The 172,496-nt window shown below is 69.5% G+C and carries 156 protein-coding genes, 5 tRNA genes, 1 other RNA gene and 1 pseudogene; 93 read left to right on the top strand and 70 right to left on the bottom strand.

The features are described 5' to 3' along the window. Together KYX17_RS26730 and rplA are read left to right on the top strand one after the other, a co-directional pair. Positions 1-205, top strand: a pseudogene (locus KYX17_RS26730) (50S ribosomal protein L11); the annotation flags it as partial. Between the two features lie 14 nt (positions 206-219). Continuing rightward, positions 220-912, top strand: coding sequence for a 50S ribosomal protein L1 (rplA, locus tag KYX17_RS26725; protein ID WP_137417827.1), 693 nt, complete (start codon positions 220-222; stop codon positions 910-912). Between the two features lie 54 nt (positions 913-966). On the opposite strand, the gene KYX17_RS26720 is transcribed toward rplA, so the two are convergent. Both KYX17_RS26720 and KYX17_RS26715 read right to left on the bottom strand, forming a co-directional pair. Further along, positions 967-1,242, bottom strand: a complete 276-nt coding sequence (locus KYX17_RS26720; RefSeq protein ID WP_243231676.1) for an acylphosphatase — start codon at positions 1,240-1,242, stop codon at positions 967-969. An 89-nt stretch (positions 1,243-1,331) separates the two neighbouring features. Further along, complete coding sequence (locus tag KYX17_RS26715) at positions 1,332-1,952, bottom strand: LysE/ArgO family amino acid transporter (RefSeq protein WP_243231675.1); 621 nt, start codon at positions 1,950-1,952, stop codon at positions 1,332-1,334. 68 nt (positions 1,953-2,020) lie between these two features. Between KYX17_RS26715 and KYX17_RS26710 the strand changes: the two genes are divergently transcribed. Continuing rightward, the gene (locus KYX17_RS26710) at positions 2,021-2,914 is read left to right on the top strand and encodes a LysR family transcriptional regulator ArgP (protein WP_243231673.1); all 894 of its coding nucleotides are present in this window, start codon (positions 2,021-2,023) and stop codon (positions 2,912-2,914) included. Here KYX17_RS26710 and KYX17_RS26705 read toward each other — a convergent pair. From KYX17_RS26705 to KYX17_RS26690, 4 genes are all read right to left on the bottom strand, one after another. Then, positions 2,901-3,929, bottom strand: coding sequence for an NADP-dependent oxidoreductase (locus tag KYX17_RS26705; protein WP_374208994.1), 1,029 nt, complete (start codon positions 3,927-3,929; stop codon positions 2,901-2,903). The two genes, KYX17_RS26710 and KYX17_RS26705, sit on opposite strands and share 14 nt — an antisense overlap. A 172-nt stretch (positions 3,930-4,101) precedes the next feature. Further along, positions 4,102-4,572: a MarR family winged helix-turn-helix transcriptional regulator gene (locus KYX17_RS26700; RefSeq protein WP_243231671.1), complete on the bottom strand. Its 471-nt coding sequence runs from the start codon at positions 4,570-4,572 to the stop codon at positions 4,102-4,104. A 10-nt stretch (positions 4,573-4,582) separates the two neighbouring features. Then, positions 4,583-6,184: an MDR family MFS transporter gene (locus KYX17_RS26695; protein ID WP_243231700.1), complete on the bottom strand. Its 1,602-nt coding sequence runs from the start codon at positions 6,182-6,184 to the stop codon at positions 4,583-4,585. 437 nt (positions 6,185-6,621) lie between these two features. Continuing rightward, positions 6,622-7,275, bottom strand: coding sequence for a YqaJ viral recombinase family protein (locus KYX17_RS26690; protein WP_243231670.1), 654 nt, complete (start codon positions 7,273-7,275; stop codon positions 6,622-6,624). A 171-nt stretch (positions 7,276-7,446) separates the two neighbouring features. Here KYX17_RS26690 and KYX17_RS26685 point away from each other — a divergent pair, with 171 nt between their 5' ends. From KYX17_RS26685 to KYX17_RS26670, 4 genes are all read left to right on the top strand, one after another. Continuing rightward, positions 7,447-11,580, top strand: coding sequence for a 5'-nucleotidase C-terminal domain-containing protein (locus tag KYX17_RS26685; RefSeq protein ID WP_243231669.1), 4,134 nt, complete (start codon positions 7,447-7,449; stop codon positions 11,578-11,580). A 310-nt stretch (positions 11,581-11,890) separates the two neighbouring features. After that, complete coding sequence (rplJ, locus tag KYX17_RS26680) at positions 11,891-12,379, top strand: 50S ribosomal protein L10 (RefSeq protein WP_137417805.1); 489 nt, start codon at positions 11,891-11,893, stop codon at positions 12,377-12,379. Positions 12,380-12,430: 51 nt separating this feature from the next. Then, complete coding sequence (gene rplL, locus KYX17_RS26675) at positions 12,431-12,814, top strand: 50S ribosomal protein L7/L12 (protein ID WP_137417804.1); 384 nt, start codon at positions 12,431-12,433, stop codon at positions 12,812-12,814. 182 nt (positions 12,815-12,996) lie between these two features. Beyond that, positions 12,997-17,856, top strand: coding sequence for an ExeM/NucH family extracellular endonuclease (locus KYX17_RS26670; RefSeq protein WP_243231668.1), 4,860 nt, complete (start codon positions 12,997-12,999; stop codon positions 17,854-17,856). A 51-nt stretch (positions 17,857-17,907) separates the two neighbouring features. Here KYX17_RS26670 and KYX17_RS26665 read toward each other — a convergent pair whose 3' ends face one another. Beyond that, positions 17,908-18,939, bottom strand: a complete 1,032-nt coding sequence (locus tag KYX17_RS26665) for a LacI family DNA-binding transcriptional regulator (protein WP_243231667.1) — start codon at positions 18,937-18,939, stop codon at positions 17,908-17,910. A 280-nt stretch (positions 18,940-19,219) separates the two neighbouring features. On the opposite strand from KYX17_RS26665, the gene KYX17_RS26660 reads away from it, so the two are divergent. The 4 genes from KYX17_RS26660 to KYX17_RS26645 all read left to right on the top strand — a co-directional run bounded on the left by KYX17_RS26660 (position 19,220) and on the right by KYX17_RS26645 (position 25,509). Next, complete coding sequence (locus tag KYX17_RS26660; RefSeq protein WP_243231666.1) at positions 19,220-20,551, top strand: ABC transporter substrate-binding protein; 1,332 nt, start codon at positions 19,220-19,222, stop codon at positions 20,549-20,551. Positions 20,552-20,650: 99 nt separating this feature from the next. Beyond that, positions 20,651-21,985, top strand: a complete 1,335-nt coding sequence (locus tag KYX17_RS26655) for a carbohydrate ABC transporter permease (protein ID WP_243231665.1) — start codon at positions 20,651-20,653, stop codon at positions 21,983-21,985. Next, entirely contained in the window at positions 21,982-22,956 is a 975-nt protein-coding gene (locus KYX17_RS26650) for a carbohydrate ABC transporter permease (protein WP_137417799.1), read from the top strand. Before KYX17_RS26655 ends, KYX17_RS26650 begins: the two co-directional genes overlap by 4 nt. 90 nt (positions 22,957-23,046) lie before the next feature. Continuing rightward, complete coding sequence (locus KYX17_RS26645) at positions 23,047-25,509, top strand: HAD-IC family P-type ATPase (RefSeq protein WP_243231664.1); 2,463 nt, start codon at positions 23,047-23,049, stop codon at positions 25,507-25,509. Here KYX17_RS26645 and KYX17_RS26640 read toward each other — a convergent pair. From KYX17_RS26640 to KYX17_RS26630, 3 genes are read right to left on the bottom strand one after another with little or no spacing between them, the layout of a single operon-like run. Further along, positions 25,464-25,886: a hypothetical protein gene (locus KYX17_RS26640; RefSeq protein ID WP_243231663.1), complete on the bottom strand. Its 423-nt coding sequence runs from the start codon at positions 25,884-25,886 to the stop codon at positions 25,464-25,466. The two genes, KYX17_RS26645 and KYX17_RS26640, sit on opposite strands and share 46 nt — an antisense overlap. Positions 25,887-25,911: 25 nt before the next feature. Beyond that, a complete protein-coding gene (locus KYX17_RS26635) occupies positions 25,912-26,565 on the bottom strand; it encodes a DUF305 domain-containing protein (RefSeq protein WP_243231661.1) in 654 nt (217 codons plus the stop codon). A 4-nt stretch (positions 26,566-26,569) separates the two neighbouring features. Continuing rightward, complete coding sequence (locus tag KYX17_RS26630) at positions 26,570-27,274, bottom strand: DUF3105 domain-containing protein (protein WP_243231659.1); 705 nt, start codon at positions 27,272-27,274, stop codon at positions 26,570-26,572. 216 nt (positions 27,275-27,490) lie between these two features. Here KYX17_RS26630 and KYX17_RS26625 point away from each other — a divergent pair, with 216 nt between their 5' ends. The 5 genes from KYX17_RS26625 (at position 27,491) to KYX17_RS26605 (ending at position 32,042) form a co-directional block, all read left to right on the top strand. Further along, positions 27,491-28,840, top strand: a complete 1,350-nt coding sequence (locus KYX17_RS26625; protein WP_243231657.1) for a multidrug effflux MFS transporter — start codon at positions 27,491-27,493, stop codon at positions 28,838-28,840. Between the two features lie 54 nt (positions 28,841-28,894). Then, complete coding sequence (locus KYX17_RS26620; RefSeq protein ID WP_243231655.1) at positions 28,895-29,521, top strand: phosphatase PAP2 family protein; 627 nt, start codon at positions 28,895-28,897, stop codon at positions 29,519-29,521. Between the two features lie 67 nt (positions 29,522-29,588). After that, complete coding sequence (locus KYX17_RS26615) at positions 29,589-31,121, top strand: SDR family oxidoreductase (protein ID WP_243231653.1); 1,533 nt, start codon at positions 29,589-29,591, stop codon at positions 31,119-31,121. Positions 31,122-31,143: 22 nt separating this feature from the next. Next, entirely contained in the window at positions 31,144-31,617 is a 474-nt protein-coding gene (locus KYX17_RS26610) for a molybdenum cofactor biosynthesis protein B (RefSeq protein ID WP_243231650.1), read from the top strand. After that, entirely contained in the window at positions 31,614-32,042 is a 429-nt protein-coding gene (locus KYX17_RS26605; RefSeq protein WP_243231698.1) for a molybdenum cofactor biosynthesis protein MoaE, read from the top strand. The genes KYX17_RS26610 and KYX17_RS26605 overlap by 4 nt, the downstream gene beginning before the upstream one ends. A 2-nt stretch (positions 32,043-32,044) precedes the next feature. Here the strand turns inward: KYX17_RS26605 and KYX17_RS26600 are convergent, their stop codons facing one another. From KYX17_RS26600 to KYX17_RS26570, 7 genes are all read right to left on the bottom strand, one after another. Then, complete coding sequence (locus KYX17_RS26600; RefSeq protein WP_243231649.1) at positions 32,045-32,278, bottom strand: MoaD/ThiS family protein; 234 nt, start codon at positions 32,276-32,278, stop codon at positions 32,045-32,047. Then, entirely contained in the window at positions 32,278-32,538 is a 261-nt protein-coding gene (locus KYX17_RS26595; RefSeq protein WP_243231647.1) for a DUF6457 domain-containing protein, read from the bottom strand. Before KYX17_RS26595 ends, KYX17_RS26600 begins: the two co-directional genes overlap by 1 nt. Then, a complete protein-coding gene (locus KYX17_RS26590) occupies positions 32,535-33,146 on the bottom strand; it encodes a molybdenum cofactor guanylyltransferase (RefSeq protein ID WP_243231646.1) in 612 nt (203 codons plus the stop codon). Before KYX17_RS26590 ends, KYX17_RS26595 begins: the two co-directional genes overlap by 4 nt. Then, positions 33,143-33,619: a cyclic pyranopterin monophosphate synthase MoaC gene (gene moaC, locus KYX17_RS26585; RefSeq protein WP_243231645.1), complete on the bottom strand. Its 477-nt coding sequence runs from the start codon at positions 33,617-33,619 to the stop codon at positions 33,143-33,145. The genes KYX17_RS26590 and moaC overlap by 4 nt, the downstream gene beginning before the upstream one ends. After that, positions 33,616-34,851, bottom strand: a complete 1,236-nt coding sequence (gene glp, locus KYX17_RS26580; protein ID WP_243231644.1) for a gephyrin-like molybdotransferase Glp — start codon at positions 34,849-34,851, stop codon at positions 33,616-33,618. Before glp ends, moaC begins: the two co-directional genes overlap by 4 nt. Further along, positions 34,848-35,939 (bottom strand): ThiF family adenylyltransferase, encoded by a 1,092-nt coding sequence (locus KYX17_RS26575; RefSeq protein ID WP_243231641.1) that lies wholly within the window; start codon positions 35,937-35,939, stop codon positions 34,848-34,850. The genes glp and KYX17_RS26575 overlap by 4 nt, the downstream gene beginning before the upstream one ends. Positions 35,940-36,010: 71 nt before the next feature. Further along, positions 36,011-36,451 (bottom strand): hypothetical protein, encoded by a 441-nt coding sequence (locus KYX17_RS26570; RefSeq protein WP_243231639.1) that lies wholly within the window; start codon positions 36,449-36,451, stop codon positions 36,011-36,013. A 123-nt stretch (positions 36,452-36,574) separates the two neighbouring features. On the opposite strand from KYX17_RS26570, the gene KYX17_RS26565 reads away from it, so the two are divergent. The 5 genes from KYX17_RS26565 (at position 36,575) to KYX17_RS26545 (ending at position 40,250) form a co-directional block, all read left to right on the top strand. After that, positions 36,575-36,967 carry a molybdopterin-binding protein gene (locus tag KYX17_RS26565; protein ID WP_243231638.1) on the top strand — a complete coding sequence of 131 codons (393 nt, stop codon included), beginning with the start codon at positions 36,575-36,577 and terminating at the stop codon, positions 36,965-36,967. A 1-nt stretch (position 36,968) separates the two neighbouring features. Beyond that, on the top strand, positions 36,969-37,760 hold the full coding sequence (modA, locus tag KYX17_RS26560) for a molybdate ABC transporter substrate-binding protein (RefSeq protein ID WP_243231635.1): 792 nt from the start codon (positions 36,969-36,971) through the stop codon (positions 37,758-37,760). Then, positions 37,757-38,560 carry an ABC transporter permease gene (locus KYX17_RS26555; protein WP_243231633.1) on the top strand — a complete coding sequence of 268 codons (804 nt, stop codon included), beginning with the start codon at positions 37,757-37,759 and terminating at the stop codon, positions 38,558-38,560. Before modA ends, KYX17_RS26555 begins: the two co-directional genes overlap by 4 nt. Continuing rightward, positions 38,557-39,588, top strand: coding sequence for an ABC transporter ATP-binding protein (locus KYX17_RS26550; protein ID WP_243231630.1), 1,032 nt, complete (start codon positions 38,557-38,559; stop codon positions 39,586-39,588). The genes KYX17_RS26555 and KYX17_RS26550 overlap by 4 nt, the downstream gene beginning before the upstream one ends. Positions 39,589-39,659: 71 nt before the next feature. After that, on the top strand, positions 39,660-40,250 hold the full coding sequence (locus KYX17_RS26545; RefSeq protein WP_243231627.1) for an N-acetyltransferase: 591 nt from the start codon (positions 39,660-39,662) through the stop codon (positions 40,248-40,250). Position 40,251: 1 nt separating this feature from the next. On the opposite strand, the gene cydC is transcribed toward KYX17_RS26545, so the two are convergent. The 4 genes from cydC to KYX17_RS26525 all read right to left on the bottom strand — a co-directional run bounded on the left by cydC (position 40,252) and on the right by KYX17_RS26525 (position 46,265). Continuing rightward, the gene (gene cydC / locus KYX17_RS26540) at positions 40,252-41,967 is read right to left on the bottom strand and encodes a thiol reductant ABC exporter subunit CydC (RefSeq protein WP_243231626.1); all 1,716 of its coding nucleotides are present in this window, start codon (positions 41,965-41,967) and stop codon (positions 40,252-40,254) included. Next, the gene (gene cydD / locus KYX17_RS26535; RefSeq protein WP_243231624.1) at positions 41,964-43,667 is read right to left on the bottom strand and encodes a thiol reductant ABC exporter subunit CydD; all 1,704 of its coding nucleotides are present in this window, start codon (positions 43,665-43,667) and stop codon (positions 41,964-41,966) included. Before cydD ends, cydC begins: the two co-directional genes overlap by 4 nt. 110 nt (positions 43,668-43,777) lie before the next feature. Then, entirely contained in the window at positions 43,778-44,809 is a 1,032-nt protein-coding gene (gene cydB, locus KYX17_RS26530; protein ID WP_243231620.1) for a cytochrome d ubiquinol oxidase subunit II, read from the bottom strand. Positions 44,810-44,819: 10 nt separating this feature from the next. Further along, positions 44,820-46,265, bottom strand: coding sequence for a cytochrome ubiquinol oxidase subunit I (locus KYX17_RS26525; RefSeq protein ID WP_243231619.1), 1,446 nt, complete (start codon positions 46,263-46,265; stop codon positions 44,820-44,822). A gap of 208 nt (positions 46,266-46,473) precedes the next feature. Between KYX17_RS26525 and moaA the strand changes: the two genes are divergently transcribed. Next, complete coding sequence (moaA, locus tag KYX17_RS26520; protein WP_243231618.1) at positions 46,474-47,532, top strand: GTP 3',8-cyclase MoaA; 1,059 nt, start codon at positions 46,474-46,476, stop codon at positions 47,530-47,532. 11 nt (positions 47,533-47,543) lie between these two features. Here moaA and KYX17_RS26515 read toward each other — a convergent pair whose 3' ends face one another. Next, a complete protein-coding gene (locus KYX17_RS26515) occupies positions 47,544-48,176 on the bottom strand; it encodes a metalloregulator ArsR/SmtB family transcription factor (RefSeq protein WP_243231617.1) in 633 nt (210 codons plus the stop codon). Positions 48,177-48,368: 192 nt separating this feature from the next. Between KYX17_RS26515 and KYX17_RS26510 the strand changes: the two genes are divergently transcribed. Further along, positions 48,369-49,298, top strand: coding sequence for a diacylglycerol kinase family protein (locus tag KYX17_RS26510; protein WP_243231616.1), 930 nt, complete (start codon positions 48,369-48,371; stop codon positions 49,296-49,298). Between the two features lie 6 nt (positions 49,299-49,304). On the opposite strand, the gene KYX17_RS26505 is transcribed toward KYX17_RS26510, so the two are convergent. Both KYX17_RS26505 and KYX17_RS26500 read right to left on the bottom strand, forming a co-directional pair. After that, positions 49,305-49,712, bottom strand: a complete 408-nt coding sequence (locus KYX17_RS26505; protein WP_243231614.1) for a glucose-6-phosphate dehydrogenase — start codon at positions 49,710-49,712, stop codon at positions 49,305-49,307. A gap of 101 nt (positions 49,713-49,813) precedes the next feature. Beyond that, complete coding sequence (locus tag KYX17_RS26500) at positions 49,814-51,115, bottom strand: hemolysin family protein (protein WP_243231612.1); 1,302 nt, start codon at positions 51,113-51,115, stop codon at positions 49,814-49,816. Positions 51,116-51,643: 528 nt separating this feature from the next. Here KYX17_RS26500 and KYX17_RS26495 point away from each other — a divergent pair. The 10 genes from KYX17_RS26495 (at position 51,644) to KYX17_RS26450 (ending at position 63,435) form a co-directional block, all read left to right on the top strand. Further along, on the top strand, positions 51,644-52,249 hold the full coding sequence (locus tag KYX17_RS26495; RefSeq protein ID WP_243231610.1) for a hypothetical protein: 606 nt from the start codon (positions 51,644-51,646) through the stop codon (positions 52,247-52,249). A 110-nt stretch (positions 52,250-52,359) separates the two neighbouring features. Then, on the top strand, positions 52,360-53,403 hold the full coding sequence (locus KYX17_RS26490) for a DUF916 domain-containing protein (RefSeq protein ID WP_243231608.1): 1,044 nt from the start codon (positions 52,360-52,362) through the stop codon (positions 53,401-53,403). After that, a complete protein-coding gene (locus KYX17_RS26485; protein ID WP_243231607.1) occupies positions 53,400-53,735 on the top strand; it encodes a hypothetical protein in 336 nt (111 codons plus the stop codon). The genes KYX17_RS26490 and KYX17_RS26485 overlap by 4 nt, the downstream gene beginning before the upstream one ends. After that, positions 53,723-54,742 (top strand): LacI family DNA-binding transcriptional regulator, encoded by a 1,020-nt coding sequence (locus KYX17_RS26480; protein WP_308220962.1) that lies wholly within the window; start codon positions 53,723-53,725, stop codon positions 54,740-54,742. Before KYX17_RS26485 ends, KYX17_RS26480 begins: the two co-directional genes overlap by 13 nt. Positions 54,743-54,926: 184 nt before the next feature. Next, on the top strand, positions 54,927-55,943 hold the full coding sequence (locus KYX17_RS26475; RefSeq protein ID WP_243231606.1) for an ABC transporter substrate-binding protein: 1,017 nt from the start codon (positions 54,927-54,929) through the stop codon (positions 55,941-55,943). A gap of 118 nt (positions 55,944-56,061) precedes the next feature. Next, positions 56,062-57,633: a sugar ABC transporter ATP-binding protein gene (locus KYX17_RS26470; RefSeq protein ID WP_243231605.1), complete on the top strand. Its 1,572-nt coding sequence runs from the start codon at positions 56,062-56,064 to the stop codon at positions 57,631-57,633. Next, the gene (locus tag KYX17_RS26465) at positions 57,630-58,670 is read left to right on the top strand and encodes an ABC transporter permease (protein WP_243231604.1); all 1,041 of its coding nucleotides are present in this window, start codon (positions 57,630-57,632) and stop codon (positions 58,668-58,670) included. Before KYX17_RS26470 ends, KYX17_RS26465 begins: the two co-directional genes overlap by 4 nt. After that, positions 58,667-59,710 (top strand): sugar ABC transporter permease, encoded by a 1,044-nt coding sequence (locus KYX17_RS26460; protein WP_308220961.1) that lies wholly within the window; start codon positions 58,667-58,669, stop codon positions 59,708-59,710. The genes KYX17_RS26465 and KYX17_RS26460 overlap by 4 nt, the downstream gene beginning before the upstream one ends. 145 nt (positions 59,711-59,855) lie before the next feature. Beyond that, positions 59,856-62,837: an immunoglobulin-like domain-containing protein gene (locus KYX17_RS26455; protein WP_243231603.1), complete on the top strand. Its 2,982-nt coding sequence runs from the start codon at positions 59,856-59,858 to the stop codon at positions 62,835-62,837. 100 nt (positions 62,838-62,937) lie between these two features. After that, complete coding sequence (locus KYX17_RS26450) at positions 62,938-63,435, top strand: GNAT family N-acetyltransferase (protein ID WP_243231602.1); 498 nt, start codon at positions 62,938-62,940, stop codon at positions 63,433-63,435. 3 nt (positions 63,436-63,438) lie between these two features. On the opposite strand, the gene KYX17_RS26445 is transcribed toward KYX17_RS26450, so the two are convergent. The 3 genes from KYX17_RS26445 to KYX17_RS26435 are packed head-to-tail and all read right to left on the bottom strand — an operon-like array spanning position 63,439 to position 66,931. Further along, positions 63,439-64,239 (bottom strand): SDR family NAD(P)-dependent oxidoreductase, encoded by an 801-nt coding sequence (locus KYX17_RS26445; protein WP_243231601.1) that lies wholly within the window; start codon positions 64,237-64,239, stop codon positions 63,439-63,441. A gap of 12 nt (positions 64,240-64,251) precedes the next feature. Further along, the gene (locus KYX17_RS26440; protein ID WP_243231600.1) at positions 64,252-65,145 is read right to left on the bottom strand and encodes an SMP-30/gluconolactonase/LRE family protein; all 894 of its coding nucleotides are present in this window, start codon (positions 65,143-65,145) and stop codon (positions 64,252-64,254) included. Next, a complete protein-coding gene (locus KYX17_RS26435) occupies positions 65,135-66,931 on the bottom strand; it encodes a glycoside hydrolase family 15 protein (protein ID WP_243231598.1) in 1,797 nt (598 codons plus the stop codon). Before KYX17_RS26435 ends, KYX17_RS26440 begins: the two co-directional genes overlap by 11 nt. Positions 66,932-67,139: 208 nt before the next feature. Between KYX17_RS26435 and KYX17_RS26430 the strand changes: the two genes are divergently transcribed. From KYX17_RS26430 to KYX17_RS26400, 7 genes are all read left to right on the top strand, one after another. Then, a complete protein-coding gene (locus KYX17_RS26430) occupies positions 67,140-67,700 on the top strand; it encodes a Dps family protein (RefSeq protein ID WP_243231596.1) in 561 nt (186 codons plus the stop codon). A 12-nt stretch (positions 67,701-67,712) separates the two neighbouring features. Beyond that, the gene (locus tag KYX17_RS26425; RefSeq protein ID WP_283818231.1) at positions 67,713-68,600 is read left to right on the top strand and encodes an SDR family oxidoreductase; all 888 of its coding nucleotides are present in this window, start codon (positions 67,713-67,715) and stop codon (positions 68,598-68,600) included. A 244-nt stretch (positions 68,601-68,844) separates the two neighbouring features. Further along, positions 68,845-69,183, top strand: a complete 339-nt coding sequence (locus KYX17_RS26420; RefSeq protein ID WP_243231595.1) for an SDR family NAD(P)-dependent oxidoreductase — start codon at positions 68,845-68,847, stop codon at positions 69,181-69,183. Between the two features lie 130 nt (positions 69,184-69,313). Beyond that, a complete protein-coding gene (locus KYX17_RS26415; protein ID WP_243231594.1) occupies positions 69,314-69,589 on the top strand; it encodes a hypothetical protein in 276 nt (91 codons plus the stop codon). 341 nt (positions 69,590-69,930) lie between these two features. Further along, positions 69,931-70,812 carry a helix-turn-helix transcriptional regulator gene (locus tag KYX17_RS32385; RefSeq protein ID WP_243231593.1) on the top strand — a complete coding sequence of 294 codons (882 nt, stop codon included), beginning with the start codon at positions 69,931-69,933 and terminating at the stop codon, positions 70,810-70,812. Positions 70,813-70,890: 78 nt separating this feature from the next. Continuing rightward, a complete protein-coding gene (locus KYX17_RS26405; RefSeq protein WP_243231592.1) occupies positions 70,891-71,211 on the top strand; it encodes a hypothetical protein in 321 nt (106 codons plus the stop codon). 51 nt (positions 71,212-71,262) lie between these two features. Further along, positions 71,263-71,354, top strand: a tRNA-Ser gene (locus KYX17_RS26400). A 55-nt stretch (positions 71,355-71,409) separates the two neighbouring features. Here KYX17_RS26400 and KYX17_RS26395 read toward each other — a convergent pair. After that, a complete protein-coding gene (locus tag KYX17_RS26395) occupies positions 71,410-71,916 on the bottom strand; it encodes a GNAT family N-acetyltransferase (RefSeq protein WP_243231591.1) in 507 nt (168 codons plus the stop codon). Then, positions 71,913-72,260: a metalloregulator ArsR/SmtB family transcription factor gene (locus KYX17_RS26390; RefSeq protein ID WP_243231580.1), complete on the bottom strand. Its 348-nt coding sequence runs from the start codon at positions 72,258-72,260 to the stop codon at positions 71,913-71,915. The genes KYX17_RS26395 and KYX17_RS26390 overlap by 4 nt, the downstream gene beginning before the upstream one ends. Before the next feature lie 90 nt (positions 72,261-72,350). Here KYX17_RS26390 and KYX17_RS26385 point away from each other — a divergent pair, with 90 nt between their 5' ends. Together KYX17_RS26385 and KYX17_RS26380 are read left to right on the top strand one after the other, a co-directional pair. Next, positions 72,351-73,673, top strand: a complete 1,323-nt coding sequence (locus tag KYX17_RS26385) for an NAD(P)-binding domain-containing protein (RefSeq protein WP_243231578.1) — start codon at positions 72,351-72,353, stop codon at positions 73,671-73,673. An 18-nt stretch (positions 73,674-73,691) separates the two neighbouring features. Next, positions 73,692-74,096, top strand: coding sequence for an arsenate reductase ArsC (locus KYX17_RS26380; protein ID WP_243231577.1), 405 nt, complete (start codon positions 73,692-73,694; stop codon positions 74,094-74,096). A gap of 13 nt (positions 74,097-74,109) precedes the next feature. On the opposite strand, the gene KYX17_RS26375 is transcribed toward KYX17_RS26380, so the two are convergent. Genes KYX17_RS26375 through KYX17_RS26365 form a run of 3 tightly spaced genes read right to left on the bottom strand, consistent with a single transcriptional unit; the run spans position 74,110 to position 78,605 of the window. Beyond that, positions 74,110-76,371 carry a DUF3488 and transglutaminase-like domain-containing protein gene (locus tag KYX17_RS26375; protein WP_243231576.1) on the bottom strand — a complete coding sequence of 754 codons (2,262 nt, stop codon included), beginning with the start codon at positions 76,369-76,371 and terminating at the stop codon, positions 74,110-74,112. Beyond that, positions 76,361-77,593, bottom strand: coding sequence for a DUF58 domain-containing protein (locus KYX17_RS26370; protein WP_243231574.1), 1,233 nt, complete (start codon positions 77,591-77,593; stop codon positions 76,361-76,363). The genes KYX17_RS26375 and KYX17_RS26370 overlap by 11 nt, the downstream gene beginning before the upstream one ends. Positions 77,594-77,597: 4 nt before the next feature. Next, positions 77,598-78,605 carry an AAA family ATPase gene (locus KYX17_RS26365; RefSeq protein ID WP_374208993.1) on the bottom strand — a complete coding sequence of 336 codons (1,008 nt, stop codon included), beginning with the start codon at positions 78,603-78,605 and terminating at the stop codon, positions 77,598-77,600. A 110-nt stretch (positions 78,606-78,715) separates the two neighbouring features. On the opposite strand from KYX17_RS26365, the gene ffs reads away from it, so the two are divergent. The 8 genes from ffs to recR all read left to right on the top strand — a co-directional run bounded on the left by ffs (position 78,716) and on the right by recR (position 89,974). After that, an RNA gene (ffs, locus tag KYX17_RS26360) (signal recognition particle sRNA small type) lies at positions 78,716-78,812 on the top strand. A 37-nt stretch (positions 78,813-78,849) separates the two neighbouring features. After that, entirely contained in the window at positions 78,850-80,223 is a 1,374-nt protein-coding gene (locus tag KYX17_RS26355) for a CoA transferase (RefSeq protein WP_243231572.1), read from the top strand. 227 nt (positions 80,224-80,450) lie between these two features. Further along, positions 80,451-82,589 carry a phosphate acetyltransferase gene (pta, locus tag KYX17_RS26350; RefSeq protein WP_243231571.1) on the top strand — a complete coding sequence of 713 codons (2,139 nt, stop codon included), beginning with the start codon at positions 80,451-80,453 and terminating at the stop codon, positions 82,587-82,589. A gap of 2 nt (positions 82,590-82,591) precedes the next feature. Next, positions 82,592-83,812, top strand: coding sequence for an acetate/propionate family kinase (locus KYX17_RS26345; RefSeq protein ID WP_243231570.1), 1,221 nt, complete (start codon positions 82,592-82,594; stop codon positions 83,810-83,812). A 75-nt stretch (positions 83,813-83,887) separates the two neighbouring features. Continuing rightward, positions 83,888-84,613, top strand: coding sequence for an HAD family phosphatase (locus tag KYX17_RS26340; RefSeq protein ID WP_243231563.1), 726 nt, complete (start codon positions 83,888-83,890; stop codon positions 84,611-84,613). Positions 84,614-84,689: 76 nt separating this feature from the next. Beyond that, positions 84,690-87,215 (top strand): glycoside hydrolase family 65 protein, encoded by a 2,526-nt coding sequence (locus KYX17_RS26335; protein ID WP_243231561.1) that lies wholly within the window; start codon positions 84,690-84,692, stop codon positions 87,213-87,215. Positions 87,216-87,278: 63 nt separating this feature from the next. Continuing rightward, entirely contained in the window at positions 87,279-89,381 is a 2,103-nt protein-coding gene (locus tag KYX17_RS26330) for a DNA polymerase III subunit gamma and tau (protein WP_243231560.1), read from the top strand. Next, positions 89,381-89,974, top strand: coding sequence for a recombination mediator RecR (gene recR / locus KYX17_RS26325; protein WP_243231557.1), 594 nt, complete (start codon positions 89,381-89,383; stop codon positions 89,972-89,974). Before KYX17_RS26330 ends, recR begins: the two co-directional genes overlap by 1 nt. 10 nt (positions 89,975-89,984) lie before the next feature. Here the strand turns inward: recR and KYX17_RS26320 are convergent, their stop codons facing one another. After that, a complete protein-coding gene (locus KYX17_RS26320; RefSeq protein ID WP_243231555.1) occupies positions 89,985-91,403 on the bottom strand; it encodes a threonine/serine exporter ThrE family protein in 1,419 nt (472 codons plus the stop codon). A 176-nt stretch (positions 91,404-91,579) separates the two neighbouring features. Here KYX17_RS26320 and KYX17_RS26315 point away from each other — a divergent pair, with 176 nt between their 5' ends. The 4 genes from KYX17_RS26315 to KYX17_RS26300 all read left to right on the top strand — a co-directional run bounded on the left by KYX17_RS26315 (position 91,580) and on the right by KYX17_RS26300 (position 96,574). Continuing rightward, positions 91,580-92,866, top strand: coding sequence for an aspartate kinase (locus tag KYX17_RS26315; RefSeq protein WP_243231553.1), 1,287 nt, complete (start codon positions 91,580-91,582; stop codon positions 92,864-92,866). A gap of 363 nt (positions 92,867-93,229) precedes the next feature. Next, the gene (locus tag KYX17_RS26310) at positions 93,230-94,300 is read left to right on the top strand and encodes an aspartate-semialdehyde dehydrogenase (protein ID WP_243231551.1); all 1,071 of its coding nucleotides are present in this window, start codon (positions 93,230-93,232) and stop codon (positions 94,298-94,300) included. An 89-nt stretch (positions 94,301-94,389) separates the two neighbouring features. Next, a complete protein-coding gene (gene mqo, locus KYX17_RS26305; RefSeq protein WP_308220960.1) occupies positions 94,390-95,847 on the top strand; it encodes a malate dehydrogenase (quinone) in 1,458 nt (485 codons plus the stop codon). Positions 95,848-95,959: 112 nt separating this feature from the next. After that, the gene (locus KYX17_RS26300) at positions 95,960-96,574 is read left to right on the top strand and encodes a thymidine kinase (RefSeq protein ID WP_243231538.1); all 615 of its coding nucleotides are present in this window, start codon (positions 95,960-95,962) and stop codon (positions 96,572-96,574) included. On the opposite strand, the gene KYX17_RS26295 is transcribed toward KYX17_RS26300, so the two are convergent. The 6 genes from KYX17_RS26295 to KYX17_RS26270 form a co-directional block, all read right to left on the bottom strand. Next, entirely contained in the window at positions 96,567-97,412 is an 846-nt protein-coding gene (locus tag KYX17_RS26295; protein WP_243231535.1) for a DUF1295 domain-containing protein, read from the bottom strand. The genes KYX17_RS26300 and KYX17_RS26295 overlap by 8 nt on opposite strands. Before the next feature lie 39 nt (positions 97,413-97,451). Then, positions 97,452-98,219, bottom strand: a complete 768-nt coding sequence (locus KYX17_RS26290) for an HAD-IIB family hydrolase (RefSeq protein WP_243231533.1) — start codon at positions 98,217-98,219, stop codon at positions 97,452-97,454. A gap of 333 nt (positions 98,220-98,552) precedes the next feature. Then, positions 98,553-98,626 (bottom strand) — tRNA-Pro (locus KYX17_RS26285). Between the two features lie 54 nt (positions 98,627-98,680). Beyond that, entirely contained in the window at positions 98,681-101,149 is a 2,469-nt protein-coding gene (locus KYX17_RS26280; protein WP_243231531.1) for a hypothetical protein, read from the bottom strand. Between the two features lie 102 nt (positions 101,150-101,251). Then, on the bottom strand, positions 101,252-102,187 hold the full coding sequence (locus KYX17_RS26275; protein WP_243231530.1) for a metallophosphoesterase: 936 nt from the start codon (positions 102,185-102,187) through the stop codon (positions 101,252-101,254). Further along, positions 102,184-104,706, bottom strand: coding sequence for a transglycosylase domain-containing protein (locus KYX17_RS26270; protein ID WP_243231528.1), 2,523 nt, complete (start codon positions 104,704-104,706; stop codon positions 102,184-102,186). Before KYX17_RS26270 ends, KYX17_RS26275 begins: the two co-directional genes overlap by 4 nt. A gap of 107 nt (positions 104,707-104,813) precedes the next feature. Here KYX17_RS26270 and KYX17_RS26265 point away from each other — a divergent pair, with 107 nt between their 5' ends. The 3 genes from KYX17_RS26265 to KYX17_RS26255 all read left to right on the top strand — a co-directional run bounded on the left by KYX17_RS26265 (position 104,814) and on the right by KYX17_RS26255 (position 106,818). Further along, positions 104,814-105,038, top strand: a complete 225-nt coding sequence (locus KYX17_RS26265; RefSeq protein ID WP_243231521.1) for a DUF4177 domain-containing protein — start codon at positions 104,814-104,816, stop codon at positions 105,036-105,038. Next, complete coding sequence (locus KYX17_RS26260) at positions 105,035-105,505, top strand: RidA family protein (RefSeq protein ID WP_243231519.1); 471 nt, start codon at positions 105,035-105,037, stop codon at positions 105,503-105,505. The genes KYX17_RS26265 and KYX17_RS26260 overlap by 4 nt, the downstream gene beginning before the upstream one ends. Positions 105,506-105,843: 338 nt before the next feature. Then, the gene (locus KYX17_RS26255; RefSeq protein ID WP_243231517.1) at positions 105,844-106,818 is read left to right on the top strand and encodes a hypothetical protein; all 975 of its coding nucleotides are present in this window, start codon (positions 105,844-105,846) and stop codon (positions 106,816-106,818) included. A gap of 91 nt (positions 106,819-106,909) precedes the next feature. On the opposite strand, the gene KYX17_RS26250 is transcribed toward KYX17_RS26255, so the two are convergent. Continuing rightward, positions 106,910-108,736 (bottom strand): hypothetical protein, encoded by a 1,827-nt coding sequence (locus KYX17_RS26250; protein WP_243231515.1) that lies wholly within the window; start codon positions 108,734-108,736, stop codon positions 106,910-106,912. Positions 108,737-108,836: 100 nt separating this feature from the next. Here KYX17_RS26250 and KYX17_RS26245 point away from each other — a divergent pair, with 100 nt between their 5' ends. Together KYX17_RS26245 and KYX17_RS26240 are read left to right on the top strand one after the other, a co-directional pair. Further along, complete coding sequence (locus KYX17_RS26245) at positions 108,837-109,454, top strand: TetR family transcriptional regulator (RefSeq protein ID WP_239281625.1); 618 nt, start codon at positions 108,837-108,839, stop codon at positions 109,452-109,454. Between the two features lie 136 nt (positions 109,455-109,590). Then, positions 109,591-110,007 carry a hypothetical protein gene (locus tag KYX17_RS26240; protein WP_243231513.1) on the top strand — a complete coding sequence of 139 codons (417 nt, stop codon included), beginning with the start codon at positions 109,591-109,593 and terminating at the stop codon, positions 110,005-110,007. An 18-nt stretch (positions 110,008-110,025) separates the two neighbouring features. Here the strand turns inward: KYX17_RS26240 and acs are convergent, their stop codons facing one another. Next, positions 110,026-112,005 carry an acetate--CoA ligase gene (gene acs, locus KYX17_RS26235; RefSeq protein ID WP_243231511.1) on the bottom strand — a complete coding sequence of 660 codons (1,980 nt, stop codon included), beginning with the start codon at positions 112,003-112,005 and terminating at the stop codon, positions 110,026-110,028. 401 nt (positions 112,006-112,406) lie between these two features. Between acs and KYX17_RS26230 the strand changes: the two genes are divergently transcribed. The 13 genes from KYX17_RS26230 to KYX17_RS26170 all read left to right on the top strand — a co-directional run bounded on the left by KYX17_RS26230 (position 112,407) and on the right by KYX17_RS26170 (position 125,130). Then, positions 112,407-113,447 carry a TadA family conjugal transfer-associated ATPase gene (locus tag KYX17_RS26230; RefSeq protein WP_243231508.1) on the top strand — a complete coding sequence of 347 codons (1,041 nt, stop codon included), beginning with the start codon at positions 112,407-112,409 and terminating at the stop codon, positions 113,445-113,447. Continuing rightward, complete coding sequence (locus KYX17_RS26225) at positions 113,447-114,319, top strand: type II secretion system F family protein (RefSeq protein WP_243231507.1); 873 nt, start codon at positions 113,447-113,449, stop codon at positions 114,317-114,319. The genes KYX17_RS26230 and KYX17_RS26225 overlap by 1 nt, the downstream gene beginning before the upstream one ends. Before the next feature lie 42 nt (positions 114,320-114,361). Continuing rightward, complete coding sequence (locus KYX17_RS26220; protein WP_243231502.1) at positions 114,362-114,580, top strand: DUF4244 domain-containing protein; 219 nt, start codon at positions 114,362-114,364, stop codon at positions 114,578-114,580. Then, on the top strand, positions 114,577-114,909 hold the full coding sequence (locus KYX17_RS26215) for a TadE family type IV pilus minor pilin (RefSeq protein WP_243231499.1): 333 nt from the start codon (positions 114,577-114,579) through the stop codon (positions 114,907-114,909). The genes KYX17_RS26220 and KYX17_RS26215 overlap by 4 nt, the downstream gene beginning before the upstream one ends. Continuing rightward, on the top strand, positions 114,909-115,244 hold the full coding sequence (locus tag KYX17_RS26210) for a helicase (RefSeq protein ID WP_243231497.1): 336 nt from the start codon (positions 114,909-114,911) through the stop codon (positions 115,242-115,244). The genes KYX17_RS26215 and KYX17_RS26210 overlap by 1 nt, the downstream gene beginning before the upstream one ends. 63 nt (positions 115,245-115,307) lie before the next feature. Next, a complete protein-coding gene (gene topA / locus KYX17_RS26205) occupies positions 115,308-118,037 on the top strand; it encodes a type I DNA topoisomerase (protein ID WP_283818230.1) in 2,730 nt (909 codons plus the stop codon). Beyond that, positions 118,034-118,705 (top strand): dTMP kinase, encoded by a 672-nt coding sequence (gene tmk, locus KYX17_RS26200; RefSeq protein WP_243231494.1) that lies wholly within the window; start codon positions 118,034-118,036, stop codon positions 118,703-118,705. The genes topA and tmk overlap by 4 nt, the downstream gene beginning before the upstream one ends. Before the next feature lie 9 nt (positions 118,706-118,714). Beyond that, positions 118,715-119,869 (top strand): DNA polymerase III subunit delta', encoded by a 1,155-nt coding sequence (locus KYX17_RS26195; RefSeq protein WP_243231491.1) that lies wholly within the window; start codon positions 118,715-118,717, stop codon positions 119,867-119,869. Next, complete coding sequence (locus KYX17_RS26190) at positions 119,866-121,410, top strand: alpha/beta hydrolase (RefSeq protein WP_308220959.1); 1,545 nt, start codon at positions 119,866-119,868, stop codon at positions 121,408-121,410. Before KYX17_RS26195 ends, KYX17_RS26190 begins: the two co-directional genes overlap by 4 nt. 74 nt (positions 121,411-121,484) lie before the next feature. Continuing rightward, positions 121,485-121,557 (top strand) — tRNA-Thr (locus KYX17_RS26185). Positions 121,558-121,860: 303 nt separating this feature from the next. Beyond that, positions 121,861-122,256: a hypothetical protein gene (locus tag KYX17_RS26180; protein WP_243231490.1), complete on the top strand. Its 396-nt coding sequence runs from the start codon at positions 121,861-121,863 to the stop codon at positions 122,254-122,256. A 61-nt stretch (positions 122,257-122,317) separates the two neighbouring features. Beyond that, complete coding sequence (locus KYX17_RS26175) at positions 122,318-124,558, top strand: efflux RND transporter permease subunit (RefSeq protein ID WP_243231489.1); 2,241 nt, start codon at positions 122,318-122,320, stop codon at positions 124,556-124,558. Next, on the top strand, positions 124,555-125,130 hold the full coding sequence (locus tag KYX17_RS26170; RefSeq protein ID WP_243231486.1) for an isochorismatase family protein: 576 nt from the start codon (positions 124,555-124,557) through the stop codon (positions 125,128-125,130). Before KYX17_RS26175 ends, KYX17_RS26170 begins: the two co-directional genes overlap by 4 nt. Before the next feature lie 52 nt (positions 125,131-125,182). Here KYX17_RS26170 and nhaA read toward each other — a convergent pair whose 3' ends face one another. From nhaA to KYX17_RS26115, 11 genes are all read right to left on the bottom strand, one after another. Beyond that, positions 125,183-127,027, bottom strand: a complete 1,845-nt coding sequence (gene nhaA / locus KYX17_RS26165; protein ID WP_243231485.1) for a Na+/H+ antiporter NhaA — start codon at positions 127,025-127,027, stop codon at positions 125,183-125,185. A gap of 126 nt (positions 127,028-127,153) precedes the next feature. Further along, positions 127,154-127,435 (bottom strand): hypothetical protein, encoded by a 282-nt coding sequence (locus tag KYX17_RS26160; protein WP_243231482.1) that lies wholly within the window; start codon positions 127,433-127,435, stop codon positions 127,154-127,156. Between the two features lie 31 nt (positions 127,436-127,466). After that, positions 127,467-127,667: a CDGSH iron-sulfur domain-containing protein gene (locus tag KYX17_RS26155; RefSeq protein WP_243231480.1), complete on the bottom strand. Its 201-nt coding sequence runs from the start codon at positions 127,665-127,667 to the stop codon at positions 127,467-127,469. After that, positions 127,664-128,683: an iron-containing redox enzyme family protein gene (locus KYX17_RS26150; RefSeq protein ID WP_243231679.1), complete on the bottom strand. Its 1,020-nt coding sequence runs from the start codon at positions 128,681-128,683 to the stop codon at positions 127,664-127,666. Before KYX17_RS26150 ends, KYX17_RS26155 begins: the two co-directional genes overlap by 4 nt. A gap of 118 nt (positions 128,684-128,801) precedes the next feature. Further along, positions 128,802-129,245 (bottom strand): BLUF domain-containing protein, encoded by a 444-nt coding sequence (locus KYX17_RS26145; RefSeq protein WP_243231468.1) that lies wholly within the window; start codon positions 129,243-129,245, stop codon positions 128,802-128,804. Positions 129,246-129,333: 88 nt separating this feature from the next. Next, positions 129,334-129,528, bottom strand: a complete 195-nt coding sequence (locus tag KYX17_RS26140; RefSeq protein ID WP_243231463.1) for a chemotaxis protein CheY — start codon at positions 129,526-129,528, stop codon at positions 129,334-129,336. A 129-nt stretch (positions 129,529-129,657) separates the two neighbouring features. After that, positions 129,658-130,104 (bottom strand): zinc ribbon domain-containing protein, encoded by a 447-nt coding sequence (locus tag KYX17_RS26135; protein ID WP_243231460.1) that lies wholly within the window; start codon positions 130,102-130,104, stop codon positions 129,658-129,660. After that, positions 130,055-130,300 (bottom strand): hypothetical protein, encoded by a 246-nt coding sequence (locus tag KYX17_RS26130; RefSeq protein ID WP_243231458.1) that lies wholly within the window; start codon positions 130,298-130,300, stop codon positions 130,055-130,057. The genes KYX17_RS26135 and KYX17_RS26130 overlap by 50 nt, the downstream gene beginning before the upstream one ends. Before the next feature lie 145 nt (positions 130,301-130,445). Next, complete coding sequence (locus KYX17_RS26125; RefSeq protein ID WP_243231455.1) at positions 130,446-131,105, bottom strand: DUF1345 domain-containing protein; 660 nt, start codon at positions 131,103-131,105, stop codon at positions 130,446-130,448. A 195-nt stretch (positions 131,106-131,300) separates the two neighbouring features. Beyond that, positions 131,301-131,684, bottom strand: a complete 384-nt coding sequence (locus tag KYX17_RS26120; RefSeq protein WP_243231454.1) for a hypothetical protein — start codon at positions 131,682-131,684, stop codon at positions 131,301-131,303. 79 nt (positions 131,685-131,763) lie between these two features. Continuing rightward, a complete protein-coding gene (locus tag KYX17_RS26115) occupies positions 131,764-132,624 on the bottom strand; it encodes an SDR family oxidoreductase (RefSeq protein WP_243231452.1) in 861 nt (286 codons plus the stop codon). Positions 132,625-132,707: 83 nt separating this feature from the next. Here KYX17_RS26115 and KYX17_RS26110 point away from each other — a divergent pair, with 83 nt between their 5' ends. Together KYX17_RS26110 and KYX17_RS26105 are read left to right on the top strand one after the other, a co-directional pair. Beyond that, a complete protein-coding gene (locus KYX17_RS26110; RefSeq protein WP_243231450.1) occupies positions 132,708-133,382 on the top strand; it encodes a TetR/AcrR family transcriptional regulator in 675 nt (224 codons plus the stop codon). 227 nt (positions 133,383-133,609) lie between these two features. Beyond that, positions 133,610-135,712, top strand: coding sequence for a heavy metal translocating P-type ATPase (locus KYX17_RS26105; protein WP_374208992.1), 2,103 nt, complete (start codon positions 133,610-133,612; stop codon positions 135,710-135,712). A gap of 21 nt (positions 135,713-135,733) precedes the next feature. Here KYX17_RS26105 and KYX17_RS26100 read toward each other — a convergent pair whose 3' ends face one another. Together KYX17_RS26100 and KYX17_RS26095 are read right to left on the bottom strand one after the other, a co-directional pair. Continuing rightward, complete coding sequence (locus KYX17_RS26100; protein WP_243231449.1) at positions 135,734-136,222, bottom strand: YbaK/EbsC family protein; 489 nt, start codon at positions 136,220-136,222, stop codon at positions 135,734-135,736. Continuing rightward, positions 136,212-136,763, bottom strand: a complete 552-nt coding sequence (locus tag KYX17_RS26095; protein WP_243231448.1) for a helix-turn-helix domain-containing protein — start codon at positions 136,761-136,763, stop codon at positions 136,212-136,214. Before KYX17_RS26095 ends, KYX17_RS26100 begins: the two co-directional genes overlap by 11 nt. A gap of 76 nt (positions 136,764-136,839) precedes the next feature. On the opposite strand from KYX17_RS26095, the gene KYX17_RS26090 reads away from it, so the two are divergent. Beyond that, positions 136,840-137,235 (top strand): MarR family winged helix-turn-helix transcriptional regulator, encoded by a 396-nt coding sequence (locus KYX17_RS26090; protein WP_243231437.1) that lies wholly within the window; start codon positions 136,840-136,842, stop codon positions 137,233-137,235. Positions 137,236-137,283: 48 nt separating this feature from the next. Here the strand turns inward: KYX17_RS26090 and KYX17_RS26085 are convergent, their stop codons facing one another. After that, positions 137,284-137,922, bottom strand: coding sequence for a DNA-directed RNA polymerase subunit beta (locus KYX17_RS26085; RefSeq protein WP_243231436.1), 639 nt, complete (start codon positions 137,920-137,922; stop codon positions 137,284-137,286). 89 nt (positions 137,923-138,011) lie between these two features. Between KYX17_RS26085 and KYX17_RS26080 the strand changes: the two genes are divergently transcribed. Beyond that, positions 138,012-138,087, top strand: a tRNA-Lys gene (locus KYX17_RS26080). Between the two features lie 720 nt (positions 138,088-138,807). After that, positions 138,808-139,692, top strand: coding sequence for an aminodeoxychorismate lyase (locus KYX17_RS26070; protein ID WP_243231430.1), 885 nt, complete (start codon positions 138,808-138,810; stop codon positions 139,690-139,692). Positions 139,693-139,920: 228 nt separating this feature from the next. Here the strand turns inward: KYX17_RS26070 and pstB are convergent, their stop codons facing one another. The 4 genes from pstB to pstS form a co-directional block, all read right to left on the bottom strand. Further along, positions 139,921-140,700 carry a phosphate ABC transporter ATP-binding protein PstB gene (pstB, locus tag KYX17_RS26065; RefSeq protein ID WP_137417695.1) on the bottom strand — a complete coding sequence of 260 codons (780 nt, stop codon included), beginning with the start codon at positions 140,698-140,700 and terminating at the stop codon, positions 139,921-139,923. Positions 140,701-140,724: 24 nt separating this feature from the next. Beyond that, a complete protein-coding gene (pstA, locus tag KYX17_RS26060) occupies positions 140,725-141,816 on the bottom strand; it encodes a phosphate ABC transporter permease PstA (protein WP_243231428.1) in 1,092 nt (363 codons plus the stop codon). A gap of 1 nt (position 141,817) precedes the next feature. Next, positions 141,818-142,765: a phosphate ABC transporter permease subunit PstC gene (gene pstC / locus KYX17_RS26055; protein WP_243231426.1), complete on the bottom strand. Its 948-nt coding sequence runs from the start codon at positions 142,763-142,765 to the stop codon at positions 141,818-141,820. 78 nt (positions 142,766-142,843) lie between these two features. After that, entirely contained in the window at positions 142,844-143,956 is a 1,113-nt protein-coding gene (gene pstS / locus KYX17_RS26050; RefSeq protein ID WP_243231423.1) for a phosphate ABC transporter substrate-binding protein PstS, read from the bottom strand. A 182-nt stretch (positions 143,957-144,138) separates the two neighbouring features. Between pstS and KYX17_RS26045 the strand changes: the two genes are divergently transcribed. Next, positions 144,139-148,071, top strand: a complete 3,933-nt coding sequence (locus tag KYX17_RS26045; RefSeq protein ID WP_243231422.1) for a Pls/PosA family non-ribosomal peptide synthetase — start codon at positions 144,139-144,141, stop codon at positions 148,069-148,071. After that, positions 148,068-149,345, top strand: a complete 1,278-nt coding sequence (locus tag KYX17_RS26040; RefSeq protein WP_243231420.1) for a M1 family metallopeptidase — start codon at positions 148,068-148,070, stop codon at positions 149,343-149,345. Before KYX17_RS26045 ends, KYX17_RS26040 begins: the two co-directional genes overlap by 4 nt. On the opposite strand, the gene KYX17_RS26035 is transcribed toward KYX17_RS26040, so the two are convergent. The 4 genes from KYX17_RS26035 to KYX17_RS26020 are packed head-to-tail and all read right to left on the bottom strand — an operon-like array spanning position 149,296 to position 153,651. Further along, entirely contained in the window at positions 149,296-149,802 is a 507-nt protein-coding gene (locus KYX17_RS26035) for a 4'-phosphopantetheinyl transferase superfamily protein (protein WP_243231417.1), read from the bottom strand. The genes KYX17_RS26040 and KYX17_RS26035 overlap by 50 nt on opposite strands. Before the next feature lie 3 nt (positions 149,803-149,805). Continuing rightward, positions 149,806-150,744, bottom strand: coding sequence for an NUDIX domain-containing protein (locus tag KYX17_RS26030; RefSeq protein WP_243231415.1), 939 nt, complete (start codon positions 150,742-150,744; stop codon positions 149,806-149,808). Next, positions 150,741-152,906 carry an RNA degradosome polyphosphate kinase gene (locus tag KYX17_RS26025; RefSeq protein WP_243231412.1) on the bottom strand — a complete coding sequence of 722 codons (2,166 nt, stop codon included), beginning with the start codon at positions 152,904-152,906 and terminating at the stop codon, positions 150,741-150,743. The genes KYX17_RS26030 and KYX17_RS26025 overlap by 4 nt, the downstream gene beginning before the upstream one ends. A gap of 49 nt (positions 152,907-152,955) precedes the next feature. After that, complete coding sequence (locus KYX17_RS26020; RefSeq protein WP_243231411.1) at positions 152,956-153,651, bottom strand: response regulator transcription factor; 696 nt, start codon at positions 153,649-153,651, stop codon at positions 152,956-152,958. 117 nt (positions 153,652-153,768) lie between these two features. On the opposite strand from KYX17_RS26020, the gene KYX17_RS26015 reads away from it, so the two are divergent. The 4 genes from KYX17_RS26015 to KYX17_RS26000 all read left to right on the top strand — a co-directional run bounded on the left by KYX17_RS26015 (position 153,769) and on the right by KYX17_RS26000 (position 157,029). After that, the gene (locus KYX17_RS26015; RefSeq protein ID WP_243231409.1) at positions 153,769-154,065 is read left to right on the top strand and encodes a hypothetical protein; all 297 of its coding nucleotides are present in this window, start codon (positions 153,769-153,771) and stop codon (positions 154,063-154,065) included. 161 nt (positions 154,066-154,226) lie between these two features. Further along, on the top strand, positions 154,227-154,826 hold the full coding sequence (locus KYX17_RS26010; protein WP_243231407.1) for an FABP family protein: 600 nt from the start codon (positions 154,227-154,229) through the stop codon (positions 154,824-154,826). Then, a complete protein-coding gene (locus KYX17_RS26005) occupies positions 154,826-155,914 on the top strand; it encodes a folate-binding protein YgfZ (protein WP_243231405.1) in 1,089 nt (362 codons plus the stop codon). Before KYX17_RS26010 ends, KYX17_RS26005 begins: the two co-directional genes overlap by 1 nt. Beyond that, entirely contained in the window at positions 155,911-157,029 is a 1,119-nt protein-coding gene (locus KYX17_RS26000) for an aromatic acid exporter family protein (RefSeq protein ID WP_243231403.1), read from the top strand. Before KYX17_RS26005 ends, KYX17_RS26000 begins: the two co-directional genes overlap by 4 nt. Before the next feature lie 11 nt (positions 157,030-157,040). Here KYX17_RS26000 and KYX17_RS25995 read toward each other — a convergent pair whose 3' ends face one another. Beyond that, on the bottom strand, positions 157,041-157,856 hold the full coding sequence (locus tag KYX17_RS25995) for a class I SAM-dependent methyltransferase (RefSeq protein ID WP_243231400.1): 816 nt from the start codon (positions 157,854-157,856) through the stop codon (positions 157,041-157,043). A gap of 40 nt (positions 157,857-157,896) precedes the next feature. Here KYX17_RS25995 and KYX17_RS25990 point away from each other — a divergent pair, with 40 nt between their 5' ends. Beyond that, complete coding sequence (locus tag KYX17_RS25990) at positions 157,897-158,643, top strand: phosphoglyceromutase (RefSeq protein WP_243231399.1); 747 nt, start codon at positions 157,897-157,899, stop codon at positions 158,641-158,643. Positions 158,644-158,704: 61 nt separating this feature from the next. Here the strand turns inward: KYX17_RS25990 and phoU are convergent, their stop codons facing one another. Beyond that, positions 158,705-159,373 carry a phosphate signaling complex protein PhoU gene (phoU, locus tag KYX17_RS25985; protein WP_243231397.1) on the bottom strand — a complete coding sequence of 223 codons (669 nt, stop codon included), beginning with the start codon at positions 159,371-159,373 and terminating at the stop codon, positions 158,705-158,707. A 167-nt stretch (positions 159,374-159,540) separates the two neighbouring features. Here phoU and KYX17_RS25980 point away from each other — a divergent pair, with 167 nt between their 5' ends. Beyond that, the gene (locus tag KYX17_RS25980) at positions 159,541-160,785 is read left to right on the top strand and encodes a cell wall metabolism sensor histidine kinase WalK (RefSeq protein WP_243231395.1); all 1,245 of its coding nucleotides are present in this window, start codon (positions 159,541-159,543) and stop codon (positions 160,783-160,785) included. Next, positions 160,770-161,453 (top strand): response regulator transcription factor, encoded by a 684-nt coding sequence (locus tag KYX17_RS25975; protein ID WP_243231393.1) that lies wholly within the window; start codon positions 160,770-160,772, stop codon positions 161,451-161,453. The genes KYX17_RS25980 and KYX17_RS25975 overlap by 16 nt, the downstream gene beginning before the upstream one ends. 86 nt (positions 161,454-161,539) lie before the next feature. On the opposite strand, the gene KYX17_RS25970 is transcribed toward KYX17_RS25975, so the two are convergent. Further along, positions 161,540-162,010 (bottom strand): DNA modification methylase, encoded by a 471-nt coding sequence (locus KYX17_RS25970; protein WP_243231391.1) that lies wholly within the window; start codon positions 162,008-162,010, stop codon positions 161,540-161,542. Positions 162,011-162,435: 425 nt separating this feature from the next. Between KYX17_RS25970 and KYX17_RS25965 the strand changes: the two genes are divergently transcribed. After that, positions 162,436-162,918, top strand: a complete 483-nt coding sequence (locus tag KYX17_RS25965; RefSeq protein WP_137417676.1) for a CarD family transcriptional regulator — start codon at positions 162,436-162,438, stop codon at positions 162,916-162,918. Positions 162,919-162,932: 14 nt separating this feature from the next. Beyond that, positions 162,933-164,132, top strand: coding sequence for a 2-C-methyl-D-erythritol 4-phosphate cytidylyltransferase (gene ispD, locus KYX17_RS25960; RefSeq protein ID WP_243231389.1), 1,200 nt, complete (start codon positions 162,933-162,935; stop codon positions 164,130-164,132). A 4-nt stretch (positions 164,133-164,136) separates the two neighbouring features. Here the strand turns inward: ispD and KYX17_RS25955 are convergent, their stop codons facing one another. Then, a complete protein-coding gene (locus tag KYX17_RS25955; RefSeq protein ID WP_243231386.1) occupies positions 164,137-164,595 on the bottom strand; it encodes a GNAT family N-acetyltransferase in 459 nt (152 codons plus the stop codon). Between the two features lie 2 nt (positions 164,596-164,597). Continuing rightward, entirely contained in the window at positions 164,598-165,515 is a 918-nt protein-coding gene (locus KYX17_RS25950; protein WP_243231382.1) for a DMT family transporter, read from the bottom strand. A gap of 63 nt (positions 165,516-165,578) precedes the next feature. On the opposite strand from KYX17_RS25950, the gene cysS reads away from it, so the two are divergent. Genes cysS through KYX17_RS25935 form a run of 3 tightly spaced genes read left to right on the top strand, consistent with a single transcriptional unit; the run spans position 165,579 to position 168,623 of the window. Further along, positions 165,579-166,982: a cysteine--tRNA ligase gene (gene cysS, locus KYX17_RS25945; RefSeq protein ID WP_243231379.1), complete on the top strand. Its 1,404-nt coding sequence runs from the start codon at positions 165,579-165,581 to the stop codon at positions 166,980-166,982. After that, positions 166,975-167,958 carry a 23S rRNA (guanosine(2251)-2'-O)-methyltransferase RlmB gene (gene rlmB, locus KYX17_RS25940; RefSeq protein ID WP_243231376.1) on the top strand — a complete coding sequence of 328 codons (984 nt, stop codon included), beginning with the start codon at positions 166,975-166,977 and terminating at the stop codon, positions 167,956-167,958. Before cysS ends, rlmB begins: the two co-directional genes overlap by 8 nt. 23 nt (positions 167,959-167,981) lie before the next feature. Continuing rightward, positions 167,982-168,623 carry an NAD(P)-dependent oxidoreductase gene (locus KYX17_RS25935; RefSeq protein WP_243231372.1) on the top strand — a complete coding sequence of 214 codons (642 nt, stop codon included), beginning with the start codon at positions 167,982-167,984 and terminating at the stop codon, positions 168,621-168,623. Between the two features lie 37 nt (positions 168,624-168,660). Here KYX17_RS25935 and KYX17_RS25930 read toward each other — a convergent pair whose 3' ends face one another. Next, entirely contained in the window at positions 168,661-169,980 is a 1,320-nt protein-coding gene (locus KYX17_RS25930) for a DUF4032 domain-containing protein (RefSeq protein ID WP_243231370.1), read from the bottom strand. A gap of 70 nt (positions 169,981-170,050) precedes the next feature. After that, the gene (locus tag KYX17_RS25925) at positions 170,051-171,154 is read right to left on the bottom strand and encodes an ABC transporter ATP-binding protein (protein WP_137417668.1); all 1,104 of its coding nucleotides are present in this window, start codon (positions 171,152-171,154) and stop codon (positions 170,051-170,053) included. Between the two features lie 209 nt (positions 171,155-171,363). On the opposite strand from KYX17_RS25925, the gene KYX17_RS25920 reads away from it, so the two are divergent. Then, on the top strand, positions 171,364-172,302 hold the full coding sequence (locus tag KYX17_RS25920; RefSeq protein WP_243231366.1) for a thioredoxin domain-containing protein: 939 nt from the start codon (positions 171,364-171,366) through the stop codon (positions 172,300-172,302). 67 nt (positions 172,303-172,369) lie between these two features. Next, positions 172,370-172,442: transfer RNA gene (locus KYX17_RS25915), tRNA-Thr, on the top strand. Positions 172,443-172,496 lie beyond the last annotated feature (54 nt).

Here is a 172,496-nt window from a genome sequence, read left to right as displayed (position 1 = left end):
CGCCGCGGAGCTCATCAAGAAGGCCGCCGGCGTCGCCAAGGGTTCGAAGACCCCCCACACCGTCAAGGTCGCGAAGCTCACCAAGGACCAGGTGCGCCAGATCGCCGAGACGAAGATGCCCGACCTGAACGCGAACGACATCGAGGCTGCCTCGCTGATCATCGCCGGCACCGCTCGCTCCATGGGCATCACGGTCGAGGACTGAGGGAGATAACGAACATGGCTACCAAGTCCAAGGCATTCCGCGCGGCCGCCGAGAAGATCGAGGCCGACAAGTTCTACACCCCGACCGAGGCTGTGACCCTCGCGAAGGAGACCGGGTCGAAGAAGTTCGACTCCACCGTCGAGGTTGCCCTCAAGCTGTCGGTCGACCCCCGCAAGGCCGACCAGATGGTGCGCGGCACCGTCATCCTGCCGCACGGCACGGGCAAGACCGCCCGCGTCATCGTGTTCGCGACGGGCCCGGCCGCCGAGGCCGCTCTCGCAGCGGGCGCGGACGAGGTCGGCGGCGCCGAGCTGATCGAGAAGGTCGCGGGCGGCTACACGTCGTTCGACGCCGCCGTCTCGACCCCCGAGCTCATGGGTCAGGTCGGTCGCCTCGGTAAGGTCCTGGGTCCCCGTGGCCTCATGCCGAACCCGAAGACCGGCACGGTCACCCCGAACCCGGCCAAGGCCGTCGAGGAGATCAAGGGTGGCAAGATCGAGTTCCGCGTCGACAAGCACGCCAACGTGCACTTCGTCGTGGGCAAGGCCTCGTTCTCGGCCGACCAGCTCGACGAGAACCTGAAGGCCGCTCTCGAGGAGATCGTCCGTCTGAAGCCGTCCAGCTCCAAGGGCCGTTACATCCAGAAGGGTGCGGTGTCGACGACGTTCGGCCCCGGCATCCCGCTGGATGTCAACGCACTGGTCTGAGACACGTCTCACAGGAAGGGCCCCGTCCTCGAGGACGGGGCCCTTCCTGCGTGTTCAGGCGTCTTCTCGGATGTCGAAACTGAGCGGTCCGGTAGGAGTGGCCTCCGAGACCTCCACGCGCTCGACGTGCGCTGCGGGCGGTCCCTTGCGAAGCCAATCGATCATCTGATCCACGCGTCCTTCTTCTCCGTGGAGCTCGGCCTCGACAGTGCCGTCATGGCGGTTTCTCACCCAGCCGGCGACGCCGAGGCGGGCGGCCGCATCGTGGGCGCAATAGCGGAAGCCGACGCCCTGCACGGCGCCGCTGACGATCACTCGGACATGACGCATGCGCACATTGTGCCGCGGATGCGCCGGTGACGCTGCGGGCTGTCGCGAATGGCGAGCCGGTGGCAGGATGCCCTGCGCGTGCGCCCGCATCAGCCCCCGAGGATGAGGCTGAGCGCGATCAGCGCCATGACGACGGCGATGATGCCGTCGAGCACACGCCAGGCGACCGGCGACGTGAACATCCGGCCGAGCAGCCGGGCGCCGTAGGCGAGCGAGAGGAACCATGCCAGGCTCGCGAACATCGCGCCGGCCGCGAACCACCACCGAGTGTCGCCATGCGTGCTCGCCACGGAACCGAGCAGGAAGACCGTGTCGAGGTAGACGTGCGGATTGAGCCAGGTCAGCGCCAGGCAGGTGAGCAGAGCCGCGGTGCGAGAGGTGCGCACCGCCGCGGGAACGGATGTCACATCGACGGTCGGCACGTCGACGGGGCGCCAGGCCCTGCGCGCCGCGAGCAGGGCGTACGCGAGGAGGAACGCGGCGCCCGCCCATCGCGCCACCTGCACCGCCCACGGAGCGGCCTCCAGGAGGAGCCCCAGCCCCGACACCCCGACCGCGATGAGCACCGCATCCGAGGCGGCGCAGACGAGTGCGACCGAGAGCACGTGCTCCCGCCGGATGCCTTGACGCAGCACGAAGAGGTTCTGCGCGCCGATGGCCACGATGAGCGACAGGCCGAGCCCGAGGCCGGCGGCGAGTGAGGGGAACACGCTCCGACGCTAGGGCGGGTGCAACATGAGCACCAGCTCTGATTCCTTCATCCACATAAGCTGTGCTCATGATCGACCTTCCGGCGGAACTCGCGGCGACCCTCGCCGCCGTCGTCGATACGGGCACGATGGATGCGGCGGCTCGCCGCCTGCACATCACGCCCTCGGCGGTCAGCCAACGCATCCGCGTGCTCGAAGAGCGTCTGGGTCGTGTGCTGCTCGTGCGGTCCAAACCCGCGCGCGCGACCGCGGACGGTGAGCGTGTCGTGCGCCTCGCGCGGCAGTACGCGCTGCTCTCGCACGACGTGCTGCGGGAGTTGGGCGAGCCCGTTGAAGGAGAGAGCACGACACCGGTCAGTCTGTCGCTCGCCGTGAATGCGGACTCGTTGTCGACCTGGTTCGTCGCCGCGCTGTCGCATGTCGTCGCGGTGCACGATGTGGTGTTCGATCTCCACCGGGACGATCAGGACTTCACCGCAGAACTGCTCGCATCGGGGCGTGTGGTCGCCGCGGTCACGTCCCGGGCCGCCCCGGTGGCCGGGTGCCGAGTGTCTCCGCTCGGTGCGATGCGCTACCGCGCCGTGGCGACGCCGACCCTCGCGCGTGAGCTCGAACGTCGCGGCGCGGAGCACGTGCGAGTCGTCGACTACGACCGCCGCGACGAACTGCAGTCCAGGTGGCTACGAGAGCGGGGCGTCGATCCCGCGTCGCCGCCGCGCAGCTTCGTTCCCGGATCGCACGCCTTCGCCGATGCGGTGCGCGGTGGTCTCGGATGGGGGATGCTGCCCGATCTTCAGACGGAGTCGGACCTCGCCGACGGCTCCCTCGTGCTGCTTCCCGGCTCGCCGGTCGACGTCCCCCTGTACTGGCAGCAGTGGAACCTCGCCTCCGGGCTGCTGGATGCGGTCGCGGATGCGGTGACGCGCACGGCGCGCACAGCGCTGCGGATCACGCCTCGCTGATGCGCAGCACCGACTTCCCCCGCGTGCGTCCCCGCTCCAGCGCGCGGTGCGCCTCGGCCGCATCCGCGAGGTCGTACACGGTGTCGATGTAGACCTGGATCGATCCCGTGTCGAGTAGGCGCGCGAGGGTGGCGAGGACGTCGCCGTCGGGGATGACCTTGTAGCCGGTGGCGCGTACCCCCGCCTCGGACGCCGCCTCGGCGAAGCCGGGCCAGCCACCGCTGGGCACCATGACGTACAGGCCGCCGGGGCGGATGACGCCGAGCGAGCGCGTGCCGATCTCGTCCTCCGTGTTGGCGACGAGATCGATGACGACGTCCATGTCGGCCACGACATCCTCGAAACGCGTGGTGGCGTAGTCGATGACCACGGATGCGCCGAGCTCGCGGAGCCACGCGGCGTTGCGTGCGGAGGAGGTGACCGTCACGTGCGCGCCGAAGTACGCGGCGAGCTGTACCGCGAAGTGGCCCACTCCGCCGCTCCCGGCGTGGATCAGCACGCGCTGACCCTCGTGGGCGTGCGCGGTCTCCACGACCACGCCCCAGGCGGTGAGGGCGGCGAGAGGGATGCCTGCCGCCTCCACGTGCGAGAGCGATGCGGGCTTTCGGGCGAGCGACTGCGACGGCACAACGACGTACTCGGCGTAGGTTCCGCCGGTGCGCGGGAAGGGCACCATTCCGAAGACCTCGGTGCCGGCGGGGAAGGGGTGCGCCTCGAACGGGGAGGTGATGACGACGCCGCTGAAATCGAAGCCCAACGTGGTGGGGTAGCCCGCGATGGCGCCGCTCACTCCCTGGCCCGCGCGCGTCTTCGCGTCGATGGGGTTCACTCCGGCGGCGACCACGCGCACGAGCAGCTCGCCGAGCACAGGCTGTGGAACCGGCAGCTGAGTCTCGTGGAGGAGCTCCGGTGCTCCGGTGGTGGTGATGACGGCGGCGCGCATCTGGGTCGGGACGTCCTCGGCCCGCATCGGTGCGGGGGAGGAGGCGTCGTGTCTCAGCGGTCGGGGGATCATCGGCCGCTCCTTTCGCTGCGGAAGGCATCGGCATGCGATGCGGTGTCTGCCCTCAGTCAATCGCGGCTATGTCTCGCGGGCGTTACCCCGGTGTCACCGTGCGGAGAACCTCTCAACCCGCAAAAGCGAGAGTCCCCGCACCGGATGTCGGTGCGGGGACTCTTCCTGAAGGTCAGGAGACCGTGTCGGGCCGGATGCCGGCTATCAGCGCTTGGAGCAGGCGGCGCAGGTTGTCGATGTCGGAGACGTCCCAGTTCTCGAGCGCGCGCACCAGCACCCCCTCCTGCGGGGCTCGCGCGGCGGCGAGTCGCTCCATCCCGTACTCGGTGGGTGAAAGCAGGCTGGAGCGGCCGTCGGCCGGGTCCGGGGAGCGCGTGATGAGACCGAGGGCTTCGAGTTCGCGGACCGTCCGGCTGAGCTGGCCCTTGTCCAGCAGCAGATGATCCGCCAGCGTCGCCTGCGTCACGGTCTCGTGGCGCGCGATGGTCGTGAACACCTTGTACGCCCCGGGGAGAAGCCCCGGGCTGACGCGATGGGCGTTCTCGCTGATGACGCGTCGGAACTGTCCGATGAGGTCGCTGAACTGTGCCTCGAGTGCGCGCACCGCCTCGGTGCGCTCCTCGTCGCTCGACTTCTCGGACATCGTGATCACTCTACTTGCGCTCGTCGCCCGCATCCGACGTTCCCGACGGCGTCGCGATGGTGCCGGTCGCGGTGAGTGTGGCCATCGCCTCGGGCACCGACACCGTCGCCAGATCCGCCTCGGACGCGTGTGCCCGCTCGGTCGTGGTCATCCGCGTCAGCGGTGTGTTCGGAAGGAACACGATCGCCAGAACGCTCAGCACGGCGACGGGCACCGCGATGAGGAACGCGTGCGAGATGCCGTTCGCGTACACATCCTCGAAGATGACCCGCAGCGGCTCGGGCATGGCCGCGACCTGAGGCAGGGTGCCCGAGCTTAGCTGCGTGGCCCACTCGGCGCCGGCCTTGCCGAGCCCGGCCAGCGCGGTGCGGATCTCGTCCGCGCGATCGGCGAGCAGGTCGGTCACGCGGGTCGCGAGGGCCGCACCCATCACGGAGACGCCGATCGTGCCGCCCAGGCTGCGGAAGAACGTGACGCCCGAACTCGCGGCGCCGATCTCGCTCGGGTGGGAGGTGTTCTGCACGACGAGCACGAGGTTCTGCATCGTCATGCCGACGCCGGCGCCCAGCAGGAACATGAACACCGACACGAGTGCGAAGGGGGTGTCGTAGTGAATCGTCGACAGCAGCGCGGAACCCGCCGTCAGCAGCACGCCACCCGCGATGAGGTAGGGCTTCCAGTGGCCGAACCGGGTGATGAGCGCTCCGACGCCCATGGACGCGACGAGCAGTCCCGCGATCATCGGGATCGTCATGACACCGGCTTCGGTCGGCGTGGCGCCGCGGGCCGACTGCATGTACTGGCTCAGGTACACGGATGCGCCGAACATCGCGATGCCCGTGGCGATCGAGGCGATCACGGCCAGGGTGAAGGTGCGGTTACGGAACAGCGTCAGCGGGATGAGGGGCTCGCGCACCCGCAGCTCGACGACGATGAACAGAACCGTTGCGACGACCGCGCCGCCGACCATGAACAGCGTGTTCAGGCTCCACCACTCGAAGTCCTTGCCGGCGAGGGTGATCCAGATCAGCAGGAGCGACACGGCGGTGCCCAGCAGGACGATGCCCATGTAGTCGATCGACACCTTGCGCGGTGTGCGCTGGGGCAGGTGTAGCGTGCGCTGCACGATGAGCAGCGCCGCGACGGCGAAGGGGAGCGCGACGAAGAAGTTCCATCGCCAGCCCCAGGCATCCGTGATCACCCCGCCGAGCAGCGGGCCGCCGACGGTCGCGACCGCCATCACCGCGCCGAACAGGCCCATGTAGCGACCGCGTTCACGCGGGCTGATGATGTCCGACATGATGACCTGGCTGAGCGCGGCAAGGCCGCCGGCGCCGATGCCCTGCACCGCGCGGAACGCGATGAGCATCTCGGGGCTCTGGGAGAATCCCGCGGCCGCGGTGGCGAGCACGAAGATCGCGATCGCCAGCTGATACAGCACCTTCCGGTTCGTGAGGTCCGCGAGCTTGCCCCAGATGGGGGTCGTGATCGCGGTCGTCAGGAGGGTCGCGGTGACGACCCAGGTGAACGAGCTCTGGTCCCCGGAGAGGTCGTGGATGATCACGGGGAGCGACGTCGAGACGACGGTCGACGCGAGCATCGACACGAACATGCCCAGCAGCAGGCCGGACAGGGCTTCGAGGACGTGACGGCGCTCGGTCTTGCTCGACGCGTCCGTCGGTCGGGAGATGGTGGTGGTCACAGCGGCATCCTTCGGTGGGGTGCGGCGTCGTCGGCGCAGTAAGTTGATATCTGTCAACGATTGAGTTGGGTCAACTATATGGTCAATCGTTGAGACGCGTCAACTATTCCCATCCGTCTGGACGGATTCCCCGAACTGTTCGAGGGACCCGAGATGCAGTGCGTGGGTGTCCGGGGTGACGTCTCGCGTCCCTCGAACCCGGATGCGGTGCGTTCAAAGGACCCGAATTGCCTCGAATCGGCGATCGCGGCAACGTTTTGCGTCCCTCGAACGTGGATGCGAGGGCGGCGCCAACGAGGGGTGAGAGTGGCAGGGGCGAGGGCGCGCGGGGGTTCCGGCGGCCGGAGTCAGTCGCTGAAGACGAGCGCGCGATACTCGCGACGCTGCGGAGTCTCCGGGGCCGGGGCGGGCGCGCGACCGCGTGTGGTGCGCAGGTGCAGCTCGTCGATCAGGGCGGTCGCAAGGCGCACGAGCTTGCCGATCTCGACCTCGTCACGCTCGACCCATGCGCACCGCGGCTCGTCGTCGACCGGAACGAAGCCGTCGTGCTGCTCCCAGGCGACGAGAGTGCGTTCGGCGCCGAGAACGTGCTGCTGCCACCACACCTGGCGGAGGTAACCCCGAGGGATCGATCGCCACGATTTGTTGGTCGTCTTGATCTCCGCGAGCGTCACCCGGCCGTCCGCGTCGACGGCGATGCCGTCGGGAGTTGCCAGATGCCGCTTCTCCACGACCGCGTGGAACAGCGCTGATGAGGGCTGGATGCCGTGGGTCGCCGCGACCCAGGCGGCGATCTCGGGCTCGCGGCGCCGACCGTGGTCGGTGTAGGCGTTGCCGGAGAACCTCGAGCCGCCCAGCTTCTGGTCGGCGGCCTTCGCGATCGCCCGCTCGCTCGTGAGCGAGGCCACATCCGTCGCCGTGATGCCGCGTGAGCGCGCCCGGATCCACGCCACCCGATCGCGGGAGTCCGCGACGATGCGAGCGGCGAGTTCGGGGGTCACCTCTCGAGGGTACGCCCGGTCGCCGACCCCCTCGAGAGCGACATGCGCCCATCGGCGCGCCGCGGCTGACATTTGGAACGGCTGGGAAACGGGTAAGAAATCTCTGAACCCTAGGGTCGGGGCCGTTGCACCTTCCTCGCGCTCTCGCGCCCGCGTCGACCCAGGGGGACCATGTCCGACTCCATACTCCGACCGCACCGCCGTGGCCGGATCCTCACCGCAGCCCTCATCGTCGGAGCCGTTGTCGCGGCGTCGGCGGTGGCGACCGTCCCCGCCGGCGCGGCGGAGCCGACGGTCGGCGCACGCACGGCGGGCGACCCGCTCTTCCCCAACGTCGGCAACGGCGGCTACGACGTCACCCACTACGACCTCGACCTGACGTACCGCGCGAACGACGACGTCAGCGCGGTCGCGACGATCGAGGCCACCGCGCCGACGCCGTTGTCAGCGTTCTCGCTCGATTTCGAGGGCATGACGGTGGAGAGCGTGACGGTGAACGGTGCGCCTGCGCAGTTCTCGCGCGAGCAGGATGCGGAAGCCACGCTCTTCAAGCTCGACATCACCCCCGCTGCCCCCGTGAGCGGGTCGTTCACGGTCGCCGTCGTCTACTCGGGAGCCCCCGTCGAGCACATCGACGCCGACGGTTCGTCGGAGGGCTGGGTGAAGACCTCGGACGGTGCCACGGCGCTGGGTCAGCCGATCGGGGCCATGGCATGGTTCCCGCAGAACAACGCGACAGCCGACAAGGCCACCTATGACATCAGCGTGACCGCCCCCACCACGGCCGGGGGTAACCCGCTGAGCGTGGCGAGCAACGGCGAGCTGATCGGAAAGACGGTCGACGCGCAGGCGGGGACCACCACGTGGGACTGGCAGCAGCGCAAGCCCATGGCGACCGAGCTCTCCGTCCTCTCGATCGGGCGCTTCAACGTCCTCGAGAGCGACATCACTCTCGCCAGCGGTCGCACGCTGCACGAGTGGAGCTTCGTCGACCCCACCATCAGTGTGAACGTCCAGAACACGATCAACACGCGTCGCGGAGAGATCAAGCAGATCATCGATTGGCTCGAGACGAAGCTCGGCCCCTATCCGGGCAACAGCGTCGGCCTCATCGTCGACCGCGTGGGCGTGGAGTACGCGCTGGAGACGCAGGACCGTTCGTTCTTCGACGGCAGCGTCGGAGCGAGCACACTCGTGCACGAGCTGGTCCACCAGTGGCTCGGCAACGAGGTGACACCGACGGACTGGTCTCACATCTGGCTCAACGAGGGCGCCGCGGAGTTCTTCACGGCCTACTACCGCTACGGCGTCGGCCTTACCCAGACGACCCCGGAGAACGACTCCTTCAGCAGCTGGAGCTCGGCATCGGATTCCCGCTGGGTGACGCCGACCGTCGGGTTCACAGACCCGGCGGAGCTCTACGACTGGCAGGTCTACAACCGTGGCAAGTACACGCTCGGCGCGCTCATGACCGCGATCGGCCGCGACGCCTTCGACGCCACCTACGCCGCCTGGACGAAGGCGCACGCCGGCGGCGCCGCGGACACCGACGACTTCATCGCCCTCGCCGAGCAGGTCTCCGGCCGCGATCTCGGTACCTTCTTCCAGGACTGGCTGCTCGACGCCGACAAGCCCGCGTGGCCCGCGATGTGGACCGCCGCTATCACGAGCGACGTGACCGCGGGCGAGACGCTGTTGCCGGGCGACACCGCGACGCTGACGCTGAAGGTCGAGAACACCGGACGGGTGGACCTCGCCGGCGCGACCGTGGTCGCGGATGCGAGCCAGTTGCTGACCCAGGCGTCGTTCCCGATCCTCCCGAAGGATGTCGCACGTAAGGACTCGACGCTGACGTGGTCGATCCCCACGACCGCGCCCGGCGCGACCGCATCCGTCGACATCGAGGTGAAGGTGGCCGCAGACGCCCCCGGCGGTGCGATCACCATCCCGATCACCGCGCCGCAGCTGGGCTCGACCCTTGCCGCGGCAGAGGTGGTCGTCCCGATCATGGTTCCGGTGAACCTGCTCAACATCAACGATTTCCACGGCAGGATCGACGCGAACACGGTGAAGTTCGCCGGGACGGTCGAGCAGCTGCGCGCGGAGTACGGCGATGCGAACACGCTCTTCCTCTCGGCGGGCGACAACATCGGTGCCTCGCTCTTCGCTTCCTCCTACTTCCAGGACGAGCCGACTCTCGACGTTCTCAACGCCCTCGGGCTGAAGGCCTCTGCGGTGGGCAATCATGAGTTCGACCAGGGCATCGACGATCTCACCGGCCGCGTCGCCGGAAGCGCCGACTTCGCGTACCTCGGCGCGAACGTCTACGACGCCGCATCGGGGGAGGTCCTCCTTCCGGAGTACGCGACATTCACCGTCAGCGGACTCACGGTCGCTGTGATCGGTGCGATCACCGAGGAGACTCCGACCCTGGTTTCGCCCGACGGGATCAAGGGGGTCTCCTTCGGTGACCCGGTTGAAGCCGTGAACCGCGTGGCGGCACAGCTGACCGACGGTGAGCCGGCCAACGGCGAGGCCGACATCATCATCGCCGAGTACCACGAGGGTGCGTCGGAAGGTGAGGCGAAATCCACGCTCGAGGCTCAAATCGCCCGCGGCGGAGCGTTCGCATCCATCGTCAACGACACGTCCGCCGCGGTTGATGCGATCTTCACGGGTCACACCCACATGGCCTACCCATGGAATGCGAAGATTCCGGGCACGGATCGCACGCGCCCGATCGTTCAGACCGGAAACTACGGGGAGAACATCGGACAGGTCGTTCTGCAGGTCGACCCTGTGACGGGATCCGTGGCGTCGTACAACACGAACCTCACAGCCCGAACCAAGACGGCTGACGCGGATCTGGTCGCTACCTATCCTCGCGTGGCAGAGGTCAAGCAGATCGTCGACGCGACGCTGGCAGAGGCCGCGATCGTCGGGAACAAGCCCGTGGGGTCGGTCGCCGCCGACATCACGACCGCGTTCAGCGGCGGTTCCTACGTCGACGGCGTTTACACGGGTGGGGAGCGCGACAACCGCGCCGCGCAATCGACGCTGGGCAACCTCGTCGCGGACTCCATTCGCGATGCGCTGGCCGACCCGGCGCGCGGCGGCGCGGAGATCGGTGTGGTCAACCCGGGCGGGCTGCGGGCCGACCTGAGGTACGCGCCCGACGGCGTCATCACGTACGCCGAGGCGAATGCCGTCCTGCCCTTCGTGAACAACCTGTGGACGACGACCCTTACGGGCGCCCAGTTCACGAAGGTGCTCGAAGAGCAGTGGCAGCTCGACGACAAGGGGCAGGTGCCGTCGAGGCCCTACCTGCAGCTCGGTCTGTCGGAGAACGTCTTCTACACCTACGACGCGTCGGCGGCGCAGGGTTCGCACATCACGGGCGTGTGGATCGACGGGCAGCCGATCGATCCGAACCGCGAGTACCGGGTGGGCTCGTTCAACTTCCTGCTGACCGGCGGTGACAACTTCCGCACCTTCAAGAGCGGGACACAGACGCGCGACTCCGGTCTCGTCGACCGCGATGCCTGGATCGCCTTCCTCGCGGCGAATCCGGACATCGAGCCCGACTTCGCATCGCGGAGCGCGCAGGTCCGCGGGTTGGCGGGGTCCGTGGAGGCCGGTCAGAGCGTCACGCTCGAAGTGTCGGGCCTCGACCTCACCTCACTGGGGAGCCCGGTCAACACCACGATCGAACCAGCGATCGGCGATACCGTGTACCCGCCGGTAGCCGTCACCGACGGTGTCGCCCGCATCTCCGTGGCGACGCCGAGCGACATCGTGGGGCCAGCGGTGCTGACCCTCACAGCACCGGACTCGGGAACCGTCATCCGCGTACCGATCAACGTGCGGCCCGCCCTGCCGGGAACGGGAGGCGGAGTCGAGACGCCGGCGCCCGAGTCGGCGCTCACGCCCGCCACGCAGAACGCCGTGCAGATCCAGGGCGGGACGAACCTCCAGCCCGGTCAGACGGTCACGATCCATGTCGGCGAGGAGTACGCCGGTGACTGGGTGAGCGTCTGGTTGCGCTCCGATCCGGTGCTGCTGGGCTGGTACCGCGTGGACGAGCTCGGCAACATCACGGTGACCCTGCCCGCGGGTGTCGCCGGGGCGCACCGACTCATCGTGCAGGATGCGGAGGGCAACGTGATCGGTTGGCAACAGGTGCGGATCGGCGCACTGCCCAGCACCGGCCAGGACGGCGGATCGATTCTGGGGCTGTCGCTGATGGCGCTGCTGCTGGTGGGCGTCGGCGTCTCGGCGCGCACGATCCGCCGCAGGCGAGCCTGACCGCACGTCGGTATCGAGACACGACCCCCGCCCGGTGATCCGGGCGGGGGTCGTGCCTTCTCCGCGCGGATTTGGGGCAACGGGCGACGTGGCGTACTCTGGTCATAAGCCAAAGACCGCTGGTCATCGCTGTGCGTGAAAACGCGATGCGATCGAAGCTCTGCCACGCAGGGGCCCGCGCAGGTGACACTGAACTTCCTCCTTCGGGAACCGAGCTCCGTGCGCTTGCGCCGGAGCTTTTGTCATGTGCGGGTGGTCCAGGCCGACGCTCCGCCACCGCGGGGTGTCACGTTCACATCAAGGAGTGACCATGGCGCAGAAGGATGCATCGGTCGCCGAGCTCACGAAGAACTTCGAGGACTCGACTGCCGTTCTGCTGACCGAGTACCGCGGTCTGACGGTCGCCCAGCTCAAGCAGCTGCGCAACAGCATCCGTCAGGACGCGAGCTACGCCGTGGTGAAGAACACGCTGACCAAGATCGCCGCGAACAACGCGGGGATCACGGCGCTGGACGAGGACCTCAAGGGTCCCTCGGCTGTGGCGTTCGTGCACGGTGACTTCGTCGCCACCGCCAAGGCTCTGCGTGACTTCGCCAAGGCCAACCCGCTTCTCGTGATCAAGGGCGGCATCTTCGAGGGCAACGCCCTGAGTGCCGACGAGGTCAACAAGTACGCCTCCCTGGAGAGCCGTGAGGTTCTGCTGGCGAAGGCCGCGGGCATGATGAAGGCGACGATGGGCAAGGCTGCGGCCACCATCGACGCGCTTCGCGAAAAGCTGGAGACCGCCGAGGCCGCGTAAGCGTCCGGCGAGCTCTTTCCCACACACCCCCACCTATCTAGGAGATACATCATGGCGAAGCTCACCACTGAGGAGCTGCTCGAGCAGTTTGCCGGCCTGACCCTCGTCGAGCTCAGCGAGTTCGTGAAGGCGTTCGAGGAGAAGTTCGACGTCACCGCTGCCGCCCCCGTCGCCGTCGCCGGCGCTGCGGGTGCCGCTGGTGGCGCGGAAGAGGTCGAGGAGAAGGACTCCTTCGACGTCATCCTCGAGGCCGCTGGCGACAAGAAGATCCAGGTCATCAAGACGGTCCGCGAGCTCACCTCGCTCGGCCTCGGCGAGGCCAAGGCTCTCGTGGACGGCGCTCCCAAGCCCGTTCTCGAAGGCGCCAACAAGGAGACCGCCGACAAGGCGAAGGCCGCTCTCGAAGAGGCCGGCGCGACGGTCACCCTCAAGTAAGGTCCTCACCTTCTTCACGAAGGCCCCGGATGCGTTCGCCGCATCCGGGGCCTTCGTGCGTCCGCGTGCGTAGCACGCTCTCATGAGAGCAATCTCACCGAACCGTCATCTTCTCGTAAGCCGCGGAGGGGTCCTCTCTTCGTAGTCTCCTGAATGTCCCCCAGCAAAACCTCAGGAGATCCATGTCCCCCTCCCAGCCGAGGCGTCCTTTCGCGGCGCTCGCCTTCGGGATCGGAACTGCGGTCGTCGCCGGCATGTTCGTGCCCGCCGTCGCCGTCGCCGCCGAGCCCGCCGACGTCATCATCAACGAGGTCTACCTCAAGGGCGGAAGCGCCAACGCTCCGTTCAACAAGAAGTTCGTCGAGCTCTACAACGCCGGCGACACCGCGCAGAGCCTGGACGGCTGGTCGCTGCAGTACCGCTCGGCCGACGGAACCGGCGGGGCGTCGGTCACCGAACCGCTGAGCGGCGTCATCGAGCCGGATGACTACTACCTGATCGCATGGAACGGCAACGGCGCCGTCGGCGCGGGGCTTCCCGTCACGCCGGACCTGTCCTTCGACAAGGGGTTCAACGCCTCCGGGACGACGGGCACGCTCTACCTCGCGGACACGACCCAGGCGCTGACGCTTCCCACCGGATCCGTCGTCGGCCAGCAGCACGTCGTCGATCTCCTCGGCTACGGCGCATCGAAGACGTTCGAGACGGGTGTGGCCCCGGTCACCGGGGCCAACAGCGTCCCCAACTCGCTTGCCCGCACGAGTTTCGTCGACACGGACAACAACGCCGCCGACTTCAGCCACCCGGCACAGATCACGCCGCAGGCGTCCGCGACCTCGGGCACCGATCCCGACCCGGGCACGGATCCCGATCCCGGCACGGACCCGGATCCGGGCACCGACCCCGGCACTCCCGCGGTCACGGCGATCGCCGACATCCAGGGCACGGGTGATGCGACGCCGCTGTCGGGCCAGACCGTCACCACCCGCGGCGTCGTCACGGGCGCATACGCGACCGGCGGATTCAACGGCTTCACGATCCAGACGCCCGGCACGGGCGGCGCGGTCGACGCCTCGCACACCGCATCCGACGCCGTTTTCGTCTACGGCGGAAGCGGAGACGCCGGAGCGGCCATCGCCGCGAAGGCCCCCATGGGCGCCTACGTCGAGGTGACCGGTGTCGCCGGCGAGTTCAGCGGTCTCACGCAGATCAACGCCTCGGCGGGATCCGTCACGACGATCGACGAGCAGGTCGCGCCCGTCACCCCGGTGCCGTTGGCCTGGCCCATCGCGCCGGCGGACCGCGAGAAGTTCGAGAGCATGCTCGTCGCCCCGCAGGGTCAGTTCACGGTGAGCAACACCTACACGACGAACCAGTACGCGGAGATCGGGCTCGCCTCGGGCGAGAAGCCGCTGATCACGCCGACGGACGTCGCGCGTCCGGGCACGCCGGAGGCCGCAGCCGTCGAGGCCGACAACGCCGCGCGCGGTGTCGTGCTCGACGACGGCGCGTCGATCAACTTCCTCGACGGCTCGACCAATAAGGCCATCCCGCTGCCCTACCTGACCGATGTGAGTGTCACAGTGGGCGGTGCGGTGTCGTTCACGCAGCCGGTGATCCTGGACTACCGCAACCGCGCCTGGAAGGTGCAGCCGACCACGCAGGTCAAGGCGGGCGACCCGCTGCCCGTCACGATCGGCTCGGCGCGCGCCGCATCCGCCCCGAACGCGGTCGGCGGCGACATCTCGATCGCCAGCTTCAACGTGTTGAACTACTTCACGACGACGGCCGCGGACGTGGGCTGCACCTCGGTCTACACCGACCGCGACGGCAACCCGATCACGGCCAACCGCTGCCCGAACAACGGCCCGCGCGGCGCCGCGACCGAGGTCAGCCTGAAGCGTCAGCAGGACAAGATCGTCGACGCGATCAACGCGCTCGGCACCGAGGTCGTCTCGCTCGAAGAGATCGAGAACTCGGCGGCCTTCGGCGAGAACCGCGACGCGGCTCTGTCGACCCTCGTCGACGCGCTGAACGCTGATCTCGGCGCTGACGAGTGGGCCTTCGTCCCGTCGCCGACCCAGGTACCTTCGGGTGAGGACGTCATCCGCACCGCGTTCATCTACAAGGCGGACGCCGTCTCTCCGGTCGGGCCGTCGGTCATCGATCTGGACGACGCCTTCGTCAACGCGCGACGTCCGCTCGCGCAGGCCTTCGCGCCGAAGGGCGAGACGGATGCGGCGTTCCTGGCGATCGTGAACCACTTCAAGTCGAAGGGCGACAGCGACCCGAAGCAGACGGGTGACAACGCCGACGGCGAGCAGGGCGCCTTCAACGGCGACCGCGTCCGCCAGGCCAAGGCGCTCGTGGACTTCGCCGCCGAGCAGAAGACCGCCGCGGGAACCGACCGGGTGTTCCTGCTCGGTGACTTCAACTCGTACACGCAGGAAGACCCGATGCAGGTCCTCTACGAGGCCGGGTACACCGACCTCGGTTCGCGCACGGGCAAGCACACGTACTCGTTCGAGGGCGCCAGCGGCTCGCTCGACCACGTGCTGGCCTCGCCCGCCGCGGCCAAGATGGTCACCGGCGTCGATGTGTGGAACATCAACGCGGGGGAGTCGATCGCGCTCGAGTACAGCCGGTACAACTACAACGCGACGAACTTCTACCAGGTCTCGCCCTACCGCTCCAGCGATCACGACCCCGTCGTGGTGGGCGTCGCGTGGAACCCGACGGTGCCGATCAACCTGTTGAACATCAACGACTTCCACGGTCGTATCGACGCCAACACGGTGAAGTTCGCCGGCACGGTCGAGCAGTTGCGCGCCGAGTACGGCGACGACAACACGCTGTTCCTCTCCAGCGGTGACAACATCGGCGCCTCGCTGTTCGCCTCCTCCTTCGAGGACGACCAGCCCACGATTGACGTGCTCAACGCTCTCGGTCTGAAGGCATCGACGGTCGGCAACCACGAGTTCGACAAGGGATTCGCGGATCTGACGGGTCGCGTGCAGCCCGCCGCCGACTTCACGTACCTGGGCGCGAACGTCTACAAGAAGGGCACGACGACGCCGGCGCTTCCCGAGTACGCCACCTTCGAGGTCGACGGGCTCACGGTCGCGGTCATCGGTGCCGTCACCGAGGAGACGCCGACGCTGGTCACACCGGCCGGCATCGCCGACACCGAGTTCGGAGACCCGGTGGATGCGGTCAACCGCGTCGCGGCGAAGCTCGAGGCCGAAGGCGACGTCGATGTGATCGTGGCCGAGTACCACGAGGGTGCTGCTGCGGGCGATGCCGAGAAGGCGAATCTGGCCGACGAGATCGCGGACGGCAAGGCGTTCGCGGAGATCGTGCAGAAGACCTCCGCATCCGTCGACGCGATCTTCACGGGTCACACGCACAAGAAGTACGCGTGGGATGCGCCGATCCCCGGCGAGCCCGGCAAGACCCGTCCCGTCGTGCAGACCGGAAGCTACGGCGAGAACATCGGTCACGTCGTGCTCAACGTCGACCCCGAGACGGGGGACGTCCTCTCCTATGAGAAGGAGAACGTCGCCCGCACCAAGGCCGACGACGCCGAACTCGTCGCCGCGTACCCGCGTGTCGCCGAGGTGAAGGAGATCGTGGACGGCGCGCTCGCCCGAGCGAAGGTCGTCGGCGACCAGCCGATCGGCTCCGTCTCGGCGGACATCACGACGGCCTTCGAGGGCGGGTCCTTCATCGACGGCGCTTACGCGGGTGGTACGCGAGACAACCGCGCGGCGCAGTCGACGCTGGGCAACCTCGTCGCGGACTCGCTGGTGGCGACGCTTTCGGATCCCGATCGCGGCGGCGCCGAGATCGGTGTCGTGAACCCCGGAGGTCTTCGTGCAGAGCTCCTGCGCGGCGACGACGGTGTGATCACGTTCGCCGAGGCGAACGCGGTGCTGCCCTTCGTGAACAACCTCTGGACGACGACCCTCACCGGGGCCCAGTTCACGCAGGTGCTCGAGGAGCAGTGGCAGACGAACCCCGACGGCACCATTCCGTCGCGGCCCTACCTCGCGCTCGGGCTGTCGAAGAACGTGACCTACACCTACGACGCGGATGCGCCGCAGGGATCGCACATCACCGGTGTGTGGATCGACGGCAAGCCGATCGACCCGAACGGTTCGTACCGGATCGGCTCGTTCAACTTCCTGCTGACCGGCGGCGACAACTTCCGCACCTTCACGCAGGGCACCGACACACGTGACTCGGGTCTCATCGACCGGGATGCGTGGATCTCGTACCTGACGGCGAACAGCCCGGTCTCGCCGAGCTACGCCACGCGCAGCGCCGAGGTGACGGGGCTTCCCGCATCCGTCGCACCGGGCGCGCAGGTCACGTTCCAGGTGAGCGGGCTGAACCTCACCTCGCTCGGCAGCCCTGAGACGACCTCGCTGCTGGTGAGCGTCGAGGGCAGCACGGCCGTCATCGATCCGGTGACCGTCACGGGAGGAACCGCAACGGTCACCTTCACGGTGCCCGCCGATGCCCCGGCCGACAGCACGATCGTCGTCCAGGCGCCGCAGACGGGGACGGAACTCCGACTGCCGTTGAAGGTGACGTCCGACACGCCGCCGACCACGACGCCGCAGCCCGCGGACCCGAGCCAGCTCGTGCCCGCCCTGCAGGATGTCATCAAGGTCATCACGGGCGAGCTGCGCGCCGGAACCACGATCACGATCCACGTCGGCACGCAGTACGCGGGCGACTGGGTGACGGTCTGGCTGTACTCGACGCCGCGGCAGCTCGGGGGATGGCACCAGGTGGATGCGGCGGGCAACGTCACGGTCACCCTGCCCGCCGATCTCACGGGCGATCACCGGCTCGTGGTGCTCGACGAGAACGGTCAGGTCATCGGCTGGCAGGCGGTCTCCATCGCGCCCAGGTCGGGCTCCCTGGCTGCCACGGGTGCTCAGACGCAGTGGGTCGCGGGTGCGCTGCTCGCCGCATCGCTGCTGCTCGCGCTCGGCATCGTCGGACGCGCCCTGCCGGTGCGTCGACGCAGCTGATCGACAACGGATGACGCGAGGGCGTCGGCGCTTCGGCGCCGGCGCCCTCGTTCACACCGTGGCGTCGGCCGCGGCGCGATCCGAGCGCAGGGGGCCGGTGGAGCTGCGCACGACCAGTCTCGGCTTGAGGCGCTGGATGACGGGAGCGAGTGTCGGGTCCTGGATCTGGCGCATGAGCAGCTCGACGGCCGCGGCGCCCTGCTCGCGCGGAACCTGGCGGAAGGTGGTCAGCGCGAACATCTCGGCGAACTCGTGGTCGTCGATGCCGATGACGCTCAGAGCCGCCGGAACGTGCAGGCCGAGGCGCCTGGCCGCGATGATGGCGCCGATGGCGACCTCGTCGCACGCGGCGACGATCGCGGTGGGGCGCGTACGCGTATCGCTGAGCAGCTCGACCGCCGCGTCGTAGCCGGCGGGCAGCGTCAGCTCCGATTCGGTGTGGGTCGCCTCGTCAGCCAACCCCGCATCCGCCATCGACTGCATGTAGCCGTCGAGTCGCGACGATTCCACATGCGGCCAGCGGGTGCGCGAGCCCGCGCCCAGGAAGGCGATGCGACGATGCCCGAGCTCGATCAGGTGCTCGGTGGCGCGCCGGCCGGTCAGCGCATCGTCGAGGGTGACGACACTGGTGCGTTCGTGGTTGCCGACGACGCTCACGACGGGCTTGCCGAGCGCGAGCATGCTGTCCAGCTCGTTCTCCTCGGGCTCGAGCCCGACCGCGATCAGGCCGTCGAACCGCTTGCGCGTCAGGAAGCTCTCGAAGATGCGTTCGCGCGTGTCGCTTCCCGGTTTTGCGTCGTAGAGCGTCAGATCCAGGCCCCGTTCCAGGAGCGCGGCCTGGATGCCCTCGAGCACCTCGGCGAAGAACCATCGGTTGATGTAGGGCATGACCACGCCGATGTTCTGGGTGCGCCCCGTCGACAGGCTCTGTGCGTTCGTCGACGGCACGTAGCCCAGCATCTCGGCTGCGCGAGTGACGCGGTCTCTCGTCTCGTCGGAGACGTAGCCGGAACCGCTGAGCGCGCGTGACGCCGTGGACTTGGAGACACCGGCCTGACGCGCGACGTCGGCTATTCCGCTCATGAGAGCCACCCTCTTCCTCGACGGGTGATGCGGGGACGCTCCACATGCTAAGCGAAATCCCGATTGATAGGGAACCGGTTCCACATCGTGTGTCATTCCCGGGAGCGCTCCCATAGACCATTCAGAGCCTGCGGGAGCGCTCCCATCGCAGGTTATCGAGTTGTGATCCTTCGCTGTTGTGTCGGATGCGGGATTGGATTACGGTGGCCTGGAATCGGTTCCTGAGTGAAGCCGATACGTGGGGCAAGATGCTCATGCGTGCTCAAAGAGGAGGAATCACATGACCAGGTCACAGCGACGTCGGGTGCTTGTCCCGATGGCTCTGTTGGGAGTCGCCGGCCTTGCACTCGCAGGCTGTGCCGAGACCAGTTCGTCCCAGGGGGGCGGCTCGGTCGAGGGCGCGACGGTCCAGATCGCCGGCGGTATCACCGGTGGGGAGGCGGATGCGCTCAACAAGTCCTTCGAGCAGTTCACCGCCGACACCGGCATCAAGGTCGTCTACACGGGTGACAAGAGCTTCGAGGGCAACATCGTCACGAAGGTGACGGGTGGCTCGGCCCCCGACATCGCCATCGTGCCGCAGCCCGGTCTGCTCAAGTCCCTCATCGAGACCGGTGAGGTCAAGGAGGGCTCCGACGCCGTCTCCAAGAACGTCGACGAGTACTGGTCCGCGGACTGGAAGAACTACGGCAGCCTCGATGGCAAGTTCTACGCGGCGCCGATGCTCGGCAACGTCAAGGGCTATGTCTGGTACTCGCCCGCCAGCTTCAAGGAGTGGGGTGTCGAGGCTCCCACGACGTGGGACGACCTGCTGACGCTGACCCAGACGATCCGCGACAAGACCGGCGCCGCCCCGTGGTGTGCGGGCTTCGCGTCCGACGCCGCATCCGGTTGGCCGGGCACCGACTGGATCGAGGACCTCGTGCTGCGCCAGTCCGGCGCCGACGTGTACGACCAGTGGGTCGACAACGAGGTGAAGTTCACCGACCCGCAGATCAAGGAGGCTTTCGAGGCCGTCGGCCAGATCCTGCTGAACCCGGACTACGTCAACGCGGGCTACGGCGACGTCAAGAGCATCAACTCCACCGCGTTCGGTGACGTCGCGGCCGCGGTCGCCGACGGTCGTTGCGCTCTGACGCACCAGGCGTCGTTCCTGTCGGCGAACTTCCTCGAGGCCAAGACCGCCTCGGGTGCCACGCCCACCGTCGCCCCCGACGGTGACGTCTACGCGTTCCTGCTCCCCGGCATCACCGCCGACGGCGAGCAGTACGTCGAGGCCGGTGGCGAGTTCGTGACCGCGTTCAGCGACGACGAGGCCGTCCAGAAGGTCGTGGAGTACATGTCGACTCCCGAGTTCGCCGACGCACGCGTCAAGCTCGGCGGCGTCATCTCCGCCAACAAGGGCGCCGACCCGTCGCTCGCCTCCAGCGAGTTCCTGACCGACGCCATGAAGACGCTGCAGGACCCGTCCACGGTCGTCCGCTTCGACGCCTCCGACCTGATGCCGGCCACGGTGGGTCAGGGCTCGTTCTGGAAGGGCATGGTCAACTGGATCGACGGCCGTCCGCTCGACCAGGTTCTCAGCGACATCCAGGCGGGATACGACAACTAATCCCGTCGGCTCGCTCGCGACCGCGGGGTCGTCCGGCTTCCCAGCCGGGCGGCCCCGCGGCCCCGCCCGCGGGCGGCCGCCCGGAGGACAAGGACCCAGATGTCCCAGACGAAAACGACGGAGCCGCTCGTCTTCCATGACGAGCTCCAGCCTCCGAAATCGCCCCGCGCGCGCAAGATCGCGACGATCGTCGCCATCGCCGCTGCGGCCCTCATCGTTGTGGCCGCCCTCCTTCTGTGGCTGAGCCCCTCGGTCGAAGACGCACCGCCGACCTCGCTCGGCTTCTCTCTCAACAGCTTCTTCATCTGGCTCGGTGGGCTGCACCCCATCGTGCAGATCCCGATCGTGCTGATCGTGTTCGGTGCCGTGGTCGGACTCGTGCTGCTGCTCATCGAGTTCGCGCCCCGGCGCGGACGCGGGTACATGTGGCTGCGTGTCGTCGCGTGCTTCGCGATTCCGCTGCTCGCCTTCATGCTGCTGCGTCCGTACCAGAACGCGCTCGTCTACGTCCTCGCCATCGCGCTGGGCGCGGGAGCGCTGCTCTTCTTCGCCGACTACCGATCCCGCGAAGGCGCGGGGTACGTGTTCCAGCTCGTCGTGTTCCTGGCTCCGGCGATGCTGCTGCTCCTGCTGGGACTCATCTACCCGGCGATCTCGACCTTCTTCCAGTCGTTCTTCGACAAGACCGGCGACAACTTCGTCGGCCTCGAGAACTACATCTGGACCTTCACGAACCCCGAGGGATTCTGGTCGGTCATCAACACGGTCATCTGGGCCCTGTTCGCCCCGACGCTCTCGACGATCATCGGTCTCGCCTACGCCGCCTTCATCGACCGGGCGCGCGGAGAGAAGATCCTCAAGGTGCTCGTGTTCATGCCCGTCGCGATCTCGTTTGTCGGCGCCGGCATCATCTGGAAGTTCGTCTACGACTACCGTCAGGGAGAGCAGATCGGCCTCCTGAACGCGATCGTCACGATGTTCGGCGGCGACCCGGTCGGCTGGCTCGACGCGCAGCCGCTCATCAATACCTTCGCCCTTCTGGCCGTGTTCGTCTGGACCCAGACCGGTTTCGCGATGGTCATCCTCTCGGCGGCGATCAAGGCGATTCCGACCGAGCAGCTGGAGGCCGCGCAGCTCGACGGCGCGTCGGCCTGGCAGCGGTTCAGGAACGTCACCGTTCCCGGCATCCGCTCCTCGCTGATCGTCGTGCTCACGACCATCACGATCGCCTCGCTGAAGGTGTACGACATCGTCGCCGTCATGACGGGCGGTCGCTCGAACACCTCGGTACTGGGCTTCGAGATGGTCAACCAGCAGCAGCGGTTCCAGAGCTACGGGCACTCCTCGGCGTTGGCCGTCGTGCTCTTCCTGTTCGTGCTGCCGCTGATCATCTACAACGCGCGTCAGATGCGCAAGCAGAAGGAGATCCGATGAGCGCCGCCGCCCCGACCACGCCGGCGTTCGACGCCAAGGCTGCCCGCAAGGTCGCGCGTGACACGCGCCGCAACGAGAAGACCGCGCAGAAGCGAATGACGTCGAAGACGGCGACGCTGATCGCGATCATCATCGCGATCTTCTGGACCATCCCGACCTTCAGCCTCTTCGTCACCTCGTTCCGCCCCGGCGCCGACTCCCAGACGAGTGGGTGGTGGACGGTCTTCGTCGACCCGGCGTTCACGCTCGACAACTACTTCGACGCGCTCACCTCCGGGGGGACCGCGTTGACGCTGGGGGAGTCGTTCCTGAACTCGCTCGCCATCGCCATCCCCGCCACCGCCATCCCGATTGCGCTGGCATCGCTGGCGGCGTACGCGTTCGCCTGGATCGACTTCAAGGGCAAGAACGGCCTGTTCATCTTCGTGTTCGCGCTGCAGATCGTGCCGATCCAGATGGCCCTCGTGCCGCTGCTCAGCCTGTTCTCGCGCGGCCTCGAGATCAACGGCGTCGCCGTCTTCCCCGGGTTCGAGTTGCGCGGAGTGGAGCACAGCTTCGCGACGGTGTGGATCGCCCACGCGATCTTCGCCATGCCGCTGGCGATCTTCCTCCTGCACAACTTCATCTCGGAGATCCCGAGCGAGGTCATCGAGGCGGCGCGGGTCGACGGCGCCGGTCACGGGCAGATCTTCTTCCGGATGATCCTGCCGCTGGCGATGCCGGCGATCGCGTCGTTCGCGATCTTCCAGTTCCTGTGGGTGTGGAACGACCTGCTCGTGGCCACGATCTTCGCGCCGAGCTCATCGCTGCCGCTGACGCAGACGTTGAACTCCCTCTCGGGATCGTGGGGCGATCGCTGGTACCTCCAGTCGGCGGGTACGTTCATCTCGATCATCGTTCCGTTGATCGTGTTCTTCGCCCTCCAGCGGTTCTTCGTGCGCGGCCTGCTGGCCGGCGCGACGAAGGGCTGACGCGACGGAGACGCACATCAGGGGGGGGCCGCATCCGCCTGGGTGCGGCCCCCCTGATGCGTCCGCGCGGCGGACGGATAGGGTGAGCGCATGCAGCACGGGGGCCCATCCGAGCAGACACTGTCGATCGCCGGTACGGACACCGGCCTCGACGCTGAGGAGGCGGCAAGGCGCCTCGCCGCGGGCCTCGGCAACTCGGTCGACGCCGACACGTCGCGCAGCGTCTGGAACATCGTGCGCGCCAACGTGTTCACCCTCTTCAACGGCATCGTCGGCGCGTGCTTCCTGGTGCTACTGCTGGTGGGCCGGTGGCAGGACGCCCTGTTCGGTCTGGCCGCCTTCGCCAACGCGATCATCGGCACGGTGCAGGAGTTCCGCGCCAAGCGCGCCCTCGACCGTCTCGCCCTGTTGAACGCCCCTCGTGCCCGCGTGCGACGCGAGAGCAGCGAGGTGGAGATCGCGCCGGCGGAGGTCGTGCTCGGCGACGTGCTCGTGCTGCGGGCGGGCGATCAGATCGCGGCCGACGCCGTGCTGGAGCGCTCTGTCGCGCTGCAGGTCGACGAGTCGATGCTCACCGGCGAATCGGATGCGGTAGACAAGCGCCCAGGCGACGAGGTGCTCTCGGGTTCGATCGTCGTGGGCGGCGAGGGCGACGCGCGGGTCGACAAGGTCGGTGCGGACTCCTACGCGAACCGTTTCCAGTCCGAGGCCAAGCGCTTCTCCATGGTGCGCAGCGAGCTTCGCACGAGCATCGACCGCGTGCTGAAGTGGGTGAGCTGGGGGATCGGCCCGATCGGGCTGCTCGTGCTCAACGCGCAGGTCATGGTCGCGGGCGGCTGGGCGGTCATCTTCTCCGAGGGGCGCTGGGAGCAGGCGGTCGTCAACACCATCGCGTCGCTCACGGCGATGATCCCGTTGGGGCTTGTGCTCATGACCTCGATCGCTTTCGCGGTCGGGGCGGCGAAGCTGGCTGCAAAGCAGGTGCTGGTCAACGAACTGCCGGCCGTGGAAGGACTCGCGAGGGTCGATGTGATCTGCCTCGACAAGACCGGCACGCTGACCGAGGGGGAGATCACTTTCGATGCCGCGCATCCACTGCCGGATGCGACAGGGGCCTGGGAGAATGCGCTCGCCTGGTACGGGGTGGCGCCCGATGCCAACGCCACGGCGCGGTGTCTGCGGGAGCCGTACCCGGAGGCGCCCGACACTGCGCCGACCGCGCGGATCGGCTTCTCGTCCGGACGCAAGTGGAGCGCGGTCTCGCTGGCCGGCGAGACCTGGGTGCTCGGCGCTCCCGAGATGGTGTTCCCCGAAGAGGCGACCGATGCCGCATCCGTGCTCGGTGGGCTCGTGACCGCGCTCGCCTCGCAGGGGTTGCGCACGCTCGTGCTGGCGCAGGCGCCGGTCGAACTCGACGAGAGCGACGTGACCCAGGAGCGGCTTCCGGCACCGCTCCGCCCCGTCGCGGTCGTCACGTTCCGAGAGCGCGTGCGCCCGGACGCGGCGCAGACGCTCACCTATTTCCACGCGCAGGGCGTCGGGGTGCGCATCATCTCCGGCGACAACCCGCGCACGGTTGCCGCCATCGCCCGCGATGTGGGCCTCGACGTCGCCGAGGGATACGACGCGCGTACGCTCCCCGAGGATGTCCAGGAGCTGGCCGACGTGCTCGAGACGCACACGGTGTTCGGTCGGGTGACGCCCGAGCAGAAGAAGGCCATGGTGCTTGCCCTGCAGAGCCGCGGGCACACCGTTGCGATGACCGGGGACGGCGTCAATGACGCGCTCGCCATCAAGAGCGCCGACATGGGGATCGCGATGAACTCCGGCGCCGCCGCGACGAAGGCGGTCGCGCGCATCGTCCTGCTGGACGGCCGGTTCTCCCACCTTCCGGATGTCGTCGCCGAGGGGCGTCAGGTCATCGCGAACATCGAGCGCGTCTCGATGCTGTTCCTCACCAAGACCGCCTACGCGACGGCTCTGGCCATCCTGTTCGGCACGCTCGTCCTGTCGTTCCCGTTCCTGCCGCGCCAGCTGTCGATCACCGACGGGCTGACAATCGGCATCCCGGCGTTCTTCCTCGCACTCATGCCGAACGCCCGACGCTACATCCCCGGTTTCCTGCCCCGCTCACTGGCGTTCGCCCTGCCGTCGGGGATCATCGTGGCGCTCACGCTCACCGGATACACGCTCGTCGCCCGTTCGATCGGCGTCGAGGAGGACCAACTGCGCACGGGATCGACGATCATCCTGGCGGTCGTGGGCATCTGGATCCTGTCGATCCTGTCGCGCCCGCTCAACCGCTTCAAGGTGATCGTGATCGGCGTCATGTTCCTCGCGCTGATCACGCTGTTCACGGTGCCGGTGTCGATCGAGTTCTTCCAACTCGTCGATCCGGGACGCGAGGGCGCGTACGCGCTGACGTTGTTCGTGATCGTTGCGATCGGCGCGATCGAGATCGTGCGCCTGTTCCACGTGCGGTTCGTGCGGGCCTCGCTCGCGCGTTCTCAGGGGGTGAAGGGGTCCGGCGCGCTCTCCCGCGAGCGGAAGTAACGCGAACCCAGCGGCGTCCACATGACGAGGAGCAGGGCGATCTGCAGGGCGATCTGCACGAACAGCAGGCCGTCCCAGGCGTCGCTGGTGACGATGGTGATCACGTGCAGCGTGAGCTGGATGGCGACGTAGATGGTTACCAGCAGCCGGGAGAGCCGGCTGCCCCGTGCGATTCCGGAGGCGACGGCGAGGGTCAGGAGTCCGAACAGGATGATGCCTGCGCCGATGAGGGAGACGGTCAGCACGTCCTCGGCGGCGACGTCGTAGCGGCTCAGCAGCACCAGGATGCCGAGCACGACGTCGTACGCGCCGGTGAGGGAGACCAGCACGACCGCGAGGGTTACCGCCACGGGGCGGTGGACGTGATGCTGGTTCACGCGACCACCCTAGCGGCCGCCCGCGTCAGCCGGCCGCGCAGCCCAGCCGCGCCTGCGAGGCGCGCATCGCATCGATCTCCGCTGTCTGGTTGACCTTCATGGTCTCGGCGACCTGGAGCACCCGGGGGATGCTGCCGCGCTCGAGCACGGCCTCGGCCATGGGGATGGCGCCCTCGTGGTGACGGATCATGAGCGTCAGGAACTGGCAGTCCAGGACCGTGCCGGTCGCGCTGCGGAGCTCCGCCAGCTCCGCGTCGGTGGCCATGCCCATGGACGCGCGCAGCTCGGCGGGATCGGCGTCGGCTCCGGCGCCGTGCGAGCCGTGCGCATCGGTGTCGCCCATCCAGCTCATCAGGGTGCCCTGCTGCGGCACGCCCCACTGCGTCAGCCACTCGAACATCATCCCGTTCTGAGCGGCCTGACCCGTGGCGATGTCGTACGAGAGCGCCTTCACGATGTCATCGTCCGTGCCGCGGTAGGCGATCATCGCCATTTCGACGGCCTGGTCGTGGTGCACCTGCATGTCGCGGGCGAAGCCGATGTCGGCGGCGTTGGGCACGGCCGGGGCGTTGTCGAAGAGCGAGAAGCGCCCGATCGCGAAGCCGACCGCGATCACGGCGAGCGCGACCAGCCCGATGGCGATCCATCGGGCCGGTCGGCGCTCGGTGCGTTCGGTCATCGGATCACTGACGGCCGGGGGCGTCGACACCGCCGCTGCACGCGGCGAGGGGCTCCGGGGCGTTCTGGCTGCGCCAGTACTCCTCGAAGAACTCCGGGATACGGGTGTCATCGGCCGTGTCGAGCTTGAGCTGCGCGTTCCACGCGCTGAGCACGATGGGGGAGTCGAGGCCCTCGTAGGGCGAGAGCAGCGTGTACGTCTGCGGGAAGTAGCTCTTCAGGGTCGCGAGCTCGTCGTCGCCCACCCTGGCGGGGTCGTACGTGACCCAGATCGCGCCGTGCTCCATGGAGTGCACGGCATTCTCGTTCGGGACGGGCTCGGTGTAGATGCCGCAGTTGAGCCAGAACGGGTTGTGCTCGCCGCCGGCCGGCGGGGTCTGCGGGTACTCGACCGGGCCCTCGACGTGGTTCGTAGTGTTCGAGAACGTCTCGACACCCTCGATGACCGCGCCCGTCGAGTTCTGCGCCTGGTACGTGACCGGCTTCGGCGTGAAGACGATCGAGGCGACCACGAGGGCGACGACGACGACCGCCGCTCCGGAGCCGACGACCCACCAGACGAGCTTGCTGCGGCGACGCTTGGCCAGCTGGCGCTGATACTCGGCCAGCTTCTCCTGGCGGCGCTGCTCGCGCTCCTGCTTCTGGGAGCTGGCGATCTTCGCCTGGGTCGCGGGATTGCCGCTCTGGCGCTTGTCGGGCGTCGGGCTCATGTGATGTACGTCCTCGGGTGGGTGCGGGCACGGAAGGGCGGAACACGGGCCATGCTGTCGGCCCGCAAGGATTGTATGCGAACGCATTTTGTGTGGGCTGGGAAGACCTCAGGGCCCGCCGTCGGGGGAGCTCGGATAGAATCGATGTGTCGCTCGAATCGTTTCGAGCTCGGCCCGCCGCTCGGCGCCCACCTTCTCTTGCGAACTGGTACCCCTTTGTCTGACGTTCCCGCTTCCGACCGCAACGAGACCACCGCCACCGGTTCGGTGCGCGTGCCGCGCCCGGCGACCGGCGCCATCCGCACGCTCGGCTCGAACCCGGCGACCGCCCCCATCGTGCTGCACCCCGGCGATGCCATGCCGACATGGCGCCGTGTGCTCTACATCGTGCTGCTGGGCGCGCTCACCGCGCTCGGCCCGTTCACGATCGACCTGTACCTGCCGGCGTTCCCCATCCTCGAGGCGGACTTCGACACGACGGCGGCGATGATCCAGTTGACCCTGACGGGGACGACCATCGGCTTCGCGCTGGGCCAGCTCGTCGTCGGACCCCTCAGTGACAAGCTCGGACGCCGCATCCCGCTGCTGATCGTGACGGGCCTGCACATCGTGGCGAGTGCGGCCGCCGCCTTCGCTCCGGATCTCGTGAGTCTGGGGGTGACCCGCGTGCTCATGGGCGCGGGTGCCGCGGCCGGCGGTGTCGTCGCGGCAGCGATCGTGCGCGACCTGTTCGGTGGACGGCGGCTCGTGGTCATGCTCTCGCGGCTCGCCCTCGTCTCCGGCGTGGCACCGGTGCTGGCGCCGCTGGTCGGCTCGTGGCTGCTGCAGGTCATGCCGTGGCGCGGGATCTTCGTCGTCCTCGCCGTCTACGGCGTCGTCATGCTGGTGTCCGCTCTCGTCTTCATCCCCGAGACCCTCCCGCGCGCTCGCCGTCAGGAGAGGGGATCGACGACGATCTGGCAGCGCTATCGGAGCGTCTTCAGCGACCGCGTCTTCGTGGGCGTGCTGATCATCGGCGGCATGACCTTCAGCGGCCTGTTCTCCTACCTGTCGGCGTCCTCGTTCCTCTTCCAGCAGAGTTACGGCTTCGACGCGCAGCAGTACGGCCTGCTGTTCGCCGCCAACTCGGTCGGCCTCGTGATCGGCGTGCAGACCGCATCCCGGCTCGCCGCCCGGTTCGGGCCGCAGTGGGTGCTGGCGTTCTCGACCGCCGCCCTCATCGTGACCAGCGCCGCCATCATCGTCGGCGATCAGCTGCACCTGGGCGTCTGGGGAACCGTCGTGCCGCTGTTCCTTTTCATGACCACCTGCGGGTTCACGTTCCCGTGCGTGCAGGTGCTCGCGCTCGACCGGCACGGCAATGCCGCGGGAACCGCGCAGTCGATCATCGGAGCCACGAACTTCGGTGTCGCGGGCATCATCTCGCCGCTCGTGGGCGGGCTGTCCCACGGGGCGCCCATCTCGCCCACGACCATGGCGTCGGTCATGGTGGGCTGCGGCGTGATCGCGGCGCTGTCGCTCTGGTTCATCGTGCGTCCGCGCACGGTTGCCCAGCTCGCGCCCTGATACACCATCGCCGCTCACCCGGCGGATCCCGGATGCGGGTGCCAGACTGAGTCGATGAGCCAGCCCAGCGCCCCCTCCCGTCGCGGCATCCTGTGGGTCGGCGGCGCGCTCGTGGCGCTCGGCCTGGCGATCGGGGTGTGGATCGTGCTGAGCGGTGACGCGCCGTTCGCCATCGACACCGCCTGGAACGACCTGCTCGCCGCGGCCGACTGGTCCTTCCTCACGCAGCTCTCGCTGTTCCTCAATGTCGCCGGCGGAACGCTCGTCGGGTCGCTCGTCGTCCCCGTCGTCGGCGTGGCACTCCTGATGCTGGCGCGGCGTCCCTGGTCGGCCGCGACGCTCGTGATCGCCATCGCGGCGAGCGCTCTCGTCGTGCAGATCCTGAAGAACGTGTTCGCACGGGGGCGCCCCGCCGACATGACGGTGCTGAGCGACTTCGGCTCGTACCCCTCAGGCCACGTGGCGAACGCCGCGACGGTGGCGACGATGCTCGTCGTGCTGCTGCCGCGGGTGTGGACGATCATCGTCGCCGCTGCGTGGGTGCTGCTCATGGCGTTCAGTCGCACCTACCTGCACGCGCACTGGCTCACCGATGCGATCGGCGGCATGGCCGTCGGCGTGGGCGTCGCGCTGGTGTGCGTCGCGCTTCTCGGACGCCGCCTCGAACCCGAGCGCCGCTGAGACGGCTTCTGCGCGCGGCCTGTCAAGAGCCGGTCCCGTCAGCGGTGAGCAGGCTTACCCTCGCAGCATGACGACGCTCTCCTCGCCCACCGGGCACGAGCCCGCCCTGCGTGCCCCGCACCGCGAGGACGGCACGACGCCGCTCGTTCTGGTGCTGGGCGCGACCGGGTACATCGGCGGCCGGCTCACCCCGCGCCTGCTCGCCGCGGGCTACCGCGTGCGCGTGCTCTCCCGGGACGGCGAACGCGTGCGGGCGCTGTCGTGGGGGAGCGACGTGGAGATCGTCGAGGGATCCGTCACCGACCCGGGAGCCATGGCAGAGGCGTGCGACGGGGTCGATGTCGTGTACTACCTCGTGCACTCGATGGGGCAGGGCAAGGGGTTCGAGGACACGGACCTTGCCGCCGCCCGGACGGTCGCAGATGCGGCCGCCGCCGCATCCGTCTCGCGTCTCGTGTACCTAGGGGCGCTGCACCCGGAGGGCGTGGCGCTGTCGCCGCACCTCGCGAGCCGGGTCGAGGTGGGCGAGGTCTTCCTCGACAGCCCCGTGCCCACCGCGGTGCTCCAGGCGGGCATCGTCATCGGCTCGGGTTCCGCATCCTTCGAGATGATCCGCCACCTCACCGAGGTGCTGCCGTACATGCCGGCGCCGAAGTGGGTGCGCAATCGCGTGCAGCCGATCGCGGTTCGGGACGTCCTGTACTACCTGCTAGGAGCGGCCCGTTTCGCCCCCGAGGTGAACCGCGCGTTCGACATCGGTGGGCCGGATGCGCCGCGCTACGGCCAGATGATGAACGGCTACGCGGTCGAGGCCGGCCTCCCGCAGCGCCCGATCGCGCCGTTGCCGGTGCTGACACCCGGGCTCGCCTCGCACTGGGTCAACGTCGTCACACCGGTGCCCCGCTCCATTGCCCGGCCGCTCATCGCCTCGCTGCAGAACGAGTGCGTCATCAAAGACCGTTCGATCGACGAGGTCATCCCGCCGCCCGAGGGTGGGTTGACGTCGTACCGGCGCGCCGTTCAGCTCGCGCTGGGGCGGGTGGATGCCGACGACATCGAGACGAGCTGGCAGGACGCCGAGGTTTCCGGGGTCCCCAGCGACCCGCTGCCCAGCGATCCGGAGTGGGCGGGGCGCACGGTGTACACGGATGCGCGCAGCGCCGTGACGACCGCGTCCCCCGAGGATCTCTGGAGCGTCGTCGCCGGGATCGGGGGAGAGAACGGCTGGTACTCCACCCCGATCCTCTGGGCCGTGCGCGGGTGGATGGACCGCGCGGTGGGCGGGGTGGGTCTGCGTCGGGGGCGACGCAGCCGCACCCGCGTCGCCGTGGGGGACGCGATCGACTTCTGGCGCGTCGAGGCCGTCGAGCCCGGACGGATGCTGCGCCTGCGCGCCGAGATGAAGGTGCCGGGCCTCGCGTGGCTCGAACTGTCGGTGACGCCCGAGGGCACCGGATCGCGCTACGACCAGCGGGCGGTGTTCTTCCCGCGCGGTCTCAGCGGCCGCCTGTACTGGCTCGCAGTCCTGCCGTTCCACGGCTTCGTCTTCCGGGGCATGGCCGAGCACATCATTGCGGCCGCCGAGGCGCGCGAGCTCTGAGGCGCGTCGTAGGCTGACCGGTATGCGTCTGGCGGCTGTCATCACCGTGTCCGATCGGTCCGCCGCGGGCGAGCGCGAGGACGCATCCGGACCCGTCGCGGTCGAGCAGCTGCGCGCCGCGGGGTGGGAGTGTCCGCCGGCTCGTGTCGTGGCGGACGGCGTCGACAGCGTCGAGAGCGCGTTGCGCGCGGCTCTCGCTGCGGGCGCTCGACTGATCGTCACCTCGGGCGGTACGGGTGTCTCGCCGAGGGATCAGACTCCGGAGGCGAGCGCGCGCGTCATCGAACGTGAGCTGCCCGGCATCGCGGAGGAGCTGCGTCGGCGCGGCGGCGAGAGCAAACCGGCGGCACTGCTCACCCGCGGCCTGGCCGGAACCGCGCAGGGCGCGTTCATCGTCAACCTGCCGGGCAAGCCCGCAGCGGTCGCGGAGGGGATGCCGCTGATCATCGCCGTCGCCGACCACGTCGTCGACCAGCTCGCCGGAGGAGATCACTGATGCCCGTCGTCATCGCACGCGTGAGCGCCGAGCCCCTCGATCTCGACGCGCACCTCGCCGCCGTGGACGACGCCGCATCCGGCGCGCTCACCACGTTCGTGGGCCGCGTGCGAGACAACGACCCGGATGCGCGCACCGCGGTCGTGGCCCTCGAGTACTCGGCCCACCCGGATGCGGAGCAGTTCCTGCACCGGATCGCCGAGCAGGCCATCGGCGACACCGGCGCGCTCGTGGCCGTCAGTCATCGCATCGGCCGGCTGGAGGTCGGCGACGCCGCGGTCGTCATCGCCGTCGCATCCGGGCACCGGGACGTGGCCTTCACCGTGTGCCGCGAGGTGATCGAGCAGATCAAGCGAGAGCTGCCGGTGTGGAAGCGCCAGGTCGAGTCCGACGGGACGACAGCGTGGAAGGGCCTGGGCGGCTGAGCTCAGCCGCCGGCGAAGGGCGGCAGCACGTCGACCAGGGTGTCGGCATCCAGCGGCGCATCGTCGTCGCGCCGCGCCCCGGCGACCAGCACGGCGCAGCGCGGCAGAATGCCGCCGAGTCCCGGGCGTTCCGCGGCCAGAGCACGACGCAGCTCTCCGACCGTCGCCTCCGCGCGGTGCTCCTCGGCGCGCCCGGCGAGCTCCTCGGCAGCAGCGAAGTAGCGCACGTGCGCCATCAGGCCTCGCGTTCGGCGACGAGGTCGGCGATCTCGGCGATCGCCCGCCGCACGTCCTCTGCCGAGCCGCCGGCGCGTCCAGCCGCCAGCCCCGCCGCGAAAGTGCTCACGGGCGCTGCGGGACGCGCGACGCCGCGCGCGACGACGCCCGCCAGATCCAGCACGGCCGAAATCGGCAGGTCGTCGGGCGTGAGCCCCAGACGCTCGGCGATCTGCGCCGCCCATTCGTCCAGAGCCTCCGGCGGAAGGTGCTCGCTCATCGGTCCTCCTCCTTCTCGATGCCGGGCGCGACGGCGCCCGCATCCTGCAGATCCTGCCACGTGTCGATGTCGGCCACGACCTCGTCCGGCGCGCGCACGACAGCGATCGCGAGCTCTGCCATGATCTGACGAACCGATTGATCCCTGCCTTCGTCGCCAAGGGATGCGGTTCCGCGTGCGAGCGCGGCGGTGCGGTAGAGCCCCGTGAGCCATTGCGGACGGGAGGAGGCATCGCCGAGGCAGACGCCGTCGGTGTCGGCGGGCAGCAGTTCCCGATCCGCCATCAGGCGGGCGACCGCCTCGGCGGGGCGGACGAGATCCACCGCCAGGACGAGGGTCCAGGGGGCATCGGTCGCGACGGCCATCGCGGCGTGCAGCGCCGCCGCGGGTCCGGTGAACACCGGGTCCTCCCGGACCCACCGAACGTCGTCGGGTGCAGGCCGCACCTCGGGTCCGGCGACGATGACGGGCGCAGCTCCTGCAGAGCGTGCCGCGCTGACCGCGCGCTCGAGCAGCGTGGCGCCCTCGATGCGCACGAGCGGTTTCGGGATGCCGTCCAGTCGCGCGGCTCGTCCACCCGCCAGGATGATGGCCTGCAGGTCGGTCATGCCTCGCCCGGACGCTGCCAGGTGCCGGACTTGCCGCCCTCCTTGCGGACGATCCGCACATTCTCGATCGAGGGGGACTTGTCGATCGCCTTGACCATGTCGATCACGGTCAGCGCGGCCACGCTCACCGCCGTGAGTGCTTCCATCTCCACGCCGGTGCGATCGGCCGTCCGCACGGTCGCCTCGATCTCGACGCCGTCGTCCACGACCAGCAGGTCAACGACGGCGCCGTGCACGCCGATCACGTGCGCGAGCGGCAGCAGGTCGGGGGTGCGCTTGGCCGCCTGGATGCCGGCGATGCGGGCGACGGCCAGCACATCGCCCTTGGGGACCGCGCCATCGCGCAGCGCTGCGACGATGCCGGCGGAGGTGCGCACGAAGCCGCGGGCCGTCGCCGAACGGACGGTCGGCTGCTTGGCGGTGACGTCGACCATGCGGGCGTGACCCGCCGCATCCAGGTGGGTGAAGCTCATGAGATCAGCATGACATCGACGAGATCGCGCTCGCGGACCTCCTCGACCTCCGCGGGCACCACCGCGTATGCCTCGGCGCGTGCGAGACCGCCCGCGAGGTGCGAGCCGGAGCCGCCCGCGGTGGCAGGTCCCACGCGCCAGCCGGTGGGATCGGAGCGGTCGATCGAGGCGGGCAGGTACTGACGCCGGCCGGGCGGTGTGCGCCATCCGGTGGTCGCGGGCAGGCGGATCACGTCGCGATGCAGTGCCGCGCGCCCCAGCATCCGCATCAGAGCCGGGCGCACGAACACCTCGAACGACACGGCGGACGAGACGGGGTTGCCCGGCAGCGCGAACAGGAGAGGACCTGCGGCGAGGCGTCCGAAACCCTGCGGCTTACCCGGCTGCATCGCGACCTTCGGGAAGGCGATATCGCCGCTCAGGGCGTTCTTGACGACCTCGTACGCGCCCGCGCTGACGCCGCCGGAGGTGATCACGACGTCCGCGCCGGCATCCTGCGCGTCGCGAAGCACCGCGAGCAGCGACGCGTCCGTGTCGTCGACGCTTGCGCGGAGGACGACATCGGCGCTCGCGGCTGCGGCGAGGCCGGCCAGCAGGATGCTGTTCGACTCGGGGATCTGTCCACGTCGAAGCGGAAGCCCGGGAGCCACGAGCTCGTCACCGGTCGAGATCACGGCGACGCGGGGGACTCGCGTCACCTCGAGCTCGCCGACCCCCGCCGCAGCGGCCGCCGCGATCTGCAGCGGACCCAGCAGCACGCCGGCATCGATCACCACATCTCCGGCCGAGAGGTCGGAGGCGCGTCGTCTCACGTGAGCGCCGGGTGCTGGCGGAGGAACGAGCACGGCGACCTCGCCCAGCGAATCGTCGAGACCGCCCGCGGTGTGCTCGAACGGCACGACCGTGTCGGCAGCGGTGGGCACGGGAGAGCCGGTCATGATGCGCGCGGCTTCGCCGGGACCCAGATCGGGGTCGAAGGCTGTGCCGGCAGGAAGGTCGGCGACGACGCGCAACCGGCTCGGTGCGGCATCCGTGGCGGCACGGACGTCGGCGAAGCGCACCGCGAAACCGTCCATCGCGGAGTTCTCGAACACCGGGATGTCGACGCCAGCGCGCACCGGCGCGGCGGTCGTGCGACCCGCCGCGGCCGCGGTCGCGACCCGTTCGGAGGGTAGCGTCGCCACCTCGGCGAGCACGAGGGCGAGCTGTTCCTCGACGGTGCGGATGCTCATGCGCGCCCTCCGATCCACGCGTCCATGCCGCCTGCCAGCACGACCACGTCGGCTCCCGCTGCCGCGAGGGCGCGGGCGGCGCGGTGCGCCCGCATCCCGGCCTTGCAGACCACCGCATAGGGCCCGGCGCCGAGCGCAGCGGGATTCTCCAGGACCGCAGCCAACGGCACGAGTCGAGCGCCGGGAACGGTTCCCAGTTCTGTCTCTTCCGGCTCGCGCACATCTAGCACCGCGAGGCCGGCGGCCCGGCGCTCGTCGAACTCAACCGTGTCGATCTCGGGGATCTCGGGGAGCGGATCGGGTGCCGGCGTCGGGCTCTGTCCGCTCGGGCGCAGGGGGACCTCGCGCACGCGAGCGGTGAGGGCGTCGATGAAGAGGATGCGGCCCAGCAACGGCTCGCCGATGCCGGTGATGAGCTTGACGGCCTCGATCGCGAGCGCTCCGCCGACCTGCACGCACAACGCCCCGAGGACGCCCACCTGGGAACAGGACGGCACCTCGCCCACCGTCTCCGGCGGGTACAGATCTGCCAGCACGACAGGGGCGACGTCGTTCGGCGGTGCCGACCAGAAGACGGTCACCTGGCCCGCGAACTCCTGCACGGTTCCCCACACGAGCGGGATGCCGCGGCGTTCGCACGCGGCGGCGACGGCCGCACGGGTGGCGAAGGTGTCGCTGCCGTCGATGACCAGGTGGGCGGTCGCGAGGAGGTCGTCGGCGTTGGTGTCGTCGATGCGCGCACGAATGCCGGTGACGACCGTCGCCGAGCCCAGGTCCGCGGCGGCGCGGCGGGCGCTGTCGATCTTCGGGGCGCCCACGTCCTCGACGCGGTGGAGCACCTGACGCTGCAGGTTGGTGAGTTCGACCTCGTCGTCGTCGATGACGATGAGCTCGCCCACACCGGCGGCGGCCAGCGCGAGTACGACCGGAGAACCGAGGCCCCCGACGCCGATGACGGCGACGCGGCCGGCGGCCAGGCGACGTTGGCCGAGTTCACCGAAGCCGGCGAGGACGGCATGGCGCGCGGTGCGCGCGCGCTCGGATTCCGACAGCGCGGCAACCGGCTCGACGAGCGCGGGCAGGGGCATGACCCCAGGGTAGCCGCGGCCGGCGGGCATCGGATCGGGCGGACACCGGGGTTATGCGCGACTCAGCATCCTCAGGACTCGACGGTGACCTGCGTGATGGTGTCGTCGGGACCGAAGTGGACGGCAGGCCAGTATCCGTCCAAGAAATGTTGACCGCACGTGTCGTTGAAGTGAACCGTGACGGCGCCGTCGGGGAGGATCACGATCTGCTCGGCCCTGAGGTCGTCAGCCGCTTCGTCGAGCTCGGCCTTCGTCGGGTCCTCGGAACTGAACTCGATGACCACCGCGTCGGTGGCTGCCCGGTCCCACTGCGCGCGATGAGACAGGAACTCCTCGAGCCGCTTCAGAAGCCCCGCAGCGATCGCCACGTCGCCGGTCTCGAGCGTGAGGTGAGGGTCGCCGGCGACCGAAAACCGTTCGAAGAGCCTGACCTCGCCGTCGAGCGACGTCACGGAATCCCGGGTGAACGCACCCCACGGGGACGGAAGACTCACTGATGACTCGTCGGGCATGTCGCCAGGATATTCGCGTCGCTTCCGCCGGAGGGGCTTTCCGCGGCATCGTGTGGGCCCAATGATCCGCGAATGCGGGGCAATCGAACTCCTTGAGCCGCGAATGCGGATATCGTCATCTGCATGCACTCCTTCAAGGTGTCTCACGCCGCTCGGCTGCTCGGCGTCAGCGACGACACCATCCGGCGATGGATCGACCAGGGCATCCTGCCGACGACCGATGCCACCCCGGTCGAGATCCCCGGCGACGCGCTCGCCGCGCGCGCGAGCGAGCTCGCCGCTGCATCCGATGATCCGAGCGACGTGCTCTCGAGTGCCCGCAACCGCTTCGTGGGTCTCGTGACCCGGGTACAGATCGACGGGGTGATGGCCCAGGTCGACATCCAGGCCGGTCCGCACCGGGTCGTCTCGCTCATGACGGCGGAGTCTGCCCGGGACCTCGCTCTCGAGCCGGGTTCGCTCGCCGTCGCCGTCGTGAAGGCGACGACCGTGATCGTCGAGACCCCGAAGGACTGACATGACCGCTCGTCGCTTCTCGCTCATCGGTGTCGTCGCCGCCGGTGCCCTCCTGCTCGCCGGCTGCGCCGGAGCCGCCGCGCCGACTCCCGCATCGAGCACGTCCGCCACCACGGAGCTGAGCGGAACGCTCACGATCTCGGCCGCCGCATCCCTGAACGCCGCGTTCGACGAGATCGCCGCGGGCTTCGAGGAACAGTATCCGGGTGTGCAGATCCAGCCGATCTCCTACGACGGCTCGTCGACGCTCGCGACGCAGATCATCGGCGGAGCACCCGTGGACGTGTTCGCCTCGGCGGACGAGAACAACATGAACAAGGTGGTGGACGCCGGCCTCGCCCAAGACCCGCAGGTGTTCGCCACGAACACGCTCGTCATCGCCGTGCCCGCAGGAAACCCCGCCGACATCGAATCGCTCGCCGACCTCGCGAAGCCCGGCGCGACCGTCGTCCTGTGCGCGCCGGAAGTGCCGTGCGGCGCCGCATCCCAGAAGCTGCTGAGCGCGGCGGATGTCAGTGTCACCCCGGTCAGCCAGGAGCAGAACGTGACCGCGGTGCTGACGAAGGTCGCCGCCGGCGAGGCCGACGCGGGTCTGGTCTACGCGACCGATGTGAAGGGCCGCGACGACGTGGACTCCCTCACGCCCGACGGGGCGGGAGCCGTCGTCAATCGGTACCCGATCGTCGCGCTGAACGACGCTCCGGATGCGGCGGCCGCCGCGGCCTTCGTGGCCTATGTGCGCGGTGAGCGCGGCCAGCAGATCCTCGCTTCGCACGGCTTCGGCGCACCGTGAGCGGGACGCCGCGGGGTCATCTGCCGCGCTCGCTCGCGATCCCCGCGGCGATCGGGCTCGCGTTCCTCCTGGTGCCCCTGGTCGCGCTCATCGGCCGGGTCGAGTGGTCGACGTTCGCCGCTGACATCACCTCGCCGTCCGCACTCAGCGCGCTCTCGCTCTCGCTCGGAACCGGCGTGCTCGCCACCGTCGTCTGCGTCGTCGTCGGCGTGCCGCTCGCCCTGCTCATCGCGCGTGCGGCTTCTCGCACCGCCGCCGTGCTGCGTGCGCTCGTCACGGTGCCGCTCGTGCTGCCGCCGATGGTCGGCGGCGTCGCGCTGCTGTATCTCTTCGGACGCAACGGGGTGCTCGGCGACGCCCTCGACGCGATCGGGGTGCGCGTGCCCTTCACGACGGCGGCCGTCGTCATGGCGCAGGTCTTCGTCGCCCTCCCGTTCCTCGTGCTCGCGGTGGAGGGTTCCCTGCGTGCCATCGGAACGGGCTACGAACGCGCCGCTGCATCGCTCGGCGCCGGTCGGTGGACGGTGTTGCGCCGCGTCACCCTTCCCCTCGCCGCTCCGGGCCTCGTCGCCGGCGTCGTGCTGTGCTTCGCGCGGGCGATCGGCGAGTTCGGCGCGACGGCCCTGTTCGCCGGCAACGCGCCGGGCGTCACCCAGACCATGCCGCTGGCGATCTACACCGCGTTCAACGGGGCCGGTGTGTCGCAGGGCACCGCCGTGGCGCTCTCGCTGCTCCTGCTGGCGACCGCCGTTCTCGTTCTGCTCCTCGTGCGCGCCTGGCGGCCGGGGGCGGTGCGATGACCGCGGTGCAGGCCCGCATCCATGTCTCGCGGCCTGGGTTCGACCTCGACGTCGCCCTGTCTGTGGCGCCGGGCGAGACGGTGGCCATCATGGGCCCGAGCGGTGCGGGGAAGTCGACACTGCTGGACGCGCTCGCCGGCCTCGTGCCGCTGAGCGACGGGCGGATCGTCCTTGACCAGGACGAGGTCTCGACCCCGCGCTTCCAGCTCGCGGCAGCCCGGCGAGGGACCGTACTGCTCGGGCAGGACCCCCACCTGTTCCCGCACCTGAGCGCGCGCGAGAACGTGGCGTTCGGGCCCCGCGCAGCCGGCATGCCCGCACGCGTCGCGCGGTCGCTGGCGCAGGAGTGGCTGGTGCGCGTGGGCCTGGCGGATGCGGGCCAGCGGCGGCCGGCGGATCTGTCCGGTGGACAGCAGCAGCGCGTCGCGATCGCGCGGGCGCTCGCCGCATCCCCTCGGCTCGTGCTGCTCGACGAGCCGCTGACCTCGCTCGATCCGGTGACGGCGGATGGCATCCGGGCCCTGCTGGCCGAACACCTCGTGGGGCGCACGTGCGTGCTGGTGACGCACGACGCGGTGGATGCGGTCGCCTTCGCCGATCGCGTCGCGGTGATCGAGGCCGGCCGGCTCACCCAGGAGGGCACGGTGCGCGAGGTGCTCGCCGCGCCGGCGACGGCGTTCGTGGCCTCGCTGGCCGGACTCAACCGCGTGGTCGGCGTCCCCGCATCCGGCGGAGTCGTCGTGGACGGGGTACTGATCGAGGGGCGCGGAGACCTTCTCCCCGCGGCGGAAGGGGCCGCCATCTTCCGCCCGGGGGACGTGCGGATCGTGGGCGCCGAAACGCCCGGCTCGTGGCCGACCCTGGTCGTGCGCGTCGAACCCACGATCGCGGGCGCGCGCGTGCACACCGCGACGGGCGGGATCGCCGTGGACGTGTCGCTCGACGAGCTCGCGGTCCGCGGTCTGGGACCGGGTGCGCAGGTCACGCTCGCCGTGGACCCCGAGCGCGTCCGCATCCGCCCCGCCTGAAACCCCTCACCCCCGTCGGGAGGGGCCGGCCTGCCCGCGGGGCGCACAGGAGGGGGAGGTACGCTCGGCGCATGGGAGTCATCCGTCCGTTCCGTCCGGGCGATGAAGACGCGCTGGCGGCGGTCTGTCTCGCGACGGCGGCCGCCGGCTCCGACGGCAGAGGGATCCTGACCGACGACGGCCTCTGGGCCGACCTGTACCTCCTGCCCTACCTCGAGCGGCATCCTGACCTCGCCTTCGTCGCGGAGGATGCAGAAGGCCGCCCGGCGGGCTACATCGTCGCAACCGATGACACGATCGCGTTCGACGCCTGGTTCGCACGGGACTGGTGGCCCGCCCACCGTGCGCGCTACGCGCTGCCGGACGCGAACGCTCGGCAGCGGGCGATCGTCGCCGAAGCGGATTCGCGCACGGAGAGCAGTGCGCTGCGCACCACCCACCCCGCGCACCTGCACATCGACCTGCTGCCCGTGCTGCAGGGGCAGGGCACCGGGAGGCGTCTGGTCGCAACGCTCGTCGCCGCGTTGCGCGAGCGCGGCGTGCGCGGCCTGCACCTGGGCGCGGACGCGCGCAACGTCGGAGCGCTGGCGTTCTACGACCGTCTCGGGTTCGTGCGCGCCGCCTCGCCCGAGGGCGCCCAGCTGTTCACCCTCGATCTCTGAGTCAGGCGGATGCCGCCAGCCGGCCGTTCTCGAGACGCACTTCCCTATCCACGAGCCCTTCCGGCGGTGCGACGTGCGAGATGAGCACGACGGCGCGGTCCTCATCGACGGCGCTCAGCAGGTCGCGCAGAAGCAGATCGGATGCGGCCGGATCCACGCCCGCTGTGGGCTCGTCGAGCACGAGCACGGGGAACCGCGCGAGCAGAGCGCGTGCGAGCGCGATCCGCTGCGCCTGCCCACCGGACACGAGCGCGCCGCGCTCGCCGAGGTCGGCGTCGAGCCCGCCACGCTCGCGCGCCCATTCGGCGAGCCCGACGCGCTCCAGCACGTCCCAGAGGTCCGCGTCGTCCGCGGTCTCGCGGGCGAAGAGCAGGTTCTGCCGGAGTGTCTCGTCGAACAGGTACGGGGACTGCTCGCAGAGGCCGATCGTGCGGCGCAGGTCATCGCCGGAGATCTCGCGCACCTCGCGCCCGCCGATGAGGTAGGACCCCCCGTAGTCGAGGAAGCGCACGAGAACGTGCGCCAGAGTCGTCTTGCCTGCACCGCTCGGGCCCGTCACCAGCACGCGCTCGCCGGGGCGCACGTGGAGGTCGATGTCCGCCAATCGGCCGGAATCGTCGACGGATGCGGACGCCGCGTCGTCGCGGAACGTGCGAGCGTCGAGGCGGTCGGGCCAGCGCGCTGAGACGCCCGACAAGTGCAGTCCGTCACCGAGGGGCGGGGCATCTCCCGTCGCCGACGGCTCGTCGCGAGGGAGTCCCGCGGGCACCTCGTCGGGCACGGTCTCGGCGACGCGTTCGGCGGCCGTGCGCACCTGGCGCCAGGCGGCGAGAGCCAGGGGAACAGCCCCGAAGACCTCGAACACCGCCATCGGCAGGAGCACGACGACGGCCAGGGCCGGTCCGTCGAAGCCGCCCTGCCCGAGCAGGGCCGCGCAGGCGAGGAGGGTGGCCAGCGAGGCGATCCCGGCGACGAGCGACACCGCGCCGGAGGTGAGCCCCTGCGCACCCGCGCGGCGCACCGTGGCCCGGCGCAGCCGCTCGTCGGCCTGACGGATGCGGCTGCGAGCCGCATCCGTGGCGTCGAACGCGGTGAGCACATCGAGAGTCGTCAGCTGGTCGAGGAGGGCGTCGGAAAGGTGCGAGCGCAGCGGCGCGATGCGGTTCTCGGCCCGCGCGCCGGCCCGCCAGCCCACCCACGCGGCCAAGGCGAACGCCGCCGCGAGGCACACCGCGAGCACGGCGGCCGCGATCGGCTGCAGGAAGGCGGTGAACACGACGCTCGCGACCGAGGCGAGGGTCGCGGTGGCGAGCGGCATGACGACGCGCAGGGGGAGGTTCTGCAGTTCGTCGACGTCGTCGACCAGGCGGGACAGCAGGGCCCCGCGGCGGGTCGTGCCCAGGCCATCGGGGGCGAGCGGCACGATTCGCCGCACGAGGTCGGCGCGCACGGTGGCGAGACGTCCGAGCGCGGCGTCGTGTCCACTCAGACGCTCGAGATAGCGGAAGACGCCGCGGCCGAGAGCGAACGCGCGCACGGCCACGACGACGGCGGTGATGTACATGACGGCCGGCTGCTCGGCGGAGCGCGTGATGAGCCAGGCGCTGGCCGCGAGCAGAGCGATCGCGCTGACGGCGGTCCCTGTTGCTGCCGCGAGCGCCCACCAGAAGCTGCGCAGCGGCGGCTGCGCCGACCGCAGGACGTCGGAGGTTCTCACGCCGCGCCCCCTTCCACCGCGGAGCCGAGAGCGGCGGTGGACGACACTGCGATCACACGGTCGGCGATCGTCCGCGCCGTCGGCCGGTGCGAGATCAGCAGGACAGCGGCGCCTTCGGTGTCGGCCGCGCGCCGCACCGTCTGCCAGAGCTCCGCCTCGGTGTGCGCGTCGAGGGCGCTCGTCGGCTCGTCCAGTGCGAGCACGGGCGTACCGCGGCGCCGCATCCGGTACAGGGCGCGTGCGACCGCGACGCGCTGTGCCTGACCGCCCGACAGACCCGCTCCGGACACGCCGAGCATGACGGCGCCGTCGACATCGGCGACCGCGTCCGCCAGGCACCGCGCCACGAGAGCCTCATCGGGTCGGTCGTCGCCGAGGGCGACGTTCTCCGCGACGGATCCGGTCACCAGTCCCGGCCGCTGCCCCGCCCACGCCAGGATGCCGCGCGCGGCCGCATCCGTCGCGGGGATACCGGCCACCTCGAGACGACCCGTGTAGTCGGCGAAGCCGAGCAGGGCGGCGAGGATGCTCGACTTGCCCGCGCCGCTGGGGCCCTCGAGCAGCACGATCTCTCCGGCTGACAGATCCAGATCGATCGGGCCGATCACGCGGTCGCCGCGAGCTACGCGCAGCTCGCGCAGGCGCAGCAGAGGTGCATCGGTCGGTGCGGGTGCCGCAGCGGAGCTGACGGGGGCGGCCGGCGTGAGGGCGCGGGCGTCGTCCAGGGTCCGGAAGATCTCGTCGGTCGCGGCGACGCCCTCCGCGGCGGCGTGGAACTGCACGCCCACCTGTCGCAATGGCAGATACGCCTCGGGCGCGAGCAGGAGAACGAACAGGCCCACCAGCAGCGGCATCTGCCCGCCCAGCAGACGGAAGCCGATCTCGACGGCGATGATCGCCACGGAGATGGACGCCAGGAACTCGAGCGCGAAACCGGACAGGAACGAGACGCGCAGCACCGCCATCGTCTCGCGCTTGTAGTCGCCGGTGACCCTCTCGATGCTGCGCGCGGCGCGGTGCTGGCGCCCGAAGACCTTGAGAGTTCCGAGACCCGCCACGGTGTCGGCGAAGCGCGACGCCAGATGCTGCAGGGTGCCGTACTGGCGGCGCTGCACGGTCTGGGTGGCGAGGCCGATCAGCACCATGAACAGCGGGATGAGCGGCATGGTGAGCACGACGATGAGGCCCGAGAGCGGGTCCGAGACGAGGATCGTCACGATCAGGATGGGCATCGTGATCGCGGTGGCGACCAGCTGCGGCAGGTAGCGGCCGAAGTAGGCGTCGAGCGCTTCGAGACCGTGGCCCGCCGTGACCGCGAGCGCCGCACTGTTGCGGCGGGAGAGCCACGCGGGGCCGAGCCGGTCGACCGCGCTCACCAGGGCCGCACGCAGCTGGAGCGACGCCCGCGCTGCGCCCACGGCCGAGGTGCGCTCGGATGCGGCGATCAGCAGTCCGCGCAGGAGCGCGAGCGCCGCCGCGCCCCCGAGTGCCGGAAGGAGGGTCTCGACGGGCTCGCCGGCGATCGCGCCGACCAGCGCCGTCGTCAACAGCCACGCGAAGCCGATGATCACACCGGTCTGCGCGAGCACGATCGCGGCGGTGATCAACAGGAAGTGGCGCGACGCGGAGCTGTATCGCAGCAGCCGCGGATCGATCGGGCGGTTACTGCCCGACGCGCGGGTGGCGGCGTCCGTACTCACTCTTCGATCCTGCCTCATATGCCGTCGGACCGGCGGATGCCCGGGAGCATCCGCCGGTCCGACGGGGTGTGCCCTCATCCGCTCCGAAGGGGAGGAGCGGATGAGAGCAGTCAGTGGACGACCGCCGCGGCCTTCTCGATCCGCGAGCGCATCACGCGCTTGCGGAAGACCCAGTACGTCCAGCCCTGATAGAGCAACACGAGCGGCAGGAACACCACCGCCGCCCAGGTCATGATCGTGAGGGTGTAGTCGGTGCTCGAGGCGTTCTCGATCGTCAGCGTGCCCGCCGGGTCCGTCGAGGACGGCATGACGTTCGGGAAGAGCGCGAGCCACAGCGTCAGCACGGCGAACGCGACGGTGCCCGCGCCGAAGCCGAACGCCCATCCCTCGCGGTCGGTGGCGTTGGCCAGCACCGACGCGATCAGCAGCACGGCCGCGAGAACGGCGCAGACGATCACGAGCGGCAGCGCGGGAGCCTGGGCGCCCATCGCGTTCACGACCGTCCAGCCCAAGAACGCGGCAGCGACCACGATCGTCAGCAGGCCCGAGGTGCGCGCGAGCTTGCGGGCGTCGGTGCGCACCTGGCCGTCCGTCTTCAGGGCGACGAAGTACACGCCGTGCGTGAAGAACAGCAGCAGGGTGGTGACACCGCCGAGCAGACCGTACGGGTTCAGGAGCGTCAGCAGCGAGCCGGTGAACTCGTGGTGTGCATCCAGCGGCACGCCCTGCACGATGTTCGCGACGGCCACGCCCCACAGCAGCGCAGGAAGAGCGGAGCCGACGACGATCATCGTGTCGAAGCCCTTCTTCCAGCGCAGCGAGTCGCGCTGGTGCCGGTACTCGAACGAGACACCGCGGGCGATCAGGGCGAGCAAGATGAGCAGCAGCGGCAGGTAGAACCCGCTGAACAGGGTGGCGTACCACTCCGGGAACGCCGCGAACAGGCACGCGCCGGCGACGATGACCCACGTCTCGTTGAGATCCCAGACGGGGCCGATCGTGTTGATGATCTGCCGTCTGCCAATGTCGTCCTTGCCGAGGAACGGCAGCGACATCCCGACGCCGAAGTCGAAGCCGTCGAGCACGAAGTATCCGACGAACAGCACGCCGACGATGAAGAACCAGAGGTATGCGAGATCCATGGCGAGCTCCTCAGTAGACCGTGGTCATGCGGTGGGCATCGTCGTCGGCGCTCTCGCCGTCCCCGGGGTCGGGGATCGGCTCGGGCCCCTTCCTCGCGGCCTTCAGGATGAGGCCGAACTCCACGACGGCCAGGGCCGCGTACGTGAGGGTGAACGCGATCAGGGAGATCAGCACGTTCCACCCCGGAACACTGGGTGAGACTCCGTCCTGGGTCAGCATGAGACCGAACACGATCCACGGCTGACGTCCCATCTCGGTGAACAGCCAGCCGACGAGGCTGCCGAACATGGGCAGCGGTGCCGACCAGATAGCTACGCGCCACGCCCACTGCGGGACGGCGCGCTTCGCCTTCTTGCGGGTGAGCCAGAGGCCCACCACGGAGATCACGGCTGCGAGACCGCCGAAGCCGATCATCCAGCGGAAGGACCAGTAGGTGATCCAGATGGTGGGGGCGAAGGGCAGGTCGCCACCCAGCTGGTCGGCGAACACGGGCCAGTTCTGGGTGTACTCGGCGTTCAGGTTGTTGATGCCCTCCACGCAGCCGTCGAGCGTGTGGGTGGACAGGAACGACAGCAGGTACGGCACGCGCAACGACCAGATCTCGCTCGTCCCGTCGGGAGTGCCGAGGGAGAAGATCGAGAAGGAGGCATCCGATCCGCAGGCGGTGTTGTACAGCGCCTCCGCGGCCGCCATCTTCATCGGCTGGGTCGCGACCATCTGCAGGCCCAGCAGGTCGCCGGAGATGGCGGTGCCGGCGAAGGAGATGATGACCGTCCACATCCCGAAGCGCAGGGCGGGACGCATCGCCTCGAAGTGCTGCCCGCGGGCCAGGTGCCAGGCGGCCACGGCGACCACGACGGTGGCGGCGAACATGATGGCCGCGAACATCGTGTGCGGGAACGTGGCGAGCACGACGCGGTTGGTGAGCACCGCGAAGAAGTCCGTCATCTCGGCGCGGGTGCCGTCGGGCGACATCGTGTAGCCGACGGGGTTCTGCATGAAGGAGTTCGCGGCGAGGATGAAGTACGCCGACATCGTCGCGCCGATCCAGGCGCACCAGATCGTGGCGAGGTGCACGCGCTTGGACAGGCGGTCCCAGCCGAAGATCCACAACCCGATGAAGGTCGCCTCGAAGAAGAAGGCGAGCAGGCCTTCGAAGGCGAGGGGAGCGCCGAACACATCGCCGACGAAGCGCGAGTACGCCGACCAGTTCATGCCGAACTGGAACTCCTGCACGATGCCGGTCACCACGCCCATGGCGAAGTTGATCAGGAAGATCTTGCCGAACAGGCGAGTCAGCTGGAGCCACTTGGTCTCGCCCGTGCGCACCCACCAGGTCTGGAAGATCGCGACGATCAGGCCCATGCCCAGCGTCAGCGGCACGAACAGATAGTGGTACAGCGTGGTCAGACCGAATTGCCAGCGCGCGAGCGCGAGCGGATCAAGAAAATCCATGAGCGTCCCCTTCAGAGCCCTCGCCTCGACTCCCGGCCGCAGGACCGGTCGGATCAGAGGTTGCGGCACAGTGTCGCAGTTCGAAATGAGATGGCCGCAGGGGGCGGCCGTGAATAATGACGAGCAATTTCCACGCCGATCCGCGCCGGGTGTCCGGGCGCGGCACGTACCCTCGTGTCATGGGCGATCGAGCGGCGGAGGTCAGAGGATGACGGCGATCCCGCTCCAGCTGCGCCGCACGCCGCCGGTGGATGCGGGGCAGCAGCGAGAGGGCGATCCGCTCGTCGACGCGTTCGGCCGGGTGCATCGGGACCTCCGCATCTCGTTGACCGACCGCTGCTCGTTGCGCTGCACGTACTGCATGCCCGAGCAGGGCAACGAGTGGCTCGCGCGCAACAGCATCCTGACGACCGACGAGATCGAACGCGTCGCCCGCATCGCCGCCGCCGACGGGATCAGCACCTTCCGGCTGACCGGCGGTGAGCCCCTGCTGCGCCGCGACATCGTGGACGTCGTGGCGCGCCTGGCGCGCATCGAATCCCCCGAGGGACCGGTCGCGATCGCGATGACGACCAACGGGATCCGCCTGCCCGAGCTGCTGCCCGAGCTCGTCGCGGCGGGACTCAGCCGGTTGAACATCTCCATCGACACGCTGCGGCGCGACCGTTTCGCCGAGCTCACGCGGCGCGACCGTCTCGAGGAGGTGCGCGAAGCGATCGCCGCTGCCGCAGCCTCCGGGCTCCGCCCGCTCAAACTCAACGCCGTCGCGATGCGCGGGGTGAACGACGACGAGCTGGTCGACCTGGTCGAGTTCGCCATCGCGCACGACGCGCAGATGCGCTTCATCGAGCAGATGCCGCTGGATGCCGGTCATACCTGGGACCGATCGCAGATGGTCACTCGCGAGGAGATCCTCGAAGCGCTCGGCCGCCGGTGGGAGCTGACCCCCGTGCCCGGCCGCGGTGGCGCGCCCGCCGAGCGCTGGACGCTCGATGGCGGCCCTCACACGGTGGGTGTCATCGCGTCGGTCACGGCGCCGTTCTGCGGTGACTGCGACCGGATGCGGTTGACCGCCGACGGGCAGCTGCGCAACTGCCTGTTCTCCACGACCGAGTACGACCTCGTTCCCCTGCTGCGCGGGGGTGCGTCGGACGCGCAGGTCGACGCCATGCTGCGCTCGTGCATCGCCGGAAAACTCGCGGGACACGCCATCGATGACCCCTCGTTCCTGCAGCCGTCGCGGGGCATGAACGCGATCGGCGGCTGAGGGCCGTTCGATCATGCCGGTAGCGGCACCCGCTGCGCGAGCATCAGCTTGACGACGCAGTTGCGCGGGTCGCACGAGGCGGCCATCTTGTCCACGCGAAGCGGGCCGCCGGCCTCGGCGAGCACGCCGTCCATGAGTCCCAGATGCACGTCGCAGAGCGTCTCGCGGTGATCGGGGTCGGCTCCCGCGTTGGGGCAGGGGGAGATGTCGACGGTGAGCTCGGCCTCGTCGACGATCGGGTCGAACCCGGCGTCGCCGAGGTCCTCGACGAGAGCGTCGATCTGGTGCACGGCATCCGGGGTGAGCCCGGTGTCGGTCACGTTCGTCCACGGCATGATGCGGCGCATGAGGTCGCCGCGCTGTGCGGCCTCGCGCACCTTGCGCTGCGAGATGACGCTGATGCCCCGGCGGTCCGAGGTGGTGCTGTACAGCACCCGCGGGCGGCCGCGGGTGGTCCGGTGCTCGGTCTCGGCCACGATGTAGCCGCCGTCGAGCAGACGCTGCAGGTGCTCGCGAACCGTGTTCGGGTGGAGTTCGGTCGCCTCGCACAACTCGGCGACCGTGCGCTGTCCGCGCTTCTGCAGAACGTGGAGGATCTGGACGCGCGAGTAGCTGGAGATCGCGCTGTAGCCGGGGCGGGTCATGCCTTCATTGTTCATGTTTTCGGATGAAATTGAAAGGTCAGACCACAACATTTCCGAGGTTCCACAGTTCCGATCGCGCATTCGCGCGGAGGGTGTTGTGGATTATCCACGGCTCGTGCCGGGAGATCGTCATACCGTGCTCGCCTCCGCAAGCGGAGCCGGGCGCCGCGCGGAGGGTGAGAGCATGTGTGCATGCCCGCATCCCGCACCGCCATCGTCTACAACCCGAGCAAGACGAAGCGCGAGGATCTTGCGCGCGCGTGGGCCGGTGTCAGCGCCGAGGCCGAGCCGGAGTGGTTCGAGACGACCCCCGAGGACCCGGGGCAGGGGCCCGCGCGCGCGGCCGTCGAAGCCGGGTGCGATCTGGTCATCGCCGCGGGCGGCGACGGTACCGTGCGGGCGGTGGCGGAGGGGCTCGCCGGAACGGATGTCGCCCTCGGCATCGTGCCGCGCGGCACCGGCAATCTCCTGGCGCGCAATCTCGGCGTGCCGCTGCTGAGTCTGCCTGCCGCGATGCGACGGGCCCTGACGTCGGAGTCGCGATCGATGGACATCGGCTGGGTCGATCTCACGCGGGAGCACGGCACCGAGCGTCACGCCTTCGTCGTGATGGTGGGATTCGGCCTGGACGCGCAGATGCTCGCCGAGACCGACGACGACCTGAAGTCGAAAGCGGGGTGGCTCGCCTATGTGGCCGCGATGGGACGCGCGCTGTCGTCGTCGAGCGTGATCGATGTCCGCCTCGCGCTCGACGACGAGCCGGCGCAGAGCGTCGAGGCCCACACGCTGCTCGTGGGCAACTGCGGCGCCATCCAGGGTGGAGTCACCCTCTTCCCCGACGCCCAGCTCGACGACGGACTGCTCGATGTGCTCGTGATGAGCGCCGCCGGTGTCGGCGACTGGCTCGAGACCCTGCGCACCGCGATGTGGGACAACGGCATCCTCCGCCTGTTCGACCGCGAGCGTTCGGCGACGAGCACGGAGTCGGCGCGACACGCGCAGGCTCGGCGGCTGCGCGTCGAGTTGTTCGAGCCGTGCGCGTTCGAGATCGACGGCGAAGAGGTCGGCGAGGTCACCGGCTTCGCGGTCAGCGTCGAGCCTGGGGCGTTGCGCGTTCGCTGATCGGGCTCAGGCGATCTGCTCGCCGCACATGCCGCACACGCCGTTGGCGTTCGCCTCGAGGAAGCACGTGGGACACACGGCGCGGGCGCGCTCGGGAACCACGGGCTTCGGCGCGCTCGTGCGGGCAGGGGCTGCCTGACGTGCCGCGGTGCGCTTCGGGCGCGTCGCCGGCGCCGCGGGCGCGGACGCGCGAGGCGGCTCCGGGCGATGCTCGGCGCAGTAGAAGCGCACGAATCCGTCGTGGTTGTTGGGGTGGCGGTGCTTGACGGCCCACAGTTCCGTGCGCTCGCGCGCGGGCGCGTCGGCGGGGCAGGATGCGCATCGTCCCGGTTCTCCGGGCGCGATGTCGGCGACCAGCAGCGGGGTCTCGAAGGGGATGTTCTGCCGCCAGTCCGATGACGATGCGATCCTCACGGGGTCCTTCCTGGCGGGGGCGCTTCGGGTGCACCGATCCTGCCTCTACAACGGTAGATCACCTGGCGGGGGCGGGGCGCCCCCGCCCCCGCCGGGAGCGATCAGTTCGGGATCTCTTGCGCGGGTGCCGCCGCGCGGGTCACGTGCAGTTCACTGATCCGGCGGCGATCGATCGCACTCACGCGGATCGTCGCGCCGTCGATCTCCACGGCGTCGCCCACGCGGGCCAGGCGCCCGAGCCTCTCGACCACGTAGCCGGCGACCGTGTCGGCGCTGCCGCGAGGGATCGCGATGCCCGTCGCCTCTTCGAAGTCCTGCAGGTTCAGCCGTCCGTCGACCGTGCCGCCCTCCGCGCTGAGCGCTTCGGCGACCGCATCCGTGTCGTACTCGTCGAAGATCTCGCCGACGACCTCCTCGACGAGATCCTCGAGCGTGACGATGCCGTCCGTTCCGCCGTATTCGTCGACGACCACCGCGATGTGGTGGCCCTGCGCCCGCATCCCTGTGAGAGTCGGCAGCACGCGTGCGGAGGACGGGAGGTACGAGATCTCGCGGGCGATGGAAGCCAGTTCGTCACGGCCGGATGCGGACGCGGCGTCGAAGATGTCGCGCACGTGCACGAACCCGACGATGTCGTCGATCGACGCGTCGATGACCGGGTAACGCGAGTGCGGCAGGTCCTTGACGCGCGCGGCGGCCTCATCGATCGGTTCACGGGCGTCGAGCGCGATCACCTCGGGGCGGGGTCGCATGACCTCGCTGATCTGGCGGTCGCGCAACGACAGCACGTCGTCGAGGATGCGGCGCTCGTCCTCCGGCAAGCCCTCATGGCTGGAGACGATGTCGCGCAGCTCCTCGTCGGTGAGCTCATCGGTGGTCTTGTTCGGATCGCCGCCGAGCAGTCGCACGAGGGCGTTCGTCGACACGGACAGCAGCCAGATGACGGGGCGCATGAACCGTGCGAATCCGCCGAGCACCGGGGCGACGGCATAGGCGAACTGCGCGTTGCGCTGGATCGCGAGGCGCTTGGGGACGAGTTCGCCGAGCACGAGGGAGAGGTAGGCGATCACGAGGGTCAGCACGATCGTCGCGACGGTCGCCGCAACGGCATCGGCGAGTCCGAGCGACACGAACAGCGGCGTCACCGACGGTGCGATGGATGAGGCGCCGTACGCGGCCGAGGCGAAACCGGCCACCGTCACGCCGATCTGGACGGCGGAGAGGAAGGTGTTGGGGTTGCGGGCGAGATCGGCGACCTTGCGACCGCGCTTGCCCCGCGCCGCGAGCGCGTTGACCTGGCTCTCGCGGAGGGTGACGAGCGCCATCTCCGTGGCGGCGAACACGCCGCCGATGAGGACGAAGACGATGACGAGGGCGATATTGAGAAGGAGGTCGCCGTTCACCGGCCGACCTCCTCGATGTGCATGCAGACGCCCGGGGTCACCCGGGCGCGCGGACTATGACTGTCGGAGGAATCGGCAGAGTGCGTCATTGCACCAGCGTAGAGGGGCGGGTGGCAGCGATGCTCGGTGTTCGCCGAGAGAGCGGCCGCCGTCGCGCTTGACAGACGATGCGTTCGCGCTAACATCGAGCACAAGTCATTGGTACCGCTAACACGCGATGTCGCGTATCCGCTTCCCGCTCGACGCTCCCGCATCCCTTGCGCGCGTTGCGGCGTGCGCCGATGACGACCCATCAAGTCGAAGAACGAGTGAGTGACCCATCGTCGGGTCACAGCAAAGGTGCACGATGCTCGCTGCGCACGCAGGCCCTCGGCCCGACGTCGCGACCGCACGCGGCGAGAGCACCCCTTTCACCGAGAGGGATGCGGCCGCGACCGCCGCCCTCTCGGGCCATCCGACGGCCGGAGAGTCCGGCCGTCGTGGAACTCGGCGCAGCTGTGTCGCTTCGCCGGAGATCGGAGACACACCATGAAGAAGGGCCTTCTCGCCCGGACCGCCGTCGGCCTGGTCGGCGGCGCACTTCTCATCGGCGCCGCCGGAGCGGCCGTGGCGGACGAGATCGGCAACGACGAGGTCGATGTCACCGTCGACATCGCGGCGCTGCCCGATGCCGGCGCGCTGACGTTGAGCGTCGCCCCCGGCTCGGCCGTGCTGACCGAGGGAGAATCGGCCGACCCCGACCAGCGCGTCTTCGGCGGCACGCTTCCCACCGTGACCGTCACCGATGACCGTGACACCATCCCGGCCGGTTCCGCCTGGTACGTGACGGGCCAGGCCAGCGCGTTGACCTCCGGCGACGCCTCGATCGACCCCGGTCATCTGGGCTGGAAGCCGAAGCTGCTGACGCAGAGCGCCGATGTGGCGGAGGGTCCGGACGTCGACACCGTGCTCGACGGCGGGCCGAACAACGTCGGGCTCGTGGACGCCGAGTTCCTCGCGATCGCCTTCGATGCCGAGAGCGCCGCCGGCACCTGGCAGGCCACCGCGGATCTGCTGCTGAAGACCCCGAAGAATGTCACGCCGGGCAGCTACTCCGGCACGATCACGCTCACCCTCTGGGAGGAGCTCTCCTGAGCTCGCGCCCCAGCCTCGCGCACGTCCGACGCGGAGGAGCCCGTGACGGCTCCTCCGCCCCTTCCCCCAGGATGACCGCTGTGTTCCCACCCCTTCGTACTCTGCCGTCCGTGATCCGGGCATCGGCGCTCTCCGTCGCCGCGCTCGCAGTGATACTCGCGCCTCTCGCTCCGGCGGCTGCCGCTGCCGAGGACGATCCTGTCCGCTGGTCGATCGCGCCCGCCGATGCCGACGGCGCGGACGGGCGGCGGGCCGTCGAACACGAGCTCGGGCCGGGGGAACGGGTGGACGAGCACTTTGTGGTGCGCAACCTCGGTGAGCGGGAGATCACCTTCCGGATCACGGCCGCCGACGGCTTCTTCACGCAGACCGGCCGCTTCGACATCCTCGCGGATGCGGCGGCGTCGACCGCGGCCGGCACGTGGATCACGGCACCCGCCGCGGTCACCGTCCCCGCCGGTGAGAGCGTCGTCATCCCCTTCTCGCTGGCCGTGCCCGAGCGGGCGGAGCCCGGCGACTATGCGGCGGGCGTGACCGCATCCATCCTCTCGGCGGGCAGTGCAGAGGGAGGGGCGAGTGTCGGCGTCGAGAGCAGGGTGGGCTTCCGGGTGCTGACGCGCGTGACGGGTGAGATCACCCCGGCGGCTTCGCTCGACTCGCTCGTCGGCGACTACCGGCTGTCGTGGAACCCGCTGCGCCCGGGCGAGGCGCAGGTCTCGTTCGACGTCGTGAACGACGGCAACACACGCCTGGCCGCGACGGGCGCCGTGTCGGTGGGTGGTCGCACCGTCTCCTTCCCCGCGGAGGGGCAACAGGCGCAGGAGCTGCTGCCCGGTGACCGTCGCGAGATCACGGTCGAGGTCGATGAGGTGTGGCCCTGGGTGCTGCTGATCACGACCGTGACCCTCGCCCCGGAGGTTCTCGCCATCTCCGACACGGATGCGACCATTGCGCCGATTTCCGCCGACGTGGCCATCTGGGCGGTACCGTGGCCGCAGTTGGCGATCTTGCTGGGGGCGGGGCTCGTCGTCTGGGCTATCCTGTGGCGACGATCACGCTCCCAGAGGCGGATCTCCGCCATGATCGACGATGCGCTCCAACGCGGGCGTGAAGAGGGACGCAACGAGATGACCGACCGGGTGGGAGCATCATGAAGCGCTGGGGCGCGGTGCTGGCCACACTGGCGAGCACGATCGCGGCTGCCGCGGTGACGGTGCCCGCTCACGCGGCCGACATCGACCCCGACCCGGGGAGTATCGGCGTCAGCGTCCAGATCACGCCGATCGAGTGCGCGAGCGGATGCGGCGTCGGGGCCGAGGGGGTCGGATCTCTGGCCGCCAGCGGTCTTCCGCCCGTGGAACCCGTCCTGTGGGCCGCGGCCCTGGTGCTCGCCCTGGGCGCCGCCCTGGTGCTGCGCGCTACCGTCTCCCGCCGCGCGAGGACGACGTCCGCATCCGATTCCGGAGACGGTGCGTGTCAGAGCTGACGCGGGGCTGGCAGCGGCCCAGCATCTACGACGTCGCTAAACATGCGGGCGTGTCTCATATGACCGTCTCGCGGGTCCTCAACGACCACCCCAACATCCGTGACTCGACGCGTCAGCGTGTGCTGAAGGCGATCGAGGAGATGAACTACACCCGCAGCTCGATCGCGCGAGCGCTGGCGACGCGGCGGGCGATGCGGATCGGTGTGCTGGTCGACGGTCCGGTGCAGTTCGGTCCGAACAGCACGCTGCGCGCCCTGGAAGCCGCGGCGCGCGACGTCGGCTATGCCATCAGCGCGTTCTCCATCGACGACGACGACGACGCGCAGCTGGACGCCGGGGTCGTGGAGCTCGTAACCCAGGGTGTGGACGCACTGTGCGTCATCGCGCCCCGCGCATCCTCGCTCGAGCTGCTGCGGCAGAAGAGCACGGGGCTTCCCACGATCGTCATCAAGGCCGAGTCCGACGACGTGTGGCACACGGCGGCCGTGGACCAGCGCAGCGGCGCACGACTCGCGGTCGACCATCTGATCGAGCTCGGTCACCGCCGCATCGCGCACCTCGCGGGGCCCCTGGACTGGTACGACGCGAGAGAACGTGAGCAGGGCTGGCGTGAATCGCTGGCCGCCGCGGGACTCGATGCGGGCGAGGCGATCATCGGCGACTGGACCTCGGACTACGGCTACGAAGTGGGCAAGGCGTTCGATTCCGGCAGTGCGACGGCCGTGTTCGCCGCGAACGACCAGATGGCGCTCGGCCTCGTGCACGGCCTGGTCGATCAGGGCTTGCGCGTGCCGGAGGACGTCAGTGTCGTCGGCTTCGACGACGTCCCGGATGCGAGGCACTTCCTGCCTCCGCTCACGACCGTCCGCCAGGACTTCTCGGCTCTGGGCGAGCTTGCGCTGCAACTCGTGATCGCTGCCATCGACGGCGAGGATCACACCCGGCACGATCGCATCGCGCCGGTCCTGGTCGTGCGTTCGTCCACGGCTCCCGCGCCGCGCGACTGAGTCGCTGGCATGCGTTGTTAGGCGCAACAAATGTTCGCGGTAACGGAAAAATAACGAATCGCCCCGAAAGAGTTGCGAAGTCGCATTGTTAGCGCGCACAATGTGGCTACCCGACGTTCCCGCTGGGGGCACACGGACCACCTCTTCGACGATGAGCGTCGGGGAGTCTCAAGGAGGAGATCACATGGCACACAACAAGCGCGCACTGGGCATGCTGGGATTCATCGGCGTGGGGGCTCTCGCGCTGGGTCTGGCCGGCTGCTCGAGCGGTGACGCAGAGGCCGGCGGCGACGCGACCGGCGGCAGCGGCAGCGGCGACCTCACCACGGTCGGCTTCGTCGCGGTGGGTCCCGAGGGCGGCTGGCGCAACGCCAACGAGCAGGCCATCAAGGACGCCTTCACCGAGGACGCCGGCTTCGAGCTCAAGTACGCCCCGGCCGCCAGCCCGAGCGACCAGAAGTCGCAGCTGGACGCCTTCTCGACGTTCGTCAACGACGAGGTCGACGTCATCCTGCTCACCGCCACCGAGGCGTCGGGCTGGGAGGACTCGCTCAAGCTCGCCAAGGAAGCCGAGATCCCGGTCATCCTGCTCGACCGCGGCGTTGACGCTCCCGAGGACCTCTACGTCACCCGCATCGCGCCCGACAACGTGCAGGTCGCGAAGTCGGTCGGCGAGTGGGCGACCACCGCGTTCCCGGAGGGCGCCAACTACTTCGTGCTCGAGGGCGTTCCGGGTCTCTCGGTCGTCAACGAGCGCAATGAGGGCTTCGACGAGGCGATCGGCGGCGCGTCCGGCTGGAACAAGGTCGGCGCACAGACCGCCAACTGGAAGACGGACGAGGGCAAGTCGGTCATCGAGACCGTCCTGAAGGCCAACAACAACGACATCCAGTTCATCTTCGCTCAGAACGACGAGATGGGCATCGGCGCTGCGCAGGCCGTGACGGCGGCGGGCCTCAAGCCCGGCACCGACGTGAAGATCGCCACGATCGACGGCACCAAGGGCGCGCTCGAGGCTCTCTCCAAGGGCGACCTGAGCTTCGTCGCTCAGTACAACCCGTTCTTCGGCACCGACGCCGTCGACGCTGTGAAGAAGGCCCTCGCGGGCGACAAGGTCGACTCGACCATCATCGTCAAGAGCGCCACGTTCGACTCGCCCGAGGCGGCGGACAAGGCGCTCGCCGACGGCCTCGCCTTCTGAGCGCCGGAAGCACGCACTAAACCGCGCCGGCAGGCAGAGCGGGGATCGCCCCGGGCGATCCCCGCTCTCCGTCCGGCCCCCAAGGGCAGCAGCCCCGTAGCGAGGAAGCTCGTCAGTGATGACCGAATCACCCCCGATCGTCGAAGTCCGCGGCGCATCGATCACCTTCCCCGGCGTCAAAGCCCTCGACGCCGTGAACTTCCGACTCCTCCCCGGAGAAGTCCACACCCTGATGGGTGAGAACGGCGCAGGCAAGTCCACGCTGATCAAGGCGTTGACCGGCGTGTACCAGATCGACTCCGGATTGATCCTCGTGGGCGGCGTCGAGCGGCGCCTGACCGGAACCAAGTCGGCGCAGGACGCCGGGATCTCGACGGTCTACCAAGAGGTCAACCTCTGCACGAATCTCACGATCGGCGAGAACGTCATGCTGGGCCACGAGGTGCGCGGCCCGCTCGGCATCAACTGGCGCAAGACGCACGCCCGGGCCGCCGAGGCCCTCTCGCGCATGGGTCTCGGTCATCTCGACCCCCGCGCCCCCTTGGCCTCCATCTCGATCGCCCTGCAGCAGCTCGTGGCCATCAGTCGCGCCATGGTCACCGAATCCAAGGTGCTCATCCTCGACGAGCCGACCTCGAGCCTGGACTCCGCCGAGGTCGAGGTCCTCTTCGGTGTCATCCGCAATCTCCGCGACCAGGGCGTCGCCATCCTCTTCGTCTCGCACTTCCTCGACCAGGTGTATGCGATCAGCGATCGCATCACGGTTCTGCGCAACGGGGCGTTCGTGGGGGAGTACCTCACCCACGAGCTCGACCGCACGCAGCTCATCTCGAAGATGATCGGCAAGGACCTCGACGCGCTTCGGGCCCTCGGCTCCAACCGGCAGGTCGACGAGCGCGACCGCACGGACACCCCCGTCTACAGCGCGCAGGGGCTGGGTCGCAAGGGTGCGCTGAACCCGACCGACATCGAGATCCACCGGGGCGAGGTCGTCGGCTTCGCAGGTCTCCTCGGCGCCGGCCGCACCGAACTCGCGCGGCTCATCGTGGGCGCCGACCGTGCCGATTCCGGCACCGTGCGCATCCGGGGCAAGAAGGCCAACATCGCCTCTCCCGTCGCGGGCCTCGCCAACCGGATCGCATACTCGACCGAGAACCGCCGTGACGACGGGATCATCGGCGACCTGAGCGTCCGCGAGAACATCATGCTCGCGCTGCAGGCGAAGCGAGGCTGGTTGCGTCGCGTGCCCGCGCGCGAGGTCGACGCGCTGGTCAAGACCTACATGGAGCGCTTCAGCGTTCGACCGAACGACCCGGACCGGCCGATCCGGCTGCTCTCGGGCGGCAACCAGCAGAAGGTGCTCCTCGGCCGCTGGCTGGCCACGGAGCCCGAGCTGCTGCTGCTGGACGAGCCGACCCGCGGTATCGACGTCGGTGCGAAGGCCGACATCCAGGAGACCGTCGCCGAGCTCGCGGAGGGCGGCATGGGCGTCGTCTTCATCTCCTCCGAGCTGGAGGAGGTCGTCCGCCTGTCCGAGCGCATCGTCATCCTGAAGGACCACGACAAGATCGGCGAGGTCGTCAACGGGCCCGATGTGACGGCCGAGCGCATCGTCTCGATCATCGCCGCCGAAACGGAAGAGAAGGCGGAGGCCCAGACCGAGGCACTCGCCGAAGGAGAGCTGTCATGACGTCCTTCCTGAAGACGCTCGTGCGCACGCCCTGGTTCTGGGGCATCGTCGGAATCGTCCTGCTGCTGACGCTCAACGTCATCAAGGACCCGACTTATCTGTCGGTCGGCATCAACCCGACGACCGGGATGCTGGCGGGCAACCTGCTCGACATCCTCCGCGTCTCCGCGCCGATCATCATGATCGCCCTCGGCATGACCTTCGTCATCGCGACCAAGGGCATCGACCTGTCGGTCGGGTCGATCATGGCCGTCGGCGGCGCCGCGGCCATGGAGAGCCTCTCCGCAGCCGGCGCGCCGACCTCGGTGGGCGCCATGCTGACGGCGATCGGCATCGCGCTCCTGCTGGGCGCCGTCCTCGGTCTCGTGAACGGCCTGCTCGTGTCCGTCATCGGACTGCAGCCCTTCATCAGCACGCTCGTGATGATGCTCGCCGGCCGCGGTATTGCCCGCGTCATCACCGGCGGTCAGAACACCAACGCCACCAACGAGCCCTTCCGCCAGATCGCGAACGGGCAGATCCTCGGACTGCCGATCAGCTTCGTCGCAGCGATCGTGATCGTGGTCCTCGTCTCGGTGATCATGCGGCGCACGGCGCTGGGGCTCATGATCGAGTCCATCGGTGTGAACCCGGCCGCCAGCCGTCTCGCCGGCATCCGGCCGCGGCCGATCCTCATCGCGGTGTACATCCTCTCGGGTGTGCTCGCGGCCACGGGCGGCCTGTTCACCGTCTCGGAGGTCATGACCGTCGACGTCTCCGGCACCGGCTACCAGATGGAGCTCGATGCGATCCTCGCGGTCGTGATCGGGGGGACGTCGCTCGCGGGCGGCAAGTTCTCGATCCTCGGTTCCACCGTCGGCGCCCTCCTGATCGCGACGCTCAACAAGACGGTCCTCTTCCTCGGGATCTCGGCCGCTGCGACCCCCGCCTTCAAGGCGATCGTCATCGTGGTGCTGGTTCTCCTGCAGTCCGAGCGGGTGCGCGGCTACGTGCTCCGACTCGGGCGCACCCGTTCCCGAAAGGAGGCCGTCGCGTGAGCGCGTCCGTCTCGACCTCGTCCATCGACCTCGACAAGGCACCCTCCCGCGGATTCGCCCGCGTCTGGGGGCGCAGCCAGTCGGTGATCCCCTCGCTCGCGGCGGTGCTCCTGCTGATCGCCATGCTCGTCTACGCGGAGCTCGCCTACGGCCGCGTGTTCCACATGGGCACGATGTCGAGCCTGCTCGTCAGCTTCGCGCCGACGATCATCCTCGCCGTGGGGATGACGATCGTCATCCTCTCGGGCGGGATCGACCTCTCGGTGGGCGCCGTCGTGGCCTTCACCTCGGTCGCCGGCGTCATGCTGATGAACATCGGCGTGAACGGGTGGCTCGCGATCGTGCTCATGATCGTCTTCGGCGCGCTGTTCGGCCTCGTCTCCGGAGTGCTCATCCAGTACTTCAACGTGCAGCCGTTCATCGCCACGCTGGCGATGATGTTCCTGGCCCGCGGGCTCGCGTCGATCCTCTCGACGGTGCCGGTCCAGGCGCCCGACGACTCGCCGATCCTGCTGCTGGCCACCGACTTCAAGCTCGTCGACGGCCCCAAGGTCAACGACCTCGTGCTCACGCCCGGGTTCTTCATCGCCGTGCTCGTCGTGATCGGCGCGTTCTTCTTCCTGCACCGCACCCGCTCCGGACGCACCATCTACGGCATCGGCGGCGCCGAATCGTCGGCGCAGCTGATGGGCCTGCCGGTCGCCCGCACCCGGGTGTCGATCTACATCATCAGCGGAGCGCTCGCGGGTCTCGCGGCCGTTGTCTATACGGCGGAGGTGGGCGGCAAGGCGCAGAACGTCACGGCCATCGGCTGGGAGCTCGACGCGATCGCGGCCGTCGTCATCGGCGGCACGCTGCTGACCGGCGGCGCGGGCTATGTCCTCGGCTCGGTCGTCGGATCGCTGGTGCTCGCGACGCTCTGGATGATCATCACGAAGGACGGCTCCATCCGCCCCGAGTACCTCACGATCATCACCGGCGGCATCCTGCTCGTCTTCGTGCTCCTCCAGCGTGTGCTGACGGCCAGACGACGCAGATGAACCCCGGCACGGCGTCGGGACGGATGCGTTGTCCGTTCCGATGCCGTGCCATGCCCGCACGCGGGCGGATCCACAACTGAACACCGCATCCGATGCGACGTCGGCCGTCACACGGCCCGGTCGCTCGAGACGAACAGGACTCTCGATGACGAGAAACTCCCCGCCCGTATCCGTCACCGCGACACGGCATCGCCGGCGCGCCCGCGCGTTCGCCGCATCCGTGCTCGGCGCAGCGCTCACCGTCACCGGTCTCGGCGTCCCCCTCGCCGCACAGGCCGCCGACATCCCGGCCCCCACGGCCCACTACGACATGTCCCACCAGGGTCAGTCCCTGATCGATGTGTCGGGCAATGGGCGCAACGCCACGCTTACCGGCTTCACCGATGCCTCGTTCGCGGATGCGGCGGGCGACGCCGTGCTGCGCTTCCGGGCCGACGGGTACGCGTCTCTCCCCAAGGGGCTCGTGACCGGCGCCGATAACGACTTCACCGTCGAGTACACCGTGGCCACGCAGACCGCAGCCAACCACTTCGGCTGGGTCATCGGTGACGGCGTGGGCCCGTGGAACACGACCCAGCTCGGCAACCACATCTTCCTGAGCCCGCGTTCGTCGCAGGGCGGCTACGTCAACCAGGCGCTCGCCGCGATCCGCGTGAAGTCCGGCAGCGATAACGGAGAGACGCGGATGCCGGCCGGCGGCGGCCTGAACCCGGGGTTCACGACCCTCACCATGGTGGGTCAGGGGAACACGCTGACGCTGTACCGCGACGGGGCCGTGATCTCGACGCTCACCCACACCCGTTCCCTCAGCTCGATCATCCCGAGCGGCAACGTCCTCGGGTATCTCGGACGCTCCCTCTACCAGGGGGACGCGCTGCTGCGCGCCGACGTCTCGGACGTGAAGTTCTGGGACGCAGCCCTCACCGCGGACGACGTGCGCGCCAGCATGCCCACGGCTCAGGAGAGGAGCGCGGCCACCGCAGCGCTGCTGCGCGGCGACGTGCTCGCCACGATGCTGGGGGCCAACCCCTCGCTCGATCGGGTGTCGACCAACCTGACGCTCGCGGCCACGGTCAACGGCGTCGCGCTCACGTGGGCCTCTTCCTCGCCCCAGATCGTGTCCACGACCGGCGTCGTCTCGCGCTCCATCGCCCAGGACACCCCCGTCACCCTGACGGCCACGAGCTCGCTGGGCACGCTGACCTTCGAGGTCACCGTCGTCGCCCCGTCCGTGGCGAGTGATCTCGACGCGATCGTGCTGGCGACGCGCACGACAGAGAACCTGCCGCTGGCGACGAAGGGCGCCGTCAACGGCGCCTCCATCACCTGGAGCTCGTCCGACCCCGCTCTGGTGACCGGCACCGACCCGGCCTACACGGCGCCGGCCGCGGGCTCGGCGGACCCCTTCGCGGGCGGCGGCATCGTCTCGCGGCCGGCGTACGGTGCGGGCGATCGTCCTGTGACGCTCACCGCGACCGCCACGTTGAACGGCCGCTCCGCCGACCGCACCTTCCAGATCACCGTCGCTGAGCACGGCCGCTGGGCGCCGGATGCCGGCTACGCGGCCGCGTACTTCACATCCGACAGCGACGAGAAGATCTACCAGGCGGCGACCAGCGGAAACGACTTCTTCACCTTCTCCGCCGTCAACGGCGGAAATCCGGTCATCACCTCGACGACCGACACGAAGGGCCTTCGCGACCCGTACGTGCTGCGCTCCAAGGACGGCGACAAGTACTACATGGTCGCAACCGACCTCTGCATCAGCTGCGGCACCGGATGGGGTCCCGCCCAATCCGAGGGCAGCCTGAAGATCGAGGTGTGGGAGTCGACCGACATGGTGCACTGGAAGCGCACCAACGACGCGAACACGGGCATCACGATCAACCAGCCGGCGGCCGGCATGACGTGGGCGCCCGAGGCGTACTGGGACGACGCCCTGCAGTCCTACGTGGTGCACTTCTCGTCGCGGCTGTACTCGGACGCGTCGAAGACCAACAACGACAACCTCCACGCCCGGGTGTTCACCGTGCTGACCCGCGATTTCCGCACCTTCACCTACCCGCCCGCCGAGTGGCAGAACACCGGTTACGCACGGATCGATTCGACGGTGCAGAAGATCGGGGACTACTACTACCGATTCACCAAGAACGAGGACGGCGGAGCCGCCGACGGCCTCGAGCGCGGAAAGGACATCTTCCTGGAGCGCTCGAAGGTGCTCACCGCGACGACCACCCGTTCGGACTGGAACGCGAACCCCGAGACGGGCTGGCAGCTGATCGACACCGCCATGACCAGCCTCGAGACCGGGCAAGCGGGTGAGGGGCCGCAGATCGTCAAGCTCAACGACGGCGACCCGAACAACACCGCGGACGACGACGGGTACGTCTTCCTCGTCGACAACTACGGCTCCGGCGGCTACCGCGCGTTCGTCACGACAGGCGACGAGATCGCGAGCAGCAATCAGGGCGACCGCCTCTCGCGCCGGGCCGACTGGAACGTGCGCCCGGTGGGCGGTCTGCCCGCAAGCCCCCGTCACGGCTCCTTCGTCAACGTGTCGCAGGCCGTCCTGACGGCCTTGCACGGATGGACGGATGTGGCCGCCGTCGCCTCGACGACGACGCTCACCGCTTCCGGTCGCACCGCCACCGCGCACGTCGTCGCCGCCGATGCCGGTCAGGTCGCCGGCACGGTGACCTTCGCGGGTGGCGGGTGGAGCCAGAGCGCGATCCTCGCCGACGGGATCGCCTCGGTCGAGGTTCCCGCCCAGGTCGGTGCCGTCACCGCCACCTACGACGGCTACCGGGATGGACGCGTCAGCGTGTCGAGTTCGGCGGCGGTCACGCTCGGCGTCGCGTTCACGACCACCGTCGCTGCGAAGTGCCTGGCCGGCAAGGTCGTGCACTCCGTTGCGGTGGTCAACACCGATCCGTCGTCGATGACGGCGACGATCGTCGGTGCCTACGGCAGCAAGGCGCTGACGCTGGCTCCCGGCGCCTCGGCATCCGCAGCCTTCACGACGCGACTGGCGGCAACGCCCGCGCAGACGGTGACGGTGACGGCGAGAGCCGCCGACGGGCGCACGACGACGCAGAGCGCCGTCGTGCCCTCGGCGACCTGCGGTTAGGGGCGGTCATACACCACCGGGGCCGGGTCGGCGCACAGCTGGCCCGACTCCGGTGCGTGTGCGCAGGATGGCGGGGGAGCCTCGACCGACAGGAGCACGCATGAGCGCCGACGACATCGACATCCATCCGATCTCACCCGAGGATGCGGGCGAGGTGCTGACTCTGCAGCGTGCCGCCTTCGTGCAGGAGGCGCTGATCTACCGCGACATCGACATGCCGGTGTTCACACAGACGCTCGAGGAGGTCGCCTACGAGCTGCGGGACAACCTGGGCCAGGTGGCGCGGCGCGGCGGGAGGATGATCGGCGCGATCCGCGCCCGCATCGACGGCGATGTGCTGCTCGTGGGACGGCTGGCCATCGCGCCCGATCAGCAGGGCGGTGGGATCGGCTCCGCCCTGTTGGACGCTGTCGAGGAACGCGGCCGCCGCGCGGGGGCCCGCACGGCGGAGCTGTTCACCGGCAGGTTGAGCGAAGCGAACATCCGCCTCTATGAACGTCAGGGCTACGTGATCTCCGAGGCCGCCGGCGGTGCCGGGGGCGAGGACGAGGTCTTCCTGCGCAAGGACCTCGCCGGTCCCGCCACCGCCGACGACTGATCGTCAGATGGTGGCGACCGACCCCGAGTCCACGCGGTAGTTCGACCCGTTGACGAACGAGGCGCGCGCCGAGCAGAGGAAGGCGATCACCGACGCCACTTCTTCGGGCTCGCCGCGGCGGCCGAGCTCCATGTACGGCCGCTCCTCATCGAGGAACGACGCGATCGCCTCGTCGAAGGACTCGCCCCGTTCCTTCGAGCGTTTCTCCATCATCGCGTCGGTCATGGGCGTGTGGATGAAGGCGGGGGAGACGGCGTTGACGAGCAGCCCCTCGGAGGCGTAGCTGCGCGAGAGCCCCTTCGCGAGCGCCAGAATGCCGGCCTTCGCCGCGCAGTAGGGCAGCTCGTCGTCGTAGGGCTGCACGGCATCCTCCGAGGCGAGCAGCACGAGGCGCCCCCATCCGCCCGAGCGCAGGTCCGTCAGGAACTCCCGGATCACGCGCACCGGTCCGAGCAGATCGGTCTCGATCGTCGACGTCCAGCCCTCGTCGTCGATCTCGTGGAACAGTCCCTGCGCGCCCGTGATGCCCGCGGACTGCACCAGGATGTCGATGGCGCCCACCGCATCCGTCGTCTTGCGGTGCAGCTCGGCCACGGACGCGAGGTCGGTGATGTCGGCGGCGAACGCGTGGAGTCGGCCCTCGGGCGCGTCGAGGCGGGCAGCGGACTCCTCGAGCTTCTGCGCGTCGCGGTCGGTGAGCACGACGGTCACTCCCTCAGCGAGGAGGAGTCTCGCGGTCTCGAAGCCGATGCCCGAGTCGCCACCGGTGACGAGAGCTTTCTTGCCTGCGATGCCGAGATCCATGTCGGTGTCCTTTCATTCGCTTTCGGACGGGATCGGTCCGAACGTATGTGCCGGACGCCCCTGGGCGTCCGTGTCGATCACGAAGATCGACCCGCTGAGGGGTGCCGCAACGAGCTCCTGCTCGGTGAGCTGCTCGCGAGCGGTCCCGACGAACAGCAGATTCCGCGAGGTCCCGCCGAACGCGACGGAGGTCACCTGCGGCGCCGGGATGCGGATGCGGGCATCGGCGCGTCCGTCAGGCGTCCACCGCACGACCAGCCCCGCGCCGTAGACGCCGTTCCAGAATCGCCCGTCGGTGTCCAGGGCGAGTCCGTCCGAGTCTTCGCCGACCAGGAACGGCTCCAGCTCGCCGAGGGCTTCGGCCTCCCGCGAGTATGTCCCCCGGTAGACGGTTCGCGTCGCCGTGTCGGTGACGTACATCGTCCGCGCATCGTCGGACCACTCGAATCCGTTGGCGACGCCGAAGCCGCCGCGGAGCGCCCGCACGGTGCCCGACGCGTCGACGAGGAACAGACTCGCGTCTGGCGCTCCGGTCGTCAGGTTCATCGCCCCGACCACGAAACGTCCGAAGGGGTCGACCTTGGCTTCGTTGCTGCGAATGCCCGGGTGCGCGTGGGGGAGAGTGGCGACCGTCCGCACGATCGTGCCGTCCGCATCCAGCAGGACGACGCGATCCTTCAAAGCCGCGACGAACCCGCCGGATGCGGCGGGCTGCACCGCGCTCACCGGTGCCGGCAGTCGCACGACCGTGTCGCGGGAGCCGTCCTCCGGGCCGTCCAGTCGGGCGCGGTGCATGGTGCCCCGCGTGATGTCGACCCAGACGAGCTCGTCGCTGCGGTCGTCCCAGAAGATGCTCTCGACGAGGATCGCGTCGAGGCGCCGGAAGATGCGGGGTTCAGCGGCCATCGAGCACCTCCGCGGCGACGAGGTCGCGGATCGTGAGAGCGGCGCCGATGACGGCGAGGTGGCTCAGCGCCTGGGGGAGGTTGCCCCAGGATGCGCCGTCGTGCTCCGAGATCATCTCGGCGTAGACGCCGACGTCGTTGGCGCGCGCGACCAGGTCGTCCATGGCGGCGACGGCCTCCTCGTGCCGTCCCACGCACGCGAGCGCACCGGCCCGCCAGAACGCGGAGGCGACGAAGGTGTGCTCCTCCTGATCCATCCCCGTGTAGCGGTAGATCAGGTGCCCGGCGCCGAGCCGTTCGGTGAGCACGTCGATCGTCCGTGACATCCGTTCACCGCGGTCGAACCCGCTCTCGGCGTGCAGGAGCACCGAGGTGTCGACGTCTGTGGAGTCCGGATGCATGACGTACGCCCCGATCTCCTCCGACCAGCCGTGCTCGGCGATCCACGCCGCAATGCGGTCGCGCTCGGACGCCCAACGCTCCGCGCTGCCCGGGATCGCACCCGCCTCGGCGAGCACGACCGCATCGCGCAGCGCCTGCCAGCAGCCCATCTTCGAGGAGGTGTAGTGGCGGATCTCGGGAAGCTCCCACATCCCGGAGTCCGGCTTGCGCCACTCGTCGCACGTGCGGTCGGCCATGGCGGCGAGCATGCGGCCGGTGGCGACGTCCAGCACGTTGCCCGCATCCACGTAGGTGCGGCAGATGGCGAAGAGGTCGCCGTACACGCCCAGCTGGAGCTGTCCGTGCGCCGGGTTGCCGGTCACGACCGGGCCGACCCCGCGCCAGCCCGGCGCCTCGTGCTCGATGACGTCCTGGGCGAGCGTGCCTCGGAGGCTGTACAGCACGTGCAGGTCGGGGCCGTTGTCGCGGATGGTGCGCAGCAGCCACGAGATCGCGGCGTGCGTCTCCTCGCGCAGGCCGAAACGAACGAGCGCGTGCGCGGTGTAGGCGAGATCGCGCACCCACGCGAACCGGTAGTCCCAGTTCTTGCCGCCGCGGGGGTCCTCCGGCAGCGACGTGGTCGCGGCGGCGGCGATCGCCCCGGTGGGGGAGTAGACGAGCAGCTTCAGTGCGAGCGCGCTGCGCTGCACGGTGGCCTGCCACGGGCCCTCGTAGCCGAACTCCCGCGACCAGGCGCGCCACCCCTCGATCGTGCGGTCGATGCTGCGGTCGACGTTCTCCGGATGCGGCAGGTGCAGCGGCTCGCCGTCGGTCGCGACCACCACGAGCAGGTGGCGAGAGCCCTTCGAGGTCGTGAACGACCCTTCGACGCGCGGGCCGGCGCCGTCATCGACGGTCGTCGCTCCGCCGTGGTCCTGACCCACCACCGCCAGCGAGGTCTCGCCGACGCGCAGGATCGTCGCGCCGTCGCGTTGTTCCGCCCAGGGAGCCGCGGTGTTCAGGCGCGTTCCCGGCTGCACGCGCCAGGTGAAGGAGACATCGCCGTCGATGCCCTCCACGCGCCTGGCCAGCTCCGCCCAAGGAAGTCGCCCGGCGACACCCGTCACCATCGCGTCCGTCAGACGGGCCGTGCCCGTCGGGGTGATGAAGGTCGTCTGCAGCACGTTCGTGCGCGCCACGTATCGGCGACGCACCTCGAACTCGCCCACGGGTGTGATCTCCAGACATCCGCCGTTCTCGGCATCGAGGATGCGGGCGAAGACCGGCACGGAGTCGAGGTTGGGAACCGGCAGCCAGTCGATGCTGCCGCGACGATCGATGAGAGCGATCGTCCGGCCGTCGCCGATCGCGGCGTAGGACGAGAGGTCGGAGGAGGGGCGGGACACGGCAGCCACGCTAGGCGGCCCGCCCCCGGGGCGGGGCAGGCTTGCGTGCCGCGCGCGGGCGGGTTACGTGGCTGCTCGCGCACCAGCGTTAGCAACCCGCGGCGGGGCGGACAACCCCCGCCGCCGCGCCCCGACCCGGGGTTAGCGTCGTACCCGTCAGACACCGAGCGACGGGCACGACCCGTCCTCGACGACGAAGGAGGACGACATGGCCGCCACGAACGCATCGAGCACCACGCGCAACCGCCGCCGCCCCGCGAAGGGCGGAGCCGGAGCCGGGCTCACCGAGGAGCAGAACGCGGAGAGCGGGTTCACCGCATCCCAGGAGCTCAGCGACAACCTGCAGAAGGTGCTCGTCGACCTGATCGAGCTTTCGCTGCAGGGCAAGCAGGCGCACTGGAACGTCGTCGGCCGCAACTTCCGTGACACGCATCTGCAGCTGGACGAGGTCATCGATGCCGCGCGCGAGTTCAGCGACACCGTCGCGGAGCGGATGCGGGCGCTGCACGCGCTCCCGGACGGTCGCAGCGACACCGTCGCCGAGACCACCACGCTGCCGGAGTTCCCACAGGGCGAGATCGACACGAGCGAGGTCATCGACCTCATCACCGAGCGCCTGGAGGCCACGATCGGCACCTGCCGAGACGTGCACGACGCGGTCGACGACGAGGACCCGACGAGCGCCGACATCCTGCACGCGGTGCTGGAGCGCCTCGAGCAGCTCGCGTGGATGGTCAGCGCCGAGAACCGCGCGCCGGCGGCGCGCTGAGAGGGGTCGCAGATGAGCATGTACGACGCCCAGGATCCGACGACCCAGTTCCCCCGGCCGCCCTTCCCGCCCCAGCAGCAGAGCGCCCCCGGCGACATCCACAAGATGGACCCCGCGCCCGACCACGGCGAGACCAGTTACATCGGCTTCGGCCGACTGCCGGGCCGCAAGGCGCTCGTGACAGGCGCCGACTCCGGCATCGGCCGGGCGGTCGCCATCGCCTACGCCCGTGAGGGCGCGGATGTGGCGCTCAGCTACCTGCCCGAGGAGCAGGCACAGGCTGAGGAGGTCGCGGCGCTCATCGAGAAGGAGGGTCGCAAGGCCGTGCTCCTTCCCGGCGACCTGCAGCAGGAGCAGACCAACGTCGATGTCGTCGAGCGCGCCGTCGATGAGCTCGGTGGCCTGGACATCCTGGTGATCAACGCCGGCACGATGCCGACGGTCGACAGCATCGACGACTTCGAGACGCACACGCTCGATCACGTCGTGAAGGCCAACATCTACCCCCTGTTCTGGCTGACCAAGGCGGCATCCGCTCACCTGAAGCCCGGCGCGGCGATCATCACGACCTCGAGCGTGCAGGGATTCCAGCCGTCGCCCTCGCTGGCCGAGTACGCGGTCTCGAAGGCGGGAATCGCCAACTGGACCCGTGCGATGTCGCAGCAGCTGATCGAGCGCGGCATCCGGGTCAACGGCGTGGCTCCCGGCCCCATCTGGACCCCGCTGCAGCCCGCTTTCGTGCCGAACGAGAAGATCGAGCAGTTCGGCTCCCAGACGCCGATCGGGCGGGCGGGTCAGCCCGTCGAGGTCGCTCCGGCGTTCGTGTTCCTCGCCTCCCAGGAGTCCAGCTACGTGGTCGGCGAGACGATCGCCGTCACGGGTGGGATGCCGGTGCATTGACCTTCGCGGGGAGACGGCCGTCCGGACACCGGGCGGCCGTCTCCGCGCGTGCGCTCGAGATGGCATCCGCGATGCCGTTGTCGCAGATCAGTGTGACGGATCTCTGCCGCGCAGCGGGCGTCACCCGTGACACCTTCTATCGGCACGCCGCCGGGGTGACCGAGCTGGTGGCCGACGCTCTCGAGGCGGAGCTGCGGGAGGTGACCGCCACCCTCGGGGCGGAGGCGGCGGTTCGCTCGTTCCGATGCACTTCGGCGCGGGGTACTCGGCCGCCAAGGCCGGTGTCGTGATGCTCACGAAGAACGCGGCACTCGAACTCGCCGGCGACGGCATCCGCGTCAACGCGGTCTCGCCGGGTCTCGTGGCGACCCCGCTCACCGGCGGCCTCATGAGCATGCCCGGCGTTCCCGAGGCGTACATGGCGCGCATCCCCGCCGGCCGTCCGGCCGAGCCCGAGGAGATCGCCGGTGTGGCGCTGTTCCTCGCGTCGGATGATGCGTCGTACGTGAACGGGGAGAACGTCGTCGTCGACGGCGCCTGGCAGACCAGCGGCTACCCCGACCTGCGCCCCTTCCTCGGCTGAGACCGTGCACGGGCGGCTTCGAGGGTCGACCGTGCACGCGTAGGCGAGCAGCAGACGATAAGTCAAGCCTCAGCTGTTTGCTACCGGCCGAGCGCACAGTGGAGAAAACCCCACGGAGCAGGAGGCGACGATGACGCTGCAGATGATGCCGGAGAATCGTACGCCCGCAGCCGATACCGCCCCCGAGGTCGCGCTCGCCGCGCCCGAGGCGCCGGTTCTGCGCTGGGAGCGCATCGCCCCCGAACGCTACCGGGCCCTGCGCGGCGACGAGTGCGTCGGATTCGTGGACGTCGTCGGGACGGTGTTCGTCGTGCTCGCCGGATCCCGCTACGACCGTGCGGAGGAGATCGCCCAGACACTCGACTTCGACAGGGTGACGGAGCTTCTGGAGGATTCGTCGGCCTGAGCGCGCCCGACGCTCCCCTGCCTCGCCGTGGGCGGCGCGGGATGCGGATATGCCAGATCGCGCATCCGGTGTCAACCCTCTTTGTTCGTGCACGAACGACCCTGATTCTCATTGATGCCACGCGGCTGCGTGTGGCGGATACTTCCCGCGTGGATCGGATCGATACCGAGTCCGTCGGCGGGCGATCGCACAGGGTGGGGACGCACCGTGGTCGGCGAGCGAGGAGGGCAGTTGGGCAGGGTGGATTCCACGGTCGTCGTTTCAGGTGACGGGGCGTGAGCGAGGGGGCGCCCTCTCGTCGTGGACTGCAGACGGATGACCCGCAACGCGCGCAGGAATCGGTGAGCGAGCTCTTCAACACCTCGATGGTTCTGACGGCCGATCCTCCGGCCGGATTCCGCTACCAGATGGCTGCCGTGAGCGACAGCAGCCTCATGGCCACGGCCCTCCGCTTCGGAGGATCGAACCGCACGGAGGCTGAGGAGTTCCCCCAGTTCATCGTCGCCCACGCGGTCGCGGGTCGTCATCGGTGGTCGGTGGGGCACGAGAGCGGCGATGGCCGCATCCCCTTCCTGGTGCCCCCGGCGACGGCCTTCTCCGCGCGCTTCACCCAGCTGCAGATGCGGGCGGCCAGTCTCGACGCCGAGACGTTCCATCGGGTGCTGCGCGGAATGCTGGGCGAGGAGCCGCCGCGGCTGCGCACCGATCGCGTCAACGGCACGGCAGAACGCCACTCGATCGTGGCCGAGACGCTGCGTTTCATCGAGGCGACGCTGCTCGCCGACGAGACGGTCGCCACATCGCCGCTGCTGCGGGCACAGTTCACGCATCAGCTCGTGGCCGCCATCGCCACTTCGTTTCCTCTTCTGGGCGCGCATTCGCGCAGGCGCACACAAGCGTCGCCGCGTACGGTGCGCCGGGCGATCGCGTTCATGGAAGAGCACGTCGCCGACCCGATCACGATCGGCGACGTCGCGCTCGCCGCGGGGACGTCGGTGCGTGGCCTCCAACTGGTCTTCCGGCGCTCTTACGAGATGTCGCCCTCGGCGTTCCTGCGTCGCATCCGACTCGAGGGGGCGCACGCGGATCTGATGGCGGCGGATGCGGGCACTCGTACGGTGCGCGAGATCGCGGCCCGCTGGGGGTTCGCCCACACGGGCCGTTTCGCGCATCTCTACGCCGAGGCGTACGGCGAGCCGCCGTCGCACACTCTGCGGCGCTGAGCGCGCGTCGGGGACATTTCGTGCGTGCCGGGAGCGGGTCCTTCCGACGATCGCCCGGCCTCGCATACCGTGAACGGCATGGGACAGATCTTTTACGGGACGGGCGAGACGGCGGTCGAGATCGAGGATCGCGCCCTCGCGCACCTGAAAGTCGTCATCGCCACGAAGCTGCGCCGCGGCGAGAGCTTCACGGTCTCTCTCACGCATCCGGACAGCGAGGAGGGCGGGCGCAGCACCCTGTGGTTCGCCCCGTCCATCCCGCTGCGCTTCGTGTTCGACGACCCGGAGCCCGCCGAGATCAGTCGGGACTGGATCGAGGAACTCGCGCGTTCGGCCCACTCCTCGGGTGGGATCGTGCTCCTTCCGGAGCGCCATGAGCCCGGGGGCGACGCGGGGTGAGCGGCGGCCGCGCGCGGGCGACGGCGACCGCCCGTGTTAGGATCGCTCCTTGGAAGTGTGTCCGAGCGGCCTAAGGAGCATGGCTGGAATCCATGTAGGCGGGGTAACTCGCCTCGCAGGTTCAAATCCTGTCACTTCCGCCACGGAGAACCCCGTCCGAATTACTTTTCGGACGGGGTTCTTGCATTCAGTCGGTGGTCAATCACTCCGGCGCCGCTCGACCAGGACGGTGTCGCGCCATTGGCCCGCCCAGGGGCCGTAGGACATGAGCGCAATCCGTTCCCTCTGTCCGACGCGGCGAAAGCCCGCGCGCTCATGCAGCGTCAGACTGGCGACATTCTCCGGGAAGATGCTCGACTGCACCGTCCAGACCCCGGCGCCATCCATGGCGTCGAGGAATGAGGTGAGCAGCGCCCGCCCAGTGCCGCCTCCCTGGGACCGTGTCGCCACGTACACCGAGTGCTCGACGACCCCGCGATAGACCGCACGGGGGGAGACGACGGACGCGGCGACCCAACCGGTCACGGTGCCGTCCGCATCGACCGCGACGAGTCGCCCCGCGCTCAGCTTGCCTGCGTCGAACGTGTCCCAGCTCGGCGGTTCGGCTTCGAAACTGGCGTTGCCGGTCGCGAGACCCTCGCGGTAGATCGCTTCGACGGCAGGCCAGTCACCGAGCGTCATCGCGCGGACGCCGACGGCGCTCACGGGCGCAGCGCCATCGCGGCATCATCGAGGACCTCGGTGACGGCGCGGAAGTACGCCCAGCGGCCGCGCTGCTCACGTGTGGCGAGACCCGCGTCGACGAGCACCTTCATGTGGTGGGAAACGGTCGGCTGAGACAGCCCGACCGGCTCTGTCAGATCGCAGATGCATGCTTCGCCGTCGCGGGATGCGGCGATCAGCGACAGCAGTCGTACGCGGGTGGGATCGCCGAGCGCCTTGAACGTGCGGGCGACCGATTCCGCCTCCGCGGGTGTCAACGCGTCGGCGGACGCGGGGGAGCAACACTCGTCGGCGTCGGTCGTTAGCAGGGGCAGCAGAGTCGGCATGCTTCGATTGTGCACCTCATATTGACATCTGTCGATGAATCCCGCATTCTCGATCTCATCGATGAACGTCGATATGAAGGAGGAGGAACGGTGGGCGATGCGCTTCCTGTGGTTGTGATCGGTGCCGGTCCGCAAGGCTTGGCCGCTGCCGCGCACCTGACGGAGCGGGGGATGCCGTTCGTCGTGCTGGAATCCGGCTCCGCTCCCGCCGCCGCGGTGTCCGAGTGGGCGCATGTGCGTCTGTTCTCGGACTGGTCCGAACTCATCGACGCCGCCGCTGCTCGCCTGCTGGTGGCGGCGGGCTGGACGGCTCCCTCGCCGGGGCAACCCACGGGATCGCAGTGGATCAGCGATTATCTCGCTCCGCTCGCCGCTGCGCTGGCCGACCGCGTGCGCTGCGGACAACGGGTCGTCGGTGTCTCCCGCTGGGGGCGGGACCGGCTCGTCGATGCGGGCCGTGGCGACCGACCGTTCACCGTGCACGTGCAGCCGATGGAGGGTGACGAGTACCGCATTCTCGCTCGCGCTGTCATCGACGCGTCCGGCACGTGGGCCTCCCCCAATCCCGCCGGCGCGGACGGCCTGCCTGCGCTCGGTGAGCGCGGGGCAGCCGGCTGGCTGTCGTACCGCATTCCCGACGTCGGGAGCCCGTCCGGGTTCGAGCGCACTCACACCGTCGTCGTCGGCTCCGGGCACTCCGCGGTGACCGCGGTGCTGGCTCTCGCGGAGTTGGCTCGTCGTGACTCCGCCACCACCGTGACATGGGCGCTGCGCCGCGCGAACGCGGCCAACGCGTTCGGGGGCGGGGACGCGGACGAGCTGCCCGCCCGTGGGGCGCTCGGCATCCGGGCGAAGGAGTACGTCGATGCCGGTCTGGTATCGCTCGTGACGGGGTTTCGCACGGAACGTGTGGCGGCGGATGGCGAGGGCCGGGTCCTGATCGCCGAAGACGGTCGTCGTCTCAGCGCCGATCGGGTCGTCGTGCTCACGGGCTTCCGTCCTGATCTGTCGTTCCTCTCGGAGTTACGCCTCCAGCTTGACCCGGTGCTGCAAGCCCCCGCCCGTATCGCGGCCGAGGTGGACCCGAACGTGCACTCCTGCGGTTCGGTCGCAGCCACGGGAGCCGCCGATCTGGCTCACCCCGAGCCGGGCTTCTACATCGTCGGTGCGAAGTCTTACGGTCGTGCTCCGACCTTCCTCGCGCTCACCGGGTACGAGCAGGTGCGCAGCGTCGTTGCGGAGCTTGCCGGCGACCACGAAGCCGCACGACGTGTCGAACTGCTCCTCCCCGACACCGGGGTCTGCGGTGGGGCCGGACCATTCGATGCGCCCGACGGATCGATCGGCGGGACATGTTGCCTACCCGCCGCACCGCTCCTCTCACTCACCACGATCACACCCGACCGCTCCTGACCCGAACCGAGGAACGTCATGACCGACTCCACCAAGCCCGCCGTCCTCTTCGTCTGCGTGCACAACGCCGGCCGCTCACAGATGGCCGCGGGCTACCTCCGAGCCCTCGCCGGCGATCGTATCGATGTCTTCTCCGCCGGGAGCGAGCCCGGCAACGCGATCAACCCCGCGGCCGTCGCGGTCATGGCCGAAGAGGGGATCGATCTCTCCGGCGCCACTCCGCAGATCCTCACGACGGATGCCGTTCGCCAGGCGGATGTCGTCATCACCATGGGGTGCGGGGACGCATGCCCGATCTTCCCCGGCAAGCGCTACGAAGACTGGCAGCTCACCGACCCGGCGGGCCAGCCCGTCGACGTCGTGCGCGAGGTCCGTGACGACATCAGGGGCCGCGTCGAGCAACTCATCGCCAGCCTCGGCTAGGAAGTCCTTTCGTCTACAGCGGTGTGCGGGCGCGCTCATGCCAGCCTGTGCCGGCGGCCGTGGTGCCGGGGCGGATGATGAGAGAGCGCGGTGCGACGACGACGAGGATGCGGCGCGGGACGGTCGCCGCATCCATCAGTCCTCGGCGCACGCGCGAGGCCGCCGTGGCGAGGCCGTTTCCGTCATCGCCGGACGACGCGGATGCGGGCGCGTAGCTGGCGTGTTCGATGGCGTTCACGAGCAGCCGCAAATCGTCCGCCGGAGCCCCCGTAGCGACGAGGCGCTCCGCCAGCGCCCTCGGGGACGCGCTCGCAGGCACCGGCAGCCCCAGGTCGATCGCGGCCTCCTCGACGAACAGCCACGCGGCGCTCGCATCGCCCCGCGCGGCGAGGACCAGGCGGCGGCGACGTCGCAGGGCATGCGCGAGCGCGGGAGCGGCGAGCACCAGGATCGCGGCGACCGTCACCCACACGGCGGGAACGATCGCGCCGGTTCCCGCGCTGCCGTTGACGGTGCCCGCCTGCGGGCTGTCCGGGGTGTCCGGGCGCTCGGTCGCGGCCGTGGTGGGCGTCGCCGCAGCCGTCGGCTCCGGGGATGCCGAGTCGACCTGATCGGGCGAGGTGCCCACGCCGCTGGAGAACACGGTCGGCACGCCCAGGCTGTTGGTCGGCTCGAACGGCACCCACCCGATGCCCTCGAAGTACACCTCGGGCCAGGAGTGCAGCAGGTCGCTCGAGACCGAGTAGACGAGGTCGCCGTCGATGCGATCCGTCGTGGCGGTGCCGGGCAGGTAGCCGATCACGATGCGCGTCGGCATGCCCAGCGACCTCGTCATGGCGGCGAAGGCGGATGCGAAGTGCACGCAGTATCCGCTGCGCACCTCGAGGAACTGTCCGATCGCGTCGACGCCCGCCCCGTCGAATCCCTCCTGGACGGGTGCGTCGAGCGAGTAGGTGAACTCGCTCGAACGGAACCAGCGCTGCAGGGCGAAAGCCGCGTCGTAATCGTTGCTCGTATCGGCAGTCACGGCTCGGGCGAGCTCGGAGACGTTGGCGGGGGTGTCGTCGGGGATCTCACGCAGCTCCGGATCGACATCCGCTCCGCGCGAGGTCGCGGCGCGGATCTGTTCCAGCGCCGGAGTGGGCGTCTCGGTGATGACCTCGTAGCTCTGACCGCGTGAGTCGCCGTCCTCACTGACGACTGTGCGATTGTCGGCCACGATGCCCCAATTGCCCGTGAGCCCGCCGATCGCCGTCGCGGGGAAGGGGATGGGCAGGTACGGGGTGTTCAGCTTCACGATGTCGATCTTCGTGTCGGCGCTGACGCGAGGGATGTCGGGGTCGGTGCGCACCGGGCCGAACCCCGGCCCTTCGCCCACGGGAGTCGCATCGCGCTCGTCCGGTCGCCAGACCTCGCCCGCGAAACTCGACAGCGTGACCGCGCGCAGGTACGGCGCGCGGGACTCCGACGAACGCACCCGCAGCACCTCCACCGGGTTCGGCCGACGTAGGTCGTCGCCGAGGCGCAGTGTGGGGTTGATGCCGCTGCTTCCAGCGCCGCTGACTGCGGCATCGCCGTCGGGGGCGGGGAGCAGCGGTGTGACGATCACGGCCACCGCGATGGATGCGACCGCGATGACGGCGGCGGACGCGGCGGCGGGTGCGCCGCGCGGGCCGGTCCTGCCGCGGCGGGTGCGCGTATCGGTCGCGAGCAGGAACAGGATGCTGGCGGCTAGCAGCACGAAGGCGAACACATCCATCGGCGCCGGAACCGCGATCGTGGGCACGACCGCGACCGCGACGAGGGCGATGGCGGCGAGCAGCGGCATCCGCGTCGTGAGGACGACATGGTCGAGGACGATGGCGAGCGCGCCGATCGCGGCGACCACGAAGAACGACAGCGCGGGTGTGGCGGTCAGCGGCGCCGCTCCCACCGCCATCTCCTGAATCGCGGCGGCGACCAGCGCGCCCCCCGCGTCGAACGACGCGGGGGAGGGCACGAGCCCGCCCCAGGCGCTGTCGCGCACGTAGAGGAGCGTCAGGGCGAGCGCCCACACGACGATGTCGATGCCGGTGACCACGAGCCCCGCCACGCCGACGCGGCGCAGCACGGTGCCCAGGACGAGGATGGCCGCCGCGAGCCCGAGTCCCGCCGCCACCCAGGCATCGGGGGCGATGACGCGCATCACCGGAAGCGTCGTGGCGACGAGCGCGACGAACACGCCGACGGCGAGCGCCGCCTGCCCCTGGGCGCGCGTGGTCTTCTCAGCCGGCATGGGGGAGCCTCCCCGATACCGCGTCACGCCACGCATCTGCGACATCGCGGCCGAGCGTGGCCGCCGTCCACCCTGTCGCCGCATCGAACGCCCCCGGAGCGGGAGCAGTGCTGAGCAGCACGGGGAACGCGCTGTGGTGGCCCACGGCGGCGAGCATCGCCGCATCCGTCTGCGACAGCGCGCCGGTCACGAGCACGAGCGGACCCGTCGTCTCGCCCGCGAACAGACCCGCGAGCGCACCGAGACGGTCATCCAGTCGTGCCTGCACCGTCGCCAGCATCAGCATCGCCGCCTCGAGCGCCGGCGCATCCGCCGGCTCCACGTGATCGCACAGCGGGGTGCCGTCGGGCTCGATGAGCGCGACCGTGTAGCCGTCGGCGACGAGTCGTGCCAGCGCGGAGGCGACCGCGCCGACGGCCGCCTCGAAGGCGGGATCGGAGCCGGTGGCCTCTGTGGCCTCGGGGGAGAACCGCCCCAGCGCGCGATCGAAGACGATGGTCGCCTCGGGCGAGCTCTCCTGCTCCTCTTGCCGAACCATCAGCTCGTCTCGGTGGGCGGACGCGCGCCAGTGGATGCGCCGCATGGAATCCCCGGGTGCCCACGGGCGGGCGATCACGTCGTCGGTGCCCTGCCCCAGCCGGTTCGTCGCGCGCGAAAGGCTGCCGCCGGATGCGCCGGCCACACCCGCCAGCGAGATCAGTTCCCGGACCTCGGGTGTCACGACCAGCCGGGTCAGCTCGCCCTGGGCGACCGTGCGACGGGCGATGCCGAACGGGTCGAGCGAACTGAGCTCGAAAGGGCCGATCCAATGGATGCCACGACGGAGCACCCGGGCCCGGTAGCCCACGACGACCTCGCGATCGTCACGACTGAATCCGGAGGAGACGGCGGGGAAGGTGCCGGGGCCACCGCCCTCGATGCCGTCCGGCATCGAGTCGTGCCAGCGTCCACCGGAGGTGGGAAGCGCCGTGCGAGCCCCGACCCGCACGGTCACCTCGACCTCGTCGCCCGCATCCGGCACAGCAGGAACCACGGTGCGAGTGACGTCGGCGCGACCGCGCACGGCGAAGACGGCGACGAGCGCCGCGACCACCAGTGAGACGAGGAGCAGACCCACGAAGACCAGCTCGACGAGTCCCAGCTGGTTCGCGGCGGCGAAGCAGGCGAGAGCGAGCACGAGGGCGCCGGTTCCCCGCGCCGTGAGCGGCCAGCTGCGTCTCATGCGCTCACGTGCGCGCGGCGAGCGGAACGCGGACGCTGTCGATGATCCGCTCCAGGATCTTGGGCACCGAGTGCGAATCCGCGCCACGGGTGCTGGAGGAGCGCGTCGCGATGAGCCGGTGCGCGAAGACGGGCACGACGAGCGCCGCGATGTCGTCGGGGATGACGAAGGCCCGCCCGTCGAGCGCCGCCCACACCTTCGCGGCCCGCACCAGCTGGAGGGTCGCCCGGGGGCTCGCGCCCAGACGCACCTCCGGGTGGGTGCGCGTCGCGTGGGCCAGGGCCACCGCGTACTCCTCGATGGCGGGCGCGACGTGGATGCGCCGCGCCCAGGCGATGAGCTCCAGCACCTCACGCGCGTGCACGACGGGGCGGATGTGGGACAGCGGGTTCTCGGTCTCGCGCTGTCGGAGCATGAGGGCCTCGGCCGCCGCATCCGGATACCCCATCGAGATGCGCATCATGAAGCGGTCGCGCTGCGCCTCCGGCAGTGCGTACGTTCCCTCCATATCGAGAGGGTTCTGGGTCGCGACCACGAGGAACGGATCCGGGAGGTGATGCGCCTCGCCGTCGACGGTCACCTGACGTTCCTCCATCGCCTCCAGCAGTGCCGACTGCGTCTTGGGGGAGGAACGGTTGATCTCGTCGGCGATGACGATGTGCGCGAAGACCGCGCCGCGCTTGAACTCGAACTCGCGGGCCACGGGGTCGAACACCGACACGCCCGTCACATCGCCCGGAAGCAGATCCGGCGTGAACTGGATGCGGCGCACGGTCGCGTCGACGGATGCCGCCAGCGCACGGGCGAGCATCGTCTTGCCGACGCCGGGGACGTCTTCGATGAGCAGGTGTCCCTCGGCGAGGAGCGCCACGAGGGCGCTGCGCACCGCATCCGGTTTGCCGTCGATGACGGTGGCGACGCTCTTGCCGATCGCGCGCGTCAGGCGCATGAAGCGCTCGGCGTCCATCGCGGAATCGACCTCGTCGGTGAGGACTCGTGCGGTATCGGTCATGCCGGATGCCTTCCCGTCGGCGCGATCGTGTGCCGATCGTAACGTGCGCGGCGCAGGGCGAGGCGGCGTATTCGCCGTGAGCGACGGCGTGCGGGCTGGGTTAGACTTGTGACAGCTCTCCGCGAGGCGGCATCCAGGCCAACTCCCCCAGGACGGAAACGTAGCAAGGGTAACCAGGCTCTGCCGGGTTCGCGGAGAGTCTTTTCTTTTCCCGCCGGCGGTGCGCGAAGCGTAGGGTGGCGCCGTGCACGGGGAGACCGCCCAGGATGAGCTCCGCCGCATCCTGGATGTCCCAGGCGGCGTTCGCCTGAGCGGGGTCGCGCAGCTCGACGACACCCTGCCCGTCTCGACTCTCGCCACGACGGCGGTGAGCGTGCTGGCCTCGGCGGTGGACTCGCTGCTGCGAAGCACGTCTGTCGTGTCCCGCCCCGCGGCGCGGGTGGATCGCGCGCTCGTCGACGCGTGGCTCGGCCGCCACGTCCGACCCGCGCAGGGGTCGTTCCCCTCGCCCTGGGATCCCTTCTCGGGCGCCTTCCCCACGGCCGACGGCTCGTGGATCCGCACGCACGCCAACGCGCCGCACCATCGGGCGGCGCTCCTGGCCGCACTGGCGCTGCCCGACGCGCAGACCGTCGAGGAACTGTCCGCCGCGATCGCCGACCGCGGCGCCGACGAGCTCGAGTCGGCCATCGTCGCCGCGGGCGGTGCGGCGGCGGCGCTGCGCACCCGGGCCGAGTGGATGCGGTCCGCGCCCGGCTCCGCTGTCGCTGCGGAACCCCTCATCGCCCGCACCGAGACCGCACCGGCGCGCGCGGGCTCGACCTGGCATCCCGAGTCGGCGAGGCCCCTCGCGGGTCTTCGCGTGCTCGATCTGACGCGCGTCATCGCGGGGCCCGCCGCCACGCAGGTGCTGGCAGGTCTCGGCGCCGACGTTCTGCGCGTCGACCCCGACACCTGGGACGAGCCTGCTGTGCTCCCCTATGTGATGGCCGGCAAGCGCTCCGCTCGCCTGGATGCGACCACACCCGCCGGGCGCCGCGCGCTCGCCGACCTGCTGACGGAGGCCGACGTGCTCGTGCACGGCTACCGCGCAGGCGCCGTCGACCGGCTGGGGCTGGGGGAGAGCGAACGGCAGCGCCTGCGCCCCGGGCTCGTGGAGGTCGGCATCCGCGCGTACGGCTGGAGCGGGCCCTGGGCCGGCCGACGGGGATTCGATTCGCTCGTGCAGTTCTCCACCGGCATCGCCGACATCGGCATGCGGCACGCGGACGCGGCGGCGCCCGTGTCGCTGCCCGTGCAGGCTCTCGACTGGACGACGGGATACCTCGCGGCGGCCGCAGCCGTGGCCGGTCTCACCCGCCGCCACGTCACCGGCCGCGGCAGCACGTGGCGACTGTCGCTCGCCCGCACCGCGCACGCGCTCACCTCCCTCGGGCCGCAGGCTCCCGCATCCGTATCCGACGGCGGCGCCGACTCCCTGTTCGGCGCGGAACAGCGGATCGAGACGCCCGACGGTGCGCTCCTGCTCGCGTCGCCCCCTTTCCGGGTGGGCGAGGCGACCCTGCGCTTCGATCACGTGGCGACCCGCCTCGGCGGCGACGCGCCCGCCTGGCTCTGACCCTCATCGCCATCCCCGCGGTTCCACCCGCGAGACAGCATTTCGAGCACGAGATCACTGTTATTACCCGTGATCTCGTGCGAAAGATGCAGTCTCGCGGGAAGTGAGGGCCGGGAGGGCGGATACGTGAGGGGGCGCCGGGCGGGGAGAGGGGCTGCCGGGGGAGCGGACTTTATTCACGGACGCCTCATCTGGCTCCTCACATAAGGCGCGCCTAGGCTGATCGGGTGGCTCAGAGCATCCTCATCACGTCCGCGGAAGGTCATTCGGGAAAGTCCACGATCGCATTGGGAGTGCTCGAAGCGCTCAGCCATGCGACCGCGCGCGTCGGCGTCTTCCGCCCCATCGCCCGTTCGACGACGGAGCGCGACTACGTGCTCGAGATGCTGCTCGACCACGACGGCGTCGACCTCGCCTACGACGACTGCATCGGCGTCGGCTATGACGACATGCACGCCGACCCGGATGCGGCCCTCGCGCGCATCGTTGAGCGGTACAAGACGGTCGAGGCGCAGTGCGACGCGGTCGTCATCCTCGGCAGCGACTACACGGATGTCGGCAGCCCCGCCGAACTCGGATACAACGCGCGCATCGCCGCGAACCTCGGCGCCCCGGTGCTGTTGGTCGTCGGGGGCCGCGCCCAGCAGGGCCAGGTCGAGCAGCTCGGTGCGAGCGACCCGCGCACGCCCGCCGACATCGCCCAGATCGCGAAGCTCTCGGTCGGAGAGCTGCGCCAGGCCCGCGCGGAGCTGTTCGCGGTGGTCGCCACCCGCGTCGACCCTGCGGTGCTCGACGAGACCATCCAGGCCGTCCGCGAGATCGTCCCCGCCGGCATCGAGGTGCCGGTATGGGCGCTTCCCGAGGACCGCTTCCTGGTGGCCCCGACGGTGCGCGGCGTCATGCGCTCCGTCGACGGAACACTCGTCAAGGGCGACGAAGAACTGCTCACGCGCGAGGTGCTGGGCGTGATCGTCGCCGCCATGAGCCCCGCCAACGTGCTCCCGCGGCTCAGCGACGGGGCCGTCGTGGTGATCCCCGCCGACCGCACCGAGGTGCTGCTCGCGACCCTGCTCGCGCACGCCTCGGGCACGTTCCCGTCGCTGTCGGCGATCGTGCTCAACGGCCCGTTCCCGCTGCCGGCCGACATCGACCGCCTGATCGACGGCCTGGGATCGCGGCTGCCGATCATCGCGACCGACCGCGACACCTATGACACCTCCGTGCGCATCATGAACACGCGCGGTCGCCTGGCCGCCGACTCGCAGCGCTCCTACGACACCGCGCTCTCGCTGTTCGAGCGTCACGTCGACGGTGCCGAGCTGACGCGTCTGCTGGGACTTGCCAAGCCCACCGTCGTCACGCCCCTCATGTTCGAGTACGGCCTCGTCGAGCGGGCGCGCTCGAACCGTCGCCGCATCGTGCTGCCGGAGGGAGACGACGACCGCGTGCTGCGCGCCGCCGCCACCGTCCTCGCCCGCGGCATCGCCGACCTCATCATCCTGGGCGAGGAGGTCGAGGTCCGCTCACGCGCGCTCGAACTCGGTATCGACATCGCCGCGGCGCAGGTCATCAGCCCCTTCGACCCGGTGCTCGTGCAGAAGTTCGCCGAGGAGTACACGCGTCTTCGCGAGCACAAGGGCATGACCATGGCCCGCGCCGCCGACACCGTCACCGACGTCTCCTACTTCGGCACGCTCATGGTGCACCTCGGCCTCGCCGACGGCATGGTCTCGGGTGCCGCCCACACGACGGCCCACACCATCCGTCCGGCGTTCGAGATCATCAAGACGCGTCCGGGTGTCGGCGTCGTCTCCAGCGTGTTCCTCATGGCGCTCGCCGACCGTGTGCTGGTCTACGGCGACTGCGCCGTCATCCCCGACCCCACGGCGCCGCAGCTGGCCGACATCGCCGTCTCCTCCGCGGAGACCGCCGACCGATTCGGCATCGAGCCGCGGGTCGCGATGCTCTCCTACTCGACCGGCGAGTCGGGTTCGGGAGCGGATGTGGAGAAGGTGCGCGAGGCCACCGTCATCGTGCGTGAGCGGGCGCCGGAGCTTCCCGTCGAAGGCCCCATCCAGTACGACGCGGCCGCGGACGCCGCCGTCGCCTCGAAGAAGATGCCCGGCTCGCCCGTCGCCGGTCGCGCCACGGTCTTCGTCTTCCCCGACCTCAACACCGGCAACAACACCTACAAGGCCGTGCAGCGCTCGGCCGGGGCGATCGCGATCGGCCCCGTCCTGCAGGGTCTGAACAAGCCGATCAACGACCTGTCGCGCGGTGCGCTGGTCGAAGACATCGTCAACACCATCGCGATCACCGCGATCCAGGCTCAGGGCGATGCGCCCGCATCCGAAGGGAAGGCATGAACGTGAGCGTCGTTCTCGTCATCAACAGTGGCTCATCCTCGTTCAAGTACCAGCTGCTGGACGTCGAGACCGAGACGGCGCTGGCGTCCGGGCTCGTCGAGCGCATCGGCGAGGGCATGGGAGCGGCCAGCCACAAGGTGCACTTCACGGGTGTGGGGGCGGCGGCGGTCGATGCGACCTACACACAGGAGCTGCCGATCCCCGACCACGCCGTCGGTTTCCAGGTGATGCTCGACGCCTTCGCCGAGCACGGTCCGTCGCTCACCGAGAACGCCCCGGTCGCCGTCGGTCACCGCGTCGTCCAGGGCGGCGCGCGCTTCTTCCAGCCCACGCTCATCACCGACCTCGTCGAGATCAACATCGATGAGCTCGCGGTGCTGGCCCCGTTGCACAACCCCGGCGCGGTGCAGGGGATCCGCGCGGCGCGTGCGGCCTTCGGCGACCTGCCCCACGTCGCGGTCTTCGACACGGCGTTCCACCAGACGCTGCCGCCGGCGGCCTACACCTACGCCATCGATCGCTCCATCGCCCGCAAGCACCGCATCCGCCGATACGGATTCCACGGCACGAGCCACAAGTTCGTCTCGGAGTCCGTCGCCGAATACCTCGGCCGCCCGCTGCGCAGCCTCAAGCAGATCGTGCTCCACCTCGGTAACGGCGCATCCATCACCGCCATCGACGGCGGACATTCGGTCGAGACGTCGATGGGGCTCACCCCGCTCGAGGGGCTCGTGATGGGTACCCGCTCGGGAGATCTGGACCCGTCGATCCTGCTCGTGCTGGCGCGACGCGAAGAGATGTCCCCGGCGCAGCTCGATGCATTCCTGAACAAGAGCAGCGGGATGCTGGGGCTCGCCGGAGTGTCTGACATGCGCGACATCGAGGACCGCCGCGAGGCCGGCGACGGTCCCGCGTCGCTCGCCTTCGACGTGTACATCCATCGCCTTCGCGCCTACATCGGTTCCTACATCGCCCAGCTCGGCGGCGTCGACGTGATCTCCTTCACGGCAGGCGTCGGCGAGAACTCGCCCCTCATCCGCGCCGCGGCCCTGGAGACGCTCGGATTCCTCGGCATCAAGCTGGATGCGGCCGCCAACGAGGAGCGGCGCAAGGGCATCCGGACGATCTCCACCCCGGACTCGTCGGTGACCGTGCTCGTGGTGCCCACGAACGAGGAGCTGGAGATCGCGCGGCAGGCACTTGCCGTCGCCCGCGTCGCCTGAGCGCGCGCGACACCGACGCGTAACCTGCCGCGACTACGCTGGGTGAGCCCGGTCGAGCGCAACTTTGGAGGCTTCGTGACCGACCTGCCCGATCTGTCTTCCTACGACGCCGTGCTCTTCGACCTCGACGGGGTGCTCACCCCGACGGCCGAGGTGCACATGCACGCCTGGCAGACGATGTTCGAGGAACTGTTCGCCGCGTGGGGGATCACCCCGCCCTACACGGAGCAGGACTATTTCCTGCACCTGGACGGCAAGAAGCGCTACGACGGCGTCGCGAGCCTGCTGCGCTCGCGCGACGTCGAGGTGCCGTGGGGCGAGCCCGACGACGATCCGAGCGAGGACACCGTCTGCGGCATCGGCAACCGGAAGAACGAGGTCTTCGCACGGGTCCTGCGCAGCGAGGGGATCGCGCCGTATCCCGGTTCGCTCGCGCTGGTGGACCAGCTTCGCGAGAAGGGCGTTCCCGTCGCCGTCGTCTCCAGCTCGAAGAACGCGGAAGAGGTACTCGCCGCCGCCGGTATCCGTGATCGATTCGCGGTCGTGATGGACGGTGTCGTCGCCGAGCGCGAGAACCTCGCGTCCAAGCCCGCACCCGACGTGTTCCTCGGCGGGGCGCGGATGCTGGGGGTCGACCCCGCCCGCAGCGCCGCCGTCGAAGACGCGCTGAGCGGTGTCGCGTCCGCCCAGGCAGCGGGCTTCGCCCTGGTGGTGGGCGTCGATCGCGGCGTCGGTGCCGAGGCGCTGCGCGCCGCCGGTGCTGACGTGGTCGTCGACGACCTCGCCGCCTTCGTAGACTGAGCCGGTTCTATCGCGATACCCGATCGCATCCCCCTCATCCGAATCCCTGGCCGTGTCATCGGCGGAAGGCATGTTCATGATCGATAGAGACCGTTTCCCGGTCGACCCGTGGCGACTCGTCGAGCGTTCGTTCGACATCGACGAGGCGGGCGTCACCGAGACGCTGTTCACCGTGGGCAACGGATACCTGGGGCTCAGGGGCAACCAGCCCGAAGGGCGCTTCGGCCACGAGCAGGGCACCTTCATCAACGGCTTCCACGAGGTGTTCCCGATCCGTCACGCCGAGCAGGCCTACGGGTTCGCGGAGGTCGGCCAGACGATCATCAACGCCCCCGATGCCAAGGTCATGCGCGTCTATGTCGACGACGAGCCGCTCTCGTTCGACGTCGCCGAGATCCTCGAGTACGAGCGCAGCCTCGACCTGCGCGACGGGGTGCTGCGGCGCCACCTCCTGTGGCGCACGCCCTCCGGCAAGGAGGTGCGCATCGACTTCGAGCGCATGGTGTCGTTCGAGGAGAAGCACCTCGCGCTGATGAGCATCGAGGTGACGGTGCTCAACGCCGACGCCCCCGTGACGATCAGCTGCCAGCTCGTGAACCGCCAGGACGGCGAGGACGTGTACGGCGGCCGGCCCGCGAGCAAGCTCAAGGCCGGATTCGACCCCCGCCGCGCCGAGCGCATCGAGGAGCGGGTTCTGCAGCCGCAGGAGTTCTGGCAGGACGGCCAGCGCTCGGTGCTCAGCTACAAGGTGACGCACTCGGAGATGACGCTCGCCGTCGCCGCCGACCACATCGTCGAGACCGCGAACGAGTACACGGCGCGCACCCTCATCCAGCCCGACATCGCCAAGAACGTGTTCCGCGTGCAGGCGAAGGCCGGGGTCCCCGTCAAGGTGACGAAGCTCGTGAGCTACCACACCTCGCGCGGGGTGCCGGCGGCGGAGCTCGTCGACCGGTGTCGCCGCACGCTCGACCGGGCCGGACAGGAAGGCGTGGCGACGCAGTACGCCGTGCAGCGCGCCTGGCTCGACGCCTTCTGGGACCGCTCGGACGTGCGCATCGCCGGTCACGACGACCTGCAGCAGGCCACCCGCTGGTGCCTCTTCCAGCTCGCGCAGGCGGCGGCGCGTGCCGACGGTCTGGGTGTGCCCGCCAAGGGTGTGTCGGGTTCGGGATACAGCGGGCACTACTTCTGGGACACCGAGGTGTACGTGCTCCCCTTCCTCACGTACACGAGCCCGCACTGGGCGCGCAACGCCCTGCGGATGCGGGTGCACATGCTCCCCGACGCGCGCCGGCGCGCCTTCCAGCTCAACGAGGCCGGCGCGCTGTTCCCGTGGCGCACGATCAACGGCGAGGAGGCCTCGGCCTACTACGCCGCCGGTACCGCGCAGTACCACATCAACGCCGACGTGAGCTTCGCGCTCGCCAAGTACGTGCGCGCCACCGGCGACGTCGACTTCCTCTACCGCGAGGCGGTCGACATCGCGGTCGAGACCGCGCGGCTGTGGAACTCCCTCGGGTTCTGGCGCGACGAGGTCGACGGGGCGGACTCGTTCCACATCCACGGCGTCACCGGTCCCGACGAGTACACGACGGTCGTCAACGACAACCTCTTCACGAACGTCATGGCGCGCTTCAACCTGCGCTTCGCTGCCCGCACGGTGCGCGAGATGGAGCTGGCCGCTCCCGAGGCGTACCGCCTCATGGCCGACCGCCTGGGACTGGACCCTGAGGAGCCAGAGATCTGGGAGAAGGCGGCGGATGCGATGCACATCCCCTTCAGCCCGGCGCTCGGCATCCACCCGCAGGACGCCGTGTTCCTCGAGCGCGAGGTGTGGGACCTGGAGAACACCCCGGACGAGCAGCGTCCGTTGCTGCTGCACTTCCACCCGCTCGTGATCTACCGGTACCAGGTGCTGAAGCAGGCGGATGTGGTGCTCGCTCTGTTCCTGCAGGGCAACCACTTCACGGAGGCGGAGAAGCTCGCCGACTTCCAGTACTACGACCCGCTGACCACCGGCGACTCGACCCTGTCGGGTGTCGTGCAGTCGATTCTGGCGGCGGAGGTCGGTTACCAGGACCTGGCGCTGGAGTACTTCCTGGACTCGATCTTCGTGGACCTCGCCGACCTCCACAACAACGCGGCGGACGGCGTGCACGTCGCCTCCGCCGGCGGCGTCTGGGCATCGCTGGTCTCCGGCTTCGGCGGGATGCGCGACCACTACGGTGAGCTCACCTTCGACCCGCGGCTGCCGGCCGCGTGGCCCGAGCTCTCCTACGCGCTCACATGGCACGCGTCGCACCTGGACATCACGCTGCGTCGCGACGAGATGATCGTTCGCAACCGCGCCGGGGGAGAGGACGTGTCGTTCTCCGTGCGCGGCACCGCCTACACGATCTCCCCCGACGAGGAGCTCGTCGTGCCCCTGGCCACGCAGGGCCCCGTGCGCACGGGGCGGCCGACGCTGCAGATGTTCGCCGACGCACGGCGCGAGGACGGCACGCTGCTGTCGGCCTCCGTGCCGACCCTCACGGCCTCGCTGCCCGTCGTGACCGGGCCGACGCTCATCGGCGAGAACGAGCCGCACTTCGATGCCTGATCCGACGTCGCGGCCGGCGAACGCGCCCGCCGCGACGTCGGCGGCACGCCGTAGGCTACTGGGGTGACCACAGCCCTCTACCGCCGTTACCGTCCCGAGGCGTTCGGTGAGATGATCGGGCAGTCCCAGGTGACCGATCCGCTCATGACGGCCCTGCGCGGCGACCGCATCGGCCACGCCTACCTCTTCTCCGGCCCGCGCGGATGCGGCAAGACGACGAGTGCGCGCATCCTCGCGCGCTGCCTGAACTGCGCCGAGGGTCCCACCGACACCCCGTGCGGCACGTGCGACAGCTGTATCGAGCTCGGCCGCGGCGGCGGCGGGTCGCTCGACGTGGTCGAGATCGATGCAGCCAGCCACAACGGCGTCGACGATGCGCGTGATCTCCGCGAGCGGGCGATCTTCGCCCCGGCCCGCGATCGGTTCAAGATCTTCATCCTCGATGAGGCGCACATGGTCACCCCGCAGGGGTTCAACGCGCTGCTGAAGCTCGTCGAGGAGCCTCCCGCGCACGTCAAGTTCATCTTCGCCACGACCGAGCCCGAGAAGGTCATCGGCACCATCCGCTCGCGCACCCACCACTATCCGTTCCGCCTCGTGCCGCCCGCGGCAATGCTCGAGTACGTGCAGCAGATGTGCGAGACCGAGGGCGTCTCCGTCGAGCCCGGAGTGCTGCCGTTGGTCGTCCGCGCGGGGGGAGGATCCCCGCGAGACACGCTGTCGCTGCTCGACCAGCTCATCGCCGGCTCCGAGAACGCCGCCATCGGCTACGAGCGCGCGGTCGCCCTGCTGGGCTACACGCACGCCGAACTGCTCGACGAGGTCGTCACCGCCTTCGGCGACCTCGACGCGGCGTCCGCGTTCGCCGCGGTCGACCGGGTGGTCCAGACGGGGCAAGACCCGCGGCGTTTCGTCGAAGACCTGCTCGAGCGCCTGCGCGATCTCATCGTCATCGCGGCCACCGGTGCGGGCGCGTCCGCCGTGCTGCGCGGCATCCCGTCCGACGAGCTCGAGCGCATGTCGCGTCAAGCCGAGATCGTCGGCACCGCGCGCCTCTCGCGCACCGCCGACATCGTCGTGGCCGCCCTCGACGAGATGTCGGGAGCCACCTCTCCCCGCCTCCAGCTCGAACTGATGGTCGCCCGGGTGCTCGCGAACGCTCCCACCGTCGGGTCGGCCCCCGTGGCTCCCGCAGCGGCGCGTCCCGCACCGGCGGCGCCGACCGCCGCTCCCCGCGCGGCGGAGGCCGCGGCCGTCCCGGTCCCTCCGGCGCCGGTGCCGGTCGCAGAACCCGAACCCACCGCATCCGCCCCCGTGGCCCCGTCCGCGTCCGCACCCGCCGCGGAGCCGGCGGCACCGTCCGCCCCCGCACGCGACATCCCGGCGGGCCCCGTCACGGTGCAGCGGCTGCGTGACGCATGGCCCGAGGTCCTCGGGCGCCTCGAGAGCATCAGCCGCAGCTCGTGGCTGATCGCGACGGCGGCTCGCGTCGCAGCGCTCGAGGGCGACATCCTCACCCTCAGCTTCCGCAGCCAGAGCGACATCGCCGCCTTCAAGAAGCGCACGGCCGGGGCCGGGCCCAGCGAAGACCTGCGCCAGGCGATTCAGGGTGTGCTCGGCATCCGCGTGAAGTACATCGCACGCCACGACCAGGACACCGACCCGGCCTCGCCCGCCGAGGCGGCTCCCGCGGCGCCTCCCGCGCCGCCGCGTGCGGAACCGCCCGCACCGCCGGCCGAGCGTCCAGGTCCCGCCCGTGCGTCATCGGCGGCACCGGTCACCGAGTGGGCCGTGGCGCCGATCCCCACCTCGGATGCGGGCGAGTCGCCTGCCGCTCCGGTCGCGCAGCTGGCGGTCGACGACGAGCCCGAAGACGCCCAGGCATCCGCGACGCGCACGCTGACCGTGGCGCCCCCCGACGGCGCCGTGTTGCCCGCTGCCGAGGTGGCGACCTCGTTCGATCCGGAAGAGCCGGTCGATCCCGCCGACGAAGAGATGTACCCGACGGATGTGGCGGCCGTCCCGCCCATTGTTCCGCCGCCCGCCCCCGTGCGCACCGCACCGAACGACGGCATCCAGCGTTACGGCGAAGCGGTGGTGCGCCAGGTGCTCGACGCGCGCTTCGTGCGTGAAGAGCCCTACCAGCAGCCGACGAGGTTCTCCTGATGTACGACGGCATCGTCCAGAACCTGATCGACGAGTTCGGCCGGCTGCCGGGGATCGGTCCGAAGTCCGCACAGCGGATCACGTTCCACATCCTGCAGACGCCGAACTTCGATGTGTCCCAGCTCGCGCAGCTGCTCGTCGAGGTGCGTGAGAAGGTGCGCTTCTGCGAGATCTGCGGCAACGTGTCGGAGCAGGATCGCTGTGCGATCTGTCGCGACCCGCGGCGCAACGAGACCCTCATCTGCGTCGTCGAAGACGCGAAGGACGTCGCGGCGATCGAGCGCACGCGCGAGTTCCGCGGGCTCTACCACGTGCTCGGCGGCGCGATCAGCCCGATCGCGGGTGTCGGTCCCGACGACCTGCGCATCACGCAGCTCATGCAGCGTCTCGCCGACGGAACGGTGCAGGAGGTGATCCTCGCCACCAACCCGAACCTGGAGGGCGAGGCGACGGCGACCTACCTGAGTCGCCTGCTCACGACGCTGTCGATCCGCGTGACCCGCCTGGCCTCCGGTCTCCCGGTCGGCGGCGACCTGGAGTACGCCGACGAAGTGACGCTCGGGCGGGCCTTTGAGGGCCGCCGCGCCGTCTGAGCGACCGGCGTCAGCGGCCGCGTCCGGGCCCGTCGTAGCGCCGTAGCTTCGCACGCGAGCGTGTCACGCCCGACAGCGATGCCCGTACGGGCTGACCGAGATACAGGCCGAGCGAGGCGCCGACGGCGAGGCTGATCCCGACCACCGCCGCGTTCACGAGCGTCGCGAACCCGGTCATCATCACGGCCGTGTCGCCCGCGGACTCGACGACACCGAGAAGCCCGCGGAACACGGCGGCACCCGGCACCATCGGCAGGATCGCCGCCGTCGTCACCGCGACCGATGGGACGTGGAGGCGGAAGGCGATCACGATCCCCACGAAGCTCGCCACGAAGGCTCCGATCCCGCTCGCCGCGGCGACCTCGAGCCCCGCTGCCGTGGCGATCGTGTAGCCGCCCCAGGCGACCAGGCTGAGCAGTGCGCTGACGGCGACCACGCGTCCGCCGGCGCCGTTGAAGACGGCGACCGCGATCGCGATGATCGACGCGCCGACGAACTGCATGAGCGGCGGTCCGAGCGGCAGTGCCGTGTCGGGCGGCTCCATCGCGAGCCCGATCACCCGCACGGTCTCGAGTCCCGCGAGGATCCCGATCACGACGCCGATCGTCTGCGTGACGAGCTCCAGGATGCGGCCGGTGGCCGTCAGGGCGAAGCCGTCGATCGCATCCTGGGCGGCCCCGACCACGGTGAGGCCTGCGAGCATGAGCACGATGCCGGCGGCGACGATGACCGAAGGGCGGATCTCCTCGGCGCCGGGAACCCCCAGGACCGCGAGGAAGCGGCTCATGGCCGCGATCACGGTGAGCACGAAGGCTCCGGCGACCTGGCTGAAGAAGTACGGCACGCGGGCCTTCGCGAGAGCGAACTGCGTGAGGGCGGCGCACGCCGCCCCCGTGAACGCGAGAGCGATGAGCAGCCAGTTGGCGCCGAACATGACCGCGACGCCGACGGCGAGCGCGCCCTGAGCCGTGATGACGGCGGCGGGCGGATAGCGAAACGGCGCACGACGGATGCGGCGCGCCGCCGTCTGCGCCTCATCGAGCCCCATGCCGGCGGAGATGTCCGCGACGAGCGCCTGCAGCCGCATCAGGCGGTCGTGATCGGGCGTGCTGCCGCGCACGACGCGAAGGAGCGTGATCGGGCGGGCAGCGCCCGAGCGGTGGTAGGCCGCCGTGATCGGGTTGTACGTGACATCCACGTGCACCGGGATGAGGCCGTACACCTCGCACACGCGCACGATCGTCAGGGTGACCTCGCTCGCCGGTGCACCCGCGACGAGCATCGTCTCGCCCATCCGGACCGCGAGATCCAGGATGCGGACGCTGAGGGCGTCGTCGACGACAGGGAGGAGATCCGTCGTGTCCGCGGGCGGCTCGACGCGTCGGCGCGCGGGCGTGAGAAACCTCGGCAGGGCGGGGCGGGGGGACATCGAGTGCGTCGGCCTCCGTGTCGGCGGTGTCCTCTCGAGCGTAACCGCCGTGGTCCGAGCCCGCCGTCACATGGCGGGGACGGAATGTCGGGCTGCCTAAGATGGAGCGTTGGACGCCGCATCCGAGCGTTCCATCGTCGTCGCGCCGGACACGGCGCATCCCCGGGAGCAGCACAGTGGCGTTGATCGTCCAGAAGTACGGCGGGTCGTCGGTCGCCGACGCCGAGAGCATCAAGCGGGTCGCGAAGCGTATCGTCGACACCCGTCGCGCCGGCCACGACGTCGTCGTGGCGGTCAGCGCGATGGGTGACACGACCGACGAGCTTCTCGACCTGGCGAACGAAGTGGCGCCGATCCCCGCGCCGCGCGAGCTCGACATGCTGCTCTCCTCGGGCGAGCGCATCTCGATGGCGCTGCTGGCCATGGCGATCCACTCGATGGGCTTCGAGGCGCGCTCCTTCACCGGCAGCCAGGCCGGCATGATCACCGACGCGAAGCACGGCGCGGCCCGCATCGTCGACGTGACTCCCGTGCGTCTGCGCGAGGCGCTGGACGAGGGGGCGATCGTCATCGTCGCCGGCTTCCAGGGCTTCAACCGCGACACCCGCGACATCACGACCCTCGGCCGCGGCGGCTCCGACACCACCGCCGTTGCTCTGGCGGCGGCCCTGGGCGCCGACGTGTGCGAGATCTACAGCGACGTCGACGGCATCTTCACCGCCGACCCCCGCGTCGTCCCGCGCGCGAGGAAGCTCCCCGTCGTCTCGACCGAGGAGATGCTGGAGCTCGCCGCCAACGGCGCGAAGGTGCTCTACATCCGCGCGGTCGAGTACGCGCGCCGTCACGGTGTCGTGATTCACGCGCGGTCCACCTTCAGCTCCAGCGAGGGCACCTACGTGCTCGATGCGCAGCAGCGTTCCGCCTACATCCCCGAGGGAGAAGCCATGGAAGAGCCGATCGTCGCCGGCGTCGCCACCGACCTCAGCCAGGCCAAGATCACCGTCATCGGTGTTCCCGATGTGCCCGGCAAGGCCGCCGAGATCTTCAAGATCGTCGCCAAGTCCGGCGCCAACGTCGACATGATCGTGCAGAACGTGTCGGCCGCAGCGACCGCCCGCACCGACATCTCCTTCACCCTGCCGAAGTCCGATGCCACGGCCGCGCTGAAGGCACTGGCCGCCGACCAGGCGGATGTGGGCTTCGAGGCGCTCGTGCACGACGACCAGATCGGCAAGCTGTCGGTCGTGGGCGCGGGGATGCGGACGAACTCGGGCGTCAGCGCGACGCTGTTCGAGGCGCTGAGCACGGCGGGCATCAACATCGAGATGATCTCCACCTCGGAGATCCGCATCTCGGTCGTACTGCGCGCCGACGACATCGCGGAGGCGGCGCGGGTCGTCCACACCGCCTACGGCCTCGACGGCGAGGGCGACGCGGTCGTCTACGCCGGCAGCGGGCGCTGACCGGGCTCAGGCCCGCGGGGAGGTCGGCGCCGAGCGGCGCCGGTCGGGCAGCCGGTTGCAGAACGGCTCCGGGAGCCGCAGCCCCGACAGGCCCCAGGCGATGATGTAGAGCGCCGCTCCGACAGGAACAGCGCCAGCAGCACGAAGCCGATGACGGCGCCGGGCGCCAGCGCGATGGAGAGCTTCGCGAAGCGCATCCTCGTGACGACCGAGATCGAGGAGCGTCTGGGCGTGCGCCAGCGCCGCGTCGGACAGAGTGCCTTCCCCAGGGATTCGTCACCGGCCGGACACGGTAGAATCGGGCAACCCCGCGCCCCGACCGCTTCGGATGCGGCGCGCCCTGCGACATCCCGAGGAACAGACATGACCCGCATCTCCGAATCCGGACTCTCCGTCGCCGTCGTCGGCGCCACCGGTCAGGTCGGCACCGTCATGCGGGAGATTCTCGCGGAGCGCTCGTTCCCGATTCGTGAGCTGCGCCTGTTCTCGACGGCGCGCTCGGCCGGCACCGCCGTCGAGTTCGGTGGTCAGACGGTCATCGTCGAGGACGTCGCCACGGCCGACCCCGCCGGCATCGACATCGCGCTCTTCTCCGCCGGCGCCACCGGCAGCCGCGCGCACGCTCCCCGTTTCGCCGAGGCCGGCGCGGTCGTCATCGACAACTCGAGCGCCTGGCGCAACGACCCCGAGGTTCCGCTGGTCGTCAGCGAGGTTAACCCGCACGCGATTGACGAGCGCCCCAAGGGCATCATCGCCAACCCCAACTGCACGACGATGGCCGCCATGCCGGTGCTGAAGGTCCTCGACGCCGAGGCGGGCCTCGAGCGGCTCATCGTGAGCACCTACCAGGCCGTGTCCGGGTCGGGTCTGGCGGGGGCCCAGGAGCTTCTGGGGCAGATCGAGGGCGTCCTCGCCCAGGGCGACACCCTGCGTCTCGTGCACGACGGGTCGGCCGTCGACTTCCCGCAGCCGGAGAAGTACATCGCCCCCATCGCGTTCGACGTGATCCCCTTCGCCGGCAACCTCGTCGACGACGGCGACAACGAGACCGACGAGGAGAAGAAGCTCCGTAACGAGAGCCGCAAGATCCTCGAACTGCCCGAGCTGCGCGTGGCGGGCACCTGCGTGCGCGTCCCCGTCTTCACGGGGCACTCGCTGTCCATCAACGTCGAATTCGCGCGTGACATCACCCCCGAGCGGGCCCGCGAGCTGCTGGCGGCGGCGCCCGGTGTCGCGCTGGAGGAGGTTCCCACGCCCCTGCAGGCTGCGGGCAGCGACCCCAGCTACGTCGGTCGCATCCGGCGCGACCAGTCGGCCCCCGAGGGCAAGGGCCTCGTACTGTTCATCAGCAACGACAACCTCCGCAAGGGCGCAGCCCTCAACGCGGTGCAGATCGCCGAGATCGTCGCCGCCCGCCTGAGCGTCTCCGCCTGAGTCGCGCCTGCGGCAAGAACCGCGAAAGTTCCCGCGCGCGGCCCCTCCCACTGGCGGAGGGGCCGCGCGCGCCGCTTTAGACTTGTCGGGTGACAGGAAACGTCGACGTCCTCCTGATCGGTGGCGGCATCATGAGCGCCACGCTCGGGACCTTTTTGCAGCAGCTCCAGCCGGACTGGAAGATCGCGGTGTTCGAGCGCCTGGGCGAGGTCGCCCAGGAGAGCTCCAACGCGTGGAACAACGCCGGAACGGGGCATGCCGCTCTGTGCGAGCTGAACTACATGCCCGCAGCGCCCGACGGCTCGGTCGATCCCACCAAGGCCGTGGCGATCAACGAGCAGTTCCAGCAGAGTCGGCAGTTCTGGTCGACGCTCGTCGAGCGCGGTGTGCTCGCCGCCCCCGAGACGTTCATCAACCGCACGCCCCACATGACGTTCGTGCGAGGTGAGAAGGACGTCGCCTACCTCAAGCGCCGCTACGAGTCGCTCAAACAGCAGCCGCTGTTCGAGGGCATCGAGTACAGCGAGGACTCCCGTGTGATCAACCAGTGGGCTCCTCTGCTCATGCAGCAGCGCCGCAAGGGCGAGCCGTTCGCCGCGACGCGGGTGCCCAGCGGCACCGATGTGGACTTCGGCTCACTCACGCGCCAGCTGCTGGATTCGATGCAGCGGGGCGGTGCAGAGGTGCTCACGGGGCGAGAGGTGCGTTCGCTCAAGCGGCAGAAGGACGGCTCGTGGCAGGTGGGCTACCGCCACACGGTCGGCCGGACGCCGGGCCGCATCAACGCGCGCTTCGTGTTCATCGGCGCGGGCGGTTGGGCGATCAAGCTGCTGCAGCGCTCGCGCATCCCCGAGGCGAAGGGGTACGGCGTGTTTCCCATCGGCGGGCAGTGGCTCAAGACCAGCAACCCCGCCCTGGTGGCGCAGCACAAGGCGAAGGTCTACTCGCAGGCATCCGTCGGGGCGCCGCCCATGTCGGTGCCGCACCTCGACACCCGCGTCGTCGACGGCGAGACCTCGCTGTTGTTCGGTCCGTTCGCCACTTTCAGCCCGAAGTTCCTGAAGAACGGCTCGCCCTGGGACATCGTCACGCAGGTGCGCCCGTCCAACCTCGGCAGCATGCTCACCGCCGGCGCAACCAACCTCAACCTCGTGAAGTACCTCGTCAGTGAGCTGCTGAAGACGCACAAGAAGAAGGTCGACAGCCTCCGCGAGTTCATGCCGTCCGCCGATGGGGAGGACTGGGAGTTGCTGAACGCCGGTCAGCGCGCTCAGGTCATGAAGGGCGGCAAGCTGCAGTTCGGCACCGAGGTCGTCGCCTCGGCCGACGGCTCGATCGCGGGTCTGCTGGGCGCCTCCCCGGGTGCGTCCACGGCCGTGTCGATCATGCTGGGCCTGCTGAAGTCCTGCTTCCCCGACCGCATCGACGAGTGGGAGCCGCAGCTGCGGGAGCTCATCCCCAGCTACGGCACGACGCTGAGCCCTGATCCCGCCGCGGCCGAGGCCTCCCTCGCGGCGACGGCCGAGGAGTTGCACCTCACGGTCTGAGCTGCGCTGCTCTCAGGCCCGGTCGCCGCGCCACTCCTTCTCCTTCTGCACGTACTCGTTGTCGGAGTAGTCGGCGAAGTCAGGGGATCCGTCGGCAGCCTAGACTCTCTAGGTGGCCAAGCTCTACTTCCGCTACGGGGCGATGAACTCCGGCAAGTCGACCGCCCTGCTGCAGGCCGCGTACAACTATGAGGAACGCGGACAACACGTCCTGCTGGCGAAGCCCGAGATCGACACGAAGGGCGCCGACCGCATCTCGAGCCGGCTCGGCGTCTCGCGCGGAGTCGACTTCCTCATCCGACCCGACGACGATCTGCGTGAACTGTTCGCGACGCACCGCGCGCGGGTCCGCGAGCAGGACGGCGTGGATGTGGCGTGTCTGCTGATCGACGAGGCGCAGTTCCTGACGCCCGCTCAGGTCGACGATCTGCTGCGCATCGTGGTGCTGGACGGCGTGCCGATCCTCGCCTACGGCATCCGCACCGACTTCCAGACGCAGGCGTTCCCCGGCTCACGTCGCCTCATGGAGCTCGCCCACAGCCTGGAGGAGCTCAAGACGATCTGCCGCTGCGGTCGCAAGGCCCTCTTCAACGCGCGGCTGGTCGGCGGCCGCTTCGTCTTCGAGGGCGACCAGGTCGCGATCGACGAGCTCAGCCACGAGAAGGTGACGTACGAGTCGATGTGCGCGCAGTGCTACTTGACCGCATCCGGCGGACGCCTCAGCTGAGCGCCTCGGCGCTCCGGCGACTGCGCGGCGGCCACGGCACCAACATCGAGGTCGTTCGGCGGTACTCGGCGTAGGCGGGGTACTTCCCGGCGGAGATCGATTCGGTGAACACCGTCGAGCCGATGAACAGCAATGTCAGCAGGATCGGCCCCGCGATCGTCACGTTGATCGCTCCGCCGAGGATGCCGGCTCCGGCGCTCAGCGCTGCATTGGCGCCCATCAGGTACAGCACCCACCACTGCGCCTGTTCGAAGAAGAAGTTGGGGTGGCGGCTGTAGCGGAAGAGTCCCGTGGTCACGAAGCCGGGCGCGAGCTCGCCGCCGGCCGCGGCCTTCGCCCGATGGAAGTTCCACTGCTGCTGGTCGGCGAGCCACTCGCCGGCGAGGAACGCGAGGAACAGCAGCGCCCACACCGCATCCCAGCCGTTCAACGGCGTCGCATTCAGCAGTGCGGCCGCCGCGGGCAGGGTGATCAGCACGAGCAGCGCGTTCTGGTACAGCACGATGAAGAAGAGGTTGAATACCTGGAACTGCCAGGGCCGCATCCGGGCGCGCAGGATCGCCCAGCGATAGTCCTCCATGCCGCTGTAGCCGCCCTTGCGGGCGAAGTTGAAGGTGAGCCGGGCTCCCCAGAGCGTGACGAGCACGGCCATCAGGACGAGCCGTGCGGCGTCGATACCACCCGCGATCGCGACGCCCGCGAAGATCCAGACGTACGCGACCGGCACGATCGACCAGATCCGGTCGACCCACGAGGTGTCCTTCGTGATCAGCGAGAGGACCCAGCACAGCGCGCAGACCGCGCCGGCGAGCACAACGACCATCCCCAGAGCGCCCATGACGTCACCGTAGCGCTCGCACGGCGGCGCGGGGAAGGGTCAGCGGGTGGGGAGTGTGGGGATGAGGGTGTCGAGGTAGTCGGCGGTGTCTTGCCATCCGTGGACGGCGTGGCAGGTGACTCCGAGGGCGAGGACGGGGTAGTCGTTGCCGTCGGGGTCGAGGCGGTCGCCGATGAAGAGCATGTCGTCGAGGCTGATGCCGGTGTGTTCGGCGAGGCGCTGCATGCCGTAGGCCTTGTCGATGCCGCGGTGGGTGATGTCGACGCTGGTGGATCCGCCGGAGCGGACTTCGAGGTCGGGGATGCGGGCGGCGACGGCTTCGCGGAGGGTGTTCTTCTTCTCCCCTGTGGGGTCCCACGCGGTCTTCGCGTCGAGGGGTGCGGATTGGCCGAGGGCTGAGAAGGTGATCTGCGAGCCGCGGTCTTCGAGGATGGGGCCCCAGGTCTGCTCTGCCCACAGGCCCAGGCGTTTGGCTTCTTCTTCGACGGCGGCAAGGGCGCGGGTCTTCTCGTCGTCGGTGAGGCTGTGGGCGTAGACGGTGGTGATGCCTGCGGGGGTGAGGCGGTAGTACTGGGTGCCGCAGGTGGGCAGCAGGTGCATGTGGTCGAGGACGTCGTCGGTGGTGTCGGGCAGCTGCTCGACGACCTGCGCGCGGAACTGCGCGAGTTGGCCGCCGGAGATGATCGCGACCTCGACGCGGGAGGCCAGAGCGAGCAGCAGGTCCGCGATCCGCGGGTCGACCGCGCTCTTGGACGGGGCGAGCGTGTCGTCAAGATCGAACGCAACGAGCTTCGGCGGCTGAGTCATGACGGCTCTCCAGCGGGTGTCGGGTTCTGCCGGCGGCGCGGCGGAAGGATCTGAGCGCGGCGGCGCGGCTTCTTCCATCCTATCGGGGCACGCCGCATCCGCCGTTCGCGCCCGCCGGCCCTCACCGCCCCCACCTCCTTCACACCCCACACCCCCCACCGCGAGACTGCATTTTGAGCACGAGATCACGGTCATTACCCGTGATCTCGTGACGAAGATGCAGTCTCGCGGGAGCCCGGGTGGGGCCGGCGCGGAAGGGGACCGGGCAGGGATGCAGCAGGCCCGGAAAGCGAGAAGAGGTCGACCCGAAGGTCGACCTCTTCTGCTGTGCGGTCGGGGTGACAGGATTTGAACCTGCGGCCTCTTCGTCCCGAACGAAGCGCGCTACCAAGCTGCGCCACACCCCGTGGCAACCGTTCGAGTCTACCCCAGCCCGACCGATTCCCCGAATCGCGGGCGCGTCATCGGCGCTGCTCCCGGTGCCGTCGCAGGGCGACGACGGATGCGGCAGCGAACCCGAGCGCGAGCGCGCCGACCCCGAGTCCCGCGACCGTGCGCATCGAGGGCCCGCCGCTGATCGCCAGCATGTCGACGAAGGTCGTCTCGCCCTCCTCCCCGCAGGTGCCCGTGTGCAGGACGACGAGCTCCGCGCCCGGCGTGGGCCGGTAGGCGAGCTCGGCGATCCAGAGCTTGGTCCCGGCCTCATCCGAGGTGACGTCGGGAGAGACGTACTCGCCGGATCCGGAGACCGTCACCGGAGCCGTCCGATGCTCGAGCGTCTCCGCGTCGCAGCGCGGCTCGATGCCGGGCTCGTTGTGGAACACCGAGAACACCAGCTGCGCGTCCACGCCCTCGCCCAGCCCCGTGACGGTGGCCCGGTCGACGAACGGATCACCGACGCCCACGTGTTCCGTCGCGCGGGTGGTGACGGAGGGCCGTTCGACCACCGTGGTCTCTTCGGTCAGCCCACAGGATCCACGAGCGAGCAGGCGAGCCTCGCCACCCTCCGGCGTGTGCCAGAGCGATTCGATCCAGTAGTGAACGCCGGCGCCGTGGAGGCGCACCGCGGGTGATGCGTACTCGCCTGCGGCGGCCACCGCGACGGGAGAAGCGGAGGTGTCCGCGACACGCGTCTCGGTCGTGCACGCTTCTGCGGGAGCGACGCCCTCGGGAGCTTGGAAGACCTCGAAGCTCACCCACGTGGTGCCCGAGGTGGGCACGAGGCCCTCGACCACAGCCGTGTCCACCGCCGCGCCGCCGAGTCCCACGGTGCTGACCGCACGCGTCGACACCGTGGGCAGGGGAGCACGGGTCGTCTCGCTCTCGATCCCGCACGCGCCCTCGTGAATGAGCCGGCCCTCCATATCGGTCGCGCGTTCACGCCACACATACGTGCCGAAGTCAGGGACGACGGGCCCGGTGACGCGCACCGAGCCGGGCTCCGTGACCCGCACCGGTTCGTCCGGTCCCTGCCAGATGAGATTCTCCGACGTGCAGGCATCCGTCGCCGCAACGCCATCGGGAACGCGGAACACGGATGCGGTCACGAGAACACCCGACGCGGGTAGGGGCGCCGCCACGATCACCTCGTCGGACATCCGGTCGCCGACCGCCACGAGGGCATCGGCTCTCGATGAGACCTGCGGAACCATCGTGATCTGGCTCTGCACCCCGAAGCGTTCCTGCCAGGTGTAGTCCGCGGTGAGCGCCGCGGCGGTCTCGTCGCTCTGCCGGGACCGTTCGATGCGCCAGACGGCGGTGTAGAAGCCGGGACCGGGCAGTGGCTCGGCGGACTCGACTCGGTACGGGGCCGTCGGTCCGATGGCGGGATCGGTCGTCGCCTCGAGCGCGGCGACCTCCTCCGCGTCCGCGGGGGGAGTGTCCGTGAGCTGCGGCTCCGTCTCGGTCCGGTACAGGGTCGCGGTCGCCGTGACCGGAAGGTAGCCTCCGTCCGCTGTGTGTCCCCACGCTCCGCGGGCGCTGGTGAACGTCACGTCGTCGACGTAGGAGCCGCCGGGGACGTACCGCGACACCACCTGTGTCGTCACGACCGGGTCGAACGTCGTGTCGCGCTCGTGCTCGTCGGCGCCCGCGAGCGGGAACTCGAGGCGGCCGCCCGGTCCTGCCGTGTCCTGGCCGCCCGGCGTGGTGAAGTGTCGAACGAGGGGCAGGAACCCGCCGACGAACTGTCCCTCGCCGGAAACGCGGAAGCGGGTCCCGCCGGCGGGAGCGGCCGCGACGATGTCGTACGCCACCCCGATCTCGGCGTCGTCGCGTGCGGCCGCGCCGGTGTCGGCGAACACGGCGTTCTGCAGGGTGATCCGCCCGCGCGCCCCGGCTGCATCCGCGATGGCGGTCACCGTGCCGCGCAGGGGAGAGGCCGCATCCGTCGCGAACTGCAGCGACCCCGTGGCCGTCATCTGTCCGGCGGGCAGCGCCATCGCCTCGGCGTAGTATGCGGCTGCGAGGTTCTGCACCGCGCCGTTGTGCTCGGGAGCGACATGGCGGAACACCCAGTCGATCGCACCCTGCAAGGTGTCGCCGGGGTAGCCGAAGTGGTGCAGTGATTCGTTCCAGTTGGCGATCGCCTTGACCGCCCAGGCGACGGCGGCGGCCTGCACCGGGTCGCCGGTCTGCCCGTAGGTCGAGACGAGCATGTTGATGGCCGTGAGCCGCTGCGGATCGAGGCCCGCAGCATTCGGGCTCAGCCCGTTGTCGACGCTGTCACCGGTGGGCAGCGGACGCCCCGGGAAGATGCAGTAGGTGTGCATGCCGTTGATCGCCATCGACCCGTGCCACCCGTAGCGGGTGGAACTCGCCCACTCGCCGAACCCGGTTCCGGGGGATGCGGCGGACGCAGGCATGATCGACACGACAGCGGCGACGACAGCAGCGGCGAGGACGAGGAGGGCAGCGAGCACGCGTTTCATGTCCCGATGCTCGGACGGTGCCGGTTCCCGGCATCGGCGGAAGCCGGCGAATGGGGACGGCGCGCGCGCCGCATCCAGATGTGGAGAACCGGATCCGCTTCGTCAGGACGCGGGGACCAGGGTCAACAGCGATGCCTCGGGGCGGCAGCCGAAGCGCACCGGCGCGAAGATCGAGTGGCCGATGCCGGCGCTGACGTTCAGCGGGACACGGCGTCCGCCGTGGGCCCAGGTGCTCAGTCCTCGTGCCTGATCGAGCGGGATATCGCAATTGGCGACGAGCGCCTTGGGGGAGAAGGGGACGCGGACCTGACCGCCGTGGGTGTGCCCGGCCAGCAGCAGATCGGCGTCGAGATCGATGAAGGAATCGAGCACCCGCCGGTACGGCGCGTGTGTCACGCCCAGCACGAGGTCGGCCCCGCCCGTGGCTCGCTGTTCGGCGCGCTTCGGGATGAGGGCGGCGGTGTCGTCCCAGTGTCGATGGGCGTCGTTCACGCCGAAGGCATCGATGCGCAGACCCGCCACCTCCAGGGTCGCCGCGGTGTTGTCGAGCGCGTGCCAGCCCAATTCGTCGGTGAGGAAGCGGTCGAGGGCGCCCGTGTCGAGCGCCTCAGCCGAGCGGTGCGCCTTCGACGGCCCCGTGAAGTAGCGCAGCGGGTTACGGGGAGACGGCGCGTACAGATCGTTGGAGCCGTGCACGTACACGCCGGGCACCCCCCGCAAGCCCGCGAAGGCGTGCCGGATGCCGGCGAGCCCCTCCGCGTGACCGAGATTGTCGCCCGTGTTCACGACGAGGTCGGGCGCGAGCTCCGCCAGACGCGCGATCCACTCCTGTTTGCGGTGCTGCCACGGCGCCATGTGAGCGTCGGAGAGGTGCAGCACGCGCAGCTCTCGTGAGCCTGCGGGCAAGATTGGCAGGGTGTGCTCGCGCAGCGTGAACAGGTACCGCTCGACGCCGATGCCCCAGACCGCAGCGCCCACCCCGACCGCCCCCACCGCTGCGACAGCGGTGAGGGCGGTACGGCTCGAACTTCCGGTCAACAGCTCTTCTTGGAGTAGTTGATCAGAATCTGCGAACCGCGGTTGACGGCGGTGCCGGCGGCGGGATTGGTGCCCGTCGCGCGACTCTCGTTGTCAGGCAGCTTGTCGTCCGGGGTACAGGTTCCCAGCGCGATGGAGGTGAATCCCGCATCCTGGAGCGTCTTCTGCGCGTCCTGCACCTTGCCGCTGACGGCTGGGACGGTCGCCCCCTGACCGTTGCTGGGGCTGATCGTGACGGTCGTGCCGCCCGCGACCTGCCCGGCACCGGGGCTCTGCGCAGCGACGATGTTCGTCGGCTGGTCGGAGTCCACCGGGTCGCCCACCGTCACCTCGAAGCCGGCGTTCTGCAGCGTCGTCTGCGCCTGGTCGATGGTCTGCCCGACGACGTTGGGAAGCTCCTTCAGCGTGCGCTTCGTGAGGTTCGGATCCGGTGCGGGGAAGTCACCCGCGGGGTAGACCTGGTCGGCTGTGCGTTGCAGGTTCTTGGCAAGTGTGTAACGGATGTTCTGCAGCCCGCGGCCGAACATGTCGTTGTCGCCCTGCACCGTGCCGACCCAGGCAGCGTTGACGACCCGCGTGCTCGACTCGATCATCCAGGTCTGCAGGGCCTCATGCGTTCCCGTCTTACCGATCAGCTGGGTGCCGTCGTAGGGGTTCGCTCCCGAGCCGGTACCGCCGTTCATGACGCCTCGGAGCGCGTAGGCGGCGGTCGCGGCGACCTCGGGGGAGACCTGCTGCGTGCAGGTGCGATCGGGAGCCTTCAGCTCGTTGCCCGCGGCGTCCGTCACACGATCGATGGCCTGCGGCTGGCAGTAGACGCCGTTGTTCGCGATGGTGCCGTAGGCGCCGGCCATGGCGATCGGCGAGATGTTGTCGACACCGATGACCTCCGACGCGTTCTCCATCGTGATGTCACGCCCATCGCCGGTCGTCACGCCCATCTTTTTCGCGACCTTCGCGATGTCGCACATGTCGAGCTCGGCGGCCATGGCGAGGTAACCGGTGTTCAGCGACTGCGCCGTGAATGACATCGGCGTTCCCACGCCGCCGCTGACCTTGCCGAAGTTGTTGATCGGAGTGCTGTTGACGATGTTGCCGGTGCACGAGTTCGTGAAGTTCTTGAACACCCTCATGCGGCCGTCGAGCACCTCGTTCACAGAGCGGCCCTGCTCCAACCAGTCGACGAGGGTGAAGAGCTTGAACGTCGAGCCGGCTTGGAAGCCACCGGAGTTTCCGAATGTCGAGTTACCCGCGTAGACGAGAGAGCTGTAGCCCTCGCCGGCGTTCGCTTCTTCCGAGAAGTTCGTGTTCTGGGCGATCGCCAGGATGCGCCCGGTGGAGGCCTCGATGCTGACGGTCGCCGCGCCGAAGTCGATCCCGGACACGGATGCGGGTGCATTGTCGCGCATGCTGATCGTGGCGGTGTGCTGCAGATCGGGGTCGAGCGTCGTGTAGATCTGCAGACCGCCGCGTCGCAGGTTCATCGCGCGCTCCGTGTCGTCGGCGCCGAAGGCCGGGTCTTTCTTGATGACGGAGACGACGTACTGGCAGAAGTACGGTGCGCCGGTCGCCGCGCAGCCCGAGGTCGGCTGCGTGATCTGCGGTGTGATCGGTTCGGCAACCGCGGCGTCGTGCTGCTCCTGCGTGATCTTGCCGTCGGTGAGCATCCGATCGAGCACGTACGTCTGCCGCTTCTTGGTCAGCGCATAGCCGTCGGCCGCGCCGTTCGTCTCACGATCGGGCTGATCGATGCGGTACGTGTTCGGGTTCTGTACGATGCCCGCGAGGGTCGCCGCCTGGCTGAGGTTGAGATTGGCGGCGGGAACACCGAAGTAGTAGCGGGCGGCGGCGTCGATGCCGTAGGTGATTCCGCCGAAGTTGGCGATGTTCAGGTAACCGAGCAGGATGTCGTTCTTCGAGTATTTCTGCTCGAGTCCGATCGCGTAGCGCATCTCCTGGAGCTTGCGCTCGATACCGCTCGAGCCCGAGGAATCCGTCGCCTGCAGGAAGCACGACTGCCGCTCGTCCTCGCTCTGCGCGTTCCATTCGCAGCGCTGAATGAGGATGTTCTTGACGTACTGCTGGCTGATCGTCGATCCGCCCTGCGTGTTGCCGCCGCCCTCGAGGTTGGAGAGCACGGCGCGCGTCGTGCCGATCAGATCGACGCCGCCGTGGTCGTAGTACCGCGGGTCTTCGCTGGAGAGGATCGCGTCGTACATGACGGTCGCGATCTGGTCGAACGTGACCGGCGAGCGATTCTGGTCGTAGAAGGAGGTCTGCGGGACGTAGTTTCCCGAACTGTCCTTCCAGTAGATCGTCGACGGTTCCATGATGTCGTCGATCTCGAGGTAGTTCGGCATGTTGTCGAACAGCTTGATCGCCTGCGAGGTTGCGGCGCCGGTGACGGCGATGGCGGGGGTGACCGTGGCGGTGATGAGAACACCGGCGACGACGCTCAGGCCGACGAGTCCGGCGAGGCCAGAGAGCACACCGGTGGCCGTGCGTTTCTTATCGGGCATAGGGTGATCGTAAGCCAGGATGCTGGGCGAACACTCGATGGCGCCGCATCCGGCTCTCGCTGTTTCCGGGGCTCAGACCCCGTCCCCATCCACGAACGGGAGACGCCGTGACCACCTGGGAGTACCTCACCACTCCGCTGTTGATCCACAACACCGCCGCCATCTTGAACAACTGGGGCAAGCAGGGCTGGGAGCTCGTCCAGGTCGTGCAGGGTCCCGAGGGCGGTCTCGTCGCCTATTTCAAGCGTCCGGTCGGCACGGATGCGGCCGCCAACACCGGCCTCGATGCGGCGCAGGTCGCCGCGCGTCAGTTCGAAGGAGAGAACGTATGAGCACCGTGTCCGAACGACTCGCGGAGCTGGGAATCGACCTGCCGGAGGTCGTGCCGCCCGTCGCGTCCTACATCCCCGCCAAGGCCTTCGGCGACCTCGTGCACACGGCCGGCCAGCTGCCGTTCGTGGCCGGTCAGCTCCCCGCGACAGGCAAGGTCGGCGAGGGCGAGGGCCTCGTTGCGCCGGCGGATGCCGCGACGTACGCCCGCCAGTCGGCGCTGAACGCGGTGGCTGCGGCCGCGGCCGCCGTAGGAGGGGTTGACCGCCTGACCGGTGTGCTGAAGGTGACCGGCTTCGTGTCGTCGGTGCCGGAGTTCACCGGGCAGCCCGGCGTCATCAACGGAGCCAGCAACGTGCTCGCCGAGATCTTCGGTGAGTCCGGCCGTCATGCCCGTTCTGCTGTGGGCGTGCCCGTTCTCCCGCTCGACAGCCCCGTCGAGGTCGAGGTCGTCTTCACGCTCGCCTGAGGCCCCGCCCATGCAGGAGCCCCGCGCCCCCCAAGGTCGCGGGGCTCCTGCATGTGCCCGATCCGTTCGTGTCGCGTCGGCACCTCGGTCCGGCGTTCCACGGGTTCGCGACGACGCTATTGGGATATCGCCGCGCATCCGAGGCGGACGGAAGATTCCAGACAATCCCGGACAGCTCCGGTCGTCTGTTGTCGCGTCGTGAGCCGGTGCGCCAGAATGAGCGTCTGGGAAATGCTGGGGGCAGGATGAACGGCGATGACATCGGACGTGTCGCGGGGAGTGGATCCGTGATCTCCGTTGCGGAGGATCTGCAGCGGCTCCGCCATGAGGCAGGTGGGGTGAGCTACGCCGAGATCGCGGCGCGGGTCACGAATCTCAGGACGCATCGTTCCGGCCGTTCGTCGGTCGCGGTGTCGCGCTCAACGGTGTACGACGCTTTCCGCCCCGGACGCACGCGACTCGACGCCGATCTCGTGGTCGACATCGTGCGAAGTCTCGGAGTCGCCGATGCGGATGCGGACGGCTGGCGCGACCGATGCATCGCAGCCAAGCCCGCCGCACCGCGGCCCACGTCGCGTGTGGGGACGGCATCCGGTTCCGAGGCGCCACCGGTGGGCGCGGCATCCGTGCTCCGTTTCGACGCGCCTCGTCCGGTCGGGCGACGCGTCCCTCTCATCGTCGGCGTGATGGTCGGAGCCGTCCTCCTTAACGTGGCGGGTAGTCGCATCGTGCTCTGGCTCGATCTGCCGCTCTATCTGGATATGGTCGGCACCGCTGTGGCCGCCGTCGCTATCGGACCCTGGTACGCGGTCGCGACCGCCGTCATCACACAGCTGGGCGCTGTTGTCGTCAACCAGAGCACCTTGGGTCTTCCGTTCACGCTTGTCGCGGTGGTCGGCGCGCTCCTGTGGGGGTACGGCGTGCACCGCTGGGGATGGGGGCGCTCGCTCTCGCGGTTCCTGCTGCTCAGCGTGGTCGTCGCCGTCGCCTGCACGATTATCGCCGCCCCGATTACGGATCTCCTGTACGGCGGCTTCAGCGCCCATGCGGCCGGAAACTCCCTCACGGTGCGGTTCCGGGATGCGGGCATGGTGCTTCCGCTCGCGATCGCGACCGCGAATCTGATCACCTCGCTGCTGGACAAGCTGATCGCGAGCTTCGTGGCGCTCTCGCTGGCTGCCCCCATCCGCCGCGGGATCACGAAGGATCGGACCCCGTCGTCGAATCTTCCGCCGATGGCGCTGTTCGCCGCCGAGCGCCCCTCGCCGACTCTGCACGTCGGTGTCGCGGCGCGCCGGGCACCCGTTCTTTGAGCGCCGTGCTGCTTGTCCTCTCCGGCGGCTGAGTCGCCGTACAGAGGCCGCCCGCGCCTGTGGCTCCGGCGGCCTCTGGTGCTGTTCGAGGTCAGACGTGCACGTGGCGCCTCGCCCGGAGAGATGAGCCGATTAGCGACCCGGCCCCGAGCGCGAGCAGTGCAGCACCCACCCAGGGAGCCGCACTCGACTCGGAGCCGGTCGCTGCCAGTTCGCCGCGCCCCACAGTCACCGCGGCGACTACGGTGAGGCCGATGTCGTCGAAGCTGATGATGAGGTGGTGCTCGCCGTCCTCGACGGCGGCGAGATCGAAGTGGCCAGTGATGGCTCCGCTGTCCCACTGGACGGTGCCGATCGAGACCGGGGTCGATCGCATGTTGCCGATGATCGCCGACCGCGAGTCTTGCATCTTCTTGACGAAGTTCGTCATCATGTCGAACGATTCATTGCGCTTGTTCGACAGGCTGGCCAGCCGCAGCATGTCCATCTGCTGAGTGTTCGTGACGGAGTCGAGTTCGATCCGCAACGATGCGATGAGCGAGGCGGCGGCCGTTCTCGCCTCGGGGGAATCCGAAGTCGCCGAGAGGAGATCGTGCGACTCCACCGCCGCGCCTGCGGCCGTGACCGCAACGGCCAGCGATCCATCAGCCGGAGCGGCGACGTATGCGCGGAGGGCCGAGATGGCCTTGTTGAGGGTGGCGACGCGGGCGTTGCGTTTCTGCACATCCGTGAGCTGCGAAGACAGCTGCTGGTCGAGCAGCTGAGCGCGCCTATCCTGGACGGCGAGCAGAGCTCCCTCGAGATCGAACGCGGTGAGCGAGATCTGGTTCACGGTCAACCCCGGTATGCCGGCGACGACCGGCGACAGCAACTGGGTTGCGGCGGCCGCCTTGTCCGGCGTCGGCTGCTGTGCGAGGCCGAGCGCCTGGCCCGAGGCGGTGAGAAGGGGGACTGCGCTGTTCGGCGTGCCTGCCGCGGTCGCGAGCAGAGCGGCAAGCTCGGATTCCGATATGCCGCTGAACACGTCAGTGAGGTCCGTGTCATCAGGGCGTTGGAAGAACGCGACGGAGGGCTGCTGAACCGGGTCGATGGAGGGTGCAGTCGGAGTCGGAGTCGGAGTCGGAGTCGGAGTCGGTGTCGGAGTCGGAGTCGGTGTCTGTGACGGTGTCGGAGTCGGAGTCGGTGTCGCGCTGGCAGCGGTGAGCGCGAACGACCGGCTCGCGTCGACGATGCTGGGGCTTTCGACGCCGCGGGGGAGGGCGAAGGCGGGGTTGGTCGACGGCTGCGGATCCGTGAGCGTGAAGCCCGCGGCGGGCTCGAAGGAGATGCGGTAATCGTCGGCGGATGTCGTCGGCAGGGCGCCGGAGGTGAACGTGCCGTCGGCGGCGACGGCGACGCGCTGCACGGCCGTGCCGCCGCTGAGAATGGTGATGCTCGAGCCGGAAAGGTCTGAGACGGGTCCCGCATCCGTCGTCGCCGTCACCGCTCCGCCTATCGCGCCGAATGATCCTCCCAGCACGATGGAGACCGGATGGCCCAGGACGGGGTTGAACTCGGTCCGCGCCGTGGAGTCGACGAGGTCGCCGATGGCGCCGCGCCAGGATGCCTCGGCGATGAAGCTGGTGTCGGTCGCCGGGACTTCGAGGGAAACGGTTCCGTCGCCGCCCGTGACGCCTGTGGCTATCACCTGCTCGGGGTCGTCGGCGGGATGCACGCTCACGGTCGTGCCGCCCAGCGGCGCCGAGGCCACGTCATCCGAGATCGTCGTCGTGATGAGCACACGTTCGGATTCATCGGCGTTGGCGGTCAACGGCACCGTCACGAGGACGAGTCCGGTGATCGCTGACAGCGCGCCGAGGGTGCGCACGCGTGACATCCGGTCGCGACGGCGTTGTTCGGTGAGGCGGGGCATGGCCATCCCTTCTGATCGTTCTCTGCCAACTATGGACTAAGTGCAATCTTGCACACAAGCCAAATATCTACGAACGTAGGATGGCCTCCAGATCGAGGGGAGAGTGATGACCGAAGGGCTCAGAGAGCGCAAGATGCGTATCGCACGCCGCACGATGGAAGAAGCGGCGGTCGGGCTCGCCTACGACGACGGCGTGCAAGCGGTGACGGTCGACCGCGTCTGCGCGATTGCGATGGTCTCGCGCAGCACCTTCTTCAACTACTTCCCGTCGCTCGAACACGCGATCTTCGGGCCTGCGTTGACATACGACCTCGCTCTTACCGAGCGCATCCTCGCGGCGCACGAGGACGATCTCGTGGTTGCGGCCTCATTGATCGTGATGGAGTCCGTACGCGGGCAAGGGGATGACGAACTCCTACGCAAACGATTCGCGCTCTTCGCGCGTGAGCCGGGAACGACGACGACGGTGTCCTGGGCGGCCGGGACGAGTCGCGCCGGCCTGCAGGAGGTGATCAGGAGCTGGCTCGATGAGCATCCGGCATCCGCTCGTCTGGTGGACGCCGACCACACCACCGAGGCGCGGATGATCGTGAACTTCTCCGTCGCACTGGGCGACGAGGTCATGCGGCTGGTCGGCGAGGACGGAGCGGACTTCCCGTTCGACCCTGCGGTGTTTCGCACCGTGCGCGAGCGGATGCAGGTACTCAGTGTCCCCGCGCGGTGAACGCCCCGCACCACGAGCGGCGGCACGAGGCGTTCGACCACCGCTTGGCCGGTCGGTCAAGACGAGACCACGGAGCCGTTTGTGGGCGCCTTCATGAACCATCATGTTGCGGCCTTCCTCGCATATCGTCTGTGACATGAGCGTTACGGCGACAGGCCAACCGGCCGTATCGGCGAGAGATCGCGGATGGAGGAACGCCGGCTATGCCGTGGCGTTCTGGATCTTTGCCGCGATCGGCGTGCCCGTCATGACCGGTGCGTGGTTCTTGCTTCCATTGGCATCCCTTGAAGAAGCGACTGAGCAACCGAAGGCGCTTGCCGCGGGAACGACCATGGCGGGGACGACCCTCGTGATGGGCGTCCTGCCGCTGGTCGTGGCGCACATCATCGGTTTTGTGATCCTGTGCGCGATCGGTGGAGCAGGCAGCGTCAACCGCCGTGTCGGTGTGGTGTGGGGAGCCGTCGCGGTCTTCGTAGCATCCGTCATCGGGCTGGCCGTCGTCTGGGTGCTCTCGGGCGGGGAACTCATCTACACATTCGAGTACGTTCCCTGATACCTCAGCCGCCGCGCTTCACTTCTTGCCGGTGACCTTCGACTGGATCGTGGACATGACCATCGTGTCCGCCAGCGTCGTTGTGTCGCCGACCTCGCGGCCCTCGGCAACGTCACGGAGCAAGCGACGCATGATTTTGCCGGATCGAGTCTTCGGTAGTTCGGTCACGATGTAGAGATCACGGGGGCGCGCGATAGGACCGATCTGCTCTCCGACCCACACGCGCAAGGCGTTCACCAACTCATCGCTAGCTCCGTGTGTCGCCAGATACGATTCCTTAATCACACAATAGGCCACCACCGCTTGGCCGGTCGTCTCGTCGCTGGCGCCGACGACGGCGGCCTCGGCCACGGCCTCGTTGCCCACGAGCGCCGACTCGATCTCTGCCGTCGACAGCCGGTGGCCAGACACGTTCATCACGTCGTCCACTCGGCCCAGCAGCCAGATGTCGCCGTCTTCATCGCGGCGGGCGCCGTCGCCGGCGAAGTAGTAGCCGCGGTCGGCGAACTTCTCCCAGTACGTCTCGACGAAGCGGTCCGGGTCGCCCCAGATGCCGCGCAGCATGCTGGGCCAGGGCTCGGTGACCACGAGCAGTCCGCCCGCATCGTTGCCGACTTCCTCGCCCGACTCGTCCACGACATCCACCGAGATGCCGGGGAGTGGCACCTGCGCCGACCCGGGCTTGGTCTCGGTGACGCCGGGGAGGGGAGAGATCATGATGGCGCCGGTCTCGGTCTGCCACCAGGTGTCCACGATCGGAGTGCGCTCGGCGCCGATCACATTGCGGTACCACATCCACGCCTCGGGGTTGATGGGTTCGCCGACGGAGCCCAGCAGCCGCAGCGACGAGAGGTCGAACTGCTGCGGCACCTGGCGGCCGATCTTCATGAACGATCGGATGGCGGTGGGCGCCGTGTAGAGGATCGTGACGCCGTACTTCTCGACGATCTCCCACCAGCGGCCGGGATGCGGCGCATCCGGTGTTCCCTCGTAGATCACCTGCGTGGCGCCGTTCGCGAGCGGGCCGTACGTGACGTAGCTGTGGCCGGTGATCCAGCCGATGTCGGCCGTGCACCAGTAGACGTCGCGCTCGGGGTGCAGATCGAAGACGTTGCGGTGCGTGTAGGCGGCCTGCGTGAGGTAGCCGCCGGAGGTGTGCAGGATGCCCTTGGGTTTTCCGGTGGTGCCGGAGGTGTACAGGATGAACAGCGGATTCTCGGCGTCGAACGGCTTCGCCTCGTGCTCGGCGGATGCGGCCGCCACCGCGTCGTGCCACCAGATGTCGCGGCCCGGCTTCCAGTCCACGTCGTTGCCGCCGCGGCGCACGACGAGCACGTGCTCGACGGTCTCCTGCGCGCCCGAACCCCGGTCGGCGAGGGCCTGATCCACGGCGGGCTTCAGGGGTGAGACCTTTCCCTTGCGGTAGCCGCCGTCCGCCGTGATCACGAGCTTCGCACCGGCGTCGTCGATGCGTGCGCGCAGGCTGTCCGCGGAGAATCCGCCGAAGACGACGGAGTGGATGGCGCCGACTCGCGCCACCGCGAGCATCGCTGCCACCGCCTCCGGGATCATCGGCAGGTAGAGCGCGACGCGGTCGCCTTCGCCGATTCCCAGCTCCGTGAGCACGTTGGCCGTGCGCTTGACCTCCTCGGTCAGCTCCGCGTAGGTGACGCGGCGCTCGTCGCCGGGCTCGCCCTCCCACAGCAGCGCGACGCGGTCGCCGTTGCCGGCGAGCACATGGCGGTCGAGGCAGTTGTAGGCGACGTTGAGCTCGCCGTCGCCGAACCACCGGGCGAAGGGAGGGTTCGACCAGTCGAGCACCTCGGAGAACGGGGTGTGCCAGTGCAGGAGCTCGCGTGCCTGGTCCGCCCAGAAGCCTTCTCGGTCGGAGGCCGCGCGCTCGTAGAGCTCGGCGGTGGCGACTGCGCCCGCGGCGAACTCGGCGCTGGGGGCGAAACGACGGGTCTCGTTCAGCAGGTGGTCGATCTGGCTGCTCATGGCTCGCTCCTTTGCGCGCTGTTCGGGATGACGTGCGGGACGTCTCGCACATCATCACCCGCCCCGGTCGCGGGCGGATACCTCCATTAGAAGGTGGACGGCGGACACCGATATATCAAGGCGATTGGTCCGGCATGCCGTTTGGCCGCCGGTGTGAGGTTGCGTATGCTCGTGTGCGCCCGCCCCTCGCGGCGGGGAGCACGGCCCTCATCACCCCCAATTTGCGGGGCTGTGCTCGGCGGCATCCCAACCCCCCAATGGGATGCCGCCTTTTCTTTTGCCCGGGGCATCGCGCCTCTGCCGGCCGCTCGGATCTCCCCAGCCGCTGCGCCACCGTGGTTCGTCAACCGGGCGTTGCAGCACGCCGGTTCAGCGGCGGGCGCGCGCCTAGCGTCGTCTCCATGCCGCAGCCCTTCGTCGTCGCGCCGCGGGGTGCGTCCGCATCCGTCGGGACTGAGGCGCAGGCGGTCGCCCGCGACCCCGACGCGTCGCGCCCGATACTGGGCGGGCTGTCGGTCGCGGCGTGGGATCCGGTGCGGGTGCATCTGAGTGACCCGGAGGTCACCGACATCTTCATCAACGGCGAGCGGGGCCTCTTCGTGGATCGCGGCCGCGGCGCCGAATCGGTGCCGCACTGGCAGGCGACCGAGAGCGAGGTTCGCGAGATCGCGACGGGCCTCATCGCGCAGGGCGGTCGACACATCGACGATGCGACGCCGTGCGTCGATGTGCGCCTCGACGGCGGCGTCCGGGTTCACGCCGTGCTGCCGCCCGTCAGTGCGGACGGCACGACGATCTCCATCCGCGTGCCGCGGCGTCATCTGGGATCCTTGGCGGCCCTGCGCGACGCGGGGATGCTCGATGCCCGGAGCGAGCGAGCGCTGCAACAGCTCGTCGCCGCCCGCGAGAACCTGCTGGTGACGGGAGCGGCCGGCAGCGGCAAGACCACTCTCCTGGCGGCGTTACTCTCGTCCGCACCCGAGCGCGAGCGGATCGTGACCATCGAGGACGTGGCGGAGCTCCGCATCCGTCATCCGCATCACGTCCGCCTCGAGGCGCGCCAGGCCAACCTCGAGGGTGCGGGCGGCATCGATCTCGCCCGCCTGGTGCGCGAGGCGCTGCGGATGCGGCCGGACCGACTCGTGGTCGGCGAGTGCCGCGGCGCCGAGGTGCGCGAGTTGCTGACCGCGTTGAACACCGGGCACGACGGCGGAGCGGGCACCCTGCACGCCAACGGCATCCATGACGTGCCGGCGCGGCTGGAGGCGCTGGGCGCGCTCGCGGGGCTCGACGACACCGCGCTCGCGCGCCAGGTGGTCAGTGCGATCGGTGTGGTCATCCACGTCGCCCGCGACGCAGACGGCGCCCGGCGCGTCGCAGGCATGGCGCGTCCGGTCCTGGTCGACGGGCGGCTCGGGATGGAGGAGGTCCCATGGGGCTGATGGCACGTCGTCGACCCGCTCCAGACGGCGTGGGGGATGCCGCCCAGCGCCTGTCGGTGCTGCTGCGCACGGGTATCTCGCCGGCGTCCGCCTGGGGGTTCCTGGCCTCCGCGGGGGATGCGGATGCGGTCGCGATCCACGCGGCGCACACGCAGGGGCAGCCGTTCCCGGGTGCGATCGCCGCCCGCGGTGACCGGTGGCGGCCACTGGCCGCGACCTGGCGGGTGGCCACCGCCGTCGGCGCTCCGCTCGCCGAGAGCCTCCGGGCCGTCGCCGCCGCCGTCCGCGACGCGCAGGAGTGCCGCGACGAGGTGCGCGTCGCCCTCGCCGAGCCGGCGGCCACCGCCCGGCTCATGGCCTGGTTGCCGCTCGTCTCCATCGGCCTGGGCGTGGCGCTGGGGTTCGACACGATCGGCGTCCTCACCGGCAGCCCCATCGGAATCGGATGCCTCATCGCGGGCATCGCCTTGATGATCGTGGCGCGCGTCTGGACCGGTGCGCTCACCCGCCGTGCGACACCCCCTCCCGCGATGCCGGGTCTGCACGCCGAGCTCGTCGCGATCGCGCTGTCCGGCGGAGTGTCGATCGAGCGCGCCCGGGCGCTGGCCGATCCGGAGGTCGACGCACCGGACCCGGGGCTCGACGCGCTGCTGCAGCTCTCGCGCTCCGCCGGGGTCCCCGCCGTCGAGCTCCTGCGTGCGGGCGCGTCCCTCGCCCGCCACCGCGCTCGCACGGACGGCCGGATGCGGGCGGCCGGGCTCGGCGCCGCCCTCCTGCTGCCGTTGGGGGTCTGCATCCTGCCCGCCTTCCTGCTGCTGGGGGTCGCGCCGATGCTCATGAGCGTGCTCGGCGCATCCGCACTCCCGCTGTGACCGCGTGCCCACCCGCCGGTGCCCATAAGAGAGGAGCAACACATGACCCCCACCACCGACGCCCGACGGGGCCTCCCGACGCTCACCCGCCGCCGTGCGGCCGAGCTGTTCGGCGACGACTCGGGAGCGGCGACGGCCGAGTACGCGATCGCGACGATGGCCGCCGTCGCCTTCGCGGGACTTCTCGTGGTCATCATGAGATCCGATGAGGTGCGGGGGATCCTGGAGGATCTCGTGCGCCGCGCTCTCACGGTCGAATGAGATCCCGGCTCGGCGATCGCGGCTCGGCCGCGGCGGAGTTCGCGGTCGCCGTGCCGGCGGTGCTGCTCGTGCTGGCCCTCGGCGTCGGCGGGCTCGCCACCGCATCCGCTCAGGTGCGCCTGCAGGATGCCGCAGCGGATGCGGCGCGGCTCGCGGCGCGGGGTGAGGACGCCGCGCGGGCGCTCGGCGTTCTCTCCCACGCCGTCCCGGGTGCGAGCGGCACGATCGGGGAGGAGGGCGACCTCGTGTGCGTGACCGCATCGGCCCCTGCGCCGTTGCCCGCGATGTCGCTCAGCGCCCGCTCGTGCGCCCTGTCGGGTGGACGCTGATGCCCGGCACGGCGGCGACGGTGGGCACGATCGGCGCGCTCGCGGCTCTCGTCGCGGGCCTCAGCGTGGTCGGCGCGGCGAGCGTGCATGCGCAACGACTGTCGGCGGCGACGGATGCGGCGGCGCTCGCCGCGGCGGACGCCGCATCCGGTGCCGTGACGGGCGTTCCGTGCGAGCGCGCCGCCCAGCTGGCAGCCACCGCATCCGCGGAGGTCGTATCCTGCGAGGTGGAGGGTCTCATCGCGACCGTGCGCCTCAGCAGCGCCTTCGGTCCGTTCCCCGCCCAGGCCGCAGCCCGCGCGGGTCCCGCGCCCGAGCCGCGCGACGACGGGTGAACCGGCCCTCCAGCCGACCACCGTCCCGAGGTGTGTATGGTGACAGCGACGAAAGGACCACCGTTGGCAAAGGGTTCTCAGACCACGACGAAGAGCGGCAAGACGCTCGTGATCGTCGAGTCGCCGACCAAGATGACCTCGATCCAGGGCTACCTGGGTGATGACTACGAGGTGCTCAGCTCCGTGGGGCACATCCGCGACCTCGCGAGCAAGAAAGACATTCCGGCCGAGAAGAAGGCCGCGTACGGCAAGTACTCGATCGACGTCGACAACGGCTTCGACCCCTTCTACGTGGTCAACGACCGCAAGACCAAGACCGTCGCCGAACTCAAGCGGGCGGTGAAGGATGCGAGCCAGGTCCTGCTCGCCACCGATGAAGACCGCGAAGGCGAAGCCATCGCGTGGCACCTGCTCGAGGTGCTCAAGCCCAAGGTCCCCGTCAAGCGCATGGTGTTCCACGAGATCACCAAGGACGCCATCCGTGCGGCCGCCGAGAACACGCGCGAGCTCGATCTGGCCCTCGTGGACGCCCAGGAGACCCGCCGCGTACTCGACCGCCTCTACGGCTGGGACGTCTCGCCGGTGCTGTGGCGCAAGGTCGGCAGCGGTCGCGAGGGCGCCGCGCTGAGTGCCGGTCGCGTGCAGTCCGCCGCCACCCGTCTCGTCGTCGACCGCGAGCGCGAGCGCATGTCGTTCGTCTCGGCCAGTTACTGGGACATCGAGACGCTGGCCGTCAAGGGCGACCAGTCCTTCACCGCGCGCCTTGCCCGCATCGATGGCGCACCGCTCGCTCGCGGCACCGACTTCGACGACAAAGGCCAGCTGAAGAAGGCGGTCGTCGTCCTCACCGAGGACGACGTGCGCGCACTGGCTGCGGCCATCGAGGGCGTCGGCACGGCGCACGTCTCCGCGCTCGAATCGAAGCCGGGAACCCGCAGCCCCCGCGCGCCCTTCACGACCTCGACCCTGCAGCAGGAGGCTGGCCGCAAGCTCTCGATGAGCGCGAAGCACACGATGAGTGTCGCCCAGCGCCTCTACGAGAAGGGGTACATCACCTATATGCGCACCGACTCAACCTCGCTCTCGAAGCAGGCGGTCGAAGCGGCGCGCGAGCAGGCCGTGAGCCTGTACGGCGATCGCGCCGTGCCCGCCAACCCGCGCGTCTACGCGAGCAAGAGCAAGAACGCGCAGGAGGCTCACGAGGCCATCCGCCCCTCCGGCGAGCACTTCCGCACCCCCGCATCCGTCGCGTCGCACCTCGACCGCGACGAGCAACGCGTGTACGACCTGATCTGGAAGCGCACCGTCGCGAGCCAGATGGCCGACGCCAAGTACGAGACGACCACGGTGACCCTGTCGCTGACGGCGGATCAGAAGGCGCTCGAGTTCACCGCATCCGGCACCGTCTACACCTTCAAAGGCTTCCTGGAGGCCTACGAGGAGGGCCGCGACGAGAAGCGCGCCGATGCCGACAAGACCGACGACCAGTCGCTGCCGGCGATGAGCGTCGGCGACGAGCTGGCCACGCGCGAAGTGGAGCCCAAGGGTCACGCGACCTCGCCGAAGCCGCGCTACACCGAGGCGAGCCTCGTGAAGGCGCTGGAGGAGAAGGGCATCGGCCGTCCCTCCACCTTCGCCAGCATCATCGACGTGATCCTCGACCGCGGATACGTCTCCAAGCGCGGTCAGGCGCTCGTGCCGAGCTGGCTGGCCTTCAGTGTCGTGCGCCTGCTCGAGCAGCACTTCTCCGACCTCGTCGACTACGACTTCACGGCGGCACTCGAGGACGACCTCGACGCGATCGCCCGCGGCGAGCAGCGGCGCGAACAGTGGCTGCGGGAGTTCTACTTCGGCTCGGAGAACCACGTCGGACTCCGCCACATCGTCGACAACCTCGGTGACATCGATGCACGTGAGCTCAACGCGACCCGGATCACCGACACCGCGACGCTCCGCTTCGGCAAGTACGGTCCGTACCTCGAGGTGGTCGACCCGGCAGACCCCGAGGCCAAGCCCCGGATCATCAACATCCCCGAGGATCTGGCGCCCGACGAGCTGACCGCCCAGAAGGCGCAGGAACTCATCGACGCCCCGATCGCCGGCGACCGTGTGCTGGGCGAGAATCCCGACAACGGCAAGCTCATCGTGGTCAAGGACGGTCGCTTCGGTCCCTACGTGCAGGAGGTCGACCCCGTCGACCCGGATGCGGTGGACGAGGCGACGGGCGAGGTCGCCGAAGCGCCCAAGAAGCGCGGCGCCAAGAAGGAGGCCGCGCCCAAGCCCCGCACCGCCTCGCTCTTCAAGAGCATGTCGGTCGACACCGTCGATCTCGACACGGCTCTCAAACTGCTCGAGCTGCCCCGTGTCGTGGGCGTCGACCCGGCGACCGAGGAGGAGATCACCGCCCAGAACGGCCGCTACGGTCCGTACCTGAAGAAGGGCACCGATTCCCGTTCGCTCGACTCCGAACAGCAGATCTTCGACATCACGCTCGAGGAGGCGCTCGAGCGCTACGCGCAGCCCAAGTACGGTGCCCGTCGCGCATCCAGCGCTCTCAAGGAGTTCGACGCGGACCCGGTCAGCGGCAAGCCCATCAAGATCAAAGACGGTCGCTTCGGCGCGTACGTCACCGACGGCGAGACCAACGCGACCATCCCGCGCGGCGAGACGGTCGACGACGTCGACTTCGAGCGGGCCAAGCAGCTGCTCGCCGACAAGCGCGCCAAGGGCCCCGCCCCCAAGCGCACGTCGGCGCGCAAGACGACCACCCGCAAGACGCCCGCGAAGAAGTGACCGTCACCACGCCGTCGGGTCTGTGGATCACCTTCGAGGGTGGCGACGGCTCGGGAAAGACCACGCAGGCGAGCCTGCTCGAGCAGTGGCTGCGTGAGTCCGGCCGCACGGTCGTGCGCACGCGCGAGCCCGGCGGCACCGAGGTCGGTGTCCTGGTGCGTGACATCGTGCTGCATCACCGGGGCGACGTGGCGGCGCGGGCCGAGGCGCTGCTCTACGCGGCGGATCGCGCGCAGCACGTCGAGACGCTCGTGCGGCCCGCGCTGGCCCGGGGTGAGATCGTCGTGCAGGACCGCTACCTCGACTCGTCGGTCGCGTACCAGGGCGCCGGGCGCGTGCTGGATGCGGGGGAGATCCGTCAGCTGTCGCTGTGGGCCACCGGAGGCGCTCTGCCGGACGTGACCGTGCTGCTGGATCTCGACCCCGCATCCGCGCGCTCCCGCCTCGATGCGGCCGACAAGCCGTTCGACCGTCTGGAGGCGGAGAAGGACGAGTTCCACGCGCGGGTGCGCGCCGCCTTCCTCGATCTGGCCGCGGGTGAGCCGCAGCGTTTCCTCGTGATCGATGCGACCGCGGGCGTCGATGAGATCGCCGCCGTCATCCGCGAGCGCGTCGCAAGCCTGCTGCCTCCTGTGGACGCTGACGGGAGCGTCGACGGCCGCGGATAGGCTGGGCGCATGCACACCGCCGCGTCCTCTCTCCCCTGGGAAGACGTGTGGGGGCAGGACGACGCGGTGCAGCTGCTGCAGGCGGCCGCATCCGATCCCGCGCAGCTCACGCACGCGTGGTTGATCACGGGCCCTCCCGGCTCCGGCCGTTCGACGCTGGCCTACGGGTTCGCGGCGGCGCTCATCGCCGAGCCGGGCGACGACGCGGCCGTGCGCCAGGTTCTCGCCCGTAGTCATCCCGACCTCACCGCGCTTCGCACGGAGCAGGTCGTCATCCGCATCGAGGAGGCGCGTCAGCTCGTCGAGCGCGCGTACTACTCGCCCTCGCTGGGCCGGTATCGCGTGATCGTCGTCGAAGACGCCGATCGCATGGCCGAGCGCACCTCCAACGTGCTGCTCAAGGCGCTCGAAGAACCGCCCGAGCGCACGATCTGGGTGCTGTGCGCGCCGAGCGACGCCGACCTGCTTCCCACCATCCGTTCGCGCGTGCGCACCGTGCGGCTGCGCGAGCCGGACGTGTCGGACGTCGCCCGTCTGATCGCCCAGCGCACCGGTGTCGACGAGGCGGTCGCCGAGCAGGCCGCCCGGCACGCGCAGCGCCACATCGGCATGGCCCAGCGCCTGGCGACGGACGCCGACGCCCGCCGTCGACGCGACGAGACGCTGCGCAGCGCCCTGGCCGTGCGCGGGGTCGGCGACGCGGTCGACGCGGCCGCCCGCATCGTGCAGGTCGCCACCGATGACGCGAAGGCCCTCACGGTCGAGCGCGACGAGGCGGAACGGGCATCGCTGCTGCGCACCGTCGGGCTCGCCGAGGGAGCCGCAGTGCCGCCCGCCGTGCGATCTCAGCTCAACGCCCTGGCCGACGAGCAGAAGCGCCGCGCGACGCGCAGCCTCCGCGACGGCATCGACCGCGTCCTCACCGATCTGCAGTCGCTGTTCCGCGACGTCGTGATGGTGCAGTTCGGCCGCACCGATGGCCTCATCAACACCGAGCTGTCCGACGACCTGCACGCCCTCGCGGCGGCGTGGGAGCCGGATCGCACTCTCCTCGTCCTCGACGAGATCGCCCTGACCCGCCGGAACCTCGAGCGCAACGCGGCCCCCGCGCTGGCACTCGAGAGTCTGCTGGTCGCCGTCGCCACCGGAAGGAGCTCGTCGTGAGCGCCGCCCCCCGCATCCGTCGCCTGATCGCCGTGACAGGTGTCGTCGTCACCCTCGCCGCCCTCGCCGGGTGCGCATTCAAGGTCGACGTCGCTCCCTCGCCGACCCGCAGCGCAGAGCCCGACACGACCGGCATCTCTGAGGAACTGCTGCCGTTCTACGGGCAGGAGCTGTCGTGGAACTCCTGCGGCACCGGACTCGACTGCACCACGGTGACGGCGCCGCTGGACTGGAACGACCCGTCGGCCGGCGAGATCGACCTCGCTGTCGTGCGTCACCTCGCCACCGACGGAGAGCCCCTCGGCTCGCTGCTGACGAACCCCGGCGGCCCCGGCGCCAGCGGTGTCGCGCTCATCCGCGACTCGCTCTCGTTCGCCGTGGGTGACGCCCTCCAGAGCGACTACGACGTCATCGGCTTCGACCCGCGCGGTGTCGGCGAGTCGAGTGCGGTGCGCTGCTTCGACGCCCCCGACATGGACCGCTATCTGTTCGACATCCCCACCGGCACCCGCGGGTCCGCGGAGTGGAACAGCCAGCTCGAGGCGCGCAACGCGACCTTCGCCCAGGCGTGCGAGGCGAACAGCGACGGCATCCTGCAGTTCATCACCACGGAGCAGTCCGCACGTGACATGGATCTGCTGCGCGGCGTGCTGGGCGACGAGAAGCTCAACTACCTCGGCTACTCGTACGGCACGTTCCTCGGCGCGACGTATGCGCAGCTGTTTCCGGAGCGTGTGGGCCGCCTCGTCCTCGACGGCGCAATCGACCCCCAGACGTCCCAGCTGGATGTGTCGACGACGCAGGGCATCGGGTTCGAGTCGGCGCTGCGCGCCTACATGGCATCGTGCCTCCAGGGTTCGGACTGCCCCTTCACCGGGACGGTCGACGACGGCATGGCGGATCTGAGCACCTTGCTCGCGAGCGCCGATCGCAATCCCCTCCCCAACGCGGACGGCCGCCGCATGGGCGCCGACTCGATGATGACCGCGATCATCGCTGCGCTGTACTCGCAGGACAGCTGGTCGTACCTGACGACGGCGCTCTCCAACGCGCTGCAGGGCGACCCGTCGGTCGCGTTCCAGCTCGCCGACTTCTATTACAACCGCAGCGGTGGCGCCTACAGCGACAACTCCACCGAAGCCTTCATCGCCTACAACTGCATGGACTACCCGGACGACGCCACACCGGAGCAGGAGGCCGCGTCGAAGGCCCTGCTCGCGGAGCGTGCGCCGACCGTGGCCCCGTACTGGTCGAGCGACGTCGACTCGTGCGCCTCGTGGCCGTTCCCGCCGAGCGGCGAGCGCAAGGCGCTGACCGCTCAGGGGGCCGCTCCCATCGTGGTCATCGGGACGACGAACGACCCCGCCACCCCCTACGACTGGTCGGTGGCGCTGGCCGATCAGCTCGCCTCCGGCGTGCTGATCACCCGGGTCGGCGAGGGGCACACCGGCTACAACAAGGGCAACACCTGCGTCGACGACGCGGTGGAGGCGTACTTCGTCGACGGCACGGTGCCGCAGGACGGCCTGCGCTGCGAGTGAGCGGCTCCCGAGCGTTCGCGGCGGCCCGTTCGAGCATGTAAGATCGTTGCTTGTGCATCGCGGAAGCGACGCGCGCCGCCTTAGCTCAGACGGCAGAGCGATTCACTCGTAATGAATAGGTCAAGGGTTCGATTCCCTTAGGCGGCTCAGCAGGAGAAGAGGGGTCCCGGAAGGGGCCCCTCTTCTCTTTCCCCCGGCGCATCCCGCATCCGTCGGTCCACCCGCATCCGCTGGGCCCGCCCGCATCCGCGCGCGTCGACGCTCGCTTCTCCCGCGAGACTGCACTTTCTCCACGAGATCACTGTGTTTACCCGTGATCTCGTGACCGAAATGGGCCCACGCGCCCCGAGGCTCCGCGTCCGCGCAGCGGGCGTGGAGAGGGCGTGGGGACAGTCTCGCGGGATTGGGGCGGGAGGGATGGGGAGCGGGAGAGGGGGATGGGATGATCGGATGGTGGGTCACACCGTCGACGTGCTGCTGGAGACGTTCACCTGGGTCGGCTTCCTCGGCGCGGTGGCCGTCGGAGTCGTCTGGCTGATCCTGCTGCTCGTCGACGGCACCTGGACACCCGCGCACGCCGTCATCGAGCCGGGCGAGAGCGGCCGCGTCGCGCACTGGTTCACGGCGGAGGGCGGGGTCGGGCGTGCCGTTCTCAGCGACGCCGACGAGGCGCACCTCGCGGGCGCTGACGAGGCGGACATCTACTACCGCCCCGGCGCGGAGGACCGGATGCGGTTCGTCGCCCGGTCTCCGCTCGTACGGCTGACCGGGTGGTTCACCGTGGGTTTCCTCGCCGTCGGCATCCTCGCGCTCGCCCTGTCGCTGGTCACCATGTTCCTGGCGTGAGCCGCTGCGGCGCTGGAAGACGGACTGGCGTCGGGGCCATATAGCTAGATAAGCTAGCGACATGGCCGCATCCTCGACCCCGATCCGACCCTCGCGCTGGCTTCGGGTGGGCATCCCCTCACTGCTCGTGCTCATCTGGCTCGTCGTGGGGTCGATCGGTGGTCCGTACTTCGGCAAAGTCGATGAGGTATCCACCAACGATCAGTCGACGTTCCTGCCGCAGAGTGCGGCCTCCACGCAGGTCAACGAGCGGCTTCCCGAGTTCCTCTCCGGCGACAGCATCCCGGCCGTCGTGGTGTTCTCTGCAGACCAGAAGCTCACCGACGCCCAGATCGCGGAGCTGCAGACGGTGGCCGACGACATCGCGCAAACGCCGGGAGTGCTCGACGGGATCTCGCCTCCCATCGTGTCCGAGGACGGCCTTGCCGCGCAGATCTTCGTTCCCATCGACGCATCAGGCGAGGTGCCGGACGCCGTCGAGGCAGTCCGCGACCTCGTCGCCTCCGACGCGCCCTCGGGCGTCGACGGATGGGTGACCGGCCCTGCCGGGTTCACCGCGGACCTGGTCGAAGGGTTCCTCGGCATCGACGGGCTACTGCTGGGCGTCGCGCTCATCGCCGTGTTCGTGATCCTCGTCATCGTCTACCGTTCGCCGCTGCTGCCCGTGCTCGTGCTGCTCACGAGCGTCTTCGCGCTGTGCGTGGCGCTGCTGACGGTGTGGTGGCTCGCCAAGGCGGGAATCTTCGTGCTGAACGGCCAGGTGCAGGGCATCCTGTTCATCCTGGTGATCGGCGCCGCCACCGATTACGCGCTCCTCTTCGTGGCGAGATATCGCGAGGCGGTGGCCGAGGGGCAGGCGAGATGGCCGGCGACCGTGCAGGCCTGGCGCGGAGCGTTCGAGCCCATCCTCGCCTCGGGCGGAACCGTCATCGCGGGACTGCTGTGCCTCCTGCTGTCGGACCTCGCCAGCAACCGCGCGCTCGGCCCGATCGCGGCGATCGGCATCGCCTTCGCGATGCTCTCCGCGCTCACCTTCCTGCCCGCGCTGCTCGCGCTCGTGGGCCGCGCCGCCTTCTGGCCCTTCATCCCGAAGCGTCCGGCCGCGGTGCCGTCGGACGACCCGAACGCCCCCGTTTCGGGCCTCTGGCCGCGGGTGGCGCGGTTCGTCACGCGGCGCGCCCGTCCGGTGTGGATCATCAGCACCGTCGTGCTCCTGGTCGGCGCCGCAGGCATCACGCAGCTCAAGGCCGACGGCGTGCCCTCCAGCGACCTCGTGCTCGGGTACTCGCAGGCGCGTGACGGCCAGGACGTGCTCGCGGAACACTTCCCGGCCGGCTCCGGCAGCCCGGTCTACGTCGTGGTCTCCGAGACGGATGCGCCCGCCGCCGTCACCGCGACGACGGATGCCGAGGGCATCGACAGTGTGGCGATCGCCGCCGCGGACTCGCCGACAGGTCAGGCTTCGGTCGCCGTCTCGGCAGGCGCGCTCGAGCTCACGGCGGTCGGTCCCCCCGGAACCCCCGCGCCCGCGGCCACCACCGTCGACGGGGATGTCCTGCTGATCGCGACGCTCACGGATGCGGCGGACTCCGCCGCGGCCGACGACGCTGTCGTGGCGCTACGCGACGCCCTCGATCGCGACCTCGGAGAGGGGGCGGCGCTCGTCGGCGGGCAGACCGCCATCGACGTCGACACGAACGCCACCTCGATCCGCGACCGCACGGTCATCATCCCCGTCATCCTCGCCGTCGTCTTCGTGATCCTCATGCTGCTGCTGCGCTCGATCCTCGCGCCCGTCCTGCTGATCGCGAGCACCGTGATCTCGTTCGGGACGGCGATGGGGGTGAGTGCGCTCGTGTTCAACCATGTGTTCGACTTCCCCGGCGCAGACCCCGCGGTGCCGCTCTACGGCTTCGTCTTCCTCGTTGCGCTCGGCATCGACTACAACATCTTCCTCATGTCGCGCGTCCGGGAGGAGTCGCTGCGCCACGGCACCCGCGCGGGCATCGTGCGCGGCCTCGTGTCGACCGGAGGGGTGATCACCTCGGCCGGCCTCGTGCTCGCAGCGACATTCGCAGCCCTCGGCGTCATTCCGATCCTGTTCCTCGCGCAGCTGGCCTTCATCGTGGCGTTCGGCGTGCTGCTGGACACCTTCGTCGTCCGCTCGCTGCTGGTTCCCGCGCTCGCTTCCGACATCGGGCGCGCAGTGTGGTGGTCCTCCAAGCTGTGGCGCGCCGGAGCCGAGACGCAGGATGCGGCGCCGATGACGCGTGCCGAGTACCGGCGTACGCTCGGATCATGACCAAGGCGCTGTTCATCGTCGACGTCCAGAACGACTTCACCGAGCACGGTGCGCTCGGGGTGGCGGGAGGAGACGGGGTCGCCGAGCGGATCTCCGGCTACCTCGCGGAGCACGCGGGCGACTACGCCCTCATCGTCGCGTCCCGCGACTGGCACGACGCCGAGGGCGACAACGGCGGGCACTTCGCCGCAGAGCCCGACTTCGTCGACACCTGGCCACCGCACTGCGTTGCGGGCAACTTCGGTGCCGAATACGACGAGGTCTTCGACACGTCCGCCGTGACGCACCACCTCAAGAAGGGGCAGGGCAAGCCCGCCTACTCGCTCTTCGAGGGACGCACCGACGACGGTCGTACGGCGACCGAGCTGCTCGAGGAGCACGGCATCCTCGACATCGACGTGGTCGGTCTCGCGACCGACTACTGCGTGCGCGCGTCGGCCCTGGACGCCATCGCCGCCGGCCGGCACGTGCGCGTGTTCACCGACCTCGTCGCCGGCGTGCACGCCGAGTCGAGTGAGAGGGCCCTCGCGGAGATCGCGCACGCCGGCGCAGAGGTCACTGCGTCGCGCTGAGCGCCGGGTACGGCTGTCGAACGCTCGGCAACCGCTCGGAGCCGGGGCCGGCTTACGGATGCGGGTCGACGACGCGACCGCGGGAGGCCTCCAGTGCCCGGATGAGGGAGGCAGAGTCCCACGGGCCGACGTGGCGGATCCCGCCGATGAAGAACGTGGGCGTCGAGTGCAGATCCATGAGCTCCGCGTCCAAGCGGTCGTCCTGGATGTGGCGCAGGACGGCGGGGGAGCGCAGATCGTCGGCGAAGCGGTCGGTGTCCAGGCCCAGCTCGTCGGCGTAGCGGATCAGGTCCGAGAGCTCGAGCTGATCCTGATGCGCGAACATCTTCCGCGTCATCTCATAGAAGTGGCCCTGCGCCGCCGCGGCCTCCGAGGCCTGCGCAGCCTGCTGCGCGTGTGGATGCGGGGCGTCGAGCGGCAGGTGCCGCCACACCCAGCGCACCTGGTCACCGAGCGCGGCGAAGACCTCGTCGATCGATCCCGTGGCGCGGCCGCAGAACGGGCACTCGAAGTCGCCGTACTCGACGATCGTGAGGGGCGCGTCCTTCGGCCCCTTGATGTGGTCGCGGGCGGGGTCGACCGGACGGTTCAGGTATTTGCCCACGGCGACGGGCGGACGCACGCGGTCGCCGATCGAGATGATCGCCCATCCTGAGAGGAACGCCAGCACGGATGCGGTGAGCACGCCGACGCGGGCGAGGTCCTGCGTGTGGGGGTCGTCGATCGCGATGGGCACGAGGAACAGCGCGATCGTGAATCCGATGCCCGACAGCGCGCCGCCGCCGGCGATCCGCGTCATCCCGAGACCGGGAGCCAGAACGCCCTTGCCCGTGGCGCGCAGCAGCCAGGTCGCACCCGTGATGCCGATGAACTTGCCGGCGACGAGCGCGACGATGATGCCCCAGGTCAACGGCGAGGTGAAGGCTTCCTGCAGCGTCGCCGGGTCGAGGTGGACGCCCGCGTTCGCCAGGGCGAACAGGGGCAGGACGCCGAACGAGATGTAGGGGCGCCATCCCGCATCCACGCGTTCGTTGATCGAGAGCGAGTCGCGCACGCTGCGCTGGACCGCGGCCGCGTAGACGGTGTTAGGGGACTCGCGGAAGGCTCGGGTGAGCTCCGCCGTGCGTTCGACGTCGCTGCGCCGCGGCGGGAAGACGGGGATGAGCAGGGCGATCGCGACGCCGGCGAGGGTCGCGTGCACGCCCGACAACAGCACGACGATCCAGAGGGCGATACCCAGTGCCGCGTAGGAGAATCCTCGGCCGTAGGGCAAGAAGCGTACGAGGGCGATCAGTCCCATGAGCACGACGGCCACCAGCAGGGCGACGAGGTTGAGGCTGTCGGAGTAGAAGACGCCGATGACCAGCAGCGCCCCGATGTCGTCGACGACGGCGAGGGTCAGCAGGAACGCCCGTAGGCGGGCGGGGAACTTCGGGCCGATGATCGCGAGGGCTCCCAGCAGGAACGCCGTGTCCGTGGAGATGACCACGCCCCACGCGTGCGTTTCCTCGGTGCCGAGCGTGAAGAGGATGAAGATCCCCGCGGGCACCACGAGACCCGCGACCGCCGCCGCGATCGGCAGGGTGGCGCGAGCCCGGTCGGTGAGCTCGCCGATGGTGAGCTCACGTTTGACCTCGAGTCCGACGAGGAAGAAGAACAGCGTCATCAGTCCGTCGTTGACGAGCGCGTGGAGGGTCGAATCGATCTGCACGTCGCCCACGGCGATCGCGATCGGCGTCTCCCAGAAGTGCTCGTAGCCGGCGCCCCACGGGCTGTTCGCCCAGATGATGGCGAGCGCGGTGGCGATCAGCATCAGGGCTGCCGACATGCGGTCGGGGGCGATCGGACGGCGCTTCTTCTTGGTGGGGCCGCTGCGGTGCAGTTCGACTCTGGTCATCGGGCTCCTCCCGGGCGCGGATGCGGGACCACGGGCGAGTGCCCAGGAGGAAGTCTGCCGCATCCGGGGCCGGTCGGGGCGAGCGAGAGGGGCCCTGCCGGGCCCACCGTGCCGGATCGCTCCCGATCAGCGCTGCATCGGGCGCCAGGACTCCAGGAACGCCGAGACCGTGAGCGTCTCCATCTCCAGCTCGATCTTGCCGAACAGGTGCGAGGCCATGTTGGCGTCGGTGGGGATGCGCAGCACGAGCGCCTCGGTGTCGAGTCGGCGGATCTCGACGTCGTACATGTTGAGCACGCCGGATCCGAGCAGGGCATCGACCCCTGCACGCACCCAGTTCGAGGGGCGCGGCACGAGCGCGGCGCTCAGGTAGTCGGCGGCGACCTCGTCGTCGGATGCGGTGTCCATAGCTCCTATCCTCTCGTGACAGGCACCGTCATCACTCGTCCGTGTGGAAGCCCGCCGCCTTGTGCGTGCCGTCGCAGAACGGTTTGATGCTCGACAGGCCGCAACGGCACAGAGCGACGGTGCGCCGGCGGCGCTCGACCGGGTTGCCGGCCGCGTCCACGATCCGCGCTTCGCCGCGCACGAGCAGCGGTCCGTCGGGGTAGGCGGTGATCGTCACGGGCTCGTCGCTCATGCGGCACCGCCACGCAGGGAGGAGACGCCGCTCGTGAACGCGTCGTACATGTGCTGCGCGACCCAGCCGTCGACGGCCAAGCACGCGGCAGCGCCGAACATGATGTCGGCGAGCAGGTCGGGCCGATCCTCCGCAAGGGCGCCTGCGAGGTCCCGGCCCGCGATCTGTTCGTGCACCGCGTCGGCCTCGACGCGCTCGTCGAAGTAGTCGGTCACGTCCTCGCCGTAGCCGAGCCGGCGCAGGCCGTCGCCGTAGAGGCGATTGGGGATCGACGACGTCATCTCGAAGGCGGCCAGGTGGCCCACGATGGCGCCGAGCAGGCGACGGTTCAACCCGAACATCGACATCGTGTTGTGGGAGGCCAGGGTCACGGCGGGGACATCGTCGACGTATGCGCCGTAGCGATCGTCGAGGCCAGCGGCGCGGACGGTGCGCGCGAAGATCTCGGCGTGCACACGATCGGGGCGGCCCCCGCCGTACTCGTCGGACTGGATCTCGACGAGCGCAGCCTTCGCGCGGCCGCGGAGCCGGGGGATCGCCCACGAGTGAGGGTCGGCTTCGCGCAGCGTGTAGACCGTGCGCTGGATGAGGAACTCCCGCGCCTGCTCGTCGGTCGCCTTGCGAGCGAGGTAGCGGGACAGGCTCGGGCCGCTGTCATCGGAGGTCAGTGTGAAGAGCGCCTGTGCGACATCGGCGGCGTGGGGAGCCGGGAGGGCGGGCACGGCGATCTCCCGACGCAGGTCGGCTTCGAACGCGGATTCGAGCAACTGCCGCACGGTGAGCAGCTCCGCATCCCACTCCAGCGCGGCGTCGAGGCCGTCGAGCGAGCCGTAGGCGTTCGCGTAGAGGCAGAAGAGCGCGAGTTGGATGTCGTCGTCCCGGACGATGTCCGGCGTCATCGCCAGGGCACGCTCGGCCAGCGCGGCCAGATCGTCGCCGGCTGCAGCGGCCGAGAGGTGCAGCGCGACAGCCTCGCTCAGCGGGCCGCGCGCGGCGAAAGGCAGACCGGGCAGCATCGCCCGGGAGATGGCGGTCAGTGACACGAGTGCTCCGATCGTTCGGGGGAACGTCTGCATCTCACCCGTTCCCGCGCCGGCGCGAAGGGGGCTTGACACGTCGGAGCGTGCGGCACGGTCAGTCCCTCTGATGCCGGCTGCGCACCCGGAACCACAGGGTGAGCTCGCCGATCGCGCGCAGCACATTGTCCGGGTCGTCCCGGTCGCCGAGGTCGTCGAACGTGTCGCGGAAGCCGTCCGGAGCCGGATGCGAGGGTGGCGAGATGGGCTCGTATCCCATGCTCCACTCCGAGAACCGCCGTTCGCCGATCTCCTCGTCCCGCACGATCCGCACGTCGGCATGCCGCGGGTCGGCCTGGATGACCTGCATCAGTTCGCGCACCGCGGTATCGGGGCCCTCGAGGATCTGGATGAAATGTCCCGCCCGGTACAGGAGCATGCCGGTGATTCCGCGGCGATCGTTCGCCGCCCGGCTGGTGACGAGCAGCTGTTCCAGGTCGGGATCGGTGAAGGGGGCGCGCGCGTGACTGGTGTAGACGACGGAGATCAATGGGGCGGTCACGGTGGTGGACTCCTTCAGCGCCGGACAGGATGCGGGCGCGGCGGCTGCGCGCGCGCCCAGACGACGCCCGCGGCGTTCGGGTCCGTCGTCATGATGCGGCCGATCCGTCTTGGCGGCGACCCACCCAGATCGCCTCGACGGCGTCCCGGTGCGAGCTGTGGAGATACAGGGAGCGGTAGCTCAGCGAGAAGCTGTCGGGAGTGATGGCGTCGGTGTAGTGGACGACGATGGCGCTGTCGAGCCCGAGCGGTCGCTGCACCTCCGCGTTCACGCGCTCAGGCACGCTCGCGCCGTCCGTGAGTCGAGGCGGCGGCGGTCAGGATGCGTGCCGTCATGCGATGAACGTACGTGATGGTGCCCCACGATCGGCCGGGCTTGCGCGGGAGCGCGAGATCGCCTCGCCGACATGGGGTCAGGTGGTGAGGCTCGTTCCGCATTCCGCGCAGAAGCGCGACGTGCCCGGGTTCTCCGCGCGGCAGCCGGTGCACACGCGCACGCTGACCAGGGGCGCGCCGCACTCGCCGCAGAACTTGCCGCCGTGCGACTGCGCGCCGCAGGAGGGGCAGCGTGGCTGAGCCTGGCGGCCGAGATCGACGCCGCCGACGAGGTCGACCGTCTCCAGCCGCTGGCGCATCTGCTGACGCCGCGCCTCGGCCTGCAGCTGCGCGAGCTCCTCGGTGAGAGCGGGGGAGCAGCGCACGCACTGTCCCACCTGGTCATTCCAGCACACGTCGCCGCATACCCAATCGCTGCAGCCGCGGCACAGATGGAAACGCGGGCCGATCTCCGCCGCGGCGGCGCGGAGCGCCTCATCCTTGGCTGGCGAGTTGGTGCTGCGATCCAGGAGGTTCTCCGCCATGGAGGTGAACTGCGAGAGCTGCCTCCCCGAACAGGTTGCCGAGGCCGCGGGCGATCTTCTGTCCGGCTGCTCGGGGGTCGCGACGGAACGCCGATCGGTAGCCGTTCCCGCAGCGCTCGCAGCAGAACTCGAACTGATAGCCGTCGGCGTTGGAGAGATCACTGAAGTTGTCGGTGAACGGCACGTGTTCAGACATGTCACTCCTGGGAGAGAGTCGGTCGGGTCCGAGAGGAAACCGGATGCCTCGTCCCGGTGCGCCCGAGCGCGATCTGCGTCCAGATCAGACGACAACACCGTGGATTCGGCGTCCAGAACGGCTGTGGAATCCCGCATCCGTGCGGTCAGTGAGCGAGGCTCGAGACGAGGTTGATGGTCGCCGCGACGACCACGACGCCGAGCAGGAACGACAGGAGGGCGTGACGGAGGGCCTCGCGTCGGACGGCGCTGCTGGTGATGGTGGTGTCCGACACCTGGTAGGTCATGCCGAGCGTGAAGGCGAGGTAGGCGAAGTCGCGGTAGTCGGGGGGGTCGGGCTGGTTGAAGTCGATGCCGCCATGCTGCGAGTAGTACAGCGCGGCGTAGCGGAGGCTGAAGAGTACGTGGATCAGGAACCATGACGCAGCCACTGTGACGACCGCGATGCCGGCCAGCTCGAGCCGGGCGGAGTCCGAGCTCACGGCGCCCGCCTCCACCAGCACGAGCGCGATGGCGCCGAAGCTCGCGAGACTGGCGAGCACGAGCAGGGTCTGCGCGGTCGTTCGGGTCGGATCCTCGCGGGTGGCGTGCTGCTCGGTCTGGATGGCGTCCAGGCGCAGGATGCCGAGCCACACCCACAGCGAGAAGGTGCCGGCCCCCGCGATCCAGCCGATGGCGGGGGCATAGATCCACGAGGCCGTCAGTCCCACGGCGAGGGTGATGACGAAGAACACGCCGAACAGGACCGTCACCCGCCACCCGGCGCGGTGGCGGCGCGAGGAGAAGTCCCTGGCCGGGGTGCTCACGCGCGGGCCGTTCGCTCTTGCATACCCGGATCGTACGGCGTGCGCGGGGTGGGTTGCCCTGAGTGCTTCAGCAAATACTGTGCGACGGGCCGGACGCCGACGAGGAGCAGGGTGAGAGTGCCGCCCAGAAGGATGACGCCGGTGATCAGCATTGACGAGGCCGATGTCGGCCGCGTAGCGCGCTGACGCGGTGAGTCACTCCCAGCGCGGAGTATGGACTCTCGTCCGCGCATCCGCGACAGTGCGGGCATCCAGCGCGAACTCTGCGTGGAGGCCGAACTCCGGCCAGCGGAACACGATCGCGTCGACGGTCACGTCCGCGGGGACAGCTGTGTAGAGAAGCAGATCGCATTTGTGTTCACCGCCCCCGCCGCTGATGGTTGTGAAAGGCTCCGCCTGCGCCGTCTCGTTGAGGGCGAGTGTCGGCACGCGGTCGCCCCGTGGCGTGTTGGGGCTGACCAGCAGCCTGTCTCGGAGATCGATGCCCGGTGCGCTGCACGCCATGAGTCGCGCTTCAAGTCCCTCTGGGAAGGCTCGGATGCTGACCACGACGAGAAGCCTGTCGTCGTCGACGAGCACGATGTCGTCCGCTCCCGGCACACGTGCGCTGATCAGCCCTGTCGGAGGGTAGAGGCGTTGCAGCATACGAACCACCCAATCATCTGCGGCGGCGGCTGTCCTCCCCTTGGAACAGGCCCTTGTGGTCTTCGACCCATCGGCGGAACGTGCGAGACGGCTTGCCGGTGATGCGGGTGTACTCATCCGACAGGGGAGGGGTGGCCCCGACCGCATCCCGCCAGTCCTTGATGATCTGGCGTACCCAGACCTCCGGAACGTGACGTGAGAGCATCGCCGCCGACTCTGCTTCGGTCAGTTCGGTCACCGAGAGCGTGCGCCCGATGACGTCGCCGATGGTCTCCACCTGTTGCCGCAGCGTGAGGCGTTCGGGGCCGCTGAGTGATGGGCTCTGTCCGATCAACGCGTCTGAGGTCAAGGCGATCACGGCGACGTCGGCGATGTCCTTCTCGTGGATGGGGGCCTGAACAGCCTCGGGATAGGGGAGCGGAACGTCGCCGTCTCGCGTGATGCTCCAACTCCATCGTGCGGCGTTGCTGGCGAAGCCGCCGGGCCGGAGGAACGTGTAGGCGAGTCCCGAGTCCTTCACCGCCCGTTCGACACGAAGGAAGCGGGCACCGTTGAAATCCTCGGCGGCCGCGGGTTGAGTGACCGCGCTGGAGGAGAGGACGACGATATGCCGCACATGAGCGGCGGCGAGGGTAGCCACGAGCGGCGTCGGCGCGGAGAGGTCGGCATAGAGGAACACCCGATCGACGCCCACGAGCGCGTCCGCGAACGAGGTCGGGTCGTCCAGATCTGCTGCGAATGTCTGCACGGATGCCGGCAGAGCGAGTTTCTCGGGAGAGCGGCTGGTCGCGCGAACCTCCACTTGTTGCTCGAGGAGACCTTCCGCGACGGCGCCGCCGACGGCGCCGCTCGCACCCACCACCAGAACCGACATCATCCACTCCTTCGCTTAACGAACGCTGTTCGCGAACAGTATTCGTTACGAACGCTGTTCGTGTCAACTGCTACCCTCGGCAGATGGCTTCGACAGAGGATGTGCGATCGCGCCGTGGGCGGTCCGCCAAGCCTCCGCTATCGCGGCAGGCGATTCTGGATGCGGCGAAGGAACTCGTGCGGGCCGGGGGCGTCGAGACGCTGACACTTCGGCAGGTCGCGGATCGCGTGGCAACGGGCCCCGCATCCCTGTACGCATACTTCGCCAACCGTGACGTGCTGCTCGAGCACCTTCTCGATTCGGCGTACGGCGAGGTGGCGCTCGTCGAGATCGCCGGTGGGGGGTGGAAGCACGCGCTCGCCGCGACGATCGGCAACACCATCGACGCTCTCGGCCGTTACCCGGGGCTCGGAGCAGTCGCGCTCGGGACGATTCCCACGCTTCCCGGTGCGCTGCGACTCGCCGAGCACGAGTTGGCTCTGATGGATGCGGGAGGTGTGCCGGAGGATCGCGCCGCGTTGGCGGTCGACCTCATTGCGCAGTTCGCCGCATCCACTGCCGTCGAACGTGCCGTTCGTCACGCGGATTCTCGCGGAGCGATGCAGCGGGGGCGCGTACGGGTGGCGTACGAAGAAGCCGATTCCGACCGGTTCCCCCGGGTCGCGCGAGCCGCGGCGCTGCTGACTGGTCCGGACGAGGAGGCTCGACGCGCCTTCGCGATCGACCTCATCGTCACCGGGATCGAGCGATCCGGCTGACCGACGCGCGTTCAGCCAATACTGAGAGCTGTGGACCACCGGCAACGTGCTGGGGACGCTGCTCCTGATTGTCGGAATCGCGACGATGCTGCTTGTCGTGCGTCGGCGGATCCGCATGAGCTGACCGACCGGGCGGCCCTCGCCCCGTCTCTGTGTGCGCCTTGCGCCTGGGATACCCCAGGGGGGTATTCTGTCTCCGCGGACGTTGTTCGTCGAGGGAGGGCAGGATGTCACACGATCACATGGCGCACCACGCCGATGAGGCGGGCCACCACAACCACGACCAGCACGCCGGTATGGCGCACGGACAGCACGCACACGGTGGACACGTAGGCCACGGTGACCACGTCGCGCAGTTCCGTCGGCTCTTCTGGGTGATGCTCGTGATCGCGGTGCCGGTCGTGGCCTTCTCGAGCATGTTCTCGATGCTGCTGGGCTACCCCCTTCCCGATGGTGCATGGGTCGGATGGGTCTCGCCGCTGCTGGGTGCAGTCATGTACTTCTGGGGGGGATGGCCGTTCCTCACCGGCGCTGTTTCCGAACTGCGAACGCTTCGACCCGGGATGATGCTGCTCATCGCACTCGCCATCACGGTCGCGTTCGTCGCGTCGCTGGGCGCGAGCGTCGGGTTGCTCGATCACGAGCTCGACTTCTGGTGGGAGCTGGCGCTTCTGATCGTCATCATGCTGCTGGGTCACTGGATCGAGATGCGCTCGCTCGCGCAGACCACATCGGCACTCGACTCGCTGGCAGCGCTGCTTCCGGACGAAGCCGAGATCGTCGATGCGAGCGGCACGCGAACGGTCGCCGCCTCCGATGTCGTGGTCGGCGACATCGTGCTGGTGCGCCCGGGCGGACGTGTCCCGGCCGATGGCCGCGTCATCGCCGGTTCGGCCAGCATGGACGAGTCGATGATCACGGGGGAGTCTCGGACGGTGACCCGCGCCGAAGGCGCGGCGGTTGTGGCGGGAACCATTGCGACCGACTCATCCATCCGGGTCGAGATCACCGCGGTCGGCGACGGTACGACTCTCGCCGGCATCCAGCGACTCGTCGCCGAGGCGCAGAACTCGTCGTCGCGCGCACAGCGGATCGCCGATCGGGCTGCGGCCTGGTTGTTCTGGTTCGCCCTCGGTGCTGCGGTCATCACGGCTGTGGTCTGGACCCTGGTCGGACTGCCCGACGAGGCGGTGATACGCACGATCACCGTTCTCGTCATCGCCTGCCCGCACGCGCTCGGTCTCGCCATTCCGCTTGTCGTCTCGATCGCGACGGAGCGCGCTGCCCGTGGTGGCGTCCTGATCAAGGACCGACTCGCGCTCGAGCGGATGCGCACCGTCAACACCGTCCTCTTCGACAAGACCGGCACGCTGACGAAGGGGGAGCCCGCCGTCACCGGCGTCGAGGTCACAGATCGGCTGACGCCCAACGACGTGCTCGCCCTGGCGGCCGCCGCCGAAGCGGATTCCGAGCATCCGCTCGCCCGTGCCATCGTCGCTTCTGCTCGCGAACACGGCGCACGCATCCCGAGCGCATCGGATGCCGCATCCTCTCCGGCGGTCGGCGTGACGGCCACGGTCGACGGCAGGACGATCCGGGTGGGTGGGCCGAATCTGCTCAGCGAAGAGAATGTGCGGGAGCTGCCCGTCGCCGATGCCTGGCGAGAAGAGGGCGCCATCATCCTGCACGTGCTCGCCGACGGGGAGGTCATCGGTGCGTTGCGCCTCGCTGACGCCGTGCGTGAGGAATCTCGTCAGGCGATCGAGGCGCTGCACGCGCTGCAGCGCGAGGTCGTGATGATCACCGGCGACGCGGAGGCGGTGGCGAATTCCGTGGCCCGGGAGCTCGGTATCGATCGCGTCTTCGCGGGGGTGCGCCCGGAGGACAAGGCCGACCGGGTGAGAGATCTCCAGTCCGAGGGTCGGGTCGTCGCGATGGTCGGCGATGGCGTCAACGATGCGCCCGCTCTCGCACAGGCCGACGTCGGCATCGCGATCGGCGCCGGAACCGACGTGGCGATCGCTTCGGCGGGCGTGATCCTGGCCGGCTCGGATCCGCGTTCGGTGCTGTCCGTCATCCAGCTCTCGCGCGCGACGTACCGGAAGATGGCGCAGAACCTCTGGTGGGCGGCGGGCTACAACCTCCTCTCGGTGCCGTTGGCGGCGGGCGTGCTGGCGCCCCTGGGGTTCGTCCTGCCGATGTCGGTCGGGGCCATCCTGATGTCGGCGTCGACCGTGGTGGTGGCGATCAACGCCCAGCTTCTGCGTCGTCTGGATCTGCGACCGGAGACGAGCACCCGCGAGATCCTCGGCGACGCCGCTCGGGTGTAGCCGCGGCGGGGTAGTCGCCGCTCAGTCCTCGGCTACCCGCACAGGGGTGCCGCGGGTGAGCACCGTCAGCTGTTCGAACGTCAGCGGCATGACCGTGTGGGGCGTGCCGCCCGCGGCCCAGATCGTCTCGTAGCCGGCCAAAGCGGTGTCGATCACGGTTCGGATCGGAGCGGGATGCCCCACCGGTGCCACGCCACCGATGGCCTGCCCGGTGATCGCGCGCACCTGCTTCGCCGAGGCCATGACGATCGTCGCCGCTGCCAGCTGAGCCGCCAGGATGTCGGTGTCGACGCGATGGCGACCGCTGGTCATCACCAGTACCGGTTCGTCGTCTGCCAGGAACAGGAGGCTGCTCGCGATCGCTCCGACCTCGCATCCGAGTGCTGCGGCGGCGTCGACGGCCGTGCGAGTGGAGTCGGGCAGCTCGCGCACCTGCGAGACGATCCCCGCCTCCGTCAGGTGCTGCTGGACGATCCGGCTCCGTTCGGGCAGCTGCTGGTCATCGGTCATGGGGGAGGTGTCCTTCCTCGGAGGCTGTGCGCGGTGGATAGTGCATGAGCAGGATGACGTCCGCCGCATCGCCGAGCGCGTGGAATCGATGCGGCGCGTCCCCCGGATAACGGACGCTCTCGCCTGCGCGCAGCTCCTGCGCGGCGCCTGTCGGTCCGACGAGGACGCGCCCCCGGATGACGGTGACCGTCTCTTCGATGCCGTGCGCGTGAGCGCGGGACTCCTGGTGGTCACTCGTGAGGGTCGCGCGGTAGGCCTCGACCAGGGATGAGCCCACAGTCCATCTGTCGAGCAGGGTGGCGGAGACCGAGGCGCCGCTGACCGGCTCGGCGTCCGCGCCGCGGCCGGGGAGGAGGGCGCCGAGAGGTGCGTCCAGCGCGGTGGTCAGTGCGAAGAGGGTGTCGAGGCGTGCCCCGCGCCGGTCGTTCTCCAGTTCGGAGATCGTGCCCTTGCCGATGCCACTCACCCGAGCGAGCTCGGACAGCGTCATGCCGCGCACCTCGCGGAGTCGCCGCAGCTGGTCGCCGACCGAATCACCCATCGTTCACCACCGTTCTGGAAACAGAACGATACGCGTGTGGTGTGGATCGCTGCAACTTCGCCGGCGCTGCATCTGCGTGGCCGCATACGACCCCCGCATCCTGTTGTTCGGCCGGCTGCTGGCCGCCGCTAACGGATTCGAGTACCTGCTGGCCAAAGAGCTCGCGGAGGCGACGGGCCTCACGCATCCGATCCTCGAGCCGCTCCTCATCGTCGCGAGAGCGGGGGACGAGGGGACCTCGGTCAAGGACATCGCGCAGGCCAGGGTGGTGACCTCGGGCGGAGCGACACGGCTCGTCTCCCGCGCGGTCGAACAGGGCCTCGTTGAACGACAGGGATCGGCCGGCGACCGAGCCGGGTTTCTCTCAGGGCGTCCGCGCGCTGAGCCGGCGGGCGTCACTCGCCCTGCCCGTCATGCCCTGACGCGCATCCTTCCCCGCGAGACTGCATCTCCTGCACGAGACCACGGGTAAACACCGTGATCTCGTGCTCGAAATGCCGTCTCGCGGTGAAAGAAGGGGTCAGGTGAGGTTGTCGCGACGCCAGAGCGAGGCGGATGCGGTGAGGTCCTCCGCGTAGGTGGTCAGACGAAGGGCCCGCGTGGTGAAGGAGGAGGCCCGCTCCGGCTCGCTCGTCTCGTAGTCGTCGGCGAGCTGCACCGCGCCCGCCGCCGTCACGCGGCAGAACGCTGCGGCACGCTCGAGAGCGACGGCGAAGTCGCCCTCGAAGAGTCCGCGCAGGATCATGTCGATCAGCGCCACGAGCTCTTCGGGCCCGGCCGGCGCCGGCGCGCCCGCGACCAGGTCATCGATCGAGGCGAGCGCCGTACGGCCCCGCTCGTACAGGAGCGCCGCGGTGCGCGGGTCATCATGGATCATCGCCTGGAGCAGGTAGAGACGCCAGAGCGCGCCCGGCAGTGAGCGCGCAGGTGCACGCGACCACAACTCGGCGACATCGTCGATGCCGTGCTCGGTCGCGAAGGACACCAGCCGATCGACGACCTCCGCATCCGGATCCGCGCGAACGCGGGCGAGGAGAGCGGCGGCCGTCGAGTGCGCGATGCGCGATACTTCGGCGGGATCGTCGCCCGAGAACAGGCGGTCGAACAGTTCGGCGGGACGCCGAATGGGCTTGTGGAAGGGCCGCTGCTCGTCAGTCATCCCTTCAAGGGTACCCGCGCTCCGTGCGCGACCGACGGGCAGCGGATGCGGCGAACAGAGCTCTATCGAAACAGTAGGCTGGAGGTTACGGGCCTCTAGCTCAGTCGGTAGAGCATCGGACTTTTAATCCGCGGGTCGTGGGTTCGAGCCCCACGGGGCCCACCACATCCGCACTATTCGAACAAACGACCTGAAGATAAAGGTCGCTTGCCGTTTCATCGAGAGCGTCAGCCGTTTGGCTGGCGCTCTTCAGTTTGTCCGCCGTGTACTCAGCTGCCGCCTTCTCGAGTCGCGCGACGGGCTCCGACCGGTCTATCGCTGGTTAACATTCATCATGGTTGAACCCTCTGAGACCGTGGGTCGCTCGATCTTCGCGTCCGGGACGTCCTTCGTGCTGACCTGACGGGGTCCCTCGTACACCACTGCTTTCATGTCCACTCCGGTCCGATGGTGTTGCTCGATGTCCTGCGCCTCTGCGAAGCCGACCCTGCGCGAGCCAGCGAACGCCCCCACGAATCACATGTCAAGGGGTTGCCGGGGAGGGGGCGATGTGACGAGCGAGCGCGAACACCCATCGAAACCAGGTTCGGATGCAGACTTTCGGTGCGCACCGAGGGCTCTAGTGAGTGCACCGTGCACGGAGGTCGGCTACCGCATGGGGCCGCGATCGACCTTGGCCGTCAGTGCGGGGTCGGGTGAGCGAACCCGTCCCCCGCTGGGCTTGCAGCGCTGCGGGGAGAAAAAGTAAGTGCCAGGCCGCAGAAACGCCTCTCGGCGCAAGGCCGCTCGAAGCGGCAGAAGTTGGAGCCCGGGGTTACTGCGGCCCGGCTGTTCCAGTGTAACGGAGCCTCGCAGTGAGGTATTCCGCCCGCGTAGGCTCGGGGAATGGCCTGGCGATACGCACTCCTGCTCGCACCCGCCGCATCCGAGGACGCGCGCACCGACTTCTCCGGCACGTTCACGCCGATCGATCCGTCGGCGCCGGCGCTGAGCGTGGGCGAGCTCAGCACACAGCGCGGCGACGGCATCTTCGAGTCGATCGGGGTCGTCGACGGCCATGCTCAAGAGGTGTCCGCCCACCTCGAGCGGCTCGCGCACTCGGCGCGGCTGTGCGATCTTCCCGTGCCGAACATCGTGCAGTGGGAGCAGGCCGTCGCGGCGGCCGCATCCGAATGCCCGGCGGGGGAGTGCGTCATCAAGCTCATCCTGAGCCGGGGGGTCGAGCACGGCCCCACGCCGACGGCCTGGGTGACGGTCGCCGAGGCGCCAGACAACACCCGTGTGCGCCGTGACGGCATCCGGGTCGTCCTGCTCGACCGCGGATACGACAGCGGTGCCCCCGCGCGTGCGCCGTGGCTCCTGCTCGGCGCGAAGACCCTGTCGTATGCGACCAACATGGCCGCGATTCGCGAGGCTCACCGACGGGATGCGGACGACGCCGTCTTCGTCACGAGCGACGGCGTGCTGCTCGAGGGCCCCACATCCTCTCTCGTGCTTCGTCAGGGGGACCGGTTCGTCACTCCCGCGCCCGGCGCGGGCATCCTGCACGGCACGACGCAGCTCAGCCTGTTCGCGCACCTCGCCGAGCGCGGTTTCGAGACCGACTACGCCACGCTCGGCGTCGACGCGCTACGCGAAGCGGATGCGGCATGGCTCGTCTCCAGCGTGCGCCTCGCCGCCGGCATCACCTCGGTCGACGGCGCGCCGCTGTCGTACGACGCGGCCTTCACCGCGGAGCTCAACGCGTACCTGCTCTCGCCGCGCGACTGAGCCGCATCCGTCGGCTCGCTCCGCGACCCCGTCAGCGCCAAGGCGCCACAATTTTGCGCACCCGCGCCAGTGATCGACTGTGGCGGATGCGGAGAAGTGGCGCATCTGCGCATCTGCGACGCAACTCGGGCAGAGGAACCGGGGCGCAGGCGCGGGCAGGAGAACGGGGGCCACGCGGAAGGGGCGGCCGCGCCGAAGCGCGACCGCCCCTTCACGGGTGCCGTCGGATCAACCGAAGCGGCCGGAGACGTAGTCCTCGGTGGCCTGCACGCTCGGCGTCGTGAAGATCGTGGAGGTGTCGTCGTACTCGATGAGCTTCCCGGGCTTGCCGGTGCCGGCGATGTTGAAGAACGCGGTCTTGTCGCTCACGCGCGACGCCTGCTGCATGTTGTGCGTCACGATCACGATCGTGTACTCGCTCTTGAGCTCGTCGATCAGCTCCTCGATCGCGTAGGTCGAGATCGGGTCGAGGGCCGAGCAGGGCTCGTCCATCAGCAGCACGTCGGGGGAGACGGCGATCGCACGCGCGATGCACAGACGCTGCTGCTGACCGCCGGAGAGGCCGGAGCCCGGCTTGTCGAGGCGGTCCTTGACCTCGTTCCAGAGGTTGGCGCCCTGCAGCGACTTCTCGACGAGCGCGTCCGCGTCCGACTTCGAGATGCGCTTGTTGTTCAGCTTCACGCCGGCCAGCACGTTCTCGCGGATCGACATCGTGGGGAACGGGTTCGGGCGCTGGAAGACCATGCCGATCTGGCGACGCACCAGCACGGGGTCGACGCCCTGGCCGTAGAGGTTCTCGCCGTCCAGCAGCACCTCACCCTCGACGCGCGCGCCGGGGATCACCTCGTGCATGCGGTTGAGGGTGCGAAGGAACGTGGACTTGCCGCATCCGGACGGGCCGATGAAGGCCGTGACGCTGCGCGGCTGGATGTGGAGGCCGACGCCCTCGACGGCGAGGAAGTCGCCGTAGTAGACGTTGAGGTCGTTGACTTCGATGCTCTTTGACACGAAGGGGTTCTTTCTCTCGGGAGATCAGCGGCCGGTCTTCGGCGCGAAGACCTTCGCGACGATCCGGGCGACGAGGTTGAGGAGCATGACGATGAGGATCAGGGTGAGGGCGGCCGCCCAGGCCCGATCCCAGTACGCCTCGGGCGGGATGCCCTGGTTCGCGTACTGCGTGTAGACGAAGACCGGCAGTGTCTGCATGCGGCCGTCGAAGAGGTTGTAGTTGAGCGAGTCGGTGAAGCCGGCCGTGATCAGCAACGGCGCGGTCTCACCGATGACGCGGGAGATCGAGAGCATGACACCCGTGGTGATGCCCGCGATCGCGGTCGGCAGCACGACCTTCACGATGGTCAGCCACTTCGGCACACCGAGGGCGTACGACGCCTCGCGCAGCTCATTGGGCACGAGTCGCAGCATCTCCTCGCTGGAGCGCACGACGACCGGGATCATCAGCACGGCGAGCGCCACAGCGCCCATGATGCCCATGCGGATACCGGGCCCGAAGAACAGCGCGAACAGCGCGTAGGCGAACAGACCCGCCACGATCGAGGGGATGCCGGTCATGACGTCGACGAGGAAGGTGATCGCCTGGGCGAGTCTGCCGCGGCCGTATTCGACGAGATAGATCGAGGTGAGCAGTCCGATCGGGATGGAGATGATCGCTGCGGCGAGCGTGATCAGCACCGTTCCCCAGATGGCGTGCACGATGCCGCCGCCCTCACCGACGACGTTGCGCATCGAGGAGGAGAAGAACGTCGCGTCGAAGCGGGCGACACCGTTGGCGATGACGGTCCAGGCTACCGAGACGAGCGGCACCATCGCGATGAGGAAGGCGCTGGTGACGATGCCGGTGACGAGACGGTCGACGGCCTTGCGGCTGCCCTCGACGATCGTGGAGATGACCGTGATGAGCGCGAGGTAGATCAGCGCCGCCGAGACGAGCCAGCCGGCGACGTTGATCCCGTCGCCCGTCGCGGTGCCGAGGATCGCGAAGACGGCGAACATCGCACCGAGGGAAGCGCCCAGCAGCACCCAGGGGAACCAACGGGCCAGGTGTCCGGCGCGCAGCTGTGCGCCGGATGCGGTACGCGCGGGTGCAGCGGATTCGGTGATCGTCATGTCAGTTCGCCCCCGAGAATTCCTTGCGGCGGCTGACGATCCAGCGCGCGATGGCGTTGACCACGAAGGTCACGATGAACAGGATGAGGCCGGTCGCGATGAGCACGTTGATGTTCGTGCCGTAGGCCTCGGGGAAGGTCAGCGCGATGTTCGCGGCGATCGTCGAGGGGTTCTGAGAGGTGAACAGCTGCCAGGTGACGGCGCCCGTGGTCGAGAGCACCATGGCGACCGCCATGGTCTCGCCGAGAGCACGGCCGAGACCCAGCATCGCGCCCGAGACGATGCCGGAGCGGCCGAAGGGCAGCACGGCCATCCGGATCATCTCCCAGCGGGTCGCGCCGAGGGCGAGTGCGGCTTCTTCGTGCAGCTTCGGCGTCTGCAGGAACACCTCGCGGCAGATGGCGGTGATGATCGGCACCACCATGACGGCGAGCACGATGCCCGCGGTGAAGATCGTGCGGCCCGTGGCCGAGACATCGCCGGAGAAGAGCGGGAACCACCCGGCGTTGTCGCTCAGCCAGGAGTACACCGGCTGCACGGCGGGAGCGAGCACGAGGATGCCCCAGAGTCCGAACACGACGGAGGGCACCGCGGCCAGCAGGTCGACGATGTAGCCGAGACCCTGCGCGAGTCGGCGCGGCGCGTAGTGGGTGATGAAAAGGGCGACGCCCAGCGACAGCGGAACGGCCATCAGCAGGGCGAGGAAGGCGGCCCAGGCCGTGCCGAACAGCAGCGGCGCGACATAGGCCCAGAAGTTAGAGGAGAGCAGCGATGCCTGGGAGGCGTCTGCTCCGAGAGCCGGGATCGACTGGATGATGAGGAAGATCGCCACGGCGGCGAGCGTCACCAGGATCATGCTGCCGGCGGCCAGAGCGGAGCCGGAGAACCAGATGTCTCCGGGGCGCCGCTTGGCAGCGGGGCGGGTGGGTCCCGCGGCGGTGGCTGTCATCTATCGCTTTCTCGTCGTGTTCGGGTCAGGACGGGCCAAAGCGGCCCCGGGGATGAACCCGGGGCCGCTTTGTGCGTGTCAGGAGATGGCGTCGATGGCCTTCTGAGCGCGCTCGCGCAGCGTGTCGGAGATGGGGGCGCTGCCGGCGTTCTTGGCGGCGGACTCCTGGCCCTCCTCGCTGATCGCCGTCGTGAAGAAGCCCTGGACGAGCTTCGCCGCAGCGGCGTCGGTGTACTCCTCGCAACCGATCAGGTAGCTGATGAGGACGACGGGGTAGGCGCCGGCCTCGGTCGTGGTGCGGTCGATCGTGATGGCGAGGTCGTTGTCGCCGCGGCCGTCCTCGAACGGCGAGGCGTCGACGGCCGTGGCCGCACCCTCGGCGGAGTGCGCGACGAACTCATCGCCCACCTTGACGGCGACCGACGAGATGCCTGCGGCCTGCGACGAGTCGGCGTAACCGATCGTGCCGTTGCCGCCCTTGACGGCGTTGACGACGCCCGAGGTGCCCTGGGCAGCCTCGCCGCCCGAGATCGGCCACTCCTCGACGGAGCCGTAGGTCCAGCCGGTGGCGTCGGTCTTGGAGAGGTAGTCGGTGAAGTTGCCGGTCGTGCCCGACTTGTCGGAGCGATGCACGGGCGTGATCGCCAGGTCGGGCAGCGTCGCGTCCTCGTTGGTCGCGGCGATAGCCGGGTCGTTCCAGTTGGTGATCGTGCCGGCGAAGATGCCCGCGATCGTGGCGGGGTCGAGGTTGAGCTCGTCGACGCCCTCGACGTTGAAGATGATCGCGATCGGCGACACGTAGGCCGGGATCTCGACGAGGCCGGAGTCGGGGGCGCAGGCGCTGAACGGACCGGCGGTGATCTCGTCCTTCTTGAACGCGCGGTCGGAGCCGGCGAACTGCACGGCGCCCGACTGGAACGACTCGCGGCCGGTGCCCGAACCCTGCGGGTCGTAGTTGACGGTGAGGTCGGCGTTGGCCGTCTGCAGCAGCTGCGTCCAGGACTGGATGGCGACCTGCTGCGACGTGGCGCCGGAGCCGTTCAGGGTGCCGGAGAGACCGGTGGGCAGCGACGACTCGGAGCCGGCGGAGCTCTCGGTGCCTGCGGGTGCTTCGTTCGCGGCGCAGCCGGCGAGCGCGAGTGCCGCGATGGCGGCGATGGCGCCCACCTGGGCGATGCGGGTGATCTTCACTGTGAAATCCTTCACGTGTCAGGGTTAACGGGCCCGGTGCAGGGCTCGCCGAAGACGCTAAGCAGGTGCGTTTACCAGCGTCCGCTGTGCGGGTGAACGGAAGGTGAACGAAGCGAGGCGGATGCGGTCGCGCGAGCGCGTGGCGACACCATTCGTTCACCCGCCCTCCCTACTTTCGGCGCATGCCCTCCGATTCACAGGCCGTTCTGGACCGATCTGCCCAGGCGCCGGCGCCTCGCACACTGGTGGACATCCTGCGCGCGAGCGCCAGACGTCATCCGGAGGCGTCGGCGATCGACGACGGTTCGGGAGCCTTGAGTTATGCCGAGCTTTCGGCGCACGTCAGTCGTACGGCGGCGCGCCTGATCGCCGCGGGCGTGCGCCGGGGCGACCGGGTGGGTGTGCGCATGCCGTCGGGGTCGAAGGATCTGTACATCGCGATCCTCGGTGTGCTCGTCGCCGGAGCTGCATACGTGCCCGTGGATGCGGACGACCCCGACGAGCGTGCGCGTCTCGTGTTCGGTGAGGCGCGTGTCGTCGGTGTGATCGGCGCCGGTGGTGTGTACGTGTCTTCGGAGGGCTCGACACCCGCGGCCGAGCTCTACGACGGGGACGTACCGCATCCGTCGACGCGTGCTTTCGACGCGGTTCCTGACGTGACGGTCGACGACGATGCGTGGATCATCTTCACCTCCGGCTCGACGGGAGTGCCGAAGGGAGTGGCGGTGAGCCACCGGTCCGCTGCGGCGTTCGTGGATGCTGAGGCGCGCATGTTCCTCCAGGACGCGCCCCTCGGACCGGGCGATCGGGTGCTGGCGGGTCTCTCGGTCGCCTTCGACGCGTCCTGTGAGGAGATGTGGCTGGCCTGGCGACACGGTGCCTGCCTCGTGCCCGCTCCTCGTTCGCTCGTGCGTTCGGGAGAGGACCTCGCGCCGTGGCTGATACGTCAGGGGATCACCGTCGTCTCGACGGTGCCGACGCTCGCGGCGATGTGGCCGGTGGACGCCATCGAGAATGTGCGGCTGCTCATCTTCGGCGGGGAGGCCTGCCCTCCCGAACTCGCCGCACGCCTTCAGGCCGAGGGCCGTGAAGTGTGGAACACGTATGGCCCGACCGAGGCGACGGTGGTCGCCTGCGGTTCACTCATGGACGGCACGACCCCGGTTCGGATCGGCCTGCCGCTGGACGGGTGGATGCTCGCCGTGATCGACGCCGATGGCGCCCGCGTGGCCGAGGGCGAGGTGGGTGAGCTGATCATCGGCGGCGTCGGTTTGGCGCGCTATCTCGATCCGCTCAAGGACGCGGAGAAGTACGCGCCCATGCCGTCCCTGGGGTGGGAGCGCGCGTACCGCTCGGGTGACCTCGTCCGCTTCGAGCGCGCGGGCCTCGTGTTCCAAGGGCGCGCCGACGATCAGGTGAAGGTCGGCGGGCGGCGGATCGAACTGGGCGAGGTCGAGTCCGCGCTGCAGGAGCTCCCGGGCGTGCACGCGGCGGCCGCGGCGGTGCGGCAGAGTGAGGCGGCTGTCTCGGTCCTGGTGGGCTACCTCGTTCTGGAGCCGGGCGTCGAGCTCGACCGCGCAGAAGCCAGGGCGCGTCTGGCGGAGAGCCTCCCGGCGGCGATCGTGCCGCTTCTCGCCGTCGTCGACGAGCTGCCCGTGCGCACGTCGGGAAAGGTCGACCGGGCCGGGTTGCCGTGGCCCCTGCCGGGCGTCGAGACACCGCCGTCGGGACTCGATCCCGCCGAGGCGTGGCTGGCCGAGCAGTGGCAGGCGGTGCTGGGCGTTCCGGTGCCGGGCCCGAAGGCAGACTTCTTCGACCTCGGTGGCGGTTCGCTGGCCGCTGCGCAGCTTGTCTCCCGCATCCGTGCGCGCGTGCCGGAGTTCGCCGTCGCCGACATCTACGACATGCCGCGCCTGTCGGCGATGGCCAAGGCGCTCGGACCATTCCTCCCGGATGCGGAGCTCGGGGAGTACCGACGCCCCGAGCCGACGCCGCGCGCGACGCAGTGGTTGCAGACGCTGGCGGGAGCGCCGTTGTTCATCCTGTCCGGCGTGCGATGGCTGCTCTACATCCTCACCGCGGGCACGGTCCTCAACCTCTTCCCGGGCTTCGATGCCCTCCCGACGGCGCCGGTCTGGCTGCTCGTGGTCGGGTGGCTCCTGTTCGCGACGCCGTTCGGTCGGATGGCGCTCGCCGCCGCATCCGCCCGCGTCCTGCTCGCGGGACTGCGCCCGGGCGATTACCCGCGCGGGGGAGCGGTCCATCTGCGGGTGTGGCTGGCGGAGCAGATCGCCGACCAGGTGGATGCGGTGGGCCTCGCCGGTGCGCCCTGGATCACCTACTACGCCCGTGCGCTGGGGGCGCGGATCGGTCGTGACGTCGATCTGCACACGCTGCCTCCCGTCACCGGGATGCTCGAGGTGGGCGACGGCGCCTCCATCGAGCCCGAGGTGGATCTGCGTGGCTACTGGATCGACGGCGACCTGTTGCGCGTGGGCGCCATCCGCATCGGCGCCGCGGCGACCGTCGGCGCACGCAGCACCCTCGCTCCGGGCACCCGCATCGGCCAGCGCGCGGAGATCGCGCCCGGATCGGCCGTGTTCGGACGGGTGCGTGCGGCGCAGACCTGGGCGGGCTCTCCCGCGGTCCGTGTGGGTGCGGTCGCGGAGGATTGGCCCGCAGAACGGCCGCCGACTCCGCACCGGTGGATGTGGGCCTACGGCGCGTCGGCTTTGGCATTGGCCGTGCTCCCAGTGTTCGCCATCCTCTGCGGCGCGGTCGTCCTGGCCGCAGGGGTGCACGGTGCCCCGTCGTTGTCGGCCGCCTTCGGTGCGGCGCTGGTGTGGCTCGTGCCCGCTGTGCTCGTGTGCGGTCTCGTGCTCGCCGGCGTCGTCGTGGTCGCGGTGCGCCTGCTCTCGATCGGACTCGTGGCGGGCACGTACCCCGTGCGCAGCCGGGTGGCGTGGCAGGCGTGGACGATCGAGCGTCTTCTGGACGCATCGCGCACCATCCTCTTCCCGCTCTACTCGAGCTTGTTCACACCCGTCTGGCTCCGGATGCTGGGCGCCCGCGTCGGGCGCGACGTCGAGGCGTCGACGGTGCTCCTGCTGCCGTCGCTGACCCGGATCGAGGACGGCGCGTTCCTGGCCGACGACACGATGGTGGCCTCGTACGAACTGCACGCCGGGTGGATGCGGTTGGGCACCGTGCGCATCGGGAAGCGCGCCTTCCTGGGAAACTCCGGGATGGCGGCGCCGGGCCACCGCGTGCCGCGGGACGGGCTGGTGGCGGTGCTGTCATCGGCACCACGCAAGGCGAAGCCGGGATCGTCGTGGCTGGGCTCGCCCGCGGTGCGCCTTCGCCGTGCCGTCACTGAAGCGGACGAGTCGCGCACGTACCGCCCGACGCCCGGTCTGCGCCTCGCGCGGGCGCTGTGGGAGCTGTGCCGGTTCGTCCCCGTGGTCGTGACCTGCGCGATCGGGCTGTCGGTGCTCTTCGCGCTCGCCGCACTCACGAGCTGGCTCGGCTGGCTGTGGGCACTGCTGCTGTCGGGGATCGTGTTGCTGGGTGCAGGCGCCGTGGCGGCTGCGGTCACCGTCGTCGCCAAGTGGACGATCGTCGGTCCCATCCGCGCCGGTGAGCAGCCGCTGTGGTCGAGCTTCGTGTGGCGCACGGAGGTCGTCGACACGTTCACCGAGATGGTGGCGGCGATGTGGTTCGCACGCGGGGCCGTCGGCACGCCCGCCCTGGCGGTGTGGCTGCGGGCGATGGGGGCGCGCATCGGCACCGGGGTCTGGTGCGATTCGTACTGGCTCCCGGAACCCGATCTGGTCACCCTCGGCGACGGGGCGACGGTCAACCGGGGATGCGTCGTGCAGACCCACCTGTTCCATGATCGAATCATGAGCATGGACACCGTAGAGCTCGAACCCGGCGCGACGCTGGGCCCGCACAGCGTGATCCTGCCTGCCGCCGTCATCGGCGCCGACGCGACCGTCGGCCCCGCATCCCTGGTGATGCGCGGCGAGACGGTGCCCGTCGGCACCCGCTGGAGCGGCAACCCCATCGGCCCGTGGCGCGCGGTCAAGGTGCGTGCCTACCAGTCCACCTCGTGACCGGCGACGCCTACGCTCCACGCAGCGGCGACGTCACGTACGACGTCGTCTCCTACGATCTCGACCTCGACTACCGCGTGCGCACGAACCGCCTGAGCGGCACCGCGACGATCGAGGCGACCGCGTTGATCGACCTGCGCGGCGTGAGCCTGGACCTCATCGGGATGCGCGCTACCAGGGTCCGCGTCGACGGCGCGACCCCGGCCGTACAGCGCCAGGGTGCGCAGCACCTGCAGATCGGGTTCGGTCGCGACGTCGCGGCGGGGGAGACGTTCACCGTCGAGGTGCGCTACGAGGGATCACCCGCGCCGAGACGTTCGACGTGGGGCACCATCGGCTGGGAGGAACTGGCCGACGGAGCGCTCGTCGCGAACCAGCCGACCGGGGCGGCGACGTGGTTCCCCTGCAACGACCGCCCCGACAATCGCGCCCGGATGCGGATGCGGATCGCCACCGACCGGGAGTACACGGCCGTCGCAGTGGGCACGCGCATGCTGGATCAGGTGCAGGGGCGGCGTCGGGTGGTGGAGTACGTCTGTGACGTTCCCACCGCCACGTACCTGGCGGCGGTGCAGATCGGTCGATACGCGCGCACCGAGATCCCCGCGTCCGTTCCCGTGGAGCTGTGGGCTCCCGCGGCGCTGCGAGCGTCCGCCAGCGAGGCCTTCGCCGATCTGCCGCGGATGATCGCGGCGTTCACCGAGCGGTTCGGGCCGTACCCGCAGAGCCAGTACCGCGTCGTGGTGACCGCCGACGATCTCGAGATCCCGCTCGAATCGCAGGGGATGGCGGTGTTCGGCGCGAATCATCTGGATGCGGCGAGCGAGCGACTCGTGGCGCACGAACTCGCGCACCAGTGGTTCGGAAACAGCGTCGGCATCGCACGTTGGCAGGACATCTGGCTCAACGAGGGCTTCGCCTGCTACGCCGAGTGGCTGTGGTCGGAGGCATCTGGCGGACCGGATGCCGACGCCTGCGCGCGCGCCCATCTGCGACAGCTGGCCGGCGAGCCGCAGGACCTCGTGATCGCCGATCCCGGCGCGACTCGACTGTTCGATGATCGGGTGTACAAGCGCGGCGCCCTCGCCCTGCACGCCCTCCGGCTGCACCTGGGCGACGCGGCGTTCTTCGAGCTGTTGCGCGCCTGGACCGCCGTCCATCGGCACGGTCTGGTCGCCACCGACGACTTCCGCGGCCTGTTGGACGACCGCTCGGCGGCAGTGCTCAGCTCCTGGATCGATCAGGCTCCGCTGCCTCGGCTCGCGCGACGCTGATCACGAATCCGGCGGGGGCGTCGGCCTCACAGCCGTGCACCGCGCGATCGGCGACGACCGTCCGCCAGCCGTCTGGCTCGACGACGGCCGGCAGATGTACTCCGCCACGCAGATCCGCCCCCACCGCCTTGGCCGCCGCCTCGAACCTCGTCCAGTCGCGCAGCGTGGAGCCCGGAGCGAGCCGCTCGAGTCGCGTCGGTGCGCCCGCGGACCCTTCCTCGACGTCGACACCGATGTCGCCATCGTCGGCCAGCGCCGCCACCACGAGATCGCCGGAATAGGCGAGAGAGACCGACCCGCCTCCCTCGAGGCCGGGTCGCCCGTGGTTCCCGCCGCACCTGCTGCACGGGCCGTGCCGGAGGGTGCGCCCCGTGGCTTCGAAGACGAGGCGGGCGGCGACCGCGCGACGGTCAGCGCCCTCTCGTGTCGTCCACACCACGCGGATCGCGTGCGGCACGTGTCAGACCTTCGGCAGGTGCGTCTCGATCGCGGCGATGCCGGAACCGGGGTTCGTGCGCGACAGGTGCACCACGGAGAAGCCGCCGACCTCCAGCGCGGAGGCGCTGCCGAGATACGAGCCGCGCAGCGTGCCGGTCGCGAGGGCCAGCTCGTGCAGGATGTCGGGCAGCACAGGCCCGTGGCTGCACACCACGGCGGGCTTGCGCGAGCGCACCCGCTTGCCGACGACCGTGCGGGCGTCAGAGCGGCCCTCTTCCCACGCATCCTGGCTGATGAGCTCGCTCGTCTTGATCGAGCGTCCGAGGGCGGCAGCCAGGGGAGCGACGGTCTCGGTGCAGCGGACCGCATCCGACGACACGATCCGACGGATGCCGAACGAGGCCAGCGGTCCGACGATCGCCTCCGCCTGCTTGCGTCCGCGCGCGGTGAGGGGACGGGACGCATCGGATTTCGACCACTCGTCGCGCGGGGTGGCCTTCGCGTGGCGCAGCACGACGATCGGGAACGTCTCCAGCACGCCGTCGTCGACGAAGCGGAGGAAGTTCTCCACGATCTCCACGTCGACCGGGTAGCTGAGGTAGGTGAGCGCCTTCTTCGGGCTCACCCACTCGATGGCCGCGATCTCCTTGTTGGGCACGAACGCGGACCCACGGATCGCGGCGTCGGTGGCCTCCGCCGACCAGTAGTGCACGATCTTCTCGCGCCGGCTGGGCAGCGTGTAGCGGGAGACGCCGACCGGGAGTCCGAGTGAGACGGCGATGCCGGTCTCCTCGAAGATCTCGCGCACGGCCGTCTCCACCAGTGCCTCGCCGGGGTCGACCTTTCCCTTCGGAAGGGTGACGTCGCGGTACCGGGTGCGATGGATGAGGAGGATCTTCAGCTTGTCCTCGACCCGGCGCCAGACGATTCCGCCCGCGGCATAGACGGCGGTGTGCGTCATCGCACCGCCCTCGAGCGCCGACGACGCTGCACCTGGAACATCGTCTTGTCTTGCAGGTCGACGAGCGCCTTGCCCTCGGCGTCTGTGGAATGCCGCGTCCAGGTGCCGTCGCCGGCGAGCCACCAGGAGCTCGTGTTCTCGCTCATGGCGAGCGAGAACAGCTCGCTCAGCTCGGCGATCTGCGCGGGCGCCGTGATGCGTACGAGCGCTTCCACGCGGCGGTCGAGGTTGCGGTGCATCATGTCGGCCGAGCCGATGTAGGTCTCGGGGTCGCCGTCGTTGTCGAACGCGAAGATCCGGGAGTGCTCGAGGTAGCGGCCGAGGATCGAGCGCACCGTGATGTTCTCGCTCAGCCCCTCGACGCCGGGACGGATGCTACAGATGCCGCGCACCCAGATCTCGACCGGAACACCGGCGCGACTGGCTCGATAGAGCGCGTCGATGATCTGTTCATCGACCATCGAGTTGACCTTGATGCGGATGCCGGAACTCTTGCCGTCGAGGGCGTGCTTGCGCTCGCGCTCGATGAGACGGACGAGACCCTTGCGCAGGTGCAACGGCGCGACGAGCAGCCGCTTGAACTTCTTCTCGATCGCGTATCCGCTCAGCTCGTTGAACAGGCGGGTGAGGTCGCGGCCGACCTCGTCGCTCGCGGTGAACAGGCCGAAGTCCTCGTAGATGCGGCTGGTCTTCGGGTTGTAGTTGCCGGTGCCCACGTGGCAGTAGCTGCGCAGCACGCCGTTCTCCTCGCGGATGACGAGGGCGAGCTTGCAGTGCGTCTTCAGCCCGACGAGACCGTAGACCACATGCACGCCTGCCTTCTCGAGCTTGCGGGCCCACACGATGTTGTTCGCCTCATCGAAGCGCGCCTTGACTTCGACGAGGGCCAGAACCTGCTTACCGGCCTCGGCAGCGTCGATCAGCGCCTGAACGATCGGGCTGTCGCCCGAGGTGCGATACAGCGTCTGCTTGATCGCGAGCACGTGCGGGTCTTTCGCCGCCTGCTCGAGGAAGGCCTGCACGCTGGTGGCGAAGGACTCATACGGGTGGTGCACGAGCACATCGCCCTTGCGGATGGCGGCGAAGATGTCGGCACGCTCGTTGTTGTCGCCCGGCTGGAACGCCAGCGCCGTCGTGGGAACGTGCGGCGGGTAGTGCAGGTCGGGACGGTCGATGCGCGACAGGTCGAAGAGTCCCCGCAGATCCAGCGGGCCGGGGAGGCGATAGACCTCCTGCTCGGTGATGTCGAGCTCTTTGATGAGCAGGTCGAGGGTGAGCTCGTCCATGTCGTCGGTGATCTCGAGGCGGATCGGCGGTCCGAAACGGCGGCGCATGAGCTCAGCCTCGAGCGCCTGGATGAGGTTCTCGGTCTCGTCCTCTTCGATCACCATGTCTTCGTTGCGGGTGAGGCGGAAGGCGTGGTGGTCGAGGATCTCCATACCCGGGAACAAGTCCGAGAGGTGGTTGGCGATCAGATCCTCGAGCGCGAGGTAGCGCACCCGCTCGCCGACACGAGACACCTCGACGAACCGCGGCAGCATGGGCGGCACTTTCAAGCGCGCGAACTCCTGGCGGCCCGTCTTCGCGTTGCGGATGCGGATCGCCAGGTTCAGCGAGAGACCGGAGATGTAGGGGAAGGGGTGCGCCGGATCCACCGCGAGCGGCATGAGCACCGGGAATACCTGCGACTGGAAGTAGTCGGACAGGCGCAGACGGTCGTCTTCGTCGAGATCGCCCCACCCGATCACCTCGATGCCGGAATCCGCCAGTGCGGGTCGCACGAGGTGCTGCCAGGCCTCGGCGTGACGCAGCTGGAGCGCGTGGGCCTCCCGGGAGATGTCGGCGAGGACGTCCTGGGCTGCGCGGCCGACGTTCGTCGGCACCGCGAGGCCCGTGATGATGCGGCGCTTGAGTCCCGCGACGCGCACCATGAAGAACTCGTCGAGGTTGCTGCCGAAGATGGCGAGGAAGTTCGCTCGCTCCAGCGTCGGCACGGACGGGTCCTCCGCGAGCTCCAGCACACGCTGGTTGAACGCCAGCCAGCTCAGCTCACGATCCAGATACCGCGCCTCGGGCAGCTCGGTGTCACCGCCGTCGGTGACGTCAAAGTCGTCGTCGTCGGCATCGCCCAGGCCCGCATCGAGCATCACGTCGGAGATCATTCCCACATCCTTGCAGCCAGAGGTGACACGAGTGTGAACTCCGCAGGGGTCAGGATCCGGTGCGCTCCCCGGCAGCCGGGATCTGATCCTCTTCGTACACGTTAAAGCGGTAACCGACGTTGCGCACCGTGCCGATGAGCTGCTCGAGATCGCCGAGCTTGGCGCGCAGGCGCCGCACGTGCACATCGACCGTGCGTGTGCCGCCGAAGTAGTCGTAGCCCCAGACCTCGCTGAGCAGCTGTTCGCGGGTGAACACCCGCGACGGATGCGTCGCGAAGAAGTGCAGCAGCTGGAACTCCTTGTAGGTCAGATCCAGCGGCTTGCCGTGCACCTTGGCGGAGTACGAGGACTCGTCGATCGTGATGCCGGAGGTCTGGATGCGGGTCGAGACCTGCTCCTTCGACAGACGCCCGACGGCGAGTCGGATGCGTGCGTCGACCTCGGCGGGGCCGGCTCCCACCAGGATCACGTCGTCGACGCCCCAGTCGGTGGACACCGCGGTTAGGCCGCCCTCGGTGACGATGAGCACGAGTGGTGCATCGAGTCCCGTCGTCGTCAGGATCTTGCACAGCGACTTGGCGCCGACCAGATCGTGGCGTGCATCGACGAAGACGACGTCCGCGTTGGGGGCGTTCACCAGCTGCGCGGGTTCGGCGGGGATCTGGCGGACGCGATGGCTCAACAGCTCCAGCGCCGGGAGCGCGGGCGCGCTACCGGCGGAACTCAGAACGAGAAGCTGTGCCAAAGTCACCCTCCGGGCGGGGTCCGCGTCGTGCATCATCTTATGCGCAGCCGCGAGGCACGCAGATCTCACCGGGACGCACGACGTGCAGCGCGCGCTCCCATGCGTGACAATGATCGTATGACGACACCGGAACTGGCGCCACGTCGGCCCTTCGGCGGCATCCTGGCTGTCTGGGTGTTCGCGGCCGTCGCGGGGCTCGCCGTCGCCTTGTTCGTCCCGTCGCCGTGGCACGCGACACTGATGACGCTTGCGCTTGCCGCATCCGTCATCCTCGCCTTCGCCATCCAGCTGGCGTACGGCCGCGTGCAGCGCTTCATCCAGCGCGTGGCGCTGAGCAGCCTCGGTGCCCTCCTCGTGCTGGGAGTGATCAGCGTGGCGGTCGCGCTCTCCTCGCTCATCGCCAGCACGCGCTGAGCCCATCGCCTTCGCGGACGGGCTACCATGGGGCACATGGACCTGGTCGCGCTCGAAATGTTCTTCGTGGGCCTGCTCGTGCTCGCCTCCCTCGCCATCGCGTTCGTCTCGGGCGCCGTGGTCTGGAGCCTCTACCGCGGCCAGCGCTGACGGAGCGGGCGATGATCGAGCTCCCCACCGATCTGCCCGCCGACCTCGCACCCCTCTCGTGGCTCCTGGGAGTCTGGGAGGGGACCGGAGTGATCGACTACGAGGCAGACGGTCACCACTTTTCGGGTGAGTTCACGCACCGCGTGAGCTTCAGCCACGACGGCGGAGATGCCGTCAACTATTCCGCCACCGCGTGGTTCGGCGACGGCGAAACGCGCCGTCTGCTGGTCTCGGAGGTCGGCTTCTGGCGTGTCGTGCGACCGCAGGGTCCCGGAGATCCGGGGCCGGGACTGCTCCCGGCCGTCTCGGACGAGCCGGCACGCACGGCCGATGACGTCGAGGCGCTGCGCACCGCCGAGGGCGGCTTCGAGATCGCCGCGAACATCGTGCACGCCGACGGGGTGAGCGAGCTCTACCTCGGTCAGATCCGCGGCCCGCGCATCGACATCGCGACCGACGCGGTGATCGCCGCGCCCGGAACCAAGGCCTACACGGCGGCCACCCGGCTGTACGGCCTGGTCGACGGGCATCTGCTCTGGGCGTGGGATATCGCCGCCCTCGGATCCGAGCTCGGCTCGCACGCATCCGCCCGCCTGGCGAAGGTGGACTGATGATCGCTTCGCCCGCCGGCGCGATCACCGACGGCGATGTGCTGCTGCACGTCGGAGATCCGATGCGTGAACAGCGTGCGCTGGAGCGCGGCACGGCCGTCGCGCCGCGCGGGGGCCGCGGCGTCGTCGCCGTCACGGGTGTCGACCGGCTGAGCTGGCTCGATTCGATCACGACCCAGGCGCTCGCGCAGCTGGAGCCCGGGGTATCGACAGAACTCCTGGTGCTCGACCCGCAGGGCCGCGTCGAGCATGCGGCGGCCGTGCTGGACGACGGTGAGACGACCTGGCTCATCGCGGATGCGGGTGATGCCCCCGCCCTCGCGGCGTGGCTCGGCCGCATGCGCTTCCGGCTTCGGGTCGAGGTCCGCGACGCCTCGACCGAGGTCGCCGTCGTGGGCGCGACGGATGCGGGGCTCGCCCTCATCCGTCCTCTGACCGTCGGCGAGACGCCGCTCGTCTGGCGCGACCCGTGGCCGGGGGTCGCCGTCGGCGGCGCCGCGTACGGTCCCGTCGAAGAGCACCCGGGCAGCCAGCGCAGCTGGAACGAGGCACTCGTGGATACCTCCGAGGCCGCGCGGCTGGCGCAGCTGGCCGCATCCGGCGAGATCGGTTTCGCCGGCGAGCTCGCGGTCGAGGCGTTGCGCGTCGCCGCGTGGCGTCCCCGTTTCGCGGACGAGGTCGACGAGCGCACGATCCCGCATGAGCTCGACTGGCTCCGCACCGCCGTGCACCTCGACAAGGGGTGCTACCGAGGGCAGGAGACGGTGGCGAAGGTGCACAACCTCGGTCACCCGCCGCGTCGTCTGGTCAGCCTGCACCTGGACGGCAGCGCCGAATCCCTGCCCGCGCGCGGCGACGTGGTCGCCGTCGGCGACATGGAGATCGGCCGCATCACCTCGGCCGCCCGCCACTTCGAGGACGGCCCGATCGCGCTGGCCGTCATCAAACGCACGGCCGACACCGACGCCGATGTCGTCGTGCGCACGGCAGACGGCGACGTCGCCGCATCCGTCACCACGGTCGTGCCGCCGGATGCGGGCGCCAGCGCCGGCGTGCCGCGCTTGCCTCGACTCTCGCGCCGGCGGTGACGGTGCCGCCGGGCGGCGCCGACACCACGAGCGTGTCGACGCGGCTGCGAGAGCGCTTCGATCCGAGACCCGGTCTGTCGCGGGCGGTCACTGATCTGCCCGCCATCGCCCAGCTGACGGCGGCAGCGATGGGCGCGTACGTCTTCTCGCTGTTCGTGCTCGGACACTCCGCTCCCGTGCTCGCCGGCACCGTGGCGGTGTCGAGCCTCGGGCTGGTGCGCGACGCGCGGCCACGGCGCGTCGCCGAGACGGTGGCCGGGATGCTGCTCGGCATCGTCATCTCCGAGGTCCTGCTGCGCCTGGTGGGCCCCGGCTGGTGGCAGCTCGGCATCACCCTCGCTGTGGTCGTGTTCGTCGCCAGGGCGCTGTCACCGCAGCCCGGCTTCGCCATCGCCGCGGCGATCCAGGGCCTCATCGTCCTGCTGTTCCCGATGGCACCGACCGAGGCGTCGTGGAGCCGGTTAGCGGACGGTGCGGTCGGCGGCGTTGCGGCACTGCTGGTGACGGCCCTCGTTCCCCGCAATCCTCGCGCGGAGGTGCTGCGCGAGGCGCGTGCGCTCTTCGCCGCGATCGACGACGCGATCGTGACCCTCATCCGCGCGCTGGAGGACGGGGACCGTTCGCGTGCGGAGCGTGCACTGGAGAAGGCCCGCGCGCTCGATCCGCTCGTACGGGCCTGGCAGGAATCGCTCGACTCCGCCGTCGCGGTCGCGCGCATCTCCCCGTTCCTGCGCAGGCGTCGCGCAGAGCTCGATCGATACCGCCGCGTCATGGCGGCCACGGATCTCGCGGTACGCAATCTCCGCGTCGTGGCGCGCCGATCCGGCTATCTCATCGACGACGGCGCTCCGCGCCCCATCCCCGCCGACCTGCTGCGGTCTCTGGCACGGGCCCTCGCCCTCGTGGGGGAGTCGCTCGACGACATCGCACAGCAGATTCCCGCACGCGAAGCAGCGCGGGCCGTCGCCCGCCACCTGGATCCGGCGCAGCTCGCACCGGGCGCCTCCGCCGGCGAGCACAGCGTCATCTCCGCCCTGCGCCCGTTCGCGGTCGACCTGCTGGTCGCGACCGGCCTCAGCGAAGACGAGGCGCGGGCCGCCATGCCCCGCATCTGAGACGGCGCCTCTCAGCGAGGCGCCACCTGCTCCCACGGCACCGTGAGCTCGCCCAGGCGCCACCGCGAACGCTGCCGGAGAGGCCAGCCGTCCGCTTCGAGCGCCGCCAGTGCCGCCTGCCACCGCTGCGCCGGGGAAAAGGTGGCCAGGGGCGCCGCGCGCGTCCACTCGGCATCCAACGCCCGCAGCAGCTCGTGCACACGCTCTCCCGGCACATTGCGGTGGATCAGCGCCTTCGGCAGACGCTCGGCCGCGATCGAGGGAAGCTCCAGACCGGTCAGCCGCAGCGAGATCGTCAGCGTGCGCGGCAGGGCGTCGGGGCCGATCTCGACCCACGTGCTGATGCGCCCGAGCTCGTCGCACGTGCCCTCGACGAGGAAGCCACCCGCATCCAGACGCGACGCCATGCGCTCCCAGGCCGCCGGAACCTCGCCCTCGTCGTACTGACGCAGCACATTGAACGCCCGGATGATGCGTGGCCGCTCCGGCACGGGGATCTCGAAGCCGCCGCGGGCGAACGCGACCCGCGCGTCGGGGCGGAAGATCGTCGTCCCCTCGCGCACGCTCTCGAGCTGCGCGCGAGCACGCGCCACGCGGGCGGGATCGATCTCCAGTCCCCACACACGCACATCCGGGCGGATGCGGTGCAGCCTTGCCTCCAGCTCCAGGGCGGTGACGCCGCTCGCCCCGAAGCCGAGATCCACCACGAGTGGCTCCGACTCCGCCGTCCGAAGCGCGCGGTGGCGCGCGATCCACCTGTCCACGCGGCGGAGGCGGTTCGTGCCCGTCGTGCCTCGGGTGATGCGACCCGAAGGCGTAGGACTCATGGCCCCATGATGCCAGCGTCGCGGTCGATATCATGGGCTCATGACCACCCCTCATACCCTGATCCTGCTGCGCCACGGCCAAAGCCAGTGGAACGAGCTCAACCTCTTCACCGGATGGGTCGACGTGCGCCTGACCGACCAGGGCAAGGCCGAGGCCGCCCGCGGCGGCGAGCTGCTCGCCGAGGCGGGCCTGCTGCCCGACGTCGTCCACACGTCGCTGCTGAGTCGCGCGATCCAGACCGCGAACCTCGCGCTCGACGCCGCTGACCGTCTGTGGATCCCCGTCAAGCGCACCTGGCGTCTCAACGAGCGCCACTACGGCGCGCTGCAGGGCAAGGACAAGGCCGAGACCCTCGCCGAGTTCGGTCAGGAGCAGTTCATGCTGTGGCGTCGTTCCTTCGACGTTCCGCCGCCGCCGCTCGATGACGCATCCGAATTCAGCCAGGTGAACGACCCTCGTTACGCGGGGATCGACGGCGAGGTGCCGCGCACCGAGTCGCTCAAGCTCGTGATCGACCGGCTCCTGCCGTACTGGAGCGAAGCCATCGTCCCCGACCTCACCGCCGGCAAGACCGTGCTCGTCGCCGCCCACGGCAACTCGCTGCGCGGCCTCGTGAAGCACCTCGAGGGCATCAGCGACGACGACATCGCCGAGCTGAACATCCCCACCGGCATCCCGCTGGTGTACCGCCTCGACGAGAACCTGCAGGCGCTGGGCAAGGGCGAGTACCTCGACCCCGAGGCAGCCGCGGCGGGCGCTGCCGCCGTCGCCAACCAGGGCAAGTAAGCCGACACGGGAAGGGCCCGGATGCGTGATGCATCCGGGCCCTTCCCGTATGTCTGCGAGGTCAGATCTGGGGCTCGACCTCGGACTGCGGCGCCCAGTCGCCGGTCGCGAGGTAGACGATCTTCTTCGCCACCGACACCGCGTGGTCGCCGAAGCGCTCGTGGTAACGGCTCGCCAGGGTGGCGTCGACCGTCGCCGCCGCCTCGCCCTGCCAGGACTCGCTGAGGACCTTCTCGAAGACGCTGACGTGCAGCTCGTCGAGCTTGTCGTCCTCGTTGCGCAGCTGCTCGGCGAGGTCCAGGTCGCGCGTGCGCAGCAACTCGGTGAGCTTGCGGGCCAGGTCGACGTCGATCTCGCCCATCTTCGTGAAAGTGCCCTTGAGGCCCTTCGGGATGGCGCGGTCGGGGAAGCGCATACGGGTCAACTGCGCGATGTGCTCGGCGATGTCGCCCATCCGCTCGAGCGATGCGCTGATACGCAGTGCCGAGACGACCGTGCGCAGGTCGCTCGCGACGGGCTGCTGCCGGGCGAGGATGTCGATCGCCAGCTCGTCGAGCTCGATCGCCTTGTCATCGATCACGGAGTCGTTGTCGATGACCTCTTCGGCGAGCGCGACATCGCTCGTGCCGAAGGCCCTCGTCGCCTTCTCGATGGCCTCAGTGACGAGCTCGGAGATCTCGACGAGCCGGACACGGACCTCGTCGAGGGACTGCTGGAAAACCTCGCGCATGAAACAGGCACCTTCCTGGGTGATCGTGGGCGGCACGGGACGGGCCCGGGCGATTCTCGCCGTCGAAGGTTAACGAACGGTGCCGCGGGAGTGAATGTTACCTGCGCTGCCGCCCCCGGAGGCGTCTGAGTCGGGGTGCGGGTTCAGCATCCATTTACGCTGGAGCCATGAACTCGTCGCAGCTCGCGCTGCTGGCCCTGGTCATGGGCGTCGTCCTCGGGGCGTCGATCACCCTCCTGATCATCGGTGCGATGCGGGCCAGGGCGCGCGTCGAGGCGCGCAACTCGACGGCCGTTCCCGAGGGCGTCCCGGATGTCCTCGCCGCCATGGACGACAGCGCGATCGTGGTGGACGGTTCCGGAACGGTGCGCGCCGCATCCGCCTCGGCCGAGGCCTTCGGTATCCATGTCGACGAGGTCGTACCGGACGATCGCATCCGCGAGCTCGCGCGCGCGGTGCGCTCGGGAGGGATCAGCACCGCGAGCCTGACGCTGCGACGCTCCTCCTCTCCCGCGGAGCCCCGGCTCGTCTCGGCCCGCGCGACGACCATCTCGCCGAAGCTCGTGCTCATCGTCATCCGCGATATCACCGAACGTGAACGGGTCGAGCAGATGCGCCGCGACTTCGTCGCGAACACCTCGCACGAGCTGAAGACGCCCGTGGGCGCGGTGAGCCTGCTCGCGGAGGCGATCGAGTCGGCCGCGGACGATCCCGCGCAGGTACGGATCTTCGCCGGTCGCCTCAGCGCAGAGGCGCAGCGGCTCGCCTCTCTGACCTCGCGCGTCATGAATCTCTCCCGGCTGCAGTCGGCGGACGAGCTCGCCGAGGTCGGCGACGTGTCGGTGGACTCCGTCGTCACGGCCGCCTGCGAGGCGCACGCGCTCGCCGCAGGCTCGGCCGGGGTGACGGTCGTGCGCGGCGGGACGCGAGGCCTGTATGTGCGCGGCGACACGCAGATCCTCACTGAGGCGCTCGGCAACCTGGTGGCCAACGCGATCGCGTACTCGCCCAGCGGCTCCAGCGTCGGCATTGGGGTCAAGCAGGTGCACAACTCCGTGGAGATCGCGGTGACCGACCGCGGCATCGGTATCTCCGAGGCGGACCAGCAGCGGGTGTTCGAGCGCTTCTTCCGCTCTGATCAGGCGCGCTCTCGCCGCACCGGCGGCACGGGGCTGGGACTGTCGATCGTGAAGCATGCCGTCCAGCGCCACGGCGGTGAGGTGCGTGTCTGGTCGCGCGTCGGGCGTGGCTCGACCTTCACCATCCAGCTTCCGATCGCATCGCCGCCGGACGACCTCGACGCACCGGTCGCCCGCGGCCGCCGTCGACCCAAGAAGACCAAGAAGACCCCCGTCGCGTCTCCGACCGCGGCACCGAACCCGAACGGAGTCACCGAATGTCCCGCGTCCTGATCGTCGAGGACGAGCCCGACCTCGCCGACCCGCTCGCCTACCTGCTTCGCAGGGAGGGGTTCGAGGTCGAGATCGCCGAAGACGGCGCCATCGCGCTCTCCGCGTTCCGTGAACGCGGCGCCGACATCGTGCTGCTCGACCTGATGCTGCCGGGCATGCCCGGCACTGAGGTGTGCCGTCAGATCCGCACCGTCTCGTCCGTGCCGATCATCATGCTGACCGCCAAAGACAGCGAGGTGGACATCGTCGTGGGGCTGGAGCTCGGCGCCGACGACTACGTCACCAAGCCCTACTCGGCCAGGGAGCTGCTGGCGCGGATGCGGGCGGTCCTGCGCCGCTTCGCTCAGGTGGAGGCCGACCTCGACGAGCGTGTTCTGCAGGGCGGACGGGTGACGCTCGACATCGACCGTCACACCGTGACCGTCGGCGGTGAAGAGATCAACATGCCGCTCAAGGAGTTCGAGCTCCTCGAGGTCCTGATGCGCAACGCCGGTCGGGTTCTGACCCGGGGTCAGCTCATCGACCGCGTGTGGGGCACCGACTACTTCGGTGATACGAAGACCCTGGACGTGCACATCAAGCGCATCCGCTCGCGCATCGAGGAGAACCCGAGCGATCCGGTCATGCTGGTGACCGTCCGCGGACTCGGCTACCGGTTCGAGGCCTGAGACCTGAGGTCTGAGGCCTGCGGCCGGAGGTCAAAGCGAAAGGGCGGGGCACCCGGAGGTGTCCCGCCCTTTCGCGTGCGCTGCGCTCAAGGAACGAGCGGCGTCAGGTAGTCGAGGTCGCCGTTGAGGACCGGGATCTCCACCCGGGCACCCTCGCCGTCGCCGGACTGGAAGAAGATCGGCACGGTCGAGCCGGGGCGGGCGTCGAGGTCCTCGATGAGCAGGGGATCGGTGTCCTCGGTGCCGAGGCTCAAAGTGTCGCCGGCGGGAACACGCACCGTCAGCTTGACGGCGTTCTCGCCGACCTCGAGGTTGAGCACCTGCGAGGAGTCGCTCTCGTTCACGATCGCGGCCACGAAGTTGCCCTCGGTGCCCTCGTCGTTGGCGACCACGAGCGCGTTGCGCACGGCGAGCGGCCCGCTCGAGGCCGGCACGTTCAGTCCGTCGGCGGGGGAGTAGGGGATCGTCGTGCTCTGCGGCGAGAGCATGGCGCACCCGCTCGTTCCCAGTGCGACAGCAGCCGCCACGACGACGGACGCGATCAGGCGCGTTTTCACGGTTCCTCCCGGTTGCAGACGGCTTCTCCCACATTCTACGGGGTCCCACCCCTCGCTCCCGTTCGTCGCGCGGGTCGCTCCCGTTCCTGGACTCCGCTCGCGGACTCCGCTCGTGCCGCTCGCCATCTCCGCCTCGATGGGGCTACACCTTTCCGCATCCGCGCCAGGAAACCTCAGGCGCAGGTGCGCAAATGTGTGGCATGTGCGCATATGCGACGCAACTCGGGCATTCGGACGCAACCCGGCATTCGAGGGGCGGGCGGGCGGTGAGGGGGCACTGGGCGTCGAGCGTGACGCGCGCGTGCGTCCGCGCGCGGGATGCGGGTGCGCGGGGATGGGGGGAATGGGGGATGTGAGGCGAGGGCGCGAACCCTAGCGCATTGGGCCCTGTGGTATCCTGGTCGTTGCCGAAAGGACATAACTCCATGCTTTTTGAGGTTGGCGAAACGGTCGTCTATCCGCACCACGGTGCCGCGACCATCATCGAGGTCAAGGAACGCGTCATCAAGGGCGAGACCAAGAAGTACTTGAAGCTCAACGTCACCCAAGGCGATCTGGTCATCGAGGTTCCGGCCGACAACGTCGACCTCGTGGGTGTGCGCGACGTGATCGGCAAGGACGGTCTCGAGCGCGTTTTCGAGGTGCTGCGTGCTCCCTTCACCGAGGAGCCGACCAACTGGTCGCGCCGCTACAAGGCGAACCTCGAGAAGCTCGCTTCAGGCGATGTGATCAAGGTCAGCGAGGTCGTGCGCGACCTGTGGCGCCGCGATCAGGACCGTGGTCTGTCCGCGGGTGAGAAGCGCATGCTCGCCAAGGCCAAGCAGATCCTCGTCTCCGAGCTGGCGCTCGCTGAGAAGACCGACGAGGAGAAGGCCAGCGTGCTGCTCGAAGAGGTTCTCGCCAGCTGACGAAAGGCGCCTTCGTGCCTCAGCCCGTGCCGCGGATCGCGGTCGTGGTCGTTGCCGGCGGGTCAGGTACCCGCCTCGGTGAGGACGTCCCCAAGGCTTTCGTCGGGATCGACGAGCACACGATGCTGCGTCATGCCCTTGACGGTGTGTTCCGCAGTGCACTCGACGCTCAGGTGGTCGTCGTCGCACCCGTGGACCGTACCGGCGAGGCCCTGACGGAGGCGCTCGCCGCGGCGGGCGATGCGCGTGAGCGCGTGAGCGTCGTCGCCGGTGGGGATACTCGTCAGAAGTCGGTCGCCGCCGGTCTCGCGGCCCTCTGGGGCGACATCGAGATCGTGCTCGTGCACGACGCGGCCCGCGCCCTGACCCCGCCCGAGGTCTTCACCCGGATCGTGGAGGCGGTCGAGCGGACCGGATGGGGCGCTGTCCCCGTTCTCCCCGTGGTCGACACCATCAAGCGCGTCGACGGCGACGAGATCATCGGCGTGGTCGATCGTTCCGAGCTGGGGGCCGCGCAGACCCCGCAGGGATTCCGGCGCGACGTCCTGAGTGCGGCCTACGCCGTCGCCGATGCCGAGTTCACGGACGATGCGGCGCTCGTCGCGGCGGCAGGTCACCGGATCGCAGCGGTCGCCGGCGATGCTCTCGGCTTCAAGATCACGCATCCCGCCGACCTCGAGCGCGCCCGCGCACTCCTGATGCCCGCCGCCGAGCATCCGGTGCGACTTCAGCAGCCGGCGCCGGCGCCGCGCGTGGGCGTGGGCACCGACGTGCACGCGTTCGCGGGGGACGGCGAGCTCTGGCTCGCGGGGTTGCGCTGGCCGGATGAGCCCGCCCTGTCCGGGCACTCGGACGGGGATGCGGTCGCTCACGCCGTCGTCGACGCGGTTCTGGCGGCGGCGGGTCTCGGCGACATCGGCACCCACTTCGGCGTCGACCGCCCAGAGTATGCGAACGCGCACGCCGACGCTTTTCTCGCGCGCACCCGCGCTCTGGTGGGCGAAGCCGGCTGGGTGATCGGCAATGTCTCGGTACAGGTCCAGACCACGCGTCCGCGGTTCGCAGCGCGCCGGCGCGAGGCGGAGGCCGTGCTGAGCGAGGCCTTGGGTGCCCCCGTATCCGTCTCGGCTACGACCACCGACGGGCTCGGGTTCGAGGGGCGCGGCGAAGGCGTCTTCGCAGTCGCGGTCGCGATGCTGCTGCCCGCGCAGTGACCGGTCAGACCGCCCGCGTGAAGTAGAGCGACAGCGGATCCTCGCGGTAGTGGGCGAACGGCCCGCAACGGGTGAACCCCTCGCTCTCGTAGAGACGCACCGCGGGCACGAACTCCGGTGTGCTGCCGGTCTCGAGCCACACGCTCGTCAGGCCCATGGTCGCCGCCTCGGCGAGGATGTGGCGAAGGACGCCGTGGCCGACGCCCGTTCCGCGGAACGCGTCGGCGACCCGCATGGATTTGAGCTCGCCGCGGTCGACGCCCCACCGCTTGAGTGCACCGATACCCGCGAGCTCGCCGTCGGACCACGCAGACCAGAAGGTGACCCCGGGTGCGCTCAGCCCCGCGGCGTCGAGCGCGTGCACGCACCCGGCGGGGGTGCCGGCGTGCATGGCCGCGAGGTGGGAGACGACGAGCTCGTGCGCCGGGCCGCGGGTGGGGTCGTCGATGCGGTAGTCGAGCATGCTCATCCTTCCAGGGGGAACGGCTCGGGATCCCGCCGGCGGGAGCCCCAGGCCAGGACGACGAGACCGACGCTCAGCACGGCGATGCCGACGACGGATGCGGCGTCGAGGTGCTCCCCGAGCACGATGAGGCCCAGCAGGGTCGCGGTGATGGGCTCGGCGAGGGTCAGCGTCGCCGCGGTCGCGGCGGTGAGGCGCTGCAAGCCCCAGGTGAACAGGGTGTACGCGACGGCGATCGTCGCAAGGCCCAGCCAGAGCGCGACGGCGACGCCGCTGGGCTCACCGAGCCACGAGAACGACGCGAACGGGAGCATGAACAGGGCGCTGGCCGCGGAGCCGGCGCCCATGGCGCCGGCGACCGTGAAGGGATCCCACCCCGTCGACATCAGCCGGCGCTGCGCGTTGGCGAAGACGGCGAACGCCGCGCCCGCGCCCAGCGACCCGAGGACGCCGAGAGGATCCGCCGAACCGGAGTCGCCGCCGGCGAAGGCCAGGAGGGCGACGCCGATCGTGGCCAATGCCGTCGCCGCGAGCCACGTGGGCCGGGGGAGGCGCCGGGTGATCGCCCACTCGATGAGCCCCGCCATCACCGGCGCTGACCCGAGCGCGACGACGGTTCCCACGGCGACGCCGCTGCGGGCTGTGCCGAGGAAGAACAGCGGCTGGTAGGCCGCCAGACAGATGCCCGTCAGCGCCATGAGGGCGAGCGCGCGCGCCGACAGTCGGGGAGACGCGGATGCCGTCGCACGTCGGTGTCGGCGGCCGAGGGCGAAGCCGATCACCGCCAGCGCCGTGCCGCCGATGAGCAGACGAACCGCCCCGACTTCGAGGGGCGTCGTACCGTCGGGGCCCAGTGCCTGCGAGGTACCGGTCGTGCCGAACAGCACCGCCGCCGCGAGGACGGCGAACACGGGCAGCATGAGTCCTTTCTATCGCTGTCATGTGTCGGGATGGTGACACAGCCCCGCCGGTAGGCTGGTGGAGTGACGGTCCGGCTCTATGACACCCAGGCGCAGGCGCTGCGCGACTTCGCGCCCCTGGAGGACGGCAACGTCACGATGTACGTCTGCGGCCCGACGGTGCAGTCCGGCCCGCACATCGGCCACGTGCGCGCCGCGCTCAGCTTCGATCTGCTGCGACGCTGGCTCGCCCACCGGTTCGGTCGGGTGACGTTCGTGCGCAACGTCACCGACATCGACGACAAGGTGCTCGCGAACGCGACGCCCACCGAGCCCTGGTGGGCGCTCGCCTACCGCATGGAACTCGCGTTCAGTCAGGCCTATGCCGCCGTCGGCATCCTCGCGCCGACGTACGAGCCGCGAGCCACCGCATCCATCCCGCAGATGATCGAGCTCATCGCGCTGCTCATCGAGCGCGGTCACGCATACCCGGCGCCCGACGGATCCGGCGACGTCTACTTCGACGTGCGGTCCTGGCCCGCCTACGGTGCCCTCACGCATCAGGACGTCGACGCGATGGAGGCGGCCGCGGATGCGGACCCTCGCGGCAAGCGGGACCCGCACGACTTCGCCCTGTGGAAGGGGGCGAAGGACGGCGAGCCGGCCGATGCGCGGTGGGCGTCGCCCTGGGGCGAGGGACGCCCGGGATGGCACATCGAGTGCTCGGCGATGTCGCGCCGGTACCTCGGCTCGCGCTTCGACATCCACGGGGGCGGGCTCGACCTGCGCTTCCCGCACCACGAGAACGAGCTCGCGCAGTCCACGGCGGCAGGCGATGCGTTCGCCCAGTACTGGGTGCACAACGGCCTCGTCACCGTCGACGGTCAGAAGATGTCGAAGTCGCTCGGCAACTTCACCCTCGCGGCCGACGTGCTCGCCGAGCGCGACCCGCTCGTCGTGCGCTACGCGCTCGCCGCCGCGCACTACCGATCGAGCCTGGACGTCTCCGGTAGAGCCTTCGACGAGGCGGAGGCGGCGCTGGAACGCATCCGGACCTTCCTCGACCGCGTGATCCGAGTGGGCGCGGCGCCGGAGACGGCGGCCCTCCCGGAGGCGTTCGCCGCCGCATTGGATGACGACCTCGGCGTCCCTCAAGGCCTGGGCGTGCTGCACGAGACTGTGCGTGCAGGAAACGCGGCGTTGGATGAGGGAGACTCGGAGAGCGCGCGCCGTCGCGCGGCCGAGGTCGTCGCCATGACCGACATCCTCGGCATCAATCCGCTCGACGAGCGGTGGCGCACGCGCACGACCGGCCCCGAAGCCGGAGCCCTCGACGCGCTCGTTCGCGTCATGATCGACCAACGCGCCCAGGCGCGGGCAGAGAAGGACTGGGCGAGCGCCGACAGGGTGCGCGACGCGATCGCGGCTGCCGGCATCGTCCTCGAAGACGGTCCCGAGGGGACCCATTGGAGTGTGAAACGTGGCTAAGCCGGGAAACCCGTCAGCCGGACGCGGCAAGAAGAAGGGCCCGACGAAGGGCACCGGCGGCAAGAACCGCCGCTCGCTCGAGGGCCGCGGCCCGACCCCGAAGGCGGAGGATCGCGCCTGGCACCCCGCCGGTAAGCGCAAGGCCGCGCAGGAGCGCTTCGTCGCGGCCGGCGGCAAGACCGCTCCGCGTGTCGCGGGTCTGAACCGCACGCCGCGCTCGAAGCAGAACGACGACACCGAGACGGTGACCGGCCGCAACTCGGTGCTCGAGGCGCTGCGCGCCCGCATCCCCGCGACCGCCTTCTACATCGCGCAGCGCGTCGAGATGGACGACCGCGTCAAGGAGATGCTCTCGATCGCGACGCACCGTGAGATCCCGGTTCTCGAGGTCACGCGTCAGGAGCTGGACCGCATGGCCGGCTTCGACGGCGTGCACCAGGGCGTGGCGCTGAAAGTGCCGCCGTACGAGTACGCACACCCGCAGGACCTGCTCGAGCAGATCATCGACCGCGACGAGCTGCCGCTGATCGTGGCGCTCGACGGTGTGACCGACCCGCGCAACCTGGGCGCCATCATCCGCTCCACGGCGGCGTTCGGCGGTCAGGGCCTCATCATCCCGCAGCGTCGCAGCGCGGGCGTCAACTCCGCGGCGTGGAAGACCAGCGCGGGAGCGGCAGCACGCCTGCCCGTCGCGATGGCGGCGAACCTCACGACGACGCTCAAGGAGTTCAAGAAGCAGGGCGTGTTCGTGCTCGGACTCGACGGCGGCGGCGACGTCGCGCTTCCGGCGCTGCAGCTTGCCGACCGTCCCGTCGTGATCGTCGTGGGCTCCGAGGGCAAGGGGCTCTCGCGTCTGGTCACCGAGACGTGCGACCAGATCGTCTCGATTCCGATCTCCGCCGCGACCGAGTCACTGAACGCGGGAATCGCCGCATCCGTCGCGCTGTACCAGGTCGCGACGCTACGGTCGGCGTGACGATCTCGACCGAAGGAGCACCCATGTCTCGCATCGCCGTTCTCGGAGGAACCGGTTACGCCGGCAGCCACATCGTCGCGGAGGCGGTCCGGCGCGGGCACACGGTGCTCTCGGTCGCGCGCACCGTCCCTGCTGATCGTGTCGAGGGTGCGGTCTACGTCGAGGCGACGCTGCTCGATGTCCCCACTCTCGTGAACGAGCTGATCGGCGTGGACGTGGTCGTCTCGGCCGTGGCCGCGCGCGGTGACATGCTCGGAGCCCTCCGGCCGGCGATCGAGCAGCTGCTCTCGGTGCTGCCCGAGGACGTCCGCATCGGCGTCATCGGCGGTGCGGGCGGAAGTCTGGTCGCCGAGGGTGGTCCGCGCCTCGTCGACACCGAGGGCTTCGCCGACGAGTACAAGCCCGAAGCGCTCGAGGCCATCGGCATCCTCGAAGACCTGCAGACGCGCGCCGGCGACCGCGACTGGTTCTACATCCACCCCGCAGGCGGGTTCGGCGCCTGGGCGCCGGGGGAGCGCACCGGCTCCTACCGCGACGGCGGTGACGTGCTGGTCGTCGACGAGAACGGCGAGTCGTTCATCTCGGGCGCCGACCTCGCCGTCGCCGTGCTCGACGAGATCGAGACGCCGCGTCACTCGCGGGAGCGTTTCACCGTCGGCTACTGAGCCGACGCGAGCGGATGCGGCGAGCCGCCGTCCGTGATCAGACCAGGTCGCGCCAGTCGATCGCCTCGTCCTCATCGTCGTCTGCGTCGCGCGGCACATAATCGTCGCGCAGGACGGGGATGATCGATGTCGCCTCGGTGGGCGGCCCGACGACCGTCGCCTCGTCACGGCGATGGCGGAGGACGTCGTCGATGTAGCTGGTGAGCACCTCCGCGAGAGGCACCGATCGACCGCGCGCCTGGGACATGTACCAGCTGTGCTCGAGCACCTGGTGATACACCTCGGCGGGCTCCAGCTTGGAGCGCAGATCGAAGGGGATCGCCTTCACCACCGGCTCGAACTTCCGGGTGAGCCATTCGTGGGCGACCATCTCCTCATCGGAGCCCACGCGGGAGATCCGCGCGCGGAACTCGTCGAGGTCGTTGAGCAGACGCCGAGCCTGATTCTCCTCGACATCGAGACCGGTGAGGCGCAGGAGGCGCCGCTGGTGGTGGCCGGCGTCGACGACCTTCGGCTGGATCGACACGAGTGCGCCGTCGGTGGCGGTGTCGATCGACATCTCTCCGATGTCGAATCCAAGCGCGTTCAGGCGCTGCACGCGCTCCGTGATCCGCCACGACTCCGCCGCGGAGAAGCTCTCCTTGTCGGTCAGCGCCGCCCAGAGCGAGCGGTAGGAGGAAACGATGCCGTCGGCGATGTCGAGCGCGTCGACGTCACCGGCCAGACGGCCGCCGGCGGCGAGGTCCATGATCTCGCCCGCGATGTTCGTGCGCGCCACATCCAGGTCGTGCTCGCGCTGACCCGGGGTGAGACCGCTCTCGTGCAGCTCGCCCGTCTCGGCATCGACGAGGTAGGCGGCGAAGGCCCCCGCATCCCGTCGGAAGAGGGTGTTGGAGAGCGAGACATCGCCCCAGAAGAAGCCCACGTTGTGCAGACGCACCAGGAGCACGGCGAGAGCATCCACGAGGCGCGAGGCCGTGTTCGGGCGCAGCACTTGGGTGAAGAGGGCGCGGTAGGGCAGGGAGAACTTGAGGTGGGCGGTCACCAGAGCCGCGGGCAGGGGATGGCCGGCCGCATCCGTCCGCCCGTCGATGACGGCGAAACGGTCGACGCACGGGACGTCGAGGCGGGCGAGGTTGCCGAGCATGTCGTACTCGCGCCGCGCCATCTCGCCGGTCGTCTCCTTGACGGCGATGACCTTGCCGCTGAGGGTCGAGAAGCGCACCAGGTGGCGCGAGAGGCCCTTGGGGAGTTGCACGATGTCGTTGCTGGACCAGTCCGCGAGCGGCGTGCTCCACGGCAGTGTCAGCAGCGCGGGATCGATCGCACTGGCCGTGATGGTCAGCGAGTCCGCCATGGTGTCCCTCCACATATGTCGCGGCGCGGCGGATCCGGATGGATCCGCCGCGCCGCGGGGGTCGTTCCGATCAGACCGACGCGATCGCCTTGTCGTTCAGGCGCTCGCCGCTCTCGAGGTCGAACACGTGCACGTGGCCGGGGACCGGAGCGAGGATGACCGTCTCGCCGGCGCTCGGGTGACGACGACCGTCGACGCGCGCCACGATGTCGGTGCGCTTGCCGTTGATCTCGGAGTGGCCGTACAGGTAGCCGTCGGCGCCGAGCTCCTCGATCAGGTCGACGACAACCGACAGGCCCTTGCCGTCGGCGGGAGCCACCTGGATGTCCTCGGGACGCACACCGATCGTGACCTCGGTGCCGTGCGCCTTGCCGATGGTGTCGGCCTCGACGGGGACCACGAGGTCACCGAAGCGGACGCCGCCCTCGGCCAGGTCGGCGGGGAAGAGGTTCATGGCGGGGGAGCCGATGAAGCCGGCGACGAAGACGTTCTTCGGCTTCTCGTACAGGTCGCGCGGGGTGCCGACCTGCTGCAGCAGGCCGTCCTTCAGCACGGCGATGCGGTCACCCATCGTGAGGGCCTCGGTCTGGTCGTGCGTGACGTAGACCGTGGTGACGCCGAGGCGGCGCACCAGCGACGCGATCTGCGTACGCGTCTGCACGCGGAGCTTGGCGTCGAGGTTCGACAGCGGCTCGTCCATGAGGAACACCTGGGGCTGACGCACGATGGCGCGACCCATGGCGACACGCTGACGCTGACCACCCGAGAGTGCCTTCGGCTTGCGGGTCAGGTACTCCTCGAGGTCGAGGAGCTTGGCGGCCTCGAGCACACGCTGGGCGCGCTCCTCCTTGCCGACGCCGGCGATCTTGAGCGCGAAGCCCATGTTCTCGGCGACCGTCATGTGGGGGTAGAGGGCGTAGTTCTGGAACACCATCGCGATGTCGCGGTCCTTCGGCGGGACGTCGGTGACGTCGCGGTCGCCGATGCGGATGCTGCCCGAGTTGACCTCTTCGAGGCCGGCGAGCATGCGCAGCGAGGTGGACTTACCGCAACCCGAGGGGCCGACCAGGACGAGGAACTCGCCGTCTCCGACCTCGAGGTTGAGCTTGTCGACGGCCGGGCGGGTTCCCCCCGGGTACAGACGCGTTGCGTTGTCGAACGTGACAGTTGCCACTGTTTCTTCTCCTTCACCGGCAGGTACGTGCCGGACGATCCGTAGTGATGGATGCGCGGGGGTGACCCGCAACGCCCGCCATCGGGCGCACCTCTCAGTATGGCACGAGCGTCTGGGCATTTCTCAGGCTGTCTGGCTAGCATCGGATCGGCCGTTTCCCGTGCGGCTCGACCGGACTCCGCCGGTCCCTATGTTTCTTCAGAGGTCCTATGTCGAGCGACGACTCATCGAACGTCCCGGCGCCGAGCGACCGCCGCGAGGCGGTGCGCGAGAAGGCGCAGCGAGTGCGGCAGCGCCATGCGCGGGTCGGTCGACTTCGCGTGGCCGCGCTCTCGATCAGCGGTGTGGCGGTCGTCGGTGCCGTGGTCGCCGCGGTGGTGTTCGCCGTGAGCTCGTCGACCTCCTCCCCGCAGCTCCAGCCGAGCGGGGCGGTCGACGGTGGCTTCGCGGTCGCATCCGTCGCGGGTGTGTCGGTGCTCGGCGGGTCCGTGGACGAGCCGGCTCCGACCGAGTCCTCCGCGCCGCAAGGCGACGCGACGCCCACCCCGGTGCCGACGAACCGGTCGTCCGTCGACATCCGTGTCTACGTGGACTACCTCGCCCCGGGCGCGAAGCAGTTCGAAACGGCGAACGCTCCCCAGCTCTCCTCGTGGGTGACGGAGGGGGCGGCGACGCTCTCGTACCACCCCGTCGCCATGCTCACGGCCAAATCGAACGGCACCAAGTATTCGTTGCGTGCCGCGGGTGCGGCTGCCTGCGTCGCGACCTATTCGCCCGACACGGTGTTCGCGTTCAACCACCAGCTGCTGCTGCAGCAGCCCGAGGCCACATCCGACGGACTCAGCGACGACACGCTCGCCGACATAGCCCAGGCGGCAGGGGCGACCGAGCCCCGTCAGGTGCGCTCGTGCATCGAGAACGGCGAGTTCATGGCGTGGGCGAAGAGCGCAACGGATGCAGCCGTCGCCGGCATCCCGGGCACCGATGGGCTGACCCTCACCAGCACGCCGATGATCTTCGTCAACGGTGAGCTGTACCAGGGTGCGCTCGACGACCCGAAGGAGTTCGCGCAGTTCGTGCTCACCACGGCGAGCGACGCCTACTACCGCACGGCCAGCCCGACGCCGACGCCGACCCCGTCGTCATAATCCGCGCGTCGGGAGCGCATAGACTCGTCGGTGCGCTCGCGAGGGCGTGCGACCGCCAGGCGGTCACGCCGGCTTGGCGCAATTGGTAGCGCACCGTACTTGTAATACGGGGGTTGCAGGTTCAAGTCCTGTAGCCGGCACAACACGGACCGGGCGTCAACGCGCACGTTGTCATACGGGGGTTGCAGGTTCAA

It is taken from the genome of Microbacterium sp. CIAB417 (assembly GCF_022788845.1).
Note: the sequence above shows the minus strand (reverse complement) of the source record. Positions and strands in the feature narration are given on the sequence as shown.

Coding starts and splice junctions, on each gene's coding strand:
- rplA (WP_137417827.1), top strand. CDS start 220: ATGGCTACCAAGTCCAAGGCATTCCGCGCGGCCGCCGAGAAGATCGAG.
- KYX17_RS26720 (WP_243231676.1), bottom strand. CDS start 1,242: ATGCGTCATGTCCGAGTGATCGTCAGCGGCGCCGTGCAGGGCGTCGGC.
- KYX17_RS26710 (WP_243231673.1), top strand. CDS start 2,021: ATGATCGACCTTCCGGCGGAACTCGCGGCGACCCTCGCCGCCGTCGTC.
- KYX17_RS26705 (WP_374208994.1), bottom strand. CDS start 3,929: ATGATCCCCCGACCGCTGAGACACGACGCCTCCTCCCCCGCACCGATG.
- KYX17_RS26700 (WP_243231671.1), bottom strand. CDS start 4,572: ATGTCCGAGAAGTCGAGCGACGAGGAGCGCACCGAGGCGGTGCGCGCA.
- KYX17_RS26695 (WP_243231700.1), bottom strand. CDS start 6,184: ATGTTCGTGTCGATGCTCGCGTCGACCGTCGTCTCGACGTCGCTCCCC.
- KYX17_RS26685 (WP_243231669.1), top strand. CDS start 7,447: ATGTCCGACTCCATACTCCGACCGCACCGCCGTGGCCGGATCCTCACC.
- rplJ (WP_137417805.1), top strand. CDS start 11,891: ATGGCGCAGAAGGATGCATCGGTCGCCGAGCTCACGAAGAACTTCGAG.
- rplL (WP_137417804.1), top strand. CDS start 12,431: ATGGCGAAGCTCACCACTGAGGAGCTGCTCGAGCAGTTTGCCGGCCTG.
- KYX17_RS26670 (WP_243231668.1), top strand. CDS start 12,997: ATGTCCCCCTCCCAGCCGAGGCGTCCTTTCGCGGCGCTCGCCTTCGGG.
- KYX17_RS26665 (WP_243231667.1), bottom strand. CDS start 18,939: ATGAGCGGAATAGCCGACGTCGCGCGTCAGGCCGGTGTCTCCAAGTCC.
- KYX17_RS26660 (WP_243231666.1), top strand. CDS start 19,220: ATGACCAGGTCACAGCGACGTCGGGTGCTTGTCCCGATGGCTCTGTTG.
- KYX17_RS26655 (WP_243231665.1), top strand. CDS start 20,651: ATGTCCCAGACGAAAACGACGGAGCCGCTCGTCTTCCATGACGAGCTC.
- KYX17_RS26650 (WP_137417799.1), top strand. CDS start 21,982: ATGAGCGCCGCCGCCCCGACCACGCCGGCGTTCGACGCCAAGGCTGCC.
- KYX17_RS26645 (WP_243231664.1), top strand. CDS start 23,047: ATGCAGCACGGGGGCCCATCCGAGCAGACACTGTCGATCGCCGGTACG.
- KYX17_RS26635 (WP_243231661.1), bottom strand. CDS start 26,565: ATGACCGAACGCACCGAGCGCCGACCGGCCCGATGGATCGCCATCGGG.
- KYX17_RS26630 (WP_243231659.1), bottom strand. CDS start 27,274: ATGAGCCCGACGCCCGACAAGCGCCAGAGCGGCAATCCCGCGACCCAG.
- KYX17_RS26620 (WP_243231655.1), top strand. CDS start 28,895: ATGAGCCAGCCCAGCGCCCCCTCCCGTCGCGGCATCCTGTGGGTCGGC.
- KYX17_RS26615 (WP_243231653.1), top strand. CDS start 29,589: ATGACGACGCTCTCCTCGCCCACCGGGCACGAGCCCGCCCTGCGTGCC.
- KYX17_RS26610 (WP_243231650.1), top strand. CDS start 31,144: ATGCGTCTGGCGGCTGTCATCACCGTGTCCGATCGGTCCGCCGCGGGC.
- KYX17_RS26600 (WP_243231649.1), bottom strand. CDS start 32,278: ATGGCGCACGTGCGCTACTTCGCTGCTGCCGAGGAGCTCGCCGGGCGC.
- KYX17_RS26595 (WP_243231647.1), bottom strand. CDS start 32,538: ATGAGCGAGCACCTTCCGCCGGAGGCTCTGGACGAATGGGCGGCGCAG.
- KYX17_RS26590 (WP_243231646.1), bottom strand. CDS start 33,146: ATGACCGACCTGCAGGCCATCATCCTGGCGGGTGGACGAGCCGCGCGA.
- moaC (WP_243231645.1), bottom strand. CDS start 33,619: ATGAGCTTCACCCACCTGGATGCGGCGGGTCACGCCCGCATGGTCGAC.
- glp (WP_243231644.1), bottom strand. CDS start 34,851: ATGAGCATCCGCACCGTCGAGGAACAGCTCGCCCTCGTGCTCGCCGAG.
- KYX17_RS26575 (WP_243231641.1), bottom strand. CDS start 35,939: ATGCCCCTGCCCGCGCTCGTCGAGCCGGTTGCCGCGCTGTCGGAATCC.
- KYX17_RS26570 (WP_243231639.1), bottom strand. CDS start 36,451: ATGCCCGACGAGTCATCAGTGAGTCTTCCGTCCCCGTGGGGTGCGTTC.
- KYX17_RS26565 (WP_243231638.1), top strand. CDS start 36,575: ATGCACTCCTTCAAGGTGTCTCACGCCGCTCGGCTGCTCGGCGTCAGC.
- modA (WP_243231635.1), top strand. CDS start 36,969: ATGACCGCTCGTCGCTTCTCGCTCATCGGTGTCGTCGCCGCCGGTGCC.
- KYX17_RS26550 (WP_243231630.1), top strand. CDS start 38,557: ATGACCGCGGTGCAGGCCCGCATCCATGTCTCGCGGCCTGGGTTCGAC.
- KYX17_RS26545 (WP_243231627.1), top strand. CDS start 39,660: ATGGGAGTCATCCGTCCGTTCCGTCCGGGCGATGAAGACGCGCTGGCG.
- cydB (WP_243231620.1), bottom strand. CDS start 44,809: ATGGATCTCGCATACCTCTGGTTCTTCATCGTCGGCGTGCTGTTCGTC.
- KYX17_RS26525 (WP_243231619.1), bottom strand. CDS start 46,265: ATGGATTTTCTTGATCCGCTCGCGCTCGCGCGCTGGCAATTCGGTCTG.
- moaA (WP_243231618.1), top strand. CDS start 46,474: ATGACGGCGATCCCGCTCCAGCTGCGCCGCACGCCGCCGGTGGATGCG.
- KYX17_RS26515 (WP_243231617.1), bottom strand. CDS start 48,176: ATGACCCGCCCCGGCTACAGCGCGATCTCCAGCTACTCGCGCGTCCAG.
- KYX17_RS26510 (WP_243231616.1), top strand. CDS start 48,369: ATGCCCGCATCCCGCACCGCCATCGTCTACAACCCGAGCAAGACGAAG.
- KYX17_RS26495 (WP_243231610.1), top strand. CDS start 51,644: ATGAAGAAGGGCCTTCTCGCCCGGACCGCCGTCGGCCTGGTCGGCGGC.
- KYX17_RS26485 (WP_243231607.1), top strand. CDS start 53,400: ATGAAGCGCTGGGGCGCGGTGCTGGCCACACTGGCGAGCACGATCGCG.
- KYX17_RS26475 (WP_243231606.1), top strand. CDS start 54,927: ATGGCACACAACAAGCGCGCACTGGGCATGCTGGGATTCATCGGCGTG.
- KYX17_RS26470 (WP_243231605.1), top strand. CDS start 56,062: ATGACCGAATCACCCCCGATCGTCGAAGTCCGCGGCGCATCGATCACC.
- KYX17_RS26465 (WP_243231604.1), top strand. CDS start 57,630: ATGACGTCCTTCCTGAAGACGCTCGTGCGCACGCCCTGGTTCTGGGGC.
- KYX17_RS26455 (WP_243231603.1), top strand. CDS start 59,856: ATGACGAGAAACTCCCCGCCCGTATCCGTCACCGCGACACGGCATCGC.
- KYX17_RS26450 (WP_243231602.1), top strand. CDS start 62,938: ATGAGCGCCGACGACATCGACATCCATCCGATCTCACCCGAGGATGCG.
- KYX17_RS26445 (WP_243231601.1), bottom strand. CDS start 64,239: ATGGATCTCGGCATCGCAGGCAAGAAAGCTCTCGTCACCGGTGGCGAC.
- KYX17_RS26440 (WP_243231600.1), bottom strand. CDS start 65,145: ATGGCCGCTGAACCCCGCATCTTCCGGCGCCTCGACGCGATCCTCGTC.
- KYX17_RS26430 (WP_243231596.1), top strand. CDS start 67,140: ATGGCCGCCACGAACGCATCGAGCACCACGCGCAACCGCCGCCGCCCC.
- KYX17_RS26425 (WP_283818231.1), top strand. CDS start 67,713: ATGAGCATGTACGACGCCCAGGATCCGACGACCCAGTTCCCCCGGCCG.
- KYX17_RS26420 (WP_243231595.1), top strand. CDS start 68,845: ATGCACTTCGGCGCGGGGTACTCGGCCGCCAAGGCCGGTGTCGTGATG.
- KYX17_RS26415 (WP_243231594.1), top strand. CDS start 69,314: ATGACGCTGCAGATGATGCCGGAGAATCGTACGCCCGCAGCCGATACC.
- KYX17_RS26405 (WP_243231592.1), top strand. CDS start 70,891: ATGGGACAGATCTTTTACGGGACGGGCGAGACGGCGGTCGAGATCGAG.
- KYX17_RS26390 (WP_243231580.1), bottom strand. CDS start 72,260: ATGCCGACTCTGCTGCCCCTGCTAACGACCGACGCCGACGAGTGTTGC.
- KYX17_RS26380 (WP_243231577.1), top strand. CDS start 73,692: ATGACCGACTCCACCAAGCCCGCCGTCCTCTTCGTCTGCGTGCACAAC.
- KYX17_RS26375 (WP_243231576.1), bottom strand. CDS start 76,371: ATGCCGGCTGAGAAGACCACGCGCGCCCAGGGGCAGGCGGCGCTCGCC.
- KYX17_RS26370 (WP_243231574.1), bottom strand. CDS start 77,593: ATGAGACGCAGCTGGCCGCTCACGGCGCGGGGAACCGGCGCCCTCGTG.
- KYX17_RS26365 (WP_374208993.1), bottom strand. CDS start 78,605: ATGACCGATACCGCACGAGTCCTCACCGACGAGGTCGATTCCGCGATG.
- KYX17_RS26335 (WP_243231561.1), top strand. CDS start 84,690: ATGATCGATAGAGACCGTTTCCCGGTCGACCCGTGGCGACTCGTCGAG.
- recR (WP_243231557.1), top strand. CDS start 89,381: ATGTACGACGGCATCGTCCAGAACCTGATCGACGAGTTCGGCCGGCTG.
- KYX17_RS26320 (WP_243231555.1), bottom strand. CDS start 91,403: ATGTCCCCCCGCCCCGCCCTGCCGAGGTTTCTCACGCCCGCGCGCCGA.
- KYX17_RS26310 (WP_243231551.1), top strand. CDS start 93,230: ATGACCCGCATCTCCGAATCCGGACTCTCCGTCGCCGTCGTCGGCGCC.
- KYX17_RS26295 (WP_243231535.1), bottom strand. CDS start 97,412: ATGGGCGCTCTGGGGATGGTCGTTGTGCTCGCCGGCGCGGTCTGCGCG.
- KYX17_RS26290 (WP_243231533.1), bottom strand. CDS start 98,219: ATGACTCAGCCGCCGAAGCTCGTTGCGTTCGATCTTGACGACACGCTC.
- KYX17_RS26280 (WP_243231531.1), bottom strand. CDS start 101,149: ATGAAACGCGTGCTCGCTGCCCTCCTCGTCCTCGCCGCTGCTGTCGTC.
- KYX17_RS26270 (WP_243231528.1), bottom strand. CDS start 104,706: ATGCCCGATAAGAAACGCACGGCCACCGGTGTGCTCTCTGGCCTCGCC.
- KYX17_RS26260 (WP_243231519.1), top strand. CDS start 105,035: ATGAGCACCGTGTCCGAACGACTCGCGGAGCTGGGAATCGACCTGCCG.
- KYX17_RS26250 (WP_243231515.1), bottom strand. CDS start 108,736: ATGGCCATGCCCCGCCTCACCGAACAACGCCGTCGCGACCGGATGTCA.
- KYX17_RS26245 (WP_239281625.1), top strand. CDS start 108,837: ATGACCGAAGGGCTCAGAGAGCGCAAGATGCGTATCGCACGCCGCACG.
- KYX17_RS26240 (WP_243231513.1), top strand. CDS start 109,591: ATGAGCGTTACGGCGACAGGCCAACCGGCCGTATCGGCGAGAGATCGC.
- acs (WP_243231511.1), bottom strand. CDS start 112,005: ATGAGCAGCCAGATCGACCACCTGCTGAACGAGACCCGTCGTTTCGCC.
- KYX17_RS26230 (WP_243231508.1), top strand. CDS start 112,407: ATGCCGCAGCCCTTCGTCGTCGCGCCGCGGGGTGCGTCCGCATCCGTC.
- KYX17_RS26225 (WP_243231507.1), top strand. CDS start 113,447: ATGGCACGTCGTCGACCCGCTCCAGACGGCGTGGGGGATGCCGCCCAG.
- KYX17_RS26220 (WP_243231502.1), top strand. CDS start 114,362: ATGACCCCCACCACCGACGCCCGACGGGGCCTCCCGACGCTCACCCGC.
- KYX17_RS26215 (WP_243231499.1), top strand. CDS start 114,577: ATGAGATCCCGGCTCGGCGATCGCGGCTCGGCCGCGGCGGAGTTCGCG.
- KYX17_RS26210 (WP_243231497.1), top strand. CDS start 114,909: ATGCCCGGCACGGCGGCGACGGTGGGCACGATCGGCGCGCTCGCGGCT.
- KYX17_RS26195 (WP_243231491.1), top strand. CDS start 118,715: ATGCACACCGCCGCGTCCTCTCTCCCCTGGGAAGACGTGTGGGGGCAG.
- KYX17_RS26180 (WP_243231490.1), top strand. CDS start 121,861: ATGGTGGGTCACACCGTCGACGTGCTGCTGGAGACGTTCACCTGGGTC.
- KYX17_RS26175 (WP_243231489.1), top strand. CDS start 122,318: ATGGCCGCATCCTCGACCCCGATCCGACCCTCGCGCTGGCTTCGGGTG.
- KYX17_RS26170 (WP_243231486.1), top strand. CDS start 124,555: ATGACCAAGGCGCTGTTCATCGTCGACGTCCAGAACGACTTCACCGAG.
- nhaA (WP_243231485.1), bottom strand. CDS start 127,027: ATGACCAGAGTCGAACTGCACCGCAGCGGCCCCACCAAGAAGAAGCGC.
- KYX17_RS26160 (WP_243231482.1), bottom strand. CDS start 127,435: ATGGACACCGCATCCGACGACGAGGTCGCCGCCGACTACCTGAGCGCC.
- KYX17_RS26155 (WP_243231480.1), bottom strand. CDS start 127,667: ATGAGCGACGAGCCCGTGACGATCACCGCCTACCCCGACGGACCGCTG.
- KYX17_RS26150 (WP_243231679.1), bottom strand. CDS start 128,683: ATGCTGCCCGGTCTGCCTTTCGCCGCGCGCGGCCCGCTGAGCGAGGCT.
- KYX17_RS26135 (WP_243231460.1), bottom strand. CDS start 130,104: ATGGCGGAGAACCTCCTGGATCGCAGCACCAACTCGCCAGCCAAGGAT.
- KYX17_RS26130 (WP_243231458.1), bottom strand. CDS start 130,300: ATGTCTGAACACGTGCCGTTCACCGACAACTTCAGTGATCTCTCCAAC.
- KYX17_RS26115 (WP_243231452.1), bottom strand. CDS start 132,624: ATGTCGGTTCTGGTGGTGGGTGCGAGCGGCGCCGTCGGCGGCGCCGTC.
- KYX17_RS26110 (WP_243231450.1), top strand. CDS start 132,708: ATGGCTTCGACAGAGGATGTGCGATCGCGCCGTGGGCGGTCCGCCAAG.
- KYX17_RS26105 (WP_374208992.1), top strand. CDS start 133,610: ATGTCACACGATCACATGGCGCACCACGCCGATGAGGCGGGCCACCAC.
- KYX17_RS26100 (WP_243231449.1), bottom strand. CDS start 136,222: ATGACCGATGACCAGCAGCTGCCCGAACGGAGCCGGATCGTCCAGCAG.
- KYX17_RS26095 (WP_243231448.1), bottom strand. CDS start 136,763: ATGGGTGATTCGGTCGGCGACCAGCTGCGGCGACTCCGCGAGGTGCGC.
- KYX17_RS26085 (WP_243231436.1), bottom strand. CDS start 137,922: ATGACTGACGAGCAGCGGCCCTTCCACAAGCCCATTCGGCGTCCCGCC.
- KYX17_RS26070 (WP_243231430.1), top strand. CDS start 138,808: ATGGCCTGGCGATACGCACTCCTGCTCGCACCCGCCGCATCCGAGGAC.
- pstA (WP_243231428.1), bottom strand. CDS start 141,816: ATGACGATCACCGAATCCGCTGCACCCGCGCGTACCGCATCCGGCGCA.
- pstC (WP_243231426.1), bottom strand. CDS start 142,765: ATGACAGCCACCGCCGCGGGACCCACCCGCCCCGCTGCCAAGCGGCGC.
- KYX17_RS26045 (WP_243231422.1), top strand. CDS start 144,139: ATGCCCTCCGATTCACAGGCCGTTCTGGACCGATCTGCCCAGGCGCCG.
- KYX17_RS26030 (WP_243231415.1), bottom strand. CDS start 150,744: ATGACGCACACCGCCGTCTATGCCGCGGGCGGAATCGTCTGGCGCCGG.
- KYX17_RS26025 (WP_243231412.1), bottom strand. CDS start 152,906: ATGATCTCCGACGTGATGCTCGATGCGGGCCTGGGCGATGCCGACGAC.
- KYX17_RS26015 (WP_243231409.1), top strand. CDS start 153,769: ATGACGACACCGGAACTGGCGCCACGTCGGCCCTTCGGCGGCATCCTG.
- KYX17_RS26010 (WP_243231407.1), top strand. CDS start 154,227: ATGATCGAGCTCCCCACCGATCTGCCCGCCGACCTCGCACCCCTCTCG.
- KYX17_RS26005 (WP_243231405.1), top strand. CDS start 154,826: ATGATCGCTTCGCCCGCCGGCGCGATCACCGACGGCGATGTGCTGCTG.
- KYX17_RS25995 (WP_243231400.1), bottom strand. CDS start 157,856: ATGAGTCCTACGCCTTCGGGTCGCATCACCCGAGGCACGACGGGCACG.
- KYX17_RS25990 (WP_243231399.1), top strand. CDS start 157,897: ATGACCACCCCTCATACCCTGATCCTGCTGCGCCACGGCCAAAGCCAG.
- phoU (WP_243231397.1), bottom strand. CDS start 159,373: ATGCGCGAGGTTTTCCAGCAGTCCCTCGACGAGGTCCGTGTCCGGCTC.
- KYX17_RS25980 (WP_243231395.1), top strand. CDS start 159,541: ATGAACTCGTCGCAGCTCGCGCTGCTGGCCCTGGTCATGGGCGTCGTC.
- KYX17_RS25975 (WP_243231393.1), top strand. CDS start 160,770: ATGTCCCGCGTCCTGATCGTCGAGGACGAGCCCGACCTCGCCGACCCG.
- KYX17_RS25965 (WP_137417676.1), top strand. CDS start 162,436: ATGCTTTTTGAGGTTGGCGAAACGGTCGTCTATCCGCACCACGGTGCC.
- KYX17_RS25955 (WP_243231386.1), bottom strand. CDS start 164,595: ATGCTCGACTACCGCATCGACGACCCCACCCGCGGCCCGGCGCACGAG.
- KYX17_RS25950 (WP_243231382.1), bottom strand. CDS start 165,515: ATGCTGCCCGTGTTCGCCGTCCTCGCGGCGGCGGTGCTGTTCGGCACG.
- KYX17_RS25935 (WP_243231372.1), top strand. CDS start 167,982: ATGTCTCGCATCGCCGTTCTCGGAGGAACCGGTTACGCCGGCAGCCAC.
- KYX17_RS25930 (WP_243231370.1), bottom strand. CDS start 169,980: ATGGCGGACTCGCTGACCATCACGGCCAGTGCGATCGATCCCGCGCTG.
- KYX17_RS25920 (WP_243231366.1), top strand. CDS start 171,364: ATGTCGAGCGACGACTCATCGAACGTCCCGGCGCCGAGCGACCGCCGC.